This window comes from Robbsia sp. KACC 23696 (assembly GCF_039852015.1).
GTDB lineage: Bacteria > Pseudomonadota > Gammaproteobacteria > Burkholderiales > Burkholderiaceae > Robbsia.
Genome location: NZ_CP156628.1, coordinates 979,334 through 1,210,019, shown reverse-complemented (window position 1 = coordinate 1,210,019; position 230,686 = coordinate 979,334). Strand labels below are relative to the sequence as shown.

The window sequence follows — 230,686 nt, the reverse complement described above, 5'->3', positions numbered from 1 at the left end:
GCCTTGAATATTGAAAATGGAACCTATGGACAGACCGAGGAACGCGCGAAACCGGCGGTCAGTCCGGCTTATCGGGTGCGACCCTATCGCGCGTTGTACTACCTTAGACGCCGACCATCGTCGCCATTGCAAACGGCTGCCGCATGATGAAGCCGCTCGAGCCTTGCGACATCTTCTGCTTCCAGGACGACAGGTCCTGCACCACCGGGCCGGCGCGCAACTTGGCGTTGAACGAGCAGTAACCCGAGTCCTGGCCATTTGCTTGCGGCGCCCACAGCTGGACGATTTCGCCAGCGGCGGAGCCCTGCGGGTTCTGAGCAGTCAGCGCGCCATACTGCACGGCCGACTTGATTTCCAAGCCCGGGAAGTTCGTCTTCAGCAGCGCCGCCACGTTCACGTTGAAAGTGTTGGTTGCCGTCAGCGCACCCTCGCTGCGAGGCGACATGCCCAGCACGAATTTCGACTTCGTATTGATCCGGCCGGCGGATTGGTTGATCTCTTGAATCACCAGCGCCGCGATGTCGTTGTAGATCTCGTTGGCAGTCGCATTGAATGCATTGCCGCTCAACCAAGCAACGCCGCCCGCCGCCTTCGGGGCCGGCGCGATCGCGGCATACATCGCCGGATCGTTCAACGCGCCGTAGTTTTGCAAGCCAGCGACGCCCTTGAAGTACGTCAGGTTGCCGAACTTGTTCAAGCCGTCGATCGCCGCTTCCTTCTGCTCGGCGACGAAACCGATCTTAGCCAAGCCCGCGCGCTCGACCTCCAGATCGCCGTACTCCACGATCGTCTGATAGAGGTACGGCTGGCGCTCCGGGAAGTTGGTGTTGAGACCGGCGCGACCGTTGTTGTTGTAGTCGCCGTAACTCGACACCTCATAGGTGCGCTCGACCACAGGGAAGATGAGCGTCGAGGTCGTGAATTCACCCTTTTGCTTCTCTCCGAAGATCTCCGCACCTTCGTTCGCGGCCGTCAACACGCGAAGGATTTCCGGGTCGGTGAAGAACGTCATGTACGCCGGCACGCCGTTGTTCGGCGTCGTCACGAGCGCGGGCTGGGCATCCATTGCCAGCTCGAGGTTTTCCTTCCACTCCGGGCGGCAGAACATCTGCGCGCCAGGGAACTCGATGCCCCAGCGCTTGCGGTGGAAATCGAGCGCCGCGCGCTGGTCTTGCGGCGACATGTCATACGCCATTTTCGGCATGATCGTGATCCTTTTGGGCAATAAAAAAGCCGCGCATCGGCGGCTTCTTGCAACGGGTTGTAGGGAGTTGGCTGGATTAACCGTTCAGCCAGGTGGTCATCTTCACCAACTCGCCCGGTGCGGCGACCGAGGCGGCGACCCACTTCGTCTGCGTACCGGTGGCGACCGTGATCGCGCCCGATGCAGCCGTCTGGCCATTGTTCACAGCGTAGGTGCCTGCACCGCCCGCACCCGTGATCAAGCCCGTGACATACGTGCCAGCGGAGACGTTGGCGCCGGTCAGCGCATCGCCCAAGCCCAGCGTCCCGGACGTCACGGCCGAGACCGTCAGGACGCCACCGGACGCGGTGATCGTCTCGCTGGCCACCGTCTGAGCGGTGCCGCTGAGCGTGTAGGTGCCGACGCCGCCCGTGCCCGTACCGAGCGCCGAGATGGTCGTGCCGGCAGCGATACCGGTGCCCGTGATCGTCTGTCCAACGGCCAGCACACCCGACGTCACAGCCGTCACGGTCAGCGTATTGCCGGAAATCGAACCGGTCACCACGTTCGGTGCGATCGAGCCCGTCACCGCGGCGCCCGTCCAGTTGGCCCCGAACTGCACGCCGCCCGTCGAGTTGTTGGCGTAGGCCGCCTGGCCGATCGCAGTCGTCGTCAGACCTTCGTTCAGCACCCAGAAACCGCCGGCGCTGAACGCCGTCACCGCGAACCCTGCCGGCAAGATCAGAGACGCCTCGGCCAGATACGCCGTGATCAGGCTTTGCTGATCCCGATGAATGAAGCCAACCGGTGCGCCGCCGCCGTAGCTATTCAACATGCGCGGACTGACCGGATCCATCCAGGCGAACTTGCCGACCGTCAGACCATTCACGCCGGCGACGAACGCGCCTGGGCCGGCGTTGACCGTCGCGCGCGGATTCGAATCGCAGAAGTCACCTACAACCGCCGGTGCTGCCTGCACATTTACTTGTCGGGGAAAACCCATGTCCTACTCCTGATGTGTTGTGCAGGCCGGTTTAGTGACCGACGCGGTGCGCGTTCGGGAACATTTCGAGCAGCTCGGCAGTCGGCGCGGCATCGCTGGCGAGCGACGCCCGGCGTGGAACGGCTTCGCCCGGCTTCGGCTGAGCCACCAACACCGCCTTGTACGCACTCGGGTGGACGCCCTTGATGTCGACCTTCAGCGTTTCGAGGGCAGCCTTGTACACCGCCTCGGCACTGTCCATCGCTACCAGCTTGCCAACATACGGCTGCGCGATTTCTTCCGCTTCGGCGATCCCGCGCAAGCGGGCGATCGTCTTGTTCTCGGTGTCGCGGCGCGCGGCGTCCACAGCCAGCTTGATCGCGGCGTCCATTGCAGTCTTATCCACCTTCTCTCCATCGTCCTTTGCCGTCGGCAGCAGATCCTTATTTGCACCACCGCCGGGATTGGCATTTGCGGCGCCGGGGGTTTGAGGCGGCTCGTCGGCACTGCCGCCTGCGGGCGCGGGGGCCGGTGCTGCGGCCGGACGGTCCGACAGCTTCGCCTCGATCGCAGCCAGATCCTCGTCGCTGATCTTGCCGCGCAACATGTCGAGAATCTCCGCACACTTCGGATCCGTTGCGTCCTGGGACATGTCGTCGTTGTCGTCCGGCAGCTCAGCATCGAGCTTGTCGAGCAACTCGATCACCTGATCGATATCGGCGTCTTTGCCCAGCTTCGGCTTGATCGCAGCGACGATGCCCGGCTTTTTGTCCAGCCAGTTGCTCTTCTTCACGCCGGCGAGAACCGTGTTCAGATCGATCGCTGCGTCGGCGGCCATGATCGGCTTCAGGACAGCCAACAAGGCTCCCTTGGCCATGACAGCTTTTTTACTGAGAGACTTGCTCACTGTGCTAACTCCAAATGGATTGAGTGAATCTGCTACAAGAACATCGGGGCCCGCTCGCCCCTTCGGCACCAACGCGACGTGATTGCCGCGAATGTCACGCATCACGCCGTCGTAAGCGACGCCCTCATACGTGCCTGGCGTCATGTCGGCCCGGTAGTAGTAGGCGCAGCTCAGTTCCTGCTGCTCGCCGGTCTCGACGCCGCGGATCGCGCGACGCGCCCAGATGACGAGCGAGTTGTCGAGGTACGGCGCGACAAACGCCGCGTGCGTGCCCGTGGCGCCGACGACAGAGTTCGGCTGGTGGTCTGCCGCGCTGACAGCGATGTGCTCGTCGAGTAGCGGGAGGCCGTTCCACGTCGGCACCGACTTGGCAAGCTCCTCCGGATCCCGCAACAGCATGTAGATGCGGTCGGGGTCGAAGCCAAGCGTCTCGAACTCCGGAATTTCGTTCCCCCGATACGGACAGACCATGGCCTTCGAGATGTGACACACCTCGACGCGCATCCGGCCGTCTTCGTCGAAAATGCGCGCGCTCGCGCGATCGAAAGCCAGGTTGATGCCGGTCGGCACCAAAGCGGCATCCTTGGCGACAGCTGGCTTGTCGGCTGCGAGCGCCACGTCGATCGCATCCTTGACGCCCGGGTGCAGCGGTTCGGGTGGCGCCGTGAGTGGCGCCCACTTGAATGCCGTGTGCTCCTCGAGCTGCAGCTTCGGCGTGAATTTGCGAATCACGTCCATGCGGAACGTGACGAAATCGACGTCCTCGAAATCCTGAACGCTGTGCATGAGCTTCAGTTCGCCGTACGGCAGCGCGCCGATCTCCTCACGCGTCTCGCGTCGGGCCGTCTGTTCTGGCGTCTCTCCGCCGTCGGACTTCCCGCCCGGCAGGTCCCATTCGCCCGGGTGATTGGCGGTCGGCCCGCGGCGCAGAAACAGCGCTTCGCCCTGCGGTGTGACGAGACAGATGCCGGCGCCCTTGATCTTCGCGTCGTTGGCAGTCGTTGGCATGGATCGGGGCAATAAAAAAGCCCGCACGGCGGCGGGCATATAATTCGGGGATGCGATCGTTACTGGGCGGTGACGCGCACGCCTCGGCATAACACCTTGGCCGCGTAGAAGAGTGCGCGGTCGACACCGACGAACGGCAGCATGGCATACGCCGCGCAATAGGCGGCTGGCCTTGCCCACCAAGCGATTTTGGCCTTCACTGTGACTGTCGTTTGCATACTGACTTTCCTATGACCTACATTCCCGGGCGATACGAGGCGCTGTGCCGCGCACACACGATGCGGTCGATGCGCGACGAAGGCGCGACGGCCGTCACCATCGCAAAGCTTTACGGCCACACGCCCGAGAACGTCGCGATGCTGATTCGGTGGCACGAAAAGCTGTACCCGGTGATGCCCGAGGAACACGACATCCTCGACCAGTTCAGCCCGGACATGCCGCACAACGACATCATTCGTCGATCCCCGGAATAACGCACTGGCTGATGCACCTGCAACCGGGTTTCTGCCCCGGCCAGACGTACTCGCCGTCGATGTACATCCCTTTCTTGACGTTGTAGCGCTTCCCATCAACCGCTAGGTGGGACTTCCGCGGATGCTTCCCGCCGTGGCTGTGCAGCCACTTTGCCTCGTCTAGACCCAGCGCTTCCTGGCGCACCCGCATCATGCTCGCGGTCGCCTTGTTGTTTTGATCGAGCGCGATGAACGCTGCGCGGCGCTTGGTGATTGCGTAACGCTGCTCGAGTTCCTGGGTCAGCGTGCCCAGATCGCGGCCCGCGCTGACGCTACGCATCACCATGCCCTGGACGTCGGCCAGGTGCTTCGATGCGATTGATTTGATCAGGCCGATCTGCTCGCCAATGGTCGCCTGCATCACGTCGTTCGTGACTTTCGTCATCGAGAACTCGACCGTGAACCCGGCTTTCTTCAGCGCACCCTTTAGGGCCGCGTCTGTGGTGCTGGCCGCGCGCTTCGTGAAGTACTTCGCCAATTCCGGCGCCGCATCGTCGAACCGCTTCTGCCACCGGCTCGACAGCCGTTGCACCGCTTGGCGCAGCGCCATGGCCGGACTGGCATCCTGCGCGATCTCGGGCGCATTGGCGCGATAGGACGCTTTCAGCCAATACAGCAGGCTGACGTGCATCTCGTCGATCAGCCGGTCCAACTGCTTTTGATACGCGGCGCGCAATCCCGCATTGGGGTGCAACGCCGGCAGGACGATCGCTTTCTTAGTCGGCGAGCGCAGCTTCATGGGAGCTCTCCGCCTGCGGCTCATTCTCGTACGGGTCCAGGCCTTCTTCGTTCGGCCCAGGCTCGCCACCGCTCGTGACCGGTTCCGGCAGTTCCTGAGTGAGATCCAGCCCGCTGTACGGCGAATCCTCCTCGTTGGCGATACGCTTACGCGACTCTTCCGGCAGCAACACGGCCGCTTCGATCAGCACCTGATCCGTCTCGGCATTCGTCTTTCGAATCGTTGCCTGCTCGACCTCGCTGACCACTCGCATCGGGTTCCAGATGAAGCCGATATCTGGATCGATCTCCCCGAACAGCGATAACTGCACCAAATTCAGGATTTTCGACACGGCGGGCGTGTAGATCTCCTGGTTCGCGGAGGCGGTGTCTTGAAACACCTCGATTTCGCCTTCGCTCGACGCATTCAGCCCGGCCGGCGTGATGCCGGTCAGGTAGACCAGCGGCAAGCCTGACGGCGCGCACTGCTGCTCTTGCGACTGCGCCTGCAGCTTGTCCAAGCCACCGAGCGGGACCGAGATATTATCGAAATCCTCGGAATCCTTGTTGATCGCGTTGACGCCGTGATTGTCACGGGCCAAGTTGAACATCTGGAGCCGGTTGAAGAACTCCGTCAGCCCGTCCGGCGTCATGATCTGCGACATGTCGGTCTTGAGCGTCCAGACCGTGAACGCATGCACCAGGTCGGAGACCGACTGGCGCGTACGCAACCAGTTGTCGACGTACGGCTTCATCATCTGGGCCAGCGACAGCCCGGAGAACGCGTACGCCGGCTTCAGGATATCCGGCACATCGCGCGTGATGATGGTCAGCAGACGGCTGGAATGCACCTCGGTGCCCATTACGAACCAGCTCGTCGGCTTGTAAAACGTCGGATCGAGCGGATTGTCGGCGTTGTACCGGTTCGGGTAGCTCCAGATCGGCTCGACGACCGTCAGGCGCTGTATGGAGCCCTTGCCGACCTTCGCCGCCGACTCGACGAGTTCCATCTTGAGCTCGCCGCTGTTTTGCTTGGCGATCGGTGCGCCCGTATCGATGAAGATCTGCGAGCGTCCAAACTGCCCGTCTTGCTGGATCGCTTCGCGGAAAACTGCCTGCACGTTCAGCCGCTTGAATTCAGCCTCGATGCGCTTGATCTTCTGCGTCTTGTCGACTTCGCCAGACGCCTGGATCTTGATCCACTTGCGCGTCATTTCGCGCGCGTAGACCTCGGCGGGCCGACGAAACTCCGGGATCTGCGCCCAGTTGGCCAGCGTCGCGAAACCAGGAAACGCGTAGCCGTTACCGAACGCCGAGCTGACGTCCTCGATGACGCCCATGCCGGCAGCGGCGCGAGCGTCGAAGCCGGCATCCATCGCGATCTTCGGCGCGGTGCGGTCGCTCGGCAACACACCCTTCATGGGTACATACGGCGCGAAGACGTCGATCGGCGTGGCGTATTCGGCTGCCGTTTCCTTCGCGCGAGCACGAAGCAACGCCTCAACCGTGACCTTGACCGCAGGCGCAGCTTTCCGAGGCTGGACCGTCGGCGTGACGCGCCGCGCGGCCAACCATTCGGATTTTCTTTGCTTGCGAGTCATCGAGTCGTGCCCAGTCTGGCGAATTGTTTCAGTGCGTCGGTGGTGACTTTGATCGGCTGCGCGCCGCCGAGCATGTCCGCGATCGCATCCAGCATCGGATCGATCTGATCGTCATGAGCGTGCGTGTCGTCGGGCATGAACGCCTCGCACTCTTGGGTAAAGTCGCTCACCCAAGGCGCCTCCTCCGGGATGCACACGTTTCCAGCGTCGATCTGCGGCACGCCGTCCATTACCCGGGTGAGCTTGTCCTTGTTCCGTTCAATGCCCTCGATCGGCACGCGGCCGCCCGATTTGATGTCCTGGATCAGGCCTGTCCCGCTCGCCTTGTCTTCGACGCGCATCTGGCGCAGCGCAGGCGCGTCCGGGTCGCCGACACCGATGGCGAGATGCTTGTTCCAAAAGTCGATCGCTTTACGCTTCAGCTCCGGCGCTTCCCACTTCCCGCGGATGAGGTCGATCAGATAGATCCGGTTGTCCTGGCCCATACCCCAGCATTGAAAAACGCTGTAGTCGTTCCGCTCTGCCGTCTTCTGTGCCGTGTCCGCGTAGATCTTCCGATATTTCAGCTTCGGCAAGATTGCGTAGCGGGTGAACTTCGCCGGCTTGATGATGCCGCCGCCCAGCGGGTTCGGCCGCTGCATGTATTGGCCGCTGAACACGTACTTGTCAGCGACTTCCAATGCCAGCAGGTCTTGCAGCGGCTCCTTGTACGGCCAGTAGCTGAACCGGCCGTCCTCGTCCTTCTCGCCTACCTCGACATTCTCGCGGATGTGCTCCGGAAGCCGCGCAACGTAATCGTCGTCGATCAGCGCCGGAATCTCGATGAATTCCCAATCGCCCGGTACCTTCCCGGCCTTGATAAAGCCCGTCGGGTCTTCCTCGGCCAAGCGCTGCATGATCACGATGATCGGCGTGTCCGGGTTCGCTTTCCGGCTCTTGACCGTCGAAACCAATTTGCGGTTCGCCTTGTCACGATTCGCCTTGCTATATGCGTCCTCGACCTTGAGCGGGTCATCGATGATGATCGCGCCTTGCCACCCTGGCGCCATGTGACCGGCCCGGAAACCGGTGATCTGGCCGCCGAGGGACACGGCATAGACACCGCCGGCACGCTTGCCGTCCAGCATCACGTTCCAGCGCTTCTTCGACTTCGAGTCAGCTGCGATAGACAGCGGCCAGAGCGACTGGTATTCGTACGACGCCACGATCTCGCGCGCCGCCTCGGAGTTGAGTAGCGCCAAATCGTCCGAATACGAGATGTGCAGAAAGCGCGCACGCGGGTTGAGCGCCAGTCCGCGCGCCATCAGGTTGACCGCGACCAACTCGGTCTTGGACGAGCCCGGCGGCACATTGATTACGACGTTCTTCGTCGTGCCGTCGATTACGCGCTGCACGACGTCGCAGATCGACCGATGGTGCCAATTCCGGAGAAACTTGTTCCCCTGCCGGTGCTTGAAGAAATACCGGGAGAAAAACAGATGGTCTGACTCGCAAAGCTCCCGAATTACCAGCCGTTCCAGCTCCTCAACACTAATAGTCGAGTTCGAGCTTTCGGACGGTTGCGGCGACTGCATCTTGAATAACCACCGTCGTGTTCTGGATAAACTGCGCCGGGTTTGGCGGCGGAGGTGGCGGCGGACCGTCGCCAGGGTCCACCATCCCGAACACCTCTCGCTCCAGCGTCACCAAGATGCGAAGCGTCTCGGCCAGCTTTTTCATGCTGTCGATCCGGCTGGGCACCGACAGTACCTTTCCGTAGACCTCTCGACGCCGATCAGGCGACGACTCGTCCTCGCCCCGCAATATTTCTTCCAACTGCCCCAACAGCTCTTGCTTACCGGTGAGGGTTTCGACCTCCTCCAGTAGCTGCATCGCCAACCTACGCGCGCGTCCAACATCCTTGCGCTGCGTAAGGAGAACGTTCGCCATTGCCAGCGCATTGTCGGCAATGATCTGCTTGTCGGTTACCGCTTGCGGGGTGGTAACCGGCGTGGTAACCACGCTGCTGGTAACCAGCGATTCGGCCTTCGCGCGGATCTTCGCCCCAAGGTCCCGCGTCCATCCATCTCGCTTAGCGCGCTTGGCTATCGCGACGTGCGAAACGCCTTGCGAGGCGGCGATCTCCCGGACCGACAACAAGCCAGCCCGGTAGTCGGCCTCAATGCGCTCCCAATCCGGCGCGGCTTTCTGTTCCTGCGCCATCATGTTTCCTCAGGCCGCCGCGGGAGCGACGGCCGTCCTTCAGTTGAACAAGCGCCAGAGGCGCCGCACTTCAGCATCCTCGGTGGCGCCGAAATCAGCAAGCCGCTGCCACATCACCCGCAGATAGACCAAGCGCACCTCAGCTTCTCGCAGCGCTTCGTCTTCCTGCAGCCGTGCCCAGAGCCGGCAGATCTCGGCGTCGTGGTGTACCTCATACCGGCGCAAGCGCTGCCACAGCTCCTCGCTACAGTCGGGCGCCGCGCGGATGACGGCGCCCGAGATCGAAGCCAACGGCACATACGTTCCGTTAGCCATCGCCGCTTACTCCGCGGTGACGGTGGCCGTCAAACTGGCCAGCGGGGTGTAGGTGGCGGCAGCCGGCGGCGTGACCGGCTGACCATCGACGAACGACGTCTTCACCGCGTCACCGAGCAACGCACCGGTCGAATCCAGGAACTGGGCGGTGGCGTCGAACGTGCCGTCGGCCACGCCCGTGAATTCGGCTTCCAGGCCGTCGACGTCCTGCGTCTGCACCACGGCGCCGGTCGAGTCCAGGATCGTGAATCGCGTCTTGCCCTGCTCCACGCCATCCGGCAGCGCGGCGGTCGGGACAACACCATCGGTGCCGGCGACGGCCAGCGCAGCAATCAAAGCGACTTTCCAGGTCATGCTCTTCTCCAGAGGGGGAATAAAAAGAACGCCCGCCGTACGGGGCGGGCGTTTAACGGGGTCGGTACAGGTATCAGTCGGGCGCTTCCGTGAAGGTCACGTAGTACTTCTTGCCCGGCTCGAAGAAGGCGGCCGCGTCAGGATTGCGGATCGTCAGATCGACGGAGCCGTTCGGCGTCCAGTGACCGAAGATCGCGTTCTCGCTGGCGCGCTGCGCCTCGGTGGAGCCCTCCCACACCGCGCCAAGTCGAATCTGCGCAAGATGCGGTTGTTCCAGATCGTTCTGCTGCGGGTGGGATTCATTGCTGTGGCACTGCATTTTGCTGGCGACGGACATGCTCTGCTCCTGTAGATCGCCCTCAGGCGGTAGACAGGCCTTTGTCTTACGGTCTTGCAGCCTGATGCGGACACTCAGCGAAATCGCCAACCCGTCGCCCGAATAGGACGCGATCACCCGGCCACGCCGGCAGTCTGCGATTTCGCTGAAGGCCCAGAAACGACAAAGCCCCGCACGAGGAACCGGCGGGGCTTCAAATTGGCACCGGGATTCGCACCCAGTTACGGACATATTCGACCGCCTAACTCTTCGGCGAAACGCATCCCGAGTCGCTTGTCTGCTGCTCCGTACAGCCTGCTTTTGGAGAGTGGCCGGCGCTGATCTCCGGCTTGCCGCGGCCCAGTTCAGCCACGAACCACAAAGAGCCTGCGACGAAGGGGGCTGGGTCTTCCGGGCCGGCGAGTCCCGGCTCAACGTTCGCTGCCGTCTCATCTGAGCATCAGCCTGCTCATTCACTCTCTGCACCGGGGGCTGGATTCGAACCAGCGACCTTGGGGTTCGCCATTTAAGGCTATGCCCCACGCTCTGAACCAACTGAAGCTACCCCGGTGCAGAAAGCCCCAGCGCTTACCCAGCTGGGGCAGGTCATTCGGTCGCTCCAAGCGTTGGTCGGTCGTACAAATCCCGATGCCTACCGTCGCGCAGCTGCCAGAGGTCGATTGCTTGTCGTTCCAGTGCGTTGCAGCCGGCACGGTCATGCACAATGTCATCGACGGACGGTCCTTGCGCGCCGCACTCGTGGCAGAAGACAAACGCCTCGGCGTAGAGCCCACCGGGGCCAGCCATTTCCTCGTCCGGAAACTCGCCGCCGCCAACGCCGCGAACACGAACAGGTACCGGGGGTCCCTCACAAAACGGGCATGAGCTGAGTTTCATCGCGGCATCCACCTATCTCACCCCATCGCGCGCCGGATCCATTGATCCGAGACCTGGCCGGCGATCATGACGTCGACGAGGCTGCCGTCCGCTCGCTCATGCCGGTGAATCCGGTAAGTCGTATATTCCGGCGAGTCGCCGAATTCGTCGTTCGTCTCGACGCGGAAGACGAGCGCACCATCGGACACACAGATTTCCTTGCCGTCTGCCGACCCACCGAAGAATCGCAAAATGTTTCTAATCCTCGTCGCAGATTGACTCAGCGGTATCGAGAAAGGCATGTGCAAGACACTCGAGCACCACCGGGTCGTTCAACTTCCTCGCATCTTGCTGGACAGTTTGGTTGTTCAACTCGACCTCCCAGGAATCGTATCCGTCACGAGCCGCAGTTTTAATTCGGCGGGCATCGAACGCAACGGATAGCTTCATACCCCCGACGCCCATGCTTAGAGCGAATGCAGCATGAACGCTCCCGTTACTCGTTACCTCAATCCCATTCCGCCCTTCGCTGATTTCAAGCACACCGGGAGGGCAACTCATCGCACTAGTCAATTGCTCTATCAACGTATACAGCTGAAAACGCAAATCATGCTTCGAATCCCTCTTCGTACTCGGGCTGTCTCGAAATGCCTGGACTACCTGATCGTATGAAACCATCGTCGCCACCCGCTTAAAAATATTGGAATGGCGATTATGAGCCAGACGCACCCCGCTACTCGAATAAAGTGTTGCGTAAATACAAAAGCCCCGCGACGTTGGTCAGCAGGGCTTTCTTGAGGGCACTTCTCGAATCTGGTGAAAATGTACACCTTGCCCGCCAAGTTTACAACTGCTTTTTCACAAGACGGGCTGCAATTCTTCTGAGAAAACAACGCCGTCTCGCTGGAACATTGGCGTGAGGCGCTGTACCGCGTTTTGTTCCAGTTCCCGCAAGCGTTTGCGGACCTTGAATGCCGTGCGTTCCAACGTCCGTACCGCGTACCCGCTCTCGCGCGCGATAGACGCGTAAGAAAATTCCGCCTCTCGCTGCTGAGGGAATGCATGGCCGGCGATCAGCGCCATGATCGTATTCCGATCGGTCACGGCGGTACCAACGTCCGAGCGCAGCTTCGAGGCCATCTCGAACACACCCCGCTTCCACTCGGCCGACGGCGGCACTCCCGGCGATGCAGATTGGCCGGCCTTGGGCGGCCGCGCCGGGATGCCGCGCGCGTAGCGGATCCAGATAGCGTTCCGCTCGTCCTGCGGCAGTTGGTCCTTGACGGCCGCGATCACCATAGCGCATTGGCCGCGCACCTCGTCACCCGTCAACCCCTCGAAATTAATCGTGCTCTCGGTGCGGGTGCCGCGCAGATACTCGAGCGTCGCTTCTTGACGCGCAGTCAGGTCACCCACCTGCTCGAGCGCCTGGATCAGCGCCAAGCGAAACGTGTTCTTCTGACGCGACGGCAGCGATATGACCATGAAGCTCACATGCAGCGCCTGCTCCACGCTCTCGAAAATCGCATCCATCTATCGCTTCTCCTCAATGTAACTGTCGCATCGCCGGGTCTTCTTGACGCTCATCTGCGCCTTGCGGCGACGGCGCCGGCACGCCGCCGCGTTCTCTCCAAACAACCTGGTGGTGATCAACGACACGCATCCGGCGCAGGTCTTCTCCTCGCGCCGGATCAGGATAACGAGCGGGTCGCCTTTCTCCCATAGACGTTCACCATCGTCTGTCACTTACCCACCTCAGCGCTGCGGACGTACGGGGCAGGCATAGGCGGGTAAATTGGCCTGTCTAAGGTGACCTTCCCTTCAGCCAGATCAATGACATCCCGGTAGGTCGCGTCCCGCCATAAACGGCCATATTCGCGGAACGGATAGAACAATTTCCACTCAGCTACCTGAAGCACCATCTTCCGACGCCAACTCAGTCTGTATCGCGTATCACCGGTAAGCATCGTTCCTCCAGCGCCTCTGACATCTGTTTCATTCAATCCCATACGATCCCCCGCTCAGCGCCCCAGGCCTGCAGCTGGTTCAAGTACTTCGCCATGTCGCCGACCGATATCTCGCCGCGGGCGGTGGACCGGCGGCGCCGGTTGATCCGGTTGGTCCGCGGATTGACCCACTCGTTCATGCCGAGGAATTCCAACGCGAGCCGTTCGTGCCAGTACGGCGCCGGCCGGAACTCCCCGTCGTCGTCCGGGATGTCTTCGGCGATGCGCTTGAGGATGACGCCCCAGTACAGCGCGATCTGGCTGTCGTGGCGGTCGGCGTCGTAGGAAGTGACGATCACATGCAGCGGCTTGCCGCGCTCAATCGCCGGCGCGGCATTGGGACGGACCGTGTCGACGACCCGGGCCCAGACGTCCGGGCCGGTTAGCGTGAACTCGCGGTGTATCGCCATCAGTGAACGGTGTCCGGGATACGGTGGCCGATCGGCGTGTCGGTGCTCTCGCCCTCGGGCTCGCCGCGGATGGGCGTAAGCAAGTCGTCGTCGATCGCGTCGACCGTGACCCTCGCGCCGAGGGTCTCCGTCATCATCGCTTCGACGCGCAGTTTCTCGGTCAACAGCCACACTGTCGGCTCGATCAGTTTGCCGACCCGAACTATCTTGCCGACCATGGCACGGGAAACGGCGCAATCCATGCAGGTACAGCCGAGAGTCCCCGGATTTTTGGTAACGATTGCCAGTTCGCCTGGTTTGCATTTGACCGTCATATCCTCACCTCGTCGTAATAGCGCTCGACCATTCGAGACGCCTCCATCACCTCGCCGACCGTCGCCAGGCGAAGCTGGTCAGCACGAACGGCCAACGTCTCGCGAACCAGGCGCAGCGTATTGCCATCGAAGATCAAGCGGCCGGTCCGCTCGTAGCGCTTGGACATGACGCCCAACGCATAGCTCGCAGCTTGGATCGTCGGCTTGGCCTGGCTGCCGATGTCGTTGCACGCGAGCGTCCACGCTTGATTGATCGCCCGGCTCATAACGTCCCAATGCTCCCTGGTGCCCATGCCCTGGGCGATCATCTCCACTGCAGCGAGCGCGGGCGCATCCAGCTCGTCAACCTCTGCTTGGTCGAGCTGGGTTGACAGCGCGCGAACGCGGGAGATCGCCTCGAAGCTGCTCATGCCCTTCGGCGGCGTGCGGCGTTGAATGTATGGTCGGCCCATCAATCGCGCTCCTTGGTAATCGCATAGTCGAGAATGGCCAGTGCATCGGCGTGGTTGTCGTCTACCGGCCGGAAGCCCTTGGCGCGCGCGGCAAGGACCATCTCCTCCTTCTTCGCGTTGCCCTTCCCGGTCCAGTGCTTTTTCACCGTGCCCACGCCGACGCCGTACAGCCGGATCCGGTTGATGTCGCAGAAGATCTGCACCTGAGCTTCGAACGCGCCATAAACGTGTGCCGCCTGGGTGGCCGTGTGATTTTTGACGTCCTCGTAGTACACCGCGTGGATTTCCCCTGCCTGCTGCTTCAGGCGCGACAGGTGCGCGGCAAACTTCAGCCAGCGCTGCCCGCTGCGATCGGTCGACGACGCCGAGAAATTCGCGGTACCGCCCGTGATCACACCGTTGCCGTCCCGCAAAGCCCAGCCGCAGTTCGTGCCGAGATCAAGCGCCAGAATCGTGCGCGCGCCGCCGGCGCTCTCGTCAATCTGCGGCTCGTCCAGTTCGATCGCCATGTCGTTCATTCGTCGAATCCTTTCCGTTGTCGGGATGCCTGTACTTGGCGGCCGAAGGTGTGGCCCGGCGCCATGTCGGTAAATCGGGAGTACTCGCCCGCGAAACAAAGCGCGACGCGTCCGGTCTCCCCGTTGCGCTGCTTGCCGATGATCAGTTCGGCGATCCCCTTGTCCATCGTGTCGGGGTTATAGATCTCGTCGCGGTAGAGCATCAGGATGATGTCCGCGTCCTGCTCGATTTCGCCGCTGTCGCGCAGGTCGGAAACCAGCGGGCGCTTGTTCGGGCGCTCTTCGACCTTTCGCGACAGCTGGGACAGCGCGATCACAGGAACGCCGAGTTGCTTGGCCAGCTCCTTCAGGCCACGCGAATAGGAGCCGATCTTCTGCGTACGGTTGTCGGTCTTCTCGCCGCCTTCCATCAGCCCGAGGTAGTCGACGACGATCAGGCCCAAGCCGCCGGCTACGCGCTTTACTTTCCGCGCGCGATTGCGAATCTGCAGCAGCGTAAGCGCCGGCTGGTCATCGACCCACAACTGCCGTTCGCTCAGTTTCTGCACGGCGTATGTCAGGCGCGGCCAATCGTCGTCGTGCATCTTTTTGCCGTCCATCACGCGCGGCAGCGGGATGCCGCCTTCGCGCGCGATGCCGCGCTTGTGCAGTTGATCGCTCGGCATCTCGAGCGAGAACACCACAACCGGGGCACGCTGTGCGAACCGATCCGCGATGCACATAGCGAGCGTCGTTTTCGCCATCGCCGGACGCCCCGCGATGATGACGAGCTCGCCACCGCGCAAGCCGCCATTGAGCTTTGCGTCGAGGTCGATGAAACCCGTTGGTTCGGCCGCAGCGACGCTGCCGTGATACTGCTGGTCCATCTCATCGATGACGCCTGCCAACTGGTCTCGAATCAGCATCGGGCCCGCATCTGCATCGCCCGTTTCAGCGAGCTTCTCCAGCTTCTCCGATGCGACGTCGACGACGTCAGCCGCCGGCTTGCCGCGCGGGTTGGATGCATCGTCGATCAGCTCGCGCGCCACCGCGATCACGCCGCGCAGCTTTGCCCGATCGATCACGATCTCGGCGTATCGGGCGATGTTCGCCGCACCTGGCGTGTTAAGGGCCAGGTCCATGATGTACGGCAGGCCGCCCGCCTCCTGCGCCTTCCCTGCGTGCTGCAACGCTTCGAATAGGGTCGTCGGATCGACACCTCGGTCGGCCGTGATCAGGCGCTCGATGCACCGATACAGCTCGCGATGGTCGGCGCGGAAGAAATGCTCGGGGCGCAACTTGTCGCCGATCACGTCGTAGGCCCGGTTGTCGGTCAGCAAGGCACCGATGACGGACTGCTCCGACTCCAAGCTGTGCGGTGGCGCTTTGAGGTCTTCGGTGTCGACGGCACTCATGCAGCCACCTCACGGTGATACTTGTTTTCGAGGCAGTTCGTGAAGCCACTAGGCGACGTCAGGAAATCGATGTCCGCAAAAAACGGCGGCATGTTCGGTCGAGGTTTGCCCTTCCCGGTCAGGAAGTCGGACCGGGCGCACACCTCGAAAAACTTCCGCCAAGCCGCTATGCCATCGGCACGCGTCGCGTAGCCAAAGGGCTGGCAGGTCAGGCGCGCTGCTTCACGCCAGCGAGCCGATATCGTTCGTTTGCGTGCCTCGCTCAGCGTCTTAACCCTTGGGTTCTCCGGCATGAGCTCGTGGTATGCCGCGACGATCTCGTTGAACGGACAGGCTGGCAATGCATGCTGGTCGGACTCCCCGCTCGGTGGCGTTACCTTCCCGATCCTATGCACATTGCCAAGCAGGTCGACACCCGGCGCGTCAGCGTCGGAGTCGACAAAGGCGTTAGCCTCATCTTTTTTACTGTTACTGCTGCTGTTACTGCTACTGCTACTGTTACTGGCTTCCAAGGGGCTTGGAAGGGCCTTCGTAGCCCCTTCAGTTTTCGAAGATGACGCAGCGTCAAAAACACGCTTTTTCGACATATGGAAAGCTGCACCATATCGATCGTAAAACCTTGATAGAAAAGGATTTACGGGTAGCGCGTTGTATTCGTTTTGAACGCCGACGGACCGCTTGTCGGCAGCCGTCAACGACTCGCCGACTTGATATTTCGCCATCTCGTAGACCCAAACCATCTCGGTGGCCGGGTCGTAGTCGCAAAATCCGGCTTCGATGCAGCTTCGAAGCCCCTCCGAAGCCCCTTCCATGCCCAAACCTGTCTCGTGCGCCAAATACAAGACAGGCTGATAAAACAAGCCGAGCATGTTGGCGTGCGGAGACGTAAGCAGATACATCGCCGTGACTTGCGCGATGGGGCCTGCTGCCTTCAGTTTCTTGCCGGTCTCACCGATCCAAAACTTCGGACCGATCTTCCCGTATTCACGCATTCCCATCAGTCCGACGCTCCCAACGCTTTCAGGTATCCGTCGATGTGTTCGCGAATCTCCTTGGCCATGGCCACGTGAAGATCGACGCTGTGCACGCATCGCATACGTGCCACACGCTCCGTGATCTCAGAAAGCCGCCAATCCGGATGCTCCGGTGCCTTGGGTCGGATACGCTTGAACGTCGAGGGACACGGGAAGAGATCTCCCATGACCGTCAATGACCGGTTGCTCATAGCGCCGCCACCTGTTCGAGTTGCAGCGCGGATTGCCGTAGACGGTCGCGCTGTAGTGATTCATACGCGGGATTCAGCTCGCAACCAATGAAACGACGGCCGAGACGCTGCGCGACCTGGCCCGTCGTTCCGCTGCCAAAGAAAGGATCGAAGACGATGTCGCCGGGACGGCTACCGGCGAGCACGCACGGCTCGACCAGTGCCTCGGGAAAAGTTGCAAAGTGCGCCCCGTCGAACGACTGAGTCGGTATGGTCCAGACGCTGCGACGGTTCCGGGTGTCAACGAGATTCGCGACGGCCGCAGAGAACGAGGCGTTTTTTTTAGCGCGGGGTTTCGCGACTTTGTCGAAGCCGCGACCAAACCCGACGCCGGTACCACCGTAGCGCCCGGTCAACTCGCGATGCGCGCCCGGCCCGGTATCCCAGCCACGCGGCGCAGCCTTTGGATTCACGCCAGTGCCACGCGCATGCGAGCCGCCGGTGACAGGCTCCTGCATCGCGGCGAAGTCATAGAAGTACTTTTCACTTTTCGAAAGCAGGAACAGATACTCGTGCGCTTTCGTGCAACGATCACGCACCGACTCAGGCATGGGATTGGGTTTGTGCCAGATGACGTCCTGGCGCAGGTACCAGCCCGCGTCTTGAAGAGCGAACGCAAGTCGCCACGGCTGCCCCATCAGATCCTTCGGTTTCAGTTCCGTCCGCCACCGCGACCCAGTCCCGGTTTCGCGCCGCAGCGCGGATGCGATCTGGCGCGCGCTGGCAACGGAACGGCTAGCCATCTCCGCGTGCCCATTACGCCCTTGCGCGCCCCAAGATCCAGCGTAGCTGTCCCCCATATTGACCCAAGCGGTGCCATCGTCGGCGAGCAGCTGCCTGCACAGATCGAATACCTCGGTCAGCGTGTCGATAAATTCGCGCAAGGTCGGCTCATGCCCGATCTGGCCGTCGAGGCCATAGTCGCGCAGCCCCCAGTACGGCGGGCTTGTCACGATCGTCTGCACCTTCACGCCGTCAGCGATCATGGCGTGCATGGTGTTGCGGCAGTCGCCGAAGTGGCATCGATCCACCCACTGGGATCCCGGAGTCGCGGCTGTCATGGCTTCGTCGCTTCCGCCAAAAGCAAGCGCCCGATCAGCGCCAAGACGAACGCGTCTTTTCGGTCCGTGCTCTGGTATTCTTCGAATAAACGGCGGCAGGCATCCGCAGTCGGACCCGCTAGGTAAACGCCGATCCGTTCATCGAAAATTACAATGTCATTTCGGGGAAGCATGGCCACCTTCGCTATCAAATGTCCGCACTGTTTTCGGGACAACACATCCTTCACCGTTCGCGCATCGGTCCCCCACAGACCGAGGTCGCAACCACATCACACGCCAGTTGAAACATTTGGCACCTGCAACGCTTGTCACAAAGGCGTGACTGCAACCATTGAGTTGCCGTACGGATTTATCGATACCGCCGTAGAAAAACTGAATGGAGCAATTGAGTTGATTGTCGGGCTGAAGATCGGTAGCTGGGCTCCACGGCCTCCTGTCCCTGACGTCCCAGCTCATCTTCCAGATAACGTGGAACGCGCGTTCCGTCAGGCCGAAGAGATGCGCCTTGGCGGTTTTGCCGAGCCCTCGGGAAGCCAGTACCGGAAGGCCCTGGAACTCGCTCTCAAAGTCGTCGACTCGAACTTGACTGGGAATCTTCACAATCGAATCGGAGCACTTCAGAAAAGCGGAAAGTTGACCGAAACGATGTCGAATTTCGCGCATCGAATCCGCAGCCTTGGAAACGAGGCGACACACGAAATTCCCGAAACACCGGTCGAGGAAGTGCCCGACATAGCCATCTTCACCAAGCTGTTCCTGATGTACCAGTTCACCCTCCCCGGCATGCTGCCCGAGAAGAATGCCGCTCCGGATGCAGCCTCTCCACCTCAATCCTGATAGACGAAGGACGGCAACATGGAAGAACGAATCTCCGCCCTGGAAACGCAGATAAAATGTCTGCAGAAACAGGCCGAAGTGCGTCGAGCGGTCGTTTGCGAAATTCGACGTGCACTGCTGCAAACCCAACGCCAGGAAATTTTCGATCGAGCACGCCCCATCATGATCCAAGCGATGAGAGGACAATCCCACGAGGTTCGAGTCGCCATTGCCGAGGAGTGGGCAGCGCTGGTCCAAGATCCTATCTCCGGATAAGCCTGGGCTCATCAGTGTTTCTCCGCTTGCTCGGCATCGAGCATCAACCGGCCGGCCATATTCAAGGCGCGGTCGATGCGAGGTTCCAACACACAGCGCCGCAATAGGATTGCGTGCGCCTTCTCCTTGTTCCATCCCGCTTCTTCGAGCGCGGTGCGGGTCGCTTGGCGCGCGATCTCGAGCGCTTCGGCTTGATCCATTAATCAAGACCTCGCGGCGATCATTTCTTCCATGATGGTCAGGCGTGCACGGCGGCTGAGCCACTGGCTCACCGCGCGGTTGCCGACCGCTGCTTCAAATGCCGAGATCTTCTCCGCCGGCAGATCCGCACGACGCTTGCCCTTCCCGTCTTGCGCCAACGGATTGACGAAGTGCGTCACGTGCGGCGCGTAGAGATCGCAAACCTCGGCGAGACGGCTCTTCGTCATGCCGCGGTGCCGACGGTTTTCCCAGGCCAGCCACACGGCCGCGCGGTACGTGCTGCAGTTGGCGACTGCGTCTTCCGGGAGAAAGTCAGCGCCCTTGAGCGCTGCCTTCTCTTCTTCGATCGCTGTGTGCGTTGCCCGCGCCCGCAGCAGTTCCTGAACCTGCATCCCCGTACCTCGTGATTGAGAAAAACAATCGAATTACGACTTGAATTACAACTTGAGCACCGGGCCAAATGAAGGGGTCGGCAACAGCCAAACCCCTTAGAAAACAACCGTGTGCATCTCAAAATTGGCGGGAACCCACTCCGCACGTAGAATCGATGGCACCACACCGTCCGAAACTATCTGCTATGGGATTCCCATGAAGCTCGATCGCGACTTACAAAAAGCAATTCTTTCCACAGCTGCAGAGCGATACCCACGGTTTGCCGATGCCTCGATTGCGGAATTGGAACGCGAGCAATCGATGGATAGCGTTCACGCCAATCTCAACTACCTCGCTGAACACGGATTGCTGTTGATGAAAGAGCGTCAACACATCGGGCCCGGAGTACCGCTCCCCTACAACATCAAAATCACCGCGTCTGGGCTCGATTTCCTTGCCGACGACGGAGGTCTGTCGGCGATCCTCGGCGTTGTGACCATCAAGATGCACGAGGACACCATTAAGGGATTGATCGAAGCGCACATCGAAGCCGACACATCTCTTCCGCTGGAGAAAAAATCGAAGATGGTGGAAGCCGTTCGCGCGCTTCCCGCCAAAGCCGTTGAGAAAGTCGCGACCAAGGGCATTGAGTACGCGCTGGCGCATGGGTCCGATTGGATTCATTGGATCGCGCAGTACCTGCCGAAGTCCTGACTCAGGAGAGATCACCATCACGCCACCTCCCCGCCGACGGGCGCCGCGGCTGGCTCCTGTCCGGCGAGCTCGGGCCAGATTAGGTGCCAATCGTTCGGCCGAAGATCTTGGCGTTTGATAGCGCCCTGCGTTGCACTCTCGAATGCAACGCAACGCTCAGGCGAGATCGAAGCTTGTCCGCCGCTCATCTGGGACAGATAGGAGGGCGACACACCAAGTGCGGCAGCAAGTTTGCTTGCCGCTCCTCGGCCGCCCTGAGCAAGGTAGGTTTTGATGTCCATGCGCCGAGTTTAGTCATCACTAAACCGTCGGTCAAGTGATTACTAATTTAGAAGACACTAAACTCTCGTCATGGAAATTCAAGAATTCAGGCGCGCTCGGCTGAGGAAATGGCTCGAGACGCACTCGGCCCCTCAGAAAGAGAAAAGTTACTTTTCTCAACTCGCCAGTGGTTCCGCGTCCTTTGGGGAGCGGGCAGCGCGCCGCATCGAGCGCGCCTACGGTATGGGTCACCTCTATCTAGACGGTGACTTCCATGATGGTCAGGCTGTGGTTCTGAAGGCCGAACCGGCGCGAATTCTGAGCGGGCAAGCCGAACAGCTTATCGAAGAAATCAAGGCTGCGGATCACGTAGGGATCCCGCCGGAAGCGTTCTCAGCTATCAGCACGCTTCTGCGCCACATGAGTCCACCGGCATCGACGGACCGGGCTGCAGGCGATTAGCAGCAGTCTGTGATGATGTTCCAGTCATTGCATCAGCGAGTGGGACAAGCGACGAATCACGAAAGGCGTATCGACTGGTCGTTATCTTCTTCCCGGTCCGCAGTGACACGCCTTGCATTGCGCCTGACATTAGGCAGACGCCCCATCGGCTGAACTCCCCGCACCATTCTTCAATCACCACGGTTTCGCCAATAAGCGTGGAATCACGCGAATGGACTATGCGCGCCATGTCGCCTGGTCGGAACCGTAGCCCTGATGTTGTGGTGATGTCACGCGCCATGCTCCCTCCCGGAGAAGATCGGCGTCTTCAAGATACTGTATAGACATACAGTACCAGACCGAAGAAAGTTCTTCCAGTGGTTTACTTGCTGCGTCAGCAATAAGAAAAAAATACCGCTTAAGTAAAAAAGACCCCTCAGCCGTCCCGAAGCCGAAGGCAACTGGGAACGTACCAAAACAAACAAAAGTTTAGTTTTCACTTTACTTATCGTTTAGCGTTTACTAATATCCTCTCAACGCAGACGCAATCCCGCGTCGCAGCGATGAGAGGTCGAGATGGGACAGAAACACCAAAAGCGCACTCGCGCCGAGATCCTGGCGAAGCGCGAAGACTTCACCGTCGTCAATTTCCGAGGCGGCCGTGTCCAGATCGCGACGCATCCGGTCGCTAGGTCGCGGAGCAAGTACGTGCCGCACTTTGGCGCGAAGCAAGCGCACAAGCTCGCAACTCGCAGCTGGTGATCAGGCCATGGAACCCATCCGCAAGTTGATCAGGGCGTCCGGCGAAGAAAGTGCGCTGCCAGGCCCGGTGAGCATCGCAGAGGTTGAGCGCCTGATCGGTGCCGGCCCGCTCGATAGCGTCATGCTTCGCGACCGCAAGCACGTAATGCTTCTCGACGACCTCGGCATCAGCAAGGGTCTGCCGGCGAACAAAGAAGCGACGCGTCTCTATCACGAGGTCTGCGCTCCCGGCACCACACACCAAATCCTTGGCGATGTGGTGATCGTTCCCGACTCCGATTTTGCGAGCGACCACTGAGCGCCATGGATCGCGTCGATTTCCTTCTTTTCCAGACGATGTGCGGGAGTGCCTCCACCGTTTTCGTCGGACTCATCGCCCTTTTCATCTGAGGAGTACGCCATGCAAACACCGTCGAGAAATATGGACCTACGCCACGTCGTCACCAGCGTGAAGCTGCCGCCCGCCGAGCGCATCGCTGCTGAGATGCATCACACGGTCTGCCGCAACCGCGCCGAGCTCGTGAAGGCCCGCCGCTACGCCGACGGCAAGACGCCGCGCGTGCAAATCGGGCGCTTCTACCTGCCGCGCAAGGTTCGCGGAGCGTTCGCATACGTGTCGGTCGGGAGCCTCCAGTGATGCGCCCGAGCCAATCCAAGCGCCCGAAGATCACGCCGAGCAATCCGTGCCCAAAGGCGATCGCCCGTGTAAAGGATCCGCTGCCGGTACCGGCCAAGTGCCCGAACTGCAGCGGCCGCGTCGAACTGGTGGAGAACCGCGCGATCTACGGCAAGCCGTATGGCCGCTGGCCGTACGCGTATCTGTGCGCGAACCGGACTTGCGACAGCTACGTCGGCATTCATCCGCGCACCGATATTCCGCTGGGCACGCTCGCGAATAAGGCGACGCGCGCTGCGCGCAAGCGGGCCAAGGGTGCTTTCGCGCCGCTGTGGGAGTCCGGCGAAATGACGCAGGACGACGCATATGCGTGGTTGGCCGGCGCGCTGGGCATCACGCCGGTTGGGCATTGCCATGTGGCGTGGTTCGACGTTGCGATGTGTGAGCGCGTGGTCGCGGCGGTCGAGGCACGCAAGGCGGTGACGGCATGAGCGCCATTCCATCTCGTTCAACGGGCCGCGCCGCGCGCGCCAGTCGCACGACCGTAGCCGCCGCCGTCCTGATCGGCATCGCCATCGGCGCGATCGGCACGATCCTCGGCCTGGGCATCCCGGTACTGATGGAGCGCGCCGCGGCTGACGCTGCTATCCACCGTGCGTCTCAGCAAGGAGATGCGTAATGAGCAACATCACGATCCGCGCGTCGGCATGGGGCGGCTTTTTCGACTGCGCGCACAAGTTCGAATGGGAACACCTGCTCAAGCACCGCAAAGCGGCTGGTCTGCGTGCGCTGCTAGGCACGGCCGTCCACGCTGGCACCGCTGCATTCGATCAGGCGCGCTTGCAACAGGCGCCGATTCTCCCGGACGACGCGGCCGACGCTTTCGTGGAGTCGCTGCGCACCCCGGAATACGACGTCGACTACAAGCAAGACGACTTGAAGTTGCAGGAAGCCGAACGCATCGGCCTGACGCTGGTGTCACGGTATTGCACGACGATCGCGCCTCAGTTCGATTTCATCGCCGTGGAAATGGCGCTCGAACCGTTGGTCATCGACTGCGGCGGCGGCACGACGGTAACGCTTACGGGGACGATGGACCGGGCGCGCGTTGCCGCGACCGACGATGGCGTCGTGATTCCGGACGTCAAGACCGGCCGCGCTGTGGTCAACAAAGATGGCGTGAGCACGAAGGCCCGCGCGCCGCAGCTCGGCACCTACCAGTTGATGTACGAGAACACGGCCAAGGAGCCGACGGTCGGCTCGCAAATCATCGGACTTGGCACGACGGCGGCGGCGCCGGTAGGCGTCAGCCACGTCTTCGACGCACGCACGGTGATGCTCGGCGACGGCGAGCAGCGCGGCCTGATTCAGTACGCAGCCGAGATGTTTCGTGCCGGGATGTTCCCGCCAAATCCGTCCAGTCCGCTGTGCAGCCCCAAGTACTGCGCTCGCTGGTCCACGTGTCTCTTTCATTCATAAGTCATGAACGCACCCGCTCAAACTCGCACCCTGCAAGACGTCGCTCAGCCGCCGGCGCGCGGATCCAGCGCATCGGATCTAACGATCAACATGTTCAGCGCTGCCGGCTTCGAACTGGCGCAGCGCCTGGCCCGCGCTTACATGACGTCCAATGCGGTGCCGATGCCTTTCCGCTCGGTCATCACCAAACGCCAGAAGGTAGGCGACAACTACGAAGACGTGGAGGTCGAGAATCCGGCTGCAATGGGCAACTGCCTCGTTGCGATCGAGACCGCGATGGCTGTCCGCATGTCGATCACGGCCGTGATGCAAAACGCCCATGTGATCGAGGGTCGCCTGACCTGGTCCGCGCAGTACAAGATCGCCGCGATCAATGCGTCTGGGCGGTTCTCTCCCTTGCGTTTCCGGATGACGCACAAAGGCCGCATCAAGGCAAAGTACAAGGAAAAGGGGCAGTGGAACAAGCAGAACCGCAAGTACGACATGATCGAGAAAGAAATCGACATCAACGATATCGAATGCGTCGCGTGGGCCTATGTCATGGAACGCGGCCGCGCCACATCTGAAATTGTCGAGGGTCCACCGGTAAGCATGCTGATGGCAGTCGAGGAAGGCTGGTACAGCAAGCCGGGCAGCAAGTGGCAGACGTCCATGAAGGACTTGATGCTGACATACCGCGCTGGTTCCTTCTTCGGGAACATCCACGCACCGGACGTCGTCATGGGCATGGGTCGCACGAGCGAAGAGCTGCACGACACCATCGACGCGGAGACGCTGCCCGACGGGTCCCTTGCCGTTGACATTGATCGGCTGCGCGAACCGGTCGCTGCCGGCGCGCGTGCACGCTCCACCCGTCGACCAGCTGATGCGACCGACGTCGAGCACCAGGCAGCGCCGGCGGACGAGACGCAGGCACCGCAGTCGCAAACGGATACCCCCAGTGGAGAGGCGCAAGCCCAGGCGGGTGGCATTCCGGCGCAGGCTCCGACATCGGCCGGTCCCGCAATCACTGCAGATTCGAGCTACGACGAGATCGCGAATGCGCTTGAAAAAGCCAAGAGCGTCGCTGAGCTGGATGTGATCGCTCCCTTCATCGGCGCCTTTGGCCCCGACGATCAAGACGCCCTTTATGGCATCGCAAACGATCGAAAGTTCGACATCGAAACTGCCACCAAGCAGCAGGAACGACCACAGCGCGCCCGCGGCAACCGCCCCGCCGTCGAGTAACCGTCACCCACTTCTCCGGAGGATCTACGCATGTTCTCACTGCAACGTCGTCGCGCAAAAATGGCTGGCTTCAACGCTCGTAAGGAAAACCACGGCGACGAGCTCGTCCTGGCCTGCGACCTGAAGTTCACCGTCGAGATCAGCAACGACGAACTAGCTGAATTCTCGCCGACGCTGAAGGCGTCGCTGTATCAGCGCGACGACTCCAGTCGGAACTACGAAGTCGTCGATATGCCCGATCACCTGACGCAGATCAAGAATCCGCAGATCAAAAAGGTGAAGTGGGAAGTCGAATATCCGCAGGCGCGCTACGTCGTGCACCACGGCATTGACGACCGGAACGACACCGTCTTTGGTCTCGCGAAGATCGGCAAATTCGAGATCGAACCCAAAGAAGGCGGCACGTGTGTCGTCGGATATCGGGTTCAGACCCACCCGACCGAAGAACAAGTCGCCCACCTGGCGACGTTCCTCGGCGAAGAAGTCTACGTGACGCTCGATCCGGACGGCGGCGACGATCCCGAGGATCCGGACGACGCATCCTACAACGGCGGCGACAGCAACGACGGATACGCACCGTCCGAGCCGGAGAAGCCGAAGCGTACTCGCAAGAAACGCCAGATGGACCTCGTCGAGTAACCAGTTCAACGGGCGCCCCGACTCACCCAGGTATGAAGCGCTGCGGCGCGTGAATCTACCAGTCGTTCGGTGCCCACCACATAAGCCAAGCCATGAAAATCCAGCACATTCGCATCAAGAATTTCGTCGGCGCGCGTGACATCAATCTCACCCTCGAGACGCCGATCGCTCTCTTCGCCGGCCTCAACGGCGCCGGCAAGAGCAGCCTGCAGGAAGCGGTGCGCGCGGCGCTAACGGGCGATGTCGAACGTGTCACCACAAAAAAGACGCACGGCGCGCTCATCGCTGACGGCGAAAAGCGCGCAAGCGTCGCGCTCGGCACGGACCATGGCTATGCATCGCTCGTGATCACGCCGTCCGATACGAAGTGGGAAGGCTTGGCGATCAACATGGACGCGCTGCCCTATGTGCTCGACGCATCGACGTTTTCGCGGTCCGACGCCGCGACGCGCCGCACGTTCCTGTTCAACCTGACCGGGCTGTCTGGCACGGCCGACGGCGTCCGCAAGCAGCTGCTGGATGCCGGTGCCGACGAAAAGCTGATCGAGGGCGTGGTTCCCCTGCTCCGCTCGGGATTTCCGGCCGCTTGCGACTACGCCAAGGAACGCGCGAAGGAATCGAAAACGTCGTGGCGCACGGTGACCGGCGAGACGTACGGCGAGAAGAAGGCCGAAGGCTGGGAAGCGGATGCGCCGCTGTTCGACGCGCGTAAGCTGGACGCGACCAAGGTGGATCTGGCCAGCTGCGACGAACGCATCGGTGAGCGCAACAAGGAACTCGGCGTCGCCGAGCAGAAAGCGGCCGCGTACTCCAAATGGCAGGCGCAATCGTCCGGTGGCGCCGAGGCCGCAGCACACGTCGTGCGGTGCCGCGCGAAGCTGGAAACCGACGAGCAGCACTTGGCGAAGGCCGAGTCTGCACTGATGGACGCCACGCAGCGCGCCGGTGCCGCCCCGCGCGTGGGTCTCGTGCACGACCTCGCCGCTGGCCTGCTCACCTTCATCGCGCTGTCCAACAATTCGGATGGCGTCACTGGCCTAGGCGCCGAAGGCGACGTTACCGAGTGGAACGATATCGATGGCGTCGGCCAGGCCGACGAGGCATACCTCGCCTACGTTAAGCAATACGGCCAGCCGGGCGCCGCCGGCGACAACCAGGCGCGCGAGCAATTGCCCGAACTGACTTCGGCCCGCGACCTGATGCAACGCGCAGTAGCCAATTCGAAGCGCGATCTCGCTTCCGCTGAAGCCGCTGTCGCCGCGCTTGAACTGCAAGGCGACGTCGAGAAGATTACCCAAGACGAGGTCGATGCGATCGAGAAGTCGCTGGAGGCGGCGCGCCGTCAGCGTACCGAGCTGCTCACAACACTGAATGCGCTGAACCAGGACAAGGTCAAGGCGGACGTCGCTGACCAGAAGACGAAGGATGCCGCAAAGCACCATAGCGACGTTGCGGCGTGGCTGCTCATCGCCGAACAGCTCGCTCCGGACGGCATTCCGGGAAAGATGCTCGAGCAGGCATTGAAGCCGATCAACGCCCATCTGAGCGCCTATTCGAAGTCGAGCGGCTTCCTGCCGGTCACGATCGAAAAGGATATGGCCATCACCTCCGATGACAGGCCATACGCCCTCCTCTCGGAATCCGAGAAGTGGCGTGTGGACGCGATGATCGCCGTTGCAATCGCTCACCTCTCCAAGCTCGGCATGGTGACGCTCGATCGTGTCGATGTGCTTGATCTCGAATCCCGCGGCGACCTCCTGGAGTGGCTGGACGAACTGGCCGAATTCAACGATATCGAGTGCGCGATTCTCTGCGGAACCCTCAAAGCCGTGCCCGCCGTACTGAACGAACCGGACCGCAGCCAATGGCTGCAAATCAGCGGGTACTGGATCCAAGAAGGTGTGATTGTTCATGCCGACGCAGTAGCCACCGCTTAACTTCAAACCTGGAAAACACTTAGATGAAACCCTTGATCGTGTTCGATGTAGAGACCAATGGTCTCCCCGACTTCAAATCGCCGTCCGACGGCCCTGGCCAACCGCACGTGACGCAGCTTGCAGCCGAGCTGTTCGACGAAGATACCGGCGACGTCCTCTCCTACATGGATTTCCTGATCAAGCCGGAAGGCTGGACTATCCCGGAGGATCTCCAGCAGCTGACCGGGATCACGATGGAACGCGCGACGCGTTTTGGGATCCCGATCGCTGACGCGCTCAAGGTCTTCATTCCGATGTGGCAGCGCGCCGTAATTCGGATCGCGCACAACGAGAATTTCGATGCACGCATGATCCGCATCGAAATGTTCCGGCAGTTGGACCGCGATGATCCATTCCATGACCAGTGGAAGTCCGGCCCCGCTTTCTGCACACAGACCAAGTCGACCAAGATCATCAACCTCCCGCCGACGGAAAAGATGAAAGCGGCGAAGCGTTTTCACGCGAAGTCGCCGAACCTCGGCGAGGCATACGAGTTCTTCTCGGGCAAGAAGCTCGAAGGCGCGCACAACGCCGCAGTCGATATCGCCGCGTGCAAGGTCGTGTATCGCGGCATCCAGGCGCATCAAGCAGTGCCGGCGTAAGGCGTCCGCGCCATCCACCTCATCCGCATCGACTTCGAGACCTGGAGCACCGAACTGTGAAGGAACTGATTGAAAGCCACTTGAGCGTCGTCGACGAGTCGCCGGCGAAGAACATCGCCAAGGCGATCGGTATGCCCGATCTCGAAGTCTCGCGTGAGCTGAACCGCATGATCGCCGACGGCGTGGTGGAGCGTGCAAAGCGCGCCGGCGGCGGCAATGAATACATGTACTGGCTGACTCGAAAGGCGCCGGAAAAGAGCCTTGCGGTAGCAACAGCGCTCGATACGGATCCGGACTTCCATCCCGTCGATCTGCCGCCGACAGATGTTGCGCCGTGGTCCGCCGGCATTGACGACGTGGTCGACGCTGAATTTATGCCGTCGCCAGATGTCGAGCCTTTGATGGCGGCCGGCGACTTGGCTCCATTGCTCAACATTCTCGGTCATGCAGCTCCGTCGCCGACGACAGTGGCGGACTGCATCGAAGCGGCACGCACTGTCATGGCCCGACTGGAGAGGCTGCGCGCCAACAATGCCGATCTGGAGCGTCGCATCGACGATCTGACGAACGCGTGCCCGGCGCTGCCGCCGCTGTACGTCACGATGGGGAGCACCGCTCCCGCGCGTCGCCATACGGCCCTCGACAGTGCTCAGCGCCGTGCCAAAGCCTTGATCAAGTCCGGCAAGGAGGACAGCGTCTTGGTGCTCGTGCCGCACGGGAAGATGAAGCGCGGAGCGGAATGGAGTGCGCTGTGATGAAAGTCTCTGAGTTGACGGGTGCAGTGCTTGATTATTGGGTATCGCGATGCGAAGGAAATTCACCCGCATTTGCAACTATGACCGCGAAAGTCACGCCATTTTCGAGTGAATGGGAATATGGCGGTCCAATTATCGAGCGCGACCAGATCTATTTGTCGCCGCCGCACGACGCGCACTACTACGGCGGTCCGAACCACGGCTGGAAACGCCATGACGATTGGTCTGCCACCGTGTCCGCTCGCACGCGAACGCTGCCACCGAACGAAATGCAGATCACCTTGAGAACGGGCGGCGGCGTCGGGCGCGGCCGTGGCGAAACGCCCCTGCTCGCCGCGATGCGCGCCAAGGTTGCCAGCCATTACGGCGACGAGGTGCCGGACGAACTGTCAACGTCGATCGGAGGTGCTAAGTGACATCCCGCACTTTCAGCCTGAACTTCAACATCGACGGCTTCACCCGGAACGCCGCGTACCCACGCGATTACGAGGGGATGCTGCGCGACGGAAATGGCGTCGCGTTGTCTCCTGCGGAAGCGCGAGCCCATCTGGCGATCGAGAAAGCCAAGCGTCGCAAGGTGATCCCGTGCAGCGCCGAGTGCCGCATGCCCTGCAAGCACGCCGGCTGCCCCGGCTTCGACTACAAGGGGCGCGGCTGCGGCGGCCGGCCCACCAAGGAGTTTGACCGTGTGTAATCAAGAAACCATGGAGCAGTTCTCCGCTCTCCTCGAAGCCTACGAAAACGTTGTGCTCGCCTGGACGACGAAGGATGGCAACACCGAGATTCTGCCGGCGCGCGATGCGCTGCGGGATTTTGTTGTCTCGCTTGCGACTTCTGTGTCCACCACACAGCCGGTTGTCGACGAACGCGCCGCCTTCGAGAAAGGTCTATCTGCCCGATACGTGGCGCCTAATCTGACCCGCAACGGCGAAGCCTATGAAGACTTCGACATACAGGGCGCTTGGATGATCTACACGGCTGCGCGGCGTGCCGCTGGCGTCGCGCCTTTGATCGACTACAAAGCGATGTACGAAACAGCCGAGCGCCTGCGAGTCGAGAATTACGAAACGATCAAGCGGATGCAGGCCGAGCGCAATGCTGCCCCCATACCAACGAGTGCCTTAGGCCTTTTTGAAGCGCGGACGGGATACATATGGCATTTCCGCTATCGAAAAAAGGGCACTGACGCTTGGGAGGAGGTTGATTACTCAACCTACGCAGGAACGCTTGGGCGCGGTGATTACGAGCATTCAGTAATTGGCGGACCTGAGGCTCCCGTGCAAAGCGAGATACATCCGGACGACATAGCTATAGATTCTTTTGCAAGGGCGCTGAGAGCAAAAATGGCTGAGTCGCGAGCCAAAGGTCGTTCCGGATGGGAAGAATGCCCGACGGATGATCTCTCTTACTTCCTGCGCGAGCATGTCGAGAAAGGAGATCCGCGCGATGTTGGTATCTATTGCGCGATGCTCTATTGGAAGCGCTCGTCGATCGCTGGACCGGCGACCGGCAAGAAGACGCCCGTCGCATGGACATCGCAAAAGCAACTTGATATCGGAAAGGGGATGCCGGCCACCGCGGTGAACATGGTTTGCTCGCCTGGCCGTTTCAGTGGCGGCATTCCGTTGAGCGGGCCCCATGCTAGCGAATTCGTTGGCGAGGTATTCAACATCGCCCTCTATGCGGACCTGAACGGTGGTGCCGCATGAGTGACTTCGAGAAAATCGACTACGCAGGTGTTGTGCTGATTTGCGACGCGCACGGGATCGACTTGCCCGTCGATTGTATCGACGCGACCGTCGAGATCGCAAACCGCGCTATCGCGCAACTCGTTACTCCCATCCTCCCCGATGCGCAGGCGGTGACGGATGAAGATGCAGCGTTTGAGGCTTGGGCGAAAGAATGGTGGTTCCATAACTCGAACGAAGAATGTCACGCAACGGATGTGCTCACACACGCGAAGGACGCCTGGAACGCCCGTGCCGCCCTATCCGCCGCTGCGGGGGATGACGTCAGATACGAGGCTGTCGGCACCGTTGCTGCAATGCCAGGGACTGATGGCGGATTCACGATGGCTACTTTCTCTGGCAATGCGATGCCAGTCGGATCAATCGTATATCGCAAGAACGCTATCGCTGCTGCGAGCAATGGGGATGGTCATGAGTAACGACGATCGTTTCGTCATTTCGGTCATGCGTGTAGACGAGCGCCGAGCGCTTATCGACGAGGCGCACGCCGCGCGCATGCGGTTGCCAATCCGTGAAGCGCGTGAATCCGCCGTCCTGTCTGATTTCCTTCGCCTTGAAGAAGTCACCTGGTGCTGGTTCATTCACGACCAGTGCGGGATCCCCATTTGCAGAAGCTGGCCGCGGGAAAAGGCCGCTGTGCCTACGCACCACGTCGAGTTTCGCCAGTGCTGGACCGAAATGGTCTGCACGGAATGGCAACCAATTCCCGAAATAGCCGAGCCCACGGCCGGCGCGTTGACTGAGTATCTGCGCGGCATCTTCGGCGAAGATCCGCAATTACATCCGGCCGGCCTTGAACAGCGGGTCGTCGAGGACGACCGAGGATATCAGTACCGCTTCGTCACGATGCCAAAACTGAAATTGCCGACACGCATCGAGATCGATCGACTCGTTGCACAGATGGAGATGCACCATGAGTAACGATGCTATGCGGGAAGCGCTGGATCGCATCAAGGCGCTCGTTGTCGGGCCGCGATACCCGCGCTGGGACCGCGACGACCAAGTGACGCACATGCGCGGCATGATCGCTGACCTTTGCGATTCCGCTCTTGCCGCGCTCGCGCAGAGCGAGGCTAAGTCGACGGCAGAGCCTGAATTGTTCGGTCAAATAATTCCATCTGGAGCGATGATGTGGTTTGCTGCGCCCGATAAACGCGCCGACGATTTGATGGCAATCTCTGTTGGCGGAAAAATGATTGCTAAAAGTCATCGTGAACTGGATTGGCAGATGTCAATGCCCAGCGTCGTCCCTGCGCAGAGCGAGGCGAAGCCGGTGGCGATGCTGACGTTTAATCGAAAACTTGGCACCTATGGCTCCGCTTACGATTCGCGCGACACGTATCGCGCCTATACGTACCACCATCAGCCAGGGAACGTCGCTGCCAGCCGTTTAGGCGGCGCGTGCGTAGCCGCTATCGCCGTTAATGCAGGCGATAGCATCGATCGTGGGCTGGGCCTACTCAAGGAATTGCAGGCGAGCGGGTTCGGTGTATTTGAAATCGCACCCAGCGCTGCCCTTGCACAGCCACCGCAATGCGCCATGGGTTGCGATAGCACATGTGTGGCATCGAGCCATATCAATTCGCCGGAATGTAATGCTCGCGCCCCTGCTGGAGCGGATTCGCCTGCCGCTGCTGGAAACGCCGCGTATCACTTTGTCGGCAACGCTGGGAGCTTTAATAACAAGCACGTGCAAGGCATGACCGGGAAACTTTGGCCGGAGTCGGAAGTGCCAATTGGGGCCGCGCTCTTCATTCACACGGCCGATTCGCCTGTTGCTGTGACTACTGGAGCGAACGCGCCCGACCCAGTCGTTGAACGGTTGGAGGCATTGGTCGAATCCTGGGAACACTTCGGCATCGGCAAAACGGTAGCCGAGGTGCAAATGGACTATCAATCGTCAGTCGCGCTTTCGATTGACGATATGCGAGCCATCCTGAAGATCGCCAAGCGAGGTGCGGTTTGAACCAAGACGAATTGATGCAAGCGCTCGCCCACGCGCTATCCCAGACGCTGGGGCCAAACGTAGGTTTTGTGCTGCTTACTGCCAATTTCGGTCAAATCGGCGGCGGCCGTGTGAACTACATCAGCAACGGCCGGCGCGAGGACATGGTCGCGATGATGCGCGAGTACTTGGCGCGCGTCGATGGCAACTATCACGAAGGTGGCAAGGCATGACAGCACACATCAACCCCATCCCGATGGAGATCCGTCACGCGCACCTCTTCTGCGGCCTGGGCGGCGGCGCCAAGGGCTTCAACAAAGGTCGCGCCCGCGTCGGCACCATGGAAGCACGTCCGCGCTGCATTGGCGGCTTCGACATCGACCCGCGCGCAATCGCAGACTTCGAAAAACTGTCCGGCGTGCGCGGTACCGTAATCGACCTGATGGACCGCTCGCAGTACATCGCCTTCCATGGGAAGGAACCACCGGCAGGCTGGCGTGAAGCGACGCCGGCGGATATCCGGCGCGGTCTCGGCAACGAGCGACCGCACGTCTGGTTCCTGTCGGCGCCGTGCAAGGGCTTCTCCGGCCTGTTGTCCGAAACGCGCAGCAAGACCGACAAATACCAGGCGCTCAACCGCCTGACGCTGCGTGGGATCTGGCTGGCCCTCGAAGCGTTCGTCAACGATCCGGCCGAGCTTCTGATCTTCGAAAACGTGCCGCGGATTGCGACGCGCGGCCGGCACCTGCTCGACCAGATCATCGCTCTCCTCGAGCGCTACGGATATGTCGTTCGCGAGACGACGCACGACTGTGGCGAACTAGGCGGTCTCGCGCAATCCCGGAAGCGTTTCCTTCTCGTGGCGCGGCATATCGAAAAAGTACCGCCCTTCCTGTATGAGCCGGAAAAGAAACGCCTGCAGCCGGTAAGCGCCGTGCTGGGCCGTATGCCTCTGCCGGGTGACCTGGCCGGCGGCCCGATGCACCGCGTCCCGTCGCTGCAATGGAAAACGTGGGTGCGCTTGGCGTTTGTCGAAGCGGGCAAGGACTGGCGCTCGCTGCAGTCGCTGCGCGTGGCCGACGGCGTGCTGACCGACTTTGCCATCGTACCGACCAGCGACTATCACCGCGGCTACTGCGGCGTGCGACGCTGGGATCAGCCAACCGGGACGGTTACCGGCCGCGGCACGCCGAGCACGGGCGCCTTTGCGATCGCGGATCCGCGCGGAGCTGCCGACGCCGCGGAGTACTCCCAGTATGGTGTGCTCGAGTGGGATAAGTCGATGGGCACGGTGAGCGGCCAATCGGCGCCGGGCGGCGGCAAGTATTCGATCGCAGACCCGCGCCACACTGGACCGGCAAAGCACAGCAACGAATATCGCATCGTGCCGTGGGCCGATGCCGCTATGGCGGTGACGAGCGCGCACGGTACCGGGCAGTGCGTAGCGGACCCGCGTGGAGGCAAGGAACCTTCCGAGCTGCACGGAAAGTATCACGTGACGCCGTGGGATGACGCCTCGCGCACCGTCATCGCCGGCAATGCCAACGGGGCTTTCTCGGTAGCGGACCCGCGGACGGATTGGCCCGATTCGGCGCACGGCAGCAAACTGGCTGTCACCGGGTTCGAACAGCCTTCCAAGACGGTCACGGGTGCGCGCTTCGGCAGCGGCGCACTCAGCGTTGCGGATCCTCGTACAGGCAAGACGACGCACTCCGGATTCGGCGTTCTGTCGTGGGATGCCACGGCCGGCACTGTCGCGGGGGAGTCGTTACCGTCGAACGGCTCGATGTCGATCGCCGATCCCCGCCCGAATCTCGTGCGTACCCGTGGCGACGCCTACTTGACCGCCGGCCACTATGGCGTGTGCGATTGGGACGCGCCGGCGGGCGCGGTGTCGGCGGCGGCCGGGCATGACAACGGTCGTTGGTCGGTGGCAGATCCACGCGAGGCACCAATTTGCGCAGATCCGCAAAATGGTCTCGCCGCTTTGCCCGCTGCCGGCGACAAGCTGATCTGCCGCATCATCGCGCGCGACGGCACTTGGCACCGCCCTTTCACAACGCTCGAGCTGGCCGCGTTGCAAAGTCTGGTCGACCCGGAAGAGCAACTGGAACTGGACGGCCTATCCGATCAGGATTGGCGTGAACGAATCGGCAACGCCGTGCCGTCCGACGCGGCGCAAGCGGTCGCCGACACGATGTACACGACACTGCTGCTGGCCTGGTCCGGCGAGACTTTCATGCTGAGCTCGCAGGCGATATGGGTGCGACCGGTGGCGATGGCGTTGACGCTGCCAAACGCGTATGGAGCAATGCAATGAGCGAATACATCATCGTCTGCGTGAAAGATTCGATCAAAGAGCGGCACTTCATCACGCTCTGGCGACCAAACAACTCGGGCTATACCGCTGTCATCGACCGGGCCGGACGCTATACCGCTGAACAGGTCATAGCCAGACTCGACTATTACAACGACGGAGACAACGTAGCCGTGCCTGCCTCGCTGATCGCAGGGCTGGGAGTGCAGTCGCCGGCGCGGTGGTTCGATTACCCGGGCGCATGCGTCCTGAGTACTCGGGAGAACTGGGCGCGCATCAAGGCGGAGGTCATCGCGCGCCCGGCAAATCGGATCAAGCCGGAGCCGGTCGGAAAACAGGCGCTCGCCCTGTTGAATGCGCGGTATGCAAACGATGGGATGACCCGAACGGGGGTGCCGGCATGAGCGAGAACAGCAAAATCGAATGGTGTGACCACACGTTCAACCCCTGGGAAGGATGCCAGAAGGTTGGCCCCGGATGCGACCACTGCTACGCAGAGACGCGCAACGCGCGGTACGCGGGCGGCACTGCAGTTAATTGGGGGCCGGGCGCCCCACGTCGGCGAACGTCTGTCGCCAACTGGCGCAAGCCGCTGGCGTGGAACCGGAACGCGGGTCTCTTCTACGCGCAGCATCAGCGCCGGCAGCGCGTGTTCTGCGCCAGTCTGGCCGACGTGTTCGATAACGAGGTCCCGCCATTCTGGCGTGCCGACCTGCTCGACCTTATCGAACAGACGCCGAATCTCGACTGGCTCCTCCTGACGAAGCGCATCGGAAATGTGCGGAGCATGGTGCGCGAGGCCCATGGTGATCGAATGGATTTCGACCACTTTGGCTCGTCTTGGCTGCCCGACAACGTCTGGCTTGGCGCCACGATCGTCAACCAGGCGGAAGCCGATCGCGACATCCCGAAGCTGCTGGCCGTGCCGGCGCGCGTGCGGTTCCTGTCGATGGAGCCGTTGCTGGGACCTGTCGACCTGGAACGCCCTATGCCCGGACCGGATCTCGCTCAAGGCGGCGGCGGCATGATTTGCCAACCTTGGATGATTCAGAGCGGCATCGACTGGGTCATCGTCGGCGGCGAGAGCGGGGCCAACGCGCGCCCGATGCACCCGGGCTGGGCGCGCGCGATCCGCGATCAGTGCTCTGCCGCCGGCGTGCCGTTCCTTTTCAAGCAAAACGGCGAATGGGTGTCCGTCAGCGAGATTGCCGGCCCCGGTGAGCACTTCTACTTCCCGGATGGCGCGACGGTGCGCCGCGTCGGGAAGAAAGCTGCCGGCCGCACGCTCGACGGTACGACGCACGATGGGTTTCCGGGAGCTGTAGCATGAACGCATATCCACTATCCTGGCCAGAAGGCTGGAAGCGCACCTTCGACTACAAGCGGATACCCGGTCGATTCGGCCGTAAGACACGAGGTGGCGCGTATTCGTCCACGCAGTCGTTGACGGTAACCGACGGCGTGCAGCGCGTGCTCGCGGAGTTGCAGCGCTTCGGCATTGACCGGCAGGACGTGATCGTGTCAACCAACGTGCGCACGCGATTGGACGGTCTGCCCCGCTCTGGCGAGCGCGAGCCGGCTGATTCCGGCGCCGCGGTGTATTGGCAGGAGCGTACCGGCGCGCGGCGCGTGATCGCGATCGATCATTACATCAAGGTCGCAGACAACCTCGCGGCAATCGCTGCGACGCTCGATGCCATGCGGTCGATCGAGCGCCACGGCGGCGCCAGGATCCTTGAGCGCGCCTTCACTGGCTTCACCGCGCTGCCCGGCGCCACTGCACCCAGTTGGCGTGATGTGTTCGGGGTGCCTCCCGACTGCCACGACATGGCTGTCGTGCGCGCAGCGTATCGGCGCCGCGCCAGCTCAGCACACCCAGACAAAGGCGGCAGCAACGACGAGATGGCGACGTTGAATGCGGCGTTGCGAGATGCTTCAACGGAGTTGGGCAAGCCGATCGGGGGTGAAGGGTCATGAGCCTCGTACGCAACAACCTAATGACCCGCGAAGGGTATTCCCCTTACTGCGGGAAGGACCGGTGCCCCTACAGTTGGCCGCGTACGTCGTGGAATGGCCAACAATTTGAGTGCCGCTGCGGATGGGTGTCGGAGTTCCCGACTGACTTTATCGCCAATTTCAAAGCAAAGTGGGGCAAGTGATGCACGCCGGTACATACGACGATCCCGGCGCCTTTCTACTCCCATTCTTTGATCGTCCGCGCTTCGTTCTCGAACTGCTTGAGATCAAATTTGAGATGGTGAATAACGGTAACGAGGCCATCCGTTGGAATTTCTGTGATCAGCAAACCGTCGCGCGTTCGGGCTTCTTCCGCGCTTTCAATTTCTGCGTACAGATTTTCCATGTGATGACGTGCTCGGATGCATATTTTCACAACTTCTTTTGTCGGCAGCTCGTGAAGGTGGATTTTCGAGAACTCCGAAACCAGGTTTTTCACTCGCGGAAGATGAACTCGAAATGTCACCATTTCCGACGCATTGATTACGTTGGTATAGGAATCGACAAGCTCGTTCGCGGCCTCAAGTCCGGCTTTTACAATCTCGGAAATAATGCCAACTTGCTCAGCCTTCGCCAATCTCTCGTCGTTCCGCTTCTGCGCTTGCTGCCAAGCAGGGACACCTACAGCGATACCAATAGCGATCGGTGCAAAAAAGGCTTGGACCCAGGACGCCCAACTTGAACTGTCCGTTGGATAGTGGGCAAAGAAAAGATAGACCAAAGCGGCGATTAACATCAAAGCCAATTGCGGAAAAACATGCCATTTGATCATGAAAGAACATCCGATTTTATTTTCACGCGCTATGGTGCGCGCCATTCTTGACGGACGCAAGACGCAGACGCGGCGCGTGATCAAGGCTGCCAGCGTCGCTGACGCTTCCACCAATGGCGCTCGAGCGAGTTGCTGTCCTTACGCGACCGGCCAGCGGCTGTGGGTGCGGGAGACATGGGCGCAGCCAGTTCTCTTGGATCCTGGCCCGACCTTCTACCGCGCCGACTATCCGGCGTGCGTGCCCGCGCACTACGAGAACGTGCCGCCGGCGGAAGCCATCACGTGGAAGCCGTCGATCCACATGCCCCGCGCGCTCTCGCGAATCACGCTCGAAGTTACTGACGTGCGAGCGGAGCAGTTGCAACAGTGCACTAATGGCAACGCTTGGGCGGAAGGATGCCCGGAAGAAGAAAACTGGCCGCTCGACTGGTACCGCGCGCTGTGGGACTCCCTCAACGCGGACCGAGGTCATGGATGGGACGCGAATCCGTGGGTTTGGGTCGTAGCGTTCCGGCGGGTGACACCATGAAGGCGCTGTATGCAGAAGGGACTCTCAGCACCAGCGACGTTTGCAAGCGTCTCGGCGTCAACTGCTCGGTTAAATTCCTGCAGTCTTGCGGGGTTAGCCCCCTCGCATCAACCGGCATAGGAACGTACTGGCGCGAGAGTGACTTACCGCTCATCGGAGAAGCTGTAGCGAACCAAATCCGCACCAATAGTCGCCGCTGCAACTTGGTACCCGAATGAAAACGCAAGAAGCACTCGAATCAATTTTGAGAAAGACCGCCAGCATGTGGCGGCTTAGGAGGGGATGATGACACGCGTGAAACTTGTTCCGATCGCAGAGTGGGCGAAAAGCCTGATGGGCGAGCACGCTCCGCACCCCAACACCCTGCGTAACTGGACTCACGCGGGCAAAATCAGCCCGCATCCGGTGCGCATGGGCCTGAAATTTTTCGTTCAGGAGGATGCCCGATTCATCGATCCAGTGGCCGAGCGCCGCGAGAGGATTCTCAGTGGCCGCTAGACGCCGTGACGCCCGCAAGCGCGGGTGGCCTGCAAACCTGTACCAAAACAGCCTCGGCTATTTTTGGTACAGGCATCCCGTTACCGGGAAGACATACGGCCTCGGCCGCGATCTAAAAGATGCGTCGCTGCAAGCGAAGGCGGTCAACGCTCAGTTGGCGCTCGAAGCGGTGTCGCCAACACTACTGGGACGGATCGAGTCAAAGCAGAAGACCGTTTCGGCGTGGATCGATGAGTATATGGAACCGCACCGCAAGAAATCCGCCGGCAAGGCTGTCCTGCGCAACATGGAAGCTGAAGTGGCCTTCATCAATGCGGCGATCGGATCTAAGCTCGTGATCATGGTCGAGGCGCGGGACATTGTCGAAATGCTCCGCGCCGCGACAGCGCGCGGCAAAACGTTGCCATCACGAGTCCGCGGACGGGCAAAGCAACTGTTTCGGGAGGCGATCAACGAGGGGCTTCTGAAGCCAGGTCAAAATCCTGTGGAATCGACGAAGTTGCCGCATTACGTCGTGTCGCGATCGCGCCTGACGCTCGAATATTTCCTAAAGGTGCGAGAACTCGCATCGCGGGATCCACGCCAGTCCTGGTTCGTCAATGCCATGAACATCGCGCTCATCTCGGGACAGCGGGTGGGCGACATCCAGCTTTTGGAGAAACCCGCGATCCGGGACGGCTTTTGGTGGAACGAGCAGCAGAAGACGGGCGTCAAGGTGAAGATCCCTCTCGACCTATACATGCCAGCGATCGATATGACCTTGCAGGATGCATTTAAGCGCTGCCAAGACAACGTTCTGAGCAAGCGCCTCATCCATCTCTCGCGCAACACTGGCTCCTCGAAAGCCGGAGATGCCCCGCATCCGGCGACACTGTCGTATTACTTCAAGAATTTCATCACCGAAGCCGGCTACGTCTGCGAGGAAGGCAAAACGGTGCCGACGTTCCATGAGATCCGATCGCTGTCATCGCGCCTTTACACGGACCTTCACGGGAAGGATTTCACCCAGGCACTCTTAGGCCATAAGACGTCTCAGATGGCAGATATGTATCGCGATTCACGCGGCGCCGAGTGGTCTGAAGTGAAGCTCAAAGTATCCTAGTTTTGGATGAATTTTGGATATATTTTGGATAGAGAATTTCTCTGCCTAGTCAGCATTCGAAATTCTCCTTTTGAATCAAGCCTGCTTTGAGCAGCGCGGCGACGCGCGAAGTGACGGCGAGTTTCTTGTAAATGTTCTTTATGTGGCACTCGACCGTCAATTTCGACAACGCCAGCCGATCGGCGATTTCACGATTCGATAATCCTTCCCCCACTGCGCCAAGGATCTGTCGCTCCCGTTTGCTCAACACCGATGCCCGTTCGGTCGACGCAACCACGGCAGCCGCGACAGCCGCGTAATTAACGACCGGCGTCGCTAACGCATCCGGACGCAGCGCCAGCGTCCCGTCGATCGACCCAAGCGCATCGTGAAAGCACAACGGCCCTTCCGCTTCCGACGCTGGTGCTTTCGACATCGGCATTTCCAACGCCGGCCGCACCGGCTCGGCGCGGCGCTCGGTCTCCCCCACGCCGACCGCAAGGCGCTCGGTCTTCTGCCCGAACAAATGCAGGATATGCCGCGCAACAAAGGGATCGATCGGCGCGCCGCCACGCAACGCGCTGCGGATGCTCATCACGATTTCGACGTCGTCGCGTTCTTTCAATAAATAGCCAGTCGCCCCTGCCTGCAAGGCGGCGACGATGATCGTCTCCGTGCTCCATGACGAGACCACCAGAATCGGCAAAGAAGGATCGCCCGCGTGCATTTCGGCAATCAGATCGATACCGCTACCATCCGGCAAGCCGACATCCACCAAGGCCATCGCGACCGGCTCTTCTTGTAATAAGGCGCGCGCTTCGGCAATCGTCCCGGCGAAGAGCAGCGCATCGTCGCGATAACCCAGACGGTGGAGGATATGCTTCTGGCGTTCCCGCATCGCTGGATCGTCTTCCACAAGCAACAGCGGAGACGGCAGCACGGATTCGATCCGCAAAACAGATAACTCGGACACAGGCTTCTGGCGTGGAACAAGCAGTGGAGAGAGCGACAGAAGGGAACGCCGCGCGTCGAGCGCAACCACACACACAAACCTTTGCGCCACTCGCAGGTCGTTTCCAGCACGGACATCCCAGAATAGGCTGCACCCGTCACGCCAGCGTTATTGCATTGAACGCCAGAAACCGACGTTTGACTATCCCAAAAAATAGGTAATTTCGGGACGACATCCGGCAATGGGGAACCATGGCCGTGCACCGATCCATGCTCGACCATCCCATTCCGTCAGGCCATCCGCCCGCGCCAAACTCGCTCGCCAATTACAAGTGCATGACAAAAGCCTTCCAAACAAGTCTTTGCGACGATATGCCGCACCCCGGAAACGTCGCGCCTCTCTCCTCGAAGACCATAGGCAATGGGAATCATTCTTATTATGGTTTAACATGGTTGCCTGCCACAACAAGCATTGCGCAAGCATTGCGTATGTCGGTGCCGAGATACTCGGCACCGCCCCGCTTTAAAGGAACCGAAGTGAAGAGATTCGTCGTTGCCATGATGGCCGCCACCTCGCTGGCATTGGCCTTGTCCAGCGTGTCCGCGCACGCAACGCAGTATCCGGTCACGGTTACCGATACAGCGGGCCGGAAGGTCACCATCGATCAAGAACCCCAACGTGTGGTAATTCAGGATGGCCGCGACATCCTGACCATGGCTTTGCTGGATCGCGCCGACCCATTCAAACGCTTGGTGACCTGGAACAATCTGATCAAGAACGGCGATCCGGATCTGTGGAAAACGATGACGACGCGTTGGCCGGACGCAGCGAAAGTTCCGGACATGAACTTCTCGGACCAAGGGAACGTCAATCTCGAAACAATCATCTCGAAACAACCGCAGTTGATCATCGCGCAATTACGCGCCAAATCGGCTTTCGAGCAAAGCGGTGTGTTCGCCCGCATGGCGCAGCTTCACATCCCGATCGTCTTTGTCGACTCCGAAGTGGATCCGGTGGGACATACGGCCGAAAGCGTCACCCTGCTCGGTAAGGTTCTGAACCGGGAAAAGGAAGCGAACGAATACGTCGACTTCTACAACCAGCATCTGCAACACGTCGAGCAAACGATTGCCGCCATCACGACGCCGCGCCCGCGCGTATTCGTCGAAGCGAAGGCCGGCTTCTCCGGGCCGGATTGCTGCTTTACCCACGCCACCGTGGGATACGGTCAGTTGCTGAAGTCGGTCAAGGCCGTCAATATCGGCGCGGAACTGCTGCATACGCCGTCCGGTAGCGTGTCGATGGAAAGCGTGATCGGCGCGAAGCCCGACGTGTACATCATGACCGGCAAGCGCTTCGGCAAGAACAGCACGTCGATCGCGCTGCCCTTCGGCTATGGCGGTACGCAAGCAGAGGTGGACGCGGCATTCGCCAAGCTGGAAGCGCGTCCTGGCTTCATGCAGACGAAGGCGGCCATGGACGGCCAGATCTACGGGATCTACCACCTGTTCTACAATCACGCCTACAACATCGTCGGGATCGAATATCTCGCAAAGATCCTCTATCCGAAGCAATTCGCGCAGCTCGATCCGACCGCCGATTGGAACACGATCATGTCGAAATTCACGACGATCCCGGCCGAACCTTTGATTCTGGAAGCCAAGGCGCCCGCGAAGCAATAAATGCCCGATACCCCCTCCCCACATAACAGCGCGGCCGATCTGTCGAGCACGCGCATGCTGTTTTCCGCGCAGGAGCGCGGCGCGCCCAACGAGCGCACCTTGTCCGGCTATGCCACTGACGGCGACGGCATCGCCTCGGGCGTCCTGGCGGCGCGTTATCGGCGCGGTATCGCCCGTCGCCTGCTGCTGTTGTTGATCGTCACGGGATTGGGGGTCTGTGCCATTCTGGCGGACCTGGCCATCGGCTCGGGTACGCTTACGCTGCAACAAGTCCTGATGGGCCTGCTTCACCCTTCGGAAGTCGATATCGGTACACGCGTGATCCTCCACGATATCCGGATGCCGATCACCTTCACCGCCGCGCTGTCGGGCATCGGCCTCGGTCTCGCCGGCGCGTTGATGCAGACGTCGCTGCAAAACCCACTGGCCGAACCCTTCACCATCGGCATATCGTCGGCCGCAGGCTGTGGCGCCGCGATCGCCATCGTCTTCCAAGCCTCGCTGGCCAGCCTGATGCCTTGGTTGCCGCCGGATATGTTCGTCTCGCTGAACGCGTTCGTATTTGCGCTATTGACGGTACTCTTCATCAGCGTCTTTGCCCGCAGCAACGGTCTGGGGATCGAGACCGTCACATTGCTGGGCATCGCGATTCACTTCGTCTTTGCATCCGCGCTCGGCATGATGCAGTACTTCTCCGATGCCGACCAATTGCAAACGCTGGTGTTCTGGCTGATGGGCTCGCTGCTGAAATCGAGCTGGCTGAAGGTCGGCTTGAACTTCGGCGTGATCATCGTTCTGTTGCCCCTGGTACTGCTGAACAGCCGCACCATCACCACGCTGCGCAGCTTCGGCGATCAGGCTGCCACCCTCGGCGTCAATGTCCCACGGACCCGCTTCCTGATGTTGTTTGCCGCGGCCTTGCTTGCAAGCGGCATCACCGCCACCATCGGCGTCGTCGGCTTTGTGGGTCTGGTCGCACCGCACATTTCGCGTTTGCTCGTCGGCGAGGACCAACGTTTTTCCCTGCCGATGACCGCCGCATGCGGCATGCTGGTGATGACGCTGGCTTCCATCGCCAGCAAGATGATTCTGCCGGGAGGCGTGCTACCCATCGGCATGGTCACCTCGTTGTTGGGCGTGCCATTTTTCTTGGCGCAGATTCTGTGGCTCAAGAAACGAGGTATGCGATGAGCACCGTTGCAAACGTGGCCCGTAATGAGATGCCGCTTGCCGGCTTGCAGATCCGCAATGTCAATGTGTCCATCGGACGCAAACGAATCGTCCACGATGTCGGCTTCGACGCGGCTCCGGGAGAATGTATTGCGGTACTCGGCCGCAACGGGGCGGGTAAAACAACGCTGATTCGCGCGCTTGCCGGGCTCTTGAAGGCACAGGGCGACATCGTGCTGGATGGCCAGACCCTGGACAAAATGCCGCCTTACGCGCGCAGTGCGTTGATCGGCTATGTCGCGCAGTCGTTGGCGCATGGCGACGTGCAAATGTCGGTATTCGAACTGCTATTGCTGGTTCAGAATGGGCAGACCGCGGGCACGATCGGGCATCACTCCTTGGCCACGCCGGCATCGCACCTCGCCCGCGCGGAGCGCGTATTACAGGCATTGAAGCTCGAGTCCTTGGCCGAATCGAAACCCGGCAACCTGTCCGGGGGGCAACGGCAAATGGTGGCGCTTGCGCTGGCCTTGGTTCGGGAGCCGCGATTGCTGCTGCTCGATGAGCCCACGTCGGCGCTGGATTTGAACAATCAGCTGCATTTGCTCGAATACGTCCGCGACTATACGCGCACGCACGGCATCGTCACCTTGATGATCCTGCACGACCTGAATCAGGTCAGTCGCTATGCGGACAAAGTCCTGCTGCTGGACCAAGGCGCTACCGCGGCATTCGGCGCCACCGCGCAAACCTTGACCGCCGACAGGCTCCGCGAGACCTACCGCGTCGAATGTCATATCGTGGCGATGCCCGACAACCAACGCGCCATCTACCCGCTGCACCGAGCGCTTTAATCAACGCATCCCGCCCGAAGCGGGTACACGCATCTCACAAAAGCGTGCGTACGCTCCAGAGCTCCGGGAACAATACCGTGTCCAGCATCTTGCGCAGATACTGCGCGCCATTGGTGCCACCAGTGCCCTGCTTAGCACCGATCACCCGCTCCACGGTCGTGACATGGCGGAAACGCCACTGACGGAAGGCGTCTTCTAGATCGACGAGCTCCTCGCCCATTTGGTACAGATCCCAGTGGGCCGCCGGATCGCGATACACGGCCAGCCACGCGGCCTCGACGCTGGGATCCGCCAGCGTTGGCTGACTCCAATCCCGCTCCAGTCTTGCCGGATCGATATCGAATCCGCGCCGCGCCAACAGTCGCACGACCTCGTCGTAGAACGACGGCGCCAGCAACACATCGCGCGTCGCGTCATAACGCGCCGAATGATGCGCATGCGGCTGCAGCATCTTCGCGTTCTTGTTCCCCAACAGGAATTCGATCTGCCGATATTGGAACGATTGGAAACCGGAAGAGGCCTCCAGGTACGGGCGCATCGCCGAATATTCGGACGGCGTCAGCGTGGACAGCACGGTCCACGCCGCCACCAATTGCTCGAAAATCCGCGACACGCGCGCCAGCATCTTGAACGATTCCTGCAACGCGTCCCGTTTCACCGCCTCGTGCGCCGCATGCAGTTCGACGAGCATCAGCCGCATCCACAGCTCGGAAGTCTGGTGCTGGATGATGAAAAGCATCTCGTTATGATCCGGAGAACGCGGATGTTGCGCCTCCAGAATTTTATCCAATGCCAGATAATCGCCGTAACTCATCGACGCCGAGAAATCGAGTTGCGCATCGTGCCAGCCCTCGGCCGGCGCATTGCCGCCAGCGTTCGGCGATGGTTCTGTCGGAAAAGCCGCGTCCGGGGCGGCGCCATAGCCGAAGGGGCAGATCGCCGCCTTCGATGTTGTTTGCGTCATGATAAATTGCCTTTTTCCATCGTCTTGAACCGTCGATCGCTCAGGTCACCTGATCCCGCGTCCCCTTGGCAAAAGCCTGCCATTCGCCGGAGTCCAGAATGTCCCCCAAGATCTCCACCGCATCCCAGACATCGACAAAGCGCGTATACAAAGGGGTAAATCCGAAACGCAGAATGGACGGCTCGCGATAGTCGCCGATCACGCCACGCGCGATCAGTGCCTGCATCACCTCATAACCCTGTTCATAGGCAAAGCTGACATGCGATCCGCGCTGGGTATGTTCCTGCGGTGTCACCAACGTCAAGGCGTGCTTGCTGCAACGCGTTTTTACGCCTGCAATGAACGTATCGGTCAAGGCCAGCGACTTGCGACGCAACGCGGCCATATCCGTTCTCTCGAAAATGTCCAGGCCGCATTCGACAAGCGCCATCGATATGATCGGCTGCGTGCCACATAAGAAGCGTGCGATGCCCGGATCCGGTCGATACGACGACTCCATCGCGAACGGCGCCTGATGCCCCCACCATCCGGACAGCGGTTGCTCGAACGAGGCTTGATGACGCTTAGGAACCCAAACGAATCCCGGAGATCCCGGCCCGCCATTCAGATATTTATAGGTGCAGCCTACCGCGTAGTCGGCGTTCGCGCCATTGAGGTCGATCTCGACGGCACCCGCGGAGTGCGCAAGGTCCCAAACCGCCAAGGCGCCGCGAGACTGCGTCAGACGTGTTATCGCCGCCATGTCATGCAAATAACCTGTCCGATAATTGACCTGGGTCAGCATGACGATCGCGGTATCGGCTCCGATCACGTCCGCCAGTTCGGATGGATCGTCGATCAGCTTAAGCGAGTGCTTACCGCCCAGTTGCGCAATAACGCCCTCGGCGATGTAGAGATCCGACGGGAAGTTCGATCGTTCCGACACGATCACCGTGCGAGACGGATCGCGTTGCTGCTGCAGCCGTAACGCAGCCGAGAGCACCTTGAACAGATTGATCGAGATCGTATCGGTGATGACCGTCTCGTCTGCCGCGGCACCAATCAACGGTGCCAATTTGTTTCCCAGGCGCTTCGGCATGTCGAACCAGCCGGCGGCATTCCAACTGCGGATCAATTGCTCGGACCATTCGCTGTCTATCACCTGCCGTGCGCGGGCGGCGGCGGCAGTCGGCGCGGCACCCAGTGAATTGCCGTCGAGGTAGATCACGTTATCAGGCAACGTGAAGGCGTCGCGCAGTGGCGCGAGTACATCGTCGTGGTCCCGCTGAAGCGCATCGGCACGCGAGGTCGGAATCGAGAAATCCGAAAAGGACATGAGATTGTTCCTAAATAACGCCCCGGGGACAGCCCAACGAAGGGGCGACGTTACGTTGTACGGTTCACGTTCGACGTCGATCGGGAGACCGCGCGAACAAGGAGTGCGCCGCATGGGCGGCCACACAGCAACACGCGCACACGTCCGGGATCACGTGGGGTACCGGACGCGGATCGCTGTCTACTCGTGGAGGAGTGGCAGCGGCAGCGGCCCTCGGAGTACCGCTCTTACGGGGCTCGCGTCCAGTGTCACGAGCTTCAACGGGAGCGCGATCAATTCATAGCAGTCCGCGACGACGTCATCGAGCACCAGCCCTTCGAGAATCGCCATTCGATGTGCCGCGACGCGTCGATGTGCATCCATCGTTTTCGAGGTCTGCGGATCAAGCGATGGCGTGTCGACGCCGATCAACATCACGCCCTGCGATGCCAACCAGTCGATGGCATCTGGGCTTATCGCCCGAAACGTGTCGTCCCAGCGGTGTTGCGGCGCATGGTCATACGTTCGCACCAGGACGCGGGCTGGCAGCGCTCGCCCCGCCAGCACCGCCGCTGCCGATTGCTGCAATGCCGCGACATCCAACGCGGCCGAAGGATTGCCGACCGAGCGACAGTCGAGCACGACGCATGCGCCGATATAGGCGTCCAACGCGACGTCGCCGATAGGCGCGCCATCGGCCTGATAGTGCAAAGGGCCATCGGCGTGCGTCGCCGTGTGCGGCGACAGGGTCAGCTTGCCGACATTGACCGGCGAACCGGACGCCATGTGCCAGACAAGCTCGGTCGACACCGGCGTGTCGCCGGGCCAGACCGGCGTGTCGCCATGAATTGGCGCGCTGATATCGATCAGGGAACGTGACATCGTTCGGGGATCCTTTCTCAATGAAGCAATGCTCGAAGACGTCATGTTATGACGACTATCGCGGATTTTTTATCCTAAAAACGATTCGTTTACCGCCCTTGATCGCATAAAATGCGTTTTTATCGAATTTCTATCGAATAATATGCATGCTATCGCGCTGGATGCCGTCGACATTCATATCCTGGACGTATTGCAACGTCAGGGACGCATCAGCAACCTAGAGCTGGCCGAACGGGTGGCGCTTTCGCCATCCGCTTGCCTGCGTCGCACGAAGATCCTCGAGGAAAGGGGCATCATCGGCCGCTACCAAGCGCACCTGTCGGCGGAAGCACTTGGATTGACGTTGGAAGCGTTTGTTCACGTATCGATGCGCAACGACGTGCCAAACTGGCATGAGACCTTCACCGCAGCCATGGAAGGCTGGCCTGAGATCGTCAGCGCCTATGTCATCACCGGTGACAGCCATTACCTGCTGCGTGTCATCGCGCCCGACCTGAAACATTTCTCCAGCTTCATTTTGAACAAGCTCTATAAGGCGCCTGGCGTCATGGATATTCGATCGAATATCGTGCTTCAAGCGGTCAAGGACACACCTGGCGCCCCGGTGGGCCTGATTCGATTGGCAAACGCCGCCGGCGGCTGATACAGGAAGCGGTGCCGCCGCGCCGTGCGTCCCATCGATCAGAGGATCTTTATCCGTTTGGCGCACAGGAAACGCGGTGCCCCCTCGATCAATAGTTGCTGCGACAATCTCGCCGTTATTCTGAGCATAAAGATCTCGCACGGCATGCCGCTAACCTGTTCAGGAACGGCGCAGCGGTTTGCTGCGTGGTATGGGAGCAGAGATCGGGGATCAGTATGCAAGTCGCGAGTAGCCAAGCTGAAGGGAAACAGCTGACCGCCACGACGGCGTCGCGCGCGAAGAGTGACGCGCCAAAGGCAGCCGAATCAACGAAAACCGATAGCTCGGCGCAGCCGGCCAGCAGCACGAAAGTGACCCTGTCGGATTCCGCGAAGCAGTTGCAGGCTCAGGAAGGAAAGACGGCGGACAAGGCGGATTCGAGCAAATCCGACGTCGCGGCAACCTCGACGATGGCAAAGTCGGCCGATGCGGAGAAGAAGAGCGAGAAGCCGTCGCCGATGAAGTCGCTTGCCTACGGCGCGCTTGGATTGCCCAGCCCCGAGGAACAGGCAAAGAATACGAATCAGGCCTATAGCACGGGTAAGTGGATTGCCGCCTTGGGCACCGTCGGTGGCTTACTTGCGATGATCGCCCGATTCATCTAAAAATCCGCAACCAAGAACGCCCACCACTTAGGTGAACGTCTATGGTATCCAAGGCCGAATGTGCGCGGTCGCTTCGCTGTCCATCCGCCCTTTCCGCCTTGTAGCACCGGGCGAAACCTCCGCAAGTACCATAGACGTGCACCTTTAGTTCTGGGCGATTTCGGCGCCTCAGACCCTCAGCGTGCGCTACTTTCTATGTAGAAAGTAGCGCGACACACCGCTTCCAACGGTTTCAATGGCGGGGGCCCGTGACGGCGGCAGGCAGTTCGCCATGGCGCCCGGGAAGGGATGGCCGCGGCGATACGGCCGGCGCGATCGGCGCGGCGGGCACCCCATTTCCTGCCTGACTGCCCGGACTGCCCGGATTGCCCGCCGGCGTTGCGGAATCGATGCCGACGCCGGGCACGCGCAGCGCGTCGGGATCTTCACCGCGCAACACTGCATTCAAGCGATCTCGATCCAACTCGTGCTCCCAGGCGGATACGACAATCGTCGCAACACCGTTACCGATGGTGTTGACGATAGCAAGGCCCGTCCCCATAAAGCGGTGAATACCCAGGATCAGGACCATACCCGACACGGGAATGAGCGGAAACACCAACAAAGTCGACGTCAGCATCACAAAGGCGGCGCCAGCCACGCCACTCGCGCCTTTCGACGTCAACATCGCCACGACAACCAGCGTCAGTTCTTGCGTCAACGTCAGATGGACGTTGAATGCCTGGGCGATAAACAGCACCGCCATCGTCAGATAGATATTCGTCCCGTCGAGATTGAACGAATAGCCGGCGGGAATTACCAAGCCCACCACTGGTTTCGAGCAACCGAGCCGCTCTAGCTTCTGCAACATCTGCGGCAGCGCCGCCTCCGACGAGCTGGTTCCCAGCACGATCAGAATTTCTTCGCGGATATAGTGCATGAATCGGAAGATATTCACGCCCATGAATCGCGAGATTAAACCCAAGACCACGACAACGAAGAACGCCAAGGTCAAATAAAACGCACCGATCAATTTCAACAAGGGAAGCACCGCGCCCACCCCGTATGTCCCGATCGTGAAAGCGATTGCCCCGAACGCACCGAGGGTGGCAACTTTCATCACGATTCGGACAATGCCGAAAAAGGTCTCAGTGAGATCGCCGATAAATTCGGTCAGTGCGCGACCGCGGTCGCCTAGTGCAGCCAGCGATGCGCCGAAGAGTATCGCGATCAACAACACCTGGAGTACATTGCCATCGACGAAAGCGCTGACGACCGTATCGGGGATGATCCGCATTAAAAAGGCGACGGTCCCATTGTCGTGCGCCTGACTCGCATACGCCGCCACGGCATGCGCGTCGAGTTTGCTGGCATCGACATTGAAGCCGGCGCCCGGCTCGAGCAAGTGGCCGGCAATGAGTCCGATGATCAAGGACAGCGTCGACACTACCTCGAAATAGAGCAGCGCCTTCCCGCCGACGCGTCCCACCTTCTTCATATCCCCGAGGCCGGCAATACCGCCGACGACCGTACAGAAAATGACGGGGCCGATCACCATTTTGATCAGCTTGATAAAGGCATCGCCCAGCGGTTTCATCTGCACCGCGAGATGTGGCGCGACATGACCCAAAATCACACCGAGCACGATCGCAATCCCCACCTGCACATACAATTCGCGATACCAACGCGGTCGCTTGACCGCGCCGGCAGCGCCGACGGTTGTCGTCATGTCTCCTCCTAGTGGATGCACCCGGGGGGCAACGGATATCGTGTCATCACCGATATCGCCACCTCGTCTCTGTGTTATTCCCGGCCAACGTTTGTCCCAGCCCTCGCGATCGCGGCTCGTGCCCAGCGCCCGATGCCGTGCGTGCCGCGCGCGTTTTCCTGCTTACGCCATCGCGCCCTTAGCGTCCCGATTCGAAGCCGTATAGACGCTGCGGGTTTTCAACGAGTACTTTGCGTAGCGTCGCTTCATCACCGCAGACGCGTCCGAGCAGTTCGACCAACTCCCCGTCGTTCGGCATATCCTTCGAGATATTCGGGTGCGGCCAATCGGTGCCCCACAGAACGCGATCGGGCGCGACGTCGAGCAATGCCCGCGCAAACGACTCCGCATCATGAAAGGGGCGCTTGCCGGCGGACACCCGTTCCGGGCCGCAGATCTTGACCCATGCACGCGGATCGCGCATCAAACCCAGCAAGCGCTGGAAAGGTTCCTGGTCCAATCCGTCCTCGGCCCGTACCCGTCCCATGTGATCGATGACAAACGGCACTTCGATCCGATCGATCACGTCGGCGTACTGGACAATATCTTGCGCATCCAAATGCAGAACAACGTGCCAATTCAACGCCTGGATGCGGTCCAGCACTTTGTCGAACACATCGAGGTCCGGTGCCCCGCCCAAGTGAGCGACGAAATTGAATCGCACGCCCCGCACGCCATGCCGATCCATTTCGGCCAACTCGGCGTCGGTGATGCTCGCGTCGACAATGGCGACACCGCGATAGCGTCCCTCGCCCCGCTTCAGTCCATCGAGCATCGCGGTATTGTCCGTGCCGTGACAGCTGGCCTGAACAATGACGCCGCGCTGCAATCCGAGGAAATCGTGCAGACCGCGCAGTCCGGAATACGGCGCGTCCGGCGGCGTGTAGCTTCGGTCGGCCGCGTAGGGAAATACCGCCGCCGGCCCGAAGACATGGCAGTGCGCGTCGCACGCGCCGGGCGGCAATGAGAGGGATGGCTTGATCGGATTCGGATCCGGTGGCAAACAGCTTTTCATAGGTGAAATCCTGTAAGGAAGCGCATCATCGTTCCAATCAGACGACGCGGACTAGCGCGGCAACGCGTGCGGCGAACGGTATCGAACGGACGATAGCGAGCGGCGCTATCTCATATAAGTCCACGTATACCCTCTCATTAGCGCCATCGACCCGATTATCGATACGACAACCCTGTGCGCAACGCGTGTTTTTGGGTCCGGAAAGTTACGATAAGCGCATGATTTAAAGCGATATATCACCTTTCAGTCACGCTCCGTTTCCATCCGATTTGAAGTCAGGTGAAAGCGCACCTCACGCATGCCGCAATAAGCAGAACACATGGTATTCGTGCAAAATCGCAAGACCGAATCGATGCATTCCAGGCATCATCGTGGCGCTTGGATGCCAGTCTCCAAAGCGTCCGGCGCCCGCGAAAAGCCGCCGCATAAGCGGGACGCCCCAGCCTTCTCATCGATCAAGCGATTTTGCCGCTATCAGGAGTTGTTTTCATCGTGCCCCCTGCCCTTCGTAAGCCCGCGCTAGCCGCCGACGAGCCGACCAACCTGGTCAAGCTTCAGATCGCCTTGCGCATCGGCGAGACCGGAAGCGCGTCGGAAGCGGCGCGGACCTTGTTCCGCGCGCAATCGGTCATCACGCGGGCGGTGCAGGAGCTGGAGCGGACGCTGGGGGCCTCGCTTTTCGAACGGGGCGCCAATGGCATGGTGCCGACGGCCGACGGCAAGGTGGTCCTTGCGCGGGCGACGCGTGTGTTCGCCGAGTTGTCGATGTTGGCGCAGTGGTGCGCGGTGCGAAGAACGCGCACGCGACCGATCGGTCCGGCAACCGCAGACAGGGTGCCCGCGTATCTGCTGAACGCGCGCCGCCTGCAGTTGTTGATCGCCCTGGCCCGCCACCGCCACATGCCGACCACCGCCGCCGCAATGCACGTCACTCAGCCGGCTGTCAGCCATGCAATTAAGGTTCTGGAAACCGGCGCGGGACTTCCGCTGTTTCATCGGAGCGGGCGGGGACTGCTGTTGACGACGGAGGGCGAGACGGTCGTCCTGCATGCGCGGCGCGCGCTGAACGAGCTACGCCATATCCGGGACGACCTTGCCGCCTTCCACGGCAGTGTGCAGGGACAAGTGGTCGTCGGCGCATTGCCGCTCGGGCGTACATTGATCCTGCCCGATGCCATCGCACTGCTGAGCCGCGATCATCCCGGCGTTCGCATCGTCACGGACGAAAGCGCTTACGAACCCTTGGTCGTCAGCTTGCGCGCCGGTGACGTCGATTTCATCCTGGGCGCGTTACGGCCCGCAGACCCGAATTCTGGCCTCGTCCTGGAGCCGCTGATCAGCGAACCGCTCACGGTGCTGGTGCGGCGTGACCATCCCCTGCTAGCTAAGACGGGACTGCGGCTGGCCGACCTGACGCATGAACGCTGGATCCTGCCGCGATCGCACGCGCCGGCACGGTTGCTCTTCGACGGCCTATTTACGCGAAAACGGCTGCGGGCACCGCAACCCGTCGTGGAAACCGCCGACCTCGCCGTGATCCGGGGCCTGTTATTGAAGACCGATATGATCGCCGCCTTGTCCGCGCGGCAATTACATTTCGAGCGAGAATCGGGCCAATTGGATGTCCTCGATATCGTCGATATGCCGGCACGCGAAACGCATCGGCAGATCGGCTTGACGCTCCGCGCTGCAAGCGAGCCTTCGCCTGCGGCAGCGCGCTTGATCGAAGCCATCCGGACAGCGACGCGGGCCCATCCCGCATGACCTGATATCGCTTATCGGCGCGCGACCATCGATGCGCCGACCGATGCGTTAAGCGCTAGCGTCAGAACCAGATGCGCACGCCCGCCTGGATGCCGATGTCGTTGACACTTACCCCGTCTCCACGGGCCATCGCTGCCGTCTCTCCGATCCGCCGCTGCCAATTGATGCCGATATACGGCGCAACCTTGCGCGACACTTCATACCGCAGCCGAAGAGACGCCGTGATATCGGACAGCCCCGCACCGACCTCACGCGCCGCGTCGCGCTTACCATAGGCGTTCACCTCCAACTCCGGCGTCAAAATGAGTCGTTGCGTCAAACGCCAATCGTACTCGGCACGGGCCCATAAGGCAGTTCGGCCCGATGGCCCGGCATAGGCCATCGCCGACACATTGAGAAACCACGGCATCGTTCCCTGCAGGCCGACCATGCCCCAATAGCGCGTCGGACCCGCGCCTAAATCAGTGCGCATCCCGAGCAAGCCATTCCAGTATCGATCGAGCGCATGGCTCCAGGCGGCCTCGATGCGAACGTCATCCCATCCGCCACGAATGCGCTGCCCCTCGCTGCGAACGAAGAGCCGATTGAAGTCGGTACCGACCCAGGCCGACATATCCCATTCCACACCCGAGACGCCGCGCACGCTTTGATAGCCGAGCTGATCGAAAAGGATCTGATGATGTATCGCATCGTCGTGCATTTCCATGCCGGGCATCGATACGCCGACAGCGGGATTCGCCATCGGCACCGGTGACGCGGTTTCCGGGAGGATGATATTGGCCGGATCGGACGCGGGCGCAGAACGCGGCGATGACGATGACGATGACGGTGCTGGCGCAGCCTGCATATCGGACATATCGCTCATGCCGCTCATGCCGCTCATGCCGCTCATATCGTGCGTCGATGAGGAAGGCGTGCTCTCTGATGCGGCGTTCGCCGACATCGACGTGGCGAGGACACCGGCGCATATCAGTGCATAGGGCAACGTCCGCAGAAACAGGGGAGGCTGACGTCGTGTCTTCTGCAAGCGGGTTTTCCGTAGTGTGTTCATGCCACCACCACCTTGCGAAACATCCCGGCTTCCATGTGATACAGCAAGTGACAATGGAACGCCCACTGCCCCGGCGCATCCGCGGTGACGAGGACCGACAACTGCTTTGCCGGCTGAACGTTGATCGTATGCTTGCGCACGAGGAAGCTGCCATCCTCGGCTTCCAACTCGAAAAACATGCCGTGCAGATGAATCGGGTGATTCATCATCGTGTCGTTGATCATCGTGATACGCAAGCGTTCACCCGGATAGAAACGATAAGGCGGCGCCTCCGAATATTTGAGGCCATCGAAGCCCCAGATAAACCGCGACATATTTCCGGTCAGACGGATGGTCATCTCCCGCGACGGTGGGCGCGGATCGAGCGGCCCCCCTATCGTATGCAGATCCGAATACGTCAGGACACGCCAATTTGCAGGGCGCTGCCCGTCCTCTGGACGAAGGCGCGCGCCAGGGTCGTCCAGACGCGTCGATGGCGATGCCACGCGCATATCGACCTGCACACCAGTATCGAGCGCCGCGGTCGCGCCCCCTCCGCCATGTGACGCGCCACGCACGCCGGCCGCCGCATCGTGCTGCATCGGTGCCGCGTGGTGCGTCGGTTTGCTTGGGTGCATGTCCATGGTTCCCATGGATGCCATGCCGGTCATCGACGCATCGCGCGCGTGACCGCCGTGCCCCGTTTTGCCGCCGTCCATTTTCATGCCTGACATCGACATGGCGCCCATCATGTCTTGCGAGGCAAGCCAGGTTTTCGCGCCAAGCGCTGGCACCTCCGCGCGCATGCCGGCCCGCGGTGCAAGCGTCGCGCGTGCATAACCGCTACGATCGATCGACTCGCTGAATATCGTGTATGCACGGTCATCCGGCATCGTCACGAGGACATCGTAGGTTTCGGCCGTTGCGATTCGGAACTCGTCCACTGCGACAGCGTCCACTTGCTGTCCGTCCGCGGCAATCACGGTCATTTTGATACCGGGAATGCGCACATCGAATATCGATGAAGCACTGCCATTGATGAAGCGCAATCGCACGCGCTCGCCCGCCTGCGCAATGCCGGTCCAATTCGCCGCCGGCGCCATCCCATTCGTCAGATAGGTATACGTTTCACCCGATACGTCCGCGAAGTCCGTAGGGTTCATGCGCATGGTATTCCACATCTTGCGCTTCGCCAGCGCTCCACGCAGTCCCTGCGTCTGTACATCCTGAAAAAACGCCGGCACAGTGGGCAACTGTCGATTGTAGTAATCGCTGTCGCCCTTGAGATTGGCCAGGATCGATGCAGGATTCTCGTCGGTCCAATCGCTCAACAACACGACGTAGTCGCGATCCGGTTTGACCGTGTCACCATCACGCGGCACGATCACGAGCGGCCCATAGAGCCCGACCTGTTCCTGATAGCCGCTATGGCTGTGATACCAATAGGTCCCTGCCTGACGCACTTTGAAGCGATACGTAAACGTTTCACCCGGTGCGATGCCAGGGAAACTGATGCCCGGCACCCCATCCATTTCATACGGCAAGATGATGCCGTGCCAGTGAATCGATGTCGGTTCGTCGAGGGTATTCGTCACGCGCAACGTCACCGTGTCGCCTTGGCGCCATTGCAACAACGGCGCCGGCATGCCGCCATTGACGGTAATCGCGCGCCGCGTCTTGCCGGTGATGTCGATTGGTGCGGAACCAATCCGCAAATCGAAGTGATCGCCCGATAGCGGCGGCGCATACAACTGCGACTGCGTCGCGGCGGCAGACGCGCTGGATGGGGCCGTCGATGATGCGCCGCCCGCCAGTGACGCGGCGCGTGTCGTCACGGCCCAACTGCCTGCAAGAGAGGCTGCGGCAGTTGCTGCCACGCCTTGCACGAACCGGCGCCGGTTCAGCGGCGCGACACCTGACGGCGCGTCGCGATGGTATTCGGCCAAATCGGCCTCGGCTCCGAAACTGCCGCGCGAATGAAAACCCATCGACCTACCCTCCTCGATTGCCTGGCAGCGAAGTCTTCGCTGCCAGCGGAAGCGCCGAGCGAATAAACCGCAATCGCAAGGCATTGCTTAAAACAAAAACAGACGACAAGGCCATCGCCGCCGCCGATAAAACCGGCGACAGCAATGTGCCGAAAAAGGGATAGGCAAGCCCCGCGGCCAAAGGAATCAACAGGACGTTATAGCCGAAGGCCCAAAGCAGGTTTTGATGGATGTTACGCATGGTCGCGCGACTGACGATGAAAGCGTCCGCCACGCCGTGCATGGCGCCGTGGGACAAAATGACGTTCGCGCTTTCTATCGCGACATCGCTACCGGAACCCATCGCGATACCGACGTCCGCTTCCGCCAGCGCAGGCGCATCGTTCATGCCGTCGCCTACGAAAGCCAGGGTTCCGTATTGCTTGCGTAAGGCGTTTACCGCCGCTACCTTGCCATCGGGCATCACATCGGCGCGAATCTCGTCGATACCCAACTCAGCGGCCACCGCCTGCGCCGTGGCAAGCGCATCACCCGTGATCATCGCAATACGGAGCTGTTGCGCACGTAGCGCCGACACCACCGCACGCGCTTCCTTGCGAATCGGATCTGCCACCGCCAGCGCACCGATCACGCCGCCATCGATCGACACGTACAGCACCGTCTTCATCTGCGCACGCCATTCGGCGGCGACGGCCAGCAAGCTGTCATCGCCCAGCGCGCTGCCGGGATCCGACTGCGCCGGCAGATTGCATTGACGCGCCATCCAGGCGATGTTGCCTATCGACAAACGGTGACCGTCTATGGTTCCTGCCACGCCCTGCCCTGTCTCGGAAACGAAATCCGACACGACTGGCCAGCGCGTATCCGGCGATGTTTGCCTGGCAACGGCCGAGGCGACAACCGCATGAGCGAGGGGATGTGCCGACAGCGTTTCCAATGCACCAAGCCGTTCCCACAGCAGCGCATCGTCGACTTCTTCGCTCCAATGAATGTCCGTGATGGCGGGCTGTCCCCGCGTCAACGTCCCCGTCTTGTCGAACGCGACGATCTTGCAGGCCTGCAAGCGCTGCAACGCATCGCCCTGCCGAAAAAGCACGCCGAGCCGCGCGGCTCTTCCCGCGCCGACGATGATCGACGTCGGCGTCGCAAGGCCCATCGCGCACGGGCAGGCAACGATCAATACCGCCACGGCAGCCGCCACGGCAAAGGAAAGATTCGGGCCCCACACGACCCATGCGATGAAGGTCAGCAAGGCGATCGCAAGCACCACCGGCACGAATATCCCGGTGACGCGATCCACTTTTTGTTGGATCGGGAGCTTTGCGCCTTGCGCCCTCTGCACCATCGCGATGATCCGGGACAGCGTCGCTTCCGCACCGATACGCGTGACGCGAGCGCGTAACATCCCATCGCCGTTCACCGTTCCGCCGGTGAGGTCCGTCGCACCGCCAAGGCGTTTTTCCACCGGCATCGGCTCACCGGTCAACATGCTTTCGTCGACATACGATGTCCCGTCGATCAATGCCGAGTCCGCCGGGACGCGTTCGCCTGGACGAATGAGAATCGCATCCCCCACAACGAGCGACGCAACGGGAACATCACGAACCGACGCGGCTCGACGATGATCCGGCTCGGAAGACTGATCCTGCGCCGCCTCCCCCTGTTCGTCGATCCGATGTGCGGTATTCGGGCGCAGGGCAAGCAATGCGCGAATCGCGTCCCCGGTGCGGCCTTTTGCGCGGGCTTCCAGATAACGGCCTGCCAGGATGAAAACAACGATCACCGCCGCCGCTTCGAAATAAAGATGCCGCGCCGCTTCGGGAAACCAGTCCGGGCGCACAGACACCAGCATTGAGTACCCCCATGCCGCGCCAGTACCGATCGCCACCAAGGTGTTCATGTCCGGCGAAAGCCGGCGCAATGTCTGCCACCCTTTACCGAAAAATTGCCGCCCGGGACCGAATAGCACCACGGTACTCAGCACGGCCTCGATCATCGCCAGCGTCGTCGTGCCAAGGCGCGCGGTCAGCGCCTCCATACCGGGGATGCCCAAATGGCCGCCCATCTCGACAAGAAAGACCGGCAACGTCAAAAAAGTCGCCAACAGCAGATTGCGACGTTGCTGCGCAATCTCATTCGCTTTACGGGCCGCTTTCACTTCGGCGTTGTTTGCTTGCACAGGTGCGTTGATCGCCCCGCTCGTCGCTGCCTCGGTCCCCGCGGTGGATCCGCTGTCATGAAGGGGCCGCCCCAATTCGGCGGACGCATCGAGATGGGACACCGCGCCGGCGTCAGTTTGTGCAGGCAGGTTTGCTGGCGCCGATGCGTCCGGTTGCGCGCTGTGTGGTACGTCGCCGATTTGCGGTTGCGTGGGATAGCCCGCCGCCGTGCCCGCTTCGGCGATGCGCGTCGGTTGAACCCGCGACGGATCGTAACGAACAAAGGCCGTCTCACTCGCCAGATTGACCGTTACATCCGCGACGCCAGGAACGGCCTGAAGCGCTTTCTCCAATCGACGCACGCAGGACGCGCAAGACATCTCCTCAACGTCGAATAAGGTCTCCTCAACCCCTGCTGACGCAACTACTGCCTGGGCTGCCCGTTCGACGAACGGATCGCTGCGGTCTTCCGCCATGATGGCTCTCCCTGATGTCACTATGTCGGAGACGATAAACCTTACTATCATGTGAAGGTCAAGCACTCGAACGGCGATCAGTCTGGGAAAAAGAGCCGAAGCGGGCCCCTTGGCCGCATGTAGAATACTGCGGCGACTACGCGAACATCGCCCGACGTTAGCGCCTGTTTAAGTCACTCTTAAGCACTGCTGCGATAGCGTTTCATCGGCACGAATCACCCTCATTCGCTTCGTCACCCAGCGCGTTCGACTGTCACGACCGCCCGTCTCACATCGCTCATTGAGCCAAGCCTGGTTTTTCCCATGCATGTTCGTTCTCTTCGTTCCGACCCCCTCGCGATAAGCGGCACCTTGCTCGTCTGCCTGTTGATCGCTTTCGCTGTCGTCTGGTTCGCGCCGTTGGATCTCCGACACGTCGTACCCAACGATGAAGGCCGCTATGCGGAGATGGCACGCGAGATGTTTGTCACTGGCGACTGGGTCACGCCGCGCTACAACGGCTATAAGTATTTTGAAAAGCCGCCACTGCAGACATGGGCGAATGCATTGACATACGCCTGGTTCGGTATCGGCGATTGGCAGGCGAGGCTTTATACGGCGTTGACGGGATTCGGTGGCGTGCTATTGCTCGGCTATACGGCAAGCCGTCTCTATGGCGCGACGATCGGCTTCTATGCGGCGACGATTTTGGCCGGCGCTCCACTGTGGGCAGCGCTGGGCCACTACGATACGTTGGACATGGGCCTGTCGTTCTGGATGGAGTTGGTCATGTGCGCGATGTTGCTGGCGCAACATGTGTCGGCAACAGCGGGGCAGCGTCGCGGCTGGATGCTGGTGTGTTGGGGGGCGATGGCCGGCGCGGTTCTGTCGAAGGGATTGGTTGGGATCATCCTGCCTGGCGCGGTACTGGTGCTGTATTCCTTGGCGAGCGCCAATCTGCGTGTTTGGATGCGCCTTCATATTGTGAAGGGTTTGATCGTTTTCTTCGTGATTACGCTGCCGTGGTTCATTCTGGTACAGAAAGCCAATCCGGAATTCCTTCATTTTTTCTTTATCGTTCAGCAATTCCAGCGCTATCTGACAGCGGATCAAAACCGCCCGGGCGCCTATTATTATTTCGTGCCGGTCATGCTGGTGGGTTTTCTGCCCTGGCTCACGCTCGCCTTCTCTCATTCCCGCACGCTGTCCGTTTGGCGACATCCGATAGACACCGTGCGTGCGACGCTCTCGGCATGGCGCAGTACAGGCCGCGATGGGTCGATCGATAGCGCCGGGTTCGCGGCCATCTGGGCCGTCTTCATCTTCGTATTCTTCAGCATGTCGCACTCGAAGCTGGTGACCTACGTGCTGCCGGTCGCCCCGGCCGTGGCGCTGCTGCTGGCCCTCGGCGCCGCGTCTATTTCCGCTGCGCATTGGCAAAAACATCTGCGCGGCTTCATGGTGTTCCTGGCGATTGCAGCGCTTGCCTCATTCGCGTTGCGTTTTATGGATGACCGTCAAGGATCCCGCGACGCATACCAGACGTTTCAGTGGTGGGTTTTGGGCGCCGTCGTCTTCTGCGCGCTGATGACGTGGCTGGCCATCCGACTCGCGCGGTCGCCACGCGGCATGTCGGCATCGTTCGCCGCCGTTGCGGGCGGCTGGTTGGGACTGTGCCTGATCGCCGGTTCAGGGCATGAAGCATTAGGCGGTCCGATGTCCGGCGCTGCGCTCGCACCGACAATCAAGGCCGCATTGGCGCGTACCCCGGCGGATACCCCGTTCTACGCCATCGACAGGCTCGACCATACGCTGCCCTTCTATATGGGGCATACGACCATCATGGTTCACGGGACCGACGAATTGGCGTTCGGCGTACAGGCAGAGCCGGAGAAATGGGTTCCGACTATTGCGGAATGGGAGACGCGCTGGCGTGCGGCGCGCTATGCATTCGCATTAATGAAACCCAGTCAATATCGAGAATTCGTCCAACAAGGCGTGCCGATGACGGTTGTCGCGGCGGATCGGTGGCGCGTCGTGGTGGAGAAACCATCCGACAGCCCTGCCAGTGCCTCGCAACCGTGAGGCAGCGGCAGCATCCAGACATCGTGCCTGCGGTCGCAGCTAACCGCGTGTCCGGTCCGTTAAAAATGGCATAGTGTTTGCGTAAAATTCCGCGTCCCCGGCGACGTTTCGGCGGCCCGTATTACGGCAACGCCGGACGCGACACGCGGATCGCCATGCATCCACGCGGCTGGGCCGATTCGCCCCGGTTTTGACCATCCCAGGTCGCTATGAAAAATTCACAAAAAAATCATGGAGCTAAACCGTTCGCACTAGGTGAATCAACAGAGATATCCACAAAATCTGTGGATATCTTTTTGACAAGTGCATAAGCTGCCCGATTTAGCAATCACTGCTGGCACGCGTTGTTTGATTGCACGTCGTCACGCAACCCTTTTAAACCGGGGAATAAGGTTACGTAGCATCGCCCGGTGCATTCACATGCTCGGGTTTGGATGCTAGTGCGCCCCGCGATATGCATATTTAGGCGACATCGGGATTGCGTCGACACAAGGCCTGATACCGCGCGAACACTCGAGCCAGGGTATCGGCGGGCAAGGTTGCCCGCGGCGCGCTCAAATCGAGCCCGGTCGCCGTATGACGTACGAAAAGCGGACTCTCGGGATCGACCGGTCCTTGTTCCACCTCGCGCAACGCGAGGTATGCTGCGCGCGCTTCGCGTAGCGCTTCGTTGAATGTGTGCTTGCCGCCTGGCGCCAGCGTAGGCGACGTCGCGCTACGCAGGGACAGCAAGGCGTCGAACTGACTCAGCGTAAGCTCGGCAATTTCCGACAGTCGACATTTGCTGACTTCCCGAACGCGTGCGAGCAGTCGCATCCTGGCGAGATGAATCGCCAATAGCGGCCGTCCTTTACTATGCTTGGCCGTCGCTTGCCCGTCGTACGGCACCGCCTGCGCGACGGCGATTGCTACGGAAGGGAAAGGCACACGCGATTCGAAAGGATTGCGACGCACCGTACCGGCTGCGACAAGCGGCGCAAATAGCGCTTTCAGAGCGCGACGGGCAATGCGTACGGAAGCGTCGCTGGCCGGACCTTCGAAGGGGCGCCATGTCGGCAAGCCTCGTTCCACTTTCGGCCCGCACCAATCGGCATCCGGCGCCTGCATGAAGGCAAAATAAGCCTGTACATCCTGGTCGGACAAATTCTGAACCGCGACCTGTCGATGAAGCGCCGCCCACAGCAGCAGACGCTCGGCCTGTAGTCGGAACGCCCGATAGGTGCTGGCAACAGGCTTATATCGCGCGAGCATTTGCAGAATCAGGTCGCGATCGGCGGCGATCCGGTCGTCCTCGGGCGTGAAATATTCGAGGGCGGCCAGATGCTCGCTGGTCACGCGCCGCGCCGCAGCCACCGATGCGCTCCACTGCCGACGCGGGCTCGCGGCATGACGGGCGATTTGCGCCCCGAGATCCCCCGCATTCATGGCGAGCCAATCCCGGAGCCGCTCGGCGGCGCGGCGGCCGACACGCGGCACATCCCGATACCAATGGAAGCCGCGTCGATTGATTAAGGACAGTAAATCCGCGACGGTGTTGATGTCCACCGCCTCCAAGCGAGCGGCCAACGCGGGATCGATCCAGTCACCGATGAAGTGATGCAGACGCGGCGGCTCGACGAGCGTGGCTTCGAGTCGATCCAGTACCTCCCGGCGACGCGTGCGGAGCCGCTGATTGCGTGCGCGCACACGCGCCGCACGCGCCGTGTGTGCGGTGTGTGCCGCGAGACGCAAGCGATCTTCGGCGTGGAGCGCAGTTTCTTCTTCCGTTCCGTTTTCGCTCGCACCGTGTCGCGCCACGACGTGCGCAGCATCTCCGGTGGACGCCCGCTGAGCAGGCGCGGCGCGATGGGCGTCGGCTTGCGCATCTTCATATAGCGCGATCAACTCCGCTTCCGAGTAGACCCCGTCAGGGTCATGCCGATCGCGAAACGCTTCCACCGAATCGAATGCGGCCTCGACCTGTTCGGTCGAGGCCAATTCCGCTGCACCGCTGGGGGGTGAAAGTTCACTACGCGCTATCAACGAGGCCGCGGTCCCGGGAGGCTGGAATGCCGTGGCGACGGGGCCGCGATCGAACGGTCTCGGAATCGCGGACCGGTCTTCCGCGTTTTGCACCGTCGAAGTAACAGCTGCACGATTCGACGGTAGCCCGACCTCTGGGTCCGAGAGCGAATCGATGAGTTTCGCCGTGGGGAGTCGCAGAAGTCGCGCACCTGCACTGTCGCCCCGCTTTCGCGCGGCGTTGGCCAGCTCATCCACTAACCAGCGCAAGGTACTCCTGGCTCGACGCCGGTCGCCGAGATTGCCCAGATATTGGTCTGCCAGGGCGCCGATATCAAGCCCCTCATAGACGCCACGAATGAACGCCATGTGATGGAGTCCGATGCGGCGGCGCTTTGAACGTTCGGCGGCGGGGGCCGGATTTGCCTTCACCGCCGCTGACATTGGGGTGGGAAGTAAGAGATCGGCCCGGTCAATGGAAACACTTTTATCCGCCGACGACGCAGTCAAAAAATACGCCCGAAAGGAAGAAGTTTCGTTCATTTCAACAAACGCGCGAAGATCTTGCCTGGGGGTGGGTCATCCTGATTCTAGAAGTGTTATCAGCCTATCAACTTTTTCTGATAAACCTTGATCGAATACTACCCTGTTCTTTAAAGTTGCGCAAATACAATCACTTAAGGGCATTTCTCTGACGACGTTTCTTCCCGAACTGCGATGACAGACGGTGAAGAAAGGCATGATTTCTGACCCGCGTGATCGACGCTCGCACTTGCTTGTACGGCGTCCGGGAGCTGTGGGCGGCAGTTGATGCGCGATCAAGAGGGACGGATTTCTTTAGCGGATGGGCTCGTTTTGCCCGCCAAACGATCACCGCGGGGTGGGACGGTTTAGTCGACGTTAGGGCCGTTTCTATCGGTCCCGCTGTTAATCGCGGCCAGCGTCGGGGGAATGTACGTAGGCCGCCGGCGTTTTCCTCGGCGTGCACTTCCTCACGGAGCATCCGAGACCTGGTCGACCCACCGAGCCTTTGCATACAGATAGGTTCTTTGGTAAGCCGGCTGTGGCTTCGCGAACATCAGCAACGCGATGGATTGGCCTTTTTATACTAACAACTAGACGATCGAGGGACGTCCCCAGGCAAGATCGTAGCTCCCAGCGTGTTCGTTTATGCAATCGTTCCCGCAACACGTAATGGTCGAGAGACGAATTCGTCTGCCGTGCTGCTACAGTCGATAGATGACCAAAACATTAATTACGGTCGAACCTCCCGCGGAATTACGATAAATTATTTTACAATTTATTTTGATTTTGTTTTGGTCGTGTTGTGGTGAGTTGTGGCCGACTTTCTACGTAGAAACTCGCTGGGCCGGGTCGTTCAGTATCGGTTTGCTATGCTTTGGCACGGGCGCCGCAACGAGCGACTAAGTTGACTGCCGTTCTTTGTTTTCGACGGCCAGCACCTCGTTTCCTGGTCTCGGATGTTTCTGCTCGATGCGACGCGGATCGACGTTATGCTCCAACTTTCTACGTAGAAAGTCTCTGTCTCGTCCGGCTTATCGCCCTTGAGTTTTACTGTCAATCCAGCAATGCTTATTTCCACACGGTGTCGTTCGCTAGCCCGAATGTTCGTGCCTTCAGCGTCGCGACGCTTAACTAACCACGATGCGCTGCCGCTCGCGAACGTTGGAGAAAGTCCAAATCACTGCAAACATGCGATGCCATGTCCAGCTCAGTATCGCCGCGCCTGGTCGAACGCCGGAGTCTCGGGCTTCTTTCACGCAGCGCGGCGAGCGCCGATGCAGAGGCAACATAGAGTTGGCTTAAAGCTTTCGAGATGCGCTAGCCATGTAATTTTGCAAGGAATGACGGCGCCGCTGATTTGAGTGCGTTAGCGAGCGCGGACGTCATGCCTACTTTCTACGTAGAAAGTAGAGGCCATATAACGTCGGATTCGCTCAGGTGGACTTTCCAGAGCGAGCGCACGTCTAACTGCACAGTTTCTTACTGAAATAAACCAACAGCCACAGCGGTCGCTCATGGCATATGTGGCATCGGCCGAACAGACCAGACGTTGAGTCGCCACTAGCGCATCCACCGAATTTATTGACGTATCGCTGCAAAATACGTTTTCTAGGTTCGCCTTACGCTCTCCGACGGTGCGCATTAAACCGCGGGGATTGCCAGACCGTCGTTTAAATCGGCGTTGACGTACTGGCGTCCGTTTATATATAACTTCTGCCCGTCAATGGGTCGGTCATATTGCCCTCATCATTGTGACTCCCCTGCCGTTGTACAACTGGCTCGACTTGTAACGTCTGCATTAGGGCTTCTCGTTGTCGATCAACGCTGCGGCTGATGATTGTCGGTCGCATCGCAAGCGGACTTTCTACGTAGAAAGTCCGCTTGCTCGGAACGATAACCACTTTAAATGTCTCCCCTTTCTCGGCACCGAGAGCATCCAATGTAAAAACCAAATACGCGGCAAGCGTTCTCGCCAACCTCCCGCAACAACATCTTCCAAAACACACGACGGCCATCAACAGCGTCGACCGTAGTCTCGTGATGCCATCACTCCAAAAGGGAGCCTAACTGGCAAAATCGCCTTTTTCTCCAAACCGCATCTGGCATCAACAAGATTCCCAATGCTTCGCTGTTAGATCGATTGGCTTATAGCTAAAAGAATGACCAAAAATATAACAATTCAACTAGTTTTATTTGATTAATTTTACAAAAGATAGGTACAATAACCGTGGCGACTTTCTACGTAGAAAGTGCGGACTGGCTAGGCAGGAGACGATCGAAGGATGGCAGCGAAAATCATTACGGTGTTCAACCAGAAGGGCGGAGCAGGAAAGACGCTCGTCAGCTGTAACCTCGCGGAAACGCTCGCACTACGCGGGAACAAATCCCTTCTCGTCGACCTAGATCCACAGGGTACGGCAACGATCTGGGCCTCAATGTCTAGCGAAGATCGACCAGTAAAAACCACTGCCATCAATCTCAGCATGATGGCGGCAGCGGCACATCGCGAGATTCGGAAGTTCGTGTCGGATTACGACTTTATCGTGATCGATTGCCCACCTGCCATTCAGTCCGTGGCGCCTTCGGTGGCCCTGCTCGTATCTGACCTGGCGCTCATCCCTGTCGGCGGATCTGGCGGCAACTTGTGGGCCATCGAGGAAGCCAAAAAATTGGCAGCTACCGCCATGGCGAACAATGAATCCTTGAAAGTTCGGACCCTACCGAACATGTACCAGAACATCTCGATCGTTAAGCAGGTGTTCCAACATCTGGCCGAAGATCCTACTGTTCCGATGCTCAAGTCACGGCTGGGGCTCCGCGCGGCGTTTAAGGAAGCAGAAACAACGGGACAGTCGGTACATACGATTTCAGGTGGCAAAGATGCTGTCCGCGAAGTCAATGCACTTGTTGACGAAGTTCTGGCACTTCTTTAAGGAAAAATTCGAATGGCTGGTAAAAAAAATTTTTCTGGATCACTCGTTAAAGGTATTACCCGTGACGGTGTAATGCGTGCGTCGCTTGACGATCGATTCTCTCGTGCGGAGCAATTGATCACCGCAAAGCCAAATGGTTTGCTGTCAGCGTCACCGATCCACGACGTCTCCAGCGTTGATCAAAACAACACGCCTGCGCCCGCAGTCGCAGACGACACCATCGCGGGCCGCGCCGGCCACGTGGCGTCACCGATACCGCAAAGCACGGCGGACGTCGGCCCGACGCACAGTGGCGGGATCGCCGATCGTCTCGGCGAGTTGTCCGCTAAGGGCGTGAAACAGCGATTTGTCAGCCTTCCCATCGAGATGCTGCAGAGCAACCCGCTGAACAGTCGCAGTTATTACAATCCCGAGGCCATCGAAGCACGCGCGGTTTCAATCCAGAAAGAAGGGCAACTGGTCCCCGTACTCGTGACGCCCGATTCCCGTCAACCGGGGAAATATCTGCTGATCGACGGCCACTACCGCCGGCTAGCCATGCAGTCCATTGGTCGGAAGCAAATGGATTGCTGCATCCTGGAAGATCTACAGCCGGTGGACTTCTATCGACTGTCAAAAGCGCTCAATCACGAGCGAGAAGGGGAGACGGTCCTTGATGTCGCGCTTGGTTTGCAAAAGCTGAAGGACAATCAGATTGCCAACACCGATGAGGATCTGGTGTCGATTGCTGGCGAGAACGCAACAAAGATCAGCAAACTGCTGTCGCTTCTAGAACTGCCGACCGCCGTCAAAGAAACAATCCAGGAACACCCGCAGCATTTTGGGATCAACACCGCCTACGAGTTGACCTTGTACCAAAAGGCCAGCGATACGCGGATGACGGAACAATTGGCGCGCCGGATCGTAGACGAATCTTTGACGTTCCGTAAAGTCGAGTCGATCCGGAAAAATGCTGAGCTCGGAAAACGTCCCAAAAAACAGCTCTCTCGCCAATACAAAATCGTGGCAAGCGACGGACGCGAACTTGGGACACTGAAGGAGTGGGATTCCGGGCGCGTGGTCCTGGATATCAAGTTCAACGATCAGAAGCAGCGCGACGCCTTGTTGAACGATATCAAATCGCAATTTGGCTTGGATGGTGCCTCTTTGATCGCGTGATCGGCGACCCTATTTTCGTCGATGCAGAAGCGCGGGCTCAATGCATCGCATCGCGCGTACCATAGCGTTTCACCTATCCCGCATTGCTAGGTATTGTCGTCGTCCCGTTCGGTGCTTGAGTGCACCGACGACGCTGCTCCACTGAGCAGGAATTGCAGGAGATCGCCATCACTGGGTTCGCCCCAGGTCGCTTGCGCGAGCCAGGCGAAAAAGCTCTTCTCCGCCACGACCGACGGCTTGCGAGATTTCGAAATTTTCAACTGCTTCAGTGACACGCTATCGTTGTAGTCCGACAGCAATTGCGTCTGGTCTTCAACGGCAAGCTCGTTGAAATACGATTTCGCCAAAGGCAGGCGGTGCGCGATATAGCGTTCTTTCAGCTCCGTCGGCGACAAACCGGCTGCACCCGCTATGTTGCCGGCAGAATCACCATTGGCCGCTTTACCATGCGTATTCACCTCAGTGGCCTTTGGCGCCCGTGTCGCGCCGGCGCTTCCCCAGCCTTGCGATAACGCACGTCGGAAATAAGCCCCGACATTGTCGACGGGCGGCGCATTCCGTTTGCCCATCCGTTCTTTCAAATAAGCGATCGCCTGCTGCACGCGCTCGATCCCATATTCATTCAATAGCTTGCGTGCTTCCGATGGCAGTACACCCAATTTCGTTACCGCCTGCAACGTCACTGGATCGACATCCTCTTCAACTTTGGCTTCCGGTTTGCGCGTAATCGTGAACTGCACTTCCGCGACGGAGCGACCGTTCTTGTACTCGATCAGCTCCACCGAGTGATCGGTGACTTCATTGACTTCCTTCATCGCCGGAATCAGGATCCGGCTTTTGAAAATCTTGTATTCGCGATAGGAGCTTTTGTTCGAATCCTGGCCGAGGAACAACTCCCGAAACGTCTTGACCGGAATCCGCCCGGTGCGTCCGATGCCTTCGTAACGAACGACGTTCTCCCACAGCGTCAACGAATGTCCCCGCTTGAATTGACGCGTGATCCGCATATCGATCATTGCGTACATCACCGGATTCAGCAGGAGTTCACGAATCTGATCGGAGAAGTTATAGCGCAAGCGAGAGCCGTCGATTTCCGCCCCGGAAAGAAGGCCGGATGCCTTCCAAATGCTGCGGCTGTCGGGCATCAAATGATCCCAATTGACGACCGTGCCGACCAAGGAATTGATCGTTGCTTTTACGTAGTTGCGGTTATTGCTGTTAAGACCGACATCGTCGATCAAGTTGCGTAGCGAATATTCGAACGTCAGCCGCTGATCTTCCGCGTTCTGTGCAATCGCGTTTTTGATCAGCGCATTGAACATCTTCGCTTGCTGCAAAGTGATAGCACCGGACTTCGGCGCAATATGAACCGCCTGGACCGCTTTCTTGAATGGCTCCGGCGGCTCCGCCGCCTGGAACAATGCGATCTGCGTGTCTTTGCTCGCTCGACTGCCGCTTGCCATGAACTGAACCCCAATATCCGCGTTGCCGCGCGTCCTCTGGCGCGGCCAAGGTGACATTATCACCGAAATCATGTACCAATTGGCATGAATCGCGTTCCTGAAGGTTCAACCATAGACATTCACCTAACTGCGGTCACCGAGCCGAATAAAATTTCTATCTATATGATAATAATAGAATTTAAATATAAAACCCTATAAGAAGGAGCGCAGGAGAATCTTGCGGGAACCGGACCATACGCATGCACCTTATCCAAAAGCAATCATCCGCGGCTGCCCTTTCGCATTGCACGACGACACTTCGGCGACAAGCAAAGCGCGCATCTTGTGACCATAGACGTTCACCTTATTCTCCGCGACGAGCAGCAACGAAGCAGACCCCATCAAAACGTCCGTATTACCTCATAAACAAGGACAGGATCAGGGGCAAATTGGCCCTTGTCGCGACGTACCATGGATATGCACCTTTCAGAGTGAACGGCAGCGTCGCCTCGGAAAACGAAAACTTCGTAGAGCAATTCAGCACGCTTATGCAACTTAAAAATGACACACACTGTGCCCCGCTTATCGATATCTAAGATCGGCACGGCATCGAGCGTCATCTCACACAGCAAGAAAAGCTCAGAAAAAACCGATGTGATTCAGAAAGCCGCGGAATAGCGCACTACGCCGCCAAGCAAGGGGCCGAGCGCGCTAAACGCGTGAAATTCCCATGTGCGTACCATGCGCGTTCACCTTTTGCCCGTACCACGGATGTTCACCTAAAAGAGCGTGCAGCACCGTCTTACGGGGCAGGGGGCGTTCGCATAAGGAAAAACACCGCTTCAAACAGCGGCGTAAAACGACCATAACCGTTCACCTATAGGCCGAACCATAGCCGTTCACCTTAAAAACCCCTCTTCAATCAATAATTTAGATGAGAAATCAGCCGTAAGCCTATGATTTAAATATTTTTAATTAAATTGAAGCAGCGTACTAAGCTAGGAATGGGCGGTCTCAACCATTGCCATGCACCCATAGCGCTAAGCGTCTTGCAACGAAGGAACTGGCGATCAACGCGAAGAAATATTCCTAAGCTATTGTTTTTAAGTCTTTCTTTGCATAGCGCGGAGCGGAAGGTGAAGGGTTATGGTTCTATCCGAGAACACACGTCCGGTTGTGTTTACCTTAGACACTTTACTAGTTTAGTAAACCTTTAGCCGCGCCAAGCATATGATTTCAAACACGAATACCGTCTATAGGTGAACGTCTGTGGTAATGACGGTTACCTTGCATGGTCGAAAGGAGCTGTGGATATGGTAAATAGGTACACAGCGGTGGTCCGGAAGGGGCTGTGTATATGGTTGAAACGTGCATGTCCATGGTAATGACACGAAAACCAATGCGTTTTGAGTCGATGGCAGTTAGTCCCCAAACGGTGCAATGCGATGGGAGGCGCAAGTGCTTGACCATAGACATGCACCTTAGGTTGCTAGGAAACATGGTGGGCGCGAATGGGCGGGGTCGGAGTAGAATAGTGCCCTTTAACCGCATTGCGTTTGCGTGTGGGGCGGGTGCTGCCCGAATCGGCCGCGAGCCCGGCTGAGGGCTGCCAGGGCACGTCGGCGGCGGGAATAGATAGCAAGGACGGATGGGCATGACAGACACAAGTAAACCGACGCGGGAAGAAGCGGAGCAAGCGGTACGGACTTTGATTCGCTGGGCCGGCGACGATCCGGATCGCGAGGGCTTACTCGATACGCCGGCGCGTGTCGCACGCTCGTACGACGAATTCTTCGCGGGCTATGCGATCGATCCGGCGGCGTTGCTCGCGACGACGTTTTCCGAGGTCGATGGCTATGACGAAATGGTGGTGTTGAAGGACATCCGTTTCGAGAGCTATTGTGAGCATCATATGGTGCCGATTATCGGCAAGGCGCACGTCGCCTATCTGCCGAAACAACGCGTGGTAGGACTGTCGAAGCTGGCGCGTTTGGTCGATGCTTACGCCAAGCGATTACAGATTCAGGAAAAGATGACGGTGCAAATTGCCGACACCTTGAATGCTACGTTGGAACCGAAGGGCGTTGCCGTGATCCTTGAGGCAGCGCATCAATGCATGTCGACGCGTGGCGTGCATAAAGCCGGCGCAACGATGGTGACAAGCCGAATGCTGGGTGCCTTCCGTGACGATCCGTCGACCCGTCGTGAGTTTTTGTCGATCGTGGGCCAAAGCGCCTCGATCCTCGTACCGCACGCTTGAGTCGTTCTGCTCGCCAAGCGTGATCGCGCGGGCAATGCAAGATCCACTCTGCATGGCCACACCACCCCTGCCAAAGCGATGACGCGCCCACTGACGATTGGCCTGATCTCCGATACCCATGGCCTGCTCCGTGCCGAGGCCGTAGCGGCGTTAGCCGGTGTGGATCATATAATCCACGCAGGTGATATCGGTTCTCAAGACATTCTCGCGCAACTGTCCGCGATCGCGCCGCTCAGCGCGATACGCGGGAATAATGATGACGAAGCGGAATGGGCGCAGGACCTGCCCGAAACGCTGGAATGTCGATTCGGGGCGTGCAGAGTCTACGTCATCCACAGTGACAAGGATCTCTCGTTCGACCCGGCCGCCGCGGGGATACAGGTCGTCGTCTCAGGCCATTCGCACAAGCCGCAGGTACACCACCATGGTGCGGCGCTTTTCATCAATCCCGGGAGTGCGGGGCCGCGCCGCTTCAGCCTGCCGGTGAGCGTGGCGCTTCTGACCCTGACGGACGACGGGGCGCACGCCGAGATCGTTATCCTCGATATCCCTCCAAGCGCTTCGCGATCGCGATCAAAGACGCCGCTGGATCGCTAGTCAATCGACTCCTGCGGGATTTTCCCACCCATTAGCTTCATCTCGTTTTGCACCGTTGCACCTTCGCATCCACTACGCATCTAAAGTTCAGCAGATGCGGACTGCGCAGAATCCATGTAACAGACAAAGGTCAACGTCCATGGTCATCGTGGCGCTGCACCTGTGTGCAACGCGAACCATAGGCATGCACCTATATACCCGCGGCGGGGTTTAGCTCCGCTTTTAACGTCAGGCTCGCAGCCATTCTCAATAAAGCGCTTACATCGCGAATGCCGCTGCAGACAGTGGCGATTCGATGCCGACTGTTGCAGAACCACGTCGTGGTCGGTAAAACTTGATAGGTGTAAACCCTTGATTAAATTGCTTAGTCAATTGCACATATAGGGAGAAAAGGCCGTAGTCGCACTATGCGAGGCCTTCAAACAGGCTAGTCCTTCTTACCGTCGTTAAAAATCTGAAACGAAATTGTTAGATATAATTACTAACATATCAGAGTTATTTATGTATGTTATTGTTTTTTATAAAAAAATTATTATTTTCCAAATCGGAAACAATGTATTTCGTTTCGAGATCCAATCGTGTGTCCAAATCGAGACAGGCTTTTTTTTTAGTTTCCGTAATTGCATCGGCAAGCTATCTTTCCATCCGGATTCAACACTAAGCCGTTTGGAGAGATACGGAAAATGAAAAACAAGCTCCTGATGTCGACTCTGTCGCTCGCAGTACTCGGTGTAGCCGGGGCTGCACATGCGCAGAGCAGCGTGACGCTGTACGGCGTGATCGACACATCGCTCACGTATGTGCATCACGCTCAGGGTAGCAACAATCTCTGGGCACTGGGTAACTCCAGCGCGGGTAACCTGTCGGGTAGCCGCTGGGGCCTGAAGGGTACCGAAGATCTGGGCGGCGGTCTGAAGGCGCTGTTCACGTTGGAAAACGGCTTTAACCCGTCGACCGGTCAATTCGGTCAAGGTGGTGCGGAGTTCGGTCGTCAAGCATTCGTCGGTCTGCAAAGCGATACGGCTGGTACGGTTACCCTGGGTCGTCAGTACGATCCGGTGATCGACCTGGTCCAAGGCATTACGGCTGACAACTACTTCGGTTCGGCATTTGCGACCGCAGGCGACGTCGACAACTACGACAACAGCTTCCGCGTCAGCAATGCGATCAAGTACACGTCGGCTGTGTACTCGGGTCTGCAGTTCGAAGGTATGTACTCGTTCGGTAACGTGGCAGGCAGCACGAGCTCGAAGCAGTCGTATTCGGGTGCCGTGTCCTACGCTAACGGCCCGTTCTCGGTAGCTGCTGGCTATATCAAGTCGTTCAACGCGGCTTCGACGGCACGTGCAAACACGTGGTCGAGCTCGTCGGACGGCACGTTCGACGGCGCCATCAACGCCGGGTACGCATCGGCGCACGCTATCGGCATCGCGCGTATTGCGGGTCAATACGTGTTCGGTCCGTTCACGGCCGGCCTGGGTTACAGCAACGCGAAGTACACGAACGATGGTTCGTCGATCTTCACGACCAGCGAAAAGTACAACACCGGACAAGGTTTCCTGAACTATCAGGCAACGCCGGCAATGTTGGTGGGTCTGGGTTACAGCTACACGAAGGCTAGCGGCGATACGTCGGCGACCTATCACCAAGTGTCGCTGGGCGCTGACTACAACCTGTCGAAGCGTACCGACGTGTACATGACCGCTGCTTACCAGCACGCTAACGGTACGCAACGTCAAGCTGATGGCACGACGACGTCGGCTGTCGCATCGATCGGTTCGTACGGTTACAACGGTACGCAATCGCAAACGATGGTGAACCTCGGCCTGCGCCACAAGTTCTAAGCATGTAACGTTATAAGCCGGTGCGTCATCGATGCACCGGTTACTGTGTCGAGCACGTAGGCGATTTCGATCGACTATGTGGGATGCACAGCGCTGAAGCGCCCGTGTTCAGTATGAACCGGGCGTTTTTTTATTGCGCGCTGGCATCGGACACGCCATGACGCCGGGCACCCTATGTGCGCATGTCGCGCTAGTTATTTACCATAGCCGTTCACCTGTGCATGGCATGCGGTATGGGTGTCGGGAGATGCGCGTGAACGCGGAGCGTACCGTATCGTTGCGCCAGTGGGATAGGCTTACAAGGTATGCGCGTGGGCGCCGTTAACCGACGCGGAGTGCCGACGACAACGCCGGCTCCCATTGTAAGCGCGTGGTATGTTCGAGCATGTTTTCATCGCAAGACGGCAAATGCGACTTCAGCGCGCGCATTGTCGGCGTATCTGCCGCCTGATCGAGGATGAGATTCGCCAGCGCCTCGACATCGGTACTATTGGTCGTGACCCCTTCGATGACGGTGCCAAAGTGGACGATCAAGTCTTTGATGGTCATGCCGGGCCGCAGTAACAATTCCGACAGCATCGACGCGGTGTTTTGATTGCCGATCGTGCCTGGCAGCGCATTGAATAGTACGCGTGATCGCCAGAGCGCTTCTTCACGCGCTACCGACGGGACGCTACGAACAAAGGTATCGTCGAAACGCTGACAAATATGGCGGTATTGCTGGCTTAAAAACGTGCGGATGGTGGGCGAGGGGTCGGACGAAATTCTGAGAAAAAATGCAATGCGATTCGCCGTCTGGTCTTTGCGCGTGAACTCGCGTGCCAACGGCAGAACGATAGCGGCAATGACGTGCGTCGGACGGATTTGTCCCGCGTTGATATTTTCCAGCACGTCCAACAGGTGGCTGCGCTCGGTATAAAGCGGATCCAATACGCGCGACAACAAGGAACGGCAAAGGGCCTCTTTTGTCCCAAAGTGGTAATTGATCGATGCCAGATTCACGCCGGCACGCTCGGTGATCGCACGTAGCGTGAGGCCTTCCGCGCCTTCTCCGGCGTAGACATCCTCTGCCGCATCGAGGATTTTGTTTTTTGTGGACAATGGGTCCCGAACCGACATTCCTACCACCTCCGGAAGGGCACGATTATATGACTGGTGTAGCAATTATTATTCCAATAATACGGAAAATACGCAAATAACTTTAATTAGGGCGTACGTTTGTACACATTTGGAAAAACCAGCAAATTTGGCCACATAAGATTCGATAATCGTCTTAAATCTGGGGACGATTTTCCAACTATCGGCGAAAAACAGGGTTTTTCGGCATCTGGATCGCCGGAAGGGCACGACATAAAGGAGTGCTGCAATTTCGTCGTATTGTAGGGTTTCCACGTCGGCCCTCCTGGATCTACAATGCCTCGGCAGCGATGCGCCGCCGCACGCGCACCGTTTCCAATTTCGATCCGTTCAATATCGTAACGATGCCTACCCAATCGCCTCATTCCGCATCTCCTGCTGCCGCCTCTCACTCCGCTGATTCGGTGACGATTTACCACAACAATCGGTGCAGCACGTCACGGAAGACGCTCGCCCTCCTGTCGGAACGTGGGATCGAACCGGTCGTGGTCGATTACCTCAAAAATCCGCCAAGCCGCGCTGCACTGAAAGCGATGATCGGAAGGGCTGGCCTGACGGTACGGGGGGCGATACGCGAGAAGGAAGCGATCTATGCGGAACTGGGTTTGGCAGACGCCAGCGATGCGGCTCTGTTGGATGCAATGGTGGCGCACCCAATTCTGATCAACCGACCGTTCGTCGTGACCGAGCGCGGGGTTCGTCTGTGCCGTCCGATCGAATCGGTGCTGGAGATCCTGCCCTAAGTCCGGTCCGCGGCGTACCGGCGCGGCAAAGTGCTACAAACGCCGAAAACCATCGCGACGGGTCCATTTCCGCATGGCCTGGCGCGATAACCATTTCACTTCACGTCTCCTAGAATAAGGCGATTATGTCCGATACCCAACAAGCCGTGGCGACGTTGAGCCGCCTGCTGGCCGAAGCGCGCCAGTCCCATCAACGCATTCCCGCGGATACCGTGCTGCCGACGCTGCCGGACGATGCCGCCTGCTATGCGGTCCAGCAAGCCGTTTTCGCACTGACCGGCGAGAAGGTCGGGGGCTGGAAGATCGGCGCCAAGTCGCCTGACGCGGCGCCAGGCGGCGCGCCGTTGGCGGCGCAGGGCGTGCATAAGCCGGGCGTGGCACTCGCGCGCGATGCCTTCCCGCCCGCGGGCCTCGAATTGGAGATCGCTTTCAAGTTGGGCAAGACGTTCGTTGCCCGCGCGATGCCGTACTCGGACGAAGAAGTGCGCGAATCGATCGCTGAAATGGGCGCCACCATCGAATTGGTCGCAACCCGCTTCGCGGCCTGGCCCGATGTCGAAAAACGCGCGACCAGCGCCGATTTCAGCACCCATGGCGCATTGATTGTCGGCAACTTCGTGCCGTATCGCGACGACTTCCCTTTCGTTTCTCCGCAAGCGCATTTCCGGATCGGCGATACCAACATCGTCGACGTCCAGGTTCAGGGCAAGATCGGTAACTCCGCAGGGGATCCGCGCCGCCTGTTGTCGTGGGCAGTGAACTACGCCACCACGGAGTTGGGGATCGATGTGACGCCGGATACGGTGCTGACCACCGGCACCTTCACCGGCATGTACCTCGCGCAGCACACGGGCGAAGTGCGCGGTGAGATCGTGGGTCTGCCACCGGTCGGATTCGAACTGGTGTGAGCGAGTGTCAGCGCATGCGCTGACGGCCGATGCGCTGGCTGTCTCGCCTTAGGTGAACGGCCATGGTCATCGGGTCATGGGCCTTGCGCCCCCGTGCTTAGCCGCCTAGCCCGGCGAGACGCAGAATATGCGAGCGGCCGATCCAAACGGCACAGTCGCGATGATCGCGTAATGCATCGCCGGTGTTAGGATGCAAGAAGACATCATGTGGGCCGTGGTGCACTGTCAGCCAGCTGAGCATGGGCGCCAACTGGTCCGGCGCGAATGCCAATTGATAGCTCCACATCGGATGCGGTCCGACCGGCCGCTCGTGGAAGCGACCCATCTGCATACGCTCGCCCAGCTGCGCGATGATGGTTTCGCGGAAGTGCCACGCCGCATCACGGCTAGTCGCGTCGAAATAGACATGTGCGTGCCAGCTCTCGATGGCCGGAGTCGTCATGGAGAAGGACGCACTTGGTGTGAGGTCGTTCATAGTGGATACAAAGAAGTGATGCGCCAGACAGCCGTAGCGCGATGGCATGTACGTCCTGCCCCCCGCTTAGCGACACGTACCGCTATTATCTCCGCAACTCCCGATGTCGCGCTTTGCGCCCCGTCAGGCGCTGGCGCAGCCGCGACGTGGATGCACCGACGCCGATCGCCGATCGGTTCGAACCATGCGGCCTTGCGATACGTCCGCTGCGCGATGGCGATCTGCCTTGCTTTGGCGCTGGTGCCCGAGGCCGGTTGGGCAAGGGCGGTGGTAGCGGACGCAGCAGCGCCATCCGATGCCGCCTCGGCCATCACGCATCCGGCCGTGGAGACGATCGTGCTGATGCGCCATGGTGAAAAGCCGATGGAAGGGTTTGGCCAATTGAATTGTCAGGGCTTGAATCGTTCGCTGGCCTTGCCGAAGGTGTTGGCGAAGCGGTACGGTCGCCCGGACTTCATCATCGCCCCCAATCCTGCGGTTCTCAAATCGGATCTGGGTCGCAACTATGCGTATGTCCGCCCCTTGGCGACGATAGAGCCGACCGCGATTGCGAATGGCATGCCGGTCGACGTCTCGCTCGGCTATGAAGACAGCGACGCGCTGGTGAATCGGCTTTTAGCGCCGGAGATGGCTGGTAAGACGGTCTTCGTTGCCTGGGAACATCGTATCGCCGAGCAGGTCGCGAAAGCCGTGTTGCAACGCCTCGGCGCCTCGAAGGCGCAAGTGCCGCGCTGGGCGAGCAGCGATTACGACAGCCTCTATGTGATTCGTGTGACCGGCGATGCGGGGCAGCCCGATCGGGTCAGCTTCACGCACGAACACGAACAGCTCAACGGCCAGTCAGTCGTTTGCCGCTGAGAGGCGCGCGAGCGGCGTCATTGACGTATAGTCGATTTCATGAATAAACGTCTCGCCAGTCTCGCCGCTATCCCCTCTTTCATGCCCTTGGCCGGTGCGATCCTGTTGCTAGGCATCGCCTTGTCGTTCACCGCGCCCTATCTGTCGTTGTTCAGCATCGAGCACGCGGGCATGACGCCTTTGCATCTCGGCGTATTCATGACAGTGATTGCGGCAAGTGGCGTCATCGCGAGCACCATTGCGAGTAAATGGACCGATCGGCACGGCGGACATCGGGCCTTGCTGATCGGTGCCTTGCTGGCAGCCGCAGTGGGCTATGTCTGCCTGTGTTTCGTCACGAACTACATCGGCTTGCTGGTGATCGGCGTCGCCTTTCTGGGTGTGGGCGGTTCGGCCATCGCGCTGGTGTTTTCTTTCGGCCGTGTCGGCCTGCCTTTTCGAAGCGATGCCGAGCGCGCCTTTGCGACGGCCTCGTTGCGAACGGTCCTGTCGATGGCCTGGGTTTTCGGCCCCACGATCGGTGCCCTGATCCTGGCGGCCAGCAATTTCTACGGCCTGTTTTTGTTCGCTGCCGCGAGCTTCGCCGGCTGTGCGGTGATCGTTTATCGCATGCAGCCGGTCAGTGCCCACGGCGCACGGGACGCGACGCAGGGCTTTCAAGCTGCCCGCGCCGCGATGCCCGCAGCGGCGGATCGCCCCGATAATGCGACGAGGACGTTGCCGGGTGCGGCAGCCAGCGAGGCAGGCATTCACCTTGCCAGCGATGCAGAAACGGAAAAGGCGGCTTCGCTTACCGACGCGGCAGCCGCGGCCGCGGTGGACAAAGGGACGCTGTGGCGTGCGGTGATTGCCTTGACGCTGCTGGGCCTTGTTGCAAACGCGACGATCATTGTCTTGCCGTTGTACATCGTTCAGGGAATGCACGGCTCGCGCACCGATGTCTCCATCATGTTCGGTCTGGGTGCCTTGCTCGAGATACCGATGATGCTGGCATTGGGCGCTCGCAGCGAGCGCCTCGACAAACTGAAGTGGTTGGCCGCCTGTGCAGCCGTCCACACCGTGTATTTCATCGCGGTGGCGGTGGCGTGGAATATTGGTGTGTTGATTCCGATGCAGGCCTTGAGTGCGTTCGTCGTGGCCGTGACGTCTTGTCTGGGCATGGTGTATATCCAGGATCTGATGCCCGCCACTCCCGCTGCGGCGACGGCGCTTTTTTTCAATGCCGCCCGGGTCGGCTCGATCATGGCCGGTATTCTTTCCGGTGTCATGGTCGGCGCGTTCGGCTATGAAGGCACGTTCCTTGGATGCGGCGTGCTCGCCTTCGCGGCGCTGTGGTTGTTCCTGAATCCCTCATGGGTGAAGGACGCGTGGCGTGCCTGGCGTCGTGACGGATGGCGTGGCCTTGGCCTCGGCCAGTCCGTCCCGCTTGTCAGCGCCGCGTCCGCCGGCCTCGCCATGCGACTGCGCCGCCTTCGTCACTATCTAACGGGTCGCGGGCGGCGCTGAAGCGCCGCTCGAAGCCGCCCCGGGCCGCGCCGGCGCCTGTTGCGCGTCCGCGAGCGGCGCGCGCAGGCTGGCGGCTGCAACGCGCTCGACGGTTGCGCTGAGCCGCTGCAGAACCGGCGAGCGCAGTGCCCAGCGCTGCCAATATAAAGGCACATCGATCCCATCGTCACGGCCTGCCCGTGTCACTTGGCGGAGAGTGCCGTCCGCGAGCAGGGGCGCGGCCATCTGCAGCGGCACCATGCCCCATCCCATGCCTCGCCGACACGCATCGACGAAACTGCCGGTGGTGGGAAGTCGGAAGCTGGGGGCGCGTGCGTTTGCGCTGCCTGTGTCGGATGGCGCGGCCCACGATCCCAGAAAACGCGCCTGCAGCGCGTCTTTCTCGTTGAACTGGATGAACGGCGCGCGCGACAGGGCTGCCCACGCGGCGCTATCGGCACTATCTGCCTCGGCTTGCGTGGCGCCGGCATCGGCTCGATCGGTCGACAGGACAGCGAGCCAGCGCGCGATGAACGCCGGCGACGCCACGGCGATATAGCGCATGACACCCAGTGCGCTGGCCTCGCATCCTTGCACCGCTTGCGGCTCCGCGGTGACGGCTGCGATGACGCTGCCGTCACGTAGCAAGCTGGTGGTGTGGTCCTGGTCGTCCACCTGAATGTGCAGGACCAGCGCAGGGCCCGACTCCGGCGTGGCGACCGCGACCGCGACGTCCATGAACCACGTGTCGAGCGAGTCCGCATTGACGACGACCGGAATCCGAACCGGTGGCGCATCGTCGGCGGCATGCAGTGCGTCGTCGCCATCCGCCAACCCTGAAAATCCCTGCAACCGTGCCAGTGCGTGCAAGGTCTCGGCTTCGAGCATATCGATCTGCTCGGCATGACGGGCCAGTTCGGCGCCGGCATCGGTCGCCGTGCACGGGGTGCCGCGCCTGATCAATACCTGGCCGAGACGCTCCTCCAGTTGGCGCACGCGCTGCGAGATGGCGGGCGCGGTGACGTGCAGCATGCGCGCAGCGCCATCGAAACTGCCCTCGCGCAGGACAGTGACGAAGGCACGAAGTTGGGCACGGTCGATTGGCATGGAGGGGTCGATAAAACACGGCGGGCAGCGACGAAATAAGAAACGCTAAAGCCGCATAACAGACTTTGCGTTGTCGCCGGAAGAAGGCCTCGTTACGCTGCCGATTATAGAAGCATTCCTTCGGCGCTTTGCGTGTCCCGTGATGTTAGTCAAATGATATCGATGATTTTCCCGTCTCTTGCGTCTCTTGCCGTCTACGTCCCCGCGCTGCTGTCCGGCTTCGGGCTGACCGCGGGCCTGATCGTCGCGATCGGTGCGCAAAACGCGTTTGTGCTGAAACAAGGCGTGCAGGGCATGCATATCGGTGCGGTGGTCTTGCTTTGCTGCGTCTACGACATCGTCCTGGAGGCGTGCGGGCTGGCCGGCATGGGGGGCGTGATTCTGGCGCATCCGGGACTCATCGAAGCCGTGCGCTACGGTGGCGCTGCGATGTTGACGATTTACGCGCTGCGCAGCTGGCGCGCGGCCTGGCGCGGGGCCACTTCCCTGACGGCCCAGGCCGCGCCTGAGCTTGTGTCACGTCCAGCGCGGCCCGCGCCTTGGGCGACGGTGTCCGCTGCCGTAGCGGGCGCTCAGGGGGGCAGTGCAGGCACCACGATCATGGCCCGGGGAAGCGGGCCGCTTGCCCGGGCCAATGGGAATCGCGGTTTGCGCACTGAGGCGGGATCGCTGCGCAAGGCGCTGATGACGGTGACGCTGCTGACCTGGTTGAACCCGCACGTCTATCTGGACACCGTCGTTCTGTTGGGCGGCGTGGGTGGCCGCCTGCCTTGGCCGTCGCGCGGGTGGTTCGGTGTCGGCGCGATGGCGGCGTCGTGCATCTGGTTCGTCTTACTCGGTTACGGCGCTCGGCGTCTGAGCGGACTGTTCGCCCGTCCCGCGGCATGGCGCATACTCGATGCGAGCATCGGCTGCGTGATGTTCGCCATTGCCGCGTCGTTGTTGCTGGCGCGATTTCCCGCCTGATCAGACAGTGGCCGCCGCGGAGATCGCCCCACGCCTCGCTATGCGGCCGGCGCCCACTTCGTCGATGTCGCTGGCTTCACATCATGCGTCGTGCAATGCATCGGCGGCGGGTTGGCCGCTGTAAAAGCGGCGCTTCATATCTTCGAGGCCGAGCGTGTCGAGTACTTCGCGCAAACGGCTTGCCGGGCGTGCGCGGGGTAGATCCTTGTATTGGGCGATGATCAATTCGTTCTTCATCGAGTGCTCCCAGCCCACGAGCTCCGTCACGCTGACCTGATAGCCGTGCGATTCCAGCTGCAAACAACGCAGCACATTGGTGATCTGACTGCCGAACTCGCGCGTGTGCAGCGGATGGCGCCAGATTTCCGTCAGCGGGTTCGATGCCAGCGCGGCGCCCTTGTGCCGACGCAGCACCGAAGCTACCTCCGCCTGGCAGCAGGGAACGACGACGATCGATTGGGCGCGCTTGCGCAAGGCAAAATCGATCGCATCGTCGGTGGCCGTGTCGCACGCATGCAATGCGGTCACGACGTCGACCTGCTCCGGCAGCGCCCGACTTTGCGTGGCATCGGCGACGGTCAGGTTCAGAAACGACATCCGATCGAATCCCAGCTCTTCCGCCAGCGCCCGTGATCGGGTAACCAGCTCTTCGCGCGTTTCGATACCGTAGATGTGCGAGGCGTCGTCGATTGCCTTGAAGAACAGGTCGTAAAGGATGAAGCCGAGGTAGGACTTTCCGGCGCCATGATCCACTAGCGTCACGGCGCCATGCTTTTGCTGGATATCGGCCAGCAAGGGCTCGATGAATTGGAAGAGGTGATAGACCTGCTTCAACTTGCGGCGGCTATCCTGATTCATCTGACCGTCGCGCGTCAGAATATGCAGCGCCTTCAAAAGCCCGATCGATTGCCCAGGGCGAATGTCGTATTTTTCCGGCTTCTCTTGCTTGGCCGACAGCGTCGCGCCGGCTTTGGCGGCTTTGCCGGGGAAGGACGCACGGGAGGAGGCAGTTTGCTTGGCCATCGGAATTGCGGAGAGATACCTGAAAAAAGGGCCGTGTGTGCCGAAACGAGCTGGCATACGTAACGTCGGCGGCAAGGTAGGCGGCGCCGCCGAGGCAGGGATTCTGCATTTTAACAAACTGCCAGCCCGCGCCGGATTCCGATCACCCCTCCTATAGTGGCGCGCGCGAACAAACGCATGTATGGCAATGGTCCGATTGAATCGCTGCGGGCCCGTGCATTCGATACTGGAACGGACGCTGGCGCGAGACTGGCTTTTGCCATGGAACATTCCTGTACAGCGACGTTTATCGATTGATCGATGCGGGTTCCGGCGCGTGATCGCCGACGCACAATACAGAGCGACCAGGGTTGTTGTTTTTTTGGTTTGACCGCTCATCGTATTGCCCGCATGCTCCGATCCATCGACACCTCGACCGAAACACCGATGCACGGTATGCCGCAGACTGCGGTCTTGTCTTTCACTGCTGCGTTTGAAGGGTGCATTGCCGTTGTGTGTCTTGGAATGCATCACCAATGCACGGCGGGAAAACGTCATTTTTTTGGTATAGCTTAAGTAAATGCAGGGTCCTGGCGTGTAGCGCGTCCGCATTCCCCCATCGCGGATGAACGTGTCAGGTGTAACGCGCGTGCTGCATTGCGCTGGAGTCGGTATCGTCGGCATGGGTGCCGTCGCGATCGACAAGCTGGCGTGACGTAGCGAAGTGAGCAGAAGCGGAGGGCGAAAAGCGGGGCAAATCGCCTTTTACTCGAGTGATGAGTGTTCGGCCAGTTCGTTAAAGTTCCCTGCCGTATCCGCATCGTGTTATTCGACACATGAAGACGGTAAATGGCGGTCGATCGTTTGACATGCTCTGATTGGAGTACATCTTGAAAAACATGGAAATGCGTACGGTGAAAAGCGCGGCGGCAGCCGCTGTGATGTTGGCCTTGGGTGCAATGGCGCTGCCCGCGGCGGCACAGGAAGTGTATGTGCAGGGCGGTACGCAGGGTGGGGGGATCGGTGGTGCCTGGGGCATCACGAAATACGTCGGGGTCCACGCGGATTTGAACGGCTTTAACCTGTCGCATTCGTTCAATGCCGGCGGCAATAAGTTCGACGGGCAATTGCAGGTCCGACATCTGGGCGTATTCGCCGACGTATTTCCGTTTCCCTCGTATGGTTTCCGGGTGAGCGCGGGTACGTTGATCAATCGTGACCGCTTGAACGCGACGGCGGTGCCGACCAATGGTAACTACTATATCGACGGCACTGCGATCCCGGCGGTATTGGCCAATGGTCAGCAATTAAAGGTAAACGCCCGTTTCCCGACCTTCATGCCTTACCTCGGTCTGGGATGGGGGCATCAGCCCTTGCATAAAGGCTTTGGCTTTGTTGCCGATATCGGCGTCGCCTATGGCCGTCCGCGCGTCAGCTTCGACGAACCGTCGGTCTTGACGACCTATGTTGCCCGGTCCGTCATCGATCAAGAGGAATCCGAGGTGCGCAACAAAGTCGAGCACTACCGTTGGTATCCGATCGTGCAGGTTGGCGTGAGCTATCGGTTCTGATGCGTCACGCCGTCGAATAGGGCAGCGATGTGCCCGCGTTGGAGGAGTCGACGCGGGCGAGACGGCGCGCATGCGGCAATGATTGGCAGGAGAGGGAGAGGGCGCGTACGGCCTCATTTCAACTGCAGGTCATTGCCGCATTTTGCTTTGGAACTGACCTGGAACGAATCATGCATGGCGTTGCCCGCTCGCGCTGCATGCCGCGGCACGGGCAATAGCGGAGAAGAGCGTAAGACGTGATAGACGCTGCTGCAACAAGGCGTATCGGAAGATTGGCATGCCGTCCTCCGAAGCGATGACCATCTCAACCGTCACGCGGGTAACGTAGCGCACATCACGTAACACCGGTTACATCGCCTCTGTTTCCCTTATGCCGGCCTGGTGCCGATGGGGCAGCGGCGCTTACCGGAAGTTGTGCCTTACCGACTCATGTGTTCGTCCGGAGTGCTAGCTGCGATGATACTGTCCGAATACTGCAAGGCGACGTTGTTCTGTCTCGTCTTCGACGGCCCTGCGCCGCGCACCGTCGTCTATATCCAGGCAGGCACCAAGGTAGCCGCGATCCGCAAGGCGATGGATGCGGTGATTTGCCTCCACGACATCGGGATCAGCGAAGTGGCGATGACGCATGTCGCGTCGTACCACGACTTGCTGGCCGAAGGACGTGCCGAGATCGAGAGCTTCCGTATTTTCGAGACGCGCTGGTTCGGCGATGTTGCCGAGGAATGGGTACGCGCACCGTTAATTCTCAGTAACGACTCGACGCTGCTAGGTGCCTGGGCCGCATTGCAATATGAACTGTCGGCAGGCTATGTCGAGCAGATGCCGCGCGGATCGGCGCTGGATCTCGGCAAGCCGCCGCGCGTCTGAGCGCGGCAAAGTCGATCTCGCGCTGGTCTTTTCCGAGACAAGACGGTATCGCGTGTAGAATCGGGACGTGCGTGGTCTTCGGCTGCGCACGTCATTTGCGTCCACGCCGTGGGCGCGTCGCCCGAGTCTGCTCATGCTGAAACCTATCCTGCTGGTCGAAGATAATCCGCATGACCTAGAATTGACGTTGATCGCGCTGGAAAGAACGAATCTCGCGAACGAAGTGGTCATCGCGCGGGACGGTCAGGAAGCGCTCGACTACCTCGCGGGCGAGGGCGCCTGGTCGGATCGGGATCCCGGCAATCCCGCGGTGATTCTGCTCGATATGAAGCTGCCGAAGGTCGACGGCCTCGAAGTGCTGGCTGAAGTCCGGCGCCGCGGCGAATCGGCGGCAATCCCGGTCGTCATGTTGACCTCGTCAAAGGAGGAGCACGATCTGCTTCGTAGCTATGCGCTCGGCAGCAATGCCTATGTGGTGAAGCCGGTGGATTTCCAGGACTTCATTTCGGCCGTTTCGGATCTAGGTATTTTCTGGGCGGTGCTGAATGAACCGCCACCGGGGTCGCTGCGCGTGTCGCGCCCCGCGCCGCGGGACCGTGAGCTGCCGTGATCGCGCTCAGGCAGTAGGACCCGCGAAGCGTTCCCCCCCACATCGTGCGAGTACGTCAGGCGCGATAGATGGGCAGGCGCACCGTGAATGTCGACCCGTGGCCGATGCCCTCGCTGGCGGCCGATACATAGCCGTGATGACATTCGACCAGATTGCGCACCAGCCATAGGCCCAGACCCAGGCCGCCGACGCGCCCGGCGCTTGCGCCGCCCCCCAGCTGCTGAAAACGTTCGAAGATATTGCGTAGCGCATGGCGGTCGATGCCGATGCCATGATCGCGCACATCGAGGCAGGCCATGCCTTCTTCGATGCGTACCGACACTTCGAGCGCGCCCTCACGACTGAACTTCATCGCATTGGACAGCAGATTCCACACGATCTGCCGCAAGCGGCTTTCGTCGCCGAGCACCACACACGATTGCAATGCCGGCGTCGATAATTCGAGGCCGCGTGCTTGCACGTCCGGGCGCATTTCCTCGGCGACCAGCCCCGCTAGCGCCCCCAGATCGAGCGGCACCAAGCGCACCGACAGTTTGCCGCTGACGATCGCCCCGGTATCCAACAGGTCGCCCACCATCACCGATAATTGACGCGCGTTGCGCGAGATGACATCGATGCCTTGGCGGATCTTGTCGGGGTCCTGCACCCGCTCGAGCAACTGTGTCCACGAGAGCACTGCATTCAAGGGCGAACGCAACTCATGACTGACCGATGACACGAAACCATCCATCGTATCGACGCGGTCGTCGCTCCGCTGGCGAGCGCTCCGCTCCTCGGTAAGCTGCGTTTCGCGCGCGAGTTCCAATTCCTTGCGTTGCGTGATGTCCAGCATCAGACCGAGCACCGATTCGAGCGCGCCGTCTGCTTTATAGCGGCCAGAGCCGCGAACGAGGATCCAATGCAGCGATCCGTCGTGATGCCGCGTACGGCAGTCGATCTCAAAAAAGCTGCCGCCCGATAAGGCGTTGGCGATCGCATCGCGCATACGCTTTCGGTCGCGCGGGTCGATCACCGATTCGAACAGTCTTTTCTCGGTCAGCGTGTCATCCAACGAGAGTCCGAGATTGACCTTGCATTGCGCCGTGCAGATGATGGTGCCGGTATCGGGCTGCCACTCCCAGGCGCCCAGTTCGGCGAAGGACATGGCCTGATCAAGGCGCCGCTTCTCATCGGCCAATTCCGCATTGGCATCGTTCACCAACTGTTGCCGCAGTTGCGCGAGAGAGCGCAATTGCGCCCGTTCGCGCTGATGTTGTTCCGAGCGGGCAATGTCGTCGGTCACGTCCCACACGCGTACGGCGACCCAATCGTCCGGCGATAGCGGTGGAATGCCTGCATGCGATGCGGGTTCAATCTCGGAAACCGGTTCTGGCGAGGGGGCGAGGGCCGGAATCAATGAGGCCTGGATCGTCCAATAACGCGTGACGAGCGATGGCTCCTCGACAGCGCTCTGCATGGACCTCGCCGTGCCGGATGCAGATGCAGATGCCGATGCCGATGCCGATGCCGATGCCGCGCGCGATCCAGCAATCGGTCGGCGCGCGGGCGGCAAAGAGTCATAGCGGAAATACTGTGCGCTGACCGGCTGACGGGTACGACGTAGATTCGAGAATGTAGCCGTTAGCCATTCTCGGCGGGCCTGTCGCTGGGCATTCGAGCCCCACTGATTGATGTCGAAGATCGAGCGGCCGATCAACGCTTCGCGGGGTTCGCCCAGCGCGTTCAGATATTGATCGTTGACCTTGACGACACGGTAGCGACTATCGAGGATCAAATAGGCATCCGGCAACACGTCGAAAACGTCGTACGCGGCTGTTTGCCCCGACGCGCCATCGGGCGCACGGTTTTCGAAGGCGGATGTCCCGCCCACCGACTTGTCCTGTTCGGACGACGGTTCGGATATCGCTGGGCGACCGTTCATGATGTGCCGTCGAGAAATGTCCTGATTGTCGACGTCAACCAAGCCCGGTCATCGGGGATACGTTGCGGATTGCCTGCGCGATGCCCATGCAGTGATGGAATCGGCTGCAACGCAGCGCTACGCGCATTGACCAGCAACGGGAGTTCAGCCTGATTATCTTCGACCTGGAAATACCGGTCCGTTGCGCCGGGCACCAGCAGCACATGCGCCGTGATCGCCGCCATCGCCGCAGCAAAGTTGCCACGATCGCGCGCATTGTCGGCGATATCGCCCGCCTGCCAGGTCGCCAGCTGCGCCATCAGATCATTGGCATCTCGGCGGCTGTAGTACGTATCCCAGGCCCCTTGCAAATAATCCTCGAGCGAATCGAAGCCGGCCTCGCGCCACAGGGCGTCTCGAAAAAAGCCATGCGAGGTCACCCAGCCAGCATACAAGCGTCCCATCGCTTTGACGCCGCGCGTGGGCGGCGACGTGAAATAGCCATCCTGGAATGCGCTGTCGGCCGTCAAGGCCGCGCGGACCCCTTCGAGAAACATCTGGTTATACGGTGCACAGCGTGCGGCACCGCATACCACCATGATTCGATCGACCATGTCGGGATAACGCGATGCCCAATGATAGGCTTGCATCGCACCCATCGACCAGCCGTAGACCATGGCCAGACGCGCGATGCCCAGGTGCCGCAGCAGCGCGTGCTGCGCCATTACGGCATCGTGACAGGTGACCAAGGGATAATCGTGCAGCGGCAGGCCCGCGTTCGACGGCGACGCGGACAGGCCATTGCCGAACAGGTTCGGGATGACGACGAACCAGCGTGAGGTGTCCAGCGCTTCGCCGTCGCCGACCAGCCAGTCGATCTCGTGATCTTGTGCCGCGAACGAGGTGGGATACAGGATGACGTTCGACCTGTCCGCGTTCAAGGTCCCATACGTACGATAGGCGAGCTGCATCGCGGGAAACGTGCGCCCCGACTGCAGCGTCACGTCTCCCAGCGCGAATGATTGCGTCGTACCGGACATTGTCAGGCGCTGACGGTCGGCACGTCGGTAAACGACGCGCCGGTAGTTGGCGACGCGGCGGCATCGGTGGGCGCCGAATTGGCGGCGAAATGCATACTGCCGGTCGGCAACGCCGACGTCGTCGCCGCGCCACCGATTCCAGCGGCTGCCAACAGGCTCGCGCGTTGCATCGCCTCTACCGCGGCAATCGCTTCGTCGCTGCTTTGCGGCAGTTCGGCGCCGTGTGCGCGGATTGCGGCGATCAATTCCGCCGGGGTGATTTCATAGCACACGGTCCGCAACGTACCTGCCTTGCGTTGATCGATATCGACCATCAGCAGGGTTTTGCCATCCGGAGAGGCCTGCAAGCGAACTTGCCGGCAAGGCTGAGCGGGATCGCCCAGGTGCTCGGAGAGCAGCGACATCGCGCCTGCTGCGCCAATCTTGGTAGACATGACTCTATTCCTATATGACTGACAGAAGACGCGGTGCGTTGCCGCCCGGTGCGTGCCCATGTCGAAGACGACGCGAGTCGATCAGCATCACCGGGCCTATGATACAAACGAAATATGACGCCTTCGACGCAGGACCGGAATGGTCCAACCCGCGACCGCCGAAGCGGCCTGCTCGTTGTCATGTCTGACGCCCAGGCCAGCGCTACTGGCCGTGTCCCGCAGCCCTTGTACGGCTGCCAGTCCACGCGGACAGGGGTGGTACGACTGCTCGGCGACAACAACCGCCGCAAACCCACACCGCTATCTTATATTACGACAGCCCCTGCCGCCTCGCCACGTCACATTAAAAACCGTGTGGATCGCGGACGCCGCGCGCGGCAAGGCGCCATGGCCTCCCGGATTGCCGGCACCAGCGGTATATCGAATCGCGACTTCTGTATGGATGTACAGTATAGCCGAATTGTGAGGCGACGTTGCGGTGGATCCGTCAGCCGAGGTTGGTGAGTTTCAGCGAGCGGCGCACGGCAATGCCAGCAGCAGTGCCGTCGCCCACGGCCAGCGACACCGCGTATGACACGCGCGCGATATCGCCGCAGGCGAACACGCCGCGCACCGACGTTTGCTGCGAGGCATCGGTCAGAACGTACTCACCGGCGCCGCCCGGCGAGATATCGCAGCCCAATTGACGGGCGATCGGACTGCCGAGCCGTGAAGGCGGCGCCATGAACAACATCGCGAGGGGCACGGTACGACCATCGGCGAGTTGCACGTTGGCGCCGTTGCCCTGCAGGCCGACCACGCGCTCTTGTTCGATCAGGACACCGCGCGCCGTCAATGCGTGAGTCTGCTCCGACCGCAGTACGATCTTCGCATCGGTGAAAAGCGTCACCGGCCCCCAGTCCGCGAGCAGCAGTGCTTCCTCGAAGACGCCCTCGCCGAACGCGAGCACACCAAGGGGCGCCTTGTCGAGGGCGTAGGCCGTGTAATAGGGGCTCAAGCTCACCGTTTTGCCCCAGCGCTCCGCCAGCCCGGGGATTTTCGGTAGCGCGTCGACGAGGCCCGAGGCGAGGACGATGCGGCGCGCCTTGTATCGGTTCGTATTGACGTCCAGCGCCTCGAACAGACCGTCCTCGCCGACGTAGGCGTAGGTCGCGAAAGCGGCGAGCCAATCGACATTCGGATAGCGCAGAAGCCGCGCTTTCGCTTCGGCGGCGGAGGCGGCGGTCGGGCGTTCGTCGAGCCCGATGAAATCGTGCGAAGCGGTGGAAAACCGGTCGCGCGGTCGGCCCGCGTCGAAAATCAACAAGCGGCAATGTGCTCGCGCGAGTTGCAGTGCGGCGGCGATCCCAGCGTATCCGCCCCCGATGATCATGACGTCATATGGCGTCTTGGCGGTGGCAGGCATATCCCTCTCCGAGCCTCATTTTCTAGGACGTTACCCCAAAACGTCGCGTGCAACCAGCTTCCGCCGAAAGATTTTATGCGCGTCGGACGGTAGACCCGGGCATCGCGGAGACGCCACCGCCATTACACGAATTTACAATTCACCCTGTAAAAATGGGGTGAAAGTCTTTACGTCGTCGCCGTGCTTGTCGCATACTTGCGTATCGGCCTGTACGGCCGTCTGTTCTTTTTAGGGCTCTCCCTTTTTCTTCCCGCGATGTCTGCGCGGACGCCTACTGACGGCGCACCTTGTGTTGCGACGCGGCGCGCCCGATGCCATCGCATCGCGGTTTTTGCCATCTTGCACCGATGCGTCGTCGGGGCGGGGCGCGGCATTTCCGTTCTGTCGGCCTGTCCGGCGGAGCGCGCCGTCCGCTTCCCCGTTGCCCGAACCGCACTGACCGCGCCGACGCTGCGCGGCAGGCATAGGTCGTCTGTTGCGCCCCCTGTCGTGCCGCCGCACTTTTGTGTGCCTGCGTCGCGTGGCATGTCGGGCGCGGTGAGGGTCGACGCGCATCGTGGCACCGTTTTTACGACGCAATGACTTCCTTGCCGCCCGATTCCCTGTCCGTCACCCCGTCCGACGATACGCTCTCCACGCCGCATTCCTCGCCCTTCGTAGAGGCAGCCGTTGCCTCGATCGCCGTGATCGGTGATACCAATGGGCTGTCCGATTCCTCGCGACGCTTGAAACGCGTGGCGGGAACCTGCGCCTTGGCGGCACTCTGCACCAGCTATTTCCTGATCGCACAACACGGCACGCCGCGCACCGATAACGACGACGACGGTTTCTTTTCGATGCAGCGCCTCGACGATGGCGAGCTTGCACAGCGTCGGGGTCTGCCTCAATCGACGCCTGCCGGCAAAGGCGTCAACGCCGGAGGCAAGACCGTTGCCGGTCCTGCGCCGATCGTCGATGCGATGCAAGCCGCGGCCGCCGCGGCCGGATTGCAGGTCCGCACCGCAAAAGTGGAGGGCAGTTTCGATGCATCGGCGCGGCAATTGGGCCTCGATTCCGCAACGGCGCTGAAAGTGGCGCACGCTTTCGACGGGGCGATCGATTTTCGTCGAGACCTGCGCAAGGGCGACTCGATCACGCTCTTGTTCCGAAACGGCAGCACCGCGCCGGCATCCGCCGCGCGCACCGCGGCATCAACTGCCGGGGGCCCCGCTGCGGCGACTGCAACCGCAAACACAAACACGACGCACGCCACGGCCGTGGATGCGCATTGGCCGGTGGCCGTCAAGATCGGCGACGGCAAGGACGCCAAGGAAGTATTTCTACACCGACAATTGGGCGGCGAGCCGCTGTACTACGCCAAGGACGGCAGCAGTACGAAGCCGTCATTCTCCCGCTATCCGCTTGTCTTCACGCGCATTTCCTCGCCGTTTTCGCTGCGTCGACTGGATCCGATAACGCATCGCTGGCAGGAACATGAAGGCGTCGATTTGGCGGCGCCTGTCGGTACGCCGATCCGGGCGACGGCGAACGGTCGCGTGATCTTCGCGGGCTGGAAGGTCGGCTATGGAAAGGTCGTGGAAATACAGAATGCGCCGCCCTACTCGACGCGCTTCGCGCATATGTCCCGGTTTTTCAAGGGATTGCATGCGGGGCAGACCGTCAAGCGAGGCGAGGTGATCGGGTATGTCGGCACCACCGGATGGGCGACCGGACCGCATCTGCATTTCGAGGTGCGGGTGAATCAGGTGGCGATGAATCCGCTGACGGTGCCCTTGCCGCGGGACAACCGCCTGGCGGGCGATGAAAAGCAACGCTTCATCGCGCAGGCAAAGGCCTTGTCGGCCCTGATGTGAACTGGCGCCCCCTGAGCAGAGGGGGCCATTCGCGTTAGTCGCGGTTTGCCTGAACGACGGTCAAGGCCGCCATATTGACGATCCGACGCACCGTCGCGCTGGACGTCAGGATATTGATCGGCGCATTCACGCCCAACAGGAAGGGACCGATCGCGACATTGCTGCCCGCCGTGGTCTTCAGCAGGTTGTAAGCGATATTGCCGGCGTCGACGTTCGGGCAGGCGAGCAGATTGGCCGAGCCCTTCAGGCGCGAATTCGGCAAGATCCGGTTGCGCAGCGATTCGTCGAGCGCGCAGTCGCCATGCATTTCACCATCGACTTCGAGGTCCGGCTGCTGCGCGGTGATCAGGGACAGCGCTTCGCGCATCTTCGGTCCCGAGGCCGAGCTGGCCGATCCGAAGTTCGACCGTGACAGCAGGGCGACCTTCGGCAGCAGGTTCAGCTTGGCCATCTCATTAGCGGCCATGATCGTGAACTCGGCGATCTCGGCGGCCGACGGATTGTCGTTGATGTGCGTGTCGACGAGCGCGACCGTGCGTTGGTCCAGCAGCAGGATGTTCATCGCCGCATAGACACTGGCGCCGCGCTTCTTGCCGATGACTTGATCGACGAAGCGCAGGTGATCGTGATACGCGCCGACGGTGCCGCAGACCATGCCGTCCGCGTCGCCGAGCTTGACCATCATCGAGCCGATCAGCGTCAGGCGGCGGCGCATTTCCACGCGCGCCATTTCCTTGGAGATGCCTTCACGGCACATTTCTTCCCAATACGTGACCCAGTATTGATGGAAGCGCTCATCCCAATCCGGGTTCGTCACTTCGACATCGACGCCCAGCTTCAGCCGGAGACCGTATTTTTCGATACGGGCCAGCAGCACCTCGGGGCGTCCGATCAGAATCGGCTGCGCCAGCTTCTCGTCGACCAATACCTGCACCGCGCGCAGCACGCGTTCGTCCTCGCCTTCGGTGAAGACGATACGGGCGCGGCCGCTTTGCTTGACGACCTGCTTTGCCGCCGCGAACACCGGCTTCATGAACGCGCCGGAGTGATAGACGAACTGTTGCAGCTGGTCCGCGTAGGCACCCAGATCGTCGATCGGGCGCGTGGCGACGCCGCCTTCCATCGCGGCTTTTGCAACGGCCGGTGCGATACGGACGATCAGGCGCGGATCGAAAGGCTTGGGAATGAAGTACTGCGGTCCGAACGACAGATCGATACCGCCGTAGGCCGCGGCGACGATCTCATTGGCTTCCTCTTCCGCCAAGGCGGCAATCGCGTGAACGGCGGCGATTTCCATCTCGGTCGTGATCGTGGTGGCGCCCACGTCCAGCGCACCGCGGAAGATGTAGGGGAAGCACAGTACGTTGTTGACCTGGTTCGGGAAGTCCGAACGGCCGGTGGCGATCACCGCGTCCGGGCGCGCTTCCAGCGCCAGCGCCGGCATGATTTCCGGCGTCGGATTGGCCAGCGCCAGGATCAACGGGCGCTCGGCCATCGTCTTGACCTGTTCCGGCTTCAGGACATTGGCTGCGGACAGGCCGAGAAACACATCGGCGCCGTCGATGACATCGGTCAGCTTGCGGTGCGGCGTGTCCTGCGCGAAGCGCTCCTTGTCCGCGTCCATCAGCGTTTCACGGCCTTTGAATACGACGCCTTCGATATCCGTCACCCAGACATTCTCGCGTGGCAGGCCGAGTTGCACCATCAATTCGAGACAGGCGAGCGCGGCGGCGCCGGCGCCGGAGGTGACCACTTTCACCTGGTCGATCGCCTTGCCCACCACCTTCAAGCCGTTCAGGAAGGCGGCGCTGACGGTGATCGCGGTACCGTGCTGATCGTCGTGGAACACCGGGATCGCGCAGCGTTCGCGCAGCTTGCGTTCGACCGCGAAGCATTCCGGGGCCTTGATGTCTTCCAGATTGATGCCGCCGAAGGTCGGCTCGAGCCCGGCAATGATGTCGACCAGCTTGTCCGGATCGCTTTCATTGATTTCGATATCGAAGACGTCGATGCCGGCGAATTTCTTGAACAGCACTGCCTTGCCTTCCATCACCGGCTTGGACGCGAGCGCGCCGATATTGCCGAGACCGAGTACGGCCGTGCCGTTCGTGATGACGCCCACCAGATTCGAGCGGCTGGTATAGCGGTGCGCGTTCATCGGGTCCGCGACGATTTCCTCGCAGGCCGCGGCGACGCCTGGCGTGTACGCGAGCGCGAGGTCGCGCTGCGTCACCAAGGGTTTGCTGGCGGTTACCGCGATTTTTCCGGGCGTCGGAAACTCGTGATAGTCGAGGGCGGCTTGGCGGTCTGCGTCGTTCATCGTGGATCCCCTGAGACGTGGCTTGATTGGATGGATGCCAGTCTAAGGAGGGTGCGCCGCCCCGGTATTTTGATTTAGTATGGCGCCATATTGTTTTTATAATGGCTTATGTCCACATCCGATTCCCGCGAGCTGGTTCGAAAGTTGAGCACCCGGCTGCGCATGCGGCACCTGCTGCTGCTGTTGCAGATTCGCGAGCATGGCTCGGTTACGCGTGCCGCCGAACATATGGCTACCGGCCAGCCGGCGTTGACCAACGCGCTGGCGGAAATCGAGGCCTTGTTCGGTGCGCCCTTGTTTTCGCGTTCCCCGCGCGGAATGACGCCGACGCCGCTGGGCGACGTCGTTCTGGAGCGAGCGCGGGCCATTCTGCACGATCTGGATCGGATGGCGCTCGATGTCGGCGCGCTGGTCTCCGGCGCGGCGACGCAGCTACGCGTGGGCGTGATTCCCTTTGTTTCCAGTCAGTTGCTGATGCAGGCGATTCGCGGCATGTTGTCTGAAACGGCCCGGCGCGTGACGGTGACGGTCGACGAGGGCAATAGCGACGAATTGATTGCGCGCCTGCGCGACCGTTCGCTGGATCTGATCGTGGCACGGGCGCGGCCTTTGCGGCCGGCGCCGTCGGGCAGCGTCGACGACCTCGTCTACGCGGCGCTCTATCAACAACAGCCGCGATTGATCGCCAATCGGCGCTTGGCAGCCCGGCTCGGCCGGCGCAAGTTGGACTGGCGCGATTTGTCGGAACTCGAATGGGTGATGGGCGCGACCGGGACGCCGGTGCGTGGCGAAGTGGAGCGGCTGTTTACTGCGGCGGCCGCACCGGTGCCGGAGCCGATCATCGAAACCAATGCGTCGAAGCTGATCGGCGATGCGATCGCCGAGGGCGAACGGACCGTCGCGCTGGTGCCGGCCGATATCGCGCAAGAGTTGGTGCGAACGGCCGGCGTGGCTATCGTTCCCTGGTCTCTTACCTGGGCGCTGCCGCCGATCGGCATCTGGACCCGCGCCGATAATCCCCGCGCGTCACGCGGCATCGATGCCAGTTTTATTGCCGCCTTGCGAGCTGCCGTGCTCGCCGATGCGAATGCGCGTCCGGCCGGATCGCTGTAGCGCGGGCGCCCCCCGCCTACTGCTGCAATTGCGCCAGCAGTGCGTCGGTGAGAGACCGGCGCGTAAAGACGGTCCGCTGGACCATCCCGACCTCGCGCTCCGGCGTGCGCTCCGGCAGCGGCATGATGCGCAACTGCGGGTCGCGCAGCCAGCCGCCGTTATGCAGCAGCGGCAGCACGGCAACGCCAACCTTGCGGCGAATCAGCGTGGCGATCGTTTCGATCGCATTCAATTCGAGGTACTCGTTGACGCGCCAGCCCAGACGCTGCAGCGTCAGGTCGACCAAGGCCCCAGTGCGCACGCGTCGATCGAAGCGAATGAAGGGATGGCGCGCGAGCACCGCTTCCACCGATTCCTCGGCGACGTCGGGGTGCGCCACCAGCACGATCGGCTCCGTGTAGAGCGGACGCCATTCCAATGTGGGCGACAAGGCATGATCGGGGCTGCCGACCACCGCGGCGACGTCGAGATCGCCGCGTTCGACCATCTGCACCAGTTCGTCCGAACGTAATGACGAGAGGCGCACATCCAATGCCGGATGGGCGCTCTTCAGTGCGTGCACGGCGACCGACAGCGCGCCGATCACCGACACGACCGCGCCGATGGCGACCGGGCCGGTCAGCGTGTCCTCGGGCCGCGCATACAGCCCGTCGATTTCGGTCAGGATATGCGCGACCTTGGGCAACAATTCGCGGCCCTGGCGCGTCAGCGTGATCTGCCGCGCGCTGCGGTCGAACAAGGCGAGTGCGAGCGTTTCCTCCAGGCTGCGCATTTGCTGGCTGACCGCGGCCTGCGTCAGGGCGACGCGATCCGCGGCTGCGGAGAAGGAGCCGGACTGCGCCACCGCGCAAAACGTTTTCAACATCTGGATCGAGGGCATGCAGCGTGGCGGTCTTTGGTAACGTCGTTACATAAGATAATTTTAAGCGTTCAAAATAAAATATTAATTTTTTTTGCCGCCGAATCTGCGTTAATTTGTCGGTCTATAACGCTCTATGCCGTTTTGCCGAACAGGTGACCCTCTATGCAGCCGATGCAATTCAACTGGAATAATCCCTATCCCACGCCGCGCACGCCGATTTTCGCGCGGAACGCGGTGTCCACATCGCATCCTTTGGCCGCGCAGGCGGGGCTGCAGATGCTGTTCAAGGGGGGCTCGGCTGTCGATGCGATCATCGCCACCGCTGCCGTGTTGACGATTGTCGAACCGGTGTCGAACGGGCTGGGCAGCGATGCCTTCGCGATCGTCTCGGATGGCAACGGCTTGCATGGGCTGAATTCGTCGGGCATTTCGCCGGCGGCATGGAATCCGGAGTATTTCAAGAACAAGTACGGCGTGGATGGAAAGGGCATTGCCAAGCGCCCGGAACGCGGTGTCGATTCAGTGACGGTGCCGGGCGCGGTGGCCGCATGGGGCGCCTTGCACGAGCGCTTCGGCAAGCTGCCGTTCGCCGATCTGTTCGAGCCGGCGATTGCACTGGCGCGCCGCGGTCATACGATCGCGCCGATGGTGGCGAAGAAATGGGCCGCTGCCGTCCCGCTGCTGAAAGACCAGCCGGGCTTCGCCGATGTGTTCATGCCGCACGGTCGCGCGCCGCAAACGGGCGAGCATTTCATGATGCCGGCCGCGGCGCGCACCTTCGAGCGCATCGCCGAGACCCAGGGTCGCGATTACTACGAAGGTGAAATCGCCGAAGCGCTGGTGTCCTTCCTGCAGAAACACGGCGGGGCGCATACGATGGCGGATTTCCGCGCGTTCAAGCCGGAGTGGGTCAAGCCGATCAGTCAGGATTACGCCGGGTATGAGCTGCACGAGATTCCGCCGAACGGGCAGGGGATCGCCGCGCTGATCGCCTTGGGCATCCTGAAGCATCACGATGTCGGCAGCTATCCGGTGGACTCGCTCGAATCGCAGCATCTGCAGATCGAAGCGATGAAGCTGGCCTTCGCCGATGTCTATCGCTACGTGTCGGACCCGCAGTCGATGGAAGTGACGCCGGAGCAGATGCTCGATCCGGGCTATCTGGCCTCGCGTGCGAAGCTGATCGATATGGACAAGGCCGCGATGTTCACGTTCGGCCGCCCGGTTGCAGGCGGGACCGTATATCTGACCGCCGCCGACGAGAATGGCATGATGGTGTCCTTCATTCAGTCGAACTTCATGGGCTTCGGCTCCGGCGTCGTGCATCCGGACTGGGGCATCAGCCTGCAGAATCGCGGTTGTGGTTTCTCGATGGACCCGGTGTCGCCGAATGTCGTCGCGGGCCACAAGCGTCCGTTCCATACGATCATTCCGGGCTTCCTGACGCATCAAGGCGTGCCGCGCATGAGCTTTGGCGTGATGGGCGGCGACATGCAGCCGCAAGGCCATATGCAGACGGTGATCCGGATGTTGACCTACGGCCAAAACCCGCAGGCGGCGTGCGATGCGCCGCGCTGGAAGGTCAATCGCGATTTCACGCTGGATCTCGAAAGCACCATGCCGGCAGCGGTCGTCGAAGGTCTGAAGGCGAAAGGCCATGTGTTGAAATCGGTCAACGACCCGTATATGGATTTCGGCGCGGGTCAGTTCATCTGGCGTTTGTCCGAAGCGCGGGATCACGGTTACGTGGCGGCCAGCGATTCGCGACGCGACGGTCACGCGGTAGGCTTCTGACGATGCGCGACGGAGGACCCGAGAGGGCGACGGCGATGGACGCCTTGTCGCCGACGGTAGTGGCGCATGGCGCCAACACAGGACCGGCATCGACAGCGACGCCGGTCCTGGCGGTTCGACATTTCTCGTTGAAGTTTTCGCGCGATCCCAGCATGCCGAATCTGGTCGACGACGTCAGCTTCGAGATCCATCGCGGCAAGACCTTGTGCATCGTCGGTGAGTCGGGCTGCGGCAAGAGCGTGACATCGCTGGCGATGATGGGGCTGTTGCCTTCGCCGCCGGCGAATATCGTCTCGGGCGAGGCGATTTTTGAAGGACGCGATCTGTTCACGCTGGATGAGCGCGCGCTGTCCGATGTACGCGGCAATCAATTGGCCATGATCTTTCAGGAGCCGATGACGTCGTTGAATCCTGCGTTCACCGTGGGGCATCAATTGGCCGAAGGGATTCGCCGGCATCGCGGTCTCGACCGCGCCGCCGCGCGCGAAGCCGCGCGTCTGATGCTGGAGCGCGTGCGTATTCCGGCCCCGGAAAAACGACTCGACGCCTATCCGCATGAGCTGTCTGGCGGCATGCGGCAGCGCGTGATGATCGCGATGGCCCTGGCCAATCAACCGCGTCTCTTGATCGCCGACGAACCGACGACGGCACTGGACGTCACCATCCAGGCGCAGGTGTTGCAGCTCGTCCGGGCCTTGCAGGCCGAGACGGGAACGGCCATGGTGTTGATCACGCACGATCTCGGCGTGGTGGCGGAAGTCGCCGACGACGTGGCGGTCATGTATGCCGGCAAGATCGTCGAATACGGCAGCGTGCAGGCCATTTTCGAGAATCCGCAACATCCTTATACGATCGGCCTGATGGGCGCGATTCCGTCGATCGGCAAACGCGCCGGCGAATTGGCAACGATCCAGGGCGCCGTGCCGTCGCCGGATGCGATGCCTTCCGGGTGCCGTTTCGCGCCACGCTGTCCGTTTGCGGCGGCGCGTTGTATCGATGCGGTACCGCCGTTGGTGGCGGTGCGCGGGCACGACGACACGCAGGCCGACGGTGCGACGGACACGGCATCGACGCATCGTGCGGCATGCTGGTTTGCGCCGATCGAGCAGTATTTCGCGGAGGATGGGGCCCCGGCGCACGATGTCGAAACCGTCCGCCGTCACGCAGGAGCGCAAGCATGAAGGCGCACGTAGTGGTCGGCGGCGCAGCGGCCGCCGACGTTTCCGCTGCGGCGACCGCCGCAGCCACCGTGGGGCAATCGCCGATCATCCTGGAAGCGCGTGAGTTGACGAAGCGCTTCGGCGGGACCCGAAACATGTTCACGCGAACGCCCACCGTGCATGCGGTGAACGGCGTGTCGTTTTCCGTCGCGCAGGGCGAGACCTTTGCGATCGTCGGTGAGTCCGGCTGTGGCAAGTCCACGCTCGGCCGGCTGCTGTTGCGCTTGATCGACGTCAGCGACGGACGCGTGTTGTATCGCGGCAAGGACATCACGCACCTCGACGGCGCGGCCTTGCGCGCATTGCGTCGCGAGATGCAAATCATCTTCCAGGATCCGTTCGCCTCGTTGAACCCGGGGATGACGATCGGACAATTGATCGGCGAGCCGATGTCCCTGCACGGGCTGGCACACGGTAAAGCGCGCACAGAGCGCGTTGCGGACTTGCTGCGGACGGTCGGCTTGCAGCCCGCCTACGCGGACCGTTTTCCGCACGAATTTTCCGGTGGCCAGCGTCAACGGATCGGTATCGCGCGTGCGTTGGCTGGTGAGCCGACGCTGGTGGTCGGCGATGAGCCGGTCTCGGCGCTCGATGTGTCGGTGCAGGCGCAAGTCATCAATCTGCTCGAACGGCTGAAGCACGACTTGTCGTTGACGCTGATCGTCGTCGCGCACGATCTGGCGGTGATCCGACATATGAGCGATCGCGTCGCGGTCATGTATCTCGGCGAGATCGTCGAGATGGCACCGGTCGATCAGCTGTTCGATACCCCCTTGCATCCTTATACGCAGGCTTTGCTGCAGGCGATTCCGGTCACGAGTCCGGCGCAACGCAATGCGGGGCTGCGGCGCGCGCTCGGTGGCGAGTTGCCGAGCCCGACGGCGCCGCCACCGGGATGCCGTTTCCATACGCGCTGCCCGCACGTGCGGGAAGTCTGCAAACAGGAACGGCCGGTCAGTCAACGCGCCGGGGGTGACGGGCGCAACGTCCATCAGGTCGCCTGTCACTTCTGGCGCGAGATCCAGGCCGCGGGCAGCAGTGCCCCGCTGGCATCGCATCAGTCGGCCAGGTTATCGCAGCGTGTCGCGCTCTACCGCGCGGCACAGCAAAACGTTTCGGCAACACATATCACAGGGTGAGCGGCAAATGAGAAAGGTCAAAAGCGACATCAAGATCGGGCTGGCGGTGGCAGCGGCCGTTCTATGCAGCCAGGCGGCGTTCGCCCAATCGGGTCAGACGCTGCGGATCGGCATCCAGGACGATGTCGGAACGCTGGATCCTGCGCGCAGCACGCAGGTCGTCGAACGCATGGTGTTCAGTTCGCTGTGCAATGGGCTGGTCGATATCGCGCCGGATCTGAAGATCGTGCCGATGCTGGCGGAGTCGTGGACGCAGAGCGCCGACGGCAAGACGCTGACGTTCAAGCTGCGGCACGGCGTGACGTTCCAGGACGGCGAGCCGTTCAATGCCGCCGCGGTGAAGGCGAACATCGATCGCTATCGAACCATGCCGTCGAGCAATCGCCGCAGCGAATTGTCGTCGATCGACGCGGTGGACGTCGTGTCGGACGACACGGTCGCGCTGAAGCTGAAGGCGCCGGATGCGGCCTTGCTGGCCACGCTGAGCGATCGCGCGGGCATGATGCTGGCACCGAAGACGCTGAGCGATGCCGCCGGTGTCGCCGCGCATCCGGTTTGTTCCGGCCCGTATAAATTCGTCGAGCGCGTGCAGAACGACCGTATCGTCCTGGAGAAATGGTCGGGTTATTGGAATGCCGCGGCCTATCCGATCCAGAAAGTCGTGTTCCAGCCGATGCCGGATGCGACGGTCCGTCTGGCGAACCTGCGCTCCGGCTCGCTCGACATGCTGGAACGCCTGGCGCCGTCCGATGTGGCGGCGGTCAAGGGCGCGGCAAACCTGCAGCTCGTCAATGTCAGTGGTCTCGGCGAATACAACGTGACCTACAACATGGCGAACGGAAAGGGGGCGTCGGCGCCGCTGAAGGACAAGCGCGTGCGTCAGGCATTCGAACTGGCCATCGATCGGGATGCCATCAACAACGTGATCGGCGGCGGCATCTTCCAACCGGCCAATCAGGCGATCCCGCCGAACAGCCCGTATTACGATGCATCGCTGCCCAAGCCGACGCGCAACGTGGCCAAGGCGAAGGCCTTGTTGAAGGAAGCCGGTTACACGCATCTCGATCTCGAATTGACGTTCGGCAACAATACGATCTCGAATCAGATGGCGCAGATGCTGCAGGCGATGGTGTCCGAAGCCGGCATCACGCTGAAGTTGCGCCCCACCGACTATGCGGCCGCGTTGAACGCCGCGCATTCGGGCGACTTCCAGGTCCTGTACCTCGGCTGGTCCGGCCGCACGGATCCGGATGGCAATCTGCACCAGTTCGTTACGTGCAACGGGAATCTGAACTATGGGCATTATTGCAATGCCGACGTCGACAAGCTGCTGAACGAGGCACGTACGAAGCCGGACGTCGCAAGCCGCAAGCCGCTGTACGATGCGGCGCAGAAGATTCTGGCCGACGAAGATCCGCTGACCTATCTGTATTACCAGCCCTGGCCGTTCGCGCTGTCGAAGAAAGTGCAAGGCTTCGTTGCCTATCCTGACGGCTTGATCCGCTTGCGCGGCGTCAGCATCAAGGGGTAATCGGCTCGTGCTGCGCATACTCGCAAACCGCCTGATGGTCGCGGTCCCCACGCTGATCCTGGTGTCGATGCTGATCTTCGGGCTGCAGAAGATGCTGCCTGGCGATCCGATCCTCGCGATGGCCGGCGAAGACCAGGATCCTAAAGTCATCGCCGTGCTGCGTGCGCAGTATCATCAGGATGATTCGGTGCCGGTCCAATATCTGTACTGGGTCAAGGGCGTGCTGCATGGCGATCTGGGCCGCTCCCTGCGCACCGATGTGGCCGTGACGACGCTGATCGAGCAGAAGCTGCCGGTGACGATCCAGCTCGCGGTGATGGGCATGATGATCGCCGTGTTGATCGGTATTCCGCTGGGCGTCTTATCGGCGGCGAAGCGGGGCACGGCGATCGATCATGTCGCCAATGTCGTCGCGCTGTCCGGCATGTCGATTCCGAACTTCTGGCTCGGTATTCTGTTGATCTTCATCGTCTCGGTGAAATGGCAGCTATTGCCTTCGTCCGGTTATGTGTCGCCCGGAGAGGATTTCTGGCTCAGCATCAAGACGATGATCATGCCGGCCTTCGTGCTCGGCGCGGCGTTGGGCGCGCAGTTGATGCGCCATACACGCAGCGCGATGCTGAGCGTGCTGCGCGCGGACTATATCCGCACCGCACGCGCCAAAGGCCTGCGGGCGCCGACCGTCGTTATCAAGCATGGCTTGCGCAATGCGCTGATTCCGATCGTCACGGTGCTGGCGCTGTTGTTCGGCGAACTGCTGGCCGGCGCGGTATTGACCGAGCAGGTCTTCACGATTCCCGGCTTCGGCAAGCTCATCGTCGACGCGGTGTTCAATCGGGATTATGCGGTGGTGCAGGGCGTCGTGCTGGTGACGGCGGCGAGCTTCATCGTCGTCAATCTGCTCGCCGATGCGCTGTATATGCTGTTGAATCCCCGTTTGAGGCGCCAATGATGGCTGCTAGCAAGAATCCGGTTTCCGCTCTCTCGCCGAACGGCAAAGATCGTCCCGTGCCGCGGCGCGGACAGAATCGCGCCTGGCGCAAATTCAAGCGCAATCGTGCCGCGGTGGCCGGCGGCGTCATCGTGTTGCTGATCGTCCTGGTCGCCGTGTTCGCGCCCTGGCTGTCGCATTACGACCCGGTGCAGGCGAGTTTCATGGACGTACGGCAGGCGCCGTCGGCCGCGCATTGGTTCGGCACCGACGAACTCGGTCGCGACGAGCTGACCCGCATGATCTGGGGCACGCGTGCGTCCTTGCTCGCAGGCGTGGTGTCGGTGGCCATCGCGGTGTTGATCGGTCTGCCGCTGGGACTATTGGCCGGCTATTTCGGCAAGCTCGTCGATGGCGTGATCTCGCGCCTGGCTGACGCGCTACTGTCGATCCCTTTCCTGATACTGGCCATCGCGCTGGCGGCGTTTCTCGGGCCGAGTCTGACGAATGCGATGGTGGCGATCGGCGTGTCCGCCATGCCGCGCTTCGTTCGGCTTACGCGCGGGCAGGCCATCGCCGTCAAAGCCGAGGAGTACGTAGAGGGCGCGCGTGCGATCGGTCTGGGGCATGGACGGATCATCCTGCGCTATATCCTGCCGAATGTGCTGCCGCCGATTATCGTCCAGGCGAGCTTGACCATCGCCACGGCGATCATCGCGGAGGCCAGCCTGTCCTTCCTCGGGCTCGGCCAATTGCCACCGGCACCGTCGTGGGGCGCGATGTTGAATACGGCGAAGGATTTCGTCAGTCAGGCACCGTGGATGTCGGTGTTTCCCGGTATCGCCATTTTCCTCGCGGTATTGGGCTTCAACCTGCTGGGCGACGGATTGCGAGACGCATTGGATCCGCGCGAAGGCTGATCGGGACCTCGGCGCGAGGCGCCGAGAAGGCGTGTTGCAGTGCCTCGCCCGATAGATCGTCGTGGAGCACGAGGCGGGCATACTCCCGCTCGACCTTGTCCGCGTAGCGCATTCTCAATGCGTGGCGATCCGCGCGACTACCGGCGTTATAGGCGCCGACGGCATCCCAGTTATAGCCATGTCGCCTGACGTTCTGCGCCAGGATCTCGGCGCCGGTCATGATCGATACGCAGGGATTCTCCAGCAACATGGCCGCCGTGACCCCTTTCTGTTCCAGCCGCGGCAGATGCACGCTGTTGATCTGCATCAGTCCCAGATCGCGCGAACCATCTGTGTTGCGATGAATCGTATTGCTGCGAAGGCGGGTTTCCACCGTACCGATCGCGACCAATAGCAGTGGATCGATGCCGAAGCGCTTGCCCGCGTTGGTCCAACATCGTGCGTAGGGACGCGCTGCCGTCGGCATCAAGGATTCCCCAAGACAGGCGGCGGCGTCTGCCGCCGCGATCATCGATGCGCCTTCGGCGCGGGCCTCCTCCGCTCTCTTGTTTTCGTTCTCCCGGGACGCCTCCGCGGCCTGTTCCGGCCGATCGGGCATGCCGGGTCGATACGAGCTGGCCATCAGGCCCGCGCTCGCGATGACGATGCCTGTCACGAGCCGCGTGAGGGTCGGCGCGATACGGCGCGTGCGCGCCCCTGTGTTGCTGCGTGACGTCTGACGCCGACGGGGGCGGTCGATCAGGCGGAGCAGCCGTCCCAGCATCAGGCGGCTGCGACGCACGATATGGCTGCGTGGCCCGCGCGAGATCAGGGATCGTATTCGTACCGATAGGGCAGCGGACATCGTCAAAAATCTCCGGAAAGGCGTGGGGGAAGGCGCCCTGCGGAAACCCTGCGCGTCGGTGCGGTGCAATGACGACGAAGAAGGAGACAGGCGCTGCATCTCTATTGCTGCCTAGGCATTTAAGGGATGCAGCATCAGCGTATCGATCGATCCGTGAGCGGACCATTGGACCAGGTCTTAAATCAGAAGCGTGGCAGCAGCCGCGCAGTGCAATCTCCCACATAATGGGATTGAATCTCACTATATGTGCAGTGCGTGGACTCGTGGGTACAATCTCGTCAATAAGACGCATCGCATCGATCCTCTTTTGCAAGGGGCGAGATGACGATGCAGACGAGACATGAACAGGAGGGCGAATGAGTGCGGACAAGGGGGCAGCGCGTGTCGCTGACGGCATGACGCCTGCAAGGCCGAAAGGTGGGATCGATCTGGCCGATGGCGCGCTATTGGCATTGGATTGGGGCACGTCGTCGCTGCGCGCGTATGTATTGGATCGTGCGGGCGAGCCATTGGCCTTGCGCCAAGAGCCGTGGGGATTGATGCAGGTGGACGAGGTTAGCGGCAAGCAAGGCGCGGCCGGCTACGAAATTCTGTTCGATCGCGTGCTGGGAGACTGGGCGAGTCTTCCCCGCGATATTCCGGTGATCACCTGCGGCATGGTTGGCAGCGCGCAAGGCTGGCAGGAGGTGCCCTATCTGCCCGTGCCCTCCGCGGCAGCCGATCTCGCGCGTCAGTTGGCACCGATCCGACACAGCAACGGCCGCACCATCTGGGCCGTCCCCGGTTGGCGGGAAGCGGGAGCGTTGCCGAACGTGATGCGCGGCGAGGAGACGCAGATCTTGGGGGCGCTCGCACAATGGCGCGCGCTGCGGGGCCATGCGCAGACTCCGGCGCGGCATCGGTGGTCCGACGAGGCGGATGTCCTCCTCTGCCTACCTGGCAGCCATTCGAAATGGGCGCGGATGGCCGGCGACACCATCGTCCACTTCGACACCTTTATGACGGGCGAGGCCTTCAACGCCTTCAGTCGCCATACGATTCTCGCCCGGACGATCGCGCAGGGCGCGGACCCCGACGCCGATGCATTCGAGCGTGGCGTGCGCACCGCGTTGGCGGACGATAGCAAGGGCCTGCTGGCCAATGTGTTTTCCTGTCGCACATTGGGCTTGGCCGGTGAATTGAGTGGGTCGCAGCAGGCAGATTATCTGTCCGGGCTGTTGATCGGTGCCGAGATTGCCGGCATGCGGCCGGCGCTCGATTGCGACATCGCCCTTGTCGGTGACGACGCGCTCTGCCGTCGCTATGCCACGGCCCTGACGCTCGCCGAGATCGGGCGCGATGTGCCGATCCTCTCGACGGCCACCGAACGCGGACTGTGGCGCATCGCCAGCGAAGCCGGCTTGGTCGCGACGACCGACGGGGCCGCCGACGAGCGCTCCTTTGCATCCATCGATTGAGGATCTTCCATGACATCCCCTTCTTCCCATCCCGTTCTGGAAACCGCGTTGCGTGCCTGCGGTCTCGTGGCGATCTTGCGCGGCGTGAAGCCGGACGAGGTTGCCGATATCGGACAGGCCTTGTATCAAGCCGGATTTCGCGTGATCGAGGTGCCGTTGAACTCGCCGGAACCGTTGCAAAGCATCACGACCTTGCGGCGCACCTTGCCCGATGACGTCGTCATCGGCGCCGGGACCGTGCTGTCCCCGGAGGACGTGCCGCGCATTGCCGAGGCCGGTGGCCAGATTATCGTCATGCCGCACTCGGACGCGGCCGTCATCCGTGCCGCGCGCGCCGCGGGCATGGCTGTCGCACCGGGTGTGGCAACCCCCACCGAGGCCTTTGCCGCGCTGGCGGCGGGCGCCCATGTGCTGAAGCTGTTTCCCGCCGAATTGCTCGGCCCCGCCGTGGTCAAGGCATGGCGTGCGGTGTTGCCGAAGGACGTGCCCTTGGTGCCCGTCGGCGGCATCACCCCGGACAATATGGGGGCGTTCCTGGACGCCGGGGCGCAGGGTTTCGGACTGGGTTCGGCCTTATACCGGCCGGGACTGACTGCCGCCGAAGTCGGCGAACGGGCGCGCGGTTTCGTGGCGGCATGGCGTGCCGTCCGGCCGGCCTAGTCGAATGACGTTTTCGGCGCTGCGCACGCCGCGGCGCCAACGTGTTGCTAGAGATCGATAAAGGAGACGCAGGACCATGAAAATTACCAAGATCACCCCGTTCATCGTGCCGCCGCGATGGCTCTTCATCAAGGTGGAGACGGACGAGGGCATCGCGGGGTGGGGCGAACCGATCGTCGAAGGACGCGCGCACACGGTGGCCGCCGCCGTCGAGGAGCTGGCCGATTACCTGATCGGCAAGGATCCGCGCCATGTCCAGGATCACTGGAACGTCCTCTATCGAGCAGGCTTCTACCGCGGCGGCGCCATCCATATGAGCGCGCTGGCCGGTATCGATCAGGCATTGTGGGACATCAAGGGACGCGCGCTGGGCGTGCCGGTGCACCAGTTATTGGGTGGCCCCGTGCGGGACCGCATTCGCGTCTACTCGTGGATCGGCGGCGATCGTCCCGCCGATACGGCGGCCGCGGCGAAGGCGGCAGTGGGACGTGGCTTCACCGCGTTGAAGATGAATGGCACCGAGGAACTGCAGTTCGTCGACACCTACGACAAGATCGATCTGGCCATCGCCAACGTGGCCGCAGTGCGTGAGGCGGTGGGGCCGCACGTCGGCATCGGCGTCGATTTCCACGGGCGCGTGCACAAGCCGATGGCAAAGGTATTGATCAAGGCGCTGGCGCCGTACAACCTGATGTTTATCGAAGAGCCGGTGCTCAGCGAGAACCATGAAGCGCTGCGGGAGCTGGCCGGTCTGAGCGCGACGCCGATCGCATTAGGTGAGCGTCTTTATTCGCGTTGGGATTTCAAGAAGATCCTGAGCGAGGGCTACGTCGACATCATTCAGCCGGATGCATCGCACGCCGGCGGCATCACCGAGACCGTCAAGATCGCATCGATGGCGGAAGCCTACGATGTGGGTCTGGCACTGCATTGTCCCTTGGGCCCGATCGCATTGGCGACTTGCCTGCAGATCGATGCCGTTGCCTACAACGCTTTCATTCAGGAGCAAAGCCTCGGCATTCACTACAACAAGAGCAACGACCTCTTGGACTATGTGAGCGATGCCTCGGTGTTCGATTATCGGGACGGCTATGTCGCGATCCCGCAAGGGCCTGGCCTGGGTATCGAGGTCAACGAGGAATACGTCCGCGCACGTGCCGCCGAAGGGCATCGCTGGCGTAACCCGGTATGGCGCCACGCCGACGGGAGTGTGGCCGAATGGTGATGCTGAGCGAACGGACGATGCAGGCGGCCGCGGTCGCGCGCGGTCCTGTACCGCGCTCTGTGCCCAGCCCCGAACCGGTGTCGGAGGCGACGGCCGGCCTGCAAGCAGGCCTTGCTGCCGCCAGTCCGCCCGCCGGCGCACAGACGTTGTTGCGGGGTCTCGCGGTGCTGGACGCCGTAGGCGGGGGCGTGCGCTCGTTGAAAGCGTTGGGTGAGCGCCTGGGTACGACGCGGAGTACGACGCATCGTCTTGTGTCCACGCTGGTAGTCGAGCGTTATCTGCGCGTGAGCGGCGGACAGTATTTCCTCGGGCCGCGGGTGTTGGAGCTGGGTTTTCAGGCGCGCGAGCAGATTCCGCTCGCGGCGCTTGCACGGCCTTATCTGGATCGGCTCGCCGCGCTGACCGGCGATACGATACACCTCGGCGTACGCGAGGGCGACGATGTGCTCTATATCGAAAAGATCGCCGGTCGGCAGGGTCTGCAAATGCGTTCGCGCGTCGGACAGCGGATGCCTATCGCGCTGACCGGTGTGGGAAAGGCGTTGATCCTCGATGATGCGCCGGCGCAGTGGGAGGCCACGTTTCGTCGCGTGGCGGCGCGCGATGAACACGCGGCCCTCGAACCGTCGTGGAACGAGGGTGCGAATGGCAACGGCGTCAGGCCTTTGGCGGAAGCGACGATGACGCATGGACGTGTCGAGCCGGACGATGCGTTGGCACGATTGGCGAGCGCCTGGCATCCGGGCGGCGAGGGGGTGTCGCCTGCCCATGTGCGGCCCGGTCTGGGGGATCTGCTCGCGCGAATGCAAGACTATGCGCGAGGGGGCTATGCCTTCGATCTGGAGGATAACGAACCATCTATTCGCTGTGTTGCCGCGCCGATCCGCGATGCGGGCAAGGCGATCGTGGCCGCCATCAGCGTGTCGAGCACGGTGCCGTATATGCCGCATGAACGCATGTCCGCGTTGCGCGGTATCGTCATCGATATTGCCCACGCCATCTCGATGGAGTTAGGCTATCCATCGGCACGCTAGTCCGCATCTTCGTCGTCGCCGATGGGACGCGGCGCGTGACGATCTTCCACGATACCGACTTGCTCGTTCGTGCCGGCCAACGGCAAGGATGCTTCGATCACGCATTGCATGAATCGCTCCAGCATCTTCTTGCGCGGCTGTACATTGCGTTCCAGAATGCCGATATCGCGATGAAAGGTTTCCTCGCCCAAGGACAGCACCGTCACCGCGTCATTGACGCGCAGGGATGCGGCCAGCGGCACCAGCGCCACTCCCACGCCATGCGCGACGAGGTCGACGATGGCTTGCAGCTCATCAAGTTCGACGATCTCCTGAACATTGATGCGCGAGCGTCTCAAAAAACGATCGACCAGGCGGCCTCCGAACGACCCGGTGTCGTAACGTATAAAAGGATGTGCGCGTAGGCCATCCCGCCATGAAGCAATCGATAAGGTCGCCGGCACCAGCATCACATAGGGCTCCCGGCGCAAGGTCTGCCAGCGTAACTCCGATGGAATCGCAAAAGGCGGTTTGATCAGGATGGCCAGGTCGGCATCGCCCGAGTCGACCATCGACAACAGATTCAACGACAGCCCGGGAATCAGGCGGACACGCCATGCGGGCGCAACCGTGCGAAAGCGCTGCAAGGCCGGCACCAGGAAGGAGACCTGTGCCGAGGCGATCGCGCCGACACGCAACTGTCCGCCTTGCTCGTTGTCTTCATCCGGATGGGCGAGGCGGGCATAGACCGCAAGTAGTTCTTCGGCCACAGTGACCGCCCGTTTGCCGGCTGGATTCAAGCTCGCGGAACGACCGGTGCGGTCGAACAGCGGAAAACCGAGGTCTTCTTCCAGCCGCTGCATCTGCGCGCTGACCGCGGACTGGGTGACGCCGATATGGGCGCCTGCGCTGGCGAACGTGCCGAATCGCACCACGGCGAGAAAAGTTTTCAGTTCGCGCATCATCGCCAGGATCTCATCGAAATTTTTGGTGCATCGTCGTCCCTTTATTATCGGTCCTCTGCTGTATGCGTCAAATTGTTTGATGAATGCGTGGCTGCGCGTTCTTGTCTCAGCATGCGCGTCGCGCCGCGTGGCGTCATGATTAATGGAATAGCAGCCCAAATATAATTGGACCTCGGCACAAAAAACGCAAATTTGACGTATTTTCTCCGGCGTTAGACTGGTTTCGCCACTTCTATGGGAGACGTCGAATGCGCGCGCCAACCACGCACCTGCCGGGCTTTTCCACCCCCACCACCGATGCCGATGGCGTCTACCGCAAAGTAGCGTTCAAGGTATTGCCGCTATTGATCGTCTGCTATCTGTTTGCCTATCTCGATCGTGTCAACGTCGGTTTCGCCAAGCTTCAGATGTTGCAGGACCTGAAGCTGTCAGATGCCGCCTATGGCTTCGGCGCCGGCATTTTCTTTATCGGCTATTTGATTTTCGAAGTGCCGAGCAATGTGCTGATGATGCGGATTGGTGCGAAGAAGACCATCTGTCGCATCATGATTCTGTGGGGGCTGATTTCCATGGCCATGGCGTTTGTCCAGACGCCCACGCAGTTCTATGTTGTCCGCTTCCTGCTGGGATTGGCCGAAGCCGGTTTCTATCCCGGCATCGTGCTCTACCTGACGTTTTGGTTCCCGTCCTATCGACGCTCGCGGATGTTGGCGATTTTCTATATGGCGGTGCCGCTGTCCGGCATCATCGGCGGCCCCGTGTCCGGTTTCCTCTTGCAGTTCGCCGGTGGGCAGGGTGGCCTTGCCGGATGGCAGTGGCTGTTTTTAATCGAGGGCTTGCCCTCGGTGTTGCTCGGCATTGCCGTGCCTTTCCTGTTGTGCAATTCGCCGAAGGAAGCCCACTGGCTGAGCGACGACGAGAAAAAATGCATCCTCGACGACCTTGCCGAGAACGAACGGGAGAAGGCCGCACTGGCGTCGAAGCACCCTGGCGTCATGGGCGTCATCCGCGACGCGCGCGTCTGGAAAATGTCCTTGCTATGCCTGTGTCAGGCGATGCTGATCTATGGCCTGAGCTTCTGGTTGCCTTCGCTGGTGCAGCAGCTCGGCGTGAAGGGCAGCTTCGACATCGGGCTGATCAGCGCCATCCCCTTGCTTTTTGCAATGGTGGTCATGCAGATCAACTGCCGGTCGTCCGATAAACGCAAGGAGCGACGCTGGCATTTGATCGTGCCGTTCATTACCGCGGCCGTGTTCCTGTCGCTGAGTACGGTACTGCGCAATCCGGTGATTGCGATGGGGGCCCTGACGCTCGGCGTTATCTCATCCTATTGCGTGACGACGATCATGTGGTCGCTGCCAAGCCTGTTTCTTTCGGGCGTCGGCATGGCCGCCGGGATCGGCATGATCAACGCACTCGGTGGACTGGGCGGCTTCATAAGCCCCTGGGTCATTGGTGTCGCGAAGGACGTGACGCACAGTACTGCGGGCGGCCTTTATTTCGTTGCTTTGGTCTGCTTGGTGGGCGCGTGGCTAACGTATCGACTGCCTGCTCATGAAGTGAATCGCTGATGCTTGTTTCGCCCTTTACAGGAGAGAGTTCATGCACATTCATGCCACCCCCGCCGCATTCCGCCAGGTTGTCCGGAGCAATGCATTCGATGTTCCAACGCCAGGCCAATGCCCGGGGTACGTCCAGGGCAATCTGGCCATCCTGCCGAAAACATTGGCCGACGATTTCTTGCGGTTTGCACGGCTTAATCCCAAGGCGTGCCCGGTCATCGGCATGACGGAACCCGGTGACCCGCGCGTGCCGGAGCTGGGCGATGTCGATCTGATGCATGACGCGCCGATGTACTGCATCTTCGAAAATGGCAAGCAGGTGGGCGAGGTGCGTGACCTGAAAGAAGTGTGGCGCGACGATCTCGTCGGCTTTGTATTGGGTTGTTCGTTTTCTTTCGAGGAGCCGCTGGTGCAAGCGGGCATTCCGCTGCGCCATATCGAGCAGGGCACGACGGTGCCGGTCTACCGTACCGCAATCCCGAACAAGCAGGCAGGCCCGTTCGGTGGTTCGATGGTCGTGAGCATGCGCCCGATGACGGCGGCACATGCGATTCGGGCGGTGCAGATCACGTCCCGGATGCCGGGCGTGCATGGTGCACCGGTGCATTTGGGCGATCCGTCGCTGATCGGTATCAGTGATATCGACAGGCCCGATTGGGGTGATGTCGCCGAAATTCGCCCGGGCGAGATCCCCGTATTCTGGGCTTGTGGTGTGACGCCGCAGGAAGCCATTCGCAGTGCGCAGCCTTCCTTTGCCATCACGCACAAGCCCGGTCATATGGTCATCACCGACTTGAAGACGGCCGACCTCGCCATTCTTTGACCGCAAGAACGCCTGGGCACGGAGCGCGTGCGCGATCCACCGACAGTGTGTGACTTGCCTTACTGGGCCGCGACCGGTTTCCGATACTCTTCGAGGCTCATCCCCAACTCTTGGGCCGCTTCGCGATCGTAAGCCTCGGAAAGGCGTTCGCGCTCGGCGGGGTCGTCAATGCCGAGGCGCAGCAGGTAGCGGTAAGGATCGAGGTTGAACGTCCGCGCCTGCTGGCCGATGGCGCGTTCGACGTGGAAGCGACGGGTCTCGTCTTCACTGACGTCGTGTCGTTGCGCATCCGATATCGCGGCGCTATCGATCTTGGCGGCAAGTTTGGGGTTTTTTTCGAGAAACCGACGGGTGGCTTCTGCCAATTGTTCGGGACTCATATTCGGGCCTGTAGTGAGGACAATGGACGCGGAAACAAAGGTCTTGCCGCATTCGGCGTATGCCTGCGATGCGGGTCGTTTCGGATACTGTACAAACATACAGTAAATTTAGCAAGTGCCGAATGCGCCCCTTCGGATCGCGCGTATGCGTCGGGGGCGCCGTGACTGCTGCTTTGCGGTCAGCGGAATCGTCGAAACGCCGCGAGCAAGGTATCCGCGAGTGTCTTCATATCGGTCGCCCTCGGCCGACGCCCTCGCGTGTCGAGGCTGGAATGGACGCTCGCGGAGGACGGAATATCGACGCCGCGCGTGGACCCATCGGTTGGTCGTAGGCCGGGCGTGTGCGAGATGCGCTGTTTCATCGCCTTGAATTGCGTCGAGGTCCTGGCCAGATCGTGCAGTGCGTGCAACTGATAGGCGGCGCTGTATTTCGCGGCCTCGTGTAGCAGGGTTTCACTGATTCCCGTCAAGCGCAACGCATCTTCATTCAACGCCGGTAGAATAAATTCATCGTACGGGCGGCCGGAGCGCGCAGCTTGCAGGCTGGCGTTAGCGACCCCGGATTCTATCCCTTGAATCTTGAACAGACTGGGGAGGGCGACGAACTGTTTTTGGCCGTGCTCTGCTTCGCGCGTGCAGACGTCAACCTGCAATTCGTAGGTGCAGCCATCGAGATGACCGTATTGGGCACGCATATCGACAGGGACTTGGATCGTCGGACTTTCGATATATTCTGATATGACATAGGGCATGCCCGCAACCGTGTTGTGCCTGTCATAGACGCGTGCGACTTCCGCGATCGAACGCGTGACCAGATGCGAGAAAGCGACCGCGTCGAATTGCCCTGGTTTTACGACAATCACACCGTAGCCCCCGTTCGTCCCGGTGGGCTTGCAGACGCACCCTAGCCCGAGATTAGAAAAAATCTGTGCCGTTGCGATGAGCGCTTCGACGGATTCGCATGTCGCATAGGTGATCTCCCGCGCGAGCGCCGGGAATTGCGTTCGCGCCTGTGCCCACGCCTCGCTAACGAACAGGTTGTGCGCGGCATAGGCTAAGGCCTTATTTGTCCCGAGGTCGATCATTGGCCCGATCAGCGTTTTCTCACAATCGATCGGTCCACTTTTCTTTTGAACGTAGTGCGCAAACTGCTCATTGATGATGCAGTCGACCCGGCGCCCTGAAAAAAATACCTCTCCCTCCAAGACGGTGAGGAGCGAACGGTGGGTCGTGCCGTGAAGCGCGGCGCTATGGAGTTCGTTGGAATACCCGACGACGATCGTCGGGTTGTCCCGCCGCTGGGAGGCGATGTCGCTCTGTTTGCTGAGCCATTGACTGCGTCGGAACCCCAAGACGTTACTGGACCGCCCTTCACGTCTAAAGCCATCCGCAATTTGATCCGCGACCCAAATCTTTTCGCCGATACCTGGATTGCTCCATCGATCGAACAGGCCGAGCGCGCTTGACGGCCCGTCGGAGGAGGCGACGACGATAAGCGGTGATTCGATCGTTGATAATTTCCTGCCGATGCCCTGAAGCAGGTCCGAGATCAGCCTCACTTGCGGCATCGGTGCTCTTAGTACGCCTCCCCGGCCGCCGGTGTTGTCTTCGAGCTTCGATAAGCCGATCGAACCCTTGTTCGCGCGATAGGGGCGTAGATCGATCGCATTGCCGATATAGCCTTCGAGGATTCGGCTTCCAATCAGGTCGATCGGAATATCCGTGGCCGAAAATGCCAGAATTTTATGGGCGAGCTTCTCGTCCTGCGCATGTCTGGTCAAAGACACGTTCGACCAGTCGAGGTGCTCGCATAACTGGGAGGTTTGCCACAACGAATCGATATGGATTTTAAGATGCGCGTCAGCGCTGCGCCCATCACGGATTCCAATGGGCGCGCGTGGCGGCGGGGCGGGGGCATCGTGGTCCCCTCTCGCAGGATGCTCGTCGTCGTTCGAGGCGGCAGGACGGATGGGGGAGCACGCGCAAATGTCTTTTGCCGATAAAGGTGTGCCGCATTCCGGATCGCTACGGGACAAATCGATTCGCATGATATTCCTCGCGCTAGCCTATCGTAAAAATAGGGCATCGTCCCCTGATCTCGTCCTAGCTCGTCTCATTAAAGAATGACGGTGCCCTATGCTGAATGCTTTGGAACATCGTGCCTTTAAATGCGATCGACGTTATCGCGTTTCCGAAGCAGACGGAATGACGACGAAGGAGACGTCGACGAAGAGGCAGAGACATGCGGCTGGCAAGCCGCACGCCTGGCCACCCATTGTTCGCGTCCCACGTCGGTATCGACGCTGCTGATGAGCGTCATCGGACGTCGAATGGTCTTCGCATTCGTTGCGGGCCCAGTCTGGACACGATGCATTGCCGGGAATTGCCGCGATGTCTTGCTGAGGTCGTGCAACCACGATTCGATGCGGCGGTTTTGCTTGAAACCGCTGCCATCGGCTACAATCGCGCTGCCATGAGCACAAAACGTCCGCCCCGTCCGCCGCAAAATGATGCGGCCATTCCTGATGCCGCGCCTGACGCGCCGTCGTCCTCGTCACCCGTGTCGACCCCTCTCGTGCTCGCATCCGGCGCGTCGGGTGGACAGGCCTTGTTCGATGGCGACTTCACGCGCGTCGCACTGATCGACGTTGCGCGCCGTGCCGGCGTCTCGACGGCGACCGTGTCGCGCGTCCTCAACGGCACGGCTATCGTGCGCGAAGAGAAGCGCGACGCGGTGCGCAAGGCCTGCGAGGATCTCGGCTATGTGATCAATGGCGCCGCGCGTGCGCTGTCGTCCCGGCGTAGCAAGACGATTGGCGCCGTCGTGCCGACATTGAAGACGCAGACCTTCTCGCGGATGCTGACGGCATTCCAGCAGCGCGTCCACGAGGAAGGCTATACCTTGTTGCTTGCCAGCTCGCAGTTCGATCCGCGACTGGAACTCGAGGAAGTGACCAATCTGCTCGAGCACGGTATCGACGCGCTGATGGTCGTCGGGCATACGCACGATCCAAAGATGTGGCAGCGGATCGCCCGCAGCCGCACGCCGTGCATCCAGACTTTGTCGTTGGACCCCGAACATCCGAGCCTCGGCTTCGACAACGCCGAAGTCGGCCATCAGATCGCCGACCATCTGGTCGGTCTGGGCCACCGGAGCATAGGCGTGATCGTCGGCACGCCGTCGACGAACGATCGCGTCTCCGAACGGAACGCCGGGATTCGCAAGCGCCTTGCAGAGGCGGGATTGACGCTGCCGGAGGAACGCGTGATCGCCGATGCCTTCAGTCTGGACGAGGCGCGCGAGGCGATGCTGCGGCTATTGGCGCAGCCGGGTGAACGGCCGACCGCCATCATCTGCGGCAACGATCTGCTGGCGTTCGGCGTGCTGTTGGCGGCGCAGTCATCGGGGCTACGCGTTCCGCAGGATGTCTCGATCGTCGGCTTCAACAATTACGACTTCGCGGCGCACCTGTCGCCGCCGCTGACGACCGTCAACGTGGATCTGGTGCAGGTAGGGACGGATTCGGCCGACTATCTGCTGCGGGAATTGCGCGGGCGGCCGCGCACGGCGTTGCCACGCATTCGCACCGAGTTTGTCGTGCGGGGCAGTACCGGTCCCGTTGCGAAACCGGTGGCCTAGACTCAGATCAGCGTGCCTGCATCAAACGGTATAGCGCTGCCAGGCTGCTTCGCGCACCTGTTGCAGCGCCGCGGCACGAGCGCGTAAGGCTCGATGCGCGGTGCCGAGATCGGTCAATTCGAAACGAACCGTATCGCCTGGCGCACATTGCGCCAATTTGCCGAGATCCGCGCCGATCACTTGCGCAATTTTGGGATATCCGCCTGTCGTCTGACGTTCCGCCATCAGCACGATCGGCTGGCCATTCGGCGGTACTTGCATCGCCCCGAAGGTGATGGCCTCGGACAGAATATCCCGCTTGTTGGCGCGTTCCAGGACCGGCCCCTCGAGCCGATAGCCCATACGGTCCGACTGCGTCGTGATCTTATACGGCTGTCCCAGCAGCATGTCCCGCGCGGCGGTGTCGAAATGATCCCATTCTCGGCCAGGCATCACGCGTACCGTATCGCCAACCTGTTCGGCAAGCAAGCCGTCCAAAGCGGCGCTTTCGAACGGCAAAGCCGGCAAATCGATGGCGTGTGCCAGGGCGCGCAGCGTGTCGCCGGCCTTCAATGCGCGGCCTTCGAGCCCACCGACGCGACCCCGCAGATAGGTGCTGGCGCTGCCCATGAACATCGGCGCGTCCAATCCGCCGCGTACGGCAAGATAGCAGCGCACGCCGCGCACGCGGCGACCAAAGGTCAATTGCTCGCCGGCCTTGACACGCGTGGGCTCCGCCTGATTGACCGGAATGCCGTCGATCTCCGCCGACAGGTCCGCGCCGCACAGCGCGATCACCGTCTCCTCGTTGAAGCGCAAGACCGGGCCCAGCAAGGTGATTTCCAGCGTGGCGGCGTTTTCGTCATTGCCGAGCACGAGGTTGGCCAACGACTGCGACAACGTATCCATCGCGCCGGAAACGGACAGGCCCAGATGCTGATGGCCATAGCGGCCCCGATCTTGCAAGCTCGTCAACATGCCGGGTTTCAATACGGTGATCGTCATACGGACTGCTCCGCGGCAAGGGCTTTGAATGCGTCGCCGCTGATGGGAACGAACTTCACGCGGTCACCCGGGGACAGCAGGAAAGGAGATGCCGAATCGGGATTGTAGAGCCGCAGCGGCGTTCGTCCGAGGAGGTGCCAGCCGGTAGGCAGATCGAGCGGCATGATCACCGATTGACGATTGGCGATCGACACGGTGCCGGCCGGCACGAGCATGCGCGGGCTTGCCCTGCGCGGCAGCGCGAAGCGCTCGTCCCACAGCCCGAGATAGGGCGCGCCCGGCGCGAAACCGACCATGAATACGCGCGCATCGGCGCCGCTGTGCGCGGCGATCAGTTCCTCGGCACTCATGCCCGTCGTGCGCGCGATATCGTCGAAATCCGGGCCGTATTCGCCGCCATAGCAAACGGGGATTTCGACGATTCGTGGCGCGATGCCGTCGCCACGATCATCGGCCGCCAACAGGGTCTCGATTTGGCGACATAGCGCGTCGTACGGCATTTCCTCGACGTCACCGGTTGCTTCGGCCAATGGATGGGCGGGGCCGCAGGCGATGTGATGAGGCAGATAGTGCACGGCGACACCGGCGAACATCGGGACGACATCGACCACACCGCGGATTGCTGCAGCACGCACGCGATCGGCAAAGCGACAGGCATGCAGATTAATGTCGAGCGCGATCGTCTGACCGAATTCGACAATCAGGCAATGGTCACCGGAGGGCATCAGTCGGGGATGTGCGACGGATCCGACCGCGGGGTGTTCCTTTGCCGCCGTCGTCACATCGACGACTGGAGCGGCATGGGCATTCGCCGCTGCGGCCGGCGTGGGCGTGGCCGCTTCAATTTCTGACATGGGTTTTCTGAACCAAGGGGAAACAAATACGCCGCGTTGATTTCCGCACGACGTCGCATCGCGGATTAGCCTAGGCCGTATGCCCGGGTCGTACGAAGCGTTACGGGCCTAGTCTAACGCAACGAAATTCGGCTGTCCGACGGGCACGTTAGCGCTGCTTTCCCAGTACTTCAGAAGGGCTGCGAAGGGATAAGTCGGGCCGGCCTTACTTCGCGAACAGCGACGCGATATTCTTAAACGCCTTGAATTCCAGCGCGTTGCCCGACGGATCGTGGAAGAACATCGTGGCTTGCTCGCCGACTTCGCCCTTGAAACGGATATAGGGCTCGATGACGAACGTCGTCCCTGCTGCAACCAGACGATCGGCCATTTGTTGCCATGCTTCCATCGGCAACACGACGCCGAAGTGACGCACCGGCACACCATGGCCGTCAACCGCGCTCGTTTTAGCAAGACCGCATTCAGACGGTGCGAGATGCGCGACGATCTGGTGACCGTAGAAATTGAAGTCGATCCATTCGTCGGAGCTGCGACCTTCGGAGCAGCCGAGGACGTTGCCGTAGAACTGGCGCGCGATCGCGATGTCGTGCACCGGGAAGGCAAGATGGAACGGAGGAATGACCGCGGTTGTTTCGCTCATGATCGTCTGACCGGCTTGCGCCGGCCTTGCTGAAATAGTGTGGGGATGTCGGCCGCAGCACGGATGCGCCGCCGACATCAACCATTCTATGCATGCAATTCAGTGTTGAAAAACGATATTAATTATTGATCGAGTATCAACATTTTCGATCAATCGCGGTGCGGTCCCGCGCGCGACGATCAGTGCAGAATCTGTTCCAGGAAGCCGCGTGCCCGATCACTCTTGGGCTGAGAGAAGAACGATTCCGGGTCCGACTGCTCGACGATGCGGCCCTGATCCATGAAGACCACGCGATCGGCCACTTCACGGGCGAAGCCCATTTCGTGCGTCACGCACAGCATCGTCATGCCTTCCTCGGCCAGCGTGCGCATGGTTTCGAGCACTTCCTTGACCATTTCCGGGTCGAGCGCCGACGTCGGCTCGTCGAACAGCATCACCTTCGGCTGCATGCAAAGCGCGCGCGCGATGGCGACGCGTTGCTGCTGTCCGCCGGACATCTGCGACGGATATTTATGCGCCTGATCGGCGATCCGTACCTTTTCCAGATAGCGCATCGCCAGGTCCTTCGCTTCCGCCGCTTTCATGCCGCGACCATGGACCGGTGCGATCGTACAGTTTTCGAGGATAGTCAGATGCGGGAAGAGATTGAAGCTTTGGAATACCATGCCGACGTCGCGGCGCACGGCCGCGATGTCCTTCGTGTTATCCGTCAACACATGCCCGTTGACCTGAATCAGGCCGCCGTTGTGTTTTTCCATGCGATTGATGCAGCGGATCAGCGTCGATTTCCCGGAGCCCGACGGCCCACAGATGATGATTTTCTCGCCTTTCTGTACGTCCAGATCGATTTCCGACAACGCCTGGAACGTGCCATATCGCTTGTAGACGGCTTCGAGGAGCACGATCGACGAGCGTCGGCGCAAGGCGGTCACGGTGGAAGCGGGGCTTTCTTGAATCTGCGACATCAGGTACTCCGGCAATCTCGATAACAGGGTTTCTCCTTATTATCCAGATACAAAACGCCTATGCAAAACGTAACGCGTTACGTAAGTGCATGATTCGGGGGACACGTGCCCGGCGTTGGATATCCGCCGCAGTTGTGGCGCGCTGAAAGAATGGCCGATGCACCGTAAAATTGCCTTGGCTTCCTTTACCTGTGAACCCATAACGGAGAGAACGTGACGATGGAATACCGCAAACTTGGTCGATCGGGCCTGAAAGTGCCGGCATTGAGCCTGGGCACCGGAACGTTCGGCGGCGCCGGCAGCGATTTCTTTCAGCGTTGGGGTACGACGGAAGGCGAAGAAGCCCGCCGCCTGGTGGATGTCTGCCTCGACCACAGCTTGACTTTCTTCGATACCGCCGATGTGTACTCGAATGGCGCATCGGAAACAGTGCTCGGCGAGGCGCTGAAGGGACGCCGGGATAAAGTCCTGATTTCGACGAAGGGCACGTTCACGAGCGGCGAAGGGCCGAATGGCAAGGGCTCGTCGCGTTACCATTTGATCCGCGCCTGCGAGGCGAGTCTCAAGCGTCTGCAAACGGATCATATCGATCTGTATTTCATGCATGCCTTCGACGCGTTGACGCCGGTGGACGAAACGCTGCGCGCGTTGGACGATCTGATGAGCAGCGGCAAGATCGGCTATATCGGCGCCTCGAACTTTTCCGGCTGGCAGGTGATGAAGTCGCTCGCCACGTCGGAGAAGTACGGCTTGGGTCGCTACGTGGCCTACCAGGGCTATTACTCGCTGCTCAGCCGTGACTATGAATGGGAGCTGATGCCGCTGGCGCTGGACCAAGGGTTGGGCACGATGGTCTGGAGCCCGTTGGGATGGGGGCGTCTGACAGGCAAGATCCGTCGCGGGCAGGCTGCGAGCGAGGGGCGTATCGCCACTGGCGGCGCGGCGGGTGGACCGCCGGTGGACGAGGCACGGCTGTTCGACATCGTCGATGTGCTCGATGCGATTGCGCAGGAGCGTGGCAAGACGGTGCCGCAGGTGGCGCTGAATTGGCTGCTGTCGCGCCCGTCGATTGCCAATATCGTCGTGGGGGCACGCAATAGCGAGCAGCTGCTGCAAAACCTCGGCGCGCTCGGATGGACCTTGAGCGTCGAAGAGATCGCCCGTCTGGATAGCGTCAGCCAACAGACGCCGGTCTATCCCTACTGGCACCAGAAGGATTTCGAGGAACGCAATCCAAAGCCGACGGTCTGGTAAAAAAGCGCGGGGCGTTGGCTGGCGCCCGTTTTCGCGCCGCCGCGCCCCCGCGTATCGTCGGATCGCGGGTGTCCAGGATCCTTCGATCAGTCGATTTCGCGTAACACGGCGCCGATCGTCGAGAAGACCTGATCGATCTGATCCTCGTCGATGATCAGTGGCGGCGAGATGGCAAGAATGTCGCCGGTGCAGCGGATCAACAGACCCCGTTCGAGGCATTTCAGGAAGGCCGCATAGCCGCGCGCGCCCGGCGCGCCGTCGCGTGGCGTCAAGTCGATGCCGGCGACGAGACCGAGATTGCGGATATCCCGAACGTGTGGCGCGTCGCGCAGCGCGTGCGCCGCCGTTTCGAACGTTGACTCCAGACCCGCCGCGCGTTCGAACAGACCGTCGCGTTTGTACAGATCGAGTGTGGCAACCGCCGCCGCCGCCGCGAGCGGATGCCCCGAATAGGTATAGCCGTGGTACAGCTCGATCGCATTTTCCGCGGCGCCCTGGACTACGGCATCGTGCACATGACGGCCTACCGCCACGGCGCCCATCGGTACCGCCGCATTGTTGATCGCTTTCGCCATCGTCAGCAGATCGGGCGTGACGCCGAAACGGGCGCTGGCCGTGGATGCACCCAGCCGACCGAATGCCGTGATCACTTCATCGAAAATCAGCAGAATGCCGTGTTTCGTGCAGAGCGCACGCAGTCGTTCCAGATACCCTTGCGGCGGTATCAGCACACCGGTCGAGCCGGCCATCGGTTCGACGATGACGGCGGCGATCGTCGAGGCATCGTGCAGGGCGACTAGCCGTTCGAGATCATCGGCCAGATGGGCGCCTCGTGTCGGTTGTCCTTTCGTGAAGGCGGCGTCCGGATCATAGGTATGCGGCAGATGGTCGACTTGCGGCAGCAGACTGTTTGCGAAGGTTTTACGGTTACCGGCAATCCCGCCTACCGACATGCCGCCGAAATTGACGCCGTGATAGCCGCGTTCGCGACCGATAAAGCGCGTTCGCAGCGGCTCACCTCGGGCGCGATGATAGGCGAGCGCGATTTTCAGTGCCGTATCGGCCGACTCCGACCCCGAATTCGTGAAGAAAATGCGATCCATCCCTTCGGGCATGAAGCCGGCCAATTTCGTTGCGGCCTCGAACGCCAGCGGATGGCCCATCTGGAAGGGCGGGGCATAATCCATCTCGGCCGCCTGCTGCGCGATCGCGTCGACGATTTCCTGCCGACCGTGCCCTGCATTGACGCACCAGAGACCCGACGTCGCGTCCAACACCTGCCGATTATCCAGCGTCGTGTAGAACATGCCTTTCGCCGCCTTGAACAGGCGTGGCGCGGCCTTGAACTGACGATTGGCGGTGTAGGGCATCCACAGATGGGAAAGGTCGGGCGCGTCCGCCGCAACGGAGGAGGGCGGTAAGGAGGATTCAGTCGTGGTTCGCATGGCGGCTCCTGGGATTGCCTTCCATCGTAATGAATCAAATTGCGATCAGCCCCATACAGTCGGTGTTTTTCTGACCGACTGTACTGTGTTTATTACCGACATCGTATTGGTAAAACGGGTTTTCCCCACTAAAGTTCCCACCGAACCTGACGATAACCTGTCAAAGGGCAAACCCGGAGCGATCCGGCGACGCAAAGCTATAGGGACTCCACGTGTTGGAGTTAGCCAGTTGCCTGCCGCCCTAATCGGCAGGCCAATCGATGCAGCGTGCCCCGTTTCATACGGCTTGACCGCTTGGGGGGCGTGCATCAGGAGGCAGAGATGGACGTCGTACGTCATTCCGGAACAACCGTGCCGCGCGCCCGTGCGCTTCGTTGCCTAATCGATTACGCCGGTCACGGCATGCTGCGTCGAATCGCGTCGCGTGTATCGCGCTATGTGGGCATGTCGAGCCTGGCGTTCATGGTCATCGCGGGTCAAAGCCAGGCAGGGGCGGCCACAACGACGGTGAGCGTCTCGCCGCTTGTCATGCCGCTGACGGTTCCGGCCTACTTCGACCCGGTGGGAAAGGGCCTGGGCTTATGGAATGATCTGGCCACGACCGCAACGAAGGTGGCCACCACCGTCATCTTGAATCCGAACAGCGGTCCCGGCAAGTCGATCGACGCCAGCTATACGGCGGCGATCGCGAAGGTGCACGCCGCCGGCGGCAAGGTGATCGGCTATGTCTCGACGTCCTACGGAAAGCGTTCCTTATCGACCGTCGCGACAGACATCAATACCTATCTTTCGTATTACAAAGTAGATGGTTTCTTCATCGACGAGATGACGTCCGATGGCACGACGGCGCATATTCAGTACTATCAATCGGTGTATAACTACATCAAGGGGATGTCGCCGAAGCTCTCGGTCATGGCGAATCCGGGCACCGATATGGCTGAACAGTATGTGACCCTCCCGACGGCGGATCAGTTCGTCACCTTCGAGGATACGGCGAAGAAATACGCGAAATACACGCCGCCAAAGTGGCAGGCGAACTATCCGGCCGGGCGTTTCGTGCACATGGTGATTGGTGCGACGGCGGCAGAGATGCCGGCCATCGTGTTGTTCGCGGCCACGCACCACGCGGGTAGCCTGTTCGTCACATCGACCGGCATGCCGAATCCGTATAAGAACCTCGGGACATACTGGAATGACCTCGTGGCAAAGGTCCTGAACGTCAAGTAAAAAGAGAACCGGAAAACCGCTCAGGCCCCTGCAACGCTCTCACGTTGAAGTAGCCTGCCGCGTTGCGCGCGTTGCGCGCGTTGCGCGCGTCGCGCGTGGTGCGGCTTAGCTTTGCAGTTCGGTTTGGGAGAGGTGTTTCTGTAAATGCCGCTCCAACTGTTCGAGCGATTTACCGCGCGTTTCCGGCAGCATCGTGCAGACGAACACGAGCGAGCAGACGTTCAACGCCGCGAACACGAAAAAGGTATAACTGCCCAGTGCCTGCAAGGCGATCGGGAACGCAAATGCCACCAGCGCGTTGAAAATCCATTGGAAGGCGACGGCCGCGCCGACCAATACCCCGCGCAGACGCAAGGGGAACAGCTCCGACATCAACAGCCAATACACCGGCGAAATCAGCATCTGCATAAACAACAGGAAGGTCATGATCGCGGCCAACGCGACATAACTGCGCAGCATCGATTGCGGCATCCATGCCATCACGGCCCCCAGCAGTATCTGCATGATGACCACGGCCACGAGGCCGACGATCAGCATCGTCTTGCGGCCCGCGCGACCGATCAGCCAGATCCCGATAAAGGTCGCGATCACGGCGATGACGCCGTTGCCGATGGTGGCAGTGATGGCGGCGTTCGTGCCCATGCCGGTCGAGCGCAAGATGATGGGCGTGAAGTACATGAAGGCGTTGACGCCGGTGAATTGAATCACGAAGCCCAGGCCGATGCCGATCACAAGCAGCTTGCGGATCCAGGGCGTCGCCCATACTTCGGCCCAACCCGCCTGGTCCCGCTCGATCGCGTTTTGCTGCTTCATTTCCTGCATTTCTTTCTGGATCTGCTGCTCGCTCGAACGAATCCGTGTCATCACCTCGTGGGCTTCCTGTTCGCGCCCTTTGCTGGCCAGCCAGCGCGGCGACGCGGGAACGAAGAAGAGCCCGATGAACAGCAGCGTGGACGGCACGATCGCGATGGCCAGCATGTACCGCCAAATATGGGGGGAATGCGCCAGATGCGCGAGAATGGCGTTGAGCACGTACGCAAACAACTGACCACTGACGATCATCAATTCATTTTGACTGACCAGACGCGCCCGTCGGCTCGGTCCCGCCATTTCCGCGATGAACACCGGAACAGTGGCGGATGCGCCGCCCACCGCCAGACCGAGGATAAAACGCATGACGGTCATGATGGAGACCGACGGTGCCAGCGCCGTACCCAATACGCCGACGGTAAACAGCAAAGCCAAACCCATCAGCGTCGTGCGACGCCCGTATTTATCGCTGAAATGCCCTGCGGCAAGGGATCCGAACGCGGCGCCGAACACCAGCGCAGAGGTCACGAGGCCCTCCGTGAAAGCGTTCAAACCGAGCCCGCCCGCGGAACGCGGCTGCGACATGAAGGGCAGCGCCCCTGAAATGACACCGGTGTCATAGCCGAATGCCAAAGCGCCCATCGTTGCGACCATCGCTACGCGAAAGACGAAACGGCTTTCCGGCGAGTGCGGCGGCGTTTGCTGCGGGGACGATTGCGGCGACAGTTCCGGCGAAGAGGGCGTTGCGGCGTTTGCGTCGTTGAGATGCGGCGAACGTGGTGAGGCTGGCATGTAGTTTCGAAACCTATCTTCTAAATGGACTCATTCATCTTAACCTGACCTTTCCTCTCTTTGCTGCAGCGCACCCAGCGGTAGGCGTGCGGGAGCCCGCTTAGCCCGGGGCGCGGCAATGTGACGCTGCCAGCGCTGCCGCCTTGCATCGCGCGCACTTCGGCAGCCGTGCGGCGGGACAAAAAAAAGCACCCGAAGGTGCTTTTTGCTATGCGATCGAGATCGCAGCAGATCAGGCCAGCGTCAGCGTCACGTCGATGTTGCCGCGCGTTGCGTTCGAATAGGGGCAAACCTGATGCGCCTTGTCGACGATGTCTTGCAGCTTTGCACGTTCGACGCCGGGCGCACTGATCTTCAACTCGACGGTGATGCCGAAACCGCCCGGAATCTGACCGATACCGACGCTGCCTTCGATCGACGTATCGGCGGGCAGAGCGAACTTTTCCTGACCTGCGACAAACTTCATCGCGCCGATGAAGCAGGCCGAATAACCGGCGGCAAACAGTTGCTCCGGATTGGCCCCTTCGCCGCCGGCGCCGCCCAACTCGCGCGGCGTGGTCAGCTTGACGTCGACCGACTTATCGGACGTCGTGGCGCGCCCATCGCGGCCGCCGGTTGCCGTTGCGTGACCGGTATAGAGGACTTTTTCGGGAGAAGCCATGGTGATACTCCTTTTCACGTGAATGACGACGGATCCATGTCCGTCTTGAAATTTAGTGCGGCGCGAATTCATCATCGTTTTTCGCGAAGGTGGCACTCGCACACGGCACGCCAATTAAATCGACTACGATTAAATCGTGTACTACTTTTTAGCAAACACACAGGCTACAACAATACAGCGACATCATGTACTCGACGTGAACCGCGCCAGCTGCGACCGCAACGCTTCCAGCTCCTGCTTCAGCGCGCTGAGTTCGCCGACATTGCACCCGGTGGCGCAGAGAACATGCTCCGGTATTTTCTCTGCCTCTGCCCGCAACGTTGCGCCCTCGGGCGTCAAGCGGATCAGCACTCGACGCTCGTCGTTCGGCGCACGGGTGCGCGTGAGGAGGTCGGCGCTTTCCAGACGTTTCAGCAACGGCGTTAGCGTGGCGGAATCGAGCGACAGACGTTCGCCAATGGCGGACACCGTTACCTCGTCACGCTCCCACAAGACCAACATCACCAGATATTGCAAATACGTCAAATTCAGGCGCTTCAGCAAGCCCCGATACAACTTGTTCATCGCAAGATTCGTCGAATAAAGCGAGAAACATAGTTGGTTTTCCAGGGCCAGAACATTGAACGGCGTCGTATCTGTCGTCTTTGCTCCGCCGGCGGTCGTGTGTTTGCTGTCCATGAATCCATATTAGATCGTGTGCGATTTGATTGCAAGCGATTTATTTCGAAAGGCGGTTTGCGTCGACGGTGCGGAGATCGATGAACGATCCACGGACTGGCCTTTCGGGAGGCTTACAGCGCGCGGGTCGGGTTGCTAGAGTTTGCCATGCGCGCCGTAGACCGTTTGGACCAACGTCTAAGGCGTATTGCGTCACTACACAGTCAGGGGATCATCGAGATGCAAAAGGGAGAATTGGCCAAGAAGATCGAAGACGCCCGAACGGCGTTCAAATCTGGCAACGTGCCGACGGAAGGCGACTTCACCGGCTTGATCGATGCCGTTGAAAATGGCGGCTTCGTCAAGGGCATGATAATGATGTTTGCCGGCAAGAAAGCCGATGTTCCGGCCGGATGGGCGCTGTGCGATGGGAGCCAGGCGCCGGCACCGGATCTATCGGGGCGTTTCATCGTCGGTGAGGAAGCCGAGCATATGGGAACGCGGCGCAAGTACTCCGAGGAACGGATGCCGTTGAACGCGCCGCAGATCGCGGTGAAGACGGCTAGCTTCACCGCTTCCATCGTTGGGAGTACTGAGAAAACGGCGTTGACGATACCTCAATTGCCGTCACATCATCACGTGGAAAGCACTATTTCGGCAGGTGCGTACGAAGATGGCACGTTCGCGACCGTCAATCCGGGAACGTTCCGACACGAGACGGAGATCGATCGCGCCATCATCTGGACCGATCAGGAACCAGACGCGTCGTTCGCGGTGGCGAAATTCGATATCTACGATAAAAAGCGCATATTGGGAAACCGCCAGAGCAGCCAGGAGTTCTGGCACGCGTTTCGGATGTTTGCGCCGCGCACTTCATTCGTGGGGAATGACGAAGGGCATGCCCACGCCATCAAGTCGCTTCGGATCACGCCCGATGCTTCCACGAACTTCACGGTTGCGCCACCGTACTACGCACTGGCCTTCATCATGAAATTGTAAAGGGCGGGCGAGGAGAGGGGAGGCCGATCCTCCCCCTGTGCGATCAGGCTTGCGTCGATCCGCTGTCGACTTGCTTGAACAGATGGCGCAGGAACGATGCACGTTCGCCCGGCGGCTTCGCATTTGCGACCGGTTCGGGCGTACCGCGCGGGATCTTCCAGCCACGGCCGGCTTCCGCGTTCAGCGTGCCCTTGTCGATGATGACGTCGCCACGGCTGATGACCGTTTCCGGCCAACCGGTCAGTTGCTGACCTTCATACGGCGTATAGCCGACGTTGTCATGCAGCATGTCCGCGCTGACGGTCACTTGCTTGTCCGCATCCCAGATGGCGATGTCGGCATCGGCACCCGGCGCGATGGTGCCCTTGCGTGGGTAGAGGCCATACATCTTGGCGTGATTCGTCGATGTCAGGGCGACGAATTGGTTCAGGCTCAGGCGGCCCTTTTTCACGCCTTCGGAGAACAGGATCGGCATCCGCGTTTCCAAACCGGGCAGCCCGTTCGAGATCTGCTTGAACGTCGTATCGTCGCCGTGCGGCAGCTTGCCGGTCACGTCATAGCGGTACGGTGCATGATCCGATGAGAACAGCGCGATATTGCCGGACGCCAGGCTTTCCCACATGGCTTGCTGAGAGGCCGGGTCGCGCGGCGGGGGGCTGCAGCAGAACTTCGCGCCTTCGGTTCCCGGCAGGTCCAGGTCGTCCGCCGTCAGTATCAGATACTGCGGACAGGTCTCGCCATGCACCGATGCGCCCATCGTCTTGGCGCTGTGAATCACGCGTGCACCGCCTGCGCTGGAGACGTGCACGATCACGACCGGCACTTCCAGCACACGCGACAATTGGGCCGCACGGTTCGTCGCTTCGTCTTCTGCAAAGACGTCGTGGGCGACCGCATGGTATTTCGGTGCGGTATAGCCGGCATCGATCAGCTTGCGCGCGATCCAGGAGATGACGTCGTCGTTCTCCGCGTGCACCATCGGCAACGCGCCTTCGCGTGCCGCGACGGCGAAGACATCCAGCAATTGCTTGTCGTTCAGCTTCATCTTTTCATAGGTCATAAAGACCTTGAAAGACGTGATCCCTTCGCGGACCAAGACCGGCAAATGCTCGTTCAACGCCTCGGGCGTCGGATCCGTCATGATCAGGTGATAGCTATAGTCGATGACGGCCTGCGGCGCGGCGAGTTTCTCGTAATCGCGTGCGATCTGCATCAGCGACTGACCGCGATGCTGCGCCGCAAAGGGAATGATCGTCGTGTTGCCACCGTAGGCGGCCGACACCGTCGCCGAATACCAGGTATCCGCGCACATGATGCCCATGCTGGACAATTGCTCGACGTGCGCGTGGCTGTCGATCCCGCCCGGCATGACCAGCTTGCCGGCTGCCTGGATATCACGCTTGCCGGCAGGCAATTGCGAGGCGACGGCGACGATACGCCCGTCCTTGATCCCCACGTCGCCGACAAAGTCCTCGGACGCCGTGACGATACGTCCGCCGCGGATGGTCAAATCGAAATCGTTCATGCTTTCCCCAGTTCGCGTGCAGTCCGTCGACGCTCCGGAAGCCCTCCCGCCCGCTACCGGATCGAGATCGACGATCCTTGATGAATATGTAATATCTTACCAGCCATGCCACGGACCGGCGACGCTTTTTCCAAAATACGAAAGCGCGCGATGGTCACTTGCAACGCTGTGTACCTCGTCCCTAACGCGGGCCGTGCCTTTTTCGGGCTCATGCCTGAACCGGCCAGCCCGATCGCGGTTCAACCCGCGTGCTTGCGTTCGAAGCGGCGGAGCAGGCGTACCAGCGGCCATAGCATCGCCAGGTAAATCAATGCCGCCAGCATGATCGGCGACGGGTTGTACAGCAGCGATTGTGCATCGCGCGCCACGCGCAGCAGTTCCGGCAGCGCGACGACACTGGCGATCGTGGTGAGCTTCACTACTTCGATGGTGTTGCTGATCAACTCGGGCAGGACGTTGCGCACGGCTTGGGGCATCACGATCAGCAGCGTGGTCTGCGCGGCGCTCAAACCGGTCGAGCGCGCCGCTTCCTGCTGGCCTTTCGGGATACTCTCGAAACCCGCGCGCAACACCTCGCCGTAATAGCTCGAGTTGTTCAGCATGAAGCCGATCGCCACCGCGACCAGTTTCGGCATATCCCATCCCAGAAAGGGCGCGCCGAAGTAGACGAAGATCAACAGCACGAGCGGGGGAACCGCACGAAACAAATCGATATAAGCGGCCAGCACCAGACGCGCGATCCGCGAACGCAAATGGTGTGACAGTACCGCGACGACCATCCCAGCCGCAAAACCGCACGGAATCACCAGCAGCGATAGACCGATCGTCATCGCCAGGCCGTGCAGCAGGAAAGGCGCAACCTGGACGTAAATGCCCCAGTTGAAGAAATTGTCGAGTATGGCTTGCATGAGGTCAGACCCGCCAGGTAAAACGTTTTTCCAGCCAACGCCCGAACAGCACTAGCGGGATGAAGATGATCAGATAGCCGAGCGCGCCCATCGTCAGTGGCGTGGCACTGCCGAGATTGCTGCTGGCGGATTGCGCGTTGTTCAAGATTTCGTTCAAGGCCACGACCGAACCCAACGCGGTGTTCTTGGTCGTCGAGATGGCGCGGTTCGTCAATGGCGCGATGACCAGGCGGACCGCCTGCGGCAGGATTACCAGACGCATCGTGTTGATCCAGCCCATGCCGGTCGAACGGGCGGCCTCGGCCTGACCTTTCGGTACCGAGACGATGCCGGCCCAAAACAGCTCCTCGGCGAAGGCGGCGAGTACAAGCGCAAGCGTGAGCCACGTCGATTGGAAGGCCGAGAACGACAGCCCGATCGACGGGAAAGCGTAGAACAACATCATGATCACGATCAACGGCGGCAGCGCGCGCAGAATATCGGCATAGCCGACGATCAGCACGTCCAGCCAACGGATCCGCAGCGAGCGGAGCAACGCGAGCACCAGGCCGCCCGCCAATCCGGTCACGATGACCGCGATGCCGAGCTCGAGGGTGATCACCATGCCCTTGCCGATATCCGGCAGTACCGTCTTGGCGATGGCGCCGTTGAAAAACGCGTGTTGCAGTGCGACGAGATCCATGATGTCAGCCCGCCACGATCGAAGCGGCCGCGGTCTGCGGCGGCGTCGTAGCGACACGACCGTGGTCATGCGACTGATTCAGGAATGACGACAGGAAGGCACGCGTACGATCATGCTGCGGTCGCGTGAAGATCTCTTCCGGCGGACCTTCCTCAACGATGACGCCACCGTCCATGAAGATCACGCGGTCGGCCGCTTCACGCGCGAAGGCCATTTCATGCGTGACGACGACCATCGTCATGCCGCTCTTGCTCAGCTCGCGCATGACGTTCAGCACGCTGCCCACCAGTTCCGGGTCCAGGGCGCTGGTCGGTTCATCGAACAGCACCAATTCCGGCTCCAGCGCGATGGCGCGCGCGATCCCAACGCGTTGCTGCTGTCCGCCGGACAGTTCGCCCGGCTTGGCTGCTGCTTTATGTGCCATGCCGACGCGTTCGAGCGCGGCCATGCCGCGTTTCGCGGCTTCGGCCTTCGGCAGTTTCTGCACATGACGCAATGCCAGCGTCACGTTATGCAAGACGTTCAGATGCGGATATAGATTGAAGTGCTGGAATACCATGCACACTTTCTGCCGCATCTTGTTCAGGTCGACACCGGGCCGATTGATATCGGTCCCGTCGATGACGATCTGGCCCCCGGTGGCTTCTTCGAGCCGGTTGCAGCAGCGCAGCATGCTGCTTTTGCCGGAACCCGACGGTCCGATCACGGCGACGACTTCGCCGGGCCGGACCCGGAGGTTGACCCCCTTCAGCACCGCGTGATCGCCGTACGACTTCTGCAGGTTGACCAGTTCGAGGATGGGGGTGTTTTTCATATTGCGAATCTCAATTCAACCAATCAGTTGCAGACGACCTTCACCGGCGTCGCGTCATAGCCCGGCAGGTCAGGCACGCCTTGTCCCGGCACGATCTTGACGGACGGGGAGTTTGCATCCGGCGTGAAGCCGAACCACTTCTGCGCCAGCTTGACGACGGTGCCGTTCTGCTTCAAGCACTTCAACGCCATCGAGATACGGTCGCGGCCGGCTTTGTCGTCCGGACGGAAGGCGAGCGACCACATCAGACCTGTCGTGATGGTATAGGTCGTCTTGATCTGCGGATTTTGCTTGGCGGCCCATGCCTCCACCGTATTCCCTGCCATGTTCGCATCGGCGCGCCCGGCCAGCAGCGCCTGGATCGCGTCGGCATTGCTGCCGTAGACGTCGTACGTGAAGCCGTACTTTTCGGCGTTCTGGCTCGCCCACACGTCGTAGGAAGAGCCCTTGTTCACGGCGATCTTCATGCCTTTGAGGTCTTCCAGCTTCGTGATCGGCTTCGCGTCTTTTTTCTGCACGAAGGTGTAGTCGGAGTTCAGATAGCCTTCGCTGAACAACAGCGATTTGGCCTTCTCCGGCGTCACCGTGACCGGTGCCAGGATGAAGTCGTATTTTTTGGACAGCAGGCCGGGAATCAAGGCCGAGAATTCCGTGCCGTCGACTTCGATTTTTTCGTGCAGTTGGGCGGCGAGGGCATTACCCAAGTCGATATTAAAGCCTTGAATGCCACCGCCCAGCGTGCGCATGGCGTGCGGTGCATAGTTGGCATCCACGCCGGTCTTCAACGTGCCTTCCGCGTGTGCGCCCAGCGCCGTCAACGAAAAGAGGACGGCCAGGCCCGCGCTCACGCGATTCATACGGAAAAACGTCATCGAACTAACCCCTTTTTATAGGAAAAATATGCTGTTTCGCGTTGACGCGAAGTGCGACGTGGTCGACCGGCTTACTTGTCCCGTTTTGCTTCGGCGCGTGACTGAAGTCACCGGGCCGTCTTGCGCCGTACCGAAGTAATCAGGACATGGCGCCATGATATCCGCGCCAAATTAACCTCTTGTTATGCTTTTTTATGCCCTGGGTATGCGTCCGCGCTATGCCTTCGGTGGCAGTTGGACACCCACTTGGTCGACGATGCGACGGTAGTGTCGCGGCTGGCGGTGCATCTCGAAATTGAACATCTTGGTCTTTCCCTGTTGGCAGGCATCGAGATCGATTTCGGCGACCAGAACCTCGTCTTCATGGCTTTTAGCCTGGGCAACCACTATGCCGTTCGGGTCGACAATGCAGGACGCGCCAATCAGCCCGAAGCCGTCTTCGACGCCGGCCTTGGCGACGCTGATCGCCCAGGTAGCGTTCATATACGCATTGGCCTGCGTCGAAACCATCGAGTGGAAGGTCCGCAACGCCTCGTCTTCGGCCGTGCCGCCGTTCGGATCGTATGCCGCCGAGTTATAGCCCATCACCATCAATTCAACGCCTTGCAAGCCGTATTCGCGCCACGCTTCCGGCCATCGTCGATCGTTGCAGATCAGCATGCCCATGATCGGTGCCTTCCATTCCTCGGCACCATAGAAGGCCTGGAAGCCGAGGTTGCCGTACTCGAAATAGCGCTTTTCCAATTGCTGCACCGGTTCCCCGATGCGCGGTTCGACCGAGCCCGGCAAGTGCACCTTGCGGTAGTGGCCCAGAATTTCACCGTCCGGGCCGACCGTGATGGCACTGTTATAGTGATGGCCGTCCGGCGTCAGTTCGGCATAGCCGACGTAAAAGCCGATCCGCAGCGCCTTTGCGCGCTCGAATAGAGCGGCGACTTGTGGATTGGGCATGGCAGGTTCGAAATAGCGGTCGACCTTGTCCTGCTCGAGGAGCCAGCGTGGGAAGAAGGTCGTGAATGCCAGCTCGGGAAACACGACGAACTGGGCACCTTGCGCGGCGGATGTCTCCAGCAGCGCGATCATGCGGTTCAACGTCTGCTCCCGGCTGTCTTGCAAATGGATAGGGCCCATTTGGGCGGCAGCGACGCGAAAAAGTCGGGACATGGTGTATTTTCCTGGTGCGAATAGGTGAAAAGTAAGGACAAGACAGGGGGCGGATCGACCCTCGGCGCGTCACTGACGCGTAAAGCGGCCGCGGACAGTCACACCGTCGATCCGTCGCGCGAGGGTCCGACGTCCGCCGGCGCGCGCGTGGCCGGTGGCGGAGCGATCCGATCCGGAACGACACTCGCTGCCCGCGCGCGTCCGGGCCAGCTGACGCTGCGGCAGATCGAAATTTTTCATGCGGTGATGGTGACCGGCTCGCTGAGCGAAGCCGGACGGTTGTTGCACGTGACGCAGCCTGTGGTCAGCCGTGCGCTGGGCGCAATCGAGCAGCGCCTGGGCTTTCCGCTGTTCGACCGAGTGAAAAGCCGGCTTTATCCGAATGCTGAAGCACGCGTGTTGTTCGACGGCGTCGCCGGAATCCAGGAAGGCGTGGCGCGTGTCAACGATATCGCTTTCCGTTTGGCCTTCGAAGGCACTGGCACCTTGCGAGTCGTCTCCAGTCCCAGTCTTGGGGAGTGGCTGGTGCCGGCGGCGTTGCTGCGCCTCGCCGAGACGCATCCGGACGTTCGCGTCCGTTTTCGACCGATGAGCATGGATATCCTGGCGCCCTACATGCTGTCCGGCCAGGCCGACATCGCCATCCTGTCCGTGCCCCTGCAGCATCCGAATATCGCCGCGCGCGAGATTCGCTGCGGACAGATCGTCTGCGCGATTCCCGCGGACCATCGATTGGCGCAGCCGCGCCCGACAGGGCGGCTTACCGGCAAGACCGGCGCCGCGGCGGCCGATCGCACCGGAAGCGCGCTCGGCGAGCCGGTTACCGCGGAGATGCTGGCCGAGTGCCGCTTGATCGGCTATGCGCTGAATACTCCGTTCAACGACCGGCTGGCGGCTTTCTGGAAGGGCGGCGCGCCTCAGCCGCACATCGAAGTCCGGTCCCCGGTCAGCGCCTTGTCGATGGTGCGGCGCGGTCTCGGCGTGGCGTTGGTGGATGCCTTCTGCGTCGATCCGGCGCTGATGGACGGTATCGTCGTGCGGCCAATCGCCCCGTCGATTCCCCTTTCCCTTCATGTAGTCCATCCTGGCAATCAACCCTTGTCATTGACGTCGCGCGCTTTTGTCGCCGCGTTTGAATCGGTCCTGACCGGTATTCCTGGCGACACCTCCGCATCCTAGGCGAAAAGCAGGGGCGTCGGTTATGCGACTTTGCGAACCGGGTATGTGCTGACGCTATACCCTTCGGTCTATCTTGTTGCGGCTCGCCCGACGCGATAGGACGGCCATCATCGACTTCGCACACTTGCACGCACGCTGGCTAGGCCGGAAGGTCTAGCTATCGCGGCCCTCCGGTCCTTGCTACATTTGCGGAAAACGTGGCAACCGAGGGCGGCGGCGAGCGTGCGACGGATTCCCCGCGTGTCGGCATGACCACGATGGCACGTCCGCAGCGCGCGGTCGAAGGTACCGTCCCTATTTCCTGACCCCGTCTCTAGTCGGTCAAGAGAAAGGCCATTTACATAAATAGGACTACGGATTAAATAGGGAAATGAAACGATCACTTGTAACCATAGACAGCACGATATTGCCGCCCGACGACGAGGCCGTGCGTACCGCCATGCCGGTATTCGTCATCGAAAACCACGGATTGTCCGAGAAGAATGTCGTCCTCAAGGGAAGATCGTTCGCCGAGATCGCGGCGGGGATGGATGGAACGAATGCCAAATGGGATGCGATCGGGCAAAAAAGCGTGTCGTCGTTTTTTTCGAATGGCGGAGAGGTCTGCTACGTGCTGTTAAGCAGGCATCTCCATGTCAACTTTCAGAAGAAGGCCTTCCGTCTCGCCGAGGTCGAGCGGGACGTGCCGGAAGCCACCTTGCTCGTGGCACCTGAGACATATGGGTATTTGGGTAACTGGACCACGCTGCTGACCGACGCGGCGACGTCCAATCGCCTGTTTTGCCTTATCGACTTGCCGGAAAACACGGGCGACGCATTCAGCGAGATCACGAAGTTCACGGCGGAATTGTCTGAAAGCGCGAAAAGCGCAGGCGCGGCCTATTGGCCTTATCTGATCGAACGTTCCGTCAGTGACGGGAAGATCCTTGAAAGTACCGTCGCGCCGTCCGCCGCGGCCGCGGCAGCGATTCAGCGCACCGACGCGACTTCCGGCGTATGGGGGGCCCCCGCCAACGTGCGGTTGCCGGCCGTCCTCCGGCCGATTTCGCATACGAGCCACCCGGATCTGTTGGAAAAGGGCGCCAATACGGTGCGTACCTTCCCGGGTCGTGGGGCCCTGCTATGGGGGGCGAGAACCATGGTCAGCGACACGAAGAGCCCGACGGCCTACATACAGACCAAACGGACTATCACCTTCATCCAGAATGGCTTGCAGGCGCAGCTTCGCCCGATGGTATTCGATGTAAACAACGCCTTGCTATGGCGGACCTGCGAGGCCCGTGTCACCGCCTACCTGACCGAGATCTGGCGGGCGGGCGGCCTGGCCGGCGCCACCGCCAACGCGGCGTTTTCCGTGCAGGTGGGCGAAGGCATCACGATGACCGCGGAGGATATTGCGCAGGGCAAGTTGATCATGGCGGTCAGCTTTACGCTGCATCCGATATTGACGGCCGTGAAACTGGCTTTGACGATGCGTCAGGGCGAATCGCACATCGCCGTCACGGACGTTTCGGCAACGACGCAAGGAGCGACGCAATGAATCGCGAAAGTTTGTTTGAGCCGGAAGTCGGCTATCGCTTTGTCGTCGGTTGTTTCTTCAGGCCCGAGGGAACGGGCATATCGGGTGTTCTCGGATCCGCGCTGCGCCTGGTGCCGAGTCCGCTTGATTTCCGCTTCCAACGGGTTTCCGGACTACAACGTCAGGTTCAGACCAGTAGCTTTCGTCAAGGAGGCGACAACGTCGCCACGGTCTTTCTGCCCGAGCGCGTCACGCACGGCAATTTGGTACTGGAGCGCGGGGTGATGACCTTGTCGCCGCTGACGATGGCGTTTGCCGATGCGATGAGCCGCTTCCAAACGCATCCCTGCGACGTGGTCGTATCGCTATTGAATCATCAGAGTCTGCCGATCAGCACGTGGACCTTCATTAATGCGATTCCGGTGGGCTGGCGCACCGGCGACCTCGATGCAAGCAGCTCCTCGGTGCTTGTGAACTCCTTGGAGCTGGCTTATCGAGAGATGCACTTTCTGGGGATCAAGGCATGAATGAAATTCACGAACTGGTCATCGAAGCCCGCATCGACGGACGGCCAATCGGCGAAATAGCGCACTCGCCGAGCCGTATCGACAATCGGCATGCCCAGCGAGAGAAGGCGCAGATGATCGACGAAATCGTCCATGAAGTGTTACAGCGGCTCGGCGAGTCGTCGACTGGGAAATGGAGGTAATGGTGAACTTTAGCGATAAGATTCGCGGGAAACTCAGCAAGCTGACAATTACCGCCTACAAGGACATCGCACTGACCCAGGAAGTGGGGAGTGTGGAGGCGATGTATAACCCCGAGGAGTTGACGCTCGAGTACGGCGCGCGATACGAGCAACAGGACGGCTTGAATTACGAGGCGATCTCGAACGATTTCGTCGCGGTCGCGCCCGGTACACTCGAGGTGCAACTGATATTCGACAGCAACTTGCCGACTCATAGTGAACCGGTTGATCAACAACTGTCACGCCTTCGGACATTGTGTGGCGTCGTCGACGGTACGAGCCGCCAAACCCGGTATTTGAAAATCCGCTGGGGGAGTTTCAGTTGGCATGGAAACGGTTACTTTGCCGGGCGTATGCAGCGGATGTCCGTGCGCTATAACCTCTTCGGACGCAATGGGTCGCCGATGCGCGCGTATGTGACGCTGGGCGTGCTGGAAGACAGCGATCCTAAGATGCATCGTGCAAAACTGGGCCTCAACAAGCGGCCTTCGCCGCGCGTGATCGTACCCGAGGGGACGTCGTTGGCCTTGGTGGCCGCCGCGCAGTTTGCCGCGGTGGATGGCGCGATGGCGGAGAAGCCGGCTGTCGACTACCTGGCGTTGGCGCGGAAAAACAACCTGGATCATTTGGATGACATCAATCCGGGCAAAACGCTCGTGTGGCCGACCGAACCGGGAGCATCGTGATGGGTGCGCCAAAGTACTCGCCATTCTTAGGTGTCATTCCCGCGATCGAACTCGATACCAAGGCGTTGCAGTACATGCGCGTTACGGATTTCGAGGTTGTGCAGCAGGTCAACGGCATTCCCAGTTTGCGCATGACCCTCAAGCGCAAAGATACGTCACCGATGAAATGGGATATGTTCGACCGCGACGTGGCGTCGTTTGTTCCCGGAACCAAAATCGCGCTGAGCATGCCGATGCCCACGGCGGAGCGTACACAGACGCTTTTCGCAGGGATCGTCACGTCACAACGTATCGTCTGGGATAAGGATCAGTCGAACCCGGTTCTGATGGTCCGCGCCGAACACGCCTTGCGGAAGCTGGACGGACCGTTAGTCAGCGACATCTATCAGAAAAGAAGCGACAAATCGGTTTTGACCGAGTTGCTTGAAAAATACGTGACGCTCGGCAAGAACGATATCAAGGGCCCGGATCATGAGCAATTGATTCAATGGCGGTGTAGTCACTGGTACTGGCTACGTCGGCGGCTGCGCGCTTCCGGCATATGGCTCTTGCCACATATGGACAAGGTGGACTGCGTATTGCCGTCCCTGTCAGGGGCTAGGGTTCACAAGATCCATCCCACGGCGGATGTACCCGACCTCCCCGTTCTCGAACAGGTTGAATGGCAGTGCGATAACAGCACGATATCGGCCCAGATGGAAGGGCGACACTGGGACATCGCTCAGCAAAATGTCTCCCCGACGGTGCTTGCCAACCCGGCGCAGATCGGCAGTGGCGGCCTCGATCCACGTCGCATCCGCTCGCTCACGAACGAGACATGGCAATTTTACGACGCCGTCTCGCTGGTGGACGGTGAAATGCAGCCTAAGCTCGACGGTCGCTTTTTGATGCAGCACGCGGCCGCGGTGACTACGCGGCTGACGCTCAGAGCTGATGTGCAGACGCTGCGTTATCGTTTAGGCGATATCGTCGAACTGGGTGGCTTGGGCACGCGTGCAAGCGGTCTTGCCTTGATGTGCGGCATCCGTCATCGGTGGGATCCGCCGCATTTTACAACCACGGTGACAACCGGTCTCGACGATCCCTTGGCAATCGACGCGGCAGCGTTGCCGCGTGCGTCGGCGCTCACTGTCGCGGTGGTCGCCGACTACGAAGAAGACGAAACGCAAGCCGATCGCATTCGGATCAGGCTGCCCGAGCTGGGAGAGCAGACGATTTGGGCGCGCTTTGCCAAGCCGTTTGCGAGTGCCGGAAGCGGATTCCATCTATACCCTAAGCCGAAAGACGAAGTATTGGTCGCGTTTATCGATGACGATCCTCGATACCCGGTGGTTCTGGGCGCCACGCACAATCCCGTCAACATGGCGCCGATGCCGGACGACGCGAAGACCGATCGGCAAGCCTGGCGCGGCTGGATCGAGGTGGACGACGAGACGAAGCGGTTCTTGGGAGTCAATTTTGCCGATGCGCATGTCCGTATCGAGTCACGGGACAGCGTATTGCACGTGGGCACGGCCGGACGCGATAGCGAAACCGACGATCACCGCAGTCGGCTGCATATTGGCAAAGACGGTGTCGACGCCAGCGGCGCGACCGTCACGATCGACGCGTCGGACAAGGTGACGGTAAAGGGCGCCAGCCATGTCGCGATCGTCGGCAAGGCGATCGATCTGAAGCAGCACGATTCGTGATATCGCCCACAGGGCAGCGCAGGCATTCCACGTTAGAACAGGGTATCAGGAGAGGCAGGATGGCAGAGATCGAAAAGCTGAGTCGCGGCGAACGAGGGTGGCAGTTCCCGGTTGAATTCAAACCCGAAGGTCCGGTGATGTCGCAAACGGACTTGTTGAATGTCGAGCAGGACTTGAAACACATGATGCAGGTCTTGCCGGGAGAGCGGATCATGCGGCCCTTGTTCGGCTGCGATTGGCTTTCGATTCTGTTCAAGAATTTGACCGAAGACTTGCAGGCCGAGATCAAGGCGATTGTTGCCGATGCGGTCATGCGGAACGAGCCGAGAGTGGTCGTCGAAGATATTGCCGTGGTTCAGGACGCGCAGGACATTCACGCTTTGCATATCGGCGTTGTCTACCGGGTGGCGGGACACGATGTCGTGAAGAAGATGGCGATGAAAGTTGGCGTGTAGCATTGTTGGTCAGACGGTGCGGCAGGCGAATACGGAACACTGATTATTCCTTAGGAATACGTAATAAAGAGAGGTGTGAATGGAATACGACGGCACAGGCTTGGCCGAAGCCAATACGGCGGACGAGGCCGGATCGGCATTATCGCCCCTCGAGAAATTTCTGTTCGATTGGGATCGCATCGTTGGCAACATTGCCTTCGGCAAGATCGCAGCCGGTAATTGGCGCAAGGCGGCATTCGATCATGCCGCCGGGGAAGCCCTTACCGTGGAAAGCGCCAGGGCACTGGCCGCGAAATTGAGCGATCCATCGAAAAAGCTGCGCCCTTACGAGGTTTTCTTATTGTCCTTTTGGAACCTGGTGAATACCCTCGATCAACGGTATGCGGCGCTCCTGAACGAGAAGGAAGATCGCTTCTATCGCGATGCGATGCGTTTTTCGACATCGCAGCCCGAGCCGAAAGGCGAGGAAGCAGCACCGCTCGCTGTTGCGTCGTCTCATGAAGACGCCCCGGCTTTCCGAATCCGGACGCGGCAACGCTTTCTGAATGGCGACGATCTCCGAAAGGGCTTTGCGTATGCGTTTCCGGAAAATCGGATACGGCTCATGGCAAGTGAAAGAGAAGGCGATCCTCGCGCTGGCAGTGCGCTGACGATATGGGTTTTGCGCAAGGAGCCGGACGTACACGGCGAGTACACCCTATCGGAACGAGATCGCCGGAATGTCGATGCGTTTCTGCGCGAAACCACCTCGGTACATACCAACACGCAGACGATCTTCGACGCGAACTGGACCGATTGCCGCGTGAGATTCGATTGGCGGGAGGGCGCGGATCAAGGTCGGGGCGAAAAGGCCATTCGTCGGGCATTTACCGAATGGGCATGGTCCTTATGGCGTTTCGATCCCTGGAGCGAAGCGGCATTAAAAGAGGCCGTTTACAACTTTATGTCGGGTCGTCCTGAAATACGGAATATCCGCGTGATCTTGGGCGCGAACGCGGTTCATAACGGCTTGCTGAAGCTGAGCGAATTTTCAGAATTGGCAAAGGGGGAGTGATGGAAAACATTGAAGAAGCGCTGTCGGCGATTCAATTCGATACGCTATGGGAGCACGTTCGAACGACGCTTGACGAGCGGGCGGACGAAACGTGGCGTCACCACGGTGACAGTGACGCCGGTATCGCCATGCTTCAAGCATTGACGTATGGTGTCTCGGACGTAGGGTATCGGCACCTACATCCATTGGACGACATCCAGCAGCCCGGCGGTCGATCGGTCCCTATCGCGGACGTGGCGAGCCTATCCCCGGAGACGGCGTTGACGACATCGCCCGTCAGCGAGAACGACTATCGTCGGTTGATCCTGGACGAAGTTGGGCGCTATGCGGACAGCGACTGCTTTTTATATCGAAACGTTGCGATCGCGCGCGGCGAGAACGAGGACCGATTGACGGTGTCGGTGACGCCGGAGCGTTTTCCGCCCTACGCGGCGCGTGATGTCGAAAAAAATATGATAAAGGACCGCATTGCAGCGCTCCTCGGTCGGCATCGTGGCCTGGGGGCACGCACCCCGACAGTGCGCGTCTGCGGTCTCGCAGACGTCGATGTCCGCGTGACGGTCAAACTCGCCGATAGGCGCATGGACGTCGTTGGCGTCTTCGCGAAAATATACGACATTCTGGACAATTGGGTCTCACCCCGCGCCAGCCGCCATGTCGACATCGCGTCGACTGCGTCGCTGCCGTCGGTATTGCAGGGGCCGAAGCCGCGTAACGGCTATATCGACACCTTGCCTCCTTTGGATCTTCGTAAGGGGCGCCGAGAATTTGAAAAAGATCCGAAAACGGTATTACGAGATATCAAAACCATCGGCGGCGTAGACGATGTGTCCCAGCTCGCGCTTCACGGACCGGTTCGGCCGGTAGCGGAAGAAGACGAATCCTTCATGCTCTATGCAGCGTCGGCCGGCGGCACGGGGACGGTGGACAGTACATTCACCGCCAACGGAAAATCTTTTACCTGGCATGGTATTACCGTCGTCGCCGATCCGCTGACGCCAGACATCGACCGCGATGAGATCGTGCGCGCGATCTTGGCGTTGCGCCTCCCCAAGCCGGATACCGTCGAACAATGGAAGATGCCGACGGGTAACTATCGCAATGTTGTGACGCGCAAGTGGGCGTGGGAACGCTTGCCGCCCTCGTTCGGCTTGCTCGATAAGAGCGATGCGGAACGCGTCGTCGATACCACCTGGCAATTTCTGTCGGCATTCGATACCTATCTCGACCAGATGTGTACGCGGTTGGATAGCTTGAAATTTCACGCGGGAATCGCCACGCGAAAAGAGCCCTGGCTCGAAGGTCTTGAGTCGAAGCGGGATGCGCTCGCCCTATTCGGTGAGCCGGACTTCCAGCCGGACGCTGTCGATCTGGATCCCCGTGTCTATGATCGCGGCGCCGTGCAAGCGCATCTTCTGCGTTATTTCGGCGTTATGCCGAACGTCGCAACGCGCAGCACGTTTGGCCTGTATCGGGCGGCCGCGGTCGAGCAGAGCGAACGCTTCGTCAAGGATGTCGCGACGATCGGTCGCGACAGAATGACCGCGATCGGACCGTTTCCCGCCCTGCAAAAAGAGATTGCATTTGCCCTCGGTTTATATCGTTCGGCATTGCATGAGGGCGAAACGCAGTCCGCGGCGCCGTTTTACATGCTCGATATTTCGCAGATGATTCCGCGAACGGCGCCGGCGGGGCAAAACACCGACATGCAATTCCCGGCGGGGACGCCAACGGCCGACGGCATCCTGACCGTGCATTATGCCGCCGGCGATGCGCGCGATTGGGAACCGGGGGCCATCGTCTCGGTCATGGCCGCGGACAAGTCGGCTCTTTTGCCGGCCGTTGTCGAGAAGGTGACCGTCACGGCCGGCCGGGCCGAACTGACGCTCGCGCTTTCTGGAGCAGGCGACTCGTGGCGCGCCGCGTTCCCCTCGCCGACTGTCCAGCTGAGGTCGCATATCGTCGATTCCGCTTTATTCGATATCGAGTCGATCAGCAAGGAGGGCACGGCCGGATGGACGGGCAAGGTTGCACTGAACGCGGTCTTTCCATGGGCGAAACAGGACCGGCCGATTCACGTGCATCCGCCTTTCGAAAGTAATAATGGTGCGAACTCGCACGTTGCCGGCGTGATCCGTGACATCGATGCGCGAGGCGTGGCGACGGTCGGTTTTCGCCCTGGGTCGGGTGCGGTATGGAACGGCAACGGGCTGGCCTTGTCCATGAGTGTTCCGGGTGTCTATGAAGAGCGGGCGGCTTCCGCAGGCAGGGTGGCGTTTGTATTCCCCTTGCCGGAAACGCGGGAGGGGCCGACGCTGGCGTCGTGGATGCGCAAAATCGACCGCCTGTTGAGACGCCTGGTGCCAGCGCATCTTCGCTTCGAAGTCTATTGGTTGAAGAAGTCGCGATTCGAGACGTTCGTCCAGCGGTTTGCAGCATGGTGGGCAGGCGACGAAGGCACGCGCGGGCAATCGGGCACGCTTTCCGTTGCGGTCCTCGAAACCCTAGGGCTGGCGAGATTCGTCGCGCCGCTCAGAGGAATCGGGATGCTCCATATTCGCGGCGTCAAGGACAAAGGTGTCAACGAGGCCGCGAACGCGTGGAAGCGATGGATATTCCATGTGGCAACCACTTGAGCCGGACATGAGTGCGGGCGCGCGTGACGGCCGGTAAAGGGGGCATCGACGATGATCAAAGTAAAAATGGTCTTGCACATCGGTGCCGGGTTGGAGCGCGAGGTCTTCGCCAGCTGCGGTGCGATTCTGCAAGGGCATCTGCAGCACGAGGTGGAAGAGACATTTCGACGTTTGGCGCGCGATCACCGCGACGGCGTGGGCATTCATATCGCGATGGACCTCGGCGTGCTACGCCGAATTGCTTGGAAGACCGAGCTTTCGGGGCGTGCTCTGTCGGCTTTGCGTACACAAGCCTTCGTCGTTCGCGTCATCGACAATCGTCTCGGCCCCCGCGGCAACGATCTTGCCGGTGCACGGATCCCGACACCGGAGGAGGGACCGCTTACTGGGCAAGACCTACCGCAGTCGTCGGGCAGTGATTTGACCGAATTCGCGCATTTCCTCGTGCGTGGCTATTTTCCAGGTCTTCCGCCCTGGCGCGATCGATCCCCATCCGATTGGCTCGTGGCCCAACTTGCGCAACGCGGGCGTGCGCTATCCGATGCTTTGTCGGGGCTAGTCTTGGCCGAAACCGCCAACGGACGGCTGCGGCGCTTGGTCGGCGTGTCGCTTGCCCGCCGCGTTGGTGCGGCCTGCCGAGGCGGTGCGGCACTCGCGTGGGTATCGGCCGAATTAAACGGCGCGACGCGGCGGGGGGCGCCACCCTGGGGCGGCAATCCCCCCATCGACTGGTTCGAAGCGCAGCTGCTTCAGCCGACGTCGCCCATCGTCGATTTGCTTCGTTCGGTGCGAGACGACCCATCTCAGCACATGCGACTGAGGCGCCTTCTTGGTACGGACGGAGCCGAGCGGGTGGACCGTTTGCTGGATGCGGCACCGAGTCTGTCCTCCCGATCGCGTACGCCACGCGATCGAGAGGGCGGTCGTGCGGACCCGCATCGACGAACCGGTGAGTCGATCGGACTGACTAATGCGGGCCTCGTGTGCTTGTGGCCGCTTATCCCCGCATTGCTGGCAACGATCGACGCGCTACCCCTTGCGCATGCTGTCGAGGAGGGGGCGCCGGATCAGCAAAGTCCAACGTCAGGCAAGTGCCGAGCCGAACTCGAGAACGCGGGAGCGCGTGATGTCGCGGCGTCCCTGGAAGTCGCGACAGGGCCTGAGACCCCTGCAGGGCCCGAGGTCGCAGCAGGGCCCGAGGTCGCGGGGCAGCGCATGACGGAGACCGCCGCGCAACGGCGACAAAGCGCGGCCATGGCGTTGGACTATCTGGTGTGGGGTGATCCGCAGTGGCAGGAATGGCGAATGCCGTTGAACAAGGTCCTCTGTGGCTTGCCGCTCGATACAGTCGTTGACGCGCCGAACTTGGCACCGTGGCGTAGGGCGAAAATCGATGCATGGCTTGCGGCGTTACCGAACCGGCTGCCCGGCTTGCACCATTGCGGTGTCGGCGACATTCGCGCGCTCTACTTGCGGCGCCCTGGACGCTTGCTCGCCGACGGCGATCGGTGGTGTATCGAGGTCGACGACGACGCGAGCGATGTGTTGCTCGAGGGACTACCCTGGCCGATCCAGCAAGCGGTGTTTTCCTGGCTGCCGGACCCGGTTGCAGTCAGGTGGCGCTAGCATCTTCCGGAGCGGACGAGGTGCCCGGCGGCAGCAGTCCCAGAACCGCCTCGTATCGCGCCCGTGACATATGCACGACGCCCTCGGCGATGGCGCGCTCACGGGCTGCGAATCGTCGTTGCGACGGTAATCTCGCCCCCTGATCCGTGATGCGCGCGAACATCGTTTCGGCATACGCATCGCCGGCCTCGCGCGACGCCCCACTGAATACCGTGGGGTCGAACGCCAGGATTAACTCGCCATGACAGGGCACGGCGCCGACGCCGCCGTCGCGTTTCGCCGATTCGATCGACGTCAACTCGCCCATCAACGGCCCAGCCAATAATTCGATCATCGTCGCCAAGGCCGAGCCTTTATGGCCGCCGAAGGTCTGCATCGCACCCTCCAGGGCCGCAGCGGGATCGTCGGTCGGGCGACCCTGTGCATCGATCGCCCAGTCGAGCGGGATTTTCTTGCCCGCCTGACGGTGCAGTTCGATGTCACCCCGCGCGATCGCCGACGTGGCGAAATCGAACACATACGGAAACGGTCCGGGTCGCGGCCAGGCAAAGGCGATGGGGTTCGTGCCGAAGACCGGGCGTGTCCCGCCAGCCGGCGCTACCCAATCGTGTGCCGGCGTCATCGACAATCCGGCGAGACCGGCAGCGGCGAGCGCTTCGACTTCCGGCCATAGCGCCGACACATGGTAGCAATTGTGGATCGCCATCGCCGCGATACCCGTGCGGCGCGCTTTCTCGATCAACAGGGGCAGTCCCTGCTCAAAGGCCAGCGGCGAGAAGCCGAAGCCGGCATCCACGCGCACGAGCGCCGCAGTCGCGTCCTCCACCGAGGGCAGCGCGTCGCCACGTACGGCGCCGTGACGCAGTGTATGGGCGACGGCGAACAGGCGATAGAGACCGTGAGACTGGCAGTCATCACGTTGACCCGCCACCAGCGTGCGGGCCATGGCGGCCGCCTGCGAGGTGCTCATGCCGTTGGTGGTCAAGACTCGCTCGGCGAGTGCCTGAACCGCGTCCAGCGTCAAGGACACGCTGTCTTGATCGTTCGGCAAAACGTCATGGCGTGTGGCGCCAGCCGTACTGGCAGGCTTCGTTTCGTTCGGGAGAGAGTCCATGGGCATTCGCTCGACGGGTAGGTAAGACGCGCGCCAATCGCACGTCCGCCGCGCGGCCCATTTCATGGCCGCGCCATCGCAGTCTGGCAAGGCGCCAGACGCGCATCAGCGCGAATTGTAATGCAGCCCCGACGCTGCGCACCAAAACACGGCGCCGATCGCCGCCGTGGTGCGCGCGGCCGAGGCGCAGTCGCACCAGAACGAGGCGCCAAAAAAGTCAAAAATCGAATTTCGCATGGCCCGTATATTGCTTTAAGCAGTTTTAGTATATCTAAAACGGGGAAAAGCAATGATCAGGTCGTCGATTGTCCGCGGTATGCTGGTTGCAGGGGCCTTTTTGGTATGCGCGGCGCAGTCCGCGGTAGTCCATGCGGAAGATAAAGTGTCGGTGCGTTTGCGCTGGCTACCGCAGGCGCAGTTCGCGGGCTACTACGTTGCAAAGGCCAAGGGCTTCTATAAGGACGCAGGCCTCGACGTCACGATCAATCCCGGCGGTCCCAATATCAATGTGGAAACATTGGTGGGATCGAACGCCGATACCTTCGGTGTAGGCGGCGGCGCCGATGCACAGATGTTCGCCCGCGAAAAAGGGCTGCCCTTGGTCGTGATCGGCATGATGCTCCAGCAAAGCCCCCACGTTTTCGTGGTGCGCGCGAAGTCGGGGATCAAGACCCTGGCGGACTTCAAGGGCAAGAAGGTTTCCACCTGGTTTACCGGCGCGCAATACACGCTCTATGCCATGCTCGCCACGCAGAAGTTGACGGCTTCGGATCTGACGATGGTGCCGCAGGCAGCGTCGATGTCGCCGTTTATCAACGGTGATTTCGATGTCGCCACAGCCACGCGATATAACGAATTCGTGACGCTGCAAGAAGACGGTATCAACGATCTCACCGTGTTCAAGCCGTCCGATTACGGTGTAACGGCGGTGGCGGATTCGATCGTCGTCTCGGAGACCTACCTGAAGGAGCATCGCAAGGAGTCGCAGGCGTTTCTCGATGCCACGTTGAAGGGATGGGCTTACGCCTTCGCGCATCGTAAGGAAGCGATCGATATCGTCATGGCGCAGTCGCCCGGCCTCAAGCGACCGCACCAGGAAGCGATGCTCGACCAGTACGCGACGCTCGCGTTGGGCGGCAAGGATGGCAAGAGCGGCATCGGTGAGGTCGATATGAGCGTGGTCGATACGATCCAGCAGCGGCTGCTGACCTACAAGGCCCTGAAAGCACCTGTCGATTTGAACAAGGCATTCGACCCGACGCTCTGGCAGCAGGTCCCGGCCGCAGACAAATCGCTGTGATTCGCTTTCGTCCAAAACCCATAGGGGCATTTGCTTGAACGATCTCGCTCTCGATACGGCCGCGCCTTATCGGTCTGACACGCCCGCTGGCCTTTCGGCCCATACATCCGCCTATACCGCAAGCGCCGCCGGTGCGTCGACGTCCGCCGCCGTGCCCGGACAATCGGTGCCGCAACTCGAGCTGGTCAACGTCTGGAAGCGATTCGGCAACGGCGCCCAGGAAACGGTGGCCGTGCGCAATGTCGACTTACGGATTCGCCGCGGCGAGTTCGTGACGCTCGTCGGGCCTTCCGGCTGCGGCAAGTCGACCCTGTTCAATATGATCGCCGGCCTGCTGCCGCCCGACGACGACGGGGCGGTGCTGTTCGACAATGTGCCCCAGCCCGATGGCAAGTTGTTGGGTAAGGTCGCGTTCATGCCGCAACGCGATCTGCTATTCCCCTGGCGAACGGTGCTGGACAACGCGATTCTGGCCCTCGAAGTGGAGGGCATGTCTCGCAGCGAAGCGCGCCGGCGCGCCGAAGCAATGTTCCCCGAGTTCGGCTTGAGCGGTTTCGAGAAACATTATCCGCAACAGCTGTCGGGCGGTATGCGCCAACGCGTCGCGTTGATGCGGACCTTCCTCTTCGAACGCGATCTGATGCTGCTGGACGAGCCTTTCGGTGCACTCGATGCGTTGACGCGTACGAAGATGCAGCACTGGCTTCTCAATATTTGGGCGAAGCGTCGACGCACCGTGCTGTTCATCACGCACGATATCGATGAAGCGATTTTTCTCGGTGATCGGGTCGTGGTGATGACGTCGCGCCCCGGCACGATCAAGTGCGAGGAAGTAATCGATCTGCCGCGACCACGCGATCCGTCACTGGTCACCGATCCGACCTTCATCGCAATCAAGAAACGCTTGCTCGACGTGATCGAGGAAGAAAGCATGAAGTCGTTTGCCGCCAATCGCGCTTGAGAGAGGTATCCCCAATGGCATCGTCCGCCATGTCTTATCCGAAGGCGCCGGCCTGGCTGCGTTCGCAAGCGGCAACCACCTGCCTCACGGTGATCGCGCTGGCGTTCGCCTGGCAGTTTGGTACGCTGCTATTCCATGTGTCCCCGCGCTATCTCCCGGCGCTCTCCGCGGTGGCCGTGGATGCATGGTCGATTCACGATGCCTTGTTGGCCAGTTTCGGTCGAACGTTGCTCGAAACCGTTCTGGGTTTTGTCGGCGGCACGATTCTGGGTGCGCTGTTCGGCGTGACGTTCGCCTATGTGCGCACATTGGAACGGTCGGTGTTTCCGATCTTCGTCGTCTCGCAAACGATGCCAGTGGTGGCCTTTGGTGCCCTGGTCGTGATCTGGTTCGGCAACACCTTGCTTGCAAAGGTGGTCATGGCGCTGTTCCTATCCTTCTTCCCGGTGACGGTAAATACGCTGCGCGGACTGCGCGCGGTGGATCCGTCGCAGATCGATCTGATGCGCTCCTTCGGTGCAAGCCGATTGACGCTCTTTATGAAATTGGCGTTGCCTAGCGCCCTGCCGCAAATCATGGTCGGCCTGCGCGTGGCGATTGCCCTCAGCCTGATCGGCTCGATCGTCGGCGAATGGTTTGGCGAGACGGTCGGTTTGGGCGTGATGTTATTGCAGTCGATGTACACCGAGGACATGGTACGTCTGTGGACGACGATCGTTGCCTGCGGCGTCATGGGAAGCGGCTTATATGGCTTGATTTCGGCCGTTGAACGGAGGGTGGTCTGGTGGCATTCGTCGATATGAGCAATTCCTCCAACGAGACACGGGCCCTGACGCCCGATGCGTCGGCAATCACGCCGCGCGCGGAAGCCGGCTCGACGCTCCGCAGCGCACTGCGGCGCTTGGATGCCGTGTGGCCGGTCCTGCTAACGCTCCTGATCATCGTCGTACTGTGGGAGGGCGCGATTCGACTGTTCAAGATTCCCCCTTTCGTGTTGCCGCACTTGACCGCGGTTGCGGAACGGATGGGACAGGATGGATCGCTGCTGCGGACCGCCTTGTTTGCAACGGTGGGCGAGTCGCTCGGCGGGTTTGTCTTGGGCGGCCTGATCGGCGTATTGCTTGGCGTGGTGCTGCATTCGTCGAAAGCGCTGGAACGGATCGTGATGCCGGTGCTGGTGGCCGTGAATTCGGTGCCGATCGTCGGCTATGTGCCATTGACGTTGATCTGGTTCGGCATGGGTTCCGCGTCGAAGGTCGCGCTGGTTGCGTTGTCGACGGGCTTCGTGGTCCTCGTCAACGCCTTGCATGGTTTGAAACGGGCCGAGCCCGCGGCAATCGGCTTGATGCGCAGCTTCGGCGCGTCGCGTCTGTCGATCTTGCGACGGCTGCAATTGCCGGCGGCGCTGCCGTCGATCGTGACGGGTCTGCGGGTCGCCCTGCCGCGCAGTATGGTGATCGCGATCGTTAGCGAAATGCTCGGCGCCTATCAAGGCATCGGACGGATCATTTTCGAATCGACGCAACAGGTCGACTATTTAGGCGTCTGGGTGGCGGTCGTGAGCGCGTCGCTGGCCAGCATGATCCTGTATGGCGCGATCGCCGCAATCGATAAGCGGCTCGTGTGGTGGCAGTAGCGTCGCGACGACGCGTTCCGATCCGTGCGGCGGCGCAACTCGAATGAACCTCTTGGCAGAGAAAGGCGATGGACGAAAGAGAAAAGGCACTTCGCGTGGAACTGGCGGCCTGTTACCGCCTGGTGGCGCATTACGGACTTGACGATCTGATCTACAACCATATTTCGGTGCGCCTGCCCGACGAGCCCGGCCATTTCCTGATCAATCCCTACGGATTGTTTTTCTCGGAAATCAATGCGTCCTGCTTCGTCAAGATCGATCACGACGGCAATAAGGTCGAGCCGAGCGATCATCCGGTGAACCGGGCCGGTTTCGTCATTCATAGCGCGATCCATGCCGGTCGCGCGGATGCGCACTGTGTCTTGCATACGCACTCCGAGGCGGCTACCGCCGTGTCGGCCTTGGAAAAAGGACTTGAGCCGTACAGTCAGTTCGCGATGCGTTATCAGGGACATACCGGTTATCACGATTACGAGGGCGTGGCGCTCGAATTGGGCGAGCGTGAGCGCCTGGTGCGTGATCTCGGCACCCATCACACGCTGGTTCTCCGCAATCACGGCGTCTTGACGGTGGGTCGAACGGTGCCGGAGGCGTTCGTGTTGATGCATCACTTCGAACGTGCCGCACGCATCCAGCTGGCAGTACAAGCCGCGGCGGGTGGCGGCGCTTGCGTGGTCTTGCCGTCGCCTGAGATCACGGCGTTGGCGTCGCGGCAATTCAACGAGCAGTCCGGCGATATCCTGCCGGCCGGGATGCGCGAATGGCCGGCTTTTATCCGGATGCTCGACAAGATCGATCCAAGCTATCGGGACTGAAATGCATCGCGGAAAAAGGCAGGGCGGCGAGGGTGGGCAGCGGGATCGATGGCGGGTGATCGCGCCGCGTGAGAATGGGGATGTCGAGAGCAGGCGACGACGATAAACCAAGGAGCAGCAGCGAATGGAATTGCGTACCATCACGCCGTTCATCGGCATGGAAGTCGGCGGTATCGATTTGCGGGAACCGGTTGGCGATGCGGATTTTGCCTTGATCCGCCATGCCTTGAATACGCACGCGCTGCTGCTGTTTCGCGGGCAGACATTGACGGAAGCCGATCACGTCGGTTTCTCGCGTCGTTTTGGCCCGCTGTTGACGCATGTGCTAAAGCAGTTCCTGAAGCCGGATTTCCCCGAGGTGTATGTCCTGTCGAACGTCGTGGATGGCGGCAAGCCGATCGGCAATCACAAGGAAGGCTGGAACTGGCACTCCGATCTTTCGTATAAAGCGGAGCCTTGTCTGGGCTCGCTGCTGTACGCCTTGGAGACGCCCCCGGAAGGGGCGGACACGTTATTCGCATCGATGCATGCGGCCTATGAAGCGCTGGATGGCGAGACGCAAAAGCGGATTCGTTCGCTGAAAGGCGTGCATTCCTACGCGACTTATTATGGAAAAGCCTTTGCCGATCGCACGCCGTTATCGGATGCGCAACGCGAGGCGGTGCCGGACATCAGCCATCCGCTGGTGCGCACCCATCCCGAAACAGGGCGACTGTCGCTGTACGTAGGGCAAGATGTCGTGCGCGGCATCGAGGGAATGGCCGAGGAGGGCGATGCATTGCTGGCGGAGCTGAACGCCCATGCGATCGATCCGCGATTTACCTATCGCCATGTCTGGCAACCGGGCGATTTATTGATTTGGGACAACCGTTCGACGATGCATTGCGCAACGCCGTACGATGATGAGAAATATCGCCGGGTCATGCATCGCACGACGGTGGCCGGCGATAGACCGTTTTAGCCTTTGCAGGTAAGCAAGATGAAGCACACGACGATGGAAAATATAACGCCCGTGCCGGACACCTCGGCGCCGCTGGAAAAGCCGGCGACCTTGGCGGAGACGATTCAAAAAGCGCTGGAAAATCAGATTTTCAGTGGTGCGCTGATCCCCGGCGCGCGGCTCGATGAGGCCGAGATCTCCGCGCAGTTCGGCGCCTCGCGCACGCCGGTTCGCGAAGCGTTCAAGGCGCTGGAAGCGCTTGGGCTCGTCGAGATGCGCGGCCGTCAGGGCGTGACCGTGGCGACGCTGTCACTGCCCATGCTCACCGAGATGTTCGAGGTCATGGCGGCATTGGAAGGCTTGTGTGCACGCTTTGCCGCGCGGCGCGCGACGCCGGCGCAGAAGGCCGCGATGATCGCGACGCATGCCGAATTGACGCAGGCATTGAGCACGCAGGATTCGCCGCGCTTCTACGAAATAAACGCCGTGTTTCACGATCAGCTTTACGAGGCATCGAACACGGCCTACGTGGCGGAGCAGACCCGCGCACTGCGCAAGCGCGTGGCGCCCTATCGACGGTTCGTTACTTATCAGCCGGGCCGGATGACATCGACGATCGACGAGCATCAACGAATCATCGATGCCATCGTCAAGGCCGACGCCGATGGCGCGCAACTCGCGGCGAGCGATCACGTCGTGCTGCTTGGTGACGATCTCGTCGACTTCATTGCCGCGGTACCGCATCTGCAAACGGTATCGAATGCGTCGTTCATGTCTTGACGCGACCGATCGCCATCGCGGCTTACCTCGGCCAAGGCCGATGATCCTGGTCTGCCAGGGACTTTTTCCGGATGAGCGCGCCGCCATGAAGCGTGTGGGGTGCGTCAGCCACCCGTGGGCGCTGCCGATCCACTCGGCACGCCACACTTTTTTGTGAGACTGAAGACGATGAATCTCGACCTATCCGGTAAAACCGTTCTGATCACTGGCGCATCCAAGGGCATCGGGCTGGCAACGGCCTGGGCCTTTGCCGCCGAAGGCTGTCATTTGCATCTGGCCGCCCGTAACGCGGAAGCGTTGTCCGCGGCCGCCGAGGCGATTCAGGCACGACATGGTGTCACGGTCAGCATCTATCCGATGAATCTGGGTGAAGAAGGCGCGATGCCAACGTTGGCGGAAGCGGTAGGCGATATCGATATCCTGATCAACAACGCCGGCGACATTCCGTCCGGCCCCTTGGATGCCTTGGACCCGGCCGCGATCCGTCGCGGTTTCGAGCTGAAGGTATTCGGCTATATGGAGCTCACGCGCGCGTATTTCTCGAAAATGCAGGCGCGGGGTGGTGGCGTGATCATCAACGATATCGGCAACTCGGGCGAAAATTGGGATGCGAACTATATCGCCGGTTCGACGGGAAACGCCGCGTTGATGGCGTTTACGCGCGCGCTGGGCGGTGTCAGCCTCGATGACAATATCCGCGTCGTCGGCGTGAATCCGGGGCCGGTGGAAACGGATCGGATGGTGAAACTGATGAAGCGCCGCGCGCAGGATATGTACGGCGACGAAACGCAATGGGAAGCGCTTTTCGCCATGTATCCGGGCGGCCGGCCGGCAAAGTCCGAGGAAGTCGCGGACTTGATGGTGTTTCTGGCGTCGCCACGCGCGGCCTATATCACCGGCACAATCGTGACGATCGACGGCGGCATTGCCGCGCGCGGTTCGATCATCAAGACGAGCAAAAAGGCGCAGGCCGCCGCGGGAGCGGTTTGATGAGCACCGTTCACGCCGTGGCGCAGGAACGCAACGCCTATTTCGATACGCTGTTCAACACGCCGGACTTGATGTGGCTTGGGCAGAACACCAACCACGCGCCGACGCATCCCGCCGTGCGCGCCGCCTTGCATGCCGCGATCGACGATGCCGGTTTCAATGCCTATGCACCGCCATTGGGTTTGGAGGCCCTGCGGGACGCGATCGTTGCCGATCTTGGTTTGAAAGGGGAGGCCGCTGCGTCGCGCGCCGTGGTTACCGACGGGGCCGTCGCGGCCCTGGCGCTCGCCTGTCGGGCTTTCTGCGGGCCGGGCAAGGGCTTCGTGACGACGGATCCGGGCTGGAAATGGCCGCTGCAGTTCGCCGCGCGCGCCGGCTCGCCGATTACCGAGATACCGATCTACGGCGACGAGCATGCGTTCCGCCTCGGCGCCGATGCGCTGCGCGCGGCGACGCGATCGGCATCGGACAGCGACGCGGCCAGCCTAAGCAGTCCGGAAGCGGGCGCGGCAACCGCCGTGATTTACCTGGTCGATCCGAATAATCCGCTCGGCGTCTGCTACACCCGTGACGAGATCAAGGCTTTCGCCGATCGGGCGAAGGAGATCGGTGCGATTCTGATCCACGACTGCACGTACCGGGACTTTGCGGCGGAGCACACGCTGGCGGCCGATTTCTATCCGGAAGGCACGGTGACGATCGTCAGTTTCTCGAAATGGTTGGGTTTCGCGGGGCTGCGGCTGGGCGCGCTGGTGGCGCACCCGTCCCTGCTCGATCGCATCCTGCCGTTCTCGGAGGCGCCGTTGGGCGCCAGCGTCATTGCGCAGAAAGGTGCTTTGGCGGGCTTCTCGGTCAAGGCCGAGTGGCTCACCACCTTGCGTGCGCTGGTGCAGCAGAACCAAGCGGATGTGGTCGAGGCGGTAAAGCTTCAGCCGGGCTTGAAGGTCGCGGTCTATCCCTCGCATGGCAATTTTCTGGTGATCGAGTGTGTCGATGCCGGCGTGCGACCGGAAGCGTTGGTTAAGGCATTTGCCGCGCACGGCATCATGGTTCGGCAGGGTGCGTATCACACGCCGCGCTTCGGGGACCGTTTCATCAAGGTCAGCCTGTCGGTGCCGCGCGCGTGGTCCCAAGCCTTTTGTGACTGCCTGCCGCATGCCTTGCAAGCGGCACGCGAGCAAGGCGACGCGCCTATCGCGGCACAGTTTTGATCGGTGGCGCCAGGACGGCGCCGCACGCGACGCAAACGAAAGGAAATCAAGATGAATGTGGCAAGTGGCTTTGCGAGTACGCCCGATGGCGTGCGCTTGTATTACGAGGAAGCGGGGCATGTGGTCGGCCAGCCGCGTACGCCGGTGATCTTCGTCCATGAGTTTGGCGGCGATCATCGAAGCTGGGAGCCGCAAATGCGCTATTTCGCGCGGCGTCACCGCGTGATCACCTACGCGGCGCGCGGCTATGCGCCGTCGGACGTCCCGACCGATCTGGACGCTTATACGCAGGAAAACGCGGCCGACGATATCGCCGCGGTGCTGGACCATCTGGGTATCGATCGGGCGCACGTGGTGGGCTTGTCGATGGGCGGCTTCGCCACCGTGCATTTCGGCTTGCGGCACGCCGGGCGCGCCTTGTCGTTGACGGTGGCCGGGGCTGGCTATGGTGCGGAGAAGCAGTACGAGGATTACTTCCGCGGGGTCTCGCGCGACGTGGCCGATCAATTCGAGAAACAAGGCGCCGACGTCTTCGCCAAAACGTATTCCCTGGGGGCGAGCCGCGTGCAGTATCAGAACAAGGATCCGCGCGGCTGGCAGGAGTTCGCCACGCAATTGGGCGAACACGATGCGATCGGCGCCGCCAATACGATGCGTGGCGTGCAGGCGCGCCGACCGTCCTTGTATGACCTCGAGGATGACTTGCGTGTGATGTCGGTGCCGACGCTGGTCGTCGTCGGCGATGAGGACGATCATTGTCTGCAGCCGGGCATTTTCCTGAAAAAGACCTTGCCGGCCTGTGGCCTGTCGGTTTTCCCGAAGACCGGGCATACCTTGAACCTGGAGGAGCCTGCGGCGTTCAACGCGCAGCTGGCGGAGTTTTTTGCCCAGGTGGAAGCGGGCGCGTGGACCGTACGCGATCCGCGCGCGCTGCCGTCGCAAATCATGAAGACGAGTTGAACCATGGCCGCAACAGGCGAGATAGCGACAATCCTCGACGATAACGATCCCTTGCTCGATGGCGCCCGCCTCTGGGCCCGTCTGCACGCGTTGGCGGCATGCGGCGGGCGCGATGACGGCGGCGTCAATCGCCAGGCGCTGAGCGACGCCGATGCGCACGCGTGGCGGCTATTCCTCGATTGGGCCGCGCCATTGGGGATCGAGGCCGCGGTGGATGAAGCCTGCAACTTCTATCTGACGTTGCCGGGTCGGGATCGCACGCTACCGCCTTTATTGCTCGGCAGTCATCTCGATAGTCAGCCCTCCGGTGGCCGCTTCGATGGCGCCTACGGCGTGATGGCTGCCTTCGAAACGCTCGCCTGCCGGGCGCTGCGAGGCGTCGAGGGTATCGACGGCCCGGACTTCCCCCATTCCCGCCGCGATATCGTCGCCGTCGCCTGGATGAACGAGGAAGGCTCTCGCTTCGCGCCCGGTATGATGGGCTCGCGTGTGTTTGCCGGCGCCGCGCAGATGGCGGCGTATCGCGACGTCGTCGATGCGGACGGCTTGTGCGTGGGGGACGAGGCCGACCGTATGCTGGCCGCGTTTCCGGACTTGCCGCGCAAGCCCGCGGGCTTCCCGGTTGCCGGCTATCTCGAATTGCATATCGAACAAGGTCCGGTACTGGAAGCCACGGGGCATACGATCGGCGTGGTCACCGGTATTCAAGGTAAGCGGACCTGGCGCGTAACGATCGATGGGGAGGCCGGACATGCCGGCACCGTCGATACCGCTTTGCGACAGGATGCGATGTTTGCATTCGCGCGCATCGCGGCGGCGTTGGAGCGCGACGTCGCGGCCGATGATCCGGACGTGAAGTTGACGATCGGCCGCGTTATGGCAGAGCCCAATGCGCCGTCGGTGATCGCCCGGAAGGTAATCTTCAGCGTCGACCTGCGGCATCCCGACAATGCGACGCTGTCCCGGCTCGGCGCGTTGATCGAGACACTCTGCGCGACGCACGCGGGACCATGCCAGGTTCGCTGCGACGTGCTCTCGGACGCACCGTCCAATGATTTCGACAGCGATTGGCAGACGCGCATCGCGGGCGCCGCCGAACGGCTCGGCTATTCGGCGATGCCGATCCTATCGGCGGCCGGTCACGATGCGCGCTATCTCGCGCAGGTGACGCCCAGTGCGATGATCTTTATTCCGAGTCGCGACGGCGTTAGCCACGCCCCGCATGAATGGTCCAGCGAACACGATGTGACGGCGGGCGCGCGGGTGCTGGCGCATGTCGTCGATGCCTGGCTCGCGGACGATGCGGCGCTTGCGGACACGGACAACGGGAGGTCTGCGGCGGCGCTATCGACGACGCGCGTGATCCAGGACATGGCGACGATGCCGGTGCAATTGCCGCATGCGCCGCACGGTGCCGCGCAGCAACGTGCGCGTTTTTTCAATTCGGGCAATGCCTTCGACATTGCCCTGCCGGCGGTGCCGGCTGCGCGTTTCCTGCTGCCGGAACAGAGTCTCGTATGCGATCAGCAGACGCGTTTGCACTCGCCCGTGCCGGCCACGACGCCATTCATGGCGGCACGGTATTGGCGGCTTGGCGCAGGCGAGACGCTTGCGCTGGACGCGGTGATGGCGGCCTGCAGCGGTGCGATCTGGTATGTGCTGGAAGGCGGCGGCCGCTGCGAGTGGCAACACGATGCCGAGGCGTCCATCGCGTGGCGCGAGGGGGACGTCTTTCTATTGCCTGGCGCGTCGGGCGGGACATTGGTCGCGGGCGCTAGCGGCGCGATGTTGTGGAGCGTCGATAACAGTCCGCTCCTCGCGCATGAACGCGTGCGGCCCTTGACGGCGGCGGAGTCGATGGCCATACAGACGCCGACGACCCCAGCGATACAAGCGGTTCATTATCCGGCCGAGGAAATCGAGCGGCAGTTGCAGACGCTGTTCGAGACGAAGGCCAATGCGGAAACGTCCGGCTTCGCTTTGATTTTTTCCAGCGCGGCGCTCGAGGAAAGCCGCAATCTGCTGCCGTCGTTGACGCTCAGTTTGAACACCTTGCCAGCGGGCGAGGTGCAGCGTCCGCATCGCCACAACTCGGCGGCGCTGACCTTGGTGCTGGCAGGCGACGCGTGCTATTCGATGGTGGACGGCGAACGGTGCGATTGGGAATATGGGATGACGTTGGTGACGCCGGCAGGCGCCTGGCATTCGCATCATAATGACGGCCAGGCAGCGGTTCGCGCGCGTTTTCTGATCGTGCAGGACGGTGGCCTGTATTATCACGGAAGAACGATGGGATTCACGTTCGCCGACGTGCCGAGCTGACCTAGGGGTTTGCCGCGTGCCGGTGCTCTGCCGGCATGGCCGGACGCGATCCCGACGCCTTACGGCGCTTCTTGCCGTGGTGGTGTTTCGATAGCGTCTGGAGTGACATTTGACTGAGTTCGTGAAGCATCTGCGACAACCCTGGATCGCACGAACGCTCTATTTGATTGCCTGCCATATTGGCTGGTTCGTCAGCATCTTGAGCGCGGCCGCGCATATGGCCTGGATCGGTGCCCTCTTTTCCCTCGGCATGTTTGCCTATCACCTGGTGTTGGCGGAGCGGCCGCGCGAGGAGGCGATACTCGTTGGCATCGCGCTATTGGGCGCGGCCTGCTGGGAATCGGCGATCGTGCGTGGCCACATCATTGTCTATGCCACCGGCCAGTTTTGGCCGGGCACGGCGCCGTACTGGATTCTCGGCCTGTGGATGCAGCTTGCGATTCAAGTCAATGTCTTGCTGGCCTGGTTCAAGCGACATCTGTGGCTCGCCGCGCTGATCGGGGCGATTGCCGGGCCGCTGTCGTTTCGCGCCGGCGTGGCGATGGGGGCAGGGCGTTTCCCGGATGTCACGTTGGCGAGCATCGTATTAGCCCTCGGCTGGGCCTGCTTGTTTCCCGCGCTGATGGCGTTGGGGCGGCGCTGGGACGGCATGGCGCTCTAGGACGGCGATCAGATCGTATCGCGATCGATCAAAGCAAAGCCGACGTCGGCACAGAGCGGCGTCGCGGTAAGCCGTGTGGCGCCATCGGCCGCCGACTCCGCCTGCAGCCTATCGAGCAGCGCCCGTGCGGCCATGGCACCGATCCGGCGACCGTCTACATGGACGGTGGAGAGTCTGGGTTCCGTTTCCGCCGCAAATTCGAGATCGCCAAAGCCGCAGATCGCCAAGGATTCCGGGATCGCCACGCCGGCGGCTTTCGCTTCCCGAAGCACCCCTAGCGCCACGAGATCCGAACCGCAGAAAATCGCGTCGATCGCGGCATCCTGGTCGCGTAAGCGACGATAGGCCTCCTTGCCGATGGCGACCGAGCTCGGCGGATCGACAATGACCTCCCGTATTTCCGAGATGCCCTCGGCGGCGAGCGTCTCTCGAAAGCCGCCGCGACGGGCCATCGCGCGTTCGTCGTTGGCCGATACCAGCGCGGGCCGATGGACGCCGCGCTGCAGGAAGCGCCGCGCCACCGCCTCGCCCACCTGGTGATGTGAAAAGCCGATCAGCATGTCGATAGGCGCATCGGTGATGTCCCAGGTTTCGACGATCAGCAGGTCCAGCACGGACAGCCGCTGCCGCAGGCTGTCCGTGTGCGCGACGCCGGTCAGCAACACGCCTTCGGGGCGACGACTCATCACCGCATCGAGCAATTGCTCCTCGTTCTGATCGTCATAGCCGCTGAGCGCGAGCAGCACTTGATAGCCGGCCGCGGACATCGCTTCGCTAAAGGCCTGGATCGTTTCCGAGAAAAGCGAGTGCACGATCGTCGGCACGATGGCGGCAATCAGGCGCGATCGCGCCGACGACAGGCCCCCCGCCAGACGGTTCGGCACATAGCCCAGCTTTTGCACCGCTTCGCGCACGCGCTCCAGAGTCTCCGGCGCGACGGTTTGCGGTTGATTGAATACGCGCGAGACGGTAATGGGCGACACGCCGGCGCTGCGCGCGACGTCGGTGATACGCGGCGGCTTCAGCGTGCCGCGTACGCGACGCGGCGCGGGCAAGGAAGCGTCTGTTGCATCGACTGCCTTGTACTCGGACTCGGCCATGGGGACGGATTCCTGTAGCGGCGCGGCGTCAGACGGGTGCGCGCGGCAATTGGCCGCTCACATAGCGCTGTTGCAGCGCTTCGAACGAGACGATTTCGCCTGCGATCGCGCTGGCGGCGACGGTCGCGGGGCTGCCGAGCCAGACATTGCCGGGACCGCCGCGTCCCGGGAAATTGCGATTGATGGCGCTGATCGTGACTTGCTGCGCGTTCTCCGAAGAGCCTGGGCCGCAGTTGCCGCACGCGCCGCAACTAGGCTGCAACATTCGCGCCCCCACGGCTTCGAAGGCGCTCAGATAGCCGGCGCTCGCACAGTGGTCGCGCACGGCCGTCGTCCCGAATTGCAGGAAAAGGCGAACGTGCGGGGCGACGCGCAGCCCGCGATCGGCTGCCCAGCGCAACACGCCGTGATATTGATCGAAGTCGTCGCGCTTGCCGGCCGTGCAGGAACCGCCGTAGGCGATATCGACGCGGACCGGGTCCGCCAAGGCCGCGAGCGCCATTCCGTTACCCGGATCGCCGGGCCGCGCCAGCATGGGGCCGATGGCTGAACAGTCGACGGCGATGTCGGTGTCGTAGACGGCGTCCGCGTCACTGTGCATCCACGGCGCCACCGAGAATGCGATGCCACGGCGTTCGCGCAGGAAGCGCACCGTTTCGGCATCGGGGGCGACGAGGCCGGTAAAGCCGCCCAGTTCCGCGACCATATTCGTCAGCGTGGCGCGCGCGTCGGTCGTCATCGATTGCACGCCGCTGCCGGTGAATTCGAATACTTTACCGACGCAGCTGCCATCCCGAATGATCGGCAAGGCCAACAGATGAAGGACGATATCCTTTGCACTGGCGCCCGCCTGCAGGGCGCCGTCGAGCGTGACGCGCACGCTCGACGGCAACTTCATGCGCACGGCGCCGGTAACGAAGGCGTTGGCCATATCGGTCGTGCCGACGCCGAAGGCGACGCAGCCGATCGCACCACTGTGCGGTGTGTGCGAGTCCGTCCCGACGACCAGCTGTCCCGGTAAGGCATAGTGCTCGATCATCATCGCGTGCGAGATGCCCGCGACGTTGCTGCCATCGTCGCGGGCCGCCTCGCTTTCGGTCAGCGTCCGATGCATGCGCAAGCCATAGGCGTCGGCAAAATCCCGTTGTGCCTGAATCATCTTTCTGAGATTCGGCAGCATGCCGGCCCGCACATGCGTGATGCTCTCATCCGCATAGGAGGTGTGATCTTCGAAAACGACGATGCTGCCAGGATCCTCCAACGGCACCGCGGCGCCGGTCTGCGGGTCTCGCATGGCCGCCAACATCGTTGACGCCATGCCCGTGTAGTATTCGTGGATGAAGCGCCAGTCCGATCTGACGAAGACGCCGTCGCCCGCGACCGGCATTGCCGGCGTGCCCGCGGCGGGTAAGAGGTGGCGGGCAACGATTTTCTCGAACAGCGTCTTCGGGCGGCCCGCGACGGTGCCGCCGCTGGATGGCTCGGCAGTCGCTGCGGTCGCGGACTTGGGCGCCCAGAGCGTGTTTTCCGGGCGCAAATGCGCGCGACCGTATTTCAACAGGCCGCCGCTGTGCAGGATCGCCTGCGTCAGTGCATCACGCCCGGCCGTCAATTCCGCCAACGGAATCGCTTCGCCGGCTGCAATACGCGCGAGCAATCCGAAATCCGTCGACGTGTAGAGACCGATATTGTCGGCGTTCTGCCGATAGATTCGCTCGAAGCTCTCGGCGACGATCAGGCGTACCCCTGCGTGGCGCTCGGCAGCCGGGCTGTGTTCCCGCGACGAGCCTTTGCCATAACGCTTGCCGGCCACGACGACCTCGAAGCCGGCACGGCGCACGGCGTCGGCACCGATGGGCGCCTGGCCGTCTGCCGTTCGAAATCCGGTATAGGGGAAGCGGCCGAGGGTCTCGTCGTAGTAGGCGAGAATCGGCAAGGGCGTGATCTCATCGGTCGAGATATCGTCGCGTAGGGGTTGCGCTGCCGCCAGTCGTGCCTGCACCCATGCGGCGCCCGTCGCGACGTCGTCGGGCTGAGGCTGCGCCAGGCTGTTCGTCACGCCCGAAGGCGGGGTGCTCAGGAACAGAAAGCGCGGCGCGAAGGTAAGCGACGCCGACTGCGTTTCCGCGTCCGACAATGGCGAAACCGGCTGCGTTGCGTTCGGCGCGGTACCAGGTTCGATGGGAGCAGGCGAGACGTTCATAGTGCTGACAGACGCGATCCCGTGCGGGTAGTCGACTTGAGGCCAGGGGCGGTCGGCTGATGGCAGCGGGTAACACGGAGGTTCGGTTAAATCGATACTTTAACGCGAAGCCGGACGGTCGTCCCTGTCTTTATCGGTCGCGGCGTCCGCGCAGGGAGTCGGCGTGCGCGCCGATCGAACGACTGCGCCGCGGTCCGTTCAGAGCGATTCGTCCTGTTCGATTTTCTGATCCCGGATGCGGGTCATCAAGACATCCATGCCCGCAAGCAGCACGGCCGAGACGACAAAGGCCATGTGGATGCCGATACCCCATGCCAGCGTGCGTGTGCTCACTTGATCGAGGCTCATGAAATTCTTCAATAGCTCGATCGCCGAGATGGCGACGATGGAGGCCATCAGTTTCAGTTTCAAGTCGCTGAAGCCGATATGAGAGATCCAATCGGGGGTGTCCTTATGACCTTCGAGATCCAATTTCGAGACGAAGTTCTGATAGCCGCCGAACATGATCATCAGCATCAGATTGCCCATCAACGAAAGATCGATCAGCGACAGCAATCCCAAAATCGTATCGTCGACTGACATCGATACCATATTGCTGAACATATGCCAGCATTCCTGCCCAAATTTAAACAAGAGCAACAACATGCTCAGCGCCAGGCCGATATACATCGGTGCGAGGATCCAGCGCGACGCAAAAATCCCGCGCTCGATGGCAAATTCGATGATGTGATTCGGTTGTCCGGCGTTTTTCTGCTTGGTGTTCATGATTTTATCGATAGCAAGGTAATCCGGGCTGCCCTGACTGCGCTGGCCCGGTCCTGACCGCATGCCGCCGTGTTACCCGCGCAGCGGCGCAAGCATCGGGCATTGCATCTCATTATGCATGAAAGCATTTCGTAATGTACGGACGGCTTGGAGCAGGCACCGCGCTTGCATGGTATCTCGCATTGATGGCCGTGGGAGGAAAGCAATGCAAGAAGGGCCTGAAGGAGACAAAGTGCCGAACGGCACACGCGCCGAACATCGCAACGGTGCGGCAATCGACCGCAACATCGCGGCGACGTATGACACCGCGTTGGCGGAGTATGACTATTTGGCACGGCCTTTGTGGGATACCGTGCGGGATCGGGTGGCGGAATGCCGCCGTTTGCGCGGCGATACCGACCCAGAGGTCATCCATGCGCTGCGCGTGACGTTGCGCCGGTTGAAAGCGCTACAGTGGGTTTATCGCCCACGCCTTCCGGCAACGCAAGGCGACGCCGAGCGCGATGCGACTCGGATCTTGCGGCGTGCCGCCGGCAGCGTGCGCGATTGGGATGTGGCATTGGCGCTTGCCGAACATTGGTTGCCGCGAGCCCAAAAAACGCGGACTGTGCTGACCACGGTCCGCGCCGACGCAGCGGTCTTTGGCGTAAGCCGCCTCGCCGAGCATGTGGCGCAGCTCAGCGAGATGCCCAGCGTAGCGGCGGAGGCGGTAACATCCCATGTGCCGGAGGCGATGGCGAGCGCGGTTTCCGTGGACTTGGATTTTCTTGCCGCGCGCCTGAAGACCGCGCAGAAGCAACTCCGCAAGCGCGGCAAGCGCGCCGCTCGGAAGGGCGCTGAAGCCTATGCTGCGTTGCACGAGGTTCGCAAAGCGGGGAAGCGCGTCCGTGACGTTCACGCTTTGATGGTCGGTTTTACCCATTCCCAAGTGACACGTGCCGCTTCGACACATCGTGCCTGGAAGCGCGCGCGAAAGATGGATCGCTGGGCGAGTCGACTGTTGGGAAAGGATCAGCGCAAGCGCTTGCAACGCGTTCAATCGCGTTTCGGTGCCTTGAACGACGTGGTTCACTCGGCAACCTTGTTGCAGGATACGGCCGAACGCTCCCGTCGATTCGCGCAAACCAGGGGCGTCAGGCGGCTTATCCGGACGCTCGACCAGGTGGCTGAAGGATACCGGCGCCGCGCCATCGCACTGCTATAGCATGACGCTGGCATAGGCGCGGCGATTTGAACGGCGGGGGTCGGCAGGGCAGCACGTCCCCGATCCGGTCGTCCGATTCAGGGGAGTGTGCTGTTGATGCAATTCTTGTAGGCGAGATCGTGCACTTGCTGCGTCGTGCCACTGTACTGGCGCTTGTCGTAGTACATCCCAATCGCTTCGCCCCCGAACAAATCGACGACGGACTTTGCCAAATGGTCGGCGCTGGCCTTGTTGCGTGCGTACGCGACCGTTTCCTCTTTCGGTTTGCCGGCGTCCCGCATCGCAGACAATGTCACGAGAAAATTGGCGAAATAGTCACAATCCCCGATAGTGTTTTTAGCCTGCACGGGTGCGGCAAACAGCATCGCTGCAGCCATGACACTTCCGGCGGCCCATTTCACGGAGGCGCGTAAGGGGGCAGGCGTCGTGGACGAAAGATTTAATTGGGAGCGCGGCATCGTAGGCAACATCGTGTGGCTTGGGGTCGTCATTTTACATGGACTCTAGCGCACCTCGCCGCATGACGTCCCGCACGAAGCCATCAACGGGCGATCGCGACAATGAGAATGATCAACGTCTATTACCCCCAGCATTACGGGCCGAAAACGGCCGGCTTGTCTCTGTTACCGTTGCTTGAACTGCATACTGCCCGCGGGTTTTGACGACGTGAGGGTTCAATTGCAGGAGCTGCGTGAGTGCCGATTTGTATTCAAATTTATGACAATCAGACGTTTCATTAATTCTCACCGAAGCCTCGTCGGATAAGAAATGCCACGTCAATTAATTCTGTCCGTCACGATCGTGACGGCTTGCAATATCCGGTACTTTACACGCAACATATTGCTCCGTGCCGAAAGGGGTGTCGGCTAATAGGCGCGTTCGGCGCGGATGCCGCTTGCCGATTATTTCTTGATTTAGTGCGTCGCCTGCTATTGCCCGTGTTGAGACCGAAAAATCGCGGACGAAAATATGCGGGTCGTTCATGCAGCGTTGATCACCGCATAGTCGAAATGAAACAACGCCGGATCGATGCATTTATCGATGCATCGACCCGGCGTCGCATGAGACTGGTTGGCAACGTCGGCCGTTATCGGACGCCCGCTTTGCCCTCGTCCAAAACCGCCATGTCTCGCTTAAATCGCGAAGAGTTCGCGGTCCTTGCCGAGGATCCACTTCGGCGGTTTGCCGCGGCCCGACCAAGTCGTGCCGCTTTCGGGATCGCGATAGCGCGGTGCGACGGGCTGGCGGTTGGCGCTACGCGCCGGCCGGCCGACCTTCGGCCCCAAACCAACTTCCGATGCCGTCAGGTCGAACAAGCTGATCAGCTTGCGTACTTCAATCAATGCATCGTGCCGTGCCGCGGTACGTTGGGACTCGATTTCCTTGTCCAGTGCCGCGCGTTGTTCCAGAAGAGCTGCGAGATCCAATTTTTTATCCGCTTTCATTTTAAATTTGGCAAAAGAGTTGCGACCCTGCGAAAAGCATTCCGATCCGTCGGTGAAGGTCGCCGATAGTAAATTACCGAGCGAAAACCCAGGCACGTTCGACAAAACCAAACACATTACTGCCGACGGCGATTGGGTAACATCTTATCAATGACGGTTCAGCTTCTTCCGCTATTTGATCGAACGCTTGCCGCGTATGTTGAAAGATGCGCCGATATCGGTATAAAGTAAAGCATTAATTGGCGTGAATCGGATAAATCGCAGTTTATACAAGGCCGGATGTGTGCAATCTCGCACGTGATCCGCTACGGTGCCCAGATGGATGTCGTGAAATAGAAAGGCCGCGGCTATATAACATCGTAAGTTAATGTAACCAAGGCTTAATCGTACCGATGTATTGAAAAGTCATCGTGCGTGCCGGGCATTCCCGTGTCACGGCAGATTAATATTGTCGGAAAGAATGTCGCGCTTCGGCGCAGTCGAGAATATCCGACGGACCGAAGTGCAATGAGAAACAAGAATCAGGCGGAGTCGACGGGGCTGCGTCGTGCGATCGCGCCGTTAGATCGTGCAACGCGCGACGGCGAAGCGGACGGTCGGCTCGTTGCGTTCGCCCTGCCGTTTGGCGTTATCGCGATAGTCGCCGGCGACGAGGGTTGCGCCATTGTCCTGCTGTTTGATCACGATGTCCCAGCCATCGGTTCGGATTAACTGCGCCGGCCCTCGAGGGGTATCGACCTTTTGCACGCGCGTGAATAGCCGTTGGCTGACGCAGCGCGCCACATCGTCGGCCTCCCGCGTGGATTGAAGATAGATGGGCGGCAGATCGGCGATCGGCGCGCTGGTCATCACCGGATTACGCGATGCGACGTCGGTTGTGGTGCCGCAGGCGGACAGCAGGATGGATGCGGCGGCCGCAAGCAGTGCGGCTGCCGCGCACCGGCGCGACACGGGGGCGCGGGCGTGCGGAAAATGACAGATCATGATGTGGTCTGAGCGGTGGCAATACGGGCCCGAAGGCCGCCGGACACGTTCTGCTCGACGTGTTTCCCGTATTCTACGTGAGCGCGCTTTTTTCGGCGCTATCGGGAGTCCCTCGCGGTCCGACACCGGTGCGCGCCGCGGCGCCAGATGACCGCGTTGGGTAGCGATATCGGGTAGTTGCGCACCACCCGGCTATCGACAAAGTTGCCGCCAGCACTGTACCGGCGTTGCCTCAACGCGCTGGCCAGCGCCACAGCGCGACGAGGCCGAGTCCTTCGTAGATCAATACCGCCAATGCGGCGATGACGATGGCGCCCTGCACGATAAAGGCTGTATTCGATGTTTGCAGGCCGGCGATGATGACATCGCCGAGACTGGATGCCGCGACAGTCGAGCCAATGGTGGCGGTGCCTAAATTAATAACGAGTGCGAGGCGCACGCCGTGAAAGATAACCGGTCCGGCCAATGGCAATTCCACTTGCCAGAGCCGTTGCCAGGCGTTCATGCCCATGCCGAACGCGGCCTCACGCGTGGCATCCGGGATGCGCTGCAGCCCCGCGAGCGTACTCTCGAACACTGGCAACAGGCCATAGAGCGTCAATGAAAACAGGACGGGCTTGGCACCGAAACCCAGCGCTGGAACCGCCAATGCGAGCACCGCGACGGGCGGAAAGGTCTGCGCGATATTGGCGATGCTACGCGCGATGGGTAAGAAGTCGGCGGCTGAGGCGCGGGTGACGATAACGGCTGCCGCGATGGCGGCGCCTCCGCCTATCGCGCTGGCCTCGACGACCAGTAACAGATGCGCCAGTGCCAGGCGCCAAAGACTGTCACGGTCGTATATGGCCGGCGCGCCGTTGTCGGTCAGGGGGGCAAGCCAGCGCGTGAACCATTGCGGTTCCGATAGAAACACGCCGAGCGCGCTTGCCAGCAGCATCAGCGCGATCACGCGCGAAATCGTGGCGGTGCGAAAGGTTGGCGTGGCCTGACGCGCGGCGTGTGCCTCCGAGGGCGGCGTTTCAGGCGATTCGTGCTCCGGTGGCGTGGATCCGCCGGTCGGACCGTGCTCGATCATCGAGGTGTTCATTGCGCGGCGTGATGTCATGGCGTCAAGGGCCTGCGTCGTCGATGCGGGTCAGGTCGGCAAGGGCACTGAAGACGACCGAGGCAAGCAGCGCAAGCGCCACCGTGGGCAGCGCGCCTAGCAAAACCAGGTCGCTGGCCGATTGGCCGAGACCTTGAAATATAAACGTGCCGAAGCCGCCGCCGCCGATCAAGGCCGCCACGGCGGCGAGACCGACATTTTGGACCAACACGATGCGGATGCCGCTCAGCAGAACCGGCAATGCGAACGGGAATTCGATCATCATCAGACGTTGGCGTCGCGTCATGCCCATGCCGTTTGCGGCTTCGATCAAGGTCTCCGGCACCTCGCCGATGCCGGTCACGACACTGGCAGTCAAGGGCAGCAGCGAATACAGGAACAGCGCGAGGATCGCGGGCGCCATGCCAATGCCACGGATACCCAGCGCCGCCATTGCCGGGCTATGCAGCGCAAGCCAGCCGAGCGGTGCCATCAAGAGGCCGAACAAGGCCATGCTGGGGATCGTCTGGACGATGTTCAACACGGGCAGCATGATGGCGCGCAGGGCGGCAACGCGTGTGCAGGCAATGCCGAGCGGGATGCCGACGACCAGCGCCGCAACTACGGCGCCGCCGACGATCGACACATGATGTTGCGCTTCGCGCCAGAACGCCGGCGCGCGCGATGCGTATTCCTGCATGACCGACAGGCGCGCCCAGATGCCGCTGTGAAACAGCAGCGCCAGCACCGCCAAAACGATGGCGAGCACGGCAAGGCGCGGCCACGGCCGCAAGGCCCGCTTGGCCAGCGCGTCGGTGATCAGAATGGCGAAGGCAAAGGCCAGCGTCCAGGCACCCGAACCCGGTGAAACGCGTGCGAATGTCTGCGTCGGACTGACGAGCAAAGCCGGCGCCATTCCCACGCCGACGCAAAGCGCAAGCAAGCCTATCCCGCCGATCGACGCACGCAACCAGGGATGGCTTCGGATGCACACGAATAGCAGGCACAGGGCCAATACGGCGACCGTCAACAAGGTCGCGCCGTGCCAGGCAACATGCGGCAACGGTGGGGGCGCCTGCGGTACTTGAAACAGATCGGCCGAGAGGTCGACGTTGCCGGTGGCGGGACGTGTGGGAAACGGCGCGGGCCAGGCCGATGCCAGCGCCAGCAGCGCCACGTCCTTGCCGGCGACGATGCGGTTTGCCCGAAAGAGGACAAACGGTTGCCAGAACGCGGCATAGCCGATTAGTAAGGCCAGCAGCACGCCGACGCGGTCCAGTCGCTGCCGAATACACGATCGCAACGGCGACCGCCGCGTGTGGGCGGTATTGGCGCGGTTCGCGTGTCCGGAGACCGGAACGGTCACTTCGACAAGCCCTTCGCCTTCAGGTAGGCGGCCGCCACCGCCTCAGCCGGTTCGCCATTGAGTTGAATGCGGGCATTAAGGGCCTGCAATGTCTTCAGATCGAGGCCGGCGAATACCGGTTTCAACCATTCCGCGATCTGCGGATGCGCTTGCAACACGGACGCACGAATCACCGGCGCGGGGGCATAGACCGGCTGCACGTGTTTGCTGTCGGCAAGGACGACGAGTCCGGCCGCGGCGATGCCGCCATCGGTGCCGTAGACCATTGCCGCGTTCACGCCATTGGTCTGTTCCGCCGCCGCCTTGATCGTGGCCGCCGTGTCGCCGCCCGACAGAACGATCAGCTGCGATTGTTTCAGATCGAAGTGATAGGCTTTTTCGAACGATGGGAGTGCCGATGCGCTGTTGACGAATTCAGCCGATGCCGCCAGTTTGGCGTTGTTGCCCGCGGTGCTGACCCACTTCGCGAAATCGTCGAGCGTCTTCAGCTTGTGTGCGTTGGCGACGTCGGCCGTGACCGCGATACCCCAGGTGTTGTCGGCCGGCGCCGGCGCCAGCCAAATCAGGTGCTGTGGTGCGTCGAGCGCGCGGGCTTCCTGGTATGACTTGGCTGGATCCTTCCAGGCGGGGTCGGCGGCCTTGTTATAAAAGAAGGCCGCGTTGCCCGTATATTCGGGATAGACGTCGATTTCACCGGAGACCAGCGCCTTGCGGACGATCGGCGTGGAGCCCAAGCCGATCTTGTCGTTGACCGTCACGCCATGTGCTTGCAGCGTGAGCTTGATCAGATTGCCGAGCAGACTCCCCTCGGTGTCGATTTTCGACGCAACCGTTACCGGCGTGTTGTCGGCGGCCGAGACCGCCGGGGAGAACGCGCTAAAACCACAGGTAAGGGACAGGGCCAGCACGGCCGCCGAGAGGGTGAGGCGTGGGCGTGACGACATGCGCGCTCCTTCGTTTCAGCGATAGTTTCGCCTATCTTATCCGACTTGCCAGCAACTTCGCCGAGGCGGCCAATGGCGCGGGGGCTTTTTCCGGGCCGCGCGCCCGGAAAAAAATCGTGCGATGATCGCGCTGGGGCCGGGTTCCCACCAGGGGAAACCCGCTGTATTCGTCGAACAAAGGAGACAAAATGCGGTTCTTGATGATCGGGGCAGGTGGCTTAGGCGGCTATTTCGGAGCCCGTCTGGTGCAGGCCGGACAGGACGTGACCTTTCTGCTGCGTGAGCGCAGGGCGGGACAGATCGCGCAGAATGGTCTGGTCGTTCGTAGCCCACTCGGTGATGCCACGCTACGCGATATACAGACGGTCAGTCGTGCCGAGCTTGCCGATCGGGCCGCCGATGCGACGCCGTTCGATGTGATCATCGTGGGCTGCAAGGCGTATGACCTGGACGACACGATCGCCTCCTTCGCACCGGCCGTCGGTCCCGAGACGATGATCTTGCCGGTGTTGAACGGCTTTTCGCATGTCGAGGTGCTGCAGCAGCGCTTCGGTCCGGCAAACGTGCTGGGCGGCTATTGCATGATCTCGGCGGCGCTGGATGCCGAGGGCAATGTGATTCATTACAACAAGGGCCATCGGCTGGCGTACGGCGAGTGGGACGGCACGCTGACGCCGCGTGTGCGGGCGTTGTCGGAGGCGATGGCGGGCGCGAATATCGAGAACGTGCTGTCGCCCCGTATTCAAGGCGAGATGTGGGAGAAGTGGGTGCAGATCGCCACCTTGGCCGGCATGACCTGTCTGATGCGTGGCGCGGTCGGCACGATCATGCAAAGCGGCGGCGAAGCCTTCGTTTCGGCGTTGTTCGAGGAATGCCTGGCCATTGCCCGCGCTAACGGTCAGGATCCGGCCGAAGCGATCATCAAGCGTATCCGCAGCGTCGCGACCGATCCGGATTCGACGATGACCGCCTCGATGTGCAAGGACCTCGAACGCGGCGGACAAGTCGAGGCGCAACATCTGATTGGCGATCTGATCGCGCGGCGCCCGCCCGGCGCGACTTCGCCGACGATGTTGGATGTGGTCTTCCTGCATTTGAAGACCTACGAACGTCGCCGCGCCGGCGCCTGACGCAACGGCGCCTCGACGCGGCGGCGTGTCTGGCCGTATAGCGCGCACGCGATGTCTGTCGGCGCCGTTGTGATCTCAGAAGGTGGTGCGCAGCCCTAGCGTCGCGCTGCGCCCCATTTGCGGGGCGACGTTCCGGACCACGGAGCTTGCGTAGCGGACGGTCTGATTGGTGAGGTTGTCGCCGCGGAGATAGGCCAGCCATTGGGTGCTTCCAACGCGGAAGCGATAGGTCAAGGCGACGCCCACCGTCGTATATCCCGCGCTGATCGTATCGTTTTGCGGCACGCGGGATTGTCCGCGTGCATGCACCACCGTCGCGCGTGCGCCGAATGCGCCGTGGCCATACGCCGCGCCGAGCGTCAGCCGCAGCGGCGAGATGCGGGGCAGCGGCTCGCCGGTATCGGCATTACGCGCCCGTGTATAGTCGGCGCTCAGATCGACATCGACGTGGTGTGGGCCGCGGGCAAAAATCCGTTTGCTGGCGCTAGCTTCCAGGCCGTAGAACTCGGCGCGAACGCCGCGATACTCCGCTTCCGCCAAGCTGTGATGCGCGTGATCGCAGCCGTCGGCATGATCGTGATCGTGCCGCTGTCCATGGCCACCGTGCGCATGGTCATGGTCATGCGAATGACCCGGTGCTTCCCCGACGCGGCTGCCCGTATTGTATTCGGCGAGGTAATTCGAGAATCGGTTGTAGAACACGCCGATGCTGCCACGGTCCGTCCCGTGCGCGAAGCGCAGCGCCAAATCGGCCGAGATCGATTTTTCTTTTTTCGCATTGGCATTGCCCCGCAGGTATTGCCCGGTGGCGTCATGCGGACCATCGGCGTAGACCTCGTAGAACGTGGGCGCGCGCTCGGAATAGGCCAGTGACGTCGCGATCGACCAGGCCGGTGCCAATTGGTACAGGCCACCCAGCGACATGCTGGTATTGGTGAAGGCGCGTCCCTTGGCACCGGAGAACCGTTTATCGGTCGTGGCGTTTGCAGCGGTGGGAGCGAGCGTCGCGCGCTCGAGGCGGCCGCCCACGCTCATTTTCAAGCGGTCGGTCGCTTGCCATTCCTCCAGCGCGAACAGGGCGATTTGCGTGGTGCGGGTGGTCGGCACCATGGCGTGGTCGCCGGTGGTCGAGAAGGTATATTGCCCGAACTGCACACCGATGGCCCCATCGAAAGGGCCAATGCGCCGATGCCGCGCTTCGAGTCGGCCATCGAATCCGCGATTCTGAAACACGCCGTGCTCGCGGCCGTTGTCCACCTCCCGGTGCAGGTAGTCGGTTGCCGCAATGTCGAGTTTCACGCGGCTGAAGAGGCCGTTGAGATTGCGAAATTCCGAAGCCCAGGCCAGACGGTTCTGCCGCATCCGCAGTCGGACACGTTGCTCCGCGACGGAGCCGTACTGCGATGTATAGCCGTTGTAAGCCAGCCCGGCATAGCCATCGGCCCAGGTCACCGAGCCGCCGAAGCTGCCGCCGGACCATTGGCCGTCGCTGTTCGGCAGCGTGCCGTACGGGTGTGCCAGCGAGGCCGGGTCGGTACGTCGCAGCTCGGAACTGCGGGCGAAACCGGGAATACGTAGTTCGCCGGATTTCCGCGTAAAGACATCGGCATGAAAATTCAATCTGCCATTGCCGGCTTCGATCTGCGCGGCGGCGGCACGCGCGCGATTGCCGGAGGTGACGTTGATGTCGGTGACCCCGGTGACGCCGTCGATGGCGGAGCGGGGAATCCGGTTATCGATCGTGTTGACGACACCGCCGATGGCGTTGCCGCCATAGAGCAAGGCGGCAGGCCCGCGAACGATTTCGATCCGCTCGATCGACAGCGGGTCTTGCGGTACGGCGTGGTCGAAGGAGAGCGAGGACGCATCGAGTGCCGCCACGCCGTTTTGCAGGATACGGATCCGGTCGCCATCCATGCCGCGGATAATCGGCCGGCCGACCATCGGTCCATAGCTGGTGGTGGAGACACCGGGTAACCCGTTCAATGTTTCGCCCAGCGACTGCGCGCCGCGCACGGTCAGGGCGTCGCCGGAGAGCGTGGTGACGGGCGAGATCATGTCTCGCGCGCCCAGCGGGTTTGCCGTGACGAACACTGGCGACTGCGGCGCGTGTATCGGTGGGACCGGCGTCCGTGGCGACACGCGCCGACGATCCGATTCCGGCCGCGCCTCCTCCTGTTCGTCGGCCTCCGACGTCGATTCCAACGGTGGCGCGGCGCACGCCGGTCCGGTAAGGACCAATGCGAGGGCAATGCCTAAGGCGGACGAGGAGGAAGGTGACGGCATCGGGTGCATTCCTGAGTGATCGGTATGGAGAACCATACGCAAGCAGCGGCACACGTGCATCCTGGCTTAACGTTATAGTGTAACGTTAGTAGTCCGTAGAAAAGCATCCAAGGGGCAAAATGGGATGCAGACGCTTGGCTGCCGCGTGAGAAGGGGATCATAAACGAGGAACGGTCACGAAAACGGCCGCCAGCCCGAATACGGACGGGTCTGAGAGGCGATGACTTCGCGCGCCAGTCTTGCTTTTCGCAAACGGATGCAAAAAGCGAGACTGGCGCGGGTCGGACGGACCGGCATGCCCGTCCGTTGACGGTTTAGAACGTGGTGCGCAGACCGACGGTGACACTCCGCCCCATCTGCGGCGCAATATCGCGCACCACCGAACTGGCGTAGCGGATGTCCTGATTGGTCAGGTTATCGCCGCGCAGATAACCGAGCCATTGCGTACTGCCAATGCGGAAGCGATAGGTCAGGGAAAGGCCGAGCGTCGTGTAGCTGCCAGTGCTGGTATCGTCGGCGGGAACGCGTGCCTGACGCCACGCATGGACCAACGTCGCGCGTGCGCCGAATGGCCCATAACCATACGACGGGCTGAAGGTCAGGCGCAATGGCGCGATGCGGGGCAGCGGCTCGCCGGTGTCGGCATTGCGTGCATGCGTGTAGTCGGCGCCGAGGTCGATATCGACATGATGCGGCCCGTGCGTGAAGACGCGTTTGGTCGTGCTCGCTTCCACACCATAAAATTCGGCACGGACACCGCGATAGACCGCTTGGTTCAGGGCATCGGCCGTGCCGCTGGGAACGACGGCGCCGTCGTCGTCGACCTGGTTGCCGGTATTGTATTCGGTCAGATAGTTGGAGAACCGGCTATAGAACACGCCGAGGCTGCCTTTGTCCGGTCCGCTGGCGAACCGTAGCGCCAGATCGGTCGACACGGATTTCTCTTTTTGCGCGTCGGCGTTGCCGATCAGGTATTGCCCGGTGGCGTCGTGCGGGCCGTTGGCATACAGCTCGTAGAAGGTGGGCGCACGCTCCGTGTAGGCGACATCGGCAGCGACGGACCACGCGGTATTCAAACGATACAGGCCACCGAGCGAGACGCTGCCGGTCGTGAAGTTGCGGTCCTGCGCATTGGCAAAGCGATCGTTGCCGGCTGCCGTCGGCGACAGCATGACGCGTTCGAGTCGACCGCCCAGGCTGACTTTCAGGCGTTGCGTGGCTTGCCACTCTTCGAGGCCGAATAGCGCGACATTGGTCGTGCGCGTCGTCGGGACCAGTGCTTCGTCTCCGAGCGCGGAAAAGGTGTTCTGACTGAACTGCACGCCGATCGCGCCATCGAAGGGGCCGATCTTTTTATGGCGCGCTTCGATCCGACCTTCATAACCATGATTGCGGAAGGTCGTGCCGGTCACGCCGTCGTCGATCTCGCGGTGCTCGTAATCGGTGTAGCCAAAATCGAATTTCACGCGCTCGATCGGTCCGGGGAGATTGCGGACTTCGGAGGCGAATGCGACGTGGTCCTGGTGCATGCGCAGACGCACGCTATCCTCGGCCACCGAGCCGTAGTTCGATTGGAAGCCGTTATACGACAAGCCGGCATATCCGTCCGCCCAAGTGTAGGAGCTGCCCACCGCGCCGCCGGACCAGCGTCCGTCGCTGTTCGGCAACCTGCCATAGGGTTCGGTTGCGTCGGCGCCATCCTGGGCGCGTTGGGCGGCACTGTGGGCATAGCCGGGGATATGCTCGTCGCTCGTCTCGCGGGCAAACACGTCTGCGTGGAAATTGAAGCGGCCATTGCCGCCCTCGATCTGCGCCGCGCCCGCACGGCCATCGGTGCCGGAGGTGTAATTGACATCGGTGGTGCCGGTCACGCCGTGGATGGGCTCGCGCGGAATGCGATTGTCGATGGTGTTGACCACACCGCCGATCGCATTGCCGCCGTACAGCAGGGCGGCCGGCCCGCGAATGATCTCGATACGCTCCACGCTCAACGGATCCTGCGGCACCGCGTGGTCGTACGATAGCGACGACGCGTCGTAGGCGGCCACGCCGTTTTGCAGCAGGCGAATGCGGTCGCCGTCCATGCCGCGGATGATCGGCCGACCCACCATGGGCCCATACGTGGTGGTCGAGACGCCTGGCAAGCCATTCAAGGTCTCGCCGAGGGCGTTACTCCCGCTGCTTCGCAGGGTCAGCGCATCGCCGGAAATCGCGGTGGCGGGCGAGATCAGTTCGCTGTCTCCCAAGGGGTTCGCCGTGACGAAAATCGCCGATTGCGCGCGGTCCGCGACGGTCGTCGCGCTGTCCTGTGTCTGCACGCCGGGCGTGGAGGGCGGCGTGGCATCGGCGGCATGGGACGATGCAGCGTGTCCCGAGACCAACAGGGTCAGCGCGAGGCCGACAGCGGAATGAAGCGATGTAGCGCGCGGGTGGAACGGAGTGGTCACGTTTTCCTCTGGTTGTGCGTGGTTCGATCGTCGATTCGCGCACGCTGACAACAGTTTCCCTTTTGCAGCAATGGAAATGTTATATCATTACACTCGTCGCGCATGATTTGCGCCGATGCCCGGAGCCGACAGCCCCGCCCAGGAAGGCGGGAGCATCGATTCCATCAGGGCATGGCCGACATCAGGCGCCGTTCCGAATCGGGCGCTATCTCAAAAAGAATGCGGCGAAGTCGGATCGAATGTAACGTCGTGGCGTCAGACGATCGTAATGATATAACATTTCGTTACAGACGCAAGCGTCTTCTTTTTTTGACGGACGCGTCATCGTTCAAGTCGTGGCGCTTCCCCCTTACACGATAAAAAATGTCCTTACAAACGACCTCCCCCTATTCCGACGTCGTCTCGTCCGCGCCGATGTCGTCTCGCGGTGGCGCCGGCGCCGCCACGGTCCCTGTCGCGGCACGCTTGCCGGTCACGGTACTCTCCGGTTTTCTGGGTGCCGGAAAGACGACGCTGTTGAACCACATCCTGCACAACCGGGAGGGGCGGCGTGTGGCGGTGATCGTCAACGATATGTCGGAGGTCAATATCGATGCGGCGGTGGTCCGCGGCGATACGGCCGCTATCGCAAAAGGCGGACCGGAGGGCGCCGATTCGACCGACGCCGCCGTGCTCGACTCAGGTCTGCCGGCATTGAGTCGCACCAGCGAGAAGCTGGTCGAAATGAGCAATGGCTGCATTTGCTGCACGCTGCGCGAGGATCTGCTGCTGGAAGTGGGGCGGCTCGCGCGTGAGGGGCGCTTCGATCAATTGGTCATCGAGTCCACGGGGATTTCCGAGCCCTTGCCTGTCGCGGAGACCTTTACGTTTGCCGATGAGCAGGGCGTCAGCCTCTCCGATGTGGCGCGTCTCGATACGATGGTGACCGTCGTCGATGCCTCCCATTTTCTGCGTGACTATGCGTCGATGGATAGCCTGCGCGAACGGGGGGAATCGTTGGGCGACGACGATGAACGGACCGTTGTCGACCTGATGATCGAGCAGGTGGAATTTTGCGATGTGCTGGTGGTGAACAAATTGGATCTGGTCGATGTCGCGCAGCAGGCGCAACTGGTGGCGATTCTGCGGGCGTTGAATCCGCGTGCGCGGATCGAAACGGCCGAGTTCGGACGCGTCGGTTTGGACCGTGTGCTGGATACCGGTCTGTTCGATTTCGACGAAGCGAGCCGTGCGCCCGGTTGGTTGCGCACGTTGCGCGGCCAGCATGCTCCTGAGAGCGAGACCTATGGCATCGGCAGCTTCGTCTACCGGGCGCGACGACCGTTTCACCCGGGACGCTTTCACGAGACGCTGCAGCGCGAATGGCCGGGTGTGCTGCGCTCGAAGGGTTGGTTCTGGCTCGCAAGCCGTCCCACTATGTGCATGTCGTGGTCGCAGGCCGGCGCGGTATGCCGACACGGCGAGGCGGGCTTATGGTGGGCGGCCGTACCGCGAACAGAGTGGCCGGAAGATGCCGAAGCGCGCGCATCGATCGATGCCGACTGGGACGCCGACGTCGGCGACGCCCGGCAGGAAATCGTGCTGATCGGGACCCGGCTCGACCAATCGGCATTGCGCGCGATGCTGGATGCCTGCCTGCTCGACGACCGGGAAATGGCCGCGGGACCGGGCGCCTGGCTGGGCTATGACGACCGTTTTACGGGCTAATGCCGCTTGGGACGTCGCCGCGAGGGTATCGGCGTAACGGTAGGGACGCGTGCGGCCTCAGCCGGGATGGGCTGCCGCGCGGAATAAGCATGGCAGCAATTAGCGGTTGCCGCGGCGCGAGGCCGCAGTACAATCGCGGGGCGGTTTTTTTGATACGACCGTAAGGCGTTCCCGTAGCGCCTTATCTTTCACTTACCTGACGGCCGTTTCATGCAAGAGCAGTCCAATGGCGACGCGCCCGCGAAGGCGTTGCTGAAACAGTCCGCGTTTCGTCGATTCTGGTGCGCACGCGGGCTGACCTCCCTGTCGTTTCAGATGTTGTCCGTCGCCATCGGTTGGCAAATGTATGCACTGACGCATAGTGCCTTCGCACTGGGTATGGTCGGCTTCTGCCAATTCCTGCCGATGTTCCTGCTGACCTTCGTCGTCGGGCACGTGGCCGACCGCTATGATCGACGCTACGTTGCGGCCATTTGCCAGGCGCTGGAAGGACTGAGCGCCGGTATCGTGTTCGTGGCAAGCGTTGCGGGATGGTTGACGCCCACTGGATTGTTTTTGCTGGCGGGTTTTGTCGGCGCGGTAAGAGCATTCGAGTCGCCGTCGCTTTCGGCGCTGTTGCCACGCATGGTCCGGCGCGAGGAGCTGCCGCGCGCGACGGCCTTTTCCACGTCGGCGAACCAGGCCGCGCAGATTTTGGGTCCGGCTTTGGGCGGTTTGTTTTATCTGGCCGGTGCGTCGACTGTGTATGCCGTGTGTTGCGTCTGCTTTATCGGCGCGTCGATCAGTGTCAGCGGCATCACGACCTATCACGCGGCCGCAGGGGCCGTCCGGCCGAAGTTCACGCTCGAATCGTTATTCGGTGGCATGTCGTTTATTCGTCGGGAGAAAGTCATTCTCGGCGCGCTGTCACTCGACCTGTTTGCCGTGTTGTTCGGCGGTGCGACGGCCTTGTTGCCGGTCTACGCCCACGATATGTTGCATGCCGGACCGATCGGGCTCGGCGCCTTGCGTTCCGCGCCCGCGGTAGGCGCCTTGCTCGGCACACTATGGCTTGCGCGTTTTCCGTTGCGTGATCGTCCGGGCCGGACAATGCTCCTGGGCATCGGCGTGTTCGGGATCGCGACGGTGGTTTTTGGTTTGTCGCATTCTTTCGTCGTGTCGCTGGCGGCGCTCTTCGTGCTGGGCCTCGCGGACACGATCAGCGTCGTCGTTCGATCGGCGCTGGTGCAGTTACGCACGCCCGATGAAATGCTAGGCCGCGTCAGCGCGGTCAATTCGCTGTTTATCGGGACGTCGAATCAGCTCGGCGAATTCGAATCGGGTGTGGCGGCGGCGTGGCTTGGCGCAAAAGCCGCCGTGGTCTCGGGCGGTATCGCGACGATGCTCGTCGCCGTCCTGTGGGTGCGCCTGTTTCCGGCCTTGTATCGGACCGGTTCGCTCTACGATCGCCCGAAAGAAAGCAAGTGAGCTTCGCGCGCCAACGGAACGACGGGACGGCGCGTGCCAGTATCGTGTCCGCGTCGCCCTCTGACGGAAAGGGCCTGCCCCCACGCACAAGGCTATTTCATAGTTGGTCCGCCCGCTTCTTCAATGCGCTCAGCAACGCCTTCCAGAGCGCTTCCGCGGCAGGCGATAGTGGCACACCAACACGTCGGAGCGCATGCGTCTGGAGCGAACGGGTGATGGGATGGTCCAATTCCAAGGCCACGAGTTTATGCGTCTCGATATACAGTTTCGCCGCATCGGAAGACATGAAGGCGACACCCAGTCCCGCCGCGGCAATCGCCAAGGCGGACGAAAAATGATCGCATCGATACGACGGTTTCAAATCGAGTCGATCCGCATGGATGATCGAGTCGATGTACTGCTGCACGTTGAATCGCTGCGGTAGAAAGATCAGACGCTCGCCTCGGAGCGCGTCGAAGCCGATGTTTCGCGCCCCGGCGAGAGGGTGCGACGGGCTGACAAGGGCGCAGCAAGGCGCGGCTGTAAAACTGCGGGTGTGGATTGCAGGATCATCGTTGCCGCCGGTACAGACGGCCAGGTCCACTTCACCGTTGCGCACCATCGTTACGACGTCTCGCGTCATCCCGCTGCGCAGATCGAGCACGATATCGGGAAATCGGCTGCTGAACGGACCCAGTACGGTAGCCATGATAGTTTCGACACGGCCCTCGCCGAGACCGACGCCGATGCGTCCGCGGCGCAGTCCCCGATAGTCGTCGAGACGTGCCAGCATGGCGGCATCGCGTCGCCCACTTTCCCGAAAATACTCGGCCAGAGAACGCCCCACCTCGCTCAACGACACGCGTCTCCCATGCCGTTCGAGCAGCGTGACGCGATGCTCGCGTTCGAGTCGCGCCAACTGTCGGCTTATCACCGACGCATTGATGCCCAGCGCATCCGCCGCGGCACGGACCCCGCCATGCGTCTCGATTTCATTCAGATAGCGAAGCCCCCGAACGTTCAGCAGGGCCGCGTGAGCGGGAAGCAATACGTCCTCTGACCGTGCCATATCTGCCATATCGCTCTATGTCGTGTGGGTCTTGCGTTAGCGCTGACAGCGCTCGATGTTGACAAATTAGTCAACATTATGACGCCAACCGCGTCATTGCTCCTGAGATTTCGGATAGGGACACTGTGCTGTGTTTTCTACTCCGCTATCCAGAGAGATCGAACCATGCCGCATAACACGCACGACTTTTGCACCGTCGACGACACGGCGGACCTCGCCGCCGAACTCGCCGGATTGCGCCAGCGATTACACCGCCATCCGGAATTGGGTTTCGCGGAACACCAGACGGCCGACTGCGTGGCCGATGCATTGACCTCGTGGGGTTATGACGTCACGCGGGGCATCGCCGGCACCGGTATGGTGGCGACGTTGCGGTCGGGCACGAGCACGCGCGCCATCGCGATCCGTGCCGATATGGATGCACTCAGGATTACCGAGACGACCGGATTGCCCTACGCGAGCACACACGCCGGCGTCATGCACGCCTGTGGGCACGACGGTCATACGACGATGGCGCTGGGTGCCGCACGCCAGTTGGCGCGCACGCGCCGCTTCGACGGTATCGTACATCTGGTGTTTCAGCCGGCCGAAGAGGTGGGGGGCAATGCCAGCGGCGCCAGCCGAATGATTGCGGAAGGTCTGTTCGAGCGTTTCCCCTGCGATGCCATTTTCGGTCTGCACAATCATCCCGGCTATCCGGCCGGCACTTTCATGTTTCGCAGCGGCGCCTTCATGGCAGCCTCCGATGTCGCCGAGATCACGATTCAGGGGCGCGGCGGTCATGCCGCCCGACCACATCAAAGCATTGATCCGATCGTCGTCGCGAGCACGCTGGTACTGGCTTTGCAGGGCGTGGTATCGCGCAATATCGATCCCTTGTCGATGGCCGTCATCACTGTGGGTGCCTTTCATGCCGGCGATGCACCGAACGTGATCCCGGGCACGGCGACGCTGCGTCTAAGCATCCGATCGATGGATCCGGGTGTGCGCGAGCAATTGGCGCAGCGGATCCGCGCGTTGGCCGAATCGATTGCGCACGGGCATGGTGCCACGGCGGACGTGCGCTACACCCACGGCTATCCGGTGTTGATCAATAGCGCGGCGGAAACGGCTTTGGCGGAAGCGGTTGCGCGTGAGCTGGTAGGCGATGCGCAGGTTGTCTCGCCGCTGGCACCCATCACGGGCAGCGAGGATTTTGCCTGCTATTTGCAACATAAGCCCGGGTGTTTCCTGCGTATCGGCAATGGCGAAGAGGGGGCCATGCTGCATAACGGCGCCTATGACTTCAACGATGCCAACCTCACGATAGGGGCCGCGTATTGGGCGCGGCTCGTCGAACGTTTCCTCGCCAAGGCTCTTTGATCATGACCTCGGAACGCCTGCAAGACCGCGTCGCGCCCGCGCCCGCGCACGCCGCTATCGATGACACGATCATCGATGACAGTCACCGTGGTACCGGCGCAGGCCCGGTGAGCGGCGCCGTCGCCTCGTCCCGTCGAATCGTGCTGGCCGCGACGATAGGGAATCTGCTCGAGTTTTACGACTTCACGATCTATAGCTTCTTCACGACCACGATCGCGAAAGTGTTTTTCCCAAAAAGCGATCCGGTGGTGTCGACGTTGTTGGCGCTGTCGGTCTTTGCGATCGGGTTTTTGGCACGGCCCCTCGGTGGATTCGTGCTGGGTTATTACGCCGATAAGCGCGGCCGGCGCGCCGCATTGACGTTGACGATTTTTCTGATGGGCATCGGATCGCTCGCGATCGGGCTAACGCCCGGATATGGATCGATCGGCCTGGCGGCACCGGTTCTGGTGATTGTCGCGCGCCTGGTGCAAGGATTTGCGCAAGGTGGTGAATTCGGTGCGGCCACGGCGACCTTGCTGGAGACCGGCCCCAAAAGGACGCGCGGGTTCCGCGCCAGCTGGCAGTTGGCCAGCCAAGGTGCATCCGCATTGCTGGGGTCGGGGATCGCTGCGGCGCTTACCTATCTGCTCAGTCCTGAGCAACTGCTGGCCTGGGGCTGGCGCGTCGCCTTTTTTGTCGGGACCTTGATCATGCCGGTCGGCTTATATTTGCGGCGGCATGTCGCCGACGATACGCCGGACGCGGGAGCGGGGGTCCTCTCTGCCGGAAGCGACACGCTTCATCTCAAAAATGCCCCGCGGCGCGACCCGACGTTGGTCAAGAAATGGTTCCTTGCCGTGTTCACGGTGCTCGGTGGCACGGTGACCACCTATGTGATGATTTACTACATCCCGCTCTACGCGCATCAATATCTCGGCATGCCGTCGAAATTGTCGATGCTGGCCTCGATTTGCGCATCGGCATGTTCTTTCCTGCTTTGCCCGTTGTGGGGCGCGTTATCCGACAGGCTGCAGCGCCGAAAGCCGTTGATCACGATCGGTCGGGGTGTGTTGATCCTGTTGCTGTATCCGGCGTTCTGGCTGATGAACGTCGCGCCGTCGCTGTTCGTCGTGATGAGCATGGTTTTCGTGATGATGTTTTTCTATACGATGGGTTCCGCGCCGGCCTTTGCATTGATGCCAGAGAATTTCCCGAAATATGCCCGCGCCGGTTATCTGGGGAGTGCCTACGCGACGGCGGTCGCCTTGTTTGGCGGTACGGCACAAGTGGTGGCGGCGTGGTTGACCAAGGTAACGGGCAATGTGATGGCGCCTGCCTGGTATATGATGGCGTGTCTCGGATTGTCGCTGGTCGCCGTCCATCTATTCCAGGAAACGGGCGATCAAGACCTATCCTGAGAGGTCGACACATTCAACCCGCAAGCAGGAGCGAGGTACGATGCAACAGAGCGATTCCGCTAGCACGATGAGGTCAAGTGGCCTTGATCCAAATGTTCGGGCATTTGCAACGCCGCTCGATCTCTATCGCGCCTTGCGGCAGATATGGGCAGCCGATACCGCGAGTCCGACCGGTGCGTGGTCGACGACAACGCCTGCGCGCAACCATTGCAGCATCACGTCGCTCGTCGTGCAGGATTATTTCGGCGGCGACTTGCTGAAAACGCGTACCGTAGGCGGCACGCATTTTTATAATGTGATCGACGGCACGAAATGGGATCTGACGGTTTCGCAATTCGCCGAGCCGATCCCGTACGATGACATCCCGGCATCCCGCGACGATGCACTGGGCGATTGCTCGGTCGCCAAATACGCGCTGTTTTCCGATCGCGTGGCGAAGACGCTGGCCTAGAGCCTAGAGCTTAGACCCTGGAGGCATCGTCTTCGATCCTGGCACCGTCCACCGCTCTCCCGCGATGACAATGTGGACGGTAACCGGTCGATTAGAGGAAGACTCGGCTGGCCTTCGGCGCGACCCATTCGCCACTGCGAATGCTCGCCTGCAACGCTTCGATCGTCGACATAATGTCGAATGATTCCTGCGGCGTGGCGCCCGTCCACGCTGCCTCCCCCTCGCTGATCAGTCGCGCGAAGGATTCGGCTTCGGCCTTAAAGCCGTTCACTGTTTCGGTGACCAAGGTTTCATGTAGCGCATCGGCGTGCACGCCGCGGACAAAGGCGCGGGCGATATTGGCGGCACCGAGGATGCCGATTTTCAGTGGAGCGGGCGGCAACAAGTCGGTCATGGCGTAGGGACCTCCGGATTGGGCTGATCCGGAAGATTATGCACGTGTTCCCGTCATGGTTCCGAGACGCTAGCCGGTGTAATCGCGATGTCAGCGAGCCGGCAGGGGGCGGGAACGGCATGGCGGGCGTTTCCGGTTGGCCGATGGCGCATTTTGGCGCCCGCTAGCCGCAGCGCGCCCGCGATCGTTTCGGTCTCACAGTTTTCCACAGGTGCAGTGGATAACTCGGGTCTCGATCCGCAATAAATGCCGAAAAATCAATGGCCTTTTCGGTCTCATCATTTTTTAGTCATCTTGCCGTAATGCGAGGTCTTCGAGGCCCCGGTGGCATGGCCCGTTACTTGATGTTCAGGCGCTTGGCCAGTCGGTTCAGATTCGCTCGATCGATGCCCAGCGCACGCGCGGCATCGGACCATCGCTGCCCCTGTTCCGCCAGCAATGCCAGGATCCGCTGCTTTTGAAACGCATCGGTGGCCTCTCGCAGCGATAAGGAATGATCCGGCACGTCGATGCCTTTCGTGCCCGCCGGGCGCGTGATTCGCCGGGGCGCGTCCGGCGGGGCCGCTGCCGTAAGTAGGCGTTGCATGCCGTTCGCGCTGCCATGCAATGCCGCGGGCGCATTCGCGGGTGCGTCGATATCGAGCGCGGCGCTATCGATGACCAGCATCGAGGGCCGAACCGGCGACCCGCGCGTCGCCCGGGACAGCGACTTCAATGCCGCGCGGCCGATCATATGTTCGAGCTCGCGGACATTCCCGGGCCAGCTATATCGCAGTATGGCCTGCTGCGCTGCCCGACTCAGGCGAAGACTACGCAGCCCGAGACGGCTGCGATTCTCCTCGAGGAAAAAGCCGGCTAGCAAGAGCGCGTCGTGGCCCCGTTCGCGCAGCGCCGGGACGCGCAAGGCATAGACGGCGAGACGATGAAAGAGGTCGGGACGGAAACGACCGGCGCGGACTTCCAGTGCCAGGTCGCGGTTCGTCGCTGCCAGCACCCGCACGTCGACCCGATGCTCTCGATCCGATCCCAGTCTTTGCAGTTGACCACCCTGCAGCACGCGCAGCAATTTGCCCTGCACCGACAATGGCAGCTCGCCCACTTCATCGAGAAACAGCGTGCCGCCGTCGGCAAGGTCGAACTTGCCGCGACGGTCGCTTTGTGCGCCGGAGAATGCGCCTCGCACATGGCCGAACAATTCACTTTCGACCAGTGACTCCGGCAGCGCGGCGCAATTCAGGCTGACCAGGGGCTTGGCATGACGCATCGATCGCTCGTGCAGTGTCTGGGCGACCCTTTCCTTGCCGGTTCCGGTCTCGCCGGTAATCAGCACCGTGAGGTCACTCGGCGCCACCGTATCGACCTCGTCGACAAGCGTCGTGAACGCGGCGCTTTGGCCAAGCAAACCCGGGCGTCGATGGTCGAGCGCCGCTTGACGATACAGTTGCGTGGCTTGCTGTTCGTCGGCAACGCGTTGCGCCAAGGTGGTGATTCGCTCACTGACGAGCACGGTCGCCGCGGCAAGGGCGGCAAACGCCGCCAGCGTGTCCATGTCGGCTGCATCGAAACGACCTGCTGAAAGGGCGTCCAATGTCAGCACGCCCCATACGGTGTCGCCCCCGTCGGTAGACAGCCGGCAACCGACGCAATCGTGCACATGCAGCCCTTCGCCGCTTTCGATGAGCCCATCGTAGGGATCCGGGAGCGGACTGTCCGGCGCAAAACGATAGGGACCGTCTGTCTCGATCAATGTGCGCAGTCGCGGATGGTCATCGAGCAGAAAATGGCGCCCCATCGTATCCGGACTCAGACCGCGAATGGCTAGCGGCGTCAAGGTGCTGCCCGTACGTCGCAACAGGGCCAGCGCGTCGCACGGAAGCAAGGTATGCAAGGCGTCGAGCAAGCGCGCGAAACGGGTGGGCTCGTCGAGATCGCGCGTCAGATCGGCGATCAGCGGAAGCAGGGTGCGGATGGGAGGCGTCATTGCGCGTGCGAGTCGAAAAGACTCTATTTAAGCGATTGCGAGTCGATACGACTCATTTGGTAGCTTGAGTCTATTTGACTATATTACGCTTATCTCTATGAAAAGTATCGATTAAATAATTGGCACGATCTGTGAGTAAGAGAAGGGAAACGCTTACACAGGAGAGTGACCATGTTGACGACCGCACAACGCGACATTATCAAGGCAACCGTTCCCTTGCTCGAAACGGGTGGCGAGGCCTTGACGCGCCATTTCTATGCGACCTTGATCCAGGACAACCCCGAAGTACGGACCTTTTTCAATCAGGCGCACCAGGCCGATGGCTCGCAGCAAAGGGCACTCGCGCGCGCCGTGTTGATGTATGCGCGCCATATCGATCGGCTCGAGGCACTAGGGCCCCTGGTCTCCCAGATCGTCAACAAGCACGTCGCGCTGCAGATTCAGCCGGCGCATTATCCGATCGTCGGGGCATGTTTGCTCCGTGCGATCCGTGAAGTCTTAGGGCAGGAGATTGCCACCGATGCGGTGTTGGATGCATGGGGCCAAGCCTATACGCAATTGGCTGACCTGTTGATCGAAGCAGAGGCGTCCCGCTACCACGCGACCGAAATCGCACCCGGTGGCTGGCGTGGCGCGCGTGCCTTTGTCGTTGCAAGAAAAGAGCGAGAAAGCAGCGAGATCACGTCGTTCTATTTGCAGCCGGCCGATGGCTTGCCGGTGGTTGCACATGCCCCCGGGCAATATATCGGTTTGACGATCGACATTGCCGGCGAATCGCATCGACGCAATTATTCGCTGTCCGCCGCGCAGGATGGACAGCAATTGCGTATCAGCGTGAAGCGCGAGGCCGGGGGCGTCGTGTCGGTCCATCTGCATGATCATGTTCGGGTAGGCGACACGCTGCAGGTCTTTCCGCCCGCCGGGGACTTCACGCTTCGCGACGCGTCACGTCCGCTCGTGCTGCTGACGGCGGGCGTCGGCATCACGCCGGCGATTGCCATGTTGCAGGCCGCGCCGTTATCGCGCGACGTGACATTTATCCACTGTGCGCGGAACGGTGCGGTCCAATCCTTCGACGCATGGATCCAGGAGCAGGGCGCCAAGCGGGCGCATTTCGATTACTACGTGTGCCTGAGCGAGCCCGCCGCGGACGACGCCTGCGATGCGCGGGGCCAACTGAATGCCGCGACGTTGGCGGCGTGGTTGCCCGCATCCCGTGACGTCGATGTGTACTTCCTCGGCCCGATCTCATTCATGGCCGCGATGAAGCGGCAATTGCGCGATCTGGGGATTCCGGAGGCGCAGACCTACTTCGAGTTCTTCGGTCCGGCGCGCGCGTTGGACGCGCTCGAATGAGGCCATCATCACCGGCAACCCGCCGCATCGCGTTTTCCCATATGTCATAAGCATTTCATAAGAAATGAAATGCGATGGAAAGCATTCAATCGCATTAAAAATGTAATTGAAAGCATGCGGGTAGGGTCTTGAAATTCAAATAAGAATTATTCCTGTTTTACTTTGACAGTTTTGTGTCGGAATTTGTATTATTTCGGCGCATTGCGCGGTTCGCGTGAAATCGCGGCGGACGACATTGCCGCGCGCGGGTAGGCTTCGCCATTGGCAAGCCAGCCGCAACACGAACCGAACCCACGGGTCAAAGAGGATGGGGAATGAAGCGTAACAGTACAGTCGGGTCCGCGCTCGGCCTAATCGACGTCAACGGGCGGATGGGATGGAAAGCGGGTATCGCCTGCATCGGCCTGCTGTCCGGTACCACTGTCTTCGCGGGCTCGCCTGCATCGGCTACAACGTATTCAGAAGCGGCGAACACAGTCGCCTCGTCCGGGACGGATGCCGTCGAGGCAGACACCAAAATCAAAGCCGAACCGGTCGGTCAATGGACCGGTCTGTGGACGCGCTCGTCCTTGTTCGGGGATATGGGCGGGATCCGCTCCGGTCTCGGTAAATATGGGATAACGTTGCTGGCAACGGAAACCTCCGAATACCTCGCGAACCTGCGCGGCGGCTTGGGACAGCATGGCGACTACGACGGCCTTACCACGGTCACGTTGGGTCTGGATACGCAGAAGGCATTCGGTTGGGTGGGCGGCTCGTTCAATATCAGTGCGTTGAATATCCATGGCCGTAACCTGAGCTCGGATTATCTCGGTACCTTGAATACGGCGAGCGGTATCGAGGCGCAGGACACCACGCGCTTGTGGGAAATGTGGTTTCAGCAGTCCTTCATGGACAAGCGCTTCGATATCCGTATCGGTCAGCAAAGTATCGATCAGGAGTTCATGACGAGCACGTACGCGGCCACCTTCGTCAATACGATGTTCGGCTGGCCCGGTCTCCCGTCATACGATATGCCGAACGGCGGTCCGGCCTATCCGCTGTCCGCCTTAGGGGCGCGGGTGCGCGCGCAATTGACGCCGGCGCTGAGCGCGTTGGCGGGCGTCTACGATGCCGACCCGCTCGGCAACAATCCCGCTAACGTCAGCGGTACCAATTTCAATCTGCATACCGGTGCGATGTACATCGGCGAGCTGCAATACGGCATCAATCAAGCGTCCGACGGCGGCATGGTCAGTGACGCTTCAGCCGGTCTGCCAGGGACGTACAAAATCGGTTTCTGGTATAACACCGCCCGCTTCCAGGATCAGCGCTACGATGCCAACGGCGTATCGCTGGCGACATCGGGCGGCGATCCGGCAAGTCATCGCGGCAACTACAGTGTCTATGCCGTGGCGGACCAGATGATCTGGCGTCCGGACCCGGATGCGCCGCGCAGCATCGGCGTGTTCGCACGCGTCATGGGCGCGCCCGGCGACCGTAATCTCGTCAGCGTCAGCGCCAACGTCGGCGTCGTGATGAAGGCGCCGTTCCAGGGCCGCGATAACGACAGCGTTGGACTGGGTCTCGCTTATATCAAGGTCGGCAACTATGCCCATGACCTCGATCTGGATGCGCGAGCTGCCGCGCTCGGCGGTCCCTACGGCGTGCGTACCAGTGAAACCGCGGTGGAAGCGACGTATCAATATCAGGCGACGCCGTGGTGGATCATCCAGGGCGATGCGCAATACACATTCAATGCTGGCGCCGGACAGAATCCGAACGACGCCACCAAGCCGTTGCGCAATACCTTTGTCCTGGGCGTTCGCACCACCGTCACTTTCTAACGTGCGATATCGAAAACAGCACGACGAAACCACGGCATGCCATCGCGTGCCGGATTCGCAGCGGTTCGTCTCACGTTACTTGTCATCAGGATTCAATATGCACCGTAAGATACGCTTCAACCCGCAATGCATTGCCGCAGTCGGCGTGGCGCTGGCGTCGCTTCTGTCGTTGAGCGCCGCCCAGGCTGCGCCTGTCGGCCTGCTGGAAACGCTGCATCGGAACACGACGCTGGTCAATACCGTGCCGGACAACGGCGATCAGAACCCGTACGCCATCGTCGTGGCACCGGTGTCGGCAGGCACGATCAAGCAGGGCGATGTCTTGGTCGACAATTTCAATAATGCCGCGAACCTGCAAGGTGTCGGCACGACGATCGTCGACTATCACCCGGACACGAAGCAACTTTCCTTGTTCGCGACGATTCCGCACGAGACGAAGGCCTGTCCGGGCGGCGTCGGTTTATCCACGGCGATGACGATGCTGAAGACCGGCTGGGTCATCGTCGGCAGCACGCCGAGCAACGACGGCACGACCAATACCAAAGGGGCCGGCTGTCTCTTCGTTCTGAATCCCGAAGGCAAGCTGGTATCGACGATTGCAAACAAGGGCATCAACGATCCCTGGGGCAATATGGCCGTTGCCGACATGGGAGATCATGCCACGCTGTTCGTCAGCAATGCCGGTTTCGGCGTGGGCGGGGTGGGAGATACGGAGCCGCCAGTGTTCAAGCAGGCCACCGTGCTGCGGATCGATCTCGATATTCCGGCGGGACAAGCGCCGGTCGTCAAGGATCAAACGGTGGTCGCCAGCGGTTTCGGTGCGCGCGCCGATAAAGGCGTCTTTTTGATCGGCCCGACCGGGCTGGCTTTGTCCGGCGATAAGAAGACGCTCTATATTTCCGATGCCATCGGCAACCGGATTACCGAGATCGATGATCCGATGACGCGCACCCACGATGCGGGAGTTGGTCGCGCGATGACCGCCGACGGCTTCTTGCACCGCCCCTTGGCAATGGCGACGACGCCAGCCGGGCATTTGCTGGTGACGAATGCGCTGAACGGGCAGGTGGTCGAGATCGATCCGGTGGCCGGCAAGCAGTTGTATGCGCGCTGGATCGATACCGACAAGGCGCAAACGCCTGCGGGTAACGGTGATCTCTTCGGCATCGCGATGACGCCGGATGGCTCGGGCTTTTACTACGTGCAGGACGATGTCAACACGCTCGTGTTGGCGAAGTAAAGCGAAAGGCGCGATGTATGAATGACGATCGAGACGCGAAAGTGCCCCCGGCCGACTGTCCAGTGGATGCGAACGCGCAGCCGCCGCACCGGTTGGATGCGCCCGCCGGGGCCGATGCGAACGTCGCTGCGCGGCGTCGCTTTTTAAAAGCGGGCCTGGCAGGCGGCGCGGCCCTTGGCGGCAGTGTCGTGGCGAATGCCGCACAGGCAAGCGGCGGCGCGTTGGGCGGATCGCCCGCCGCCGTACCGGATCCCGAGCAGGGCAAGCGCCCCTTTTACGGCGCGCATCAGGGCGGTATCGGCGACCCGCAGCAAAAGTTCAGCTATGTGGCGGCGTTCGACTTGACCACGACGGCGCGCGCGGACGTTATCGCACTGCTGCAAGGGTGGACGCTGGCGGCGGCGCGCCTGACGCAGGGTTTGACGGCAAAGCCGCTATCGCTGGCCGATGATCAGACGGCGGATTCGACCACGCCGCCCGATTCCGGTGAAGCCTTGGGCCTGGGCGCGAACGAACTGACGATCACCTTCGGGTTCGGCCCGGGCTTGTTTGAAAAAGACGGCAAGGATCGATACGGCCTGGCCGCCAGACGGCCCGCCGCCTTGGTCGATCTGCCGCGTTTCAATGGCGACCAATTGCTTCCGGCGAAGACCGGCGGCGATCTGCTGATTCAAGCCTGCGCGAACGATCCGCAAGTCGCGTTTCATGCGGTCCGCGCGCTGTCGCGCATCGCTTACGGTCATGCGCAGATGCGATGGGGCCAGGCGGGCTTTCTTTCCGGGCCGCGCGGCGCGACGCCGCGCAACTTGATGGGCTTTAAGGACGGCACGAGTAATCCGTCGATACGCTCTCCGGAACAGATGAACCGCTATGTCTGGGCCGATGACTCGGACGCCGATTGGATGAACGGCGGCGCCTACACCGTGGTGCGCCGTATCCGCATCACGATCGAACACTGGGATCAGATGGAGCGCGGTTTCCAGGAGCAGGTGTTCGGTCGCGAGAAGTACAGCGGCGCGCCGTTGGGCAAGCAGCACGAGTTCGACGATATCGATTTGAATCAAGCGGACAAGGATGGCAATCCGCTGATCCCGGAAAGCGCGCACATTCGGCTGTCGCATGAATCGCAGAATAACGGCGCGCAGATTCTGCGGCGCTCGTATTCCTACAACGACAGTACCGATTTCTACATCGAGCGCTGGCCGCCCTGGCGCCAGGAGACCGAGTTCGATGCCGGTCTGATCTTCATCGCGCATCAACGCGATCCGCGCAAGGGCTTTATCCCGATCAACGAGAAATTGTCGAAGTTCGATATGTTGAATCAGTTCGCGACGCACGTGGGTAGCGGCATCTTTGCTTGCCCGCCGGGCGCGCGGGAGGGTTCCTATATCGGCGCGTCCCTGTTCGAGGCGTGACTCCGTCGTCAGCCCCGACTGGCCGAACGCATGACTGGTGGGCGGTGCACCGATCACCTAGCATTGTTCGCGCAACTAAAGGCTGAGCGTCAGGGTGCGGTTTGACGGTGCGCCGTGGCGGATCTTTATCCGCTATGCCCCCGTCATGCCGGCCGATCCTGCTTGCGAGGCCTCCATGGAGGCGACGACTATGGTGGGATGGACAGCACAGCAAGGCGCGTCGGCGTCGATGCAGAGCGCCGTATGCAATCGCTCGGCGGACGGCGCGGCGCAATCCGATGCGCACACCGCAGGCGGGGCGCCGGTAGCGGTCGGTAATGCATCGGAGCATGACGCGTGGCGCCAGCAGCTCGCGGTCGTGACCGGTGCCTTGCATGGCGCGATCGAAGCCGGGCGGCAGCAGGGTTGGGATATCGCTGCCGCCGCGGCGCCGCGAACGGATGTCGCCGTCGGCGCTTTGGCAGACGGCCGCCGTCGCCGCCGGGCGTCGCGCCATGCACTGGCGCAACGGGCGCGTCTTTCCGAGCGTAGCATCTCGGTCGCGACGGTGGCCACTGTGCTGCGGCAACTGAGCCAGTGCAGCGCGCCGTTCACGCACGGATCGCAATTGGCGCTCGACCTCTATGCGGCCGCCTCCGGTGATGACGTCTCGCAGGAAGTGCGCACGGTGCTGCGGAAATGCGGGGCGGTCCTCGACCAATTGAGCAGCCTGATTCCGCAGGTTTTCTATCTCCAGATGGTCTGCAACGGCTTTCGGATCGCCGCAGATGCCATGGAAGGAAAGCCGGTTGTTCCCGAAGACGGCGCCGCAATGATGGCGTTGCTATCGCAGATCATCACGATGCGCACCCGGCTGCTGTCCTCCTACCTGACGCCGACCGCCGGACGGCTGGCCGCGCGCGTCGCGGCCTCGCGCCTTGTCGCGGCGCAACTCGCTTCGAGCGCGGCGAGAGGGGGCGTCGCCGGCAGGCGTCTGATGATGGGGGGCCGTCCGGGCGGTGGACGCTATCGCGTGCCGTCGCGCGCGACCCGGCCGTTACGGCATCGTTCGGATTCCGAGGTGGCCGTGGTGTATCCGGGCAAGGTCATTCCCGGTGCGCCGCAACAACCGCCGGTCTGGAGCACGCGCGACGAAGTACGAACGTCGGTGTCCTTCTCGCGACCCGAAACGAATGCCTATCAGGAACTGGGCTCACGCGTGAGCCTGTCCGACTTCAATACGGCGACGCGCGACGTGCACGCCTGGATCGGCATGTACGAAGAGACGGGCCACCCCGAGCACTCCGCGGCGGGTGGCCCGTCGGCATCGACCCTGACACCGGAGACCAGCACGTCCGCGGCATCGCAGACCGTTTCCACGGCCTTGCCTTGGGCAGGGACAGCCCGGACCGCGCAGACGACGATGATGCCGTTGACCGCGATGCCCGATATCGCCGCGGCGTCGAACGACACGCTTGGCGCCGATACCGCGTCGCACTTTACGATGCCGCCGTGGTTTCCGAATGCCGTGATGAGCCAAGAGGGCATGGCCTTGCTCGATGCGCTGGACGCGCAATCCGCACGCAGCGAATATCAAATTGCCTATGTCAATCGCGTACCGGTTCGCACGCGATGGCCGAATGAAACGTTGTGGGAACCGATACCGCTACGCGAATATCGTGTACCGAATGTCAGCGTGGCAGGCAGACGTCAAGGCGAGCGTTTCACGCAGGGCACCAGCGATTACGTGGCGTTCGGACGTTTCGCGGTAGGGGTGCGTGAGATTCTGCCGGGGAAGTTGTGGGCGATCGATCGGCGCGGTCAACGGGGCGCCTACCTGCCGCATTATCCGCTGGAGCCCGATGGCAGGCGGTGGAAGCCGCGCAACGCGACGCCCACGCCGGCCTTGGAAGCCGAAGGGCCGTCGTCTGAATGCGATGGCTTCATCCGTTATCTAAATCGGAAATTTATCGATTTCTCGGACGTTCGCATCGACGTCCCGCGTAGTGTCATCGACGATGAAGAGCAGATCGTCGACTTGGCGCAGCGACTCGAACATCCGTTGCCGGGAGCACATAAGACACAAGTGCTCTATACCGATGCAGGGGATTTTCTGATCGAAGGCGAATACGGCTACTACACGCTGGCTTATCACGACGACACCCGGTCGTTTTTCGTCAGCGGCAGCAATGCGGAAGGCGAAACAAGGGAAGTACCCGTCTTCTTCGATACGGCGCTGAGCCGGTGGGTCGTGGCCTATCTGCCGCATCTGGCATCGCTGGAGGACGACACCGATGCGGCGCCCCGTGAGTACGATGGGTTCGTGGAGTACGAGGAAGGCGATGCATTCGAGGGGCAAGCGCAGACCGGAAGCGAGATGCCGGTTGTCGACTCGCCGACGGCCGCGCCGACGGCGGATCTCGATGCCCCTTCGCCCGCGCCAAGCAACCGCAATGCCTCGATGACCTTGCAGGGTCATCCCTCGGAATCAGACAACGTCCGTGCGGCGCACACGGCGAAACTGGCGGACAAGGTCTGGATCAGCGAATGGTCCGCGCTACTGATGCAAATGCGAGAGATGCCATTCTTTACATCGCGCGCGGGACGCGACGTCTTACGCTCCCGGCTCTACATCGCATTGGCGAATACATTCGGTGCGATGCACTACGATCTGCCGGACGTCGCGCGAGCCTTCGTCAACGCGTCCGTGCCGGCACGGCCGTTGGATGACGCCGCGCCACCGCGCGACGCGGGTGACGACGGCGCGCCGTCCTGGCACGATCACATCGCGCCTTTCTATCCGCCGCGGGACCGCTGGGAGCGCATGTCGATTCAGCGCCAGCAAGAACAACTGGGCCTCTTGCTACGCCTGGCCTATCCGCGCGAAGGCGGCTTGATGCCGTTATGCGGTAACGGCGATTGCAGCGTCGCCGACCCTGCATTTCACGCTGGTCTGGTCGAAGCGGAACGCGGGTTGAGAGATCATTATCTTGAGATCGCTTTCGTGGATCGCCGTACGGGACGTCGGCATCCGATGTTGCTCTATGTGGATGAGCCGCACGCGCTGGCAAGCTTGATCGGGGGCGTGGTACGGGAACAGGCGCGTGGCACCGAGCCCCCGCGGCTCGACCCGCTTGCGTTCTGTCAGTATCTGGTTGCGCATGCGGACCATCTATTGCTGATCGACATTGCGCGCCCGAGCCAGCTCTGGGAGTTCGACAACGTGACCACACTGGAAGGCGCCGCCGCGCGTCTGGTGGCTGTGCTGGAGCGCCGGCAGTTGGGAACGGGGCTCGATCAGGATTTTGCCGTTCAAGTGGTCGTGCCACCCTACACGCCGGCGGCGGCTGCGTCGGGCAGCGTCGTCGAACGCATCGGACAACGTCTGTATGAGCGGGTGGTTCGCGGCCCGGACAACGCGTGTAGCGGCCCGTCCTGCTTCACGCCGCCTGTTGACGAGGGCATTCCCGGAAATGCCTCCACGCGCGCCGGCCCGGAGGCCTTGCTCGAATTGGTGGGACAAGGGGCAGCGCTGCCGCAGGGCGTATCGATCGCGTCGATTGCTCGGGAGGTGGCCGCGGTGCCGAATGCTACCGATCTGCCGCCGGTCTGCGCGGCGTTATTTGCCGCGCTGGCCGATGCCTTGCCAAGAGCGGAGGATCCCGCCTTGCGTGGCGCGGTGTCACGCTTGACGCTGGGGGCGCTGTTTCACGTCGATCAGGCGGCGCGGGAGGTCGACGACGGCACGGAGACGCGGGTCGTCGAGGCGTGTGGGGTCATCGATGCAGCAATGAAGCGCCTGGATAGGGATCGGCAGGACTGATGCGCCGCCCTACTCAGACGCGTTTGCCGGGTTGCGGTAGGGCACCCCAGTCGTGCAAGTCCCGTTCTTGCGCCGTCGCGCCACTGCGGCGGCCTGGTGCCGTTTCCGGGAGGCTCAACAGCGCGGCGATCGATACGACGCAGATCACGGCGATATAGAGAATCAGTTCGATTGGTTCACCGTCGGCCATCTGGACCAGCTTGATCGCGAGCACGCTGAAGACGCCGCCGCCAACCAGCGATCCCGTCTGCCAGATCAGCGCGATCCCGCTGCACCGTACGCGCGTGGGAAACAGCTCCGGGAACAACGACGCTTGCGGCGCGAAGCACAGTGCGTGACCGATGGGCAGTGCGACGATCATGGCCAGTTGCAGCGCCAGGCCGCCGGTCTCCAACGCATGGAAGAAAGGCCAGATCAACAGCAGTTGCACAGTCGCCCCCGCGATAAAGACCGGGCGGCGACCGATGCGATCGGTCAGCCAGCCGGCGAGGGGAATCGTGAACAACTCGATGATCACCGCGATGATGATGGTCCGCAGGATGACGTTCGATGGGATGCCGTGTACCTTGCCATAGGCCAGTACGACCATCGAATAGAAGGTAAAGGACACGGTCTCGACCAATTTGGCGAGGAGTCCGCGCGCCGTGACGCTTGGGAAGTCGCGAAGCACATCGCGCAGGGGAGCGCTCGCCATCGTTTTCGCTTCGCGAATCTGTGTAAATGCGGGCGACTCATGGATTCGCAGTCGGATATACAGGCCGATCACCACCAGCAAGGCGCTGGCAAGAAAGGGTATCCGCCATCCCCAGCTCAAGAATTGTTCCGATGACAGCGTGCCGGTCAGGACGGCAAACAAGGCCGACGGTATCAGGAAGCCGGCCGGCGCGCCTAATTGGACCAGGCTGGTCATCAAGCCACGTCGTTGCGGCGGCGCGTACTCGGCCGTCATCAACACGGCGCCGGCCTGTTCGCCACCCACGCCGAAGCCCTGCAGCACACGCACGAGTATCAGCACGGCGGGCGCCCATGGACCGATTTGCGCATAGGTGGGCAGCAGGCCGATCACGACGGTGCCGATGCCGACGATCAGGATCGTGACGACCATCGCCTTTTTACGCCCCAGGCGATCGCCATAATGTCCGAAGACCATGCCCCCAATCGGCCGTGCCACAAAGCCCACCGCAAAACTGGCGAAGGCCGCGATCGTCCCGATAAACGCATCGGAACTCGGGAAGAACAATTTGCCGAACACCAAAGCGGCGGCCGTGCCGTAGACGAAGAAGTCGTAATACTCGGCAATCGTGCCGATCGTCGAGGCCATTGCGACGCGGCGCGCGCTAGTGGTGCCGCTTTCGGCGGAATTGGCAGCAGCAGCGTCAGCGGCAGGGACGACGCGCCGCCGCGTGCGTGGCGCGCTGCCAGACCGCGCGGCATGGCCGTGCGCCGAATGACGATGTGATGCGTGAGCAGGCTTCGGACCGGTGAAACGCATACTTTGTCTCCTGATGTCCGCCGTGATGCGTCTTTGCGCGTCTGCTTGCTGCTGAAGGGCGGCGGGGTGGTGGCTGACCAGGCCATCGTCAATCGGTCGTCTGCCTATCCTGGCGTATTCGGTACGGGAATAACGGACTACTGCGCGTATTGCTCGCGCTTGTCATCGGCGTGCGGACCGCGTTTACGGCGCGAGAGCAGCACTGCGGTGACGATCGCGAAAATCAGCAGACACGTCGCCGGCACCAGCATCGGTGCCTTCGTGCTGCCGCTGATCTGGCGCACCCAGGGAACGATGTTTTGCGCGATAAAGCCGCCGATGTTGCCGAGCGAATTGATCGCGGCGATGCCGGCTGCGGCACGGGCCCCGGTCAGGAAGCGCGGCGGCATCGTCCAGAAAAGCGGCAGCAACAGATAGAGACAGGGCGCGCCGATGCATAGCGCGACGAAACGCGAGGTATTGCTCGGCAGCAAGACGCTGCCCAGAAAGCAGATCATGCCGAGGATGGCAGAGATCAGCATGGCCCGACCGATACGATCGCGGCCATCGGCGTTCGCGCGCAGGCGCGCGGGGACGAAGGCGAGGATGATCGTCGCGAGGAGCCAGGGAATCACGTTCAACATGCCGTTGATCGTGTTGCTTACGCCGAAGCCCTTGACCAGCGTCGGCAACCAGTACGCAATACCGTAGACGGACATCGACAGCATCATGTAATACAGCGCCATGCCGATCACGCGCCATTCGGTCAGCACGTGCCAGACATGCACTTTAGCGGTTTCGGTCTTGCGCACTTCGGCCCGTTCGGCGCTCAGCGTGTCGTCTAGCCAGCGCTTCTCGCCGTCATTCAGAAACCGGGCCTTGTCCGGCGTTTCGGGCAGGAAGAGCAAGACGACGACGGTCAACAATACCGAAGGCAGACCGGTGACGACGAAGACCAGTTGCCAGCCGTCGAGACCCATGAAGCCGCCCTTGTCGAGCAGCCAGCCGCAGATCGGCGCGCCGATCATATTGCCCATGCTGCTGCCCAGGGTGAAGTAACCGAGCATTCGCGCGCGTGATTGCGCGGGAAACCACAACGTCAGGTAATAGATCACGCCCGGATACAGCCCGGCCTCCGATGCGCCCAGCAGGAACCGCAGGAAATAGAAGGTGGTCGGGCTCTTCGTGAAAGCGAGGAGGATCGTGACGACGCCCCACGTGAACATGATGCGGGCAATCCAGCGTGTCGCGCCGTATTTGTGCAGCATCACATTGCTCGGCACCTCGAACAGCAGATAACCGATAAAGAACAGCGAGGCGCCTAATCCATAGGCCGCCTCGCTGATCCCCAGGCTGCCGAGCATCTGCAGCTTCGCAAAACCGATGTTGGAGCGGTCGAGGTAGGCGACCAGATAAAGCAGGCCCAACAATGGCATCAGCCTGAGGGCGAGGCGATTGATCAGGCGCGGTGCGTCGATTTGCGGTGTGACGGTATTCACGAAATCTCCTGCATGGGATGACGCGCGGCGCGCGTCCCACGACAACATCACGGGCCATCGGCGTACGGTATGCACGCATGCGATGGCACGCTTGACGATCGATGATCGGACCGTTTCAGCGTTTTGCCTTCCAGTCCTGATACGCCGCCAACGTTTCTTCGTTCGGCGGATAATTGCCGCGCAGCGGATGGCCTTCGGCGATGCGCGATGTGATGAATTCCTCCATCAACTCCTGCTCGGCTGCGTCGGTCGCGACGTCCTCGGCCATTTCACGCGGGACGATCACGACGCCGTCGATATCGCAGACGACGATGTCGCCCGGATAAACCGGCACGCCGCCGCAGGCGATCGGCACGTTCTGGTCCACTGCGTGATGTTTGGCCAGATTCATCGGCGCGCTGGCGCCGGCGCACCAGAGCGGTAGACCCAACGCGGCGATCGTGCCGCTGTCGCGGACCGGCCCGTCGGAGACCATGCCGGCCACGCCGCGCTTCGCCAGACGCAGCGCCAGGATCGAGCCGACCGACGCGACCGCCGTTTCGCCGCGGCAGTCCTGCACCAGGATGCTGCCTGCCGGTGCGCTTTCGACCGCTTTGCGCTGCGGATGGTCCGGATCCTGAAAAATGCCGACGTGATCGATATCTTCCCGAGCAGGAATATTGCGCAACGTGAAGGCCGGTCCGACGATATTCGGCGTCCCCGGCGACGGCGGTACCAGCGGGCGAACGCCTTGCAGGAAGACATTGCGCAGACCGCGTTTGAACAGCTGCGTCGTCAGCGTCGCGGTGGAGACGTGACGCAGCTTTTCGAGGGCGGTGTCGCTGACGGTGATTTCGGATGAGCTCATGGTCTGTTGTGTCGGGATAAGGATAGGGCGCGTGTCATTGGGCCACCGTGCCGCGCTGCGGCGGTGCCGTCGTCAATGGATTTCCGGCTCGCCGCGTGCATCGGGTGTCTGGGTTTGCACGACCGCGGCTTTGACCGGCTCTTCGAGGAAGTCGAAGTCGCAGCCTTTGTTGGCTTGCGTGACGTGGATCTGGTGCATCACGCCGAAGCCACGCTCGAAGGGGCGCTTGGGGGCGACCCAGGCGGCGCGGCGCGCGGCCAATTCTTCGTCGCTGACATCCAGATGCAGGCGACGCTTCTCGACATCCAGTTCGATCATGTCGCCATCTTTCACCAGCGCCAAGGGACCGCCGACGAACGACTCCGGCGCCACATGCAATACGCAGGCGCCATAACTGGTGCCGCTCATCCGTGCATCGGAGATCCGCACCATGTCGCGCACGCCTTGCTTCAACAGTTTTTGGGGAATCGGCAATTGTCCCCATTCCGGCATGCCGGGCGCACCGACCGGGCCGGCATGTTGCAGCACGATGATCGAATGCGGTGACACGTCCAGATCGTCGCTATCGATTCGGGCCGCCATGTCCTTATAGTCTTTGAATACGACGGCCGGCCCGCGCGCCTTCAGCAGATGCGCTTCCGCTGCCGCCGGCTTGATAACGGCCCCGTCCGGCGCCAGATTACCGGTCAGCACGGCAAGCCCGTCCCGTTTGAGTACGGCATTGTCCCGCTTGCGGATCACGTCGTCGTCGAAGGTCTCGGCGCCGGCGATATTCTCGGCGAGCGTCTGTCCGTTGACGGTCATCTGGTTGCCGTCGATCAGATCGCCCAATGCGACGAGCAGGGCACGCAAACCGCCGGCGTAATAAAAATCCTCCATCAGGTATTTGCCGGCGGGACGCAGATTGGCCAACACCGGGGTGATCCGCGCGAGCTCGTCGAAACGCGACAGGGTCAGCGGAATGCCGGCGCGACGCGCGACGGCGACCAGATGCACGATGGCGTTCGTCGAGCCGGACATCGCCAGCACCGTCGTGATCGCGTTATCGAAGGATTTCGCCGTCAGGATGTTGGAGGGCTTTTGATCGGTCCAGACCATCTCGACGATACGCTGTCCCGTCAGCGACGCCATTTGCGCATGTCGCGAGTCGGGCGCCGGGATCGAGGAAAAGCCCGGCAGGATCATGCCGAGCGCTTCCGCGGCGCTGGTCATCGTCGACGCGGTGCCCATCGTCATGCAATGACCGGGGGAACGCGCGATGCCACTTTCGATTCCCTTCCATTCTTCCTCGGTGATCTTGCCCGCGCGCAAGTCGGCCCAGTACTTCCACGTATCGGAGCCGCTGCCGAGCGTACGGCCGTTCCAGTTGCCTCGCAGCATCGGGCCGGCGGGCAGATAGATCGTCGGCAGGTCCATGCTGATCGCCCCCATCAGCAAGCCTGGCGTGGTCTTGTCGCAGCCGCCCATCAGCACGCAGCCGTCGAACTGGTAGGAGCGAAGGACTTCCTCGGCTTCCATCGCGAGGAAATTGCGATAGAGCATCGTCGTCGGCTTTTGAAACGGCTCGGCCAGGGTCATAACGGGCATTTCGACGGGGAAGCCGCCCGCCTGCCAGACGCCGCGCTTGACCTCTTCGACGCGCTGCTTGAAATGCGTATGACAGGAATTGACCTCGCTCCACGTGTTAAGGATCGCGATCACGGGCTTACCCATGTAATCGGACGCGTGGTAGCCCATCTGAGCGGTGCGTGAGCGATGGCCGAACGAACGCAGATCGTTGACACCGTACCAGCGGTAACTCCGGAGATCCTCGGGTTTTTTGCGATTAGCGGTCATGGCGCGGCGTCCTGCGGGAAGTGAAATGAATGATGGTAGCGTTACCATCGGATGCGTCATCCGCTCGGCGCGACACGATCCTGTTGCTGGGATGGTAGCGTTACCATCTCAAAAAGTCGTTTCGGGATTTCCCTGACGCGGCAACGGTTAATCCGACGATGCTTCGTCGAAACGGGCTCGTGCTTCGTCGACGGCCGGTAAGTACTGGATCGTCCAGTGGTATAGCGCGGCGAAGGGATCACGCAAGGTCTCCCCCAAAGGGGTGATCGCGTATTCGACGGCGACGGGTGAGGTCGCGAGCACCGTCCGCGAGACGATGCCATTGCGTTCGAGGCGCCTCAGGCTTTGCGTCAATGCCTTCTGCGTGATGCCGTCGAGACGTCGTTTCAGCTCGTTGAAACGGTGAGGGCCGGCGCGTAGCGCTGCCAGAATCAGTACCGACCATTTGTCGGCAATCTGGTCCAGCAATAAGCGGTGCGGGCAATCCACACCGGTAATGACCTCGTCCTTAGTCAGGAAATGCCGGCACGGCAACGGCGTGCGATGGGGACCGGTATCCGGCGTCGAGGGTCGGGAATCCGCGTCGCCAAGGCCGGCGTGGGGTGTCTGTTGATCGAGTGTCATGCGGCGAGTGCGGTGTGGATGGTATCCATTCGGAAACCTGGTGGCATTGAGGTGCCTGATTGACGCTAAGTATATAACGGATACCATGTCGATCAAGCCGAATCGAGGCCGCTTGCCCAATTCAATTCAGGAGCTTTACCGCTATGCAGAACGCCGACCGCAATGCCCCGCTGTTTCAGCCCTTTCGTATCAAATCACTGAATCTGCCGAATCGGATCGTGATGGCGCCGATGACGCGCTCGTTTTCCGATAACGGCGTGCCCGGCGCGAATATCGTCGAATACTATCGCCGCCGCGCGGAGGGACAAGTGGGATTGATTCTGTCCGAGGGCACGGTGATCGACCGGCCTGCTTCGCGAAATGACGCAGGTATTCCCTTTTTCCACGGCAGTGCCGCGCTGGACGGCTGGCAGCAGGTCATCGATGCCGTCCATCGGGCTGGCGGCCGGATGGGGCCGCAGTTGTGGCACACCGGCTCGGTCAAGAGCCTTATGAGCGAATGGGTGCCGGATGCGCCGGTCGAAAGCCCCTCCGGCTTGGTGGCGCCGGGCGTGCCGCGCGGCGTGGCGATGAGCGACGAGAACATCGCCGACGCGATCGATGCGTTCGGCCGCGCCGCCGCCGATGCGAAGCGGCTCGGTTTCGACACTTTCGAGATTCATGGCGCACATGGCTATCTGATCGACCAGTTTTTTTGGGATGGTACGAATACCCGTGAAGACCGATTCGGCGGCGCGACGTTGCGCGAGCGGTCGACGTTCGCTGCGGAAGTCGTGCGTCGGATGCGCCAGGCCGTGGGTCCGGATTTTCCGATCATTCTGCGCGTGAGCCAATGGAAACAACAGGATTTCGCCGTGAAGCTGGCTGGCAGCCCGGACGCCATGAGCGATTGGCTCGGTCCCTTGGTGGATGCCGGCGTTGATATCCTGCATTGCTCACAGCGCCGGTTCTGGGAGCCGGAATTCCCGGCGGTCGATGGCGAGACCGGTTTGAACTTTGCGGGATGGGCAAAGAAGCTGACCGGAGCCGCGACGATCAGCGTCGGCTCGGTCGGTCTGTCGGGCGATTTCATGGGGGCCTTCGGGGGTGAAGCGTCTCAGTCGGTCGGCATCGACGGCCTCCTGGAGCGGATGGCGCGTGGCGAGTTCGATCTAATTGCCGTCGGGCGGGCACTGATCTCCGAGCCCGCCTGGGCCGAGAAAATCCGTGATGGACGCGGTGATCTGAAAGGGTTCGACGCCAGCCTGTTGGGCGAGTTGGTGTAACAGCGTCGACCGGCCGCGCTGCGCTAGGGCGCAATACGACATGCAGCGGCTGGTATGCATCGTCGCGGTAAGCAAGGCGACATCGGTCGCAGTAGTGCCCCGTTTCAGATCGGTATTCAGCTAGGCCGGTTTGGCCATCGTTACGTGTTCGAAATGGCGTATTCGTGCGCGCGTGTCGCGAAGGCGCGGAAGTCTCGTATATTCGGCAAAACGAGATACGGGAGTGGCACGCCATGCAGAGCCAATCCGGGGTGACCTACTGCGACGGCTTTGGTGGTCGCCATGACGACCACGGTGGCGGGGAGAATGATCTTCCTTTCTACATTGTAGATAGACCGCCGCGCAGCCCCAATGAGGCGGTGCCGGCGTGGTGGGCCGTCGGCACCGATCTTTCTCCTCATGTCCGCCGCACACGGCCGAGCCCGTTGCGGGAAGGGCGAATGATGGAAATGCCCGAGGATCTATGGCATCTCATTATGACGTATCTACCCATATCGGATGCCATGGCGCTCCGATGTACGTCGGTTGGTGCGCATAAACACCTAAAAGTCGTGACCGATGCCATTCTGGATGGCTGTCGGATGATAGGTCGTCTTATATCGCATGCGGGTCCTGAGTCGACGTCCGCTTGGGCGGAAATCGACACGCTGCAGGTGCTGAGAATAGAAGCGCGCTGTGACATCCTCAGGCGATATGCCAAGCACGTCGGACTGCTCATTCCGATCGGAACGGCGCGTGCCGATACTTCCAAGATAGAGCCTCGGTGGGCGCTTGAGCAGCGCTATTTTGCGAGAAGATCACCTGTGTCAGGGACGATGCAGGGACAAATCGCGCAATCGTGGCGTCGCGTCGTGGACGACGCCTCCGCGACCTTGTCGCTACTCCGATGGATGGACTGTCTCTATGCGCTCGCGAGGAAGGCATATCGGGAAACGATCCCGTGGTCGAGTCTTACCGAGGCGGTGTGTGCGGCGTTGCGTACGCGACTCTTGGGCCTCCAGCGACGTTGCACAAGCGATGTGCTGAATCGGGGACGTGTCGCCCCGATGCGTCTCCCTGACGTCGCTTCCTAGGTACGACGCCGTGCGTACGGCACTGCTATTACGCGCCAAGGCACGCATATTCGTGCCGTTGCCTTGCGCGCGAGGAGGCATGACGTATATTGGGAAACGCGATATCACAGAGACAACTCATGGAGAGCGCACTCAGAGCAGCGTACAGTGAGGATGACAGCGACGGCTATGGAAATGCGCATAGCGATGACGAAGACGGTGACTGCAGCATGCCGTATGGGGCGATGTGCAGCCGTTATAGCGACATGCCGCGCGGACGCAGTCTCGACATCCTCTTGTTGAGAAGCGACGGTTGGAAAGGGCCGCTGTTGTTGCAGGAATCGCCGATAACGGAACTGCCGGCCGATATGTGGTGTCTCATCACAACCTATCTGCCGATGTCGGACGTGATGTCCCTCCGATGTACCGCCCGCGTAGTGCAGAAACACCTGAAGGTCGTGACGGACGCGATTCGCGGCGGCTGTCGGATGATCGCCCATTTGGCGCAAGACGAAAATGTCCGATCTCGGTGCTCGCCTGCATCCATCGAAAAATTGCTGACGCTTAGACTGGAAGCGCGCTGTGACATGATCAAGCGCTATGCGCGTCAGGCGGGGCTGAGCTGCCATGTGCTCGCCGTCAATAAAGTCGAGCCCTCTTGGGCGCTGAAGTGCCGCTACTTCGCACAACAATGTCCGCCCATCGGGAGCGAACATCAACGCTCGATGCGATCCTGGCGGATGATGATCGATACCACGAACGCGGCGTTGTGCGTTGTGACATTGGACGCCACGCAGAGCATCCCACTTTGCGATCTCTTTGCCGCCGACATGTATGCGCCGCTGTTGGGGGTGATTTCCGATCCCGCCGCGCATATACGAAACGTGATGGACAAAGCCGCCGCGACCTTGTCGACACTCCGGTGGATGGATTTTCTCTATGCGGTGGAACCGCTAAAGGAGCTATGGCCGCCGATCGGGCAGGCCTATCGCGCGCTGAACATCGATTTCGATCACACCTATCCGATGCCGCGGATCGAGGTTTTTTCTGCGATAGTACGCGCGGCGATCATGGGTTCGCATGGGGCGTCACGGTCGGTGCGCGAGATGTGTTTGGAAAGAATCCGCATGAGTCCGGAATGTCTGGCCGAGCAAATCCTCCCCTGCGTCACCCGGTCCCTCGCCGATTGGGTCGTCGTGGATCGTTTTGCCCGGGGCTTCGATTTATGTTGGCAACTGAAAGGCGTCGCGCAAAAATGGGGCGACGACGATGGCAGTTTTGTCGCGTCATTGCACCATTCGTTGCTCACGGCGCTGGCCAAGCGGGCGTACGGCGACGGGATGCCTTGGTCGATGTTGGCGGAGCCAACCCGTGTCGCGTTGTGTACGCGCGTATTGGGTATTCCTGCATGCGATAGTGCGTTATATGGCCTGACAGCCAGTCGAATGCCGGAATTTTGGCGCTTATATTTTGAGATTACCGATCCCAGGCCCGTTCCGCTGTCACCCAGTGCCGAGTCAAGAATAGACGCGCTTCCCTGGCCTTTGCAAGCCGTGTTGTGGCGAATCGCGTCCGATATATACGCCGATCCAGCGCGCGCCTTGCGCGGCGATCTCTTGAATGTGTATCAGGAAATGTCCAGCGCGCGCGTCGATTCCGTCTGCAATCAGGCGATGGATGTCGCACAACATGCATTTGCCATCCCCGCGATGCAGGCGCTGTTCCGGTGGAAGGTGACGCGTGCCTGTGAGGCTGTGTGGGACGCTACCGAGGCAGGCGAATCGCCTGCCTGTTCGGAGGAGATATCGCATGCAGTGCGATACCCCGAGTTCACCGCGCCAGCGTGGGCGGTCTTCGAGCGGTGTACGCGTTTGGAGCGCTTGCCGTTCGTTGCTGCCTTGTTCAGCTATCGCCGCGTCCTGGCGCGGTGCGGTTATGACTGGACATACGAAGCAGTGATATCGCAAGACGTCGTGACATTTTTATGCGATCCGCACGCTCAATTAACCTGTCCTTCTAGTGACATCATCAACGTTCTGTTGCACTACTTGCCTTCCTGCAAAGTGCATTTACCCGAATATCGCGTCGACCCCGACGGCTGGGAGTTGGCATTCGTCAAACGTTTCGACCTGTCATCGGCGGACGTGGCGTACGCGCTTCATATAGGTTAATCCAGGCCGTCGCGCGCCGTCGGTTCGTGTCCTGTCCGGCTTCTTCGTGCAGCCCCGCCATTGTGCGAAGGCCGTCCCGTATATTCGGCGGAGCGATATTATCGGGATGGCGGGTTATGGAAGACAGCGTTGGGAAAGCAGGGAGCAATGCGTATCGTGGCGAGTATGACGCGTACCGCGACGATGCGCAGCTGACTTTCGGTGAAGCGGGACGCCTAGCCGACGACAGGACGGGTGGGTGCGGCATCGCGGCTTTTTCTGCGAGAAGCGGCGCCTGCACCGGATCGTTTGCGCTCCGGGAAGGCCCGATCGAGAACATGCCGGGCGATATATGGCTTCTCCTTATTACCTATCTGATCACGTCGGATGCGATGTCGCTCCGATGTACCGCGCATGCGGTGCACCGACCTTTACGGACAGTGACCGACGCGATTCTGAGCAGCTGTCGCATGATCGATCATGCGACGCAACCCGGGAAGCGGCTATCGGAGTCCAATGCCGATGCGATCGGAAAACTGTCGATGCTGGCCCTGGAAGTGCGCTGTGATTTGCTCAAGCGCTACGCCAAGCAAGCCGGAATGGCTGGTTCGGGGGAGCTGGGGTATATCGATTGCATGCGAACCGAGCCGCTCCCGATGCTGCGGGATCGCTATTTCACGAAACCATCGCCAGAGTCGGGCGGCGAACAGGCGCGCTCAGTGCAGTTGTGGCAATGCACGGTGACGTCATCGAAGGCGGCCTTGCTCGACCGGGCGCTCGATCCGTGTGGATGCATTGCACTCTCGGACCTCTATGCCGCGGAAATGTATGCGCCGCTGTTGGGTGTGATCGTGGATCCGGAAGCGCACGCAGACGCTGTGATGAACGAGGCCTTCGCGACATTATCGATGCGCCGGTGGTTGGATTTCCTTCACGCCGTTATTACGCTAAAGCGGGTCTGTCCCCGTATCGCAGCGGCATACAAGACACTGGTTTCCGACTTCGATTACACCTATCCGACGCCACGGATTCCCGTGCTTGCCGCCATCGTACATGCATCGCTGATGATAGGTCGACCGAAATCGGTGGGAACCCTTTCCTTGTGCCGCATCGAGGATTCCCCTCAAAACGACCTTTTTGCCGCATTCGTTCGTGCGTCGAGTGTCCGAAGTTCGATGTCGGTCAGGGAAATCTGTCTGCATCGACTCGGCATCACATTGGAATGCCTGCAGGCGGAAATCAAGCCACGCGTCGCCGAATGCGTTGCGCAATGTATCATCGACGTTCCCGAGATTCGGCCCATCGACATCCCCTGGCGTTTGCGGGATCTTGCGCGAAATTGGAGCGGTAACGATGATGGCTTTGCCGGATCCCTGCACCACGCATTGCTGACGACGCTTGCAAAGCGGGCATGTCGATGGTCGGCCCCCTGGTCGACGCTATCCGACGGATCCCGAATGGCCCTGCGCACACAAGTGCTCGGCCTTGCGCCGGACGATCAAGAACTGTCCCGCCTCGACGAGCAGTCGCTGTTCCGTTTGTGGGGGCTCTATTTCGAGATCGCGGATCCCGCCAAGGACAAGCTGTATCCCGGCTCGGAAATGATGCTCGACGCATTGCGATGGCCCTTACGCGCTGCGTTATGGCGCGTCGCGGCGGAGGTCCACGCAGACCCGCGGCGGGCCCGCAAAGGGCAAGTCAACGGGAGCTTCCATGCACTGTCCGCCAAATGTGTCGATGACATCTGCACACAGGCCTTGGAGGAGGGAAAGCCGCAGTTCGCGCTACCGGCATTGCAGGCAATATTGATGTGGCAGGTAACGCGGGCTTGCAGGACCGTCTGGGAGCGTGCAGAGCATGGGGCGACGGCGGAAGACCGGGGACTTGCTGAAAGTGATGCGCAGTGGCCGGTTTTCTCGATGGCGGCATGGGCGATTTTCGAACGCTGCACGCTTGCAGAGCGGCTGCCCTTTATTGCCGCGTTGTTCCGCTGTCGCGACGTGATCATCGAATGCGATCTCGAATGGCAGTACGAAACACTGGTAGCGGAAGATATCATCGCCTTTCTATGCGACCCGTCATCCTCATTGTGCTGTCCGTCAAACGTGGTTATCGATGCATTACACCATTACCTGCCGTCCTGTGCGGCGCTGCTGCCCGAGCGTCTCGCCGCCCCCGACAATTGGGAGGCGACGTTTTCAAGTCGCTTCGACCTGCCCCCGCTCGCGATAAAGCCGCTGCGTCTATTGCGCGAAAAGCGCAATGTCCGGCAAGGCGCGTGATGGAAATACGCGCGGGTTAAGGTGCGAAAGGACCGCGGCTGGCACTCCCGCGGACTTTTGTCGTTATCCGCTTCGTGCCGTCGGCGTTTCCTTCGGAGCCCAATGTCCCGATCTCCGCGGCGTCCCGTATATTTGGTGACTCAAATGTGGGGGCAGCGTGTTATGGAAAACGGATGTAGGCAGGCAGGGCGTGCCGAGTACACTTCGAACTATGGCGACGAGCATGGCGCGCGCGATGAACAGGCAGGCGTGCGAGACGCGGAAGCGACGTTTGCTGGGGACGCCGGTTTGGGCAACATCGTGCGCGACACGACAGTCGCGCCGCATTTTCTGGCGATTGCTGCGATCCAGGACATGCCGCGCGACGTATGGCGTGTTGTCGTAACCCATTTAGGACCCACCGATATCCTGTCGGTCCGATGTACCGCGCAGTCCGTTCGTTTGCACTTGACGGACGTCAGCAACGCCATTCTCTATGCGTGTCACGTACGCGATCAGATGATGCGATGCGAGACCGTCAAGACATGGTCCTCCCCCGACGTCATTGAACGATGCCTGACCGTCGGCCCGGAAGTCCGTTCCGACATGATCAAACGCTATGCGAAGCAAGCCGGAATGGCGTGTTTCGCGGCATCGATTCCCTATCTCCTTAGCAAGCTTCCCCGACTTGTACTCCTTAAGTCATGCTATTTCAAAGTGCCGACGGTCGATGCGATAACGTACCATGAACAGTCTGCGGCGACCTGGCGGCACCTTATCGATACGTCCAAAGTGGCGTTGTTGCAAGACGCGACCGACATTGGCAAGAGTGTCGCGCTTTGCGATCTCTATATTGCCGAAATGTTTGCACCGCTCCTGGGTGTTATTTCGCACGCGGATACGCATACAAAACGTGTGATAGGTGAGGCGCTCGTCAATCTCTCCAAAGCACGGCTGATGGATTTTCTGTACGCGCTCGATGAAATAAAGCATATCAGCCCGCATGTCACGCGTGCATATGAGGTCCTGTCGCGGGACTTCGACCGCAGCTATCCGATGCCTCGCGTAGACCTGCTCTCCGAGATCGTTTTCCTGACGTTGGCACGCAGAGAGGCGCTTGGCGTTCGTGACGACTGCTTGAACCGGATGGGTATCGATTCGGAGCACCTGACCGCGCACGTCATGCCGCGTGTCACCGAACGCATTGTCGAATCACTATTGGAACCCTCCGGCTATCCCCTCAATTTGTATGACCATCTGAACGGATATGTCAGTGCGTGGGGCGGCGATGACGCGTCTTTTCTCCACGCCTTGCATCAGTCTTTTATCACGGTACTTGCACGGAAGTCTTTGGACGATGTCCAGACGCGGTCATCGCTGAACGAGCAGGTTCGTACCGCGTGGTGTACGCAGACGTTGGGGATGGACCCAGGCGATTGCGCGCAGCGCGGCCTGGAGGGACTGACGATCATGAAATTCTGGGATGCCTATTTCCATATCGCTGCCACCAAATCGGTCCCAGTGAGGCGACGCGTGATGCGGCTGCCTTGGCCCTTGCAGGCTGCGTTGTGGCGGCTTGCAGCAGACAAGCAAGCGCTACCAAAACGGGCACTTTTTGGCCGATCGATTGCGGTCAATCAGGAAATTTTATCGGCTGACGTCGAGGCGTTGTGTGCAAAAGCTCTAAAAGATGACATCCCCGAGTGCGCCATATCGGTATTGGTAGCGACATTAAAATGGCAGATAACCCGCGCTTGTCACGCTGCATGGGAACGTGACATGTCGGGTCCGGTGACGAATGTCGGCGAGATAGCGAAATCCACGGTGGCGTTGTCGCAACTGGCATGGACCATTTTCGTGCGCTGCACGATCGCGCAGCGACTCCCGGTTCTGGCGACATTGTTCAGCTACCGGAATTTGTCCGAGGATTTGCAATGCGCATGGCCGCACGACCAGTTGGTCTCGGCGAATATCGTCGCATTCTTATCTGATCCAGGATCTTCACTGACCCATCCTTCCGCCGAGACAGTCGATGTGGTCTTGCATTATTTGCCGCTGTGTGAAAAACCAATGCCAGAGTTTTCCCTCGATATCGAAGCGATGATCGCGGCGATATCCGAGCGCTTCGATATTCCTCAGATCGAGGTAATGCGCGCGCTTGAATTGGCACGGCCATCCCAGAAAAGCATGCGTTTCGGCGCGGTCTGATCACTCGCCACGCGCCCGACATATTTTGCATCTCATCAACGAACGAAAATGCACAGCTATGGATAGTGGATTCAGCCTTGAAACAAGAGACGGCCACCGTGGATACGCGGAATGGATGGAACACGATGGATGGGCGGGGGCACCGATATTAAGTATGCCGGCGGATGTCATGCAGCACATCGCCATCTACCTCTGGACGTCCGAGACAATGTCGATGCGATGCACTGCGCATCTTGTAAGTGAGAAACTGAAGACCCTGACGGATACCATTCTAGCCGGCTGTCGATTGATCGATCTCGCGACGCGACCGGAAAATCGCCATAAAATAGTGTCGCCCGACGTGTTTCGCCGGTTTATGTCGCTACGTGTGGAGGTGCGATGCGACATGATTAGACGTTTTGCGAAGGTCCGCGGGTTGGCTAGCTTCCCTGATACGGCGTATGCCGATACCCATTCGTTGGCAACGCAGTCGACTGAGCAGCCCCACTATTCCAAAAAGCACATGCCGACGCTAGGGAGTCCACATGCGCAGTCGATGGAGGCTTGGCGGCTAACGTTGGATACAACGAAAACCCAGCTTCTCGATACAACGTTTGCCCCGCGCTCCAGCATAGCGTTTTCCCACCTATATGCTGCGGAGATGTATGCGCCTCTACTCGGCATCATTTCAAGCCCAGACGACCATGTTTACCGCGTGATGGCCGAGGCCGCTGCCAGTTTATCGATGCTCCGTTGGATGGATTTTCTGTATGCCCTTGGGCCGATAAAAACGCTCTGTGAACCCGTCGCCACCGCCTATAAAGCGCTTGCGAACGATTACGACCGCAGTTATCCGGTTCCACGAATTGACATGCTGTCTGTCATTGTCGGTGATGCGATGAAATGTCAGCATCGATCCGCGCGTGAAATGCGCATCAGTCGGATAGGCATCACAGAACATTGTCTGACGAAGGAAATCCTGCCGCGTATCACGCGAACGCATGTGGACATTGTCCTATCGGGACAGAGCCACGACGCGTTCAATATGGTCGGATATTTGCGGTGTGCATCTTTGACGTGGGACCATATGGGTACTGCTTTCTTCGCGTCTTTGCACTGCTCGTTCCTGTCCGCCCTCGCCGAGAAGGGGGTGTGCAGTTCGACGTCGTGGGCGAGCTTGTCCGAAAGCGAAAAAAACGCTTTGCGTTCGCAGGTCTTGGGGATTTCGCCGAGTGAAAGCGAACGATGCGCTCTTGCAGCAGCGGTGACGCCTGAATTTTGGGATTTGTATTGCGCCGTGACGGCTTCGCATGAGAAATGGCTATCTCCCGATTTCGAGCGAAGCATTGCCGGGCTCCCTTGGCCATTGCAGTCCGTCTTGTGGCGAACAATAATGAATGCCAAAGTGGACCCGTTACGCTTTTTCAATGGCCATCACGATCAGATTTTCTATATTCTACGTCGGTCCTTGATCGATCCTTTAAACGTGAAGGCACTGGAAGAAGGGAAACCCGCGTTGGCGATCCCAGCGCTGGTGGCGTTCCATCGATGTCAGGTGGCCTGTGCGTTTTCGGATGATTGGGGGCCCAAGGAGCCTTCGGATCCCACTGACGCGGAATTGCGGATAATCCATAATCCGACGTTATCGTTGCAATCCTGGAAGGTGTTCGAGCGTTGCTCGCTGATAGAACGTCTGCCCTTGGTTGCAGCGCTGTTCCGATATCGCGATATGTTGATCAAGAAGGGTTATGAATGGAAATATGACGCGTTGATAGAGATGGATGTCGTTTCATTGATATGCGACTCCGTCGACGCGATTCTCTTTCCGCCTGCCGACGTGGTCGCCGTGTTGCTACACTACCTGCCACAGTGCGCGGGGCAATTAAAGCAGCATGTGATAGACGGGAACAGTTGGGAGGTGGCGTTTGCGAAACGATTCGATCTGCCACTGCAGGACGTGATGCTCAGGATGAACGGGTAGACGGTGCCGGTCAGTACCCGTGTTGCCAGGCATACGCGGGAACCTGACTGTCGATGGTGCGTGCACGATCATGCTCAAGAGGGGCGGGTTCGCACCTTGACGGTTATCTTCGGACCCGTGTTTTGAGAAGATAGACACATCACGTATATTTTACATAGCGAAAATTACGGGATGGCAGCGCATGAAGCGAGATTTTAGGACGGTCTACGACGTCGACTATAGCAGCGACTATAGCGCGGAATACGACATCGCCTGCGATGGGCGCGACGCGCTGGGCCATGGGGAGATATTTTTCCATCGAGACGTCGACGCGGACTTGCCGATCATCGATGCTGCTGAAGGCCCGATAAAAAGCCTGCTGCCGGAGATTTTGTGTCTCATTACGACGTATTTGTCGTCGGCGGAAAAGCGCGCACTCGGAAGTACTGCACATGCGACGCAACGTCAGCTGAAAGGTGTGACCGATGCCATATTGTCTGGCTGCGGGATGATCGATCTCGCGTCGCAACGTGCGGGTACGCCGTCGTTACCTGCTTCCGCAGTGATTGCGAGCATGGCTTCCTTTCGCGTGGAAATACGATGTAGCATGCTCAAGCGCTATGCCGCGCAAATCGGAATGCTGAGCCATGTTGTCGCTATCCGAAATATCGAGCCGACGTGGGCAATGAGGTGTCGATATTTCGAGAAACCCGACTTCGAATCGAGCAGCGACCAAAAGGCGTCCATGCGGTCGTGGACGTCCGCAGTCGATTCCACGAAGACCGCACTGTGTGGCATGACATTCGATCTGCCGCGTAGTATTGCTCGATCCGTTCTTTACGTCGCGGAGATGTATGCGCCGTTGTTCGGCGTGATATCCGATCCCGAAACGCATATACGGCGCGTGATGAACGAGGCTGCCGCCAATCTACCACTGCATCAATGGATGGAATTTCTCCATGCCTTGGTTCCGATAAAAGACGTGTGGACACCCATCGCGGAAGCGATCGATACACTCGCGACGGAATACGATCGTAGCTATCCACAACCGCGAATGGCGGTGCTCGCCTCGATCGTTCAAGCAGCGATGACCGTGCCCCACGGGAAGCCGATGCGAGATGTGTGCCTGAATCGATTCAGGATATCGCCCCAGGATTTGACAGCGCGCCTCATTCCGCGCGTCACCGAAAGCGTCGTGGCATCGCTTCTCTCGCAGATCGCCACGCCTGGACGAACCGTACGTGCGCGCTTGCAATGGTTTATCGGATCTTGGGCGGACGTCGAAGGGACCATCGCCGCATCGCTTCACCAGTCCTTCTTGACCGCGCTGGCAAAGGACAGACTTGATCGCACGACACCTTGGGCATCGCTCTCCGAGCCCGTCCGCGCGGCGTTACGTACATCCGTGCTGGATATCGGCCCGAGTGAGGGCGACCGTTACGGTCTCGCCGGATCCGAGGTCGTCGATTTTTGGGGACTCTATTTTGAAATAAAAGACCGCAACGCACTTGTTCTGGCGATAGATGTCTCGGCGCGATTGGATGCATTGCCGTGGCCGCTACAGGCCACACTCTGGCGGGTGGCGGCGGATGCACATGCGGACCCGCACCGTGCGGCCCGAGGCCATGCCTGCCCGATGCTCCATCACCTGTCCGTCGAACAAGTGGATCGCTTATGCGTGCGCGCGCTGCAGGACGGCATGCCGCAGCGCGCGATTCCTGCGTTGCAGGCAGCATTGAAATGGGAGCTGACGCGCGCGTGCGGATCGGAGGCGGGCAGGCCGAAACAGTTCGCGCTTTCGTCATATACGGCGCCATCCACGCATGTGGAAACGCATCTTCGATGCACACCGGTCGCGATGACGATTCTCGAGGCGTGCACGGCGGCGCAGCGATTGCCGTTCGTCGCGATGTTGTCCGCCTATCGCGAGCTTATGATCAAGTGCGGTTACACATGGACCTTCGAGGCATTGATATCGAACGATATCAGGGTGCTCTTGAGCGATCCGACGTTCTGCTTGACGCGTCCTTCGCCGGATGTCGTGCAAGTTCTGCGGCACTACCTGCCGGTATTTTGGGAATTCTTGCCCGAAAGTCGACTCGGACGGACCGCGGGCAAGGCGGCGTTTGAGAAGCGTTTCGACCTGCCGTCGACGGAGACGGCGCGCGCGACCCTTTGGCGTAGCGAAGCGCAGAGTGATATGCGACACACATCGCTCTGACGTCGTCCGCTGGGTGTCGGCCTGTCCGGCAAGACCATGGTGCCCGTGGTCGCGTCAGTACGACTTTTCAGACCCGCCGGTGCCCACACCCATTTCGCTGTTAGTACGTGTTCTGTACGACGTATTCGTGCCCCCGGGTTTGCAACGTTAATGAGTCTCGTATATTCGGCGAACCGATATACGGGGGTGGCATGTCATGGAGAGCAACTTCAAGCTGGCATACAGCAGGGACGTCGGTGGTCAGCACTGGGACAGTGGCCACGAGACGCTGTATGGACCGGTAGTCGGCCGCTTTGGGAAGCGCGCCACGGAATGCGACGTCATCTCGATCCGCGATCGACGCGACGTCCGGTGGACCGGTGAAGTGGTCCCGGAAGGGCCGATATTGAGTATGCCCACCGATTTATGGTGTCTCATTATCCCGTATCTGCTGACATCTGAAGCCATGTCTGTGCGGGGCGCCGCACGCGTGGTTCAGAAACATTTGAGGGTCGTCACCGATTCGATTCTCGATGGCTACCGGATGATCGAAGGGTGGGCGCAGGATCGACATGTGCAAGCCCGCGCCGCGCCGGAGGTCATCGGCAAGCTTCTGACGCTGCGTCTGGAGGCGCGATGCGACGCCATCAGGCGTTACGCCAGACGTGCCGGGATGGCCTGTTCCTCGGAATCGGGGCATATCGCGCTAAGCAAGGCGGAGCCATTACAGACGCTGACGAACCGCTATTACAAATTACGATCCGCCGATGCAGCGAGCCCGGACGCGCAAGCCGCGCTGGCTTGGCGGCTGACGATCGATACGACAAAGTCGGCGCTGCTCAACGCCACATTCGATGCGTCTCAGAGCATCGGCCTGTCGGATCTCTACGCGGCGGAAATGTATGCGCCGCTATTAGGTTTGATTCCGGCGCCATACGACCATTCGCGTCGCATCGTGCGGGACGCGGAAGCGACTTTGTCGCGGCTGCGCTGGATGGATTTTCTGTTCGCCGTCGACCCGCTAAAGGATGTCTGTAGTGCGATCGGAACCGCCAATTACACGCTACTTGCGGACTTCGACCGCCATTATCCGAGGCCGCGAATAGACGTGCTCGGAAAGATGGTCCACACGGCGTTCTCGTTTCCGCTGCTCCGATTGGTCCGGGATAAGTGTCTGAACCAATTCGGTATCGGCGCACACTGTCTCGCCGAGGAAATCATCCCGCGTGTCACAGCTGCCGTTGCGGAATCGGTTTTTACGGATCCGTTTATGCGCGCGACCGAAATACCCACGCATCTGGGCCTTCTCGCGGAACGATGGGGTTCCGATAACGGTGCATTCGCGGCGTCGCTGCACCAATCGTTTTTGTCCCTTCTGGCGAAGAAAAGCGGCTCGCGGTCGGCGGTGCGGGAGGGGCAAACAGAAACGTATCGGACCGCAATCAAAAATTGCGTGTTAGGCATCGCGACGTCGGATATTGACTTAGGCGGCCTGGGCGGACACACCTTATTCGATTTCTGGGGACTGTATTTCGAGATGACCGACCCGGTTGCCGTCGTCGTGTTTCCGACGACGGCGCAGCGGATCGAGCGCTTGCCCTGGCCGATAAAGGCTTGCCTTTGGCGACTCGCGTCGGAAATGGAAGCAGACCACCAACGTGCCATGCACGGCCAATTCAACGGTTCATTTCAGGGGATGTCCGCCAAATCCGTGGAATCCTTATGCATCCAGGCTCTCGCAGACGGTAAGCCGCAGTATGCGATACCGGCGCTTCAGGCGTCGATTAAATGGATAGTCGCCCGGGAAACCCGGGCTATGTGGAGCGCGCGGATGCGGCCGCAGTCCTCCTTCGCGGAAAACGTGGATCACGCCGCACGCTGCCCGGTCATATCCGAGGCCGAGTGGTCTATCTTTGCAGCCTGTTCGCTCGCCGAGCGTCTTCCCTTCGTCGCGACGTTGTTTGGCTGTCGCAACGCGGTAAAGCGATGCGGATACGAATGGACCTATGACGCCATGATCGCGGAGGATGTCGTCGATTTTCTCTGTCATCCGGGGTCTTCATTAACCCGTCCATCGACTGAAGTCGTCGCGGTTTTACTCCACCATTTGCCACTCTGCGGTCAGCGCCTACCTGAATCCTCCCTGGGCCCAAACGCGGGAAAGTCGGCCTTTAGCAAGCGCTTCGACCTGCCGTTCTCCGACAATCTCGATCTCCCTATTGGAGGGTAAGGTGTCATGGAACGTGACTTCAGCATGGCGTGTGCCGTCCCTTACCGTGCAGACGATCGCGACGACCGTTGCGGCGACTGCAGCGCGGCCTATGGTCGGGAAAAGAGACCCCTCTACGAGCCGACAGGACGCGCCGAAAGGGGTGTCAGCCTGCTTGCTTGCGACGATGGGCGAGATCGTACCGTGGGAGTGGGGCCGATCAGTGCGATGCCTGGCGATTTATGGCGTCTCATCGTTACCTATCTGCGGACCTCGGAAACGATGACGTTGCGTTGTACCGCCTCCGCGGTACAACGACAATTGAAAGTGATCACCGACGCCATTTTGGAGGGCTGTTGGATGATCGATGGATTGCCGCAGGAAGGACCCGCGGAATCGAACGCTTCATCTCAGATAATCGACGCGTTGTCGAGCTTAAGATTCGAAGCGCGCTGCGACATGCTCCAGCGCTACGCAAGACAAGTCGGAATGGGCGGTTTCGATTTTGCTGCGCACGGCCTTGCAGGGAAAGCGGACGCACGAACGGCGCTTTACAGCCATTACTTCGCAAAGAAATTCTTAGCGTCGGAAAGCGCTCGCATTGCGTCTGTACTGGCCTGGCGGCGCACCGTCGATATGACGAAAGCGGTGCTTTTGGATGACGCAAAAAGCCCATCTCCAAGTATCGCCCTGTCGCAACTCTATGCCGCGGAGCTGTATGCGCCCTTGCTCGGCATCATTGCCGATCCGCACGCGCATGTACGGTGCGTGATGGACGAGGCCGCCGCGACCTTATCAACGCTTCGGTGGATTGAGTTCCTCTATGCGGTTTTTCCGCTAAAAGATATCTTGGCGCCGGTTGAAACGGCTTTTCAGGTGCTCGCGGTCGAGTTCGACCGCGCTTACCCGATGCCGCGCATCGAGGTGCTCGCTACCGTCGTGGGTGAGGCGATGAAGATCCCACATCGTCAGTCCGTGCGAGAAATTTGCCTACACCGAATCGGTTTGACGTCGGCGTACGTTGCCGACCAGATCACGCCGCGTATCGCGGAATCCGTAACCACCTGGTTGCTCTCGGATGCGACGGTCCGTGCAGCAGACTTGCAATGGCGTTTGACGATGCTTGCGGAGCGCTGGGGCGACGACGATGGGGCGTTCGCCTCCGCCCTGCATCTCTCTTTTCTGAACGCGGTGGCGAAGAACGCCTACTGTGAGTCGATGCCTTGGTCGCGGTTGTCTGAAGCTGTGCGCATTACCTTGTGCACCAGAGTGCTCGGCATTGCCCCGTGCGAAAGCGCGCAGTGCGGTTTGAAGGGCACGGTAATTTTTGATTTCTGGGGCTTGTACTACAAACTTGCCGATCCGATGCTGGCCGCGCTTTCGGCAGGGGTCGAGTCGAAGATAGACGCGCTTCCTTGGCCCTTGCAGGCCGCGCTATGGCGGCTGACAGCGGAGACCCACTCGGATCCGCAGAGCGCGTTGACGCGCTTTCCGGGACAGGGATTCCACGCGCTATCTATCGAGCGCATCGACGCGCTATGCACGCAGGCACTGCAAGAAGGCCGTCCGAAGTTTGCGCTAGCCGCGTTGATCGCAGCACTGCGTTGGCAGGTGATACGCGCTTGTGAGTCCATTTGGGATGACCCATCCACCGTCGAACCGGCGCATTCCCTACGCGAGATGGCGCGTGCGGGGAAACGGGTTAGCTTCCCGCTGGCCGCATGGTCGGTTTTCGAGTGCTGTTCGCTTGCCGATCGCCTGCCGTTTATCGCCGCATTATTCAGTTATCGCGACTTGCTGCAGCAATGTGGATATTACTGGCAGTACGAGGCGGTGGTGGCGAAAGATATCGTTGCGTTTATGGTCGATGCGGATTCGCGACTTATTCGACCGCCCTGCGATGTCATCCATGCTTTATTGCATCACTTGCCTTCGTGCGGCGAACGCCTGCCCGAATTTATCGCCGACCCCGAAAATTGGGAGGCCGCATTTGCAAGACGATTCGATTTGACGTCGACGGATCACGCGAACAGGGTCCAATAAGACCGGACATCTCGATCATTAGCGCGTAGACGCGCCGCATATATTCATTGACGTAATGTTATGGAGTGGCGTGTCATGGAAAGTGGATTTCAGATGACAATGGGCGATAACGGCTTAGAGGACAGCCGTTATTACAGTGACGACCTTTTCGGTATTGATAGTCGCGACTTCAGCGACGGTGCCAGTAGCGACTCGGATTGCGCGGATTGGCGTAGCCAGGCGCTGCCAGGCAAAGTCGACGTCATGTCGGGGATGGGCGCGATAGATGCGGAGACCATGCACCTTCCTGAAGGGCCGATGAAACATCTACCACAGATGTTCTGGCGCGAGATTGTCACCCACCTACTGACAACGGAAACGATGTCGCTCAGGTGCACTGCACGCGTCGTTTTTCGTCACCTGGAACAGGTGACCGATGCCATTATCGATGGCTGCCGCATCGTCGATCAAGCCACGCTAGGCGGCATTTTCGACGTGACATCGGCACCAGTGCTGCTGGACAATTTGATGACGCTTCGATTGGAGACGCGTTGTAGCTTGCTAAGGCGCTACGCAAAACAAGGTGGCATGGCGCGGTTAGAAGCCAGCGGCCCTAGTGGAACGGGAAAGTCTGAACCTATCCATCAACGAAAATTACGCTACTTTACGCGACACGCTCTTACGTCAGGGAGTCGCCTCGAGAATTCGGTGCGCGCATGGCGTTGGGCGGTGGCGATGACAAAGGCCGAGTTGCACGAGGCAAGGTACGACGTCTCCGGTAGTGTCGCGCTATCCGAACTCTTCGCTGCCGAAATGTATGCGCCGCTGGCGCGTGTCGTGGCGAATCCAGCCGAACATATGCGGCGCGTCGTGAACGAGGCGTATTCGACATTGTCTATGCCGCGATGGATAGATTTTCTCCATGCGACCCAGGACCTGAGGACGATATGTAATCCCATCGCACGCGCTTATCGTGCGCTTTCGGCGAGTATCGATAGCCGTTTTCCGCTGCCTCGTCTCGCAGTGATTGCGTCGATCGTTCATGCGTCGATGACGAGTCCGCGCGGAAAGCAATTACGTGCGATTTGTTTGAATCGAATAGGTCTCTCTCCCGAATGCCTGAACGATCAGATCGTGCCGCGCGTCACGGATGCGATCGTCGAATCGATTCTCCTCGACCCGTTCCTCCGAGGGATGGATGTGCCGTATCGCTTGCTACAGCTCGCGGAGCGCTGGGATAGCAACGATGGGGTATTTGCCGCATCCTTGCATCGATCTTTCTTGAGCGGACTTGCAAAGAATGTTTTTTGCAGCGTACAAACCTGGAAAAGTCTTTCCCGACCCTTCCAGGATGCTTTATGCACCCGTGTTTTGGGCATAGCGCCGCATGACGCACTGACGAACCAATACAACGCGCTGACGATCGTTGCATTTTGGGGCCTGTATTTCGAAGTCACCAGTCCTACCAATCGGATGCGGTTGCCAGACGTGGCGTGGAAAATAGACGCGCTCCCTTGGCCACTACAGGCGACATTGTGGCGGCTCGCAGCGGAGGTTCACGCGGACCCGCATCGTACGCGGCGCGGCACAGCCAGCGTGTCGTTCGAAGCGCACTTGATGGAACGACTGGATCGCTTATGCACGCATGCGCTCAATACCGACGCGCCGCACTATGCGCTTCCCGCCTTGCAGGCAAGTTTGAAATGCCAGGTTGCGAGGGCCTGTCTCGATTTGTCGCCACCCTTCCCGATGGGGGAGGCCGCGCAGCACGGGCGTGATCCGCAGTGCCCGGTATTTTCCCAAGCGGCGTGGTCTGTTTTCGAACGGTGTTCGATCGAGGAGCGATTGCCATTCGTGGCTGCTTTATTCAGCCAACGCGAGGCAGTGCGCCTTTGCGGCTATAAATGGCTGTACGAGTCCTTGATCGCGGAAGACGTTGTGACGTTTCTCTGCGACCCCACTTCAACGCTGGTGCTGCCTTCCCGAGAGATCGTTCAGCTGCTGTTGCATCATTTGCCGCTATGCGGCGGACGCTTACCGGAGGCCGTGCTGGGCCGAGATCATTGGGAGACGGCGCTTGCTAAACGCTTCGGCGTGCCACCAGAGGACTTGACGCTTCCGCTCGGCAGGGATCGACACTGGTTTCGAAGCTAAGGTCGGGCCTGCGACACCTGGCCATTCGCGAAGGGGTCGGCGATGGATGATCACCGAAAACTATGGAGATGGCAGCGCATGAATAGCGCCTTTTCGCTGATGGATTGCAAGCTGCACGGTACGTGGGTCGGTGTCGATGGGGACGACGGTGATTGCAGCGGGCCGTATGATCCCAAATACGGGATATATGGCGATGAGGGCACGACCGGTGCGCTCGGCACCAGCGTGCACGACGGGGAGGTTTGGGAGCCTGCGTATGGTTTAGCGGAGGGGCCGATCAAAGCACTCCCTGAAGACTTATGGCCGGTCATCGTCACGTATTTGTCGACCTCTGAAGCGTTGTCGCTTCGCGGCACTGCCGTCGCGGTACAGAAAGCGTTGCAGCACGTGACCGGTTCGATACTCGATGGCTACAGGACGCTCGACAAGGTCATGCAGTCGGAAAAGCAGGCATCGGTATGTCGTCTCGAATCGATCGAAGTGCTATGCGGCATCGGATTGCCAGCACGCGCCGAGATGATGAAGCGGTATGCCAGAAGCGCCGGACTGGCGCGCAGGATTGCGTTTGCCACGGGGGGAAAGCATGAACCCGAACCGACGCGTGCGTTGAGAACGCGCTACTTCGAAAAGCACATGGCTATACCGAAAGGCGGTCATGAAAAAGTGTCTACGGCATGGGCCAAGGCGATCGATCAGACCAAGGCGGCGTTGCGCGATATTACCTTCGATATGTCCTGCAGTACCGCGCTCTCCGACCTGTATGCGGCGGACCTGTATGCGCCGCTATTGGGACTCGTGTCGAACCCGGAGGCGCATGTGCGACAGGTAATGGATGGCGCCGAAAAACTGTCGATGCGCTGCTGGATGGACTTTCTCTATGCAGTCGAGCCTTTGATAGACGTTTGCCCATCCATCGCGGCGGGTTATAAGTCGCTGACGGCGAACTTCGATCGCCGATACCCGATGCCGCGAATCGATGTGCTTGCCACCATCGTGCGCCGGTTGATGATGTCGAGCGGCCCGGATCCGGTGCGGGATGTGTGTTTGCATCGGATGGGCATCGATCCGCATTGCCTGGCGGAAAGTATCACGCCGCGTATTACGCAATCTATTGCGGAAGCGATTTTAACTGATCCGCTTGTCCGCGGGATAAGCGTTGCACATCGCTTGCAGATGTATGCGCAGCGCTGGGATAACGAAGATACGCTTTTTGCCGCGTCCCTGCATCTCTCCTTTATCGACGCGCTGGCAAGGAGAGCGTATCGCGGATCGACGCAGTGGCTGACTTTGCCGGAATCCGCGCGGCGGACGTTGCGTACGCGCGTGCTTGGCATCGCCCCTGGCGAGAGTGAAAAATATGGACTCAGCGGGCGTGCGATCTTTGATTTCTGGGGGCTCTACTTCGAGATAGCCGACCCGAATACGGCGGTGCAGTCTCCGAAACTCGCGTCGCGAATTGATGCGCTCCACTGGCCTTTACAAGCCAAACTCTGGCAATTGTCCGCAGAAGGGCGCGAGGATCCGCGCATACCGTTTGCGGGGCCCGAAAAAAATGTGTTTCAGGTCTTGTGTAGTAAACGCGTCGACATCTTGTGTACCCAGGCCATGATGGCGCGAAAGCCGGCAATCGCCATGTCGGCGCTACAGGCCGTGTTGAAATGGCAGGTTATCCAGGCGTGCGAGTCCTTTTGGCGAGATTCAAAAGCGGGTGTCCCCCGCCGCGCCGCCGAATGTCCTGAGTTGTCGCGAATCGCGTGGACGGCTTTCGACTGTTGCGCGCCAGCCGAACGGCTCACCTTCGTCGCCGCACTGTTTAGCTATCGCGAAGTGCTCACGCAATGCGGCTATGTATGGGATTTTCAGGCAATGATCTCGCAAGACGTCGTGTCATTTCTATGTGACCCTCGCAATGCGCTAGTCTGCCCCGCGCAGGCGGTAGTCGACGTCTTGATGCATTATTTACCGCTGTGCGGCGACCGGTTGCCGGAATTTGCCTTAGGCCCGGGGGCGTGCGGCGCTGCGCTTGCCAAACGTTTGGATATTATCTAAGGCGCCGGATATATGAGACATTAGTTCGCGTCCCATATAGATTGTTCGCGTGCCGTCGTAAGAAATGGGGCCCATCGTCGTAGACTCCGCGAAGCGATACGACAAGGATGGTGTTTTATGGAAAGCAGCGCGATGTATATCGGTTATGGCAACGGCTTTACGGCGCAGGCTGACGACTGCGTATTCGCATCGGCAACGGAAGCCGGCAATCCTCTAGCGGAACCGAAAACTGGCTGCCAGCCTATGATCCTGTCGGACGCGGCAATGATCAATCTGCCTGCCGACGTATGGCATCTCATTACTTCGCACCTGATGACGGCGGAAAGGATGGCGCTGCGGTGTACCGCGACTGCCGTGTATCGGAATTTGAAAGTGCTTACCGATGCGATTCTTTACGCGTGTGGCACGATCGACGACTTGACGGGGCGCGGGAATCAGGCAAAGGTATCGGCGCCCGCGTTCCTCGATGAACTGTCGACCCTTCCGCTCGACGTTCGATGCGACATGATCAGGCGTTATGCCAAGCAAGCGGGCGCATACGCAGGCATTGTATTTAGGCATATCCCGATCGCAACAAACTGGGAGGAAGACGGTGAGGATTTTAGGATCCGTTTTACCACGAAACCTTCAGCGGAACCGGGCTCGGACCGAGAGTGCTTTACGTCGTCCTGGCGAAGAACGGTCGATGTGTCGAAGGCGGCATTGCTTGAAATGACGTCCGACGCTTCGGCTAGCATCGCGCTCGCCGATTTGTTTGCGGCCGAGATGTATGCACCGCTCCTTGGGGTCGTACCCGCCCCGGAAGCGCATGTCATGCAGGTCATGGTTGAGGCCGCCGAGCGATTGTCGGTGATGCGTTGGATGGATTTTCTGTATTCGGTTGGCTCGCTGGTACGCGTCTGCAAGCCTTTGTCAGACGCTTATGAGACACTGGCAGCCAACTTCGACGCCAATCATCCGATGCCTAGAATCGACGTGCTCGCCGCGATTATTCAATCGATGGTTAACGTGCGGACGTCGCAGTCGGTTCGGGAGCGTAGCATAAGCCGAATGCACGTCACGGTACAAATGCTAAAGGAGGAAGTCGTTACTCGGGTAACACTGGCCATTGCGGAGCAGCGTCTTTCGAAGTCACAGATCACGCCGTTTATATGGAATCACATATTGGAGGGAAGTGCGCGACGCTGGAAAATAGACGATGCGTCGTATCTGATGGCGCTGCACAACGCGTTTCTGACTACGCTTGCAAGGATGTCCTATTCGGAGTCGACGCGCTGGTCGAGTCTTCCCGAGGCGGTGCGTGTCGCGATGCGGACGCAAGTATTGGGCATTCCGCCGAGTGATCTGGATGCGTACCTTCCCGAGGGCACGGGAGCGCTTCTTCTTTGGAAAGCGTATTTTGCTATTTCCAAGAACATGGTGAAGGACTTTGGAATAAGCGAATCCGAATTGGACACACTGCCATCGCCTTTGCTTGCTGCGTTATTACGGCACGAAGCAGAGATTCACGCGCGGCCGCGAGATGTCTTGCAGGGCACATTCTTCTCGCTGCATCACGACTTGTCTTCGGTGGAACGCGTCGATAGGATAGGTACTCAGGCCTTGCGATCGGGTCAGCCGGAGTTCGCGCTGATGGCAGTCCAAGCCGCATTGAAATGGCAGATAACGCGGGCTTGCGAGCGAACTCGTGATGCGCGGACATTACCGCTTGCGCCTGACTTGCCGCTTGCGCCTGATTTGAAACAGCTCGAATGGACGCCCGCGATGGAAGCGATTATCGACGCTTGCACGGACGCGCAGCGTTTGCCCTTGATCGCGGATTTATTCAGCTACCGCGACGTCTTGATGGAATGCGATTACGCGTGGACATTCGATGACATGATATCTGACAATGTTCGCGCGTTTTTAATTGACGAGCGCTCGTCGCTGATTCGGCCGTCGAAATCCACCCGCAATGTCCTGTTGCACCACGTACACTCATGCATCGAAGCATTACCGGAATGGGCCCTTGGTCCAAATCATTGGGAGGCGGCGTTTGCAAAGCGTTTCGATCTTCCATTGACTGGTGATACCGTTGTCATCGATTGGCGTTGAGGACGCAGTCCTAAGCGGGACAGGAACGACGCCGCAATCAGACGTGCGTCGGTCTGGCCGTTGTCTTCGCGTACACTGAATACATCATCGCGGCGCCCGCGCGATAGGAAGCGACACGACGATATCGCGTCCTCAAAGACGCGTGGGCGTATCCGCATGCTCGACGATTGATGCGTGTTCTGTACGCCGTATTCGTCCTCGTGCAAGGAAGAAGTGAAGACGTCACGTATATTCGGCGAAGCGATATACGGGGGTGGCGTGTCATGGACAGCGGCGACAGGACGGCATGCATCACAGCCTATCGCGATGACTACGGCGGTGGTTGCGATAGTGTTATCGATATACAACACCACACAGCGAGTCCAGGGTGTCGGCGAATTGTCCTAAGCCACGACATCGTGCCTTTCGTACCGGCCAAGTCGGTTCAGTCGACTCAGCCGCCGCATCGAACGCCAGGTAGTCCGATAATGCAGATGCCGCCGGATATATGGCGTCTCATTATCACGCATCTTCCCGCATCCGAAGCGATGGCACTACGCGCTACGGCACACGCGGCGCAAGGACCGTTGAAGATCGTAAGCGATGCGCTTTTGGACGGTTGTCGAATGATCGACTGCCTGACGAAGAAAGAGGGCGCCGACACAATGCCCCGTTTCGTCGTGATCGGCAAACTTGGAAGTTTACCGTTGGAAGCGCGAAGCGACATTCTGAAGCGCTACGCGAGGGATGTCGGCATGGCGTATTACGTCGAGACCGGACGCCTGGAGACGAATAAGCTCGCTTTTCTGTCGTCTCTTAAAAACCGCTATTTCAAAAGACGATCCGCGCAACCCGACAGCGAAAAAGGAAAATCGACGCATTGCTGGTCGCATGTCGTCAGGATCACGGAGACGGCCCTGCTTGAGGCGACATTCGATTCGTCCAGCAGCATCGCGCTGATGAATCTCTACGCTGCAGAGATGTACGCGCCGCTTCTTGGCGTTGTTTCCGACCCAGAGGCGCATATCAAACGCGTCATGGACCACGCTGCCATGCATTTGACGATGCTTCGATGGATGGATTTTCTCTATGCATTGGAGCCAATTAAAGATGTTTGTGCCATTGTCACGGGAGCCTTTCAAACCCTTGCACGCGATATGGATCGTCGTTATCCGACGCCATCGATCGACGTGCTTGCGGCGATCGTTCATGCGTCGATGACGATGATCCGGCATTCTGAGCCGGTCAAGAACCTGTGCTTGCATCGAATGGGCATCGAAGCGCGGTGCGTGGCGGAGAAAATCACGCCACGCTTGACGCAATGCATCACCGATGCGATTCTCTTCGATCCCTTCGTCCGCGGCATCGACGTGCCTTACCGCTTAAGTCGACTCCTCGCACGGTGGGGCGACGACGATGGTATCTTCGCCGCGTCTTTGCATCAGTCGTTCGTCACCAGCGTTGCGAGGAAGCGATATCGCGGGGCGACACGTTGGAAGAGTCTGCCGGACGCGGTCCGTTTTGCATTGTGTTCGAACGTGCTGAACATTGCGCCGGATAACAGCGTTGCATACGGACTAAATGGCCGCACCATCATTGATTTTTGGGGTTTGTACTTCGAGGTGACGGGGCCGAATACGCGCCTGATGCTACCGAAAGTCACGGCACGAATCGACGCGTTGCCATGGCCGCTACGCGCGACGCTATGGCGACTCGCGGCGGATATCCATGCCTATCCCGAAAACGGCTTCAGAGGCTATGCCCATCCGGTCTCTCGCGTGCTATCCGCGGAACGCATCGATACGCTATGCATGCAGGCGTTGGATAGTGGCGTGCCGCATTTCGCCATACCTGCGCTACAGGCGACGTTAAGGTGGCAGGTGTCCCAGGATTGCCGGGAACTCTCGCACTGCCGTCAAGCGCCTGAAGTCACCCCCTATGGTGAAAGCACGATGGGTATCCCGTGCTGCCCCGTATTCCCGCAGTCGGCATGGGCCGTTTTCGAACGCTGCTCGATCGCCGAGCGACTCCCCTTCATAGCAGCGCTATTCAGCTACCGAGCGCTGCTGATGGACGGTGACGGTAATTGGCCCTATGAAACGTTGGTCTCTTCGAATGTCGGCGGGTACATGTGCAACCCGACGTCCTCACTGATTCGGCCATCGCGGGTACTCGTCGATGTGTTGTTGCACTACGCGCCGCAATTCCGCGCGCATTTGCCAGAGTACCTTTTTGATTCCGATGGCTGGGAGCGTGCGTTCGTAAAGCGCTTTGACCTGATGGTCGCCGACTAACGGCGATCGGACATGGGTAAGGGACATATCCGATAGCGTCGCTCTACTTCGCTTCTGTCGGGTGACGCATGTATGCGTCAGTACCGCGGGCGATTTCAGATTCGCAGGACGATCCCAAGCGTCGGACTACGCACTGAGACGTGTGCGTTCGCGGTACGCACTGCTTTTGCGCACGGTGGCGTTGAGACATCGGACGCACCACGTATATTCGCGAAAAGAGATTACGGAGGTGCGTAATATGAAGAGCAGTTTGCGGTCGGTGGACCGTTATGACTATGGCCGCCCTGAGCTTGAGGAGGAAGGCGACCATCACGCAATGTACGGCGGCGTGAGGGGAAGAGGCGGTTTGTCACCCGAGTCGTTCATGCAGGACGGACCGATGATGCGTTTGCCTGCCGATTTATGGGAGCGCATTACGACGACGCTTTGGACGTCGGAAGTGCTGTTGCTTCGAACAACCGGGCGGACGCTGCAGGCGCGCTTGAAAGTCGTGACCGACGCGATTATGGACGGTTGCCGCATGATCGATCACGCAGCCAGGTGTCGTGTACAGGGACCGCTGTCCGTGCCGGATATGATCGAAAAATTGATGACCTTGGACGTGGGCGTGCGATGTGAGATGTTCAAACGTTTCGCCAGGTTGGAAGCATCGGCGGGCCGGACACAAACAGCAGATGGCACGGTGGAGAAGCCGAAAAGTGTGGAGGCGCTCAGCGATCGGTACTTACTGAAGCGTTCGGGGGCGGCCGGGGGGCAAGACGCGCTAGCAGCGCACGCCTGGCGTCGTGCCGTCGATAAGACCAAGGTCGATTTGCGCGCCGTCACGATTGGTGTGTCCTGCGGTGAAGCGCTTATGAATCTATACGTGGCGGAAATGTATGCGCCGCTGTTGTCTGTCATCGCTGATCCACGGGTCCACGTCAAACAAGTGATGGCAGAGGCGTTTGGCACATTATCGCGGCTCCAATGGGCCGAGTTCCTTTTTTGTTTAAGCCGGATTAGATCTGTCGACGTTTCCATTCAAACGGCACAAATGGTACTTGTGGACGATTTCGATGCCAGTTATCCGACGCCTCGTCCCACCGTTCTCGCGTCGATTGTCTATGCCGCTATGTTGTACATTCGACCTGTATCGGTTCGGGAATGGTGTCTCAATCATTGCGGCATTACCCCCCAGCGTCTGGCGACGGAAGTTATTCCGCGAATCACGTTGACGTTCGTCGATCATAGTGCGCGCTGTTTGGGAGTCGCTGGATTCTACTTGCGTATCCGCTCGACTTTGCGTTTGTTGGTCCATCAGTTGGGAAGCGATGACCCTGAATTTGCTGCTCGGTTGCATCGATACTTTCTGGCCACCTTTGCCGAAAAATCGTGTTCGGAGGGGACCCGATGGAGGAGCTTGCCTCGATCCGTCCGTGCCGACATGACGATGAAAGTATTAGACCTTCTGCCCAGTGTGTGTGAGCTATATGATATCAAAGGGCGTGACGTCGCCGCGATTTGGAGCGCTTATTTCGGTGTTTTCGATCCGAACGAAGTGGTGCTCCCCGCTGGGGTCGCGAGCGATATCGATGTCTTGCCTTGGCCGTTGCAAGCGACGCTATGGCGGCTGGTTGCGGATCGGCATGCGGATCCGCAATGTGCTTTCGATGGACGTGCGAAGAAGGTGTACCACAATCTGACGGTCGAACGCGTCGATGCCTTATGTGCCAAGGCGCTGGAGGATGCACGTCCGGCATTGGCGATACCTGCTTTGCAGGCGGCGCTAAAGTGGGAGGTGACACGGGCGTGTGCCGCACAGTCGGGAAGCCTGCCCGGCTCCGCCTTTTCGAGGGTCCTCGGTCCCGTCGAACGTCGCTTGCTCTATCTTGCATGCACGCCGATGTCGGCGGAGATTATCGATAACTGTACGGTGGCGGAGCGTCTTCCTTTCGTTGCAACGCTATTCAGTTACCGGGAGCTGCTGCTGAAATGCGGTTATACCTGGACCTTCGATACCATGATCTCCGCCGATATTGAGACGTTTCTGTGCGATCGTGCGTCCCGCCTTATTCGACCATCGGATGATGTCATCCGCGTATTGAGCCACTATGCGCCGTTATGCCGCGAGCGTTTGCCTGAGTTTGTACTTGGGCCGCTTGCCTGGGAGTCGGCGTTTGCGAAACGGTTCGACTTGCCGTTGGCCGACGTAATGCCGAACCTGAGTTGGGGGCAAGCCTTTTTGCCGGGTTCCCAACAAATCCCTCGATGATCCTGGATGGCAGTAACGTGTGGGCAGCGTCCCGCATGCCGTTGCTGCCAAA

The 230,686-nt window shown here is 60.7% G+C and carries 196 protein-coding genes, 1 tRNA gene, 2 pseudogenes and 1 riboswitch; of the genes and pseudogenes, 114 read left to right on the top strand and 85 right to left on the bottom strand.

Features of this window, described 5'->3' with window-relative positions; genetic code table 11:
- Positions 1–103: 103 nt before the first annotated feature.
- From ABEG21_RS26470 to ABEG21_RS26455, 4 genes are all read right to left on the bottom strand, one after another.
- The gene (locus ABEG21_RS26470; RefSeq protein WP_347558568.1) at positions 104–1,204 is read right to left on the bottom strand and encodes a hypothetical protein; all 1,101 of its coding nucleotides are present in this window, start codon (positions 1,202–1,204) and stop codon (positions 104–106) included.
- A 76-nt stretch (positions 1,205–1,280) separates the two neighbouring features.
- Positions 1,281–2,186, bottom strand: coding sequence for a hypothetical protein (locus ABEG21_RS26465; RefSeq protein ID WP_347558567.1), 906 nt, complete (start codon positions 2,184–2,186; stop codon positions 1,281–1,283).
- A gap of 31 nt (positions 2,187–2,217) precedes the next feature.
- Positions 2,218–4,080: a DUF2213 domain-containing protein gene (locus tag ABEG21_RS26460; protein ID WP_347558566.1), complete on the bottom strand. Its 1,863-nt coding sequence runs from the start codon at positions 4,078–4,080 to the stop codon at positions 2,218–2,220.
- 59 nt (positions 4,081–4,139) lie between these two features.
- Entirely contained in the window at positions 4,140–4,298 is a 159-nt protein-coding gene (locus ABEG21_RS26455; protein ID WP_347558565.1) for a hypothetical protein, read from the bottom strand.
- Between the two features lie 69 nt (positions 4,299–4,367).
- Between ABEG21_RS26455 and ABEG21_RS26450 the strand changes: the two genes are divergently transcribed.
- Complete coding sequence (locus ABEG21_RS26450) at positions 4,368–4,553, top strand: hypothetical protein (RefSeq protein ID WP_347558564.1); 186 nt, start codon at positions 4,368–4,370, stop codon at positions 4,551–4,553.
- Here ABEG21_RS26450 and ABEG21_RS26445 read toward each other — a convergent pair.
- The 18 genes from ABEG21_RS26445 to ABEG21_RS26360 form a co-directional block, all read right to left on the bottom strand.
- Positions 4,531–5,355 carry a phage minor head protein gene (locus tag ABEG21_RS26445; protein WP_347558563.1) on the bottom strand — a complete coding sequence of 275 codons (825 nt, stop codon included), beginning with the start codon at positions 5,353–5,355 and terminating at the stop codon, positions 4,531–4,533. The two genes, ABEG21_RS26450 and ABEG21_RS26445, sit on opposite strands and share 23 nt — an antisense overlap.
- Positions 5,309–6,685, bottom strand: a complete 1,377-nt coding sequence (locus ABEG21_RS26440) for a DUF1073 domain-containing protein (RefSeq protein WP_347558562.1) — start codon at positions 6,683–6,685, stop codon at positions 5,309–5,311. Before ABEG21_RS26440 ends, ABEG21_RS26445 begins: the two co-directional genes overlap by 47 nt.
- A gap of 221 nt (positions 6,686–6,906) precedes the next feature.
- Positions 6,907–8,484 carry a phage terminase large subunit gene (gene terL, locus ABEG21_RS26435; RefSeq protein WP_347558561.1) on the bottom strand — a complete coding sequence of 526 codons (1,578 nt, stop codon included), beginning with the start codon at positions 8,482–8,484 and terminating at the stop codon, positions 6,907–6,909.
- Complete coding sequence (locus tag ABEG21_RS26430; RefSeq protein ID WP_347558560.1) at positions 8,441–9,115, bottom strand: hypothetical protein; 675 nt, start codon at positions 9,113–9,115, stop codon at positions 8,441–8,443. The genes terL and ABEG21_RS26430 overlap by 44 nt, the downstream gene beginning before the upstream one ends.
- A gap of 36 nt (positions 9,116–9,151) precedes the next feature.
- A complete protein-coding gene (locus ABEG21_RS26425) occupies positions 9,152–9,427 on the bottom strand; it encodes a hypothetical protein (protein ID WP_347558559.1) in 276 nt (91 codons plus the stop codon).
- A gap of 6 nt (positions 9,428–9,433) precedes the next feature.
- Entirely contained in the window at positions 9,434–9,781 is a 348-nt protein-coding gene (locus ABEG21_RS26420) for a hypothetical protein (protein WP_347558558.1), read from the bottom strand.
- 73 nt (positions 9,782–9,854) lie between these two features.
- On the bottom strand, positions 9,855–10,118 hold the full coding sequence (locus ABEG21_RS26415) for a hypothetical protein (protein WP_347558557.1): 264 nt from the start codon (positions 10,116–10,118) through the stop codon (positions 9,855–9,857).
- A 462-nt stretch (positions 10,119–10,580) separates the two neighbouring features.
- A tRNA-OTHER gene (locus tag ABEG21_RS26410) sits at positions 10,581–10,668 on the bottom strand.
- A 35-nt stretch (positions 10,669–10,703) separates the two neighbouring features.
- Positions 10,704–10,994: a Lar family restriction alleviation protein gene (locus ABEG21_RS26405; protein WP_347558556.1), complete on the bottom strand. Its 291-nt coding sequence runs from the start codon at positions 10,992–10,994 to the stop codon at positions 10,704–10,706.
- Between the two features lie 17 nt (positions 10,995–11,011).
- Positions 11,012–11,182: a hypothetical protein gene (locus ABEG21_RS26400; protein ID WP_347558555.1), complete on the bottom strand. Its 171-nt coding sequence runs from the start codon at positions 11,180–11,182 to the stop codon at positions 11,012–11,014.
- A gap of 649 nt (positions 11,183–11,831) precedes the next feature.
- Positions 11,832–12,506 carry a hypothetical protein gene (locus ABEG21_RS26395; protein ID WP_347558554.1) on the bottom strand — a complete coding sequence of 225 codons (675 nt, stop codon included), beginning with the start codon at positions 12,504–12,506 and terminating at the stop codon, positions 11,832–11,834.
- Positions 12,507–12,972: 466 nt separating this feature from the next.
- The gene (locus ABEG21_RS26390) at positions 12,973–13,389 is read right to left on the bottom strand and encodes a hypothetical protein (RefSeq protein ID WP_347558553.1); all 417 of its coding nucleotides are present in this window, start codon (positions 13,387–13,389) and stop codon (positions 12,973–12,975) included.
- The gene (locus tag ABEG21_RS26385; protein ID WP_347558552.1) at positions 13,389–13,703 is read right to left on the bottom strand and encodes a hypothetical protein; all 315 of its coding nucleotides are present in this window, start codon (positions 13,701–13,703) and stop codon (positions 13,389–13,391) included. The genes ABEG21_RS26390 and ABEG21_RS26385 overlap by 1 nt, the downstream gene beginning before the upstream one ends.
- The gene (locus ABEG21_RS26380) at positions 13,700–14,155 is read right to left on the bottom strand and encodes a hypothetical protein (protein ID WP_347558551.1); all 456 of its coding nucleotides are present in this window, start codon (positions 14,153–14,155) and stop codon (positions 13,700–13,702) included. The genes ABEG21_RS26385 and ABEG21_RS26380 overlap by 4 nt, the downstream gene beginning before the upstream one ends.
- Positions 14,155–14,673: a polynucleotidyl transferase gene (locus ABEG21_RS26375; RefSeq protein ID WP_347558550.1), complete on the bottom strand. Its 519-nt coding sequence runs from the start codon at positions 14,671–14,673 to the stop codon at positions 14,155–14,157. Before ABEG21_RS26375 ends, ABEG21_RS26380 begins: the two co-directional genes overlap by 1 nt.
- Positions 14,670–16,067, bottom strand: coding sequence for a replicative DNA helicase (gene dnaB / locus ABEG21_RS26370; protein ID WP_347558549.1), 1,398 nt, complete (start codon positions 16,065–16,067; stop codon positions 14,670–14,672). Before dnaB ends, ABEG21_RS26375 begins: the two co-directional genes overlap by 4 nt.
- Positions 16,064–17,065 carry a hypothetical protein gene (locus ABEG21_RS26365; RefSeq protein WP_347558548.1) on the bottom strand — a complete coding sequence of 334 codons (1,002 nt, stop codon included), beginning with the start codon at positions 17,063–17,065 and terminating at the stop codon, positions 16,064–16,066. The genes dnaB and ABEG21_RS26365 overlap by 4 nt, the downstream gene beginning before the upstream one ends.
- A gap of 223 nt (positions 17,066–17,288) precedes the next feature.
- Positions 17,289–18,392 carry a site-specific DNA-methyltransferase gene (locus ABEG21_RS26360; RefSeq protein WP_347558547.1) on the bottom strand — a complete coding sequence of 368 codons (1,104 nt, stop codon included), beginning with the start codon at positions 18,390–18,392 and terminating at the stop codon, positions 17,289–17,291.
- A 318-nt stretch (positions 18,393–18,710) separates the two neighbouring features.
- Between ABEG21_RS26360 and ABEG21_RS26355 the strand changes: the two genes are divergently transcribed.
- The gene (locus ABEG21_RS26355) at positions 18,711–19,229 is read left to right on the top strand and encodes a DUF4145 domain-containing protein (RefSeq protein ID WP_347558546.1); all 519 of its coding nucleotides are present in this window, start codon (positions 18,711–18,713) and stop codon (positions 19,227–19,229) included.
- An 18-nt stretch (positions 19,230–19,247) separates the two neighbouring features.
- On the top strand, positions 19,248–19,484 hold the full coding sequence (locus ABEG21_RS26350) for a hypothetical protein (protein ID WP_347558545.1): 237 nt from the start codon (positions 19,248–19,250) through the stop codon (positions 19,482–19,484).
- A gap of 11 nt (positions 19,485–19,495) precedes the next feature.
- Here ABEG21_RS26350 and ABEG21_RS26345 read toward each other — a convergent pair whose 3' ends face one another.
- Positions 19,496–19,684, bottom strand: coding sequence for a hypothetical protein (locus ABEG21_RS26345; RefSeq protein WP_347558544.1), 189 nt, complete (start codon positions 19,682–19,684; stop codon positions 19,496–19,498).
- Positions 19,685–19,687: 3 nt separating this feature from the next.
- Positions 19,688–20,077, bottom strand: coding sequence for an XRE family transcriptional regulator (locus ABEG21_RS26340; protein ID WP_347558543.1), 390 nt, complete (start codon positions 20,075–20,077; stop codon positions 19,688–19,690).
- A gap of 196 nt (positions 20,078–20,273) precedes the next feature.
- On the opposite strand from ABEG21_RS26340, the gene ABEG21_RS26335 reads away from it, so the two are divergent.
- Positions 20,274–20,771 (top strand): hypothetical protein, encoded by a 498-nt coding sequence (locus tag ABEG21_RS26335; RefSeq protein ID WP_347558542.1) that lies wholly within the window; start codon positions 20,274–20,276, stop codon positions 20,769–20,771.
- Positions 20,772–20,788: 17 nt separating this feature from the next.
- Here ABEG21_RS26335 and ABEG21_RS26330 read toward each other — a convergent pair whose 3' ends face one another.
- Positions 20,789–21,052, bottom strand: a complete 264-nt coding sequence (locus ABEG21_RS26330) for a YdaS family helix-turn-helix protein (protein WP_347558541.1) — start codon at positions 21,050–21,052, stop codon at positions 20,789–20,791.
- 70 nt (positions 21,053–21,122) lie between these two features.
- Here ABEG21_RS26330 and ABEG21_RS26325 point away from each other — a divergent pair, with 70 nt between their 5' ends.
- From ABEG21_RS26325 to ABEG21_RS26220, 22 genes are all read left to right on the top strand, one after another.
- A complete protein-coding gene (locus tag ABEG21_RS26325) occupies positions 21,123–21,494 on the top strand; it encodes a hypothetical protein (protein ID WP_347558540.1) in 372 nt (123 codons plus the stop codon).
- A gap of 748 nt (positions 21,495–22,242) precedes the next feature.
- Positions 22,243–22,533: a hypothetical protein gene (locus ABEG21_RS26320; RefSeq protein WP_347558539.1), complete on the top strand. Its 291-nt coding sequence runs from the start codon at positions 22,243–22,245 to the stop codon at positions 22,531–22,533.
- Positions 22,534–22,635: 102 nt separating this feature from the next.
- Positions 22,636–22,872, top strand: a complete 237-nt coding sequence (locus ABEG21_RS26315; RefSeq protein WP_347558538.1) for a hypothetical protein — start codon at positions 22,636–22,638, stop codon at positions 22,870–22,872.
- Positions 22,872–23,342, top strand: coding sequence for a zinc-finger-containing protein (locus ABEG21_RS26310; RefSeq protein ID WP_347558537.1), 471 nt, complete (start codon positions 22,872–22,874; stop codon positions 23,340–23,342). Before ABEG21_RS26315 ends, ABEG21_RS26310 begins: the two co-directional genes overlap by 1 nt.
- Positions 23,339–23,530, top strand: a complete 192-nt coding sequence (locus ABEG21_RS26305) for a hypothetical protein (protein ID WP_347558536.1) — start codon at positions 23,339–23,341, stop codon at positions 23,528–23,530. The genes ABEG21_RS26310 and ABEG21_RS26305 overlap by 4 nt, the downstream gene beginning before the upstream one ends.
- Positions 23,530–24,330 (top strand): PD-(D/E)XK nuclease family protein, encoded by an 801-nt coding sequence (locus tag ABEG21_RS26300; RefSeq protein WP_347558535.1) that lies wholly within the window; start codon positions 23,530–23,532, stop codon positions 24,328–24,330. Before ABEG21_RS26305 ends, ABEG21_RS26300 begins: the two co-directional genes overlap by 1 nt.
- A gap of 3 nt (positions 24,331–24,333) precedes the next feature.
- Positions 24,334–25,557, top strand: coding sequence for a hypothetical protein (locus ABEG21_RS26295; protein ID WP_347558534.1), 1,224 nt, complete (start codon positions 24,334–24,336; stop codon positions 25,555–25,557).
- 60 nt (positions 25,558–25,617) lie between these two features.
- Positions 25,618–26,196 carry a hypothetical protein gene (locus tag ABEG21_RS26290; protein ID WP_347558533.1) on the top strand — a complete coding sequence of 193 codons (579 nt, stop codon included), beginning with the start codon at positions 25,618–25,620 and terminating at the stop codon, positions 26,194–26,196.
- 92 nt (positions 26,197–26,288) lie between these two features.
- Complete coding sequence (locus tag ABEG21_RS26285) at positions 26,289–28,133, top strand: AAA family ATPase (protein WP_347558532.1); 1,845 nt, start codon at positions 26,289–26,291, stop codon at positions 28,131–28,133.
- 23 nt (positions 28,134–28,156) lie between these two features.
- A complete protein-coding gene (locus ABEG21_RS26280) occupies positions 28,157–28,774 on the top strand; it encodes a 3'-5' exonuclease (protein ID WP_347558531.1) in 618 nt (205 codons plus the stop codon).
- Between the two features lie 56 nt (positions 28,775–28,830).
- Complete coding sequence (locus ABEG21_RS26275) at positions 28,831–29,529, top strand: 1-pyrroline-5-carboxylate dehydrogenase (protein WP_347558530.1); 699 nt, start codon at positions 28,831–28,833, stop codon at positions 29,527–29,529.
- A complete protein-coding gene (locus ABEG21_RS26270) occupies positions 29,514–29,945 on the top strand; it encodes a phage protein NinX family protein (RefSeq protein WP_347558529.1) in 432 nt (143 codons plus the stop codon). Before ABEG21_RS26275 ends, ABEG21_RS26270 begins: the two co-directional genes overlap by 16 nt.
- On the top strand, positions 29,942–30,223 hold the full coding sequence (locus ABEG21_RS26265; RefSeq protein ID WP_347558528.1) for a hypothetical protein: 282 nt from the start codon (positions 29,942–29,944) through the stop codon (positions 30,221–30,223). Before ABEG21_RS26270 ends, ABEG21_RS26265 begins: the two co-directional genes overlap by 4 nt.
- On the top strand, positions 30,216–31,238 hold the full coding sequence (locus ABEG21_RS26260; RefSeq protein ID WP_347558527.1) for a hypothetical protein: 1,023 nt from the start codon (positions 30,216–30,218) through the stop codon (positions 31,236–31,238). The genes ABEG21_RS26265 and ABEG21_RS26260 overlap by 8 nt, the downstream gene beginning before the upstream one ends.
- On the top strand, positions 31,235–31,696 hold the full coding sequence (locus ABEG21_RS26255; protein WP_347558526.1) for a hypothetical protein: 462 nt from the start codon (positions 31,235–31,237) through the stop codon (positions 31,694–31,696). Before ABEG21_RS26260 ends, ABEG21_RS26255 begins: the two co-directional genes overlap by 4 nt.
- The gene (locus ABEG21_RS26250) at positions 31,689–32,198 is read left to right on the top strand and encodes a hypothetical protein (protein WP_347558525.1); all 510 of its coding nucleotides are present in this window, start codon (positions 31,689–31,691) and stop codon (positions 32,196–32,198) included. Before ABEG21_RS26255 ends, ABEG21_RS26250 begins: the two co-directional genes overlap by 8 nt.
- Entirely contained in the window at positions 32,191–33,243 is a 1,053-nt protein-coding gene (locus tag ABEG21_RS26245; RefSeq protein WP_347558524.1) for a hypothetical protein, read from the top strand. The genes ABEG21_RS26250 and ABEG21_RS26245 overlap by 8 nt, the downstream gene beginning before the upstream one ends.
- Entirely contained in the window at positions 33,240–33,455 is a 216-nt protein-coding gene (locus tag ABEG21_RS26240) for a hypothetical protein (protein ID WP_347558523.1), read from the top strand. The genes ABEG21_RS26245 and ABEG21_RS26240 overlap by 4 nt, the downstream gene beginning before the upstream one ends.
- On the top strand, positions 33,452–35,542 hold the full coding sequence (locus ABEG21_RS26235; RefSeq protein ID WP_347558522.1) for a DNA cytosine methyltransferase: 2,091 nt from the start codon (positions 33,452–33,454) through the stop codon (positions 35,540–35,542). Before ABEG21_RS26240 ends, ABEG21_RS26235 begins: the two co-directional genes overlap by 4 nt.
- Positions 35,539–35,943 carry a hypothetical protein gene (locus ABEG21_RS26230; RefSeq protein WP_347558521.1) on the top strand — a complete coding sequence of 135 codons (405 nt, stop codon included), beginning with the start codon at positions 35,539–35,541 and terminating at the stop codon, positions 35,941–35,943. Before ABEG21_RS26235 ends, ABEG21_RS26230 begins: the two co-directional genes overlap by 4 nt.
- Positions 35,940–36,869, top strand: a complete 930-nt coding sequence (locus ABEG21_RS26225) for a phage Gp37/Gp68 family protein (RefSeq protein WP_347558520.1) — start codon at positions 35,940–35,942, stop codon at positions 36,867–36,869. Before ABEG21_RS26230 ends, ABEG21_RS26225 begins: the two co-directional genes overlap by 4 nt.
- A 113-nt stretch (positions 36,870–36,982) precedes the next feature.
- Positions 36,983–37,516 (top strand): J domain-containing protein, encoded by a 534-nt coding sequence (locus ABEG21_RS26220; RefSeq protein ID WP_347558519.1) that lies wholly within the window; start codon positions 36,983–36,985, stop codon positions 37,514–37,516.
- 217 nt (positions 37,517–37,733) lie between these two features.
- On the opposite strand, the gene ABEG21_RS26215 is transcribed toward ABEG21_RS26220, so the two are convergent.
- Positions 37,734–38,327, bottom strand: coding sequence for a hypothetical protein (locus ABEG21_RS26215; RefSeq protein ID WP_347558518.1), 594 nt, complete (start codon positions 38,325–38,327; stop codon positions 37,734–37,736).
- Between ABEG21_RS26215 and ABEG21_RS26210 the strand changes: the two genes are divergently transcribed.
- The 3 genes from ABEG21_RS26210 to ABEG21_RS26200 all read left to right on the top strand — a co-directional run bounded on the left by ABEG21_RS26210 (position 38,326) and on the right by ABEG21_RS26200 (position 40,456).
- The gene (locus ABEG21_RS26210; protein WP_347558517.1) at positions 38,326–38,856 is read left to right on the top strand and encodes a hypothetical protein; all 531 of its coding nucleotides are present in this window, start codon (positions 38,326–38,328) and stop codon (positions 38,854–38,856) included. The genes ABEG21_RS26215 and ABEG21_RS26210 overlap by 2 nt on opposite strands.
- A gap of 282 nt (positions 38,857–39,138) precedes the next feature.
- Entirely contained in the window at positions 39,139–39,354 is a 216-nt protein-coding gene (locus ABEG21_RS26205) for an excisionase (protein WP_347558516.1), read from the top strand.
- Positions 39,344–40,456 carry a phage integrase Arm DNA-binding domain-containing protein gene (locus tag ABEG21_RS26200; protein WP_347558515.1) on the top strand — a complete coding sequence of 371 codons (1,113 nt, stop codon included), beginning with the start codon at positions 39,344–39,346 and terminating at the stop codon, positions 40,454–40,456. Before ABEG21_RS26205 ends, ABEG21_RS26200 begins: the two co-directional genes overlap by 11 nt.
- 49 nt (positions 40,457–40,505) lie before the next feature.
- On the opposite strand, the gene ABEG21_RS26195 is transcribed toward ABEG21_RS26200, so the two are convergent.
- A complete protein-coding gene (locus ABEG21_RS26195; protein ID WP_347558514.1) occupies positions 40,506–41,375 on the bottom strand; it encodes a response regulator transcription factor in 870 nt (289 codons plus the stop codon).
- Positions 41,376–41,923: 548 nt separating this feature from the next.
- Here ABEG21_RS26195 and ABEG21_RS26190 point away from each other — a divergent pair.
- The 3 genes from ABEG21_RS26190 to ABEG21_RS26180 are packed head-to-tail and all read left to right on the top strand — an operon-like array spanning position 41,924 to position 45,093.
- The gene (locus tag ABEG21_RS26190; RefSeq protein ID WP_347558513.1) at positions 41,924–43,069 is read left to right on the top strand and encodes an ABC transporter substrate-binding protein; all 1,146 of its coding nucleotides are present in this window, start codon (positions 41,924–41,926) and stop codon (positions 43,067–43,069) included.
- The gene (locus ABEG21_RS26185; RefSeq protein ID WP_347558512.1) at positions 43,070–44,260 is read left to right on the top strand and encodes an iron ABC transporter permease; all 1,191 of its coding nucleotides are present in this window, start codon (positions 43,070–43,072) and stop codon (positions 44,258–44,260) included.
- A complete protein-coding gene (locus tag ABEG21_RS26180; RefSeq protein WP_347558511.1) occupies positions 44,257–45,093 on the top strand; it encodes an ABC transporter ATP-binding protein in 837 nt (278 codons plus the stop codon). The genes ABEG21_RS26185 and ABEG21_RS26180 overlap by 4 nt, the downstream gene beginning before the upstream one ends.
- A 34-nt stretch (positions 45,094–45,127) precedes the next feature.
- Here ABEG21_RS26180 and kynA read toward each other — a convergent pair whose 3' ends face one another.
- From kynA to kynB, 3 genes are all read right to left on the bottom strand, one after another.
- A complete protein-coding gene (kynA, locus tag ABEG21_RS26175; protein WP_347558510.1) occupies positions 45,128–46,057 on the bottom strand; it encodes a tryptophan 2,3-dioxygenase in 930 nt (309 codons plus the stop codon).
- Positions 46,058–46,097: 40 nt separating this feature from the next.
- The gene (gene kynU, locus ABEG21_RS26170) at positions 46,098–47,372 is read right to left on the bottom strand and encodes a kynureninase (RefSeq protein WP_347558509.1); all 1,275 of its coding nucleotides are present in this window, start codon (positions 47,370–47,372) and stop codon (positions 46,098–46,100) included.
- 180 nt (positions 47,373–47,552) lie between these two features.
- Positions 47,553–48,233, bottom strand: a complete 681-nt coding sequence (gene kynB, locus ABEG21_RS26165) for an arylformamidase (protein WP_347558508.1) — start codon at positions 48,231–48,233, stop codon at positions 47,553–47,555.
- 142 nt (positions 48,234–48,375) lie between these two features.
- Between kynB and ABEG21_RS26160 the strand changes: the two genes are divergently transcribed.
- Together ABEG21_RS26160 and ABEG21_RS26155 are read left to right on the top strand one after the other, a co-directional pair.
- Complete coding sequence (locus tag ABEG21_RS26160; RefSeq protein ID WP_347558507.1) at positions 48,376–48,876, top strand: Lrp/AsnC family transcriptional regulator; 501 nt, start codon at positions 48,376–48,378, stop codon at positions 48,874–48,876.
- A gap of 215 nt (positions 48,877–49,091) precedes the next feature.
- Entirely contained in the window at positions 49,092–49,520 is a 429-nt protein-coding gene (locus tag ABEG21_RS26155) for a hypothetical protein (protein WP_347558506.1), read from the top strand.
- Positions 49,521–49,944: 424 nt separating this feature from the next.
- Here the strand turns inward: ABEG21_RS26155 and ABEG21_RS26150 are convergent.
- Both ABEG21_RS26150 and ABEG21_RS26145 read right to left on the bottom strand, forming a co-directional pair.
- A pseudogene (locus ABEG21_RS26150) lies at positions 49,945–51,228 on the bottom strand (dicarboxylate/amino acid:cation symporter); the annotation flags it as partial.
- 178 nt (positions 51,229–51,406) lie between these two features.
- On the bottom strand, positions 51,407–52,282 hold the full coding sequence (locus tag ABEG21_RS26145) for an amidohydrolase family protein (RefSeq protein ID WP_347558505.1): 876 nt from the start codon (positions 52,280–52,282) through the stop codon (positions 51,407–51,409).
- A gap of 492 nt (positions 52,283–52,774) precedes the next feature.
- Between ABEG21_RS26145 and ABEG21_RS26140 the strand changes: the two genes are divergently transcribed.
- Complete coding sequence (locus ABEG21_RS26140; protein ID WP_347558504.1) at positions 52,775–54,046, top strand: LysR family transcriptional regulator; 1,272 nt, start codon at positions 52,775–52,777, stop codon at positions 54,044–54,046.
- A gap of 61 nt (positions 54,047–54,107) precedes the next feature.
- Here the strand turns inward: ABEG21_RS26140 and ABEG21_RS26135 are convergent, their stop codons facing one another.
- From ABEG21_RS26135 to ABEG21_RS26125, 3 genes are read right to left on the bottom strand one after another with little or no spacing between them, the layout of a single operon-like run.
- The gene (locus tag ABEG21_RS26135) at positions 54,108–55,097 is read right to left on the bottom strand and encodes a copper resistance protein B (protein WP_347558503.1); all 990 of its coding nucleotides are present in this window, start codon (positions 55,095–55,097) and stop codon (positions 54,108–54,110) included.
- On the bottom strand, positions 55,094–57,064 hold the full coding sequence (locus tag ABEG21_RS26130) for a copper resistance system multicopper oxidase (protein WP_347558502.1): 1,971 nt from the start codon (positions 57,062–57,064) through the stop codon (positions 55,094–55,096). Before ABEG21_RS26130 ends, ABEG21_RS26135 begins: the two co-directional genes overlap by 4 nt.
- A gap of 4 nt (positions 57,065–57,068) precedes the next feature.
- The gene (locus tag ABEG21_RS26125; RefSeq protein ID WP_347558501.1) at positions 57,069–59,699 is read right to left on the bottom strand and encodes a heavy metal translocating P-type ATPase; all 2,631 of its coding nucleotides are present in this window, start codon (positions 59,697–59,699) and stop codon (positions 57,069–57,071) included.
- Positions 59,700–60,002: 303 nt separating this feature from the next.
- Between ABEG21_RS26125 and ABEG21_RS26120 the strand changes: the two genes are divergently transcribed.
- Complete coding sequence (locus ABEG21_RS26120; protein WP_347558500.1) at positions 60,003–61,763, top strand: glycosyltransferase family 39 protein; 1,761 nt, start codon at positions 60,003–60,005, stop codon at positions 61,761–61,763.
- Between the two features lie 462 nt (positions 61,764–62,225).
- Here the strand turns inward: ABEG21_RS26120 and ABEG21_RS26115 are convergent, their stop codons facing one another.
- Positions 62,226–64,133 carry a phage integrase family protein gene (locus ABEG21_RS26115; protein WP_347558499.1) on the bottom strand — a complete coding sequence of 636 codons (1,908 nt, stop codon included), beginning with the start codon at positions 64,131–64,133 and terminating at the stop codon, positions 62,226–62,228.
- Between the two features lie 2,438 nt (positions 64,134–66,571).
- Here ABEG21_RS26115 and ABEG21_RS26110 point away from each other — a divergent pair.
- Positions 66,572–67,222, top strand: coding sequence for an AAA family ATPase (locus ABEG21_RS26110; RefSeq protein ID WP_347558498.1), 651 nt, complete (start codon positions 66,572–66,574; stop codon positions 67,220–67,222).
- A gap of 12 nt (positions 67,223–67,234) precedes the next feature.
- Positions 67,235–68,380, top strand: a complete 1,146-nt coding sequence (locus ABEG21_RS26105) for a ParB/RepB/Spo0J family partition protein (protein ID WP_347558497.1) — start codon at positions 67,235–67,237, stop codon at positions 68,378–68,380.
- An 86-nt stretch (positions 68,381–68,466) separates the two neighbouring features.
- On the opposite strand, the gene ABEG21_RS26100 is transcribed toward ABEG21_RS26105, so the two are convergent.
- Positions 68,467–69,843 carry a replication initiation protein gene (locus ABEG21_RS26100; RefSeq protein WP_347558496.1) on the bottom strand — a complete coding sequence of 459 codons (1,377 nt, stop codon included), beginning with the start codon at positions 69,841–69,843 and terminating at the stop codon, positions 68,467–68,469.
- Between the two features lie 1,633 nt (positions 69,844–71,476).
- Between ABEG21_RS26100 and folE the strand changes: the two genes are divergently transcribed.
- The 3 genes from folE to ABEG21_RS26085 all read left to right on the top strand — a co-directional run bounded on the left by folE (position 71,477) and on the right by ABEG21_RS26085 (position 74,523).
- Positions 71,477–72,082: a GTP cyclohydrolase I FolE gene (gene folE / locus ABEG21_RS26095; RefSeq protein ID WP_347558495.1), complete on the top strand. Its 606-nt coding sequence runs from the start codon at positions 71,477–71,479 to the stop codon at positions 72,080–72,082.
- 78 nt (positions 72,083–72,160) lie between these two features.
- Positions 72,161–72,679: a metallophosphoesterase family protein gene (locus ABEG21_RS26090; RefSeq protein WP_347558494.1), complete on the top strand. Its 519-nt coding sequence runs from the start codon at positions 72,161–72,163 to the stop codon at positions 72,677–72,679.
- 683 nt (positions 72,680–73,362) lie between these two features.
- Positions 73,363–74,523, top strand: coding sequence for a porin (locus tag ABEG21_RS26085; RefSeq protein WP_347558493.1), 1,161 nt, complete (start codon positions 73,363–73,365; stop codon positions 74,521–74,523).
- A gap of 321 nt (positions 74,524–74,844) precedes the next feature.
- On the opposite strand, the gene ABEG21_RS26080 is transcribed toward ABEG21_RS26085, so the two are convergent.
- Positions 74,845–75,642 (bottom strand): TetR/AcrR family transcriptional regulator, encoded by a 798-nt coding sequence (locus tag ABEG21_RS26080; protein WP_347558492.1) that lies wholly within the window; start codon positions 75,640–75,642, stop codon positions 74,845–74,847.
- Between the two features lie 422 nt (positions 75,643–76,064).
- Between ABEG21_RS26080 and arsC the strand changes: the two genes are divergently transcribed.
- On the top strand, positions 76,065–76,403 hold the full coding sequence (gene arsC, locus ABEG21_RS26075; RefSeq protein WP_347558491.1) for an arsenate reductase (glutaredoxin): 339 nt from the start codon (positions 76,065–76,067) through the stop codon (positions 76,401–76,403).
- Between the two features lie 125 nt (positions 76,404–76,528).
- Positions 76,529–77,311 (top strand): 2-keto-4-pentenoate hydratase, encoded by a 783-nt coding sequence (locus tag ABEG21_RS26070; RefSeq protein ID WP_347558490.1) that lies wholly within the window; start codon positions 76,529–76,531, stop codon positions 77,309–77,311.
- Positions 77,312–77,408: 97 nt separating this feature from the next.
- On the opposite strand, the gene ABEG21_RS26065 is transcribed toward ABEG21_RS26070, so the two are convergent.
- Complete coding sequence (locus ABEG21_RS26065; protein WP_347559112.1) at positions 77,409–77,753, bottom strand: DOPA 4,5-dioxygenase family protein; 345 nt, start codon at positions 77,751–77,753, stop codon at positions 77,409–77,411.
- A 183-nt stretch (positions 77,754–77,936) separates the two neighbouring features.
- Here ABEG21_RS26065 and ABEG21_RS26060 point away from each other — a divergent pair, with 183 nt between their 5' ends.
- Positions 77,937–78,644 carry a histidine phosphatase family protein gene (locus ABEG21_RS26060; protein WP_347558489.1) on the top strand — a complete coding sequence of 236 codons (708 nt, stop codon included), beginning with the start codon at positions 77,937–77,939 and terminating at the stop codon, positions 78,642–78,644.
- Between the two features lie 39 nt (positions 78,645–78,683).
- Positions 78,684–80,150 (top strand): sugar efflux transporter, encoded by a 1,467-nt coding sequence (locus tag ABEG21_RS26055; RefSeq protein ID WP_347558488.1) that lies wholly within the window; start codon positions 78,684–78,686, stop codon positions 80,148–80,150.
- Here ABEG21_RS26055 and ABEG21_RS26050 read toward each other — a convergent pair.
- Positions 80,127–81,236, bottom strand: coding sequence for a LysR family transcriptional regulator ArgP (locus ABEG21_RS26050; RefSeq protein ID WP_347558487.1), 1,110 nt, complete (start codon positions 81,234–81,236; stop codon positions 80,127–80,129). The genes ABEG21_RS26055 and ABEG21_RS26050 overlap by 24 nt on opposite strands.
- A gap of 162 nt (positions 81,237–81,398) precedes the next feature.
- Here ABEG21_RS26050 and ABEG21_RS26045 point away from each other — a divergent pair, with 162 nt between their 5' ends.
- Positions 81,399–82,202, top strand: coding sequence for a LysE/ArgO family amino acid transporter (locus ABEG21_RS26045; protein ID WP_347558486.1), 804 nt, complete (start codon positions 81,399–81,401; stop codon positions 82,200–82,202).
- 81 nt (positions 82,203–82,283) lie between these two features.
- Here ABEG21_RS26045 and ABEG21_RS26040 read toward each other — a convergent pair whose 3' ends face one another.
- Complete coding sequence (locus tag ABEG21_RS26040; protein ID WP_347558485.1) at positions 82,284–83,225, bottom strand: SAM-dependent methyltransferase; 942 nt, start codon at positions 83,223–83,225, stop codon at positions 82,284–82,286.
- A gap of 878 nt (positions 83,226–84,103) precedes the next feature.
- Between ABEG21_RS26040 and ABEG21_RS26035 the strand changes: the two genes are divergently transcribed.
- The 3 genes from ABEG21_RS26035 to ABEG21_RS26025 all read left to right on the top strand — a co-directional run bounded on the left by ABEG21_RS26035 (position 84,104) and on the right by ABEG21_RS26025 (position 86,255).
- Positions 84,104–84,775, top strand: a complete 672-nt coding sequence (locus ABEG21_RS26035; protein WP_347559111.1) for a hypothetical protein — start codon at positions 84,104–84,106, stop codon at positions 84,773–84,775.
- 456 nt (positions 84,776–85,231) lie between these two features.
- Positions 85,232–85,645: a hypothetical protein gene (locus ABEG21_RS26030; RefSeq protein ID WP_347558484.1), complete on the top strand. Its 414-nt coding sequence runs from the start codon at positions 85,232–85,234 to the stop codon at positions 85,643–85,645.
- 133 nt (positions 85,646–85,778) lie between these two features.
- A complete protein-coding gene (locus tag ABEG21_RS26025) occupies positions 85,779–86,255 on the top strand; it encodes a response regulator (protein WP_347558483.1) in 477 nt (158 codons plus the stop codon).
- Between the two features lie 55 nt (positions 86,256–86,310).
- On the opposite strand, the gene ABEG21_RS26020 is transcribed toward ABEG21_RS26025, so the two are convergent.
- From ABEG21_RS26020 to ABEG21_RS26005, 4 genes and pseudogenes are all read right to left on the bottom strand, one after another.
- Positions 86,311–88,176: a PAS domain-containing sensor histidine kinase gene (locus ABEG21_RS26020; RefSeq protein ID WP_347558482.1), complete on the bottom strand. Its 1,866-nt coding sequence runs from the start codon at positions 88,174–88,176 to the stop codon at positions 86,311–86,313.
- On the bottom strand, positions 88,173–89,195 hold the full coding sequence (locus tag ABEG21_RS26015; RefSeq protein ID WP_347558481.1) for an alpha/beta fold hydrolase: 1,023 nt from the start codon (positions 89,193–89,195) through the stop codon (positions 88,173–88,175). Before ABEG21_RS26015 ends, ABEG21_RS26020 begins: the two co-directional genes overlap by 4 nt.
- 206 nt (positions 89,196–89,401) lie before the next feature.
- Positions 89,402–89,629, bottom strand: a pseudogene (locus tag ABEG21_RS26010) (hypothetical protein); the annotation flags it as partial.
- A gap of 487 nt (positions 89,630–90,116) precedes the next feature.
- Positions 90,117–91,034, bottom strand: coding sequence for an NAD(P)/FAD-dependent oxidoreductase (locus ABEG21_RS26005; RefSeq protein ID WP_347558480.1), 918 nt, complete (start codon positions 91,032–91,034; stop codon positions 90,117–90,119).
- A 578-nt stretch (positions 91,035–91,612) separates the two neighbouring features.
- Between ABEG21_RS26005 and ABEG21_RS26000 the strand changes: the two genes are divergently transcribed.
- Positions 91,613–92,887 carry a peptidoglycan DD-metalloendopeptidase family protein gene (locus ABEG21_RS26000; protein ID WP_347558479.1) on the top strand — a complete coding sequence of 425 codons (1,275 nt, stop codon included), beginning with the start codon at positions 91,613–91,615 and terminating at the stop codon, positions 92,885–92,887.
- Positions 92,888–92,921: 34 nt separating this feature from the next.
- Here the strand turns inward: ABEG21_RS26000 and ABEG21_RS25995 are convergent, their stop codons facing one another.
- Entirely contained in the window at positions 92,922–95,207 is a 2,286-nt protein-coding gene (locus ABEG21_RS25995; protein WP_347558478.1) for an NADP-dependent malic enzyme, read from the bottom strand.
- 108 nt (positions 95,208–95,315) lie between these two features.
- On the opposite strand from ABEG21_RS25995, the gene ABEG21_RS25990 reads away from it, so the two are divergent.
- The gene (locus tag ABEG21_RS25990; RefSeq protein ID WP_347558477.1) at positions 95,316–96,320 is read left to right on the top strand and encodes a LysR family transcriptional regulator; all 1,005 of its coding nucleotides are present in this window, start codon (positions 95,316–95,318) and stop codon (positions 96,318–96,320) included.
- A gap of 16 nt (positions 96,321–96,336) precedes the next feature.
- Here ABEG21_RS25990 and ABEG21_RS25985 read toward each other — a convergent pair whose 3' ends face one another.
- A complete protein-coding gene (locus tag ABEG21_RS25985) occupies positions 96,337–97,185 on the bottom strand; it encodes a LysR family transcriptional regulator (protein WP_347558476.1) in 849 nt (282 codons plus the stop codon).
- Between the two features lie 168 nt (positions 97,186–97,353).
- Between ABEG21_RS25985 and ABEG21_RS25980 the strand changes: the two genes are divergently transcribed.
- The 6 genes from ABEG21_RS25980 to ABEG21_RS25955 all read left to right on the top strand — a co-directional run bounded on the left by ABEG21_RS25980 (position 97,354) and on the right by ABEG21_RS25955 (position 104,717).
- A complete protein-coding gene (locus ABEG21_RS25980) occupies positions 97,354–98,976 on the top strand; it encodes a gamma-glutamyltransferase family protein (protein ID WP_347559110.1) in 1,623 nt (540 codons plus the stop codon).
- A gap of 152 nt (positions 98,977–99,128) precedes the next feature.
- The gene (locus tag ABEG21_RS25975; RefSeq protein WP_347559109.1) at positions 99,129–100,157 is read left to right on the top strand and encodes an ABC transporter ATP-binding protein; all 1,029 of its coding nucleotides are present in this window, start codon (positions 99,129–99,131) and stop codon (positions 100,155–100,157) included.
- Between the two features lie 134 nt (positions 100,158–100,291).
- A complete protein-coding gene (locus tag ABEG21_RS25970) occupies positions 100,292–101,335 on the top strand; it encodes an ABC transporter ATP-binding protein (RefSeq protein ID WP_347559108.1) in 1,044 nt (347 codons plus the stop codon).
- A 7-nt stretch (positions 101,336–101,342) separates the two neighbouring features.
- Positions 101,343–102,866: an ABC transporter substrate-binding protein gene (locus tag ABEG21_RS25965; protein WP_347558475.1), complete on the top strand. Its 1,524-nt coding sequence runs from the start codon at positions 101,343–101,345 to the stop codon at positions 102,864–102,866.
- A 7-nt stretch (positions 102,867–102,873) separates the two neighbouring features.
- Entirely contained in the window at positions 102,874–103,818 is a 945-nt protein-coding gene (locus tag ABEG21_RS25960) for an ABC transporter permease (RefSeq protein ID WP_347558474.1), read from the top strand.
- A complete protein-coding gene (locus tag ABEG21_RS25955) occupies positions 103,818–104,717 on the top strand; it encodes an ABC transporter permease (protein ID WP_347559107.1) in 900 nt (299 codons plus the stop codon). Before ABEG21_RS25960 ends, ABEG21_RS25955 begins: the two co-directional genes overlap by 1 nt.
- Here ABEG21_RS25955 and ABEG21_RS25950 read toward each other — a convergent pair.
- Positions 104,665–105,561, bottom strand: a complete 897-nt coding sequence (locus ABEG21_RS25950) for a lytic transglycosylase domain-containing protein (protein WP_347558473.1) — start codon at positions 105,559–105,561, stop codon at positions 104,665–104,667. The genes ABEG21_RS25955 and ABEG21_RS25950 overlap by 53 nt on opposite strands.
- A 356-nt stretch (positions 105,562–105,917) precedes the next feature.
- Here ABEG21_RS25950 and ABEG21_RS25945 point away from each other — a divergent pair, with 356 nt between their 5' ends.
- The 4 genes from ABEG21_RS25945 (at position 105,918) to ABEG21_RS25930 (ending at position 109,937) form a co-directional block, all read left to right on the top strand.
- On the top strand, positions 105,918–107,018 hold the full coding sequence (locus ABEG21_RS25945) for a 2-dehydro-3-deoxygalactonokinase (protein WP_347558472.1): 1,101 nt from the start codon (positions 105,918–105,920) through the stop codon (positions 107,016–107,018).
- A gap of 9 nt (positions 107,019–107,027) precedes the next feature.
- Positions 107,028–107,678, top strand: a complete 651-nt coding sequence (locus tag ABEG21_RS25940; RefSeq protein WP_347558471.1) for a 2-dehydro-3-deoxy-6-phosphogalactonate aldolase — start codon at positions 107,028–107,030, stop codon at positions 107,676–107,678.
- Between the two features lie 76 nt (positions 107,679–107,754).
- Entirely contained in the window at positions 107,755–108,903 is a 1,149-nt protein-coding gene (dgoD, locus tag ABEG21_RS25935; RefSeq protein WP_347558470.1) for a galactonate dehydratase, read from the top strand.
- On the top strand, positions 108,897–109,937 hold the full coding sequence (locus tag ABEG21_RS25930; RefSeq protein WP_347558469.1) for an IclR family transcriptional regulator: 1,041 nt from the start codon (positions 108,897–108,899) through the stop codon (positions 109,935–109,937). The genes dgoD and ABEG21_RS25930 overlap by 7 nt, the downstream gene beginning before the upstream one ends.
- Here the strand turns inward: ABEG21_RS25930 and ABEG21_RS25925 are convergent.
- Entirely contained in the window at positions 109,934–110,881 is a 948-nt protein-coding gene (locus ABEG21_RS25925) for a LysR family transcriptional regulator (protein ID WP_347559106.1), read from the bottom strand. The two genes, ABEG21_RS25930 and ABEG21_RS25925, sit on opposite strands and share 4 nt — an antisense overlap.
- 248 nt (positions 110,882–111,129) lie before the next feature.
- On the opposite strand from ABEG21_RS25925, the gene ABEG21_RS25920 reads away from it, so the two are divergent.
- Positions 111,130–112,452, top strand: a complete 1,323-nt coding sequence (locus tag ABEG21_RS25920; protein WP_347558468.1) for an MFS transporter — start codon at positions 111,130–111,132, stop codon at positions 112,450–112,452.
- 31 nt (positions 112,453–112,483) lie between these two features.
- Positions 112,484–113,266, top strand: a complete 783-nt coding sequence (locus ABEG21_RS25915; protein ID WP_347558467.1) for a putative hydro-lyase — start codon at positions 112,484–112,486, stop codon at positions 113,264–113,266.
- Between the two features lie 59 nt (positions 113,267–113,325).
- On the opposite strand, the gene ABEG21_RS25910 is transcribed toward ABEG21_RS25915, so the two are convergent.
- Both ABEG21_RS25910 and ABEG21_RS25905 read right to left on the bottom strand, forming a co-directional pair.
- Positions 113,326–113,646 carry a DUF6388 family protein gene (locus tag ABEG21_RS25910; protein WP_347558466.1) on the bottom strand — a complete coding sequence of 107 codons (321 nt, stop codon included), beginning with the start codon at positions 113,644–113,646 and terminating at the stop codon, positions 113,326–113,328.
- A gap of 179 nt (positions 113,647–113,825) precedes the next feature.
- Entirely contained in the window at positions 113,826–115,433 is a 1,608-nt protein-coding gene (locus ABEG21_RS25905; RefSeq protein ID WP_347558465.1) for a hypothetical protein, read from the bottom strand.
- 686 nt (positions 115,434–116,119) lie between these two features.
- On the opposite strand from ABEG21_RS25905, the gene ABEG21_RS25900 reads away from it, so the two are divergent.
- A complete protein-coding gene (locus ABEG21_RS25900; RefSeq protein WP_347558464.1) occupies positions 116,120–117,286 on the top strand; it encodes a LacI family DNA-binding transcriptional regulator in 1,167 nt (388 codons plus the stop codon).
- A 21-nt stretch (positions 117,287–117,307) separates the two neighbouring features.
- Here the strand turns inward: ABEG21_RS25900 and ABEG21_RS25895 are convergent, their stop codons facing one another.
- From ABEG21_RS25895 to ABEG21_RS25880, 4 genes are all read right to left on the bottom strand, one after another.
- Positions 117,308–118,270 (bottom strand): biotin-dependent carboxyltransferase family protein, encoded by a 963-nt coding sequence (locus ABEG21_RS25895; protein WP_347558463.1) that lies wholly within the window; start codon positions 118,268–118,270, stop codon positions 117,308–117,310.
- Complete coding sequence (gene pxpB / locus ABEG21_RS25890; RefSeq protein WP_347558462.1) at positions 118,267–119,124, bottom strand: 5-oxoprolinase subunit PxpB; 858 nt, start codon at positions 119,122–119,124, stop codon at positions 118,267–118,269. Before pxpB ends, ABEG21_RS25895 begins: the two co-directional genes overlap by 4 nt.
- Positions 119,125–119,329: 205 nt before the next feature.
- Positions 119,330–119,764 carry a VOC family protein gene (locus ABEG21_RS25885; protein WP_347558461.1) on the bottom strand — a complete coding sequence of 145 codons (435 nt, stop codon included), beginning with the start codon at positions 119,762–119,764 and terminating at the stop codon, positions 119,330–119,332.
- Between the two features lie 179 nt (positions 119,765–119,943).
- Positions 119,944–120,729: an amino acid ABC transporter ATP-binding protein gene (locus ABEG21_RS25880; RefSeq protein ID WP_347558460.1), complete on the bottom strand. Its 786-nt coding sequence runs from the start codon at positions 120,727–120,729 to the stop codon at positions 119,944–119,946.
- A 219-nt stretch (positions 120,730–120,948) separates the two neighbouring features.
- Here ABEG21_RS25880 and ABEG21_RS25875 point away from each other — a divergent pair, with 219 nt between their 5' ends.
- Positions 120,949–121,983, top strand: coding sequence for an aldo/keto reductase (locus ABEG21_RS25875; protein ID WP_347558459.1), 1,035 nt, complete (start codon positions 120,949–120,951; stop codon positions 121,981–121,983).
- 86 nt (positions 121,984–122,069) lie between these two features.
- Here the strand turns inward: ABEG21_RS25875 and ABEG21_RS25870 are convergent, their stop codons facing one another.
- Entirely contained in the window at positions 122,070–123,428 is a 1,359-nt protein-coding gene (locus ABEG21_RS25870; RefSeq protein WP_347558458.1) for an aspartate aminotransferase family protein, read from the bottom strand.
- A 156-nt stretch (positions 123,429–123,584) separates the two neighbouring features.
- Positions 123,585–123,665: riboswitch (cyclic di-GMP riboswitch) on the top strand.
- Between the two features lie 84 nt (positions 123,666–123,749).
- Here ABEG21_RS25870 and ABEG21_RS25865 point away from each other — a divergent pair.
- Entirely contained in the window at positions 123,750–124,655 is a 906-nt protein-coding gene (locus ABEG21_RS25865; RefSeq protein ID WP_347558457.1) for a spherulation-specific family 4 protein, read from the top strand.
- 105 nt (positions 124,656–124,760) lie between these two features.
- Here the strand turns inward: ABEG21_RS25865 and ABEG21_RS25860 are convergent, their stop codons facing one another.
- The 3 genes from ABEG21_RS25860 to ABEG21_RS25850 form a co-directional block, all read right to left on the bottom strand.
- Positions 124,761–126,257 carry a sugar porter family MFS transporter gene (locus tag ABEG21_RS25860; protein ID WP_347558456.1) on the bottom strand — a complete coding sequence of 499 codons (1,497 nt, stop codon included), beginning with the start codon at positions 126,255–126,257 and terminating at the stop codon, positions 124,761–124,763.
- Positions 126,258–126,489: 232 nt separating this feature from the next.
- Positions 126,490–126,918, bottom strand: coding sequence for an organic hydroperoxide resistance protein (locus tag ABEG21_RS25855; RefSeq protein ID WP_347558455.1), 429 nt, complete (start codon positions 126,916–126,918; stop codon positions 126,490–126,492).
- Positions 126,919–127,101: 183 nt separating this feature from the next.
- The gene (locus tag ABEG21_RS25850) at positions 127,102–127,596 is read right to left on the bottom strand and encodes a MarR family transcriptional regulator (RefSeq protein ID WP_347558454.1); all 495 of its coding nucleotides are present in this window, start codon (positions 127,594–127,596) and stop codon (positions 127,102–127,104) included.
- Positions 127,597–127,815: 219 nt separating this feature from the next.
- Here ABEG21_RS25850 and ABEG21_RS25845 point away from each other — a divergent pair, with 219 nt between their 5' ends.
- Positions 127,816–128,574 carry a tail fiber protein gene (locus tag ABEG21_RS25845; RefSeq protein WP_347558453.1) on the top strand — a complete coding sequence of 253 codons (759 nt, stop codon included), beginning with the start codon at positions 127,816–127,818 and terminating at the stop codon, positions 128,572–128,574.
- A gap of 43 nt (positions 128,575–128,617) precedes the next feature.
- Here ABEG21_RS25845 and hydA read toward each other — a convergent pair whose 3' ends face one another.
- The 6 genes from hydA to ABEG21_RS25815 form a co-directional block, all read right to left on the bottom strand.
- Positions 128,618–130,099, bottom strand: coding sequence for a dihydropyrimidinase (gene hydA / locus ABEG21_RS25840; RefSeq protein ID WP_347558452.1), 1,482 nt, complete (start codon positions 130,097–130,099; stop codon positions 128,618–128,620).
- A 239-nt stretch (positions 130,100–130,338) separates the two neighbouring features.
- Positions 130,339–131,007, bottom strand: coding sequence for an amino acid ABC transporter permease (locus tag ABEG21_RS25835; RefSeq protein WP_347558451.1), 669 nt, complete (start codon positions 131,005–131,007; stop codon positions 130,339–130,341).
- A gap of 4 nt (positions 131,008–131,011) precedes the next feature.
- Complete coding sequence (locus tag ABEG21_RS25830; RefSeq protein ID WP_347558450.1) at positions 131,012–131,689, bottom strand: amino acid ABC transporter permease; 678 nt, start codon at positions 131,687–131,689, stop codon at positions 131,012–131,014.
- Positions 131,690–131,693: 4 nt separating this feature from the next.
- Complete coding sequence (locus tag ABEG21_RS25825) at positions 131,694–132,503, bottom strand: amino acid ABC transporter ATP-binding protein (RefSeq protein WP_347558449.1); 810 nt, start codon at positions 132,501–132,503, stop codon at positions 131,694–131,696.
- Between the two features lie 23 nt (positions 132,504–132,526).
- Positions 132,527–133,375 (bottom strand): transporter substrate-binding domain-containing protein, encoded by an 849-nt coding sequence (locus ABEG21_RS25820; protein ID WP_347558448.1) that lies wholly within the window; start codon positions 133,373–133,375, stop codon positions 132,527–132,529.
- A gap of 216 nt (positions 133,376–133,591) precedes the next feature.
- Entirely contained in the window at positions 133,592–134,539 is a 948-nt protein-coding gene (locus tag ABEG21_RS25815) for an N-carbamoyl-D-amino-acid hydrolase (RefSeq protein ID WP_347558447.1), read from the bottom strand.
- A gap of 24 nt (positions 134,540–134,563) precedes the next feature.
- Here ABEG21_RS25815 and ABEG21_RS25810 point away from each other — a divergent pair, with 24 nt between their 5' ends.
- The 10 genes from ABEG21_RS25810 (at position 134,564) to ABEG21_RS25765 (ending at position 146,133) form a co-directional block, all read left to right on the top strand.
- The gene (locus ABEG21_RS25810; RefSeq protein ID WP_347558446.1) at positions 134,564–135,718 is read left to right on the top strand and encodes a LysR substrate-binding domain-containing protein; all 1,155 of its coding nucleotides are present in this window, start codon (positions 134,564–134,566) and stop codon (positions 135,716–135,718) included.
- 370 nt (positions 135,719–136,088) lie between these two features.
- Positions 136,089–137,258, top strand: a complete 1,170-nt coding sequence (locus ABEG21_RS25805; RefSeq protein ID WP_347558445.1) for a phage tail sheath C-terminal domain-containing protein — start codon at positions 136,089–136,091, stop codon at positions 137,256–137,258.
- Positions 137,255–137,764 (top strand): phage tail protein, encoded by a 510-nt coding sequence (locus tag ABEG21_RS25800; protein WP_347558444.1) that lies wholly within the window; start codon positions 137,255–137,257, stop codon positions 137,762–137,764. Before ABEG21_RS25805 ends, ABEG21_RS25800 begins: the two co-directional genes overlap by 4 nt.
- A complete protein-coding gene (locus ABEG21_RS25795) occupies positions 137,761–137,946 on the top strand; it encodes a DUF5908 family protein (RefSeq protein ID WP_347558443.1) in 186 nt (61 codons plus the stop codon). Before ABEG21_RS25800 ends, ABEG21_RS25795 begins: the two co-directional genes overlap by 4 nt.
- Positions 137,946–138,671, top strand: a complete 726-nt coding sequence (locus tag ABEG21_RS25790) for a hypothetical protein (protein ID WP_347558442.1) — start codon at positions 137,946–137,948, stop codon at positions 138,669–138,671. Before ABEG21_RS25795 ends, ABEG21_RS25790 begins: the two co-directional genes overlap by 1 nt.
- Positions 138,671–140,362, top strand: a complete 1,692-nt coding sequence (locus ABEG21_RS25785; protein ID WP_347558441.1) for a phage baseplate assembly protein V — start codon at positions 138,671–138,673, stop codon at positions 140,360–140,362. The genes ABEG21_RS25790 and ABEG21_RS25785 overlap by 1 nt, the downstream gene beginning before the upstream one ends.
- A gap of 59 nt (positions 140,363–140,421) precedes the next feature.
- Entirely contained in the window at positions 140,422–140,817 is a 396-nt protein-coding gene (locus tag ABEG21_RS25780; RefSeq protein WP_347558440.1) for a GPW/gp25 family protein, read from the top strand.
- Positions 140,818–140,896: 79 nt separating this feature from the next.
- A complete protein-coding gene (locus ABEG21_RS25775; RefSeq protein ID WP_347558439.1) occupies positions 140,897–141,871 on the top strand; it encodes a hypothetical protein in 975 nt (324 codons plus the stop codon).
- Entirely contained in the window at positions 141,871–144,507 is a 2,637-nt protein-coding gene (locus tag ABEG21_RS25770; protein WP_347558438.1) for a hypothetical protein, read from the top strand. Before ABEG21_RS25775 ends, ABEG21_RS25770 begins: the two co-directional genes overlap by 1 nt.
- A 51-nt stretch (positions 144,508–144,558) precedes the next feature.
- On the top strand, positions 144,559–146,133 hold the full coding sequence (locus ABEG21_RS25765; RefSeq protein ID WP_347558437.1) for a contractile injection system tape measure protein: 1,575 nt from the start codon (positions 144,559–144,561) through the stop codon (positions 146,131–146,133).
- Here the strand turns inward: ABEG21_RS25765 and ABEG21_RS25760 are convergent.
- Complete coding sequence (locus ABEG21_RS25760) at positions 146,120–147,247, bottom strand: Ldh family oxidoreductase (RefSeq protein WP_347558436.1); 1,128 nt, start codon at positions 147,245–147,247, stop codon at positions 146,120–146,122. The genes ABEG21_RS25765 and ABEG21_RS25760 overlap by 14 nt on opposite strands.
- Positions 147,248–147,563: 316 nt before the next feature.
- Between ABEG21_RS25760 and ABEG21_RS25755 the strand changes: the two genes are divergently transcribed.
- The 12 genes from ABEG21_RS25755 (at position 147,564) to ABEG21_RS25700 (ending at position 159,823) form a co-directional block, all read left to right on the top strand.
- A complete protein-coding gene (locus ABEG21_RS25755; RefSeq protein ID WP_347558435.1) occupies positions 147,564–148,547 on the top strand; it encodes an ABC transporter substrate-binding protein in 984 nt (327 codons plus the stop codon).
- 34 nt (positions 148,548–148,581) lie between these two features.
- Positions 148,582–149,508 carry an ABC transporter ATP-binding protein gene (locus tag ABEG21_RS25750; protein WP_347558434.1) on the top strand — a complete coding sequence of 309 codons (927 nt, stop codon included), beginning with the start codon at positions 148,582–148,584 and terminating at the stop codon, positions 149,506–149,508.
- A 29-nt stretch (positions 149,509–149,537) separates the two neighbouring features.
- Positions 149,538–150,311, top strand: coding sequence for an ABC transporter permease (locus ABEG21_RS25745; RefSeq protein ID WP_347558433.1), 774 nt, complete (start codon positions 149,538–149,540; stop codon positions 150,309–150,311).
- Positions 150,308–151,144, top strand: coding sequence for an ABC transporter permease (locus ABEG21_RS25740; protein ID WP_347558432.1), 837 nt, complete (start codon positions 150,308–150,310; stop codon positions 151,142–151,144). Before ABEG21_RS25745 ends, ABEG21_RS25740 begins: the two co-directional genes overlap by 4 nt.
- A gap of 68 nt (positions 151,145–151,212) precedes the next feature.
- The gene (locus ABEG21_RS25735) at positions 151,213–151,959 is read left to right on the top strand and encodes a class II aldolase/adducin family protein (protein ID WP_347558431.1); all 747 of its coding nucleotides are present in this window, start codon (positions 151,213–151,215) and stop codon (positions 151,957–151,959) included.
- Positions 151,960–152,083: 124 nt separating this feature from the next.
- Positions 152,084–152,920 carry a TauD/TfdA family dioxygenase gene (locus tag ABEG21_RS25730; RefSeq protein WP_347558430.1) on the top strand — a complete coding sequence of 279 codons (837 nt, stop codon included), beginning with the start codon at positions 152,084–152,086 and terminating at the stop codon, positions 152,918–152,920.
- A gap of 33 nt (positions 152,921–152,953) precedes the next feature.
- Positions 152,954–153,679 (top strand): GntR family transcriptional regulator, encoded by a 726-nt coding sequence (locus ABEG21_RS25725; protein WP_347558429.1) that lies wholly within the window; start codon positions 152,954–152,956, stop codon positions 153,677–153,679.
- Positions 153,680–153,847: 168 nt separating this feature from the next.
- On the top strand, positions 153,848–154,669 hold the full coding sequence (locus ABEG21_RS25720; RefSeq protein ID WP_347558428.1) for an SDR family oxidoreductase: 822 nt from the start codon (positions 153,848–153,850) through the stop codon (positions 154,667–154,669).
- Positions 154,669–155,880 carry a pyridoxal phosphate-dependent aminotransferase gene (locus tag ABEG21_RS25715; RefSeq protein WP_347558427.1) on the top strand — a complete coding sequence of 404 codons (1,212 nt, stop codon included), beginning with the start codon at positions 154,669–154,671 and terminating at the stop codon, positions 155,878–155,880. The genes ABEG21_RS25720 and ABEG21_RS25715 overlap by 1 nt, the downstream gene beginning before the upstream one ends.
- Before the next feature lie 51 nt (positions 155,881–155,931).
- Complete coding sequence (locus ABEG21_RS25710) at positions 155,932–156,840, top strand: alpha/beta hydrolase (protein WP_347558426.1); 909 nt, start codon at positions 155,932–155,934, stop codon at positions 156,838–156,840.
- Between the two features lie 3 nt (positions 156,841–156,843).
- Entirely contained in the window at positions 156,844–159,162 is a 2,319-nt protein-coding gene (locus ABEG21_RS25705; protein WP_347558425.1) for a hydantoinase/carbamoylase family amidase, read from the top strand.
- 109 nt (positions 159,163–159,271) lie between these two features.
- Entirely contained in the window at positions 159,272–159,823 is a 552-nt protein-coding gene (locus ABEG21_RS25700) for a DUF2878 domain-containing protein (protein WP_347558424.1), read from the top strand.
- An 8-nt stretch (positions 159,824–159,831) separates the two neighbouring features.
- On the opposite strand, the gene ABEG21_RS25695 is transcribed toward ABEG21_RS25700, so the two are convergent.
- The 3 genes from ABEG21_RS25695 to ABEG21_RS25685 all read right to left on the bottom strand — a co-directional run bounded on the left by ABEG21_RS25695 (position 159,832) and on the right by ABEG21_RS25685 (position 163,849).
- Positions 159,832–160,923 (bottom strand): LacI family DNA-binding transcriptional regulator, encoded by a 1,092-nt coding sequence (locus ABEG21_RS25695; RefSeq protein WP_347558423.1) that lies wholly within the window; start codon positions 160,921–160,923, stop codon positions 159,832–159,834.
- A 28-nt stretch (positions 160,924–160,951) separates the two neighbouring features.
- The gene (locus ABEG21_RS25690) at positions 160,952–163,126 is read right to left on the bottom strand and encodes an aconitase family protein (protein ID WP_347558422.1); all 2,175 of its coding nucleotides are present in this window, start codon (positions 163,124–163,126) and stop codon (positions 160,952–160,954) included.
- A gap of 198 nt (positions 163,127–163,324) precedes the next feature.
- Positions 163,325–163,849 (bottom strand): TIGR00645 family protein, encoded by a 525-nt coding sequence (locus ABEG21_RS25685; protein ID WP_347559105.1) that lies wholly within the window; start codon positions 163,847–163,849, stop codon positions 163,325–163,327.
- Positions 163,850–164,096: 247 nt separating this feature from the next.
- Between ABEG21_RS25685 and ABEG21_RS25680 the strand changes: the two genes are divergently transcribed.
- A complete protein-coding gene (locus ABEG21_RS25680; protein WP_347558421.1) occupies positions 164,097–165,095 on the top strand; it encodes a CHAD domain-containing protein in 999 nt (332 codons plus the stop codon).
- Positions 165,096–165,172: 77 nt separating this feature from the next.
- Here ABEG21_RS25680 and ABEG21_RS25675 read toward each other — a convergent pair whose 3' ends face one another.
- From ABEG21_RS25675 to ABEG21_RS25650, 6 genes are all read right to left on the bottom strand, one after another.
- Positions 165,173–165,472 (bottom strand): hypothetical protein, encoded by a 300-nt coding sequence (locus tag ABEG21_RS25675; protein WP_347558420.1) that lies wholly within the window; start codon positions 165,470–165,472, stop codon positions 165,173–165,175.
- A 756-nt stretch (positions 165,473–166,228) separates the two neighbouring features.
- Positions 166,229–166,636, bottom strand: a complete 408-nt coding sequence (locus ABEG21_RS25670; RefSeq protein ID WP_347559104.1) for an H-NS histone family protein — start codon at positions 166,634–166,636, stop codon at positions 166,229–166,231.
- Between the two features lie 465 nt (positions 166,637–167,101).
- On the bottom strand, positions 167,102–167,524 hold the full coding sequence (locus ABEG21_RS25665) for a hypothetical protein (RefSeq protein WP_347558419.1): 423 nt from the start codon (positions 167,522–167,524) through the stop codon (positions 167,102–167,104).
- 232 nt (positions 167,525–167,756) lie between these two features.
- A complete protein-coding gene (locus ABEG21_RS25660) occupies positions 167,757–168,461 on the bottom strand; it encodes an ABC transporter permease (protein WP_347559103.1) in 705 nt (234 codons plus the stop codon).
- Between the two features lie 172 nt (positions 168,462–168,633).
- Positions 168,634–169,911, bottom strand: a complete 1,278-nt coding sequence (locus ABEG21_RS25655) for an ABC transporter permease (RefSeq protein WP_347559102.1) — start codon at positions 169,909–169,911, stop codon at positions 168,634–168,636.
- A gap of 59 nt (positions 169,912–169,970) precedes the next feature.
- On the bottom strand, positions 169,971–170,918 hold the full coding sequence (locus ABEG21_RS25650; RefSeq protein WP_347558418.1) for an ABC transporter substrate-binding protein: 948 nt from the start codon (positions 170,916–170,918) through the stop codon (positions 169,971–169,973).
- A gap of 188 nt (positions 170,919–171,106) precedes the next feature.
- Between ABEG21_RS25650 and panE the strand changes: the two genes are divergently transcribed.
- Positions 171,107–172,048 (top strand): 2-dehydropantoate 2-reductase, encoded by a 942-nt coding sequence (gene panE / locus ABEG21_RS25645; RefSeq protein ID WP_347558417.1) that lies wholly within the window; start codon positions 171,107–171,109, stop codon positions 172,046–172,048.
- Positions 172,049–172,123: 75 nt separating this feature from the next.
- Here panE and ABEG21_RS25640 read toward each other — a convergent pair whose 3' ends face one another.
- Positions 172,124–174,334: a TonB-dependent receptor gene (locus ABEG21_RS25640; protein WP_347558416.1), complete on the bottom strand. Its 2,211-nt coding sequence runs from the start codon at positions 174,332–174,334 to the stop codon at positions 172,124–172,126.
- A gap of 314 nt (positions 174,335–174,648) precedes the next feature.
- Positions 174,649–176,652 carry a TonB-dependent receptor gene (locus tag ABEG21_RS25635; protein ID WP_347559101.1) on the bottom strand — a complete coding sequence of 668 codons (2,004 nt, stop codon included), beginning with the start codon at positions 176,650–176,652 and terminating at the stop codon, positions 174,649–174,651.
- Between the two features lie 543 nt (positions 176,653–177,195).
- Between ABEG21_RS25635 and ABEG21_RS25630 the strand changes: the two genes are divergently transcribed.
- Together ABEG21_RS25630 and ABEG21_RS25625 are read left to right on the top strand one after the other, a co-directional pair.
- A complete protein-coding gene (locus tag ABEG21_RS25630; RefSeq protein ID WP_347559100.1) occupies positions 177,196–178,488 on the top strand; it encodes a GTP-binding protein in 1,293 nt (430 codons plus the stop codon).
- 210 nt (positions 178,489–178,698) lie between these two features.
- Complete coding sequence (locus tag ABEG21_RS25625) at positions 178,699–179,955, top strand: MFS transporter (protein WP_347558415.1); 1,257 nt, start codon at positions 178,699–178,701, stop codon at positions 179,953–179,955.
- A 97-nt stretch (positions 179,956–180,052) separates the two neighbouring features.
- Here ABEG21_RS25625 and ABEG21_RS25620 read toward each other — a convergent pair whose 3' ends face one another.
- The gene (locus ABEG21_RS25620) at positions 180,053–181,003 is read right to left on the bottom strand and encodes a LysR family transcriptional regulator (protein ID WP_347558414.1); all 951 of its coding nucleotides are present in this window, start codon (positions 181,001–181,003) and stop codon (positions 180,053–180,055) included.
- A 165-nt stretch (positions 181,004–181,168) separates the two neighbouring features.
- On the opposite strand from ABEG21_RS25620, the gene ABEG21_RS25615 reads away from it, so the two are divergent.
- The 3 genes from ABEG21_RS25615 to ABEG21_RS25605 are packed head-to-tail and all read left to right on the top strand — an operon-like array spanning position 181,169 to position 184,216.
- Entirely contained in the window at positions 181,169–182,365 is a 1,197-nt protein-coding gene (locus ABEG21_RS25615) for a M20 aminoacylase family protein (RefSeq protein WP_347558413.1), read from the top strand.
- A gap of 2 nt (positions 182,366–182,367) precedes the next feature.
- Entirely contained in the window at positions 182,368–183,765 is a 1,398-nt protein-coding gene (locus ABEG21_RS25610; protein WP_347558412.1) for an MFS transporter, read from the top strand.
- 40 nt (positions 183,766–183,805) lie between these two features.
- Positions 183,806–184,216 (top strand): hypothetical protein, encoded by a 411-nt coding sequence (locus ABEG21_RS25605; protein WP_347558411.1) that lies wholly within the window; start codon positions 183,806–183,808, stop codon positions 184,214–184,216.
- A 91-nt stretch (positions 184,217–184,307) separates the two neighbouring features.
- Here ABEG21_RS25605 and ABEG21_RS25600 read toward each other — a convergent pair whose 3' ends face one another.
- On the bottom strand, positions 184,308–184,610 hold the full coding sequence (locus tag ABEG21_RS25600) for a hypothetical protein (protein WP_347558410.1): 303 nt from the start codon (positions 184,608–184,610) through the stop codon (positions 184,308–184,310).
- Positions 184,611–184,947: 337 nt separating this feature from the next.
- Positions 184,948–186,591 carry a nitric oxide reductase transcriptional regulator NorR gene (gene norR / locus ABEG21_RS25595; protein ID WP_347558409.1) on the bottom strand — a complete coding sequence of 548 codons (1,644 nt, stop codon included), beginning with the start codon at positions 186,589–186,591 and terminating at the stop codon, positions 184,948–184,950.
- A gap of 171 nt (positions 186,592–186,762) precedes the next feature.
- On the opposite strand from norR, the gene hmpA reads away from it, so the two are divergent.
- The 5 genes from hmpA to ABEG21_RS25570 all read left to right on the top strand — a co-directional run bounded on the left by hmpA (position 186,763) and on the right by ABEG21_RS25570 (position 196,230).
- Positions 186,763–187,947: an NO-inducible flavohemoprotein gene (hmpA, locus tag ABEG21_RS25590; RefSeq protein WP_347558408.1), complete on the top strand. Its 1,185-nt coding sequence runs from the start codon at positions 186,763–186,765 to the stop codon at positions 187,945–187,947.
- Between the two features lie 314 nt (positions 187,948–188,261).
- Entirely contained in the window at positions 188,262–189,773 is a 1,512-nt protein-coding gene (locus ABEG21_RS25585) for a carbohydrate porin (RefSeq protein WP_347558407.1), read from the top strand.
- Positions 189,774–189,870: 97 nt separating this feature from the next.
- Complete coding sequence (locus ABEG21_RS25580; protein ID WP_347558406.1) at positions 189,871–191,013, top strand: hypothetical protein; 1,143 nt, start codon at positions 189,871–189,873, stop codon at positions 191,011–191,013.
- A 17-nt stretch (positions 191,014–191,030) separates the two neighbouring features.
- Positions 191,031–192,428, top strand: coding sequence for an iron uptake transporter deferrochelatase/peroxidase subunit (gene efeB / locus ABEG21_RS25575; RefSeq protein ID WP_347558405.1), 1,398 nt, complete (start codon positions 191,031–191,033; stop codon positions 192,426–192,428).
- Positions 192,429–192,603: 175 nt separating this feature from the next.
- Positions 192,604–196,230, top strand: a complete 3,627-nt coding sequence (locus tag ABEG21_RS25570; RefSeq protein ID WP_347558404.1) for a hypothetical protein — start codon at positions 192,604–192,606, stop codon at positions 196,228–196,230.
- A gap of 13 nt (positions 196,231–196,243) precedes the next feature.
- Here the strand turns inward: ABEG21_RS25570 and ABEG21_RS25565 are convergent, their stop codons facing one another.
- The 5 genes from ABEG21_RS25565 to ABEG21_RS25545 form a co-directional block, all read right to left on the bottom strand.
- Positions 196,244–197,722 (bottom strand): MFS transporter, encoded by a 1,479-nt coding sequence (locus ABEG21_RS25565; protein WP_347558403.1) that lies wholly within the window; start codon positions 197,720–197,722, stop codon positions 196,244–196,246.
- 137 nt (positions 197,723–197,859) lie between these two features.
- Positions 197,860–199,200 carry an MFS transporter gene (locus ABEG21_RS25560; protein WP_347558402.1) on the bottom strand — a complete coding sequence of 447 codons (1,341 nt, stop codon included), beginning with the start codon at positions 199,198–199,200 and terminating at the stop codon, positions 197,860–197,862.
- Positions 199,201–199,315: 115 nt separating this feature from the next.
- Positions 199,316–200,047, bottom strand: coding sequence for a ribonuclease activity regulator RraA (locus tag ABEG21_RS25555; protein WP_347558401.1), 732 nt, complete (start codon positions 200,045–200,047; stop codon positions 199,316–199,318).
- A 72-nt stretch (positions 200,048–200,119) separates the two neighbouring features.
- Positions 200,120–201,883: an L-arabinonate dehydratase gene (gene araD / locus ABEG21_RS25550; protein ID WP_347558400.1), complete on the bottom strand. Its 1,764-nt coding sequence runs from the start codon at positions 201,881–201,883 to the stop codon at positions 200,120–200,122.
- 147 nt (positions 201,884–202,030) lie between these two features.
- Positions 202,031–202,507: a helix-turn-helix domain-containing protein gene (locus ABEG21_RS25545; RefSeq protein WP_347558399.1), complete on the bottom strand. Its 477-nt coding sequence runs from the start codon at positions 202,505–202,507 to the stop codon at positions 202,031–202,033.
- A gap of 143 nt (positions 202,508–202,650) precedes the next feature.
- Here ABEG21_RS25545 and ABEG21_RS25540 point away from each other — a divergent pair, with 143 nt between their 5' ends.
- The 13 genes from ABEG21_RS25540 to ABEG21_RS25480 all read left to right on the top strand — a co-directional run bounded on the left by ABEG21_RS25540 (position 202,651) and on the right by ABEG21_RS25480 (position 230,634).
- Positions 202,651–203,772: an NADH:flavin oxidoreductase gene (locus ABEG21_RS25540; protein WP_347558398.1), complete on the top strand. Its 1,122-nt coding sequence runs from the start codon at positions 202,651–202,653 to the stop codon at positions 203,770–203,772.
- A 1,192-nt stretch (positions 203,773–204,964) separates the two neighbouring features.
- A complete protein-coding gene (locus ABEG21_RS25535) occupies positions 204,965–206,995 on the top strand; it encodes a hypothetical protein (RefSeq protein WP_347558397.1) in 2,031 nt (676 codons plus the stop codon).
- Positions 206,996–207,111: 116 nt separating this feature from the next.
- Entirely contained in the window at positions 207,112–209,256 is a 2,145-nt protein-coding gene (locus ABEG21_RS25530) for a hypothetical protein (RefSeq protein WP_347558396.1), read from the top strand.
- 144 nt (positions 209,257–209,400) lie between these two features.
- The gene (locus tag ABEG21_RS25525) at positions 209,401–211,443 is read left to right on the top strand and encodes a hypothetical protein (RefSeq protein ID WP_347558395.1); all 2,043 of its coding nucleotides are present in this window, start codon (positions 209,401–209,403) and stop codon (positions 211,441–211,443) included.
- A 169-nt stretch (positions 211,444–211,612) separates the two neighbouring features.
- Complete coding sequence (locus ABEG21_RS25520) at positions 211,613–213,403, top strand: hypothetical protein (protein WP_347558394.1); 1,791 nt, start codon at positions 211,613–211,615, stop codon at positions 213,401–213,403.
- 181 nt (positions 213,404–213,584) lie between these two features.
- A complete protein-coding gene (locus ABEG21_RS25515; protein ID WP_347558393.1) occupies positions 213,585–215,603 on the top strand; it encodes a hypothetical protein in 2,019 nt (672 codons plus the stop codon).
- A 196-nt stretch (positions 215,604–215,799) separates the two neighbouring features.
- Positions 215,800–217,812 (top strand): hypothetical protein, encoded by a 2,013-nt coding sequence (locus tag ABEG21_RS25510; protein WP_347558392.1) that lies wholly within the window; start codon positions 215,800–215,802, stop codon positions 217,810–217,812.
- Between the two features lie 6 nt (positions 217,813–217,818).
- Positions 217,819–219,834: a hypothetical protein gene (locus ABEG21_RS25505; protein ID WP_347558391.1), complete on the top strand. Its 2,016-nt coding sequence runs from the start codon at positions 217,819–217,821 to the stop codon at positions 219,832–219,834.
- A 75-nt stretch (positions 219,835–219,909) separates the two neighbouring features.
- Positions 219,910–221,967: a hypothetical protein gene (locus ABEG21_RS25500; RefSeq protein ID WP_347558390.1), complete on the top strand. Its 2,058-nt coding sequence runs from the start codon at positions 219,910–219,912 to the stop codon at positions 221,965–221,967.
- A gap of 78 nt (positions 221,968–222,045) precedes the next feature.
- Positions 222,046–224,016 carry a hypothetical protein gene (locus ABEG21_RS25495; RefSeq protein ID WP_347558389.1) on the top strand — a complete coding sequence of 657 codons (1,971 nt, stop codon included), beginning with the start codon at positions 222,046–222,048 and terminating at the stop codon, positions 224,014–224,016.
- A gap of 117 nt (positions 224,017–224,133) precedes the next feature.
- Positions 224,134–226,110 carry a hypothetical protein gene (locus tag ABEG21_RS25490; RefSeq protein ID WP_347558388.1) on the top strand — a complete coding sequence of 659 codons (1,977 nt, stop codon included), beginning with the start codon at positions 224,134–224,136 and terminating at the stop codon, positions 226,108–226,110.
- A gap of 473 nt (positions 226,111–226,583) precedes the next feature.
- Complete coding sequence (locus ABEG21_RS25485; RefSeq protein WP_347558387.1) at positions 226,584–228,383, top strand: hypothetical protein; 1,800 nt, start codon at positions 226,584–226,586, stop codon at positions 228,381–228,383.
- Between the two features lie 166 nt (positions 228,384–228,549).
- A complete protein-coding gene (locus tag ABEG21_RS25480; RefSeq protein ID WP_347558386.1) occupies positions 228,550–230,634 on the top strand; it encodes a hypothetical protein in 2,085 nt (694 codons plus the stop codon).
- The last annotated feature ends 52 nt before the right edge of the window (positions 230,635–230,686 follow it).

Coding starts and splice junctions, on each gene's coding strand:
- ABEG21_RS26470 (WP_347558568.1), bottom strand. CDS start 1,204: ATGCCGAAAATGGCGTATGACATGTCGCCGCAAGACCAGCGCGCGGCG.
- ABEG21_RS26465 (WP_347558567.1), bottom strand. CDS start 2,186: ATGGGTTTTCCCCGACAAGTAAATGTGCAGGCAGCACCGGCGGTTGTA.
- ABEG21_RS26460 (WP_347558566.1), bottom strand. CDS start 4,080: ATGCCAACGACTGCCAACGACGCGAAGATCAAGGGCGCCGGCATCTGT.
- ABEG21_RS26455 (WP_347558565.1), bottom strand. CDS start 4,298: ATGCAAACGACAGTCACAGTGAAGGCCAAAATCGCTTGGTGGGCAAGG.
- ABEG21_RS26450 (WP_347558564.1), top strand. CDS start 4,368: ATGCGCGACGAAGGCGCGACGGCCGTCACCATCGCAAAGCTTTACGGC.
- ABEG21_RS26445 (WP_347558563.1), bottom strand. CDS start 5,355: ATGAGCCGCAGGCGGAGAGCTCCCATGAAGCTGCGCTCGCCGACTAAG.
- ABEG21_RS26440 (WP_347558562.1), bottom strand. CDS start 6,685: ATGGATGCCGGCTTCGACGCTCGCGCCGCTGCCGGCATGGGCGTCATC.
- terL (WP_347558561.1), bottom strand. CDS start 8,484: ATGCAGTCGCCGCAACCGTCCGAAAGCTCGAACTCGACTATTAGTGTT.
- ABEG21_RS26430 (WP_347558560.1), bottom strand. CDS start 9,115: ATGATGGCGCAGGAACAGAAAGCCGCGCCGGATTGGGAGCGCATTGAG.
- ABEG21_RS26425 (WP_347558559.1), bottom strand. CDS start 9,427: ATGGCTAACGGAACGTATGTGCCGTTGGCTTCGATCTCGGGCGCCGTC.
- ABEG21_RS26420 (WP_347558558.1), bottom strand. CDS start 9,781: ATGACCTGGAAAGTCGCTTTGATTGCTGCGCTGGCCGTCGCCGGCACC.
- ABEG21_RS26415 (WP_347558557.1), bottom strand. CDS start 10,118: ATGTCCGTCGCCAGCAAAATGCAGTGCCACAGCAATGAATCCCACCCG.
- ABEG21_RS26405 (WP_347558556.1), bottom strand. CDS start 10,994: ATGAAACTCAGCTCATGCCCGTTTTGTGAGGGACCCCCGGTACCTGTT.
- ABEG21_RS26395 (WP_347558554.1), bottom strand. CDS start 12,506: ATGGATGCGATTTTCGAGAGCGTGGAGCAGGCGCTGCATGTGAGCTTC.
- ABEG21_RS26390 (WP_347558553.1), bottom strand. CDS start 13,389: ATGGCGATACACCGCGAGTTCACGCTAACCGGCCCGGACGTCTGGGCC.
- ABEG21_RS26385 (WP_347558552.1), bottom strand. CDS start 13,703: ATGACGGTCAAATGCAAACCAGGCGAACTGGCAATCGTTACCAAAAAT.
- ABEG21_RS26380 (WP_347558551.1), bottom strand. CDS start 14,155: ATGGGCCGACCATACATTCAACGCCGCACGCCGCCGAAGGGCATGAGC.
- ABEG21_RS26375 (WP_347558550.1), bottom strand. CDS start 14,673: ATGAACGACATGGCGATCGAACTGGACGAGCCGCAGATTGACGAGAGC.
- dnaB (WP_347558549.1), bottom strand. CDS start 16,067: ATGAGTGCCGTCGACACCGAAGACCTCAAAGCGCCACCGCACAGCTTG.
- ABEG21_RS26365 (WP_347558548.1), bottom strand. CDS start 17,065: ATGGGAATGCGTGAATACGGGAAGATCGGTCCGAAGTTTTGGATCGGT.
- ABEG21_RS26360 (WP_347558547.1), bottom strand. CDS start 18,392: ATGACAGCCGCGACTCCGGGATCCCAGTGGGTGGATCGATGCCACTTC.
- ABEG21_RS26350 (WP_347558545.1), top strand. CDS start 19,248: ATGGAAGAACGAATCTCCGCCCTGGAAACGCAGATAAAATGTCTGCAG.
- ABEG21_RS26345 (WP_347558544.1), bottom strand. CDS start 19,684: ATGGATCAAGCCGAAGCGCTCGAGATCGCGCGCCAAGCGACCCGCACC.
- ABEG21_RS26340 (WP_347558543.1), bottom strand. CDS start 20,077: ATGCAGGTTCAGGAACTGCTGCGGGCGCGGGCAACGCACACAGCGATC.
- ABEG21_RS26335 (WP_347558542.1), top strand. CDS start 20,274: ATGAAGCTCGATCGCGACTTACAAAAAGCAATTCTTTCCACAGCTGCA.
- ABEG21_RS26330 (WP_347558541.1), bottom strand. CDS start 21,052: ATGGACATCAAAACCTACCTTGCTCAGGGCGGCCGAGGAGCGGCAAGC.
- ABEG21_RS26325 (WP_347558540.1), top strand. CDS start 21,123: ATGGAAATTCAAGAATTCAGGCGCGCTCGGCTGAGGAAATGGCTCGAG.
- ABEG21_RS26320 (WP_347558539.1), top strand. CDS start 22,243: ATGGAACCCATCCGCAAGTTGATCAGGGCGTCCGGCGAAGAAAGTGCG.
- ABEG21_RS26315 (WP_347558538.1), top strand. CDS start 22,636: ATGCAAACACCGTCGAGAAATATGGACCTACGCCACGTCGTCACCAGC.
- ABEG21_RS26310 (WP_347558537.1), top strand. CDS start 22,872: ATGCGCCCGAGCCAATCCAAGCGCCCGAAGATCACGCCGAGCAATCCG.
- ABEG21_RS26305 (WP_347558536.1), top strand. CDS start 23,339: ATGAGCGCCATTCCATCTCGTTCAACGGGCCGCGCCGCGCGCGCCAGT.
- ABEG21_RS26300 (WP_347558535.1), top strand. CDS start 23,530: ATGAGCAACATCACGATCCGCGCGTCGGCATGGGGCGGCTTTTTCGAC.
- ABEG21_RS26295 (WP_347558534.1), top strand. CDS start 24,334: ATGAACGCACCCGCTCAAACTCGCACCCTGCAAGACGTCGCTCAGCCG.
- ABEG21_RS26290 (WP_347558533.1), top strand. CDS start 25,618: ATGGCTGGCTTCAACGCTCGTAAGGAAAACCACGGCGACGAGCTCGTC.
- ABEG21_RS26285 (WP_347558532.1), top strand. CDS start 26,289: ATGAAAATCCAGCACATTCGCATCAAGAATTTCGTCGGCGCGCGTGAC.
- ABEG21_RS26280 (WP_347558531.1), top strand. CDS start 28,157: ATGAAACCCTTGATCGTGTTCGATGTAGAGACCAATGGTCTCCCCGAC.
- ABEG21_RS26270 (WP_347558529.1), top strand. CDS start 29,514: ATGGAGTGCGCTGTGATGAAAGTCTCTGAGTTGACGGGTGCAGTGCTT.
- ABEG21_RS26255 (WP_347558526.1), top strand. CDS start 31,235: ATGAGTGACTTCGAGAAAATCGACTACGCAGGTGTTGTGCTGATTTGC.
- ABEG21_RS26250 (WP_347558525.1), top strand. CDS start 31,689: ATGAGTAACGACGATCGTTTCGTCATTTCGGTCATGCGTGTAGACGAG.
- ABEG21_RS26245 (WP_347558524.1), top strand. CDS start 32,191: ATGAGTAACGATGCTATGCGGGAAGCGCTGGATCGCATCAAGGCGCTC.
- ABEG21_RS26235 (WP_347558522.1), top strand. CDS start 33,452: ATGACAGCACACATCAACCCCATCCCGATGGAGATCCGTCACGCGCAC.
- ABEG21_RS26230 (WP_347558521.1), top strand. CDS start 35,539: ATGAGCGAATACATCATCGTCTGCGTGAAAGATTCGATCAAAGAGCGG.
- ABEG21_RS26225 (WP_347558520.1), top strand. CDS start 35,940: ATGAGCGAGAACAGCAAAATCGAATGGTGTGACCACACGTTCAACCCC.
- ABEG21_RS26210 (WP_347558517.1), top strand. CDS start 38,326: ATGAAAGAACATCCGATTTTATTTTCACGCGCTATGGTGCGCGCCATT.
- ABEG21_RS26215 (WP_347558518.1), bottom strand. CDS start 38,327: ATGATCAAATGGCATGTTTTTCCGCAATTGGCTTTGATGTTAATCGCC.
- ABEG21_RS26205 (WP_347558516.1), top strand. CDS start 39,139: ATGATGACACGCGTGAAACTTGTTCCGATCGCAGAGTGGGCGAAAAGC.
- ABEG21_RS26185 (WP_347558512.1), top strand. CDS start 43,070: ATGCCCGATACCCCCTCCCCACATAACAGCGCGGCCGATCTGTCGAGC.
- ABEG21_RS26180 (WP_347558511.1), top strand. CDS start 44,257: ATGAGCACCGTTGCAAACGTGGCCCGTAATGAGATGCCGCTTGCCGGC.
- kynA (WP_347558510.1), bottom strand. CDS start 46,057: ATGACGCAAACAACATCGAAGGCGGCGATCTGCCCCTTCGGCTATGGC.
- kynU (WP_347558509.1), bottom strand. CDS start 47,372: ATGTCCTTTTCGGATTTCTCGATTCCGACCTCGCGTGCCGATGCGCTT.
- kynB (WP_347558508.1), bottom strand. CDS start 48,233: ATGTCACGTTCCCTGATCGATATCAGCGCGCCAATTCATGGCGACACG.
- ABEG21_RS26160 (WP_347558507.1), top strand. CDS start 48,376: ATGCATGCTATCGCGCTGGATGCCGTCGACATTCATATCCTGGACGTA.
- ABEG21_RS26155 (WP_347558506.1), top strand. CDS start 49,092: ATGCAAGTCGCGAGTAGCCAAGCTGAAGGGAAACAGCTGACCGCCACG.
- ABEG21_RS26145 (WP_347558505.1), bottom strand. CDS start 52,282: ATGAAAAGCTGTTTGCCACCGGATCCGAATCCGATCAAGCCATCCCTC.
- ABEG21_RS26135 (WP_347558503.1), bottom strand. CDS start 55,097: ATGAACACACTACGGAAAACCCGCTTGCAGAAGACACGACGTCAGCCT.
- ABEG21_RS26130 (WP_347558502.1), bottom strand. CDS start 57,064: ATGGGTTTTCATTCGCGCGGCAGTTTCGGAGCCGAGGCCGATTTGGCC.
- ABEG21_RS26125 (WP_347558501.1), bottom strand. CDS start 59,699: ATGGCGGAAGACCGCAGCGATCCGTTCGTCGAACGGGCAGCCCAGGCA.
- ABEG21_RS26120 (WP_347558500.1), top strand. CDS start 60,003: ATGCATGTTCGTTCTCTTCGTTCCGACCCCCTCGCGATAAGCGGCACC.
- ABEG21_RS26115 (WP_347558499.1), bottom strand. CDS start 64,133: ATGGCGTTCATTCGTGGCGTCTATGAGGGGCTTGATATCGGCGCCCTG.
- ABEG21_RS26110 (WP_347558498.1), top strand. CDS start 66,572: ATGGCAGCGAAAATCATTACGGTGTTCAACCAGAAGGGCGGAGCAGGA.
- ABEG21_RS26105 (WP_347558497.1), top strand. CDS start 67,235: ATGGCTGGTAAAAAAAATTTTTCTGGATCACTCGTTAAAGGTATTACC.
- ABEG21_RS26100 (WP_347558496.1), bottom strand. CDS start 69,843: ATGGCAAGCGGCAGTCGAGCGAGCAAAGACACGCAGATCGCATTGTTC.
- folE (WP_347558495.1), top strand. CDS start 71,477: ATGACAGACACAAGTAAACCGACGCGGGAAGAAGCGGAGCAAGCGGTA.
- ABEG21_RS26090 (WP_347558494.1), top strand. CDS start 72,161: ATGACGCGCCCACTGACGATTGGCCTGATCTCCGATACCCATGGCCTG.
- ABEG21_RS26085 (WP_347558493.1), top strand. CDS start 73,363: ATGAAAAACAAGCTCCTGATGTCGACTCTGTCGCTCGCAGTACTCGGT.
- ABEG21_RS26080 (WP_347558492.1), bottom strand. CDS start 75,642: ATGTCGGTTCGGGACCCATTGTCCACAAAAAACAAAATCCTCGATGCG.
- ABEG21_RS26070 (WP_347558490.1), top strand. CDS start 76,529: ATGTCCGATACCCAACAAGCCGTGGCGACGTTGAGCCGCCTGCTGGCC.
- ABEG21_RS26065 (WP_347559112.1), bottom strand. CDS start 77,753: ATGACGACTCCGGCCATCGAGAGCTGGCACGCACATGTCTATTTCGAC.
- ABEG21_RS26060 (WP_347558489.1), top strand. CDS start 77,937: ATGCACCGACGCCGATCGCCGATCGGTTCGAACCATGCGGCCTTGCGA.
- ABEG21_RS26055 (WP_347558488.1), top strand. CDS start 78,684: ATGAATAAACGTCTCGCCAGTCTCGCCGCTATCCCCTCTTTCATGCCC.
- ABEG21_RS26050 (WP_347558487.1), bottom strand. CDS start 81,236: ATGCCAATCGACCGTGCCCAACTTCGTGCCTTCGTCACTGTCCTGCGC.
- ABEG21_RS26045 (WP_347558486.1), top strand. CDS start 81,399: ATGATTTTCCCGTCTCTTGCGTCTCTTGCCGTCTACGTCCCCGCGCTG.
- ABEG21_RS26040 (WP_347558485.1), bottom strand. CDS start 83,225: ATGGCCAAGCAAACTGCCTCCTCCCGTGCGTCCTTCCCCGGCAAAGCC.
- ABEG21_RS26035 (WP_347559111.1), top strand. CDS start 84,104: ATGGAAATGCGTACGGTGAAAAGCGCGGCGGCAGCCGCTGTGATGTTG.
- ABEG21_RS26030 (WP_347558484.1), top strand. CDS start 85,232: ATGATACTGTCCGAATACTGCAAGGCGACGTTGTTCTGTCTCGTCTTC.
- ABEG21_RS26025 (WP_347558483.1), top strand. CDS start 85,779: ATGCTGAAACCTATCCTGCTGGTCGAAGATAATCCGCATGACCTAGAA.
- ABEG21_RS26020 (WP_347558482.1), bottom strand. CDS start 88,176: ATGAACGGTCGCCCAGCGATATCCGAACCGTCGTCCGAACAGGACAAG.
- ABEG21_RS26015 (WP_347558481.1), bottom strand. CDS start 89,195: ATGTCCGGTACGACGCAATCATTCGCGCTGGGAGACGTGACGCTGCAG.
- ABEG21_RS26005 (WP_347558480.1), bottom strand. CDS start 91,034: ATGCCTGCCACCGCCAAGACGCCATATGACGTCATGATCATCGGGGGC.
- ABEG21_RS26000 (WP_347558479.1), top strand. CDS start 91,613: ATGACTTCCTTGCCGCCCGATTCCCTGTCCGTCACCCCGTCCGACGAT.
- ABEG21_RS25995 (WP_347558478.1), bottom strand. CDS start 95,207: ATGAACGACGCAGACCGCCAAGCCGCCCTCGACTATCACGAGTTTCCG.
- ABEG21_RS25990 (WP_347558477.1), top strand. CDS start 95,316: ATGTCCACATCCGATTCCCGCGAGCTGGTTCGAAAGTTGAGCACCCGG.
- ABEG21_RS25985 (WP_347558476.1), bottom strand. CDS start 97,185: ATGTTGAAAACGTTTTGCGCGGTGGCGCAGTCCGGCTCCTTCTCCGCA.
- ABEG21_RS25980 (WP_347559110.1), top strand. CDS start 97,354: ATGCAATTCAACTGGAATAATCCCTATCCCACGCCGCGCACGCCGATT.
- ABEG21_RS25975 (WP_347559109.1), top strand. CDS start 99,129: ATGCCGAATCTGGTCGACGACGTCAGCTTCGAGATCCATCGCGGCAAG.
- ABEG21_RS25970 (WP_347559108.1), top strand. CDS start 100,292: ATGTTCACGCGAACGCCCACCGTGCATGCGGTGAACGGCGTGTCGTTT.
- ABEG21_RS25965 (WP_347558475.1), top strand. CDS start 101,343: ATGAGAAAGGTCAAAAGCGACATCAAGATCGGGCTGGCGGTGGCAGCG.
- ABEG21_RS25955 (WP_347559107.1), top strand. CDS start 103,818: ATGGCTGCTAGCAAGAATCCGGTTTCCGCTCTCTCGCCGAACGGCAAA.
- ABEG21_RS25950 (WP_347558473.1), bottom strand. CDS start 105,561: ATGTCCGCTGCCCTATCGGTACGAATACGATCCCTGATCTCGCGCGGG.
- ABEG21_RS25945 (WP_347558472.1), top strand. CDS start 105,918: ATGAGTGCGGACAAGGGGGCAGCGCGTGTCGCTGACGGCATGACGCCT.
- ABEG21_RS25940 (WP_347558471.1), top strand. CDS start 107,028: ATGACATCCCCTTCTTCCCATCCCGTTCTGGAAACCGCGTTGCGTGCC.
- dgoD (WP_347558470.1), top strand. CDS start 107,755: ATGAAAATTACCAAGATCACCCCGTTCATCGTGCCGCCGCGATGGCTC.
- ABEG21_RS25930 (WP_347558469.1), top strand. CDS start 108,897: ATGGTGATGCTGAGCGAACGGACGATGCAGGCGGCCGCGGTCGCGCGC.
- ABEG21_RS25925 (WP_347559106.1), bottom strand. CDS start 110,881: ATGATGCGCGAACTGAAAACTTTTCTCGCCGTGGTGCGATTCGGCACG.
- ABEG21_RS25920 (WP_347558468.1), top strand. CDS start 111,130: ATGCGCGCGCCAACCACGCACCTGCCGGGCTTTTCCACCCCCACCACC.
- ABEG21_RS25915 (WP_347558467.1), top strand. CDS start 112,484: ATGCACATTCATGCCACCCCCGCCGCATTCCGCCAGGTTGTCCGGAGC.
- ABEG21_RS25910 (WP_347558466.1), bottom strand. CDS start 113,646: ATGAGTCCCGAACAATTGGCAGAAGCCACCCGTCGGTTTCTCGAAAAA.
- ABEG21_RS25900 (WP_347558464.1), top strand. CDS start 116,120: ATGAGCACAAAACGTCCGCCCCGTCCGCCGCAAAATGATGCGGCCATT.
- ABEG21_RS25895 (WP_347558463.1), bottom strand. CDS start 118,270: ATGACGATCACCGTATTGAAACCCGGCATGTTGACGAGCTTGCAAGAT.
- pxpB (WP_347558462.1), bottom strand. CDS start 119,124: ATGTCAGAAATTGAAGCGGCCACGCCCACGCCGGCCGCAGCGGCGAAT.
- ABEG21_RS25885 (WP_347558461.1), bottom strand. CDS start 119,764: ATGAGCGAAACAACCGCGGTCATTCCTCCGTTCCATCTTGCCTTCCCG.
- ABEG21_RS25880 (WP_347558460.1), bottom strand. CDS start 120,729: ATGTCGCAGATTCAAGAAAGCCCCGCTTCCACCGTGACCGCCTTGCGC.
- ABEG21_RS25875 (WP_347558459.1), top strand. CDS start 120,949: ATGGAATACCGCAAACTTGGTCGATCGGGCCTGAAAGTGCCGGCATTG.
- ABEG21_RS25870 (WP_347558458.1), bottom strand. CDS start 123,428: ATGCGAACCACGACTGAATCCTCCTTACCGCCCTCCTCCGTTGCGGCG.
- ABEG21_RS25865 (WP_347558457.1), top strand. CDS start 123,750: ATGGACGTCGTACGTCATTCCGGAACAACCGTGCCGCGCGCCCGTGCG.
- ABEG21_RS25860 (WP_347558456.1), bottom strand. CDS start 126,257: ATGCCAGCCTCACCACGTTCGCCGCATCTCAACGACGCAAACGCCGCA.
- ABEG21_RS25855 (WP_347558455.1), bottom strand. CDS start 126,918: ATGGCTTCTCCCGAAAAAGTCCTCTATACCGGTCACGCAACGGCAACC.
- ABEG21_RS25850 (WP_347558454.1), bottom strand. CDS start 127,596: ATGGACAGCAAACACACGACCGCCGGCGGAGCAAAGACGACAGATACG.
- ABEG21_RS25845 (WP_347558453.1), top strand. CDS start 127,816: ATGCAAAAGGGAGAATTGGCCAAGAAGATCGAAGACGCCCGAACGGCG.
- hydA (WP_347558452.1), bottom strand. CDS start 130,099: ATGAACGATTTCGATTTGACCATCCGCGGCGGACGTATCGTCACGGCG.
- ABEG21_RS25835 (WP_347558451.1), bottom strand. CDS start 131,007: ATGCAAGCCATACTCGACAATTTCTTCAACTGGGGCATTTACGTCCAG.
- ABEG21_RS25830 (WP_347558450.1), bottom strand. CDS start 131,689: ATGGATCTCGTCGCACTGCAACACGCGTTTTTCAACGGCGCCATCGCC.
- ABEG21_RS25825 (WP_347558449.1), bottom strand. CDS start 132,503: ATGAAAAACACCCCCATCCTCGAACTGGTCAACCTGCAGAAGTCGTAC.
- ABEG21_RS25820 (WP_347558448.1), bottom strand. CDS start 133,375: ATGACGTTTTTCCGTATGAATCGCGTGAGCGCGGGCCTGGCCGTCCTC.
- ABEG21_RS25815 (WP_347558447.1), bottom strand. CDS start 134,539: ATGTCCCGACTTTTTCGCGTCGCTGCCGCCCAAATGGGCCCTATCCAT.
- ABEG21_RS25805 (WP_347558445.1), top strand. CDS start 136,089: ATGAAACGATCACTTGTAACCATAGACAGCACGATATTGCCGCCCGAC.
- ABEG21_RS25800 (WP_347558444.1), top strand. CDS start 137,255: ATGAATCGCGAAAGTTTGTTTGAGCCGGAAGTCGGCTATCGCTTTGTC.
- ABEG21_RS25795 (WP_347558443.1), top strand. CDS start 137,761: ATGAATGAAATTCACGAACTGGTCATCGAAGCCCGCATCGACGGACGG.
- ABEG21_RS25790 (WP_347558442.1), top strand. CDS start 137,946: ATGGTGAACTTTAGCGATAAGATTCGCGGGAAACTCAGCAAGCTGACA.
- ABEG21_RS25785 (WP_347558441.1), top strand. CDS start 138,671: ATGGGTGCGCCAAAGTACTCGCCATTCTTAGGTGTCATTCCCGCGATC.
- ABEG21_RS25780 (WP_347558440.1), top strand. CDS start 140,422: ATGGCAGAGATCGAAAAGCTGAGTCGCGGCGAACGAGGGTGGCAGTTC.
- ABEG21_RS25775 (WP_347558439.1), top strand. CDS start 140,897: ATGGAATACGACGGCACAGGCTTGGCCGAAGCCAATACGGCGGACGAG.
- ABEG21_RS25770 (WP_347558438.1), top strand. CDS start 141,871: ATGGAAAACATTGAAGAAGCGCTGTCGGCGATTCAATTCGATACGCTA.
- ABEG21_RS25765 (WP_347558437.1), top strand. CDS start 144,559: ATGATCAAAGTAAAAATGGTCTTGCACATCGGTGCCGGGTTGGAGCGC.
- ABEG21_RS25760 (WP_347558436.1), bottom strand. CDS start 147,247: ATGGACTCTCTCCCGAACGAAACGAAGCCTGCCAGTACGGCTGGCGCC.
- ABEG21_RS25755 (WP_347558435.1), top strand. CDS start 147,564: ATGCTGGTTGCAGGGGCCTTTTTGGTATGCGCGGCGCAGTCCGCGGTA.
- ABEG21_RS25745 (WP_347558433.1), top strand. CDS start 149,538: ATGTCTTATCCGAAGGCGCCGGCCTGGCTGCGTTCGCAAGCGGCAACC.
- ABEG21_RS25740 (WP_347558432.1), top strand. CDS start 150,308: ATGAGCAATTCCTCCAACGAGACACGGGCCCTGACGCCCGATGCGTCG.
- ABEG21_RS25735 (WP_347558431.1), top strand. CDS start 151,213: ATGGACGAAAGAGAAAAGGCACTTCGCGTGGAACTGGCGGCCTGTTAC.
- ABEG21_RS25730 (WP_347558430.1), top strand. CDS start 152,084: ATGGAATTGCGTACCATCACGCCGTTCATCGGCATGGAAGTCGGCGGT.
- ABEG21_RS25725 (WP_347558429.1), top strand. CDS start 152,954: ATGGAAAATATAACGCCCGTGCCGGACACCTCGGCGCCGCTGGAAAAG.
- ABEG21_RS25720 (WP_347558428.1), top strand. CDS start 153,848: ATGAATCTCGACCTATCCGGTAAAACCGTTCTGATCACTGGCGCATCC.
- ABEG21_RS25715 (WP_347558427.1), top strand. CDS start 154,669: ATGAGCACCGTTCACGCCGTGGCGCAGGAACGCAACGCCTATTTCGAT.
- ABEG21_RS25710 (WP_347558426.1), top strand. CDS start 155,932: ATGAATGTGGCAAGTGGCTTTGCGAGTACGCCCGATGGCGTGCGCTTG.
- ABEG21_RS25705 (WP_347558425.1), top strand. CDS start 156,844: ATGGCCGCAACAGGCGAGATAGCGACAATCCTCGACGATAACGATCCC.
- ABEG21_RS25695 (WP_347558423.1), bottom strand. CDS start 160,923: ATGGCCGAGTCCGAGTACAAGGCAGTCGATGCAACAGACGCTTCCTTG.
- ABEG21_RS25690 (WP_347558422.1), bottom strand. CDS start 163,126: ATGAACGTCTCGCCTGCTCCCATCGAACCTGGTACCGCGCCGAACGCA.
- ABEG21_RS25680 (WP_347558421.1), top strand. CDS start 164,097: ATGCAAGAAGGGCCTGAAGGAGACAAAGTGCCGAACGGCACACGCGCC.
- ABEG21_RS25675 (WP_347558420.1), bottom strand. CDS start 165,472: ATGGCTGCAGCGATGCTGTTTGCCGCACCCGTGCAGGCTAAAAACACT.
- ABEG21_RS25665 (WP_347558419.1), bottom strand. CDS start 167,524: ATGATCTGTCATTTTCCGCACGCCCGCGCCCCCGTGTCGCGCCGGTGC.
- ABEG21_RS25660 (WP_347559103.1), bottom strand. CDS start 168,461: ATGCTGCTGGCAAGCGCGCTCGGCGTGTTTCTATCGGAACCGCAATGG.
- ABEG21_RS25650 (WP_347558418.1), bottom strand. CDS start 170,918: ATGTCGTCACGCCCACGCCTCACCCTCTCGGCGGCCGTGCTGGCCCTG.
- panE (WP_347558417.1), top strand. CDS start 171,107: ATGCGGTTCTTGATGATCGGGGCAGGTGGCTTAGGCGGCTATTTCGGA.
- ABEG21_RS25640 (WP_347558416.1), bottom strand. CDS start 174,334: ATGCCGTCACCTTCCTCCTCGTCCGCCTTAGGCATTGCCCTCGCATTG.
- ABEG21_RS25630 (WP_347559100.1), top strand. CDS start 177,196: ATGTCGTCTCGCGGTGGCGCCGGCGCCGCCACGGTCCCTGTCGCGGCA.
- ABEG21_RS25625 (WP_347558415.1), top strand. CDS start 178,699: ATGCAAGAGCAGTCCAATGGCGACGCGCCCGCGAAGGCGTTGCTGAAA.
- ABEG21_RS25620 (WP_347558414.1), bottom strand. CDS start 181,003: ATGGCACGGTCAGAGGACGTATTGCTTCCCGCTCACGCGGCCCTGCTG.
- ABEG21_RS25615 (WP_347558413.1), top strand. CDS start 181,169: ATGCCGCATAACACGCACGACTTTTGCACCGTCGACGACACGGCGGAC.
- ABEG21_RS25610 (WP_347558412.1), top strand. CDS start 182,368: ATGACCTCGGAACGCCTGCAAGACCGCGTCGCGCCCGCGCCCGCGCAC.
- ABEG21_RS25605 (WP_347558411.1), top strand. CDS start 183,806: ATGCAACAGAGCGATTCCGCTAGCACGATGAGGTCAAGTGGCCTTGAT.
- ABEG21_RS25600 (WP_347558410.1), bottom strand. CDS start 184,610: ATGACCGACTTGTTGCCGCCCGCTCCACTGAAAATCGGCATCCTCGGT.
- norR (WP_347558409.1), bottom strand. CDS start 186,591: ATGACGCCTCCCATCCGCACCCTGCTTCCGCTGATCGCCGATCTGACG.
- hmpA (WP_347558408.1), top strand. CDS start 186,763: ATGTTGACGACCGCACAACGCGACATTATCAAGGCAACCGTTCCCTTG.
- ABEG21_RS25585 (WP_347558407.1), top strand. CDS start 188,262: ATGAAGCGTAACAGTACAGTCGGGTCCGCGCTCGGCCTAATCGACGTC.
- ABEG21_RS25580 (WP_347558406.1), top strand. CDS start 189,871: ATGCACCGTAAGATACGCTTCAACCCGCAATGCATTGCCGCAGTCGGC.
- efeB (WP_347558405.1), top strand. CDS start 191,031: ATGAATGACGATCGAGACGCGAAAGTGCCCCCGGCCGACTGTCCAGTG.
- ABEG21_RS25570 (WP_347558404.1), top strand. CDS start 192,604: ATGGAGGCGACGACTATGGTGGGATGGACAGCACAGCAAGGCGCGTCG.
- ABEG21_RS25565 (WP_347558403.1), bottom strand. CDS start 197,722: ATGCGTTTCACCGGTCCGAAGCCTGCTCACGCATCACATCGTCATTCG.
- ABEG21_RS25555 (WP_347558401.1), bottom strand. CDS start 200,047: ATGAGCTCATCCGAAATCACCGTCAGCGACACCGCCCTCGAAAAGCTG.
- araD (WP_347558400.1), bottom strand. CDS start 201,883: ATGACCGCTAATCGCAAAAAACCCGAGGATCTCCGGAGTTACCGCTGG.
- ABEG21_RS25545 (WP_347558399.1), bottom strand. CDS start 202,507: ATGACACTCGATCAACAGACACCCCACGCCGGCCTTGGCGACGCGGAT.
- ABEG21_RS25540 (WP_347558398.1), top strand. CDS start 202,651: ATGCAGAACGCCGACCGCAATGCCCCGCTGTTTCAGCCCTTTCGTATC.
- ABEG21_RS25535 (WP_347558397.1), top strand. CDS start 204,965: ATGGAGAGCGCACTCAGAGCAGCGTACAGTGAGGATGACAGCGACGGC.
- ABEG21_RS25530 (WP_347558396.1), top strand. CDS start 207,112: ATGGAAGACAGCGTTGGGAAAGCAGGGAGCAATGCGTATCGTGGCGAG.
- ABEG21_RS25525 (WP_347558395.1), top strand. CDS start 209,401: ATGTGGGGGCAGCGTGTTATGGAAAACGGATGTAGGCAGGCAGGGCGT.
- ABEG21_RS25520 (WP_347558394.1), top strand. CDS start 211,613: ATGCAGCACATCGCCATCTACCTCTGGACGTCCGAGACAATGTCGATG.
- ABEG21_RS25515 (WP_347558393.1), top strand. CDS start 213,585: ATGAAGCGAGATTTTAGGACGGTCTACGACGTCGACTATAGCAGCGAC.
- ABEG21_RS25510 (WP_347558392.1), top strand. CDS start 215,800: ATGGAGAGCAACTTCAAGCTGGCATACAGCAGGGACGTCGGTGGTCAG.
- ABEG21_RS25505 (WP_347558391.1), top strand. CDS start 217,819: ATGGAACGTGACTTCAGCATGGCGTGTGCCGTCCCTTACCGTGCAGAC.
- ABEG21_RS25500 (WP_347558390.1), top strand. CDS start 219,910: ATGGAAAGTGGATTTCAGATGACAATGGGCGATAACGGCTTAGAGGAC.
- ABEG21_RS25495 (WP_347558389.1), top strand. CDS start 222,046: ATGAATAGCGCCTTTTCGCTGATGGATTGCAAGCTGCACGGTACGTGG.
- ABEG21_RS25490 (WP_347558388.1), top strand. CDS start 224,134: ATGGAAAGCAGCGCGATGTATATCGGTTATGGCAACGGCTTTACGGCG.
- ABEG21_RS25485 (WP_347558387.1), top strand. CDS start 226,584: ATGCCGCCGGATATATGGCGTCTCATTATCACGCATCTTCCCGCATCC.